This is a genomic window from Rhizobium sp. LjRoot254, assembly GCF_964254105.1.
GTDB lineage: Bacteria > Pseudomonadota > Alphaproteobacteria > Rhizobiales > Rhizobiaceae > Rhizobium_E.
This window is the reverse complement of the sequence record NZ_CAXUSM020000001.1, coordinates 4,169,717-4,393,670: the sequence shown is the minus strand read 5'-3', so window position 1 is coordinate 4,393,670 and position 223,954 is coordinate 4,169,717. Positions and strand designations below refer to the sequence as shown.

Here is a 223,954-nt window from a genome sequence, read left to right as displayed (position 1 = left end):
CAAGAGCGATACGCTGGTCAAGCATGTCGAATTCATCCGGCTGTCGCCTGAAAAGGCGCTCGCCGTGCTGGTCGGCGACCAGGACGAGATCGAAAACCGCATCATCTCGCTGCCAACTGGCACGACGTCTTCGCAACTGACGGCGGCGGCGAATTTTCTCAACGCGCATCTCTCGGGCTTGACGCTGGCCGAGGCGCGCGTGCGCATCGACAAGCTCAAGGAAACCATCCGCGCCGAGCTTGACCAGCTTTCGAGCGATCTGGTCGAGCGTGGCCTCGCCGTATGGTCCGGTGGCGCCAATGATGGCCGCTCGGCGCAGCTCATCGTGCGAGGGCGCGCCAACCTGCTCGAAGGGGTCGAGGGTGCCGAGGATATCGACCGGTTGAGATTGCTTTTCGACGACCTCGAAAAGAAGGAATCGCTTTCCGACATCCTCAACCTTGCCGAAGGCGGGCAGGGCGTGCGGATATTCATCGGATCGGAGAACACGCTGTTTTCGATGTCCGGTTCCTCGCTGATCGTCGCACCCTACAAGAACAGCGAGGACCGCATCATCGGCGCCGTCGGCGTGATCGGTCCGACCCGGCTCAACTATTCCCGCGTCGTGCCGATGGTCGACTACACCGCCCAGCTCATATCGCGGCTCGCCGGCAAGACGCCCTGAACCAAGCACTTTGCGGCACGTTTCTTGCTCTTAAGCCTTGATTTTTTGACGGCAAAGCTCGATATCCGCAGCAACCCAAGCAAGATAGAGAACTTTCGGAGACCGTGATGACGGACGACAACAAGAACGCTTACGAAACGGAGGCCCAGGAAGCCGTGGCCGGTGCTGAGACGCCCGACGCTGCCCAGGCCGCCGATGCGCAGGCTGAAGCGCCCGCCGAACTCGATCCCATCGAGGTATTGAAGGCCGAGAATGCCGAGCTGAAGGACAAGTTCCTGCGGCTGGCCGCCGAGATGGACAATCTTCGCCGCCGCACCGAGCGCGAAGTGAAGGACGCCAAGACCTATTCCGCCGCCGCCTTCGCGCGCGACATGCTGTCCGTATCGGACAATCTCCGCCGTGCGCTGGACGCCATTCCGGCGGAAGCCCGCGCCGCCGGCGATGCCGGCTTTCTGGCACTGGTCGAAGGTGTCGAGATGACCGAGCGCGCCATGCTTTCGGCACTCGAGCGCCATGGCGTCAAGAAGATCGAGCCCGCCGGCCAGAAATTCGACCCGCATTTCCACCAGGCGATGTTCGAGGTTCCCAATGCGGACCTGCCGAACAACACCGTGATCCAGGTCGTGCAAGATGGCTACGTGATCGGCGAGCGCGTGTTGCGCCCCGCCATGGTCGGCGTTTCCAAGGGCGGCCCCAAGGCCGAAGCGCCCAGCGCCACCGAGAACGCGGGCTGATCAAGGCCTCAGGCGACAACCGGCGCTGATATCGCCTTCAGCACCGCGACCGCTTCGGCCGGCGAGAGCTTCACTTGAAGCCCGCGCTGGCCGCCATTCATATAGACCAGTTCATGCGCCATCGCTTCGGCTTCGAAGACCGTCGGCACGGCCTTCTTCTGGCCGAACGGCGAGATGCCGCCGACGACGTAACCGGTAACCTTCTCCGCATTCGCAGGCTTCATCATGTTGGCGGACTTGCCCTTGAAGGCCGCCGCGAGCTTCTTCATGCTTACCTCGCGGTCGGACGGCACGACGACGCAGACCGGCTTGCCATCCACCTCTGCCATCAGCGTTTTCAGCACGATCGACGGCGAGACTCTGAGCGATTCCGCCGCCTGCATGCCGATCTTGTCGGCATCCGGATCGTAGTCGTAGGTCAGGACCTCGAATGTGGCCTTGGCAGCCGCAAGCGCCAGCGTGGCACGGGTGGACTTGGACATGCTCAACTCGCCCGCTTCTCCAGGATTGCTTCATAGATGGCCGGCTTGAAGCCGTTCAGGATCGTCTCGCCGGCAATCAACACCGGCCGTTTGATCATCGTCGGCTCGCGGGTCATCAGCGAAATCGCCTTGTCCTCGTCAAGGCCGGCCTTGTCGGCATCGGGCAGTTCCTTGAATGTGGTGCTCGCCTTGTTGAGCACCTTCTCCCAGCCGACGCTGTCGCACCAGGCTTTGACGACCTTCGTATCGATGCCTTCGGCGCGGTAATCGTGAAAGTCATAGGCGATGCCGTGCGACTTCAGCCAGTCGAAGGCCTTCTTCATCGTGTCGCAGTTCTTGATCCCGTAGATTCTGACCGTCATTCGCCCATTCCTATGCCTCTATTCCGCCTGTCTTTATCACAAAGCACAGCGCGGAAAAGTCCAGGCGAGATGCACTATTTCGTGTTTCTACTTCAGCGATTCTTAACGGCAGAAAGGCTAGATAGCGGGCAGCCGTCCTTCCTCCGCTGGCGGCTTCCGGGGACACTTGATGGAATCGACCTCCGCCCTATCCTTCCTGTTGCCGATCATGATGGTGACATTCTCAGCCGTGTTCGTGGTTCTGTCGCGCTTCAATGTGCCGTCGGGCAGGGCGTGGGGATTGGGCTTCGGTTTCAGCGCGCTCGGATTCATGGCGTCGGTCGTGCCGCTGCCGGTGGAAATCGGCGCGCTTTCAGGTGATGCTTTCTTCGTCGCGGGCTTCTTCTTCTATGCCGAGGCTCTCCTCGTACAGTTTTCGATGCCGCTCTACCGGCGCGAACGCGCGGCGTTCATGCTGGCCTATCTTCTCATCGACCTCTATGTCGTGCTCGTCGAGCGCAGCCTGCATGCCGAACTCTTTCTCAACGATGTCGCCACCTCCTGCCTGCTCGGTTTCGCCCTGCTGAAGGTGATGGACCGCGCGACCAAGCTCGCCGACCGTGCGCTGATCGTCATGAGCAGCCTTGTGGTGCTCGACACATTGGCGCGGGTCATGGTGTTCGTCTTCTTCGTCAAATCGAGCGATCGGCTGGAGGATTTCGCGACGTCGTCATACGCCTGGGCCATGCAGATCACGACCAGTGCGGTCGGCCTGCTCTTTGCGCTCTCCGTTTTGGGTTCGATCACCGCGGCCACGCTTCTGCGCTATCGCGATGCAGCCGACCGCGACCCGCTGACGGGCCTTTATAACCGGCGCGGCTTCGATGGCGCGCTGGCGCCGAAGAAGCATTCCGGGCGGTATGAGGGTACTGTGCTGATCTGCGATATCGATCATTTCAAGCAGGTCAACGACCGTTTCGGGCATGGTGCAGGCGATCGGGTGATCGCCGAGCTGGCGGCCGAACTCGGCAACAGCCTGCCCGCCCACGCCATCTCGGCACGCTTCGGCGGTGAGGAATTCGTGATCTTCATTCCGGGTGCCAGCCTTGCCGAAGGCGGCGTGCTGGCGCAATCGATCCGGATCCGTTTCGCGGCGCGGGACTGGCGCCACATTGCCATCGACCGGCAGATCACCGTGAGTTTCGGCGTCGCCACGATCGGCGAAAGCGAAGCCTCGCCGGTGGAAGCCATGGTCAGGGCAGACGAGTGCCTTTATGCCGCCAAGGCCGCCGGTCGCAACCAGGTCGTGCTCGAAGGCGGCCGCTTCGAGCTTCGCTCTGCACCTGAACAGCTCATCGAAGCCGCTGAGCGCCTCCGTGCCGCCAACGCCTGAATGTTGCAGGCGCATCGATCAATTCCTCAGCGGCCATAGAAATTCATAGCGCCCCTGTCCCAGCAGGCTGTGGATAAGCCATACCTCGTTCACCGTCCATGTAATCGGGGTTGGAAGCTGGTGATCCTCGATCGGCGCATGGTGATAGAGCAGCGTCATATGCGGCCGGAACGTCGGATTGTAGCCGATGTCCAGGCCGACGCCATAGAGTGCATCGGCTAGTCGTGCCGTGAGCTTCAGCAGCCCGATGTTTTCGCCATTACTGCACAAGACGACAGGCCGCGCCGCTTCTTGCTTGAAGGTCATGATGCGGTCGAACGTGATGGTAAAGGGCTCGAAACGGGCCTTGTCGATCGCCTCCCTTGCCGTGAAAATCATGCTGTCTTCCAGATCTTCGCTGTGGCCAAGATTGATCAGACTCACATGGAGCCGCCTGGATGACAACGGCTGACGATGGGCGCGATACATGTCTCGGATATCCCGGGCGACGGTATGCACCTGACGGGCGGTTGCCTCGTCCGGGCGCAGCGCGGTAAACAGATTGCTGCCCGTGGGCCGCCTTGTCGGCGGCTTCGGTCCCGATCCAAAGTCGAGTTGATTGAGCATGGGAAGTCTCCTCGGGGCACGCAGAGAAGTCTAATCCATAACGCCAGAATTTCAAGAACAAAGAGTGAACATATTTCAAGGCAGAACTGTTGACATTGCAAGAATCGGGTGGAATTCTGGGCCTGCAAGCACCATCTTAGGGACAAGTTGAAACGAGGAGTCTCTGATATGAGCCGGAAAATTCAGCACTATCATATCTTCGAAACCGCCGGCGGCTTCTGCGGCATTGCGTGGAATGACGCGGGCATCACGCGCTTCCAACTGCCGACCAGCACCCATGATGGCACTGAACGCCTGCTGCTGCGCCGCATCGCCGGTGCGGAACCCGCGACGCCGCCTGCGGAAGTGGCTGACACCATTACAGCTGTGAAGCGTTATTTCGCCGGCGAGACGGTGGATTTCTCTGATGTGAAGCTCGATCTCTCCAGTCAGGACGATTTCTTCAAGGAGATCTACGCCGCCGCCCGTCGTATCGGATGGGGTCATACGACCACCTATGGCACGCTTGCAAAGGAACTTGGCGCAGGACCGGAAGCGGCGCGCGACGTCGGCGAGGCGATGGCGAAGAACCCCGTTGCGCTGATCATTCCCTGCCACCGCGTGCTGGCGGCCGGCAACAAGATTGGCGGCTTCTCGGCGCCGGGCGGCTCGAATTCCAAGCAGCGCATGTTGGAACTCGAGGGCGTCCAGGTCGCGCCGCCCAAGCCGGTGCAGCAATCGCTGGCTCTCTGAGGCGCGACGCTTGCAAATCCAGACGATCATGGCAGATCACGCCATCGGCCCCATCCATATCGTGGCCGATGGCGGCAGGCTGATCGCGATGGAGTTCGGCGATACCGAGCACCGGCTGATGCCGATGCTGCGGGCACGATTCGGCAAGGAGCCGATGCTGGAACCGGTGGACGACTTGAACGAGATCACATCCGCCATCCGCGCCTATTTCGAAGGCGATCTCGCGGCGCTTGACGCCATCGAGGTCGATGGCGGCGGCACGGAGTTCCAGCGCCGCGCTTGGGAAGCCTTGCGCGCCATCCCACCCGGCGAAACCCGCACCTACGGCCAGATGGCCGCCGCACTCGGCAGGCCGAATGCCGCCCGCGCGATCGGGATGGCCAATGCGCTGAACCCCGTCAGTCTCGTCGTGCCCTGCCACCGCCTGGTCGGCAGCAATGGATCGCTGACCGGCTATGGCGGCGGCATCGCGCGCAAGCGCTGGCTGGTCGACCACGAGCGGCGCCATGCATCGCAGATACAATTGCGCGTGGTGGCATGAAGAGTGTTTTGCTTTTCAGAACCGGAAACGGCTAAACAAGACCGTCGAATATCGGTACATCGGCACGACGCGCCGTCGCGGCGGCTTGACGCTGTCGGTGGCGCGACGATGATACGCAAAATACTTCGCGGGAGTACATAGTGACAAAGCCAAACTACTACGCGCCGAAAGGCGGCTCGCCGGCGCAGACGGAACTGCTCACCGGCCGCGCGGTCTTCACCGAGGCCTATGCGGTGATCCCCAAGGGCGTGATGATGGACATCGTCACCAGCTACCTGCCCTTATGGACCGGCACGCGTCTCTGGATCATCGCCCGCCCGCTTTCCGGCTTTGCGGAAACCTTCTCACAATACATCATGGAAGTCGCACCGGGCGGCGGCAGCGACCAGCCGGAGCTGGATCCAAAGGCCGAGGGCGTACTCTTCGTCACGGAAGGTGCGGTGACAGTCGAGCTCGGAGGTGAGACGCACACGCTCCACCCCGGCGGCTATGCCTTCCTGCCGCCTTCGAGCGCTTGGAAACTTCGCAATAATGGATCGGATGCAGCGCGCTTCCACTGGATCCGCAAGGCTTACGAGGTGGTGCCAGGCTTGGACGCCCCAGAGCCGATCTTCGCCAACGAGCAGGACGTCGCACCGCTGCCGATGCCGGGGACGGAAGGCAAGTGGGCCACGACACGCTTCGTCGATCCGCTCGACCTGCGCCACGATATGCATGTCACGATCGTCACCTTCGAACCCGGCGCCGTCATCCCGTTCGCCGAAACCCATGTGATGGAACACGGCCTTTACGTACTGGAAGGCAAGGCGGTCTATCGGCTCAACCAGGACTGGGTCGAAGTCGAGGCGGGCGATTTCATGTGGCTGCGCGCCTTCTGCCCCCAGGCCTGCTACGCCGGAGGCCCGGGGAAGTTCCGGTATCTGCTGTACAAGGATGTCAACCGGCACATGAAGCTGGGGCGGTAGGGGCGTGATCTGGCGGTCGTCCCGCCGTTCATGCAGCGACTGCACCATAATTCATATGTTTCAGGTCCTGTAGCAGGCTCGGGCCGGTCGGCTCCCAGCCCAGCTTCTCACGCGTCCATTCGCTCGATGCGGGCAGGTCGAGGGCGGCGAAATGCGCAAACGGCCCATAATACTCGGCAACCTGCTCGGGCGGCAGTGAGCGCACCGGAATGCCGAGGCCGGCTGCTATCACCTCCGCGATCTCGCGAGCCGGGATGCCCTCTTCGGCAACCGCGTTATAACGTGCTCCAGCTTCGTGTTGCTCAAGCGCAAGACGATACAGTCGGGCGACATCGGCGACATGGGCCGCGGACCAGCGGGTATTGCCTTCGCCCACATAGGCGACGTAGCCCTTCGCGCGGGCGATCCTGATCATCGGCGTGATCAGCCCCTGCTTCTCGGTGTCATGAACCTGCGGCAGGCGGACGACCGCGACGCTCACACCCCTTGCCGCAACGGTTTCGCCGGTCAGCTCGGATAGTCGTCGCGGGTTCGGGTTGTCGCGGTCGAACGACTGCTCGATCGCAAGCTCGCCGGGGCCGACATTTCCCATCCCCACGCCCGACGTAATCAGGAACGGTTTGCCCGATCCGGAAAGCACGTCGCCGATCGCCTCGATCACGCGCCGGTCCTTCTCGCAGTTCGCGAGAAACCTGGTGAAGTCATGATCGAATGCGGTGTGGATGACCGCGTCGGCTTGGGCCGCGCCCCGCGCCAGGCTCTCGGGCTCCGCCAGGCTGCCGCGGTACACATCGGCGCCGGCTCGGGTGAGCGCCGCGGCGCCGTCATCGGAGCGGGTCAGGCCCAGCACCCGATGGCCGGCAGCAATGAGTTCAGGCACGATTCTTGAGCCGATAAAGCCGGTCGCGCCGGTAAGGAAAACACGCATGGAGGCACCTTTCTGGTTGTTCGACCAGAGAAATGGACCTACATTCTTTCCTGTTAAAGTAGTGATCTTATACCGGTATAATCACCAACAGGATAGCCATGGCCATCGACGCCACGAATTCACTGGGTGTTTATCTGCGCGATCGGCGCATTCGGCTCGATCCCGTCGCGTTCGGATTGACCGGTGGTCGCCGCCGAACGCCGGGCTTGCGTCGGGAGGAGGTCGCGCAGCGCGCCAATATCAGTTCAACCTGGTACACCTGGCTGGAGCAGGGGCGCGGCGGGGCGCCGTCGGCCGATGTGCTCGATCGCATTGCAAAGGGCTTGATGCTGACCGAGCCCGAACGCGAGCATCTCTTCATGCTCGGGCTCGGCCGTCCTCCAGAGGTGCGCTACAAGCCGACCGACGGCGTGACGCCGCGGCTGCAGCGCGTACTCGATGCCCTCGACACCAGTCCGGCATTCATCAAGACAGCGACATGGGACGTCGTCGCCTGGAACCGCGCCGCCGCAGCCGTACTGACGGACTATGGCCAGCTTCCTCGCGAACAGCGCAACATCCTGCGGCTCATGTTCGGCAATTCGCGCGTCCGGGCCATCCAGGAGGATTGGGAGAGCGTCGCCCGTTACGTGGTGGGCTCTTTCCGTGCCGACGTTGCGCGCGCCGGCGCCACCGAGGAGGTTACTCAGCTCGTCGATGAGCTATCGCGAGCAAGTGCGGAGTTCGAGAGATTCTGGCGTGATAACGAGATCGCCGCTCATAACGATGGGCTCAAGCGTATCCACCACCCCGAAGTCGGCCTGCTGGAACTGGAATTTTCGACCTTCGCCGTCGACGGCCGTCCCGAGCTCGGCATGGTGATTTACAATCCCGTCACCGCTGTGGACACCGAGCGGATCCGGTCACTCATCGCCGCGCGTTGAAAGGTGAGACCCTAGCCCCGCGAGAAGCGGAGCATACGCGGCGAGCCTGCGGGATACGAACTCCGTGAAGAGCCGCACGCGCTTCGTCTTGCGTGTCTCCCCCTGGGTGAGAAGCCAGAGCGTTCCGTACATGTGCAGGTCGGTGCCCGGCACCCTCACCAGTAGTGGGTCGGCATCTCCGACGAAGCACGGCAGTGTCGTGATCCCCAGCCCTTGCCGTACGGCCGCGATCTCCGCCGCGGCGTCCGTGACCCTGAAGGGAACCCCCGTGGTACGAACCTCACCCTCGCTGGCCCAATCCGGAATGCCATGCATGCTTATCACGATCCAACGGATAGGATCAGGGGCGCCCGCACGCCATGCGACCAGCCGATCGCGAGACATGTAGACGCCGCCGAACAGCTCCGGTCCTTTTAAGCCGTGAAGATTGAGAGGCAGGGTTTTGCGGTCGTAGACGACGCGGATCGCGATGTCGGCCTCCCGGTTGGTCAGATTTGCCAGCTCCCCGGACGACAGGATTTCCATCTCGATATCAGGATGCAGACGCACGAAATCGGCGAAGTCCGGCATGAGCAGGTGCGTCGCGAGGATCGGTGTCAATGTCACTCGCAGAAGACCGCGCACGCTCTGGTCGCGCCCAAAGACGCGCGTCTCCAGCTGGTTCGACGATGCTTCCATCTGGTTCGCGAGCTCGAGGACCTCCTCGCCCGCAGCCGTCAGGCGGTAGCCCGAAGGCAGCTTTTCGAACATCTGCGCCCCGAGGCGTTCCTCGAGCTGTGCGATGCGTCGCAGCACGGTCGCGTGGTTCACACCAAGGCGCTTGGCGGCAGCCCGCACTGATCCTCCGCGCGCCGCGGCAAGAAAGTAGCGAATGTCATCCCAGTCGATCATGGTGCAATCCAGCACCGCGCGGTGCGCCTTCCAAAGCCCGTATCCAACGCATCGTACAGCAGTATGGGCGGTCATCATAGCTTATGCGACGGGCACGGCCCAATTCCGAACGGCGCACGCCGATCGTCACGGCTAGCGTCAGTCGCGTAGCCGGATCGATTTTGCACCACCGATGTGCGCGTTTCCGCACTCAACAACCAATGCCGTCGGACCCATTTCGAGGGTGCTCGGGAGCGTCCCCGAACAAGCAAAGACGGAGCAAAGGACAAGTCATGGGAAAGCTAGACGGTAAGGTTGCAGTCATCACGGGTGGATCGAGCGGCATGGCGCTGGCAAGCGCGAAGCGGTTCGTTGAAGAAGGCGCCTATGTTTTCATCACGGGCCGGAGACAGGAGGCGCTCGACGAGGCCGTCAAGCTGATCGGCCGCAACGTGACCGGCGTGCGCGGCGACGCGTCCAATCTCGACGACCTCGACCGCCTGTTCGATACGGTCAGCCGCGAAAAGGGCAGGATTGACATCCTGTATGCGAGCGCCGGCGTGGGCGAAGCCGCGCCACTGGGCGAGATTACCGAGCAGCACTTCGATGCGGCCTTCAACCTGAATGCGCGCGGCACGCTGTTTACGGTCCAGAAGGCGCTGCCTCTGTTCAACGATGGCGGATCGATCTTCATGACCGGGTCAGTTGCTTCGATCAAAGGTTTTCCCGGTTACAGCGTCTATGCGGCGAGCAAGGCGGCGCTGCACGCATTCGCGCGCGGCTGGCTCAACGAACTGAAGGGTAGGAATATCCGCGTGAACGTGCTGCACCCGGGGCCGATCGCCACACCCATGCAGGACCAGGTTCTCACCGAGGAGGCGAAGCTGATGTTCGAATCCCTGATCCCGCGGGGAAAGATGGGTCGTTCCGAGGAAATTGCGGCGGTGGCGCTGTTTCTTGCTTCAGACGATTCGAGCTTCGTGAATGGCGTGGAGTTGTCTGTCGACGGCGGCTTCTCGGCCATCTGAACTCGCGCCGGATCGCGGGAAGTGGCTGACCACAGCGAACGGATAACCCGGCGCCGTTGAGGGCCGGGGAATCAATATCAACACGGATCGGAGAAACATTATGAGCTACGCAATTGTAGGATTCGGTAAGATAGGCCAGGCTCTCGCCCACGCCTTCGCCCGTAAGAACATCAAGGTGACTGTGGCGAGTCGCCGGCCGCCCGAGGCGTTGGCGCCGCAGGCCCGGGCGATTGGACCCACGGTCGTCGCCAAGTCGCTGCGGGATGCGCTCGAGGCCGACACGATCATCCTGGCCGTCCCGTTTGGGGAACACCGCGAGGTCGCGAAGGCCCTGCCGAGCTGGAAAGGCAAGACAGTCATCGACGCAATGAACGCGTTTCCTGTCCCTGAAGAGCTGAACGGCCTCGTGTCCTCTGCCTTCGTTGCGAAGTCGTTCACCGGCGCCAAGTTCGTGAAAGGCTTCAATCACCTGATTGCGGCCAACCTGGCTACCGATCCGGTCGCCGAGGGCGGCCACCGGGTCGTCTTTCTGTCTGGTGAGGACGAGGACGCGACCGCTTCCGTGGCGGCCCTGGCCAAACAACTCGGGTTCGCACCCGTCAAGCTTGGAAAGCTCAACGAGGGTGGCGCGCTGGTGCACGCACGCGGCCGCACCTGGGGGCCGCTCATCTTCCAGGATTTGTTCAAGAAGGAGCAGTAATCGATCTACGACCGTGTAATCGACGCCGAGAATGGGTCGCGCGCTAACCTTTTTCGAGCAGCGCGCGACCGAATATATGAAGGCCACACGAGACATGATGCCGCGCCCCTGGGCAGGATAGAATCAATCCCCAAGCTATCCGTGGCGGTTAAGGTGCTATCCCTAATGCGTTCAGTTCTTGTATTGCTTGCGAAACTTAATCGGGGTGAAACCGGTTTCGCGGCTGAAAAACTTAGCGAAATTGGTTGCCTCCGCGAAACCGAGGCCTTCTGCGATAAGGTAGATGGGTCTGTTGGTATGGACCAGGAGCCGTTTGGCTTCCAAGGTGATGCGAGCCGTGATGGCACTTTTGGCGCTTTGCCCGGTCGCCTCTAACGCCGCTCGCGTCAGGCTTTTCTCGGTACAGCCCAGAGCTGCCGCATAGGCGGATACCTGATGCCAGCCGGCATGGTTCTGTTCGATTAGCCTGCGAAACCTGGCATAACGCTGCACACCCGGGCTTTGTGCGACGTCAATGCCCATGTGCTTGTCCTGCAGGATGGCAAGGCGCAGAAGCAGGGCACAAAGTTCGTATCGTAAGAGCGCGTGTAGATCCTTGGGCGGGGCGGGGCTCGCGGCGTCCTGCTGCATCCTGGTGATCGCCTCATTCACAGCGCCGAAATCGGCAGCGAATAGGGATAGGTGATCCGGTAGCCGATCCAGACGCAGGACAGGCAGCAGATCGGCAGTCGTTTGCGTCTCCGATGGGAGGAATTCTGCGCGGAACAGGACCATCCACCCGTCCCAGCCTTTATCACTACCGAAACTGTGAACCTGCCCGGGCCTCAACACGAGGAGGGATCCGGCCGCGCAATGGACCGGCTGGAAGTCCACGACCTGGGTCACCGCACCCTCGGTCACGCAGATCAGCGTGTGGAAGGAATAATGATACAGCGCCAGGATTTGCTCGGAGGTCACGCGGCGCCGCAAGTCCGAAAAATGAAATATCTCAACATCCAGATCGCGCCCACTCGGACGGTAACTGAGTTGATCCAGCTTCGCTCGGCTCTTTGTCATTCGCGTTGCGCCAACTCCGATCGAACATGTCCGATAAGTATCATATTTCGGCGATTATGAACCACGACAGAATGGGATGCTACCCATTATTATCGCTCTTATGAACTGCGAAGGGCACTTCGCAGCAGATTTCAACATCTGCAAATGAGAGACCGAAATGACTACTATCGACATCGGAAAAGCTTATATCAAAGCCGTCCAGACCGGCGATCAGGCCACGCTTGGCGAACTGCTTTCGCCCCAGGTCATTTGGCATCAGCCGGGCGATAACCAGTTCTCAGGAACCAAGAACGGCATTGCCGAATTTGGTGCCATGATGGGCGCCATGATGGCAAAGTCTGGCGGTAGTTTCGCCATCACCCATGCCCATCGCTATCTCGCCAACGGCGACCTGGTTGCCATCGAGATCGAGTTTGTCGGTCAACGCGAAGGCGCCAAGGTCGACCAGCCCGGTATCGATCTGCTGCGCATGCAGGATGGCAAGATCGTCGAAGTCTGGCTGTTCTCCTCCGATCCGGAAGAAGAGGACCGGTTCTGGGGCAAATAGGTCACCGCATCTGGAGCAGCGGAACGAAAGCGGCCCTGCTCCAACTACTTGTCCATTTTCCGGAGCTTCGCGATGAGTGCGAATCAATGGAGATTTATCGATATCTATCGCGTCGAGAACGGCAAATTGGTTGAGCACTTGGATGCGAATGCCTGATACGCGCGCAAACAACAATCCGATGTTCTAGGTGTTTAGTCGGGACATGCCCGATAGCGTCCCCAAATATAGCGGCTATTTGCCGAGCGACTTGGCGGTCGGGAAAATGATCATGGGTGGTTTGTAGGGCACTCAAAAATCGCTGCGTTTCAACGAAAGAATACGATTCCCTACCCCAGGCTGCGTTAAACCCCTACTCCCACTCGATTGTCCCGGGCGGCTTGCTGGTCACGTCGTACACGACGCGATTAATTCCCCGCACCTCGTTGATGATCCGGGTTGCCGCGCGGCCGAGGAAGTTCATGTCGTACTGGTAGAAATCCGCCGTCATGCCGTCTACGGAGGTGACGGCGCGGAGTGCGCAGACGAATTCGTAGGTGCGGCCGTCGCCCATCACGCCGACGGTCTGGACCGGGAGCAGCACGGCGAAGGCCTGCCAGATCTTGTCGTAGAGGCCCGCCTTGCGGATCTCGTCGAGATAGACGGCGTCGGCTTCGCGCAGGATTTCGAGTTTCTCACGGGTTATGCCGCCGGGGCAGCGAATCGCCAGGCCCGGACCGGGGAACGGATGGCGGCCGATGAAGCTCTCGGGCAGGCCGAGTTCCTTGCCGAGCACGCGCACCTCGTCCTTGAACAGTTCGCGCAAGGGTTCGACGAGCTGCATGTTCATACGCTCGGGCAGGCCGCCGACATTGTGGTGCGACTTGATGGTGACCGAGGGGCCGCCGGAATAGGAAACGCTTTCGATCACGTCCGGATAGAGCGTGCCCTGGGCGAGGAACTCCGCGCCGCCGAGTTTCTTGGCTTCCTCTTCGAACACTTCGATGAACAGTCGGCCGATCGTCTTGCGCTTCTTCTCGGGGTCGCTCTCGCCTTCCAGCGCATTGATGAACATGTCGCTGGCATCGACATGGATCAGATGCAGGTTGTAATGCTCGCGGAACATCGCGACGACGTCGCGCGCCTCGTTCTTGCGCATCAGGCCATGATCGACCAGCACGCAGGTCAGTTGGTCGCCGATCGCTTCGTGAATCAGCAATGCCGCGACCGAGGAATCGACGCCGCCTGAAAGCGCGCAAAGCACGCGGCCGTCGCCGACCTGGTTGCGGATCGCCTCGACGGCGCGGGCGCGATAGGCCGACATCGTCCAATCGGCGGGAATGCCGGCGATCTTGTGCACGAAGTTGGCAAGCAGCTTGGCGCCGTCGGGCGTGTGCACCACTTCGGGGTGGAACATCGTCGTATAGTAGCGTTTGGCCTCATTGACGGTGATGGCGAAGGGCGCGTTCTCTGAAACGCCGATCACCTCGAAGCCCTCGGGCGCGCGGGTCACGCGGTCGCCATGGCTCATCCAGACGGGGTATTTCTTGCCGACTTCCCAAACGCCTTCGAACAGCGGGCTCGCTTTGAGGATTTCCACGTCGGCACGTCCGAATTCTCGGGCATGGCCGCCTTCCACCTGTCCGCCAAGCTGGATCGCCGTCGTCTGCTGGCCGTAACAGATGGCGAGGATCGGCAGGCCGGAATCGAACACCACCTGCGGCGCCCGTGGGCTGCCCTCGTCGAGCACTGAGTGCGGGCTGCCCGACAGGATCACCGCCTTGGGGCGCAGCCTGTGGAAGGCTTCTTCGGCGGACTGGAAGGGAATGACTTCGGAATAGACGCCTGCCTCGCGCACGCGCCGGCCGATGAGCTGTGTCACCTGGCTGCCGAAATCCACGATGAGAACGGTATCGGAATGAGCTGTCTGGGTCATGTCGGGCCTATAAAGAAGGAAAGTCCTGATGGCAACGGGGATCGTCAGCGTTTGGACAGTTTTCCCAGCAGTTCGGAGAGGAGAGCGAATTCGTCGCTGCCGATGCGCTCGCGATAACCGGATTCGATCTCGATCTTGATGCGGTTGGCGTCCTTCATCGCCGCCCGGCCCGCTTCGGTGAGGCGGACGATCCGGCTGCGTTTGTCATCGGCATCGGGCACGCGTTCGAGAATGCCGTCATCTTCCAACCCGTCCACGAGCTGCTGGATCGCTTGCTTGGAAATGCCGATGCGGTCCACCAGCGAGCCCTGCTTGGTGCCTTTCGGCGCGATGTGGCCAATCAACGAGGACCGGGCCGCAGTGAACCATCCGTGACCTGCCGCCTGCATGCGCGCCACGAATTCGAGATTCCACTCGTTGCTGGCCTGCCAGAGCCGCCAACCGATATGATCCGGGAATTTATCGTCAAGCATCTTGACTAATATCCTGCTTCGATCTAGATTTCATTTAGTCAATCTACTTGACTATATCGCGCTGATCCATGCTTGAAAGGTTCCGTCCATGTTTATTCTCGAAAAGCCCGTGCTCGCAGCACTCCTCGTCAACGCCACCCATGAAATCGACATGGGCGAGGGTCGGCAGGCGACGATCTATTATGAGACGGAGACGCTTGCCCATATGCGCCTTCCCGGCGGCGTGACGATGACCGGCGACTGGTCGCTGCTCGACGATGGATACTCGGTCGCCTGGCGCGATGGCCCATCCGGAAGTTGGACGCTCAAGGCCGGTCCCGGACGCATCAGCTACTTCGACGTCGACGGCGTTGATCGCGGTGCCGTTCGCTCGATCTCATTCGGCAACACCGCCAACCTGCCGATCTGAAAAGCCGGGGAGGTGATCGTTTTCGATTGCTTCGATCACCAATTGCACGGCATCCGCCAGTTTCTCGTCGATGACATGGAGATACTCGGTCCAGTCATTGATATGGCTGACCTCGGCCTTGCCGTCCGAAATGCCGCGCAACCCGATCAGCGGAATGTTGAAATTCATGCAGGCGCGAAGAATGGCAAACGTCTCCATCTCCACCATGTCGGCGTCAATCGTTGCGTACGCCGCACCGGATACGACGTTGGCGCCGGTTGATAGCGTGGCCTGTTTGACGCCGGGAATGCGGATAGGAAGCGGCAGAACCGCCGGCAGACCGAGGAACGGCGTCGTGCCCTTCGGAAAGCCGAAGGCGGAGGCATCCATGTCGCGGTAGCAGACGGCTGTGGCCTGATAAACTTCGGCTTGTTCGAGTGTCGCGGAACCGGCCGAACCGAGCGAGACGACCAGATCGGGCTTGCGGCCATCGAGCACGAGACCCGCAAGCGTCGCGGTCATTTGCACGGCCGCTTCTACCGGCCCGACCCCGGTCATGACAGGCGTGAACAGCGCCTCGAGATGCGGACCATATTCGGCCTCGGCCGCCATCACGAACAGCACGGCCTTGTCGCCGATCAGCTTCAGGCGGTCGCTCATCCCCGGATATCCTCGCGGCCGCGCAAGGCCATCTTGGTGCCGGTCATCGAGGCGATAAGCTTGGCCGGGCCGTCGCCGATCGCATAGGCGCGGCCGTCCGCGACGATGATGTTGGAGCCAGGCTTGGTGATCTCGCCGCGAAACAGGAAGCGGTCACCCTTGCCCGGCGAGAGCAGATTGACCTTGAATTCGATGGTGAGGATTGAAACATCGGGCTCGATCATCGTATAGGCGGCATAGGTGCAGGCGGCATCGAGTGCGGCCGATATGACGCCCGCGTGCAGAAAACCGTGCTGCTGCGTCAGATCCGGCCTGTAGGACAGCTCGATCTCCACCGTGCCCTGGTGGATACGGGTCAGTTCCGCGCCGATAAGCGCCATCGCGCCCTGATTGGCGAACGAGGTCCTTATCCGTTCCCTGAAGTCACTATCCTGATGGTCCATCGGTATTCCCTTCGCGCTTGCGAAATTGCCACTCCCGTGACGCCTTCACAAGCATCGCCATTCATTTTCCCGCGATAAATAGTGGAAACGCCCACTAAGCGTACCATAGCGTACGATGCGGGCTTGATACGGGCGTCCAGGCGCGTAAGACCGGCGAAATGTTCGACGTCGCCCTCAATGTCCTGCCGATCTTCCTGATGATCCTCATCGGCTGGGCTGTCGTTGCCTCCGGTTACCTGAAGCCGGAAGCAGGGATCGCGCTTTCCGAATTCGTCTTCAAGCTGGCCGTGCCGGTGCTGATCTTCCGGACGCTTGCCGAAGCGGATTTCCACGGCGCATTTCCGGTACGGCTGTGGATCGCCTATTTCGCGGGCGTGGCGGTGACCTGGACCGTGGGTCACATTATTGCGTCGCAGCTTTTCCGTACCGACCAGCGCACGGCGACAGTTGCCGGCGTGTCCGCCGCCTTCGCCAACAATGTTTTCATCGGCCTGCCACTGGTCGATCGTCTCGTTGGACCAAAGGGCATGGTGGCGGTTTCGATCCTGCTTGCGGTCCATCTGCCCATCATGATGGTGGCGAGTTCGCTGCTGATCGAACGCGCCGAGCGGCGCGACATCGGCAAGCAATCCGAGGGGTGGTACGCGCTCTTCCGCTATCTCGGGCTCAATCTCAGCCGCAATCCATTGGTCTTCGGTGTTCTGGGCGGCATCCTCTGGCACTTCTCGGGCATTCCGCTCACCGGGGTGCCGAAGATCGTCGCCGACCAGCTGGCGGCCGTTGCCGCACCCGCGGCCCTGCTTTCGCTCGGCATGGCCATGCGGCGCTATGGGTTGGGCGGCAATGCTACCCTCGCCTCGTCGTCGTCGGTGCTGAAGCTCTTTCTGCTGCCGGCCTGTGTGCTGGTTTTCTCAAAGCTTCTGGGGTTGAGCCACGAATGGCAGGCGGCGCTGGTGCTGACCTCGTCCGTGCCGACCGGCATCAATGCCTGGCTGATCGCCGCGCAGTTCAGGACTGCCGAAAAGCTCGCCGCCTCCACCATCACCTTGACGACGGGTTTTGGCGTGTTGACGGTGATGTTCTGGGCCTGGATGGTGGGCTGACGATCAGCCCAGGAATCGTGCCGGAATGGCTTCGTTGAATGGAAAATACTGGAAGTAGGGCCGCGCTTCCTCGATCACGCGTGTCACCGAAGGTCGCGTCATCAGCCTGTCGAAATAGGCCGCGAGATTGGGATAGGTTGGCGTAAAGGGATGCACGCATTCGGCATAGAACAGCGCGGGTGCCGCCGAGCAGTCCGCCATGCTGAAATCGGCGCCGGCAGCCCATTGGCCGGACGCGAGCTGCTTCTCCAGCATCTCATAGGCGGTGTCGAGATTGTTGCGCGCTTCGATGACGCCGTAATCATCCGTCATATCGGCGGGTCGCAAACGGTTGCCGACGATTTTCTGCATCGGTGTCGAGACATAGAGGTCGAAAAACCGGTCCCAGAGACGCACTTCACGCGCGGCATCCGCGTCTTCGGGAATGAACCTGATCGCGCCGGGGTGGAACTGATCGAGATACTCGATGATGACGGTGGACTCGGGCACGATCACATTGCGCGTGACGTCCTTGATCACAGGAAACTTGCCGACCGGCCAGGCCGCTTTCAACTCTGCGCTCGATTCCTCGCTGGACAGATCGACGTGGCGGGCCTCGAATTCGGTGCCGTTCTCGTAGAGCGGGATCAGCACCTTTTGGCAATAGGACGCCAGAGGATGATAATAGAGGATCAATGACACCGGCCGGTCCCTCCGGAGGCGGGTGAGGGAGGTTGGATCAGGCCGCCGAGGCCTGCTCCTGATTGAGGCATGCATCGATCGCGGGCACGGTTTCGGACGAACGCAGCCGCGCCACCAGGTCCTGGTCGCGGAGCGCGCGCGCGATCCGGGAGAGTGCCTTGAGATGATCGGCGCCGGCGCCTTCGGGCGCGAGCAGCATGAAGACGAGATCGACGGGCTGGTCATCGAGCGCTTCGAAATCGACAGGCGTCTCGAGACGTGCGAACACACCGATGATCTTGTTCAGCGCCTTCAGCTTGCCATGCGGAATGGCGATGCCGCCGCCCACGCCGGTCGAGCCGAGGCGCTCGCGCTGGAGCACGACGTCGAAGATTTCACGCTCGGAGATTCCGGTGAGTTTGGAGGCGTTGGCCGCAAGTTCTACCAGTAATTGCTTCTTCGTATGTGCACGGAGCGCCGGGATAATCCCTTCCGGCTGCAGAATGTCCGCCAAAGCCATTCATCTTGTCCTTTTTCGGCCCGGTATGCTCGGACCGGCGTCAACCGCCGGTCCTGTTTCGAATATGTGTCGCCGGCTTGTCAGCCTTTGATATTGGCGGAATCGATCCAGCCGATATTACCGTCATTGCGGCGATATACAATATTGAGCTCCGATGTGCCCGGCTTGCGGAACATCAGCATCGGTTCATCCGTCATGTCGAGCGCCATCACGGCGGTCGCGACGGTCATGGTGGAGAGCTTCTTGGTCGTCTCGGCGACGATTGCCGGCGCGAAGTTCTCGGCGACCTCGTCTTCCTCGTCGGACACGGAGTCGAGCACCGTATAGGCGACTTCGCTCGCCGCCCGGTTTTCGCCGTGATGATGGTCGCGAAGCTTGCGCTTGTAGCGGCGGAGCCGCTTTTCGATGCGTTCGAAGGCACTTTCAAAGGCGACCTGCGGATCGTTGGCCTTGCCTTCGGCATGGAGATTGGCACCGGAATCAAGATGTATCTTGCAGTCAGCACTGAACCGCGAGCCGGCCTTTTCCACAAGCACCTGGCTTGAGAAGCCGCCGTCGAAATATTTTCCGATCGCTTCGTGAATCTGCCCGGTTATCCGGGTTCTGAACGAATCGCCGATGTCCATATGCTTGCCGGTCACACGCACACTCATGGTGTTATCCTTCCTGCAGTCGAAGTTTCGAAGTCCTCATAGTTCCCTACGCGCCCGGGGCGGACCCGGATCCCGGGCGAATGCCACGACTTGGACGATATGGATCTTGTTTACCGGCATTGAAGACCTCTCCCGGTCTTGAAGAACCGGCTGCCCTCGACCTGATCACCAAGTGCGATCACAAACATCGAAATGCAGTCTATGCTAACCTGTTCCCTGTTCCAAGAGTTCTCTTTTGCCGCCGGACCGACGCCACACGCGTTTCTTTTCCGGTTTTTTCGGCTGCGAGCCTCCTGATGAGCGCGGCCTCTTAAGCACGAGCCTCGTGGAAGTCAAGGGGTGGAAATTGAATGTTAATAATTAAGCGAAGCCGTATTCACGCGATGATTGCCGTGGAAACGCGAGCGTTCCGGCTGTTTCAGCCAACATAGACCTTTGCCATGGCGCGCTTTTCGCGCCTTCGTTGTACCGAAGACGGAATGTTCATTGCTTCCCGATACTTGGCGACTGTGCGCCTGGCGATCTCGATGCCTCCGGCCTTCAGCGATTCCACGATATCGTCATCGGAAAGCACGCCTTCGGCGACCTCTTCGGAGATCATCGAACGGATGCGGTGGCGCACGGATTCGGCCGAATGCGCGTTGCCACCCTCCACAGCCGCGATCGATACGGTGAAGAAATATTTCAGTTCGAACAGACCGCGGGGGGTCAGCATGTACTTGTTGGAGGTCACCCGGCTGACGGTCGATTCGTGCATCTTGATCGCATCGGCGACCGTCTTGAGGTTGAGCGGCCTGAGATAATCGATGCCGTTGGCGAGGAAGGCATCCTGTTGCCGGACAATCTCGCTCGCCACCTTCATGATGGTCTTGGCCCGCTGGTCGAGGCTGCGGGTCAGCCAGCTGGCATTCTGCAGGCATTCGGAGAGGAACGCATGGTCGCTGTCCTGTTTCGAAGCGGCATTGGCGACGCTGAGATAGTAGTTCTGGTTGACCAGCACACGGGGCAGGGTCTCGGGATTGAGTTCGACCGTCCAGCCACCGTCGGGCGCTGCCTGCACGATGACATCGGGATTGATCGACTCGGACACCGATGCTTCGAAACCACTGCCCGGCTTGGGATCGAGCGCGCGGATTTCGGCCAGCATGTCGATCAGGTCTTCCTCATCGACGCCGCAGAGTTTCTTGAGCGTCTGGAAATCCCGCCGCGCTAAAAGTTCGAGATTGGCGATCAATGCCTGCATCGCGGGATCGAACCTGTCGCGGCTCTTGAGCTGGATCGCCAGGCATTCGCTCAGCGAGCGCGCGAAGACACCGGGGGGATCGAGGAGCTGCAGTTTTGCCAGCACGGCCTCGATTGCGTCCCGTCCCTTGCCAAGCGCGAAAGCCACTTCATCGAGGTCATGGTGGATATAGCCGGAATCGTCGAGCAGATCCGTGAGATAGCGGGCTATGAAGATGTCGACAGGGTCATGCAGCGTGAATGGTACCTGCTGGCCGAGATGTTCCTTCAAGGTTACCTGGCCGGCGACGAAATCGTCGAGATCATAGGCCTCGCCGCTCTCACCCAGGCTGCCCGGCATCGATTTCCATTGTGACAGCAGTTCGGGCGCATCGGCTTTGCGCGGGCCGGCATCGTCCTGGTAGACATTCTCGAAACCGCCATCGAGCGCCTCGCTCAGCCGTTCGGTCTGGCTGCTGGCGCCATAATTTTCCGCCTCGCCGTCGTCGCCCTGGCGCTCGTGACTGTGGCCTTCATGCGGAAAGTCGCTGTCTTCCGGCCCGTTGAGTTCGAGCAGCGGGTTCTTCTCGACTTCGGTGGCGATGAACTGGTTGAGTTCGAGATGCGTCATCTGCAGCAACTGGATGGATTGCATCAGCTGCGGTGTCATGACCAGCGACTGGGTCTGTCGCAGGAAAAGGCTGGCGGACAAAGCCATGGCGGACGCTGAACTCCCTCGAAGGCGATGAATACCGGGCTGCCGGAGGGCCTCGAAACCGCAAGATTTCGAAACTGGCCCAAAAATTGCTTGACCAAAAATCGCCCATTGAACCAACCGGGTCAAGGGAAAATCGCAATTTGGGTAAAATTCGCGACATGAAAGCGGCGCGAATACGCTACAGGCTGAAATTGTCGCCGAGATAGAGCCTGCGCACATCGGCATTGCTGACGATATCGGAGGCGCGGCCATGCGTCAGCACTTCGCCTTCGTGGATGATGTAGGCGCGGTCGATCAGGCCCAGCGTCTCGCGGACATTGTGGTCAGTGATCAACACGCCAATTCCGCGCCGCGTCAGGTGCCGCACAAGGTTCTGGATGTCGGCGACCGAGATCGGATCGACGCCGGCAAAGGGTTCGTCGAGCAGCATGAAGGCGGGATCGGTCGATAGGGCGCGCGCAATTTCGAGCCTGCGCCGCTCGCCGCCGGACAGTGCCACGGCCGGCGAGTTCTTGAGATGGGTGATGGAGAACTCGGCGAGCAGCGATTCGAGCTTGTGCTCGCGCGCGTCCTTGTTCTTCTCGCGCAGTTCCAGCACGGCGCGAAGGTTCTGCTCGACCGTCAGGCCGCGAAAGATCGAGGCTTCCTGCGGCAGGTAGCCGACACCGAGCCGCGCCCGCTGGTACATCGGCATCCAGGTCACGTCGTTGCCGTCGATCTCGATCCTGCCCTGGTCTACCGGAATAAGGCCGGTGATCATGTAGAAACAGGTCGTCTTGCCGGCGCCGTTCGGGCCGAGCAGCCCGACTGCCTCGCCGCGCCGGACGACCAGCGACACGCCATTGACGACGCGCCGCGAGCGATAGGATTTGGTGATGCCGCGCGCGATCAGCGTGCCTTCGTAGCGCGCCTGCTGGGACGCATCTCTGGGAACGACATGGCTGCCGGCTATATCAGCGTCGGACGTGATGAATGGTATTTTCAAGGCTCGGGATCAGTTCTGCTTATTAGACTTCGGATCGATCAGGATCTTCACCCGCTTGCCGCAACTGCCGAGATTGGCGAGGCCGCTCTTCATCTGCACCGTCAGCTTGCAGCCGGTGAAGACATTGCCGCCTTCCGAGAGAACGACGGGATTGCCGTTGAGCACGAGGACTTCGCTGATCATGTTGAAGCTGCCGGTGTCGGCCGTCGCCTTCTGCGTCGCCGAGGCCAGTTTCACGCTGCCGGACACTTCGATGCGGTCGATATCGCCGCCGCCGGCCGCGATCGATTTCGTGCCGGTCTTGTAATAGACGGTCATGTGGGTCGCCTCCAGGGTCATCTGCCCCTGGGCCACCTTCACATTGCCGTCGAAGAGTGCCTTCTTTTCCTGCTCGCGGATTTCGAGATTGTCGCTCTCGATCTGGATAGGCTTGTCATTGCTGAGCGCGAGGCCGGTGGATGTGGTCTGGGCGTGGCTGGTCGCGATGCCGAGCGTGAGAAGTGCCGTTGCGGCTAGGCAGGCCGAATAACGAAAAGCGCGCATGGGCGTCCCTTATTGATTGCTCGTTGATTTGACATCTGCGGCGGTGCGCCGGACGGCGGTCGGCTCGACCACCATGCGGACATTGCCCTTGAAATTCATGATCCTGCCCTTATCCGTTATCTTGAGGCTGTTCGCAACCAGCGTCGCGCCTTTTGCCGTGATGGAAACCGGATCGTCCGATGTCATCAGGCCGCCCTTGACGTCGAGATGAGCTGACTGGAATGCAGCCCTGAGGCCGGAGGAGAGGGTGACTTCGAACGGTGAAGTCATATCGAGCCGGTCGGTGTCGCGATCGAATTTCGCGCCTGATGCCTTGATATGTGCCACGAGGTCGCCACGGATCGGGACCGCCGCATCGATATCCTGCAGTTCGATATCGCTCGGATTGATGATCGCCTGCAGTGCGCGCCGGGCATTCATGAAATAGCTGATGCCATCCTGGTTGCGGCCGGAAATGGCGGGCTTCTCCATCACCACGCGGCCGTCCTCGATCTTGGCGCCTGAGATGGTAAGGTTTGCCGGAAACATCGTGCGCACCCACGATACCGCGACAAAGGCCAGCGAGATGATCACCGCCAGCACGGGCAGCATCACCTTCAGCCGGCGCACGCGTCCCGAATGCCTGATCGCCCTGCCGTAAAGGCTGGCCGGGCTTTGCCGGGAGAGGGAAAGGGGTGCGCGTATATCCATTAAAAATCCTGTGGCGCGTATGCCGCAGCCTTCGCTTCCACACATAGGAAAATCATCACGAAAAAACAATGCGTGATAGGTCGCGTTAGAAACTTCGGCGATGTGTTGCTTCCCTGCTGTTTCTTTCCGGTGTCACAAGCGCTATTCCATGTGGCCAAATCTTTGATCGAGAGTGTTTCCATGGCCTATATCGATATCGCCGAAAGGCGCCAGTTGCGCCGCAAGCTGACCTTCTGGCGCGTCGCCGCGTTTCTCGTCATCGCGGCAGCCATCGCGTTGGTCTGGTCCGCGCTATGGGGCGACGACGTCGGCAAGGCACGCGACCACATTGCCCGCGTCAAGATTTCAGGCCTCATCCAGGACGATGCCGAGCTTCTTGAGCGGCTGGACAAGATCGCGAAGAACAATAGCGTCAAGGGACTGATCGTCTCCATCGCCTCTCCGGGCGGCACGACCTATGGCGGCGAGGTGATCTACAAGGCAATCCGCAAGGTGGCCGAGAAGAAGCCGGTTGTGTCCGACGTGCGCACGCTTGCGGCATCCGCCGGCTACATGATCGCGATCGGCGGCGATCATATCGTGGCCGGCGATACGTCGATCACCGGTTCCATCGGCGTGATCTTCCAGTACCCGCAGCTCAAGAACCTGCTCGACAAGATCGGCGTGTCGCTCGAGGAGATCAAGTCCGCGCCGCTGAAAGCCGAGCCATCGCCATTCCATGTGCCGCCGGAAGCTGCCAAGGCAGCGATACAGACCATGGTCGACGATTCCTTCGACTGGTTCGTGACGCTTGTTTCCCAGCGGCGCGGCATCCCGAAGCCCGAGGCACTGAAGCTCGCGGATGGCCGCGTGTTTACAGGCCGGCAGGCAAAAACCGCCAAGCTTGTCGACCAGATCGGCGGCATCAAGGAAATCCGCGACTATCTCGCGAGCAAGAAGGTTGGCGCCAATTTGCCGATCGTCGACTGGGAGCCTCAGGACAATGGCTCGCCGTTCTTCCTCGGCGGGCTCGTACAGGAGATGGCCGAAGCGGTCGGTTTGGGCTGGCTCTCGAAGGTCGGTTCTCTCAAAAATCTCAGTGAAGACAAGTTGTTGCTTGACGGTATGGTCTCCGTTTGGCAGTTTGATGGGAAATGAACGGGAACTAGAAACCGTCAGAGGGGGCGTTCGTGATCAAGTCAGAGCTGGTACAAATTGTCGCGGCTAAAAACCCGCATCTCTACCATCGCGATGTCGAGAATATCGTCAACGCCGTCCTTGATGAAATCACCGATGCTCTTGCCGGTGGAAATCGCGTCGAATTGCGCGGTTTTGGCGCATTCTCGGTCAAGAACCGGCCGTCCCGTTCGGGCCGCAACCCTCGCACGGGTGACGCGGTCTTCGTCGAGGAGAAATGGGTTCCCTTCTTCAAGACGGGCAAGGAACTTCGCGAGCGTCTCAACCCCGACCTCGCCGACGAGGAAGACGACGACTGATCCTTCCCACGGACCGATCTTGATTTGCGGGCGTGAACCGTTCAAAAGAGCCCTAAAATAGGGAGATCGTCCTCATGATGCGTTTCATCAAGCTGATCGTACTGGTTCCGATCGCAATCATTCTGGTGGTTCTGTCGGTTGCCAACCGTCACTTCGTGACGCTCGCGCTCAATCCCTTCCGTCCGGACGATACGCTTCTGTCGGTCTCGCTGCCGCTCTTCGTCTTCCTGTTCATCGCACTGATGGCAGGTGTGATCCTCGGCTCTCTGGTAACGTGGTTTGCCCAGGGCAGGTACCGCAAGCAGGCCCGCGATGAAGCGCACGAGGCGCGGAAGTGGCGGGAAGAGGCTGGGAAGCAGCGGACACGGGTGGAGGAGATCACCACCCGCAACCTCATCTCTGCTTCGAAGTAATCTTATTCGTCGTCGTCGGCCGCCGCAGCGGTGGAAGTGGCCTTCGCCGCCATCCTGGCACCGCGCTTGGCGGCGAGCTTGTTGAATTTCTTGAAGAATTGCACGGCAAGCTTCTTGGACGAGGAATCGATCATGCGCGAGCCCAGCATGGCGAGCTTGCCGCCGAACTGCGCCTTGATCTCATAGGTCAGGACCGTCTCGTCGCCTTCTTCGGTCAGCTTCACATCCGAGCTTCCCTTGGCGAAACCGGCAATGCCACCCTGGCCTTCCACGACGAGCGTATAGCTTTCGGGCGGATTGAGGTTTGTCAGCGTGATGTTGCCCTTGAAATTGGTGGAGATCGGGCCGAGCTTGAGCTTGACCGTCGCGGCCAGTTCCGTCGGTGAATTTCGTTCGAGCTTTTCACAGTTCGGGATGCATTTGCGCAGAATGCCCGGGGTGTTGAGCGCCTCCCAGACGATCTCTCTTTTCGCGGGAATCCGCTCTACGCCGGTCATGTCCATTCGTTTTCTCCCATGAATTCTCTCGGGCTGATTCAATGGCGATGCCAAAGCGCTTTGCCAAGAGGAATTAGGCTGCTATTTGATCCAGCTAATCGCATTATTGAGAAACAAACCATTGGTAAAGAGCAAAAATCACGCGCGGGGTGCGCGTTCTGCGGGCAAAGCAGGCACTGACACCAGCCGACCAGGCACGCGGCGTGACGAGGCCAAGCGCGACCAGCGGCCGGTGAAGGCAGCCCCTGTCAAGCCGGTCGCCGAACGGCCTGCACGCATTCGCGAGGAGAAGTGGGAGAAGGCGAGCGCCACCGTGCCCATTTTCATGCCGCGCCGTGAAGGCGACCGGCCCGAGGGCAGGGCTCCCGTGATCCTGGAGACATCGGGCGAACACGGCTATCGGCTTCTCGATACGGGCTTGGGTCTGAAGCTTGAACAATACGGCGATATCCGCGTCGTGCGGCCGGAAGCGCAGGCGCTGTGGCCGAGGGCCTTGCCGGATAGCGAATGGGATGCGGCGGACGCGATCTTCACCGGCGATACCGAGGAAGACGGCGCCGGCCGCTGGCGCTTTCCCCGTGCGGCGCTTGGTGAGACCTGGCCGATGCGGCTGCTCGACGTCGATTTCTTCGGCCGCTTCACCGCCTTCCGCCATGTCGGCGTTTTTCCGGAGCAGATCGTCCATTGGGCGTGGATGATGGAGTCCATCAAGGCGCGCGGCGGCAAGCCGAAGGTGCTCAACCTGTTCGGCTACACGGGCGTGGCGTCTCTCGCCGCCGCTGCTGCCGGCGCCGAAGTGACCCATGTCGATGCCTCGAAGAAGGCGATCGGTTGGGGTCGTGAGAACCAGGCACTCGCCCGCATGACGGAAAAGCCGATCCGCTGGATCTGCGACGACGCGATGAAATTCATCGAACGCGAGCTGCGGCGCGGCAATACCTACGATATCATCCTCACCGACCCGCCCCGCTTCGGCCGGGGGCCGGAAGGCGAGGTCTGGCAACTGTTCGATCATCTGCCGAAGATGCTGGATATCTGCCGCGAACTGCTCTCGCCGAAGGCCATCGGCCTGGTGCTGACGGCCTATTCGATCCGCGCGAGCTTTTATTCCATGCACGAGCTGATGATGGAAACCATGCGTGGCCGTGGTGGTCTTGTCGAGTCGGGCGAGCTCATCATCCGCGAAGACGGTGCAGCCGGGCGCGCGCTCTCGACATCACTTTTCAGCCGGTGGACGCAATGACACATAACGACAACGGCCCGCGCCGTCCGGGGCAGGTGAAGGAAATCACCTCGCTCGCCAATCCCATCATCAAGGATATCAAGGCCTTGAGCATGAAGAAGAACCGCGAGGAAAGCGGAACCTTCATGGCCGAGGGGCTGAAGCTGGTGATCGATGCGCTCGAAATGGGTTGGCGAATCGAAACGCTGATGTATTCGAAATCGGCCAAGGACAAGCCGCTGGTCGAGAAGATTGCCGCGAAGACTGTAGCACTCGGCGGGCAGGTGCTCGAAGTCAGCGAGAAGGTGCTTTCTTCGGTCACGCGGCGCGACAATCCGCAAATGGTCGTCGGCATTTTTCACGCGCGCTGGAAGCCGCTGAAGGACATCCGCCCACAGGCCAACGAGACTTGGCTGGCGCTCGATCGCGTGCGCGATCCCGGCAATCTCGGCACGATCATCCGCACGGCGGATGCGGTCGGTGCATCAGGCGTGATCCTGGTGGGCGACACGACCGATCCGTTTGCGCTGGAAACCGTGCGCGCAACGATGGGCTCTGTTTTCTCGCTGCCGGTCACGCGGACATCCGTTACGGATTTCATCAAATGGCAGAAGGCGTCGGGCACGGTGATGATCGCGACGCATCTCAAAGGCGCCGTCGATTACCGCAAGCCGGACTATCGCACCAAGCCTGTCATCCTGCTCATGGGCAACGAACAGGCGGGCCTGCCGGAGGAACTCGCCGATGCCGCCGACATACGCGTGCGCATTCCCCAGCAGGGCCGAGCGGATTCGCTGAACCTCGCGGTCGCCACCGGCGTCATGCTGTTCGAGGCACGCCGGCATCTGTTGAATCTGGAAGGCCATTGATGACCTCAACGCCGCTTTTTTCCCGTCCGCCCGTCGCGGTGGTCTTCATTGTCATCGCCGTGGCGCTGGACCAATGGATCAAGTACCTGATCGTACTGCATTTGCCACTTCATGTTGAGTATCACGTAATTTGGTACTTCTATCTCAATCACACCACAAACACTGGCGTCGCCTTCTCCTTCCTGTCAGGCATGAGCGGCTGGGTGATCGACATTATGCGGCTGGCGATCGTCGCATTCATTCTCTGGTGGTGGCGGACATCGCGGCAGGCGCACGGCCTCGTTCATTTCGGTTTCTGCATGGTGATAGCGGGTGCGATCGGCAACATCATAGATCGTTTCATTTATGGACACGTGGTCGACTACGTGCTGTTCCATACCCAGACATGGTCTTTCGCTGTGTTCAATCTCGCTGACAGCCTGATCACCGTAGGTGCTGTGTTGATCGGCTTTTGCGAGCTTTTCCTCAACCGAAAGCAACCCGATAAGGCCGGGTGACGGTTCGTTAAGCAACTACCGCAAGCCTTTCGAAAGTCTCGCCATGATACACTTGTGCCATGAGCGAACCCAGGAAATTGCAGGATCGTGTCGCCTCCGCGTTCGAGCGATCGGCTGCCCGCGCCGATTCCCGGGCGTATACGGGCGGCGACCTGCTCGCTTCCATCCATGACGCGCTCGGCGATATCACACTCTGCCGCAGCCTGGAGGGCGTGATCCGTTCGTCCAACCACACATTCAGGGAATTTGCCGGCGCGCCTCAGCCGGAAGGCCGCACATGCGCGGAGCTCGGCATCACCTTCGAAGCCGGCCCGATCCCCCATTGCTATGATGTAGAATTCACCCGGGATGGCCGCACCAGGATATTCCTCTGGCACGATGTCGTGACCCGCGATGCGGTGGTCGGCGGCCTCGTCGTCCAGTCCATCGCCCGCGACGTGACCGACGAACGGCGGGAAGCCGCGCGACGCGAAGAGGCCCGTGCCCGCGCGGAGGAGGAAAGCCTCCTCAAGTCACGTCTCATCGCCACGGTCAGTCACGAAATCCGTACGCCGCTCAGCGGTCTATTGGGCATGGGCCAATTGCTCGCCGGCACGCGTCTCACTGCCGAACAGAAGAACTATCTCGAAGGCATCCGCCAATCCGGCACCGCGCTTGTGCAACTGGTTGAAGACCTGCTGGATTTCTCGACGCTCGCCGCCGGCCGCTTCCATCTGCGGCCTCGGCTCGAGCCGATCCGGCCGCTGGTCGAAAGCGTCGTCGAAATGCTCTCCAGCCGCGCTCATGCGAAAGGCATCGAGATCGGTGCCATCATATCACCCGATGTGCCGGCCTTGCTGGAATTCGATCCGGCCCGTTTCCGCCAGGTGCTCTACAACGTCATCGGCAACGCCGTGAAGTTCACCGAGACCGGTGGCGTGCTCGTCAGCGTCGATCGGGCTGACGGCGCGCTGGTCGTGAAGGTCCGCGACAGCGGGCCTGGAATGAATGCCGCCGAACTTCAGCGCATATTCGGGGAGTTCGAGCAGGGTGACCTGACGCGAGCCCGCGAAGGCGGCGTTGGGCTTGGCCTTGCCATATCGGCCAGGATCATGACCGAGGCGGGTGGCGCACTCGGCGTCGAAAGCGAATTCGGCAAGGGCAGCACCTTCACCATCCGCTTGCCGGTGGATTTCTCCGGCCCGCCCATGCGGAGCGGTTCCGAGCTTGCCGGGTCGCACGTATTGCTGCTTGCCCCCGAGGGGCCGGCGGCGGACGCCATTTCATATTCGCTCAACCGGCTGGGCGCGACCGTGCGCACGGCATCCGATATGGCGGGCACGCGCGCCGCGCTCGATGGGCAGGCTTTCACCGACGTGATCGTAGATCACCGGCTCGATACGGATTTTGCCCAAGCCTTCGCTCGGGATGCGCGGCTTGCGCAGACGCGCAAGATATTCCTCGTCAACCCGGAAGCCCGGCCCGAGCAGATGTCCGGCGATGTCTATGACAGCTGGCTGATCAGGCCGCTGCGCGAGCAATCGCTGATCGACGTATTGACCGGCAGGCTGAGCGGGCTCGAGCCACGCATGGCCAAGGACAAGGACTTCCCCGTCCTAGCGCCGGAACCGCAGCAGGAACGCCGGCCCGTTGCTCACTCCGGCCTCTCGGTCATTTTCGGCGAGGACGAACCGGTCAATGCCATGATCGTGCGCGCGATACTGGAACGAGCGGGTCACACGGTGCGCCATGCCAATAGTTTCACACAGCTTGAAGTGCTCAGGCGCCAGGGCGCTCACGACCTTATCCTCACCGACAACGACATGCCGGGCGGTACCTGCGATGCCTTCATCGATTCGCTTCGCGTGGAAGAAGTGGAGCGCGGCGTTGCGCCCGCGCGGGTCATTGTACTGACCGCCAACGATGCGGCAGATATCCACACCCTGCTTTTGAAAAAAGGCGCCGATCTCGTCTTGCTCAAGCCGGCAACGCCTGAAATGCTTGCAAGCGCCATCGATGCGCTCGCCGTCAAACGCTCGGCGTGATCCCTTTCACGTGATATAACAACCCTTGACTGTCACGCGGGTGTCGTCTTGATGTGGTTATAGACCGGCAAGGCCAACAGGGATTTGTCACGTGATGACATTGGATGTCGCCGAGACCAGGACGGAGAAACCTCGCCCCGCGGAGCGTCGCGCGGCGACGACCCATGATGGGCTTCCCGTGCTGGGCCGCATCGGCTCGCTCGAGACTAGGCTCGCGGTGACGCCGCAGGAAATCGAGGCCGCGCAGGTCATCCGCTACCGCGTCTTCGTCGAGGAGATGGGTGCCAGGCTGCCGCCGGAGGCGATGCTCGCCGGCCGCGATTTCGATGCGTTCGATGACATCTGCGATCACCTGATCGTGCTCGACAGGTCCCTGGAAGGCGATGCGGCCGACCAGATCGTCGCGACCTACAGGCTGCTGCGCCAGGAAGTCGCCGAACGGCATTCGGGCTTCTACTCGGCCTCGGAATTCGACATCGCGCCGATGATCGCCCGCCACCCCGGCAAGCAGTTCATGGAACTCGGCCGGTCCTGCGTGCTTGCCCCATATCGCACCAAGCGCACCGTGGAACTGCTCTGGCAGGGCAATTGGGCCTATGCGCTCAAGCATCGCCTCGATGTGATGTTCGGTTGCGGCTCGTTCCCCGGTGCCTTCCCGGAATTCCACGCGCTGGCGCTGTCCTTCCTGCATCACAATGTGCTTGCCGATGGCGAATGGGCGGTACACGCCTCGCCCAACCGCTATCGCAACATGGACCTGATGCCGCCTGAAGCGGTCAACCCCAAGCGGGCGCTGATGGCGATGCCGCCGCTGATCAAGGGTTACCTGAGATTGGGCGCTATGGTCGGCGAAGGCGCCGTGGTGGACCATGCATTCGGCACGACCGATGTGCTTATCGTGCTGCCGGTCGAGAGTATTTCGACGCGTTACCTGAATTATTATGGTGCGGACGCCCAGCGTTTCGCGTCCTGAGTTTCAGTTTTACCTGCTGAACATCCAAACCCCAAGCCTTCAGCAGGTCCGGAGCCGCCCGGCTCCGGTATTTTATCGAAGAGCCGATTGGTGCATCACGCGGCGCAAGAGCCGCGACCACCCGAGCGGCGCGCATTGTTCGAGAATGGCAGGTCCGCCAATTCCCGCTGGCTCATGTCCCTGAGCGCCGGGTGCATCAGCGGATCCCTGGGATTGGTGTCGTAATCCGCAGGGGCCACCAGCCAGCGCAGCAGGTTTGCAATCAAGTTCAGCATTTCCATACTCCTTTCGAGAGCATCTTCCGGAAACAAGCCGTTCCGACGCTCTGAATATCGGGCTTTCCGCTGCTCAATTCAATTGAGTTTTCCAGCAAGCGGCTTTAGAAAAGCTATATGAAGAACCTCAACGCCGTGCACATGAACGGGCTCAGGGCGCTCGAAGCAGTTGGGCGGCTGGGCTCGCTGCAGGCTGCCGCCGACGAACTCGGCGTATCGGTTGGTGCCGTCAGCCAGCAGGTGATCAAGACCGAGCTTCAACTGGGCCACCAGATATTCGAACGCACCGGCAAGGGGTTGGTGGCGACGGAAATCGGCCTGCCCGTGCTCGCGCGCCTGACCGATGGCATCCAGAAGCTCGCCGAGGCGGTGACCCTGGCGCAGCGGCGGGACAATAACTGCCTGACCATCTCTGTGGCACCCGTCTTCGCCTCGCGCTGGCTGGTGCGCCGTTTCGACAGTTTCGCCCGCGAGCATCCCGAGATCATCCTGAGGATCGATGCCACGATGCGTCTTATCGATCCGGCATCCTCCGATATCGACCTCGGCATTCGCGTCGGCAAGGGCGACTGGCCCGATGTGAATTCGGAACTGATCCTGGCGCAGGAGGTCTACCCGGTCTGCGCTCCGCAGATCGCCGCGAAGCTGAAGACACCCGCCGATGTTCTCTCCGTGCCAGCCGTGATCGACGACCGGGCCATGTTCAAATGGGATGTCTGGCTGGACGCCGCAGGGCTGGAAGGTGCCGAGATCAGCCAGGGCCACGTCTTCAACGAGGCGTCGCTCTGCCTGGACGCCGTCATGGCCGGCCAGGGCGTCATGCTGGCCTGGCAGACGCTGACGGCGGATATGATCGCCGAGGGCCGGCTTGCCGCCCCCTTCGACATCCGCGCGAGAACCGGCTTCGGCCACTATTTCATCACGGCAAAAGGCGTGCGCGACAGCCGCAAGGTTCAGATTTTTAAGGCATGGCTGAAGCGCGAACTGGCCAAGAGCATGGCCGATCTCGATATGAGGCTGGATGCATCCTGAGGTACGTGGATGCGGGACTACATTCCTGCATTATACGCCGCGATCGCCGCCATATTGACAATATCGCTGTCCTTGGCGCCGATCGAGACGATTTGGACCGACTTGTCGAGGCCGACCAGCAATGGCCCGATCACCGTGCAGCCGCCGAGTTCCTGCAGCATCTTGGTCGAGATCGAGGCCGAGTGGAACGCTGGCATGACCAGCACGTTGGCGGGGCCTGACAGCCGGCAGAACGGGTATTGCTCCATGACATCGGCATTGAGCGCCACGTCGGCCGCCATTTCACCGTCATACTGGAAATCGACGCGGCGCTTGTCGAGAATCTTCACCGCCTCCCGCACCCGCTCCGAACGTTCGCCCTCGGGATGGCCGAAGGTGGAATAGGCGAGCATGGCCACACGCGGCTCGTAGCCGAGACGGCGGGCGACGCCAGCGGCTTCCTCAGCGATTTCCGCGAGTTCTTCGGATGACGGCATGTCGTGGACCGCGGTATCGGCCACCAGCACCGTCCTGCCCCGGCAGAGCGCCAGCGATACGCCGATGACCCTGTGGCCCGGCTTGGCGTCGATGCAGCGCCTGATATCGTCGAGCGCGGTCGAATAGTTGCGCGTCGTGCCGGTCACCATCGCGTCGGCATCGCCGAGCGCCACCATGCAGGCGGCGAAATGGTTGCGATCGGTATTGATCAGCCGTTGCGCATCGCGTTGCAGGAAGCCCTTCCGCTGGAGGCGCGCGTAGAGATAATCGATATAGGCCTCGCGCCTTTTCGACGTCCTGGCATTGATGAACTCGATGCCCGGCCGGTTGAGGTCGATGCCGGCCCGTTCGGCCGTCGCCTGGATAATATCGTCGCGGCCGAGCAGGATCGCGGTGCCGAGCTGCTGGTTGACGTAGGAGATCGCCGCGCGCATCACCTGCTCTTCCTCGGCCTCGGCAAAGACCACGCGCTTGGGGAAGCGGCGGACGCGCTCGTAGATACGTTGCAGCGTCGAGGCGATCGGGTCGCGGCGTGCCTTCAGGTCGCGCGCATAGCGGTCGAGATCGGCGATCGGCTTGCGGGCGACGCCCGAATCCATCGCGGCCTTGGCCACCGCCACCGGGATCGAGGAGATCAGGCGCGGATCGAAGGGCACGGGGATGATGTAGTTCGGCCCGAAACGCGGCCGGTTGCCCTGGTAGGCGGCGGCGACATCGTCGGGCACATCCTCCTTGGCAAGGTTGGCGAGCGCGTGAACGGCGGCGATCTTCATGTCGTCGTTGATCGTCGAGGCGCGCACATCGAGCGCGCCGCGGAAGATATAGGGAAAGCCCAGCACGTTGTTGACCTGGTTCGGATAATCCGAACGCCCGGTTGCCATGATCGCATCATCGCGGATGCGCGCGACCTCCTCCGGCGTGATTTCCGGATCGGGATTGGCCATGGCGAAGATGATCGGGTTGCGGGACATCGAGCGGATCATGTCTGCCGATAGCGTGCCCTTGGCGGACAGACCGAGCACGACATCGGCGCCGTCCATGGCCTCCGCGAGTGTGCGCTTGTCGGTCTTGGCCGCATGCGCCGATTTCCACTGGTTCATGCCCTCTGTGCGGCCCTGATAGACCACGCCCTTGGTGTCGCAGAGGATGACATTTTCGGGGTTGAAACCCATCGCCTTGATCAGTTCGATACAGGCGATGGCCGCTGCACCCGCGCCGTTGCAGACGAGCTTGGTCTTCTTGTAGTCGCGGCCGGTCAGGTCGAGCGCGTTGATCAGGCCGGCGGCCGCGATGATCGCGGTGCCATGCTGGTCGTCGTGAAAGACCGGGATATCCATGATTTCGCGCAGCCGGCTCTCGATCACGAAGCAATCCGGCGCCTTGATATCCTCGAGATTGATGCCGCCGAACGAGGGGCCGAGATATCGCACGCAATTGATGAACTCCTCGACATCCTCGGTATCGACTTCGAGATCGATCGAATCGACATCGGCGAATCGCTTGAACAGGACGGACTTGCCCTCCATCACCGGCTTCGAAGCGAGCGCGCCGAGATTGCCAAGGCCGAGGATCGCCGTCCCGTTGGAGATCACGGCCACCATGTTGCCGCGCGTCGTGTAGTCATAGGCGGTGCTGGGATCCTCGGCGATTGCCTTGACCGGCTCCGCGACGCCGGGCGAATAGGCGAGCGACAGGTCGCGCTGGGTCGCCATCGGCTTGGTGGGGGTGATTTCCAGTTTGCCGGGGCGTCCGCGCGAATGGAAGTCCAACGCCTCCTGGCGGGTGACGGTGGGCATAGTCCGGTCGGGCTTGTCCGCAGGCATGATTCCTCCCAAATGCTTCCTGTGGGCGCCGTCGTTTTTCGGCGCTCTCGTTATTGTCATTCATGCATGCCGCACCGTAATGTTCAACGCCTTTATGCAGGTTGCCCATTTCTTCTGGTCGGCGGACCAATTCTCAAAAAAGCCAGGTATGACCATCGAAGCCCTGACCGTTGCCGAACTTGCCTCCGAGGAAAGCCGCCAGACGGCGACCCCGATGATGGAGCAGTATATCGAGATCAAGGCGACCAATCCGGATAGCCTGCTGTTCTACCGCATGGGCGATTTCTACGAACTTTTCTTCGAGGATGCGCTGGAAGCATCGCGTGCGCTGGGTATCACGCTGACCCGGCGCGGCCAGCATCTCGGCCAGGATATTCCGATGTGCGGCGTGCCGGTCCACGCCGCCGACGATTATCTCCAGAAGCTCATCGGTTTCGGCTACCGGGTGGCGGTCTGCGAACAGGTGGAAGACCCCGCCGAAGCCAGGAAGCGCGGCGCCAAGTCGGTCGTCAAGCGCGATGTGGTGCGGTTGGTGACGCCGGGCACGATCACCGAGGAGAAACTGCTCAATCCCGGCGACAGCAACTACATGATGGCGCTTTCGCGCATCCGGGGCGGCGAGAGAGTTCAGTACGGGCTTGCCTGGATCGATATCTCGACAGGCGTGTTCCGGCTCGCCGAGACCGAGCTTTCCCGGCTATTGGCCGACATCCTCAGGATCGACCCCAAGGAATTGATCGTAGCCGATGCAATCTTCCATGATGCCGATCTCCGCTCGATCTTCGATGTCCTGGGCAAGGTCGTCAGTCCACAGCCGGCTGTGCTTTTCGATTCGGCGACGGCGGAAAATCGCATAGCACGCTATTATCGTCTCTCGACGCTGGATGGTTTCGGCGGCTTCACCCGACCGGAACTTTCGGCGGGCGCGGCAGCTATCGCCTATGTCGAGAAGACGCAGATCGCGGAACGCCCTGCGCTGGGCGTGCCGGAGCGCGAGAGTTCAGCCTCGACGGTGTTCATCGATCCCGCCACGCGCGCCAATCTCGAACTCATCCGCACGCTGTCGGGGGATCGCAATGGCTCGCTGCTCAAAGCCATCGATCGCACGGTGTCCGGCGGCGGCGCCCGGCTGATCTCGGAACGGCTGATGTCGCCACTGACGGATCCGGAGCAGATCAACAGGCGGCTCGATTCGATCTCGTTCTTTCTCGACGAGCCCCGGCTGGCAAATGACATAAGGCAGGCACTCAGGCATGCGCCCGACATGCCGCGCGCACTGTCGCGTCTGGCGCTCGATCGCGGCGGTCCGCGCGATCTTGCAGCGATCTTGAGCGGCCTCCGGGCAGGGCGGGACATCGCTTCGAGGCTGGTCCAGAACCGGCTTTCGCCAGAGCTTTCCGACGCGTTTCTCGCGCTCGGTATGGTGCCGTTTGGGCTGGAAGACCAGTTGAGCGGGCTGCTGGCCGAGGACCTGCCGCTGCTCAAGCGCGACGGCGGCTTCGTGCGGGATGGCGCAATCCCCGAACTGGATGAACTCCGCGAACTCCGCGACCAGTCACGCCGTGTCATCGCCGGCCTTCAGGCCAGCTATTCGGAGGAGACCGGCGTCAAGTCACTGAAGATCAAACACAACAATGTGCTCGGCTACTTCATCGAGCTGACTTCAGGCACCGCAGGTGTGATGACCGCGAGCCCCGAAATGCGCGCCCGCTTCATCCATCGCCAGACCAATGCCAACGCCATGCGTTTCACCACGGTCGAGCTGTCGGATCTCGAAAGCCGCATCGCCAATGCCGCAGAACAGGCGCTGGTGTTCGAACTGGAAGCCTTCGACACGATGCGGGAAGCGGTCATTGCCGCCGGCGAGGAGATCAAGAAGGCCGCGTCGGCGCTCGCCGTGCTCGATGTGTCGGTTGCGCTCGCCGTGCTCGCCGAGGAGCAGGCCTATTGCCGGCCGCATGTCGATGGTTCAGTGGATTTCGCGATCGAGGGCGGGCGCCATCCGGTGGTCGAGCAGGCGTTACGCAAGGCGACGGCCAATCCCTTCGTTGCCAACAATTGCGATCTCTCGCCAGCAAACGGTGGAAAGAACGGCGGCATCTGGCTGTTGACCGGCCCCAACATGGGCGGTAAATCGACCTTCCTGCGCCAGAACGCGCTGATCGCGATCATGGCGCAGATGGGCTCATTCGTTCCCGCCACCGAGGCCCGGATCGGCTGCGTCGATCGTCTCTTCAGCCGTGTCGGTGCGTCCGACGACCTGGCCCGAGGCCGCTCGACCTTTATGGTTGAGATGGTCGAGACGGCCGCCATCCTCAACCAGGCCACGCCGCGCTCGTTGGTCATTCTCGACGAGATCGGGCGCGGCACCGCCACTTTCGACGGCCTGTCGATCGCCTGGGCGGCTGTCGAGCATCTGCACGAGGTCAACCGCTGTCGGTCGCTTTTCGCCACGCATTTCCACGAACTGACTGTGCTGTCCGAGAAACTGGAGCGCATGTCCAACGCCACGATGAGGGTCAAGGAATGGGACGGCGAGGTGGTTTTCCTCCACGAAGTCGGCCCCGGCGCGGCCGATCGTTCCTATGGCATCCAGGTCGCGCGTCTGGCGGGTCTGCCGGCATCTGTCGTCTCCCGCGCTCGCGAGGTGCTCGACCTTCTGGAGGACGCCGACCGCAAGAACCCGGCCGCCAAGCTGATCGACGACCTGCCGCTGTTCCAGGCCGCGGTGCGGCGCGAAGAGCCGAGAGCATCCAAGTCCTCGAAGGTCGAGGAAGGCTTGCGGGAACTGAATCCCGACGAAATGACTCCGCGCGACGCGCTGGACGCGCTCTATGCGCTGAAGAAACTGCTGGGTTGAATCCGGCGCTTGAAAAGCCTCAATCAGATGATTGACATTCGTCGCCGAGTTCTTCCGTTTCAGAATATGCAAAGGCAGATCAAGATGTCTGACGCCGACACACAGCCTCAAATGGCACAAGCCGAAACCCACGCCTTCGAACGCCGATGGATCGCCATGTCAGTGCTGCTGATGGCGAGCTTCATGAACATGATCGACATCACCATCGTCAATGTCGCGCTGCCCAGCATGCAGAAGAGCCTCGGTGTCTCCGAAAGCGGTATCGAATGGGTCGTGGCGGGTTTCATCCTCGCCTTTGCGCTCGGCCTACTGCCGTTCGGCCGCTATGGCGACATCATCGGCAAGAAGAAGATTTTCCTGATCGGCGTGGCGAGCTTCTCCATCGCCTCGCTGCTCTGCGGCATGGCGGTCAATGTCGAAATGCTGATTGCGGCCCGCGTCATCCAGGGTATTGCCGGTGCGGTGATGATGCCGCAGGTGCTGGCAATTGCGCAGATCATGTTCCCGCCCAGGGAGCGCGCGGTCGCCTTCTCGCTGTTCGGCCTGACGGCCGGCCTCGCCTCGGTCGCGGGACCTGTGACCGGCGGCTTGCTCATCCATGCCGACGTCATGGGTCTCGACTGGCGCCCGATCTTCCTGATCAACGTTCCGATCGGCATTGCCTGCGTCATCGCGGCCCGCACGCTCATTCCTGACGTCAAGGGCAATCCTGATCTCAGAAACGATTGGGTCGGCATCGCGCTGGCAGCAGTGGCGACCTTCTGCTTGATCTTCCCATTGATCGAAGGCCGCGGCTTCGGTTGGCCCGCCTGGTGCTTCGTCATGATGGCGGTGTTCATTCCCGTCGCCATCCTGTTCGGCTGGTGGGAGCGCCGCCAGAATGCCAGGGGTGCGGCCGAGCTCATTCCGCTCAGCCTGATGAAGAACCGCAATTTCGTCTTCGCCGGACTCGGCCTGACCGTGTTCTTCTCGGCGATGCCCGGTTTCTTCCTGATCCTGGCACTGTTCCTGCAATCCGGCTACCAGCTCGATGCGCTTCATTCCGGCCTGACCACCATTCCTTTCCCCATTGGCGTTCTGGTCGCATCGGTCGTCACCGGCCGGCTCGGCGGCAAATCGCCGAAGCTGCGCATCGTCTTCGGTGCGGGACTGCTCGTGGCGGCCATGCTTCTGCTCCGCCATGTCGTCGCGGGTGTCGGTGATCAGCTCGTCAGCACTGATTTCATCCTGCCGCTGCTGCTCGGCGGGTTGGGAACCGGCATCACCATCTCGCCGCTCTTCCAGACGGCACTTGCCGGCGTTCCGCCGCGCGACGCCGGGTCCGGTTCGGGCACATTGCAGTCGTTCCAGCAGGTCGGCGGCGCTTTCGGCGTGGCGATCATCTCGCAGATATTCTTCTCGCTGCTGGCGGGACACATGGCGGGTGGCCTCACCCAGCACGAAGCCTTCAAGGCCTCGTTCGAGGTGGCGGTCATCTACAACATCGCCTGCTATGTACTGGTGGCGCTATCGACGCTTTTCTTGAAGATACCGCCGATGCATGCGGCGCGGCCGGGGCACCATCAGGCGCAACCGGTGACAGAGTAGAGTTAATCCTGGGCACGGCTCGCCGGGCCCGGCCTTTTACCGCTTGCGTTAGTCCCGATTGTCTGCTGTGTGCCCAAAACACATAAGGAGCATGAAATGGCCTTCGATCCCGCGAAAACCCTGTCGAGCTACGGCGAAACGCCCTGTTCCGTGCAGGTCTGGTCAGCAGAGACGATGTCTGCCGAGTTCAATTCCCTGCCCGACGCCGTGGCCTTCGCCAAGCAGCACAATGGCAAATGGAACGATGTCGAGATCACCGTGCATCTGAAGCGCGAGGATATTGTCTACGGCAGCGACAAGTGCCACATGATGATAGACGCGTTCGAGCGCATGCAAAAGCAGACTGCCGCCCCATCGCGGCCCGCCGATTGAACCCACACCGGTGGTCACTCCGCCGGCGTGAAGGTGAAGCGGTTGATGATGACCTCGACCGGCCGGTCGTTGCTCGGTGCCTTGCCGCGAAAGCCCCAGAGATTGAAATAGATCGGCATCGGACTGGCGCTGATGCGGTCTTCGTAATTGGAGGGCGTGAAGGCCCAATAGGTCTCACGGCCGAAGCTTTCGTCGTCCTCGATCTCCTTGGATTCGTAAGTGACGCTTTGCCGTGTCCAGGTGAAACGGTGCAGGCTCCGGCCGTGCCCGGTCCGGAAGCTGAAGACTTTGTGCGCGTTCTTGATGCCCGTCTTCGCGGGCCAGACCGTGTAGTTCAGCGGCTTGTAGTTATGGATGCCCCAGCGCGCGAATTCGATGTCGATCTCGTGCGTCGCGTCCGGCCCAATATCCGCGGTCGGATAATTGAAGAAGCCGAACACGACATTCTTGTCCTGCCCGCTGATATCGCCTTCGAATTCTATCTCGTATGTTCCGAAGCCGAGCCGGCTCACCGATTGCACTTCGCCCGCCAGCCATTTGCCGTTCTTCTTCGAGAAGCGAAGATGTAGTCGGCCCCTGGTATCCACGAAGGCCTGTGACGCCGCCCAGTCGTTCGGGCCTGGCCCCATGCCCTTGCCTTGCTTGACCGTGAAATCGTAGCCGGAGAAACGAAGCTGGCTGGCATCTGCCACAGCGGCGACCGATAGCGACAGCAGGAAAGCGACGAGCAGGCGAAGGACCATGGTTCACTCCAGCGGGATATTTGCTGATAATCCCGCTGGCTGAAACGAGGCTGATCAGGGAACGATCAGCGTGCCGGCACCCACTTCGGTGAACAGTTCGAGCAGCACCGAATGTGCCGTCTTGCCGTTGAGGATGACCACGCCTTCGACGCCGCCCTGGATCGCCTCGATGCATGTCTCGACCTTCGGGATCATGCCGCCTGAAATCGTGCCGTCCTTGATCAGCGCACGGGCCTGCGAAACCGACAGTTCCTTGATCAGTTCGCCTTGTCTATCGAGCACGCCGGGCACGTCGGTGAGGAACAGCAGGCGCGTGGCATTGAGCGCCCCGGCAATGGCACCGGCGAACGTATCGGCATTGATATTGTAGGTATGGCCGTCGCGGCCCGGCGCCACTGGCGCAATGACCGGGATCATCTCGGAGCGGGCAAGCAGGTCGAGAAGCGTGCGATCGACTTCCACGACCTCGCCGACGAAGCCGAGATCGAGCACCCGCTCGATATTGGAATCCGGATCGACGACGGTCTTCTTCGCCTTTTCGGCGAAGACCATGTTGCCGTCCTTGCCGCAGAGGCCGATCGCCCATTCACCGGTCTGGTTGATCAGCGCGACGATTTCCTTGTTGATCGAACCGGCAAGCACCATCTCGACCACTTCCACCGTCTTCTGGTCGGTGACGCGCAAGCCGTTCTCGAAGCGGGATTCGATGCCGAGCTTGGCCAGCATGGCGCCGATCTGCGGGCCGCCGCCATGGACGACGATCGGGTTGACGCCGGATTGCTTGAGCAGTGCGATATCGCTGGCGAATGCCTTGCCCAGTTCGGGGTTGCCCATGGCATGGCCGCCATATTTCACCACGATCGTCTTGTTCTCGTAGCGCTGCATGAAGGGCAGGGCCTGGACGAGAAGGCGTGCCTGGATTTCGCTTTCGGACTGGGACATTGAGGCCTCGAACTAGGGGATTGGCAAATTCGTGAGCCTCTTTAACCGATGTTTTTGTCACATGGAATGATCCGCCCGAGGGAATTCGACGTATTTCCGGCATCGAGTCATGCCTGGCCCTCGGGCGGGCGAATACGAATGACCCAAGGGACGAACGCCTTATGGACGAGTTGGCTACTTTGCTGGGACGCGTGGTGCTTCGCGACCGCTCCGCCTTCGCGCGCCTCTATGCTCTTACGTCGGCGAAACTTTTTGCCATCGCTTTCCGTATCTTGAGGGACAAAGGTGATGCCGAGGAGGCTTTGCAGGAGATCTATATCAACGTGTGGCGGAGAGCCGAGCGCTACCAGCCTGAACAAGGCAGCCCGATGACCTGGCTGGCGGCGATCGCACGCAATCACGCCATCGACCTGATCAGGGCGCGGAAGCCCGAGGCATCCCAGATCGATGAGGCCTTCGATCTGGCATCGGACAGCGCCGGCCCGGAGGAGAACGCCATAAACACAAGTGAAGGCCAGCGCATTGACAGATGCATGAAAACGCTCGAATCTGATAAGGCTGAAGCTGTCCGACGCGCCTATGTGGAAGGTTTGAGCTACCAGGAACTCGCAGATTTCTATAAGGTACCGCTGAACACGATGCGGACCTGGTTGCGGCGGAGCCTGATGAAACTGAGAGAGTGTCTGGAGCAATGAGCGAGAGACCTGAAGAATGGGATCGCAGCCGGGACGAGATCATCTCCGGCGAATATGTGCTCGGTGTCCTCTCGGCCGAAGACCGCCGCAAGGTCGAGGCCCGCATGGCGGTCGATCGCCGTTTTGCCCAGCAGGTGCGCCGTTGGCAGAACAACCTGTCCGGTTTCAACGAAGACTACGAGGATATCCGCCCGCCCGCCGATCTCTATAACAGGATCGAGCGCCGGATTTTCGGCACTGGAGAGGTAAGGGCGCCTGGTCTGCTCGAGGGCATCTGGGGCTCCGTGATGGTGTGGCGCGGCCTGACAGTCGCTTCGCTGGCGATCGCCGCGGGCGTCATCTATTTCGAAGGCGCCACCTTCCTGCCCGGCACAAGAGGGAAGCCGCTCGTCGCGGAATTGAGCGGTCAGAATTCACCGATCAATCTCGTCGCCACGTTCGATTTCGATTCCGGCCGGCTGAGCGTTGTGCCGGCGGCACTCAAGCAGAACGAACCGCAATCGCTCGAAGTGTGGCTCATCGACGAAGGCAAGCCGCCGCAATCGCTAGGCATCCTGCCCGACAATGGCAATGGCGAGATCATCGTGACCAACGAGATGCGCAAGAGCTTCACGGAGGGCAAGACGATCGCCATCAGCATCGAGCCCTATGGCGGCGCGCCCGGTGGGGCTCCGACAGGACCGATCGTCGCTCAGGGCACGACCCGTTTCCTCTGAGCGAAAACCTTTCCTGCCTTCAATCAATGCCGCCTTTGGGCGGCATTTTGTTTTGAACAATGCCTTGTGTTTTCCCGGAACAAATCGCCGGCAGGCCTGAAACTTAATTTCCGGGCCGCCCGTAAATCAGAGCATCTCCGGCAAGACGGGGAACGCTGAGCCCCTGGCCGGCGATGCAACTTGAAAACTGGGAAGGAAATTCGAACATGCTCAGGACCTCGCTTCGCAATCTCGCCATCGTCTCCGTTCTGGCCGGCTCCGCCATGCTTGCCAACGCCACGATGAATCCTGATGTCGGCGGCGCGCCGATGTACGCCACCAAGAACATCGTCGAAAATGCCGTCAATTCGAAGGATCACACTACGCTGGTCGCTGCCGTCAAGGCCGCCGGGCTGGTCGATACGCTGACAGGGAAGGGCCCGTTCACGGTTTTCGCGCCGACAAACGCAGCCTTCGCCGAACTGCCGAAGGGCACCGTCGACACCCTGTTGAAGCCGGAAAACAAGGCGATGCTGGTCAAGGTGCTGACCTGCCATGTCGTGGCGGCAGACGCCATGTCCAAGGCCATCAAGAAGATGATCAAGGACGACGGCGGCATGCACAAGATCAAGACCGTCGGCGGATGCGAGCTGACTGCCATGCGCAAGGGCAAGAAGATCATGATCAAGGACGAAATGGGTGATGTCGCGACCGTGACCATCGCCGACGTCAAGCAGTCGAACGGCGTGATCCACGTGATCGACAAGGTGCTGCTGCCGAAGGGCTGATCTGCTTGTTTCGGCTGTAGTGAGACCGCCCCGGCAAAGAACCCTTGCCGGGGCGGCTTTCGTTTGAACAGCGTCTCAAGGAGCCAGATCGTAGGTGATCCAGTTTGTCCGCGTGGCGATCCGGTCATAGACCGAGCGGGCGCGGTAATTGTCGTCACGCGTGATCCAGCGGATCACCGACCAGTTCCGATCGCGCCCGAGCGCCGTGGCAGCCGAAAACAGCTGGTCCACCGTGCCACCGCCGCGCTGGCTCGGATCGACGAAGAGATCGTCGAGATAGCCGGCGACAGTCGCCGAAAGCGGCCTGAGGAATTCGCGGATATGGGCGAAACCGACCGGCCGTCCTTCCTCGTTGAGCGCCATCAGGCAGATGATCCGGCCTTCCATGATCCAGCCCCAGGTGCGATCGCGCATTTCCTGGTTCTGCTCGACCTTGTAATATTCGGCATAGGCCGTGTAGAGCACGTTCCAATCGGCATGGTGCGGCACGACGTCGGTAATGATCAAATAGTTCGCCATGTCAGCCTCTCACGATCTCTTCGGCGGCAACCGCCACGCCAAGCAGGTGTTCGTCCGTATTCGGCAGGCCGGAGAGCAGCAGCCCCACCGGCATGCCGGCAGCGCCGGTGCCACACGGGATGGAAACGCCGCACCAGTCGAAGAAGTTGCCGATAAGGGTGTTGCGCAGCGTCTTGCCATTCATCTCGACGAATAGGTCGTCGCTCTCCACCAGCGGCGCGATCGGCGGCGCCACATGCGGCAGTGTCGGTGAGACGAGCACCTCGTCCGGCGCAACAATTGTCGCAAGCTCCGCGATCATCGCCTCGCGCGCGTTGAGGATCGCAACATAGTCGGCCATCGACGTCTTCTCGCCCAGCCGCGAGCGCATGACAACGCGCCGGTCCATCCGCTCCGCGTCGGGCGAATTCAACCGATCGCGGTGGACCGCAAAAGCCTCCGCGCTCACAAGCGGTCCAAGCTTTGCCATCAGGTCGAACAGTCGTGCGAAGAGCGGAAACGGCTGGCGGCGGATCTTCGCGCCGGCCGCGTCGAGCCTCACGAGCGCGGCCTCGAAGGCGGCAGCCACTTCCGGCTCGATCTCGTCGAAAAAGACCGTCTCCGGGACCACCATGGAGAGCCCCTCAACCGTTTCGCGCCGCACCGACGGCACGGCCAACCCGAGCATGGCGGCATCGATCCAGACGGCATCCTGTACGGTGCGGCAGAGTGGCCCCAGCGCGTCGAGGCTCTTGGCAAGCGGAAACACGCCCTCCATCGAATAGCGACCGCGCGTCGCCTTGTATCCGACAACACCGTTGAATGCGGCGGGGATGCGGATGGAGCCGCCGGTATCCGTGCCCATGGCGACCGGCACGAGGCCTGCCGCAACGGAGACGCCCGCGCCCGAGGACGAACCGCCCGGCAAGCGGGGGACATCCGTCGAATGCGGGTTCTCGGGCGTTCCGTAATGCGGATTGATGCCGAGACCGGAAAAAGCGAATTCGTTCATATTCGTACGGCCGATGGTGATCATGCCCGCCTGCTTCAGCGCTGTGACGACGGTCGCATCCTTGGTGGCAGCAGGCGCATCCCTCAGCACGACCGAACCCGCCGTGTTCGGCAGGCCTTCCAGATCGAACAGATCCTTCCAGCCGACCGGGATACCGTCGAGCATGCCGAGCGACCGGCCGGTCCTGACGCGGGCCGAAGACGCGCGGGCCTCGCTCATTGCGCGCTCCGGCGTCAGGCTGATGAAGACCGACTGGTCTTTATAGCTCCTGATGCCGTCTAGCGTCTCCTCGGCCAGCGCGACCGGATCGAGCGCCTCGGACTGGATCAGAACGGAGAGCTGGGCGATGGACTTGCCGGGATTGCCTGACGTCATGCTGGCCTCTTCGCTAAAGGTTCAGAACCTCGATGATCGCCGCGCGCAACGTGTCGATCCCTTCGGATTTCTCCGACGAGGTCGCGAGGATGAAGGGATAGGCGGCCGGATGCTTGGCGATCTTGGTCGAGGTCTCCGCCTTCAGCTTTTCCAACGCCGGCGGCTTGATCTTGTCGGACTTGGTCAGCACGACCTGATAGGAGATCGCTGCCTTGTCGAGAAGGTCGAGCACCTCGTCGTCATTCTTCTTGATGCCGTGCCGGCTGTCGATCAGCACATAGACGCGCTTCAGCGTCGAGCGTCCACGCAGATAATCGAAGACCAACCTGGTCCAGTTGTCGACCTGCTCCTTCGGCGCTTCAGCATAGCCGTAGCCCGGCATGTCGACCAGCGCGCAGGGCGGCATGTCGTCGGCACCGCCGGAATAACCGTCCGGCACGAAATAGTTGAGCTCCTGGGTCCGCCCCGGCGTGTTGGACGTCCGCGCCAGGCCGTTCTGGCCGACAAGCGCATTGATCAGCGAAGACTTGCCGACATTCGACCGGCCGGCAAAGGCGATTTCGGCCGGTCCTTCGGGCGGCAGGAACTTCATCGCCGGCACGCCGCGGATGAAGATCCAGGGACGGGAGAACACCTTCACGTCAAGGTCGGGTTGGAGATTGGCCATGAGAGGGCTCGCATTTGCTGACAGGACTTCGCGACTTCCGGGTTTTATACCCGATTGTCAAGCCTGCGCTTCGGGCTTCCTCAGCGCTGAGAGCAGGTAGCCGAGAAGGGCGGCAAGCAGAATGGTGCCGCCGATGATGGTTTCGATGCCAGGCACTTCGTCATGGAAGATCGCCACCCAGAGCGGGCTCAGCATCGTCTCGGCCGTGCCGAGCAAGGCTGCAAACGCAGCCGGTATCATACGCGCACCCGTCACGAAGAACGCCATTCCGAGCCCGAGGTTGAGAGCGCCGAATGCCATGAGGATGGCGAGTTCGCCGCCGGTGACCTGAAGCGATCCGGCCTGCGTGGATGCCACGAGTGCCGCGGCGAAACAGCCGATGCTGGCGCCCGGTGTCTGGCGGACGTTCTTGAACCGGCGGGTTACCACCGTCACCATGGCAAAGACGATCGCAATGGTCAGCGCCAGCAGGTTGCCGAACCAGGCGTATCGCATGTCGATACCGAGATTGGTCGCGGTCATCGTCGCGTTATCTATGAGACCAAAGCCGAGCATGTCGTCCGCCTGCGCGATGAACGGCCCGCCCATGACCATGATCGCGACGCCGATAACCACGGCGACGATGGCGATCCAAGTGGTGAAGGAAATGCTCTCGCGATAGATGATCCAGGCCATCAGCGCCGCAAACAGCGGCACCCCCGCCTGAATGAGGACCACATTGGCGACGGTCGTATAGCTGATCGCGATGATGAAGCAGGTCGAGGCGGTGGCGAAGCCGATACCCACCAGCAGCCCCGGAATGCCCATATTCCGATAGAGCCGGAGCGTCTCCCGCGGACCATCGCGGACCAGCAGGAAGCCGCAGAGGAAGAGGCCGGCAAAGAGCGCACGGTAGAAGACGATCGTCCAGCTGTCCTCGATCGTGAGGAAGCGAGCGATGGCGCCGCCGAAGCTCCAGAACAGGGCGGAGAGGAAGACGAGCGTCGCGCCGATCTTCTCCTGCGATGCGGCACCGACCGCGACTGTCTTGTCCATGGGAGCGTCAACCTCTGACATAAGAAAAGGCCCCGAGAGGGCCTTTTCCGGATAGCCTATTTAGACATTTCTCATGTCGCATCCAGACGTCAAAAGCGACATCGGCGATCCATGAAATAATATCAAGTCACATTCACGCCGATGATGGTTTTCGCCGGAACAGGCGCAGCAGATTGTCGAACAGCTCGATCTTGGCGCCGTTGCGCTTCATGATGATGCCCTGCTGGAGAACCGAGAGCGTGTTGTTCCAGGCCCAGTAGATCACGAGACCAGCCGGGAAGGCCGCCAGCATGAAGGTGAAGATCAGCGGCATCCAGTTGAAGATCATCGCCTGGGTCGGATCGGGCGGCGTCGGGTTCATGCGCATCTGCACGAACATCGTGATGCCCATGATGATCGGCCAGACGCCCAGCATCAGCGCATGCGGCGGCGTCCAGGGGATCAGGCCGAACAGATTGAACAGCGTGGTCGGATCGGGCGCCGACAGGTCATGGATCCAGCCATAGAACGGCGCGTGGCGCATTTCGATGGTAATGAAGATGACCTTGTAGAGCGCGAAGAACACTGGAATCTGCAGCAGAACCGGCCAGCAGCCGGCAAGCGGATTGACCTTCTCTTCCTTGTAGAGGCCCATCATGGCCGTCTGCAGCGCCATCTTGTCGTCGCCGAGCTTGGCCTTCAGCTCTTCCATCTTCGGCTGCAGCATCTTCATCTTGGCCATCGACGCATATTGCCGGTTGGCGATCGGGAAGAAGAGCAGCTTGACGATGACGGTCGTGCCGAGGATGGCGAGGCCGAAATTGCCGAAATACTTGTAGAGCCAGTCCATCAGCTTGAACATCGGCCGGGTGATGATCTCGAACCAGCCCCAGTCGATCAGCTTGTAGAAATCGGTGATTTGGCCCTGTTCGTCATAGGAATCGACCACATCGACTTCCTTGGCGCCGGCAAAGACGCGGGTGTCGAAGGTCTTGCTTTCACCGGCCTTGAGCGCCCCGCTCGCTTCCCGGTAGTCCGCCTGGAACAGTTGCTGACCGGTCGAGGTATGGTTGAAAGATGACTCGAATGTCACGCCCTTGGGCGGTATGATCGCCGCAGCCCAGTATTTGTCGGTAATGCCGAACCAGCCGTCGGTGATATCGGGATGCTTGACCGGCGCCATTTCGCGATCGAAATCGGACTCTTGAAGCGTGCCGTTGAGAACGCCGACGTAGCCCTCGTGCAGCACATAGCCCGCGGCAACCTCAGGCATGGTGTAGCGAACAATCCGGCCATACGGCGTCAGCGGGACATCCGCACCGCTGGTGTTCTTCACCGTGTCGGCGACCTGGAACATATATTCGTTGTCGACTGAAATCTGGCGGGTGAATTCAAGGCCGGCAGGTGTCTTGTAGGTCAGCTTTACCGGGGTTTCCGGCGTAAGCTTGCTGTTGCCATCGACCGTCCATTTGGTGGACAACGAGGGAAGGCCGGCATTCAGCGCACCGGTATAACCGAGTTCGACGAAATAGCCGTCCTTGGTGTTGCCGGGATTGAGCAGGGTGATGAGCGGGCTGCTCTTGTCGACTGTCTCGTGATAATTCTTGAGCTTCAGGTCGTCGAGACGCGCGCCGGTCAAGTTGATCGTGCCCGAAAGCTTCGGCGTATCGATGACGACGCGCTGGGACTGTGCCAGGGCCTGGTCGCGGGTGACCACCGTCACATTCGCGCCCTCGGTGCCGGGAACCGGCTGGCCGGCTGCATCGAGAACCACCGGCTTGGTGACCTGCTCGGTCTTCTTCTGCTTGGCGAGTTCGGCCTGATGGGCTTCTTCGATCTGCCGCTGGGCCTCCATTTTCGGGCCCATATAGAAGAACTGCCAGACGAAAACGATCAGCACGGAGAGAACGATCGCCAGATAATAATTACGGTTTTGTTGCATCATTCTTTCCCGGTGCCCGGCTCTTTGTTTGGTGCCGGCTGGAAATGCGCGTAACGAGCGCCTTTGTCAATTCGGCAAATGATACGTCGAGCACATCGCGGTGGCCGACGAACACATAGTCATGGCCCGGCAGCATTTCAAACCGGCCGGAGAGCCGAACGGCCTCTTTCAGCCTGCGGCGAATGCGGTTGCGCTCGGGAGAATTGCCCTGCTTCTTGGTGACCGTGAAGCCGGTGCGCGGCGCTTCTGCCGGCGCCTTGCGGTCGAGGACTTCGAGAATGAAATACGGACCACGCCGCCTTTCACCGCTCCTCATACGCAAAAACTCCGGCCGGCTTTTCAGCCGACCGGGGTTCATTTCGTTTTTCGGATTTTCCGACAAGGTCCGACAGCGTCAAGCGCTGAGACGCTTGCGGCCACGGTTGCGGCGTGCTGCAAGAACCTTGCGGCCACCCTTGGTGCCGAGACGTGCGCGGAAACCGTGGCGGCGCTTGCGGACAAGCTTCGACGGTTGATAGGTACGCTTTGTAGCCATTTATTTAATTACCGCGGAGTGCGGCCCTTCTTGAATTTTAGCGTTTTTTGATTTCGCCCGGACTTTTGTCCCTGGGGACTGGCCTTCCGAACGTGGCGGTCTCTTACGGAAAGCGGCCCTCAAAGTCAACAAGTGCCGTGAAATTCAGCCTTTTGATGTCGCTGAATGGGGAAGGTGAACCGTCTGTATCGGCCGAACGTAATAGAAAATACTCGGAAAATTGCTGGTTTTTCCCGGTGCTTCCTATGTTAGGAGGAAACCGGCGTCTGGACTTATATCCCGGATAGCCGGACATTGCGGAGTTTGACGTGGACAAGGCGGTCAAAACGGTAGCAGCTCAATCGCCCGCGGAGGGTGATCGCATACCCGTGACATCCAGGCTCTCCACCAAGTTGCTGGCGTTCACGGTGATCTTCGTCGTTCTCGCCGAGATCCTGATCTTCGTGCCTTCAGTCACCGACATGCGGCTGTCCTGGCTGCGCGACCGGCTGAATACCGCCGCCGCCGCGGCGATCGTGGTCGACGGCCTTCCCGATGTCGAACTGCCACGCCCGCTGCAGGACGATACGCTGATGGCGACCGGCACCAAGGCTATCGCGCTGCACAAGGCCGATATCACGCGGATGATCGTGGTCTCCGACATGCCGCCAAGGGTGAACGCCCGCTACGATCTCTCCGATAGCGATTTCCTCACCGATGCGCGCGATGCCTTTGCCACGCTGCTGTTCGGCGGCGACCAGGTGTTTTCCGTGCGCGGACCGATCGGGGAGAGCGGCATGGATATCGAACTGGTCATGGGTGACAAGGCGCTCAGGAAGGCGATGCTGACCTATACCAAGGAAATCCTGCTCTTCACGGTGATCATCTCCTTCATCACCGCCTCGATGATCTTCCTCGTCATCAACCGCACTCTCATCCGCCCGATCGCACGGATGACATCGAGCATGCAGGCCTTTGCCGAGGACCCTTCGAACCCCGGCGCAATCGTGCAGCCGCCGAAGGGTGACGACGAACTGGCGTTGGCCGCGCGTCACCTTGCATCGATGCAGGGCGACCTGCAGAAGACCATCAGGCAGCAGAAGAACCTCGCCGATCTCGGCCTCGCGGTATCCAAGATCAACCACGACATGCGCAATATCCTGTCCTCGGCGCAGCTGATGTCCGACCGCCTCGCCGATGCCGACGACCCGGTCGCCAAGGGACTGTCGTCGAAGCTTGTGCGCACGCTCGGCCGCGCCATCGGCTATTCCTCGGAAGTCCTGTCCTACGGCCGCGCAAGTGAGACCGCCCCCCGGCGCGGCCGCATCGCGCTTCTGCCGCTTGTCGAGGATACGGGCGAGATCCTCGGCCTGAGCGCCGGTACAGACATTTCCTTCGCCATCGACATGCCGCGCGATCTCGAGATCGACGCCGACCCCGAGCAGCTCTTCCGCGTGCTCTATAATCTCTGCCGCAATTCGCTCCAGGCGCTCGAAGCCGATGAGGGGGCGAAGAAAGCCATCACCGTGACTGCAAGCCGCAGCGATGACCGCGTGCAGGTCACTATCGATGACACCGGCCCCGGCATGCCGCAGAAGGCGAAGGAGAATCTCTTCTCGGCCTTCCGCGGTTCGGTGCGCGCCGGCGGCACTGGCCTCGGTCTTGCCATCGCGCGGGAATTGATCGAGGCGCATCGCGGCTGGATCGTGCTCGAGGACAAGGACGAGCGCGGCACCCGCTTCCGCTTCGAGATACCGGACCGTGTTCCCAACGCTTAAAGTATTGAAGCAAAGGACTATTTCGAAATTATCCGTGCCGGCGTCGAAAAATTTTCACGAAATCGCTTGCTTTTCAGAGGCGAACGAATTAGTGGATCGCCTCGCAGCCGGAAGCAACGCCGGGTCCTGCGACACGCACCCGTAGCTCAGCTGGATAGAGCATCAGACTACGAATCTGAGGGTCGGACGTTCGAATCGTTCCGGGTGCGCCATTTTCCCCAATGACTAGCAAACACTCGCCGCCTCGGCTTATGGGCCTGCTCGATTTATTGAGTTGGCAGGCAAGCGCGTCGCATGAAAAAAGGCGCCGATTGTCTCGGAGCCTTTCAATTTTGCATTGCTATCAGCGGGGTCGGGGGGTGGAATGCCTGTTCCGGTATGGGACGATTTCACGCCCGGCCGGCTTCGATCCGGAGCAACGCTCCGGAAAGCTTGATCAGGCAATCAGCGGCAGGACATCGTGTAAGCACAGGCCTGGCTGTCGCGGGTCGACAGTTCGAACGCGGAGGCGCCGAAACTCGTCGCGACCATCGCAAACAGCAGGAAATATATGGCTTTCATGATAGGTATTCCTCAGTCACATGCTCTGGCAGAATCACAAGCTGCCGCGTTCGTCGTTCCTGCCGTCATCATCGAACCGCATGTCGAAACTGTGACAATTGCGAGCAAGACATAGGCAAAAAGCTTGGTCATGGTTAACCCTCGGTAAACGCATCGGCACTGTGATTTTTTTATCGTGCCTGCCATATGGCATGCGACGCCGGTGCGCGCTGTTCCAAAGGTTACAGGCCGGTTCGTTTAGGTCATTTGCCCTAAGCGAACCTTACCTGCACAGCAGATATTGGTGTTCATAATGCCGTGCTGGAGTGACGCATTTGCATGGCTTCCCTGCATCGGCAGCGAAGCGAAACATGCCGGCTGATAATCAGGTCGTAACGTCGTGACCTGCCTTGCGCAACAGATCATGGACATAGGCGATCGAGACCTCTCGGGCGCCGAACAGGATATGGTACATGATAGGGGCGATCACACGATCGACGAACGTATCCACGTCGAGCGGCTTCTCGCCGCGCGCGAGCGCGCGCCCGGCAATCAGATGTATATGATCGTAGGTATAGCTGCAGCTCTGCCCGGCATAAGGTGCGTTGGCGCTGTTGGAGAAGAGGTCGCGTAGTAGCGTGCGTCCGACCGGCGACGAGAATTCTTCCATATATTGTTCGGCAAAGGCCTGCAGGTCGCTGTCGGTCGAGCCGGTATCGTCTGGATCCGCCACCGGGCGCAGGCGCTCGACGGCGACATCGGCGAGTAGTTCGGATAGATCCCCCCAACGGCGGTAGATCGTCGAGGGCGGCACGCCGGCGCGCGAGGCGATCATCGGCACCGTAAGTTCATCCCGGTTCGCCTGGGCCTGCAGTTCCTTGACGGCCCGGTGGACCTCCGACTGGATGCGCGCGCTTCGTCCGCCGACACGCATCCGTTCCCGCACATTCATCGCCTGCTCCGCACTTTCATAAATGGGACCTATGAATAATTTTGATCTTAACGCAAAATATTTGCATTAAGGCGTTTGCCGGTTTATATGGGCTTAACGCTAAGATTTAGCATTAAGGATTGGCCATGCTTATGTCCAGCACGAAACCATCAAATTCGGGTGGTCGCTTCAGGCTCTCGACCGGCATGATCACGCTCTATGGCGTCATCGCCGCCGCGCTGTTCTCGGCGTCGAGCAGCGCCCCCACGCCGGTCTATCATCTCTACCAGGAAAGCCTCGGGCTCTCGCACCTGATGCTGACCGTGATCTTCGCGTCCTATGCCATCAGCCTGCTTATCTCGCTGCTGACAGTGGGCGGGCTTTCGGACTACATCGGTCGCAAGCCGATGATCCTCACCGCACTTCTGCTCAATGCCGCCGCCATGATCATCTTCATCCTTGCGGGCTCGGCAACCGAACTGGTTATCGCTCGGGTGATCCAGGGCTTCGCCACGGGTGCGGCCATGACCACAATGGGCGCGGCGATCCTCGACAATGACAAGGCGCGCGCGCCGATCCTGAATTCCGTGACGGCCTTCATCGGCCTGACCTTCGGCTCGCTCGTCTCGGGCGCCTTCGTCGCCTGGCTGCCGCTGCCGACCCATCTCATCTATGTGCTGCTGTTCGCCATCTCGGCTGCACTGCTGCTTCTCCTGCCTCTGATACCCGAAAGCACTTCCGGCAAGCCGGGTGCTCTTGGCGCCATCGTCCCGCAGGTCCGCGTGCCCCGTGCCGCACGAAGAACCCTCGCGCGTATCACGCCGGTCAATATTGCTGGCTGGGCGCTGGGCGGGTTCTACTTCTCGCTGATGCCGTCGCTGGTGCGTGCCGCGACCGGCCTGACATCGCCCTTCGTCGGCGGCCTTGTCGTCGCTCTGCTGACCCTGACCGCGACATTTGTCGTCCTCATCATGCGCAATCGTCCGGGTGCGCAGGTCCTGTTGATCGGAACAGTTTCGCTGATCGCAGGCGTTGCGGTCACGCTCGGTGGCGTCTGGATGCACTTCTCGCCGGTTCTGATCGCTGGCGCGATGATCACCGGCATCGGTTTCGGCGGTTGTTTTTCGGGTGCAATGCGGACGATCGTTCCGCTTGCCGCGCCCGATGAGCGCGCCGGGCTGCTCGCGGCTTTCTTCGTCCAGAGCTATCTGGCGTTCAGCCTGCCTGCCGTGCTCGTGGGTCTTGCCGCCCCCGTTCTTGGTCTCTCTTATTCGGCCTACCTCTACGGCGCCGCCGTGATGGGGCTCGCCACGATCTCCCTGATCTTGGCCCGGCTTCCAGAGAAGGCATTGTCGGAAGCATAGTTGAGAGCCCGGAGCCTACAGGCTTCGGGCGTTGGCTATGGCCCAGCGGATATATTCGAGCATCAATTCCTTCTCGAAGCGCCGGAAACCCTTGAACAGGTCCTGATCAGCCTCGCGCGCCGCGTCCATCGCGGGGCCTTCGATGCTCTTTCCCTTTGCCGTGAGGAAATTGCAGGTCGCGCGTCGGTCTTTCGGGTGCTGCTTGCGCTCGATCAGGCCGTCGCGCTCCATGCGCCCAAGCGTGTTGGCGAGCGTCGCCTGCTCCACCTCCAGCCGGTCCAGCAACTCCCGCTGCGTCAGCCCGTCTTCGTTCCAGAGTTCCAGCAGCACGGGAAACTGTCCCGGCAGGAAGCCCAGGGAATACGCGCGGCTCGCGAGCGACTTGGAAAAGCCCTTCGCAAGTAAAGCGGAAAGATAGGCTGCTGAATCCATGCGGTTATGGGACATGGCTGATGAATAGAGCGGGATTCTGCTCAAGTCTCAAGAAAAATCATCTTCGTGGGGTAATATACACCGAAAAAAGCCGCGTTGACCCGATCGGACACGCGGCGGCGATGTTTTCTGAGAGAAAGCGGACAAGGGCCCGAGAGGGGGAAAGAGGGCCCTTGTCCGCATTAACAGCTGGCGAGGCGGGGGACGGAGCCTTTGTGCCAGCCTTTCGGTGAACATTCGTGTTCACCAGTATTGCTGATATGTGCCCCGAATGAGCTTCGTTCAAGTGCCGGCAAGGTTACAATTCTGTAATGGATTTGCGTTGGCGTGTTTCGTCGAATTCACGATGGCTCGATCACGCCCTTGCGAAGGATGATATTGCCGTAAAGACGGGATTCCGAGGTCTGTACGATGGTGTGGGCCGCCCGGACGCGAGCGTAGAAGAGGTCGGGGGCGAGGGGTGCGACATCCTGTCCCGGCTCCCATTTCAGGCAGATCGCGATCATCTCGACATGCACCGGATCGGGCTGGTCGGGACGATCGGCAACCACGGCGCGGAAGATCGCCTGCGGAACCCTGTCGTCGATAGGCATCACCGACAGCACGGCGTCGAGAACACGGATCACGCCATGGCCATCGGCGCGGACAAGGCGCCTCGCATGCTCCTCGCCGGGATAATTGCCATCGACCAGCGCGATCTCGTCGCCATGGCCCATCGAGCGCAATGTCGAAAGCAGTGCCGGGCTCAGCACCGGATCGATCCCCTTCAGCATCACGCCATCTCCTTGAAAAGAACGCTCTGGTCGATGTGGTAGCGGGAAAAGAGCGGCAGGCTCGCCGCCCCGATGGCGCGCGCCGCCGAGCCCACGAGCCCTTCCTCGACAATGGGCGGTTCGATGCCCTGAAGGTCGAGTTTCCCGAGTTCCCGCCGCGCGACTTCGGTCACTTGCGCCCGGACCGACGCGGCAAAGCCACCATCGATGATCACCGCCTCGAAATCGATGACGGAACAGACCGTGGCGATCGCAAAGGCCAGCGCTTTGCCGGTCATTTCGATCCAGCGGGCCGGGATTTCGCCGAAATCATCCCAGGTCTCCGGCGTCAACCAGATCGAGGACGGATCCTTGCCGGCCTCCAGCAGCAGCTTTTCCAGCAGCACCACGGACGCATGGTCGATCAACTGGTCCTGTCCGCCGTCGCGGCTCTTGAACGGCATGGAGCCGAAGGCGCCGGCGTTGCCTGTCCGTCCCGGATAGAGCGCATGGTTGAGCACCACGCCGCCGCCGATGAAGGAACCGAGGAAGAAATAGGCGAAGTCCGCAAAGCGCGGGCCATGGCCGAAGGCGAGTTCGGCCGCGCACGCCGCCGTGGCGTCGTTCTGGATGAAGACCGGGAAGGGCAGCCGCTCACTGAGCATCGCGGCAATGTCGGCGTTGCGCCAGGCATCCATGTCTTCGCGCGGCGCCCCCATTTCCTCCACCCAGTTCCAGAGCTCGAAGGGCAGGGCCGCGCCGAGACCCGCGATGCGCCGCCGGTCATCCGCCGAGATTGCCTCAAGGATCGTGGCTGTCCCCTTTTCGACGAACGCCACGATGCCTGCGGGCGTCGGATAGCGATATGCCTCATGCACTTGCCGCCGCACCCTCCCGGTGAAATCCATGAGGATCAGATCGGCGCTCCGGCGGCCGATCTTCAGGCCCAGCGACAGCACGCCATCCGGATTGAGGCTCATCGGTATGGAGGGCTGTCCCACCTTGCCGCGCTGCGGATTGCCGCGTTTCAACAGGCCGTCCTGTTCCAGCGCGCGCATGATGACCGACACGGTCTGTGCCGAAAGGCCCGTCCTGCGGGCGATCTCGGCCTTGGAAAGGCTTCCATGCCGACGGACAAGCGACAGCACCAGCCGCTCGTTATAGGCGCGGACACGGGTTTGGTTGGCGCCGCCCATCGGGTCGACCACCCCGGAAACGCCATCGGGATTCATCTCTGTAATCGCCATTGCCCTTTCTCCTCCCGGGCACTGGTATGTCAATGGCTCACGAACATGCCACATCCAATAAATAAATCAATTCACTTTATTTATTGACATGATTTTCATTCGATGCTTATTTTATCCCGGCTGATCGCACGGGCTGGAGGAGCTTAGCGTGATACCCGCATGGGTGCGATCGCTGGAACCGGCGGCGGAATTGTCCGCTGCCAGACATCATTCCTTGGGAGGAATTCATGAAAAAATCAGTTCTTGCCGCAACCCTCGGCGCGCTCGCGCTCGGCGTTGCTTTCTGCGGTTCTGCCAGTGCGGCCGACGTCTCTGCCTGCCTGATCACCAAGACCGACACCAATCCCTTCTTCGTCAAGATGAAGGAAGGCGCTGAGGCCAAGGCCAAGGAACTCGGCGTTGACCTCAAGTCCTACGCCGGCAAGGTCGACGGCGACCATGACAGCCAGGTCGCTGCAATCGAATCCTGCATCGCCGATGGCGCCAAGGGTATCCTGATCGCTGCTTCCGATACCAAGGCCATCGTCGACCAGGTCAAGAAGGCACAGGACGCCGGCCTTCTCGTGATCGCGCTCGACACCCCGCTCGATCCGGCAACGGCCGCTGACGCCACCTTCGCCACCGACAACCTGCTCGCCGGCAAGCTGATCGGCGCCTGGGCCGCCGCCACGCTCGGCGACAAGGCCAAGGATGCAAAGATCGGCTTCCTCGACCTGACCCCGTCGCAGCCGACCGTCGACGTTCTGCGCGACCAGGGCTTCATGATCGGCTTCGGCATTGACCCGAAGGATCCGAACAAGATCGGCGACGAAGACGATGCCCGCATCGTCGGCCATGACGTGACCAACGGCAACGAAGAAGGCGGCCGCACCGCCATGGAAAACCTCCTCCAGAAGGATCCCGATATCAACGTCATCCACACGATCAACGAACCTGCAGCTGTCGGCGCCTATGAAGCGCTGAAGGCCGTCGGCAAGGAAAAGGACGTCCTGATCGTGTCTGTCGATGGCGGTTGCCCGGGCGTCAAGTCGGTCGCTGAAGGCGTAATCGGCGCGACGTCGCAGCAGTATCCGCTGCTGATGGCATCGCTCGGCATCGAAGCGATCAAGAAGTTCGCCGACACCGGCGAAAAGCCCAAGCCGACCGAAGGCAAGGACTTCTTCGATACCGGCGTGGCACTGGTGACCGACAAGCCGGCTGCAGGCGTAGAGTCCATCGACGTCAAGACCGGCACCGACAAGTGCTGGGGTTGATCGCCTGACCATCCGGGTACACTATACCTCGAGGGCGGCTCCGGCCGCCCTCTTTAAACCGTAAGACCGGCAGCATAAGCCGGGCAGCGGCTTATCACCCCTTGGGAGGGCTACCATGGCCAGCATTCAGGAATTCGAGAAGGTTCTCGATCAGAGCGACACATCGGTCGCCAGTTTCGAAAGCCAATCGGCACTCCAGCGTATCCAGCATTTTCTGCATTCCAAGCCGGCGGCAACCCCGGCCATCGTTCTCATTCTTTCGATCGTCGTATTCGGTTTTCTGAAGGGTGAACGCTTTTTCACCGCCGGCACGCTGACGCTGATCCTGCAGCAGATCGCGGTCGTAGGTATTCTCGGCGCTGGCCAGACGCTCGTCATCCTGATTGCCGGCATCGATCTGTCGATCGGCGTCATCATGGTCCTGTCGGCCGTTGTCATGGGCAATTGCGCGGTGACCTACGGAATACCCGCGATCCTGTCGGTTCCGATCGGCATGCTGACCGGCGCGCTCTGCGGCCTGCTCAACGGCTTTCTGGTCGCCAAGGTCAAGCTGCCGCCCTTCATCGTGACGCTGGGCACCTGGTACATCATCATGGCGACGAATTTCATCTATTCGGCCAATGAGACGATCAGGCGTGCCGACATCGAAACGTCGGCGCCATTGCTCGGCCTGTTCGGCACGAGTTTCAAGATCGGATCGGCTGTCTTCACGCTCGGCGTCATCGTCATGGTGGTCCTTGTGCTGGTGCTCTGGTACGCGCTCAATCACACCCCCTGGGGACGCCACCTTTATGCGGTTGGCGACGATCCGGAAGCCGCGAAACTCTCGGGTATTCGCGTCGATCGCGTGATGCTTGGCACATACACACTGGCCGGCCTGATCGCCGCGCTCGCCGCCTGGGTCTCGATCGGCCGCAATGGTTCGATCTCCCCTTCATGGGCGGTCACCGACTACAATCTTCAGGCCATCACCGCAGCGGTGATCGGCGGCATATCGCTGTTCGGCGGGCGCGGCTCGATCCTCGGAACGCTTATCGGGGCGATGATCGTCGGCGTCGTGTCGATGGGATTGAACATGCTGGGCGCCGACCCGCAATGGAAGGTCGGCCTGACCGGCGTCCTTATCATCTCGGCGGTCGCGATCGACCAGTGGATCAGAAAGGTGGCAGGCTGATGGAACCTCTTCTCACCGCACGCGGCGTTACCAAGCGCTATGGCCGCGTCACAGCGCTCGACAGCTCCGACTTCGATCTCTATCCCGGCGAAATCCTCGCCGTGATTGGCGACAACGGCGCCGGCAAATCGTCCCTGATCAAGGTGATCTCAGGAGCCGTCAGGCCTGACGAAGGCGAGATCCGCATCGATGGCAACGTTGTCCATTTCTCCAATCCCATGGAGGCCCGGGCTGCCGGCATCGAGACGGTCTACCAGAATCTCGCACTGTCGCCGGCGCTGTCGATCGCCGACAACATGTTCCTCGGCCGCGAAATTCGCCGCGAGGGTCCGCTCGGCTCTATCTTCCGGATGCTCGACCGGCCCAAGATGGCGAAGATCGCCCGCGACAAGCTCAGCGAACTGGGGCTGATGACGATTCAGAATATCCACCAGGCGGTGGAGACGCTCTCGGGCGGCCAGCGCCAGGGTGTCGCCGTGGCGCGTGCCGCGGCATTCGGCTCGAAGGTCATCATTCTCGACGAGCCGACGGCCGCGCTCGGCGTCAAGGAGTCGCGCAAGGTGCTCGAACTCATCCTCGACGTGAAATCGCGCGGCATGCCGATTGTGCTGATCTCGCATAACATGCCGCATGTGTTCGAAGTCGCCGACCGCATCCATATCCACCGGCTGGGCAAGCGGCTCTGCGTGATCAACCCGAAGGAATACACGATGTCGGACGCGGTCGCCTTCATGACCGGCGCCAAGGCTCCGCCGGCCGAGGCGATGGCTGCCTGACGAAGCTTCGGTTTCGAGCATGACAAGAGCCGGCGGTCTTGATTGTCCGCCGGCTTTTTCTTGTGCTATTTCGAGCAAGGCGTTAAGGCATCCCAGACTTCAGAGGAGCCTTTGATGACGTCACTCACGATCCGCCGCCCTGACGATTGGCATTTGCACTTGCGCGATGGCGATATGCTGAAGGGCGTGCTGCCCTACACCTCCGCCCATTTCGCGCGCGCGGTCATCATGCCCAATCTCGTGCCGCCCGTTGTGACGACCGCCGATGCCCAGGCCTATCGCGAACGGATCATGGCGGCGCTGCCGGCGGGCGACAGGTTCCAGCCGCTGATGACGCTCTACCTGACCGAAGGCACGAACCCCGACGACGTCGAGGAAGGTGCGAAATCCGGCTTGGTCACGGCCGTGAAGCTCTATCCCGCAGGTGCCACCACGAATTCGAACTCGGGTGTTCGCAATTTCGAGAACGCGATGCCGGTGCTCGAACGCATGGCGAAGATCGGCCTGCCGCTCTGCATTCACGGCGAGGTGACGACACCTGAGGTCGATATCTTCGATCGCGAGGCGGTGTTCATCGAGACCGTGCTCGATCCGCTGCGCAAGCGGCTGCCCGAACTGCGCATCACGCTGGAACACGTGACCACCGCCGACGGCATTGACTACATCAACGCATCGAAAGCCAACCTAGCCGGTTCGATCACCACGCATCACCTGATCATCAACCGGAACAATATCCTCGTCGGCGGCATCCGTCCGCATTATTACTGCCTCCCGATCGCCAAGCGCGAGAACCATCGCCAGGCGCTCCGCAAGGCCGCGACCTCGGGCAATCCGAAATTCTTCCTCGGCACGGATTCGGCTCCGCATGTCGATCCGCTCAAGGAATGCGCCTGCGGCTGCGCCGGCTGCTTCACGTCGATCAACACCATGTCCTGCCTCGCCCACGTCTTCGAAGAGGAAGGCGCGCTGGACAAGCTCGAAGCCTTCGCGTCGCTCAATGGCCCTGCATGGTATCGGCTTGCGCCGAACGAGGAGCGGACGACCTTGGTCAAGCGCGACACGCCGGTCGAATTCCCGCCGAGGATCGAGACAGGCGCTGGGCCGGTGACAGTGTTCGATCCGCTCTTCAAGTCGCACTGGGACGTCACCTGACGCTGGACAGTCGACCTTCATGAGCGCAGTGTCGAACGAGATTCGGCAGGCTCGAGGAGGGTTTTACTATGGCCGCGTATCTGATTGCCGATATCGATGTAACTGATGCCGAGGCCTTTGCGGAGTATCGCCGGAGGGTGCCGGAAACGGAGGAGCGCTATGGTGGACGCTACCTCGGACGTGGCGGCGAAACACATGTCCTGGACGGCGACTGGCAACCCAACCGGCTGGTCATCATCGAGTTTCCTGACATGGAGCGCCTGCTGTCCTGGTATCGTTCGCCGGAATATGCGCCGCTTATCGAAATCAGGCACCGATGCGCCCGTTCCAAGATCGTCGCCCTTGATGGCGTGCCAACGCCGGGCTGATTAGGCCACTTCCACTTCAATCTGACCTCGAATGCGCTGGCGATCACTTCACCTCGATCGCCAGCGCATGAAGTCCCTCATCGAAGGCGAATTTCAGTGCGGCGTTGATCTCGCGGTGCTGGTTGACGCGGCTCTTCCCGCCCAGTGCGTCGGCCGAAATTCGAATGCGATAATGCGTGTCGTTGGTGGCCGCCGCTTCCGGATTATGCCCGGCATGCAGATTGCTTTCGTTGACGATTTCGAGAAGGCTGGGGTGGAAGGCGGCTTCGAGGGCGGACCGCATCCGGGGTTCGAGGCTCATGGCGCATGCTTTCGCTAAAAGCCCCCACAAAGCCTAGAACTTTCCGATTTGTCAATTCTTGCAGTGCGGCATCGGCAGACCCATAATGTGGGGATGAAACTGGATTCCAAATATTTCGATTCCATCCGCACCCGGCGCAAGGGTCCGAAGGCCGAAGAGCCGCCTTCGAAGCCCGTTTGTCAGTGGGATGGCTGCGAGAAGCCGGGCGTGCATCGCGCGCCGGTGGGCCGCCATGCCGAAAACCAGTATTTCGTCTTCTGCTTCGAGCATGTGAAGGAATACAACAAGGGTTATAACTATTTCTCCGGCCTGTCGGACACCGAGGTCGCGCGCTACCAGAAGGAAGCCGTGACCGGAAATCGCCCGACCTGGAGCATGGGCGTCAACAAGGACGCCAAATGGGCGCCGAAGCAGAACCAGGCGCGGGCGGGTGCCGCCAAGATGCGCGACCCGTTCGGCTTCACCGGCTGGCGCATGAACCAGCGCTCCGAACCCACCGAGCACCGGCGCCTCAAGCCACTCGAAACCAAGGCCTTCGATACGCTGGGCCTGGTGTCCGGTGCCACGTCAAGCGACATCAAGTCGCGATACAAGGAACTGGTCAAGAAGCACCATCCTGACGCAAATGGAGGAGATCGCGGCTCGGAAGAACGATTCCGCGCGGTGATCCAGGCCTATCAATTGCTCAAGCAGGCGGGCTTTTGCTGATCGTCCCGCGCTAATCTTGTTGTCACACGCCAAAACCCGCGATAGGACATGCGCCTGTGATTTTTGCGGCCGTTCATCGCCGGTCGCTCTGGAGATATGATGACGAAGATGGATCTTGAAACTTTAAAGCTTCCGGACACCAAAGTTTCCGTCCGGGAGAAATTTGGCATTGATTCCGATATCAGCGTGCCTGCCTATTCCGAAGCCGACGCCCATGTGCCGGACCTCGATCCCGACTATCTGTTCGATCGTGACACCACGCTCGCCATCCTGTCAGGCTTTGCGCATAATCGCCGCGTGATGGTCTCCGGCTATCACGGCACCGGCAAATCGACGCATATCGAGCAGGTGGCGGCGCGCCTCAACTGGCCCTGCGTCCGCATCAATCTCGATAGCCATGTCAGCCGTATCGACCTCGTCGGCAAGGACGCCATTGTTCTCAAGGATGGCAAGCAGGTCACCGAATTCAAGGACGGCATCCTGCCCTGGGCCTACCAGCACAATGTCGCGCTCGTCTTCGACGAATACGATGCCGGTCGCCCGGATGTGATGTTCGTCATCCAGCGCGTGCTGGAAGCCTCCGGCCGCTTGACGCTGCTCGACCAGAGCCGGGTCATCCGCCCGCATCCCGCCTTCCGCATCTTTGCTACCGCCAACACCGTCGGCCTCGGCGATACGACCGGCCTCTATCACGGCACGCAGCAGATCAACCAGGCCCAGATGGACCGTTGGTCGATCGTCAGCACGCTGAACTATCTGCCCTTCGAGCATGAAGTGAACATCGTCGCGGCGAAGGTGAAGCATTTCGTGGCCGACAAGGGCCGCGATGCGGTCGCCAAGATGGTGCGCGTCGCCGAACTCACCCGCGCCGCCTTCATCAATGGCGATCTGTCGACCGTCATGAGCCCGCGCACGGTGATCACCTGGGCGGAAAATGCTGCCATCTTCGGCGATGTTTCCTTCGCTTTCCGGCTGACCTTCCTCAACAAGTGCGACGATCTCGAACGCGCGCTGGTCGCCGAGCAGTACCAGCGGGTGTTCGGCGTCGAGCTCAAGGAAAGCGCCGCCAATCTGGTGCTTGGCGTCTGAGCGCCCTGGAATAGGACATGGCTGGAGCAGGCGATAATTCTCGGGCAAGACCGGGCCAGGTGGCGGATCTCGAACCGTTCCGCCGGGCACTGACCGGCTGTATCCGCTCGATCGCGGGGTCGGCGGAAGTCGAGGTGAATTTCGCCAACGACAAGCCGGGCGTGGTCGGCGACCGCATGCGCCTGCCGGAACTCTCCAAGAAGCCGAATGCCGGCGAACTGGCGGTTCTGCGCGGGCTGGGCGATTCCATGGCGCTGCGCCGCGCCTGCCACGATGAGCGGCTGCATTCTTCTCTCGCCCCGGCGAGTCCTGACGCTCGCGCCATCTATGACGCCGTCGAGCAGGCGCGCGTCGAGGCGATCGGCGCCAGCCGCATGGAAGGCACCGCGCAGAACCTGCATTTCATGCTGTCCGACAAATATTCGAAGGCGAATTTCCGCGGCATATCCGGCCGTGACGACGCGCCGATCGAAGAAGCAATGTCGATGATGGTCCGCGAAGTGCTGACCGGCACGCCGCCACCCGCGAGCGCCGGCCAGGTGCTCGATCTCTGGCGCAACTTCTTCAAGGAGAAGGCCGAGAAGGAAGTCGGCTCGCTGAAGAATGTCATGGAAGACCAGGAGGCGTTTGCCCGGTTGGTGCGCAACATGCTGGCATCGATGGATCTCGCCGAAGACATCGGCGACGACTCCTCGCAATCCGACGACGACGATAGCGCATCCGAAGAGAACCAGCCGCGCAGCCAGGAGGAGAACGACGATTCCTCCGAGGATGACGCGGGCACCGAGGAATCGCCGGCGGAAGAGAACGAAGCCGCTGACGACCAGATGGATCAGGGCGAGACCGACGGCGCCGAAATCTCGGAAGACGACCTCATGGAAGAGGGCGACGACGAATCCGAGACGCCCGGCGAAGTCAAGCGGCCCAACAATCCCTTCGACGAACTCAACGAGAAGGTCGATTACAACGTCTTCACGCAGGAATTCGATGAGGAAATCGCCGCCGACGAACTCTGCGACGAAGCCGAGCTCGACCGCCTGCGCGCCTTCCTCGACAAGCAGCTTGCCCATCTCTCGGGCGCCGTCGGCCGCCTCGCCAACAAGATGCAGCGTCGGCTGATGGCGCAGCAGAACCGCTCGTGGGATTTCGACCTCGAGGAAGGCTATCTCGACACAGCTCGGCTGACCCGCATGGTGATCGATCCGATGCAGCCGCTCTCCTTCAAAATGGAGCGTGACACCAAGTTCCGCGATACCGTGGTGTCGTTGGTTATCGACAATTCGGGCTCCATGCGTGGCCGCCCGATCACGGTTGCCGCGACCTGCGCCGACATCCTGGCGCGCACGCTGGAACGTTGTGGCGTCAAGGTCGAGATCCTCGGCTTCACCACCAAGGCCTGGAAGGGCGGCCAGTCACGCGAAAAATGGCTCGGCAGCGGCAAGCCGGCCTCCCCCGGCCGCCTCAACGACCTGCGCCACATCATCTACAAGTCGGCCGACCAGCCATGGCGGCGGGCCAAGCGCAATCTCGGCCTGATGATGCGCGAAGGCCTGCTCAAGGAAAACATCGACGGCGAAGCGCTGATCTGGGCGCATAACCGTCTGCTTGCCCGGTCCGAGCAGCGCCGCATCATGATGATGATCTCGGACGGCGCGCCGGTGGATGACTCGACACTGTCGGTCAATCCGGGCAATTATCTCGAGCGGCATCTGCGTGCGGTCATCGAACAGATCGAGACCCGCTCGCCGGTCGAATTGCTGGCCATCGGCATCGGTCACGATGTCACGCGATACTACAAGAAGGCCGTGACCATCATCGATGCCGACGAGCTCGCCGGCGCGATGACCGAACAGCTTGCGGCGCTTTTCGAGGATGATGCGGCGTCCGGCCATACTGGCCGCAGCCGCAAGCGTGCCTGACCAGAAATCGGCGGAAGGATGCTTGCGTGGCGGTGAAAAAGAGATGGACGATTGCAGCATTCCTGCCCTTCGTCCTGTTTGCCGCATTCTTCCCCGCAGCTTTCGGCGGCCAGCCCGCCAGGGTCGATGGCGAGGTCATATCAGTCAAGTCCCTGGTCATCGACGAATTCAAGCGGGGCGCGGGAAAACGATTCGGCGAGCTTGAATATCTCGGCGGTCTCGTCATGGCGACCAAGAATGGCGAGATGGGCGCAGTATCCTCGATCCGCATCCTGCCCGATCTCAAGCATTTCATTTCAATCATGGATACCGGCCATTGGGCCGTGGGCGAGCTCGAGCGCGACGCCGGTGGCAGGCTCTCCGGTATCGGCGACTACAAGATCTATTCGATGGTCGGTTCGGCCAGCCGCAAGAGCAAGGACCACAAGGACAATCTCGATGCCGAAGGCATGGTGATCACGGACGGCGAAATCCATGTCAGCTTCGAGCGCGACCATCGCATCGCTGCTTTCCCACTGGAAGGATTCGAGACGGCAAAGCCGGTCGAAATCGAGAAGCCGGTGCTCGACAAGGGCTATAGGCTACGAAGCAATGGCGGCATGGAGGCCGTTCTGAAATCTCCCAGCGATGGACCGTTGGAGGGCGCGTTGGTCTATATCTCCGAGCGCAGCTACAACGACCAGGGCAATTTCATATCAGGCGTGCAGGCCGGACCTGAAAAGGGCATGTTCTTCGTCGAACGCGTCGGCGCTTATGACGTGACCGACGGCGTGTTTCTCAAGGACGGCACCTTCCTCTTGCTGGAGCGCAAGTTCGGCCTGAAGGATGGTATCGGCATGCGCATCCGCAGGTTCGAGGGCAAGGACATCGAACCCGGCAAGACGATCAGCGGATCGATCGTCATGGAGGCGGATTTTTCCCACCAGATCGACAATATGGAAGGTCTGGATGCCTTCACCGCTGCCGATGGCTCGACCCATCTGATCGTCACATCCGACGACAACCATTCGCTTCTCGAGCGGAATCTGCTGCTGGAATTCAGGTTGGTGGAGTAAGGTCCGCAAAAGTCCGACAAAATAAGAGATTTCGGGCACCTTCATCAAACCGTTGGATTGATTTGCGATGGCTAATGGTCTGATAATGCAGCGCAGCAAGAGTCTCCAGGACGGCGGACATTCCCATGATCCAGTATGATTTCATCGTGATCGGCAGCGGACCGGCAGGACGCCGCGCCGCCATCCAGGCAGCAAAGCTCGGCAGCAAGGTCCTGGTGGTGGAAAAGGGCACGCGCGTCGGCGGTGTCTCGGTCCATACCGGCACCATTCCGTCCAAGACCTTGCGCGAGACGGCGCTCAACCTGACGGGTTGGCGCGAGCGCGGCTTTTACGGCCGCGCCTATCGCGTCAAAGCGGAGATCAGTTCCGAGGATTTGCGGCGCCGCCTGCTGATCACGCTCGACCACGAGGTCGAAGTTCTCGAACACCAGTTCTCCCGCAACCGGGTCAATCACATCAGGGGCCTTGCCCATTTCGTCGACAGGAATACGCTCGAGATCGAAAAGTCCGACGGCGAGATGATGCAGGTGCGCGGAACGGCAATCCTGCTTTCGATCGGCACCAAGCCGTTCCGCCCGCCAAACATTCCCTTCGATCATGACAAGATCATCGATAGCGACGAACTGCTTGAGATCAAGGACATTCCGCGTTCGATGATCGTCGTCGGCGCCGGCGTCATCGGCATCGAATATGCCACGATCTACAGCGCGCTCGATACGGCGGTGACGGTGGTCGAGCCGCGCACCACCATGCTCGATTTCATCGACCGCGAGATTGTCGACGACTTCACCTACCAGCTCCGCGACCGCAACGTGAAACTGCTCTTCGGCCAGTCCGCCGACAAGATCGAGCGCGAACCCAACGGCCGCTGCAAGGTGACGCTGTCGAATGGCCGCACCGTGACCGCCGAGATGGTTCTCTATGCCGCCGGCCGCATGGGCGCGACGGCTGCGCTGAAACTCGAAAACGCTGGCCTCACGGCCGATGCGCGCGGCCGCATCAAGGTCAATCCTCTGACCTTCCAGACCGACGTGCCGAACATCTATGCCGCAGGCGATGTCGTCGGCTTTCCGAGCCTTGCATCGACCGCCATGGAACAGGGGCGCATCGCCGCCCGCCATGCCATCGGCGTGCCGACGCAGGAGCCGCCGCAATTCTTCCCCTACGGCATCTATGCCGTGCCGGAGATTTCGACCTGCGGCCTGACCGAGGAAGAAGTGAAGGACCGCCATATCGCCTATGAATGCGGCATCGCGCGCTTCCGGGAGACCTCGCGCGGCCACATTATGGGCCTCGACAACGGCATGCTGAAGATGATCTTCTCGATGAAGACGCGGCGGCTGCTCGGCGTGCATATCGTCGGCGAGGGGGCAACCGAGCTGATCCATATCGGCCAGGCGGTGCTCAACTTGAAGGGCACGGTCGATTACTTCGTCGAAAATACGTTCAACTACCCGACGCTTGCCGAGGCGTACAAGATCGCCGGCCTCGATGCCTGGAACCGCATGGGGGAAGCGGCTCCCGAGCAACAGGAAGCGGAGCAGGAAACGCAGCAGGAAGCGGCGCAATAACTTCGCTGCCGGCACACTGTCTTATTGCACTGATGGCCTCGTCCCAAGACGGCTCAACTGGCCGTCTTATTCCTCGGTGGACGACCGACGAAACCATATGACAACTACTTGAAGTACCGCTAATATTTCTTCCTGGGGATTTCTTTGCGATCGGGTGAATAAAGCAAAGCTGCGCCCCGTAATGCCGTCAGCGGTTCAGTTCTCGCGGGACGCGGGATCGGCCGGATCGTCTTATTCTCAAGGGGGATTCAATGGATTTTGCAACAGCTGTAAAAACTGTTCTCGTGCAGAAATACGCCAAGTTCGATGGGCGTGCGATGCGCTCGGAATTTTGGTGGTGGACACTTTTTTCCTTCATCGTAAGCATCGTGCTGTATCTCATCGATATGATGTTGGGCACCCAGTTGCTGCAGCCGATCTGGGTCTTGGCGACACTGCTTCCTGCGATCGGCGTGGGCGTGCGTCGCCTGCACGATATCGATAAATCCGGTTGGTGGCTGTTGATCGCCATCACCATCATTGGTGCGTTTGTGCTGCTCTATTGGTACTGCCAGCCGGGCACGCCGGGCGACAACCAATTCGGTTCTCCTACCGCCTGATCGTCCATCTTCAACTATACGACCCGGGTTCAGTCTCATCGGCTGGACCCGGTTTTTATTCGCCCTCATGTCAGATACTTCTCCGTGGGCGGACCGGTCCATGCGGCTGGCCGGTGACGATGGCGATGACATCCATGAGGGTCTCGATAACCTTGGCAAGCATTGTCTTGATCCTTCCAATGAGGGCATTCTCTCAAGCTTGCCGCCATCGCTCAAACGAGTATATTGGCCTCGTCACATGACTTGAGGTTATGCATGAAGCGCGGCCGCCTCCCTTTGACGGCGTTGAGAAGCTTTGAGGTCGCGGGAAGGCTGCTCAGCTTCACCCGCGCAGCCGAGGAGCTGTTCGTTTCCCAGGCCGCGATCAGCCGGCAGATCCGCGAGCTGGAGGCGTCGATCGGCCGACCGCTGTTCGAGCGCCGGCATCGCGCCGTAGTGCTGACAGATGACGGCGCGGCACTTCTCGCGACGCTCACCGATGCCTTCGACAGGATCGACGGCAGGCTTTCCAGTCTGATGGCAATGCCGTCTTCCCGGAGCGTCACCATCAGCGTTGAGCCGACCTTCGCCGTGCTCTGGATGGCCCCCAACCTCGCCGATTTCCTGTCCTCGAACCCTGACATCGATGTGACAATCGAGTCCGATGTGCGGCTGGTCGAGTTCCGGTCCAATGAAGCTGTGCTGGCCATCCGGCATGGCAGCTCCGTCAGTGCATGGCCTCGCACCGAAGCGCGCCACCTGGCCGACGTGGAAATGGTGCCCGTCATCGCGCCGTCCCTGCTTGCGACGGGAACGCCGCTCACCCGGCCCGCCGATATCCAGCAATTCGAATTGCTGCATGAGGAGAACCGCCGGGTGTGGGCCGATTGGTTCCGGCATGCAGGCGCGCCAGAGGACAGTTGCGACCGCGGCCCGGTCTTCGCTGACGGTGGCCTGGTAATACAGGCGGCGCTGCGAGGCCACGGCGTCGGATTGTGCGACCGGATATTCGCCGAAGAAGAGATCGCGGCAGGGCGGCTCATCCGGCCGTTCGACATCGGCCTGCCGTTCGGGGCATTTTACCTCGTGGCTCGGAATTTCAAGGCCTTGTCCGAACCGGCCAGGGCGCTCGCGAACTGGCTCCAGCGCCGGTTTGAAGAGCCCGCGCCGGGCGCGGCCGAGAAAACAATCCTTGCCGCAGTGCAACAACAATGAGACAGTACGGTGACAGCGGCAATGCCGCTGCTAGCGTCAGCTGATCGGCCGCCGGCCTGTCCCTACGTGCGCGTGCAAGGAACGGGACCATGCTGATCCGCTTTGGCTACGACATCACGATTACCTGCCCGCAACCGACGCCGCTGGTATGCCTCCTGAATTCTCATGCCGACCGGGCCGGCGATATCCGTGCGGTCGAGCAGGTGGTCACCCAGCCCTCGGTGCCGAACAGCAGCTACACCGATCTCTTCGGCAATATCTGCCGCCGCTTCGTGGCGCCCGCCGGTGATTTCTCGATCTGGGGCGACGGCACGATCGAGGACAGCGGGCTGCACGACCCGGTCTTTGCCGATGCGCAGGAGATCGCCGTCGCCGACCTTCCGAGCGAATGCCTCGTCTTCCTGATGGGCAGCCGCTATTGCGAGACGGACCGGCTCAGCCAGATCGCCTGGGATCTGTTCGGCAACATGGCGCCGGGTTGGGGCCGCGTGCAGGCGATCTGCGACTTTGCCAACAAGCGCATCAAGTTCGGCTATATGGACGCCCGCAGCACCCGCACGGCCTATGAGGCCTATGAGGAACAGATCGGCGTCTGCCGCGACTATGCGCATCTCGCCATCACGCTGCTGCGCTGCATGAACATACCGGCGCGCTATGTGAACGGCTATCTCGGCGATATCGGCGTGCCGATCCTCGATCCGCAGGATTTCTCGGCCTGGATCGAGGTCTATATCGGCGGGCGTTGGATGACGTTCGACCCGCGCAACAACATTCCGCGCATCGGCCGCATCGTCGTTGCCCGTGGCCGGGATGCGGCGGACGTGCCGCTAATCAATTCCTTCGGCCCGCACGAGTTGAAGCAATTCCGGGTCTGGACCTATGATGTCACTGGCCTGCCGCTACCCCTGCCGCCCATCAGTCACTGAGTCTGGATTCGGCCAATCAGGTCAGGGAAAGCAACTTGTCTGACGCCAGCCAGAAGGGCGGAAGCGCCAGTGGTGCATGCGACATCGGCAGCAGGCAGGGTTTGAGTTCGACGCCGATCTCTTGTTTGATGAAGGCGCGCCGGGCTTCGATGCGGGCATGAACGGCGGGGTAGAGCGCCTTGAGTTGTTGGCGTAGCGCCGCGTCGGCGAAGGTCACGCTGTCCTCGTGGTTCAGCGTCCAGTTATCTTTCATCGGCACGGGAATGACGTCGACCTGGAACGGCATGCCGGCGCGCAGCTTCTCAGTCGAGCCCGGCCGCACCGGCGTATGCACCCATTCGTCATGCCCGACCAGATGGCCCGGATTGAGCGCCTGGTCGATTCCGCCGGCGTTGAGCGCTTCGGTGACGCGCGCGAACATCTCGCCGCCCGTCACGCCGATATCGGCAACATCGTACCAGGCAATCAGGCCCCTGAAATAGGCCTTGGCCAGATCGAGGAATGCATCGTCGTGATCGGTGAAAAGGCCCGCCCGACAGGAGAGTCCGCCCCAATAGCCCACGGCGGTGGTCACGCCATCGCCCTTCCTGAGCGTCCGTCCGTTGGGGCTGCGCAGGCCAACAACGGTCGCACCCGGCGAGGCAGATGCGAACATGACATGGCAACTCAGCGGTTCGCCGGCATAGCCCATGCGGCTTGCGGCCAGGAACTCGTTGTCGCCTTCCCCAGCGCCCTGCACGATGCGCCAGACGGCGGCGGAAGCGCGGCCGGCCGCCCATTCCATCGCGGCGATCTCGTGCACGTCGACGACGGCGCGCAGTCCATTTTCCGGATGCATGAGGATGGAGGTCGCATCGGTCAAGGCCTTCGGATCGCCGGCAACGGCGCGCAGCGTATCGACGACGACGGCCGGAACCTGGAAAGTCGGCATTGGTCCGCGCCATTCTTCGGGTCCGAGATATTTCCAGCCGACGAGGCCGATCGTATCGCCCTGACTGAGTCCGATTTCACCAAGCACGTCTTCCAGATTCGGCTTGTCGGCGCGGGTCTGGCCCATCAGGCTCAATGTCTGGCAGAGCACCACCTCGATGCCGGGCAGACCCGCCAGCGGCGCGTAGCTCTGGCTCTCGTTGCCGGTCACCAGCACGCGGCGCCCACCCTTGCCGAGGATCAGCAGCGCCTCTTCGAATCGCGGCTCGAAGCCGGTGATGAAGGCCATGTTGGCGAGATGCTCGCGGTCGGCATAGATGACCAGCCAGTCCTTGCCCGCCTGCCTATAGGCAGCATCCGCCCGGCTCGCATAGATCTCCGCCGGGATTTCCGGCCTGAAATGCGGCACCTCGAAATCAGGAAGCTGGATTGGACGAAGCGTGATGGCCATGAATTCTCCCCCGGATTGTCTCGGGACAATAGCAAGGAAGACAAAAAGGTCCACCGTCCGCCCTTTCCTCATCCGGCCCTTCTTGCTAAGCGCTTTGAAACGCACCGATCCGGGAGTCCGCCGATGTTTTCCAATGCATTCACCGACAAGGCCACCATGGCCCACCTGATGGCCAAGATGCTCTGGGAGATCAAGGCGGTGCATTTTCGGCCCGAGGAACCCTACAAGCTCGCTTCCGGCATGATGAGCCCGGTCTATATCGATTGCCGCAAGCTGATCTCCTATCCGCGCATCCGATCCGCTGTGATGGATTTCGCTGCCGCGACCGTGATGTCGGAAGCAGGCTTCGAGCAGTTCGATTGCGTCGCGGGCGGCGAAACGGCGGGCATTCCGTTCGCGGCTTTCCTTGCGGAGCGGCTGTCGCTGCCGATGATCTATGTCCGCAAGGCGCCGAAGGGCCATGGCCGCAACGCCCAGATCGAAGGTGAGATGAAGGAGGGCGCCCGCGTCCTCGTCATCGAGGATCTGACCACGGCAGGCGGCTCGATGTTCACCTTCATCGATGCGATCCGCAAGGCCGGCGGCATTGTCGATCACGGCATGGCGCTGTTCTACTACGGCATCTTCAAGGAGGCCGAGGCGCGCTTCTCCAATGGCGGCGTGACGCTTCATCATATTGCGACCTGGCGGCAAGTGCTGGAGGTCGCGCGTCAGCAGGCGCTGTTCGATAACGACAAACTGGCCTCGGTTCAGAAGTTCCTCGACGATCCGCTCGCATGGTCTGCCGCGCATGGCGGCGTATCGGCGCTGCCGGTCAGTTGACGGTTTCGCCTAGCTAGCCCGCGCTTGGGGTATCTCGCTCGGTTTGGTCTTCGCGAGCTCGCCCAGAAAACTATCGCACCAGTGAAACACGTCGTTGGTGCGGAGCACTGAAATCATGCTCCGCCAGCGCTGTTGCCGCTCCAGCAGCGGCATGACGAGTGCGCGCGCGATCGCATCCGCCGTCCCCTCGACATCGTAGGGGTTCACCAGCACGGCATCCCTGAGTTCCTGTGCGGCGCCGGCAAAGCGCGAGAGCAGAAGCACGCCCGGATCTTCTTCGCTCTGGGCTGCGACAAACTCCTTGGCGACGAGGTTCATGCCGTCACGCAGCGGCGTTACGAGCGCCAATTTGGCCATGCGGTAGAGCCCGGCAAGGGCCGGGCGGCGCAATGATCGATTGACGTAGCGGATCGGCACCCAATCGACGGTGCCGAGCGCACCATTCACCCGCCCGGCCTGCTCGGCCACTGCGCGCTGCATCGCCTCATATTCGGGCACCTCGGAGCGTGATTTCGGGGTAATCTGCAGCAGCGTCACCTTGCGCTGGCTTTCCGTGTGCCGGATGAGGAACTTCTCGAAGGCGTCGATGCGCTGGGTGATGCCCTTGGAATAATCGAGCCGATCGACGCCGATGATCAGTTCCTTGCCGTCGAGGCTCTGGAGCATCCGCTTTGCTAGCGTGGTGCCCGCAGCGCGTTCTGCCAGAGTCGTGAAGGCGTCGGTCTCGATGCCGATCGGATAGGATTCCGCGACGAGATCCCTCCCTCCGATGCGGAATTCCGTCTCGCTCAGCCGTTCGCCGATTTCAAGCCGGGCAAGGCAGTCGGCAAAATTCTCGCGATCGTGGACGGTCTGGAAACCCACCACATCATAGGTTCCGAGATTGCGCAGAAGCGACTCGTGCACCGGCATGGTGAAAAGCACGTCCGGCGCCGGCCAGGGGATATGCAGGAAGAAGCCGATCCGGTTGGTGACCCCCAACTGCCTGAGTTCGGATGCCAGCGGGATCAGATGATAGTCGTGGATCCAGATCAGGTCGTCGGGCTCGATCAGCGGCAGAAGTCGGCTGGCGAAGAAGCGGTTGACCCGGAAATAACCCGCCATTTCCCGCCGGCCATATTCGGCGAGGTCGAGCCTGTAATGGCAGATCGGCCATAGCACGCGGTTGGCGAAGCCCTGGTAATATTCCTCGAGATCAAGGTCCGTGAGGTCGGTGAGTGCATATTCGATTTTGCCCACCTTGTGGGACGTGAGAGGGCCAACATCCTCCGACCCGGTGGATTTTCCCGACCAGCCCAACCAGATGCCGCCGCGCGCTTCGAGGGCGGATTGAAGCGCGACCGCGAGGCCGCCGGCGGGCGCCATTCCAGTCTGGTCGGGCAGGGGAACGCGATTGGAAACGACGATCAGGCGACCCATTGCTCACTTTGCTCGGTACATGTACATGCACCCTAAAGTCCCTGGCCCCGGGTATGGTTCCGGCCGAGGCAGAAGAAAAGCAGGCAGCAGTCATCGCTCCGACAAGAGGCAGCGACGTGCATCGCCCTCGGAAAGCCAGAATGTAACGCTTTAGTCTCCGGCAAGGTTCATCTGCGATATTCTTGACCTAACTAGGCCCGCAAGGCTAGAACTCCCAGCAGATGCGGCTTCGGAAAGGACATCGGGTATCAGCAGTATGTATCACGCGACAACGCGCGAAATCGAAGTCAGTGTCGAACCCTATTATCTTGCCGAACAATCCGACCCGGCAGACAGCCGCTATGTCTGGGGGTACAGGATCGTCATTGCCAATAATTCGGATCAGCAGGTCAAGCTGATCAATCGCTATTGGAACATCACGGATGAGAACGGCCAGGTCGACGAAGTGACTGGGCCCGGTGTCGTCGGCGAACAGCCGGTGCTCAATCCCGGCGATACCTACGAATATAATTCCGGATGCCCGCTCGACACGCCATCAGGCGTGATGTTCGGGCACTACCAGATGGAAGGCGAAACCGGGGAGTCCTTCGACGTCGCCATCCCCGCTTTTTCGCTGGACACACCGGGCATCCAGCGAACGCTCAATTAAGAGCCTCTAATTGGGCCTTAGAAATTCCGACGGATCGAACTTATAGACGGTGGAGCAGAATTCGCACTCGACGCGAATCTCGCCGTCCTCGATTGTCGACGCGATCTCTTCCGCCGAAAAGCCGGACAGTACGCCATGCAGCTTGTCACGCGAGCACGAGCAGCGGTCATGCACCGGCTGGGCGTCATAGACGCGCACGCCGCGCTCGTGGAACAGCCGGTAGAGCAGCCGTTCGACGCCGAGATCGGGGTCGGTCAGTTCTTCCGCTCCGACGGTAGAGGTCAGCATCTGCGCTTCCGCCCAGGTATCGTCTTCCTCGAATTCCTGGCCGTTATCGCCATCACCGCCATGCAGGTCGCGCTGGCGCATGCGCTCGGGCGCCTGCGGCAGGAACTGCACGACCATGCCGCCGGCACGCCAGCTGTGGCGCGGCTTGCCGTCCGGATCGCGATCGAAAAGTTCGGCCGAGGCGAGCTTGACCCGGGTGGGGATCTGTTCGGACTGGCGGAAATAGGCCGCAGCCGCTTCTTCAAGCGTCTCGCCGTCAAGCGCGACGATGCCCTGATAGCGCTGGCTATCCTCGCCCTGATCGATCGTGAATGCGAGTATGCCCTTGCCAAGCAGTTCATGCGGTTCGGTCTTGCCGGCAGCCTGTGCTGCGGCCAGTGCCTGTTCGTCGAAACGGGCATAACCGCGCACGCCGTCGGGTGCAGTGAAATCGGCAACAAGGAAATTCACGGGGCCATCGCTCTGGGTCTGGACGATCAGCTTGCCCTGAAATTTCAACGAGGTGCCGAGCAACACCGTCAGCGCGATCGCCTCCGACAATAACCGCGCCACCGGCGGCGGATAGGCATGCCGGGACAGGATCGTGTCCGTCAGGGGTCCAAGTGTAACGGCACGACCGCGCACATCGAGTCCTTCCACCTGGAAGGGAACGACGCGATCATCACCAGCGAACCCGGTCTTGCCGGGATTGAGTTCGATTTCGGCCATCATTGTCTCGGAGATCATTGACGCAGCACCATAATCGGCTGCTTTTCGTTGGCCTTCAAGTAGTCAATTGGACAACGAATTCAAGTCCGAAGTTTTTTCGGCCCACCACATCATTCCCCGCAAGATATTCAACGGCCGTTCTGGGATCGCTTCCTAGGCGTCGATTCTGGCAATGGGCCTCGAAAGAATGGCAGCTTCGACTCGCTCGAAGCCACGAGCAATCACGCCTAGAAACACCGTGCAGAAACTGAGCACGAAAGCGATCCCACCGAACATCTCCAGGGTGTTCCGGGTAGGATGCTTTACCTCGAACCAGGCAGGGCCGAAAAGTAAAACGACGGCAACAATGGCGAGGACGTATCCAATCTTGCTCACGCGATGCCCGAACATCGTATCTCCTTTGCTCCCTTGCACTCAATGCTGGAAGTCGATTACGCGAATTCTTGCGAGAAAACAACCAAGCCGAGGTAGTCTCAGATGCCCATTCCGAAGAGGCCAGTCGTCAGATCGCACCCAGGCACCATGCCAGCACGGATTTCTGCGCATGAAGGCGGTTCTCGGCTTCGTCGAAGACGACCGATTGCGGCCCGTCGATCACCTCGTCGGTGACCTCCTCGCCGCGATGCGCCGGCAGGCAATGCATGAACAGCGCATCGTCTTTGGCGTGCTTCATCAGTGCGCCGTTGACCTGGTAGGGCTGGAACACGTTGTGGCCGCGTGCGCGATGCTCCTGGTTCATCGACACCCAGGTATCGGTGACGACGCAATCGACGCCGTTCACGGCCTTTTCCGCGTCATGGGTCAGCATGATGTTGCCGCCATTGTTGCGCGCCCAGTTGAGATATTTGTCGTCAGGCTCGCTGCCGAGCGGCACGGCCATGTTCATCCGGTAGCCGAAGCGGGCGGAGCCCTCGATCAGCGAGTGCAGCACATTGTTGCCGTCGCCGGTCCAGGCAACCGTCTTGCCGGAGATCGGGCCGCGATGCTCCTCGAAGGTCATGATATCAGCCATGATCTGGCAGGGATGGGTCGCGTCGGTCAGGCCGTTGATGACGGGAACAGTCGCATGCTCGGCCAGTTCCAGCAGGCGGGAGTGATCGGTCGTGCGGATCATGATCGCATCGACATAGCGTGACAGAACCTTGGCTGTGTCGCCGATTGTCTCGGCGCGGCCGAGCTGCATTTCGGTGCCGGAGAGAAACAGCGTCTCGCCACCGAGCTGACGCATGCCGACGTCGAACGACACGCGGGTGCGGGTCGAGGGCTTCTCGAAGATCATCGCCAGCATCTTGCCGGCGAGCGGCTTGTCGGGATTGCCCGACTTGAGTGCTGCCTTGCGGCTCTTGGCGTCATCCATGATGACCCGGAGGTCGGCTGCGGAAACTGCGGAGAGATCGAGAAAATGCTTAGCGGACGCCATACGCGTGATCCTTGCCTGTCTTATCTTGAAATGTTTAGTCGAATTTCAGGGTGAGACAAAGCATCATCGGTGTGCGAGCTTTTCGGCAGCCTTTTCGAGCCGGACGAGGCCCTCGCGGGCATCTTCAGCAGTGGTTACCAGCGGCGGCAGTAGGCGCACGACATTGTCGCCCGCCATGACGGCCAGCAGCTTCTCGCCGCGGATCGCCTGCAACAGATCGGCGGCCGGCACCTTCGCCTTGATGCCGATCATCAGGCCTTCGCCGCGGATTTCCTCGATCACCTCGGGGAAGCGATCCGAGAGCGAAGCGAGACCCTGGCGGAAGACCAGCGCGACATCGTTGACATGCTGCAGGAAACCCTCGGCAAGCACGACGTCGAGCACGGCATTGCCCACCGCCATCGCCAGTGGATTGCCGCCATAGGTCGAGCCATGCGTGCCGGTGACCATGCCGGAAGCGGCTTCAGCGGTTGCGAGGCATGCACCCATCGGAAAGCCACCGCCGATGCCCTTGGCCACGGCCATGATATCGGGCGTGATGCCCGCCCGTTCATAGGCGAAAAACTTGCCTGTACGACCGACGCCGCACTGTACCTCATCGAGGATCAGCAGCAGGTCGTGCTCGTCGCAGAGCGCTCGGATCGCCTTGAGGAATTCCGGCGAGAAGCTCCGCAGCCCGCCTTCGCCCTGGACCGGCTCGAGCAATATGCCGGCAGTCGCTTCGGTGATCGCCGCTTTCACGGCATCGAGGTCCTCGAAAGGCACCTGGTCGAAGCCGGGGGCCTTGGGGCCGAAGCCGTCGATGTATTTCTGCTGGCCGCCGGCCGCGATCGTCGCGATCGTCCGGCCGTGGAAGGCGCCTTCGAAGGTGATGATGTGGAATTTTTCCGGATGGCCCTTGGAATAATGGTAGCGGCGCGCGGTCTTGATCGCGCATTCCAGCGCCTCGGCGCCCGAATTGGTGAAGAACACCTTGTCGGCGAATGTATTCTCGATCAGCCGCCGGCCCAGTTTCTCCTGCCCGGGGGATTCATAGAGATTGGATGTGTGCCAGAGCTTCTCGGCCTGCTCCTTCAGCGCCGCAACCAGATGCGGATGCGCGTGCCCGAGCGAGTTGACGGCGACACCAGCCGCGAAATCGAGATAGCGGTCGCCGGTTTCGGTGATCAGCCACACGCCTTCACCTCGCTCGAAGCGCATCGGGGCGCGAGCATAGGTGTCGTAAAGTGTAGCGGCATCCGCCATCGCGGTTCTCCTGGTCTATCCTGTCGTGGATGGTTGCTCCATGCCGATGCCCGGCCACGCCCGGCTCGGCAAAAGCAAAAAGCCGCCCTTTCAGGCGGCAGCGGCACTATTATCATTTGATCTTCCGCCGTCAACAAAAACCCGCAATTCCGCGCCACTTGGCCCAACTGCTCGAATAGGAGCGTTCCCGTGACAGGTGGTCCGCCGCGCATCAAAATGACGGTTGACAAATCAATCTTGGGGATAAGTCAAAAATTGATTCCCGCAGATTCCAGTCACTCTTGTCATGGAGTCCGGGCACCACTAGTTTAGGGATGAATTAGCTAGACTGCATGCGGCGGAACTAGTCACCAGAAAACTCAGGGGCCCTCGCCCCCCAGGCTCGTCTTGGGGTGCGGTGAAGGATTCCGTAGGAAGGATGACATTATGGATAATGGGGTAAACTGGACCGACGAACGCGTGGAGAGGCTGAAGAAGCTTTGGGCCGAGGGCTTGAGCGCCAGCCAGATCGCTGCCCAGCTCGGCGGCGTCAGCCGCAACGCGGTCATCGGCAAGGTCCACCGGCTCAGCCTGCCCGGACGTGCCAAGGCCGGTGGTGCAACCTCCGCCCGGTCCCAGAAGCGTTCGACGGTTTCGACCCAGGTTCGTCCTCAATCCTTCGCTCCGCGCACGATTACCCGCACGGTGACCCGCCAGGCGGGCGCAACGATGCTCAAGGAAGACATCGAGATCGAAGCACTCGAGGAGATGGAAGTCTCGACCAGCAACAATGTGGTCGTGCCGATCTTCAAGCGCCTGCCGCTGGTCCGCCTTACAGAGCGCACCTGCAAGTGGCCGCTCGGCGATCCGCTCAAGGACGACTTCTGCTTCTGCGGCAATGACTCGCCGGATAACACGCCCTATTGCACCTACCATCAGAAGCTCGCCTACCAGCCTTCGGCGGAGCGCCGCCGGGTTCGCTGATTTCGGCAAATGACGGTTTATCGGAGGCGGCTGGTCCGCCTCCGTTTTTATTTGTGCCCCACCCAACGACGGACCTAAAGCGTGTCGCATTTATTCAGCCTCATAGCCGGCTGCTCTGAAGAAGTTTCTGCATTCTGACACGGAGAAGAGTGCGACAATGTCGCCGAGCGCCTGAGTGATGGCGTCGAAGCTTCGAGCGGCTCGTTTTCGCAATAGGGACTTGAGCTTGGAGAATGCCATCTCGATCGGGTTCAGGTCCGGCGAGTAAGGCGGGAGGAAGAGGAGCCAGGCACCCTTGGCCTTGACGAGCTGCTCTGCGCGCTCGCTCTTGTGGAAGCCGACATTGTCGAGAATGACGACGTCACCTGGCGATAGCGTCGGGGCAAGCTGTGTTTCAACCCAGGTATCAAAGATGCGGCTATTCATGGGTGCATCGACGATGAAGGGGGCAGTGAGGCCGTGGCAGCGAAGTCCAGCAATGAATGTCTGCGTCTTCCATTTTCCGAAGGGAGCATAGGCGACAAAGCGCCGCCCTTTGCGGGACCATCCGGTGCGCTTGGTCAGCCGCGTGTTTGTCGATGTCTCATCGACGAAGATCAGCCGCGCCAATGCCTTGTTGAAGAACCGCTTTCGACGCCTAATCCACAGGTCACGCGCCTTGGCGATCTGCGGCCTGCACTGTTCGCTTGCCCTGAGGCTTTTTTTTATTGCTGAGCCCCAGCCGATGCAGGAACCGGCCGACGGTCGCGCGATGGACTTCGACACCGCGCTCGGCGAGCTCGACACACAATTCGTCCAGTGTCACTTCGCCATGGCCTGACACACGTTGGTTGATCCATTCGCCGTGAGCCGACAGCTTGCTGCCGGGCGGCTGGCCCTGCCGGGCAGGCGCAAGTGAGCCCGACGATCGTTGCAGGATCATCATGTTGTTGACGAACCGAGGAGATACCCGAAAATGCCGGGCAGCCTCACGATGACTATGACCCTCTTCCACAAACGCAACAACACGCGCACGCAACGCTATCGGATGCGGCTTGCCCATGGTCGTTCTCCTTCCGTGGGCAAATTGAATCACAAATCACAAAATAACGGAATCCCGAATCTGATTACCTGCGACACGCTTTAGATTTCAAGCAGAAGCGGGCAATGATCCGAGACTTCGGGGTCTGACACGACATCGAAGTCGATGACCGTGACGGCATCATTCACCAGCATGTAGTCGGCAAAGCGGCCCGGCTTGGTGTAATGGGAATTGCGCGTCCCGGCAAACCCTCGCGACGTCACCATGTCGGTCAGCCCGATCTCGCGCAATATCGCGAAAGTCTCGCTATCCGGCTCGACGTTGAAATCGCCGCAGACGACGAGGCGATCCCCCGGCTCTGAAATTCTTGTTGCCAGCGCGGCGAGCCTGCGCGCCTGCGCCAGCCGCTCGGGCGTATCCATCTTGCCATTGAGATCGCGCAGTCCATGGGTATGAACGATGGATACCGGCCAGTTCCTCTCGTAATCGAAAAGCCTGACAGCATGCGCATTTCGCGAGCGCGGATGTTCTCCATAATCGTTGGGCGAAAAACCCTTGTGAACGAACGATTGGATCTGGCCGATAATCGGGAATGAGTTCCGGACAAATGTCGCCAGTCCCCATTGTGATGGCACTGTTTGGTCGCCGTCCCAGAGAACGCCTTGCGCGGCGGGGCAAAAGGTCGTCGTATGCTCCGGCAGCGCTCTTGCGACGTCGAGATAGAAGTTCGCGCGTTGCGGCAACACGTGGTCGCCATCCCGGTAGTCCAGCCAGTCCCTGGTCGAGAGCGGCGTATGGACCACCTCCTGCAGGCATAGAATGTCGGGAGAGGCGGCGCTGACATAGTCGATCAATTGATCGTGCAGCTTGCCGCCCCAGCCGTTCAGGCACATGATACGCACGGTCGGGACTTCCTGATCTAACGACGCTTCGGGCTCACTTGAGGAATTTTTCGCTCCGGCAGACGATCTTGTCGTCGACCTTGCCGATCACTTGCCTGTCCTTGCCGTCATAATCGATGGCGTTGAGGATGTGCTTGATGAGTTCCAGCCGCCCGCGACGCTTGTCATTGTTGCGCACCACGGTCCACGGCGCCTCGTTGGTATCGGTTTCCTTCAGCATCCGATTGCGCTTTTGGGTGTAGTCATCCCATTTGTTGAGCGCCGCAATATCCATCGGCGACAGCTTCCAGATTTTCAACGGGTCGTGACGGCGGTCATGGAACCGCTTGAGTTGCATCTCGCGCCCGATATTGAGGTAGAATTTGAAGAAATGGATGCCGTCCTGGACGATCATTTTCTCGAAGCGCGGTACGACCTTGAGGAAGGCCTCATATTGCTCCGGCGTGCAGAAGCCCATGACGGGCTCAACGCCGGCCCGATTGTACCAGGAGCGATCAAACAGCACGAACTCGCCTGCAGTCGGGAAGGTCGAGACATAGCGCTGGAAGTACCACTGGCCGCGTTCGGTCTCGGTCGGCTTGGTGAGGGCCACGATGCGCGCGGAACGCGGGTTCATGTTCATCTTGACGGCGTTGATCGATCCGCCCTTGCCGGCTGCGTCCCGGCCTTCGAAGATCGCCATCACACGGGCGCCGCTCTTCTGCTGCCAGATCTGCAGCTTGACGAGTTCGACCTGCAGCGCTTCCAGCTGTTCCTCATAATCGTCGTCGTCGAGCTTCTTGTCATAGGGATAGCCGCCGGACTTCAGGTCCTTGTCGTCAATCCAGCTCGGCAGATCAGGATTTTCGATGTCGAACAGGCGCTTCTCCCCGCCGATCTCGATCTCCACCGGCTTGGTCTCAACCTCTTCCACCATGACTCGCTCCCGGATCGCAGATGATTTCGCTCGCCTAGACTTGCCCATATTTATCTTGTGAATTCAAGCGGTCCATGGAAGACCTGTCACATCAGGTGGATAGCTAGGGACAGCTAATCGCGTGAGGGTGACTCGTAAATGCAGGTAGTCTGGACAATTGTGAGCTGGTTGATGCGGCGCAAGGCTTACATCCTGTGCGGCGCGTTCGGCATGCTCATTGTCTATGGTGCGACCCGCAATGGCTGGGCGGCGATCGGCGCGATCCTGATCGCGATCCTGCCGGCATTCTTCACCCGTGACCCGGTGCCCGCGCCTCTCGCACAGGATGACGTGACGGCAGAGATCGCCAATGATCCGCTGTTCGAGGTAAAGGCCGCCTTTGCGGGCTTCGACAGCCCGGTCTTCCTGCTCGATCGCGGCGGATACGTGCTGTACCAGAACCCATCGGCCGCGCATGCCTTCGGCGAATTCCGCGATGGCCAACATGTTTCCGCGCGTATTCGCCTGCCTGCCGTCCTCGATACGATCCGCGAGGCGCTCGATACCGGCAAGACCGGAACGATCGAATATTCCGCCATGCTGCCGTCGGAGAGCGTTTATCTGGTCCGGATTATCAAGGCGCAGGGAGAGGCCGACTATTATGTCCTTATCTTCCGCGACATTTCGGAAACCCGCCGCATCGATCGCATGCGTTCGGACTTCGTGGCGAACGCCTCGCACGAATTGCGCACGCCGCTCGCCTCGCTCCGCGGCTTCATCGAGACATTGTTGGGGCCGGCGCGCAACGATCAGAAGGCGCAGGAGAAATTCCTCGGCATCATGCAGGAGCAGGTGACGCGGATGAGCCGTCTGGTCGATGACCTCATGTCGCTTTCGCGCCTGGAACTCAAGGCCCGGCTGGCGCCGCAGGATGCGGTCGACCTCGTACCGCTGATCGGCTCGGTCTGCGATGCGCTGGCGCCACTGGCGAGCGATGTCGGTGTCGAGATCGTCAAGACGCTGCCCGCGCAGCCAGTCATGGTCACCGGCGACCGGGATGAACTCACGCAGGTTTTCGAGAACCTCATCGAGAACGCCTGCAAGTACGGACAGGATGGCAAGAAGGTGGACGTGACGATAACAGCGGAGCCGGATCAGCCGGTCGAAATCAGCGTCCGCGACTATGGTCCCGGCATCCCCGACGAGCACGTGCCGCGCCTGACCGAACGCTTTTATCGGGTCAATGTCGAGAGCAGCCGATCCAAGAAGGGAACAGGTTTGGGGCTCGCCATTGTCAAGCATATTCTCACACGCCACCGCGCCCGGTTGATTATCCGCTCGGAAGTTGGGCAGGGCAGCACCTTTACGGTGCGCTTTTGACATAAAAGGCCGCGACGTAGCCGCCGGCTTATATTTTAAACATTAAAATCAATGGCATGGCCTGTCATAAATCTTTCGCAGAAATGACATAAAAGCATGGGTGTCCAGGGTCTAATGAGAACCGGGCCGCATAAAACCACAGGCCAGGGCGCCGCTGCCGGCGCCGCCAAATCCAGCCCGAACGGGAGAAATCAGATGAAACTCGTAAAGACCACCATGGCAGCGCTTGTCGCTTCCGTCGCCTTCGCAGGCGTTTCCTTTGCCGCCGACCAGATCCACATCGCCGGTTCCTCGACCGTGCTTCCCTATGCCAAGATCGTCGCCGAGCAGTTCGCCGAAACCTATTCGGATTTCAAGGCTCCGGTCGTTGAATCCGGCGGCTCCGGCGCCGGCCTCAAGGAATTCTGCAAGGGCGCTGGCCCCGAGACGATCGACATCGCGAATTCTTCGCGCCCGATCAAGGATTCGGAACTCGAAACCTGCAAGGCCAACGGCGTGACCGACGTCACCGAAGTCAAGATCGGCTATGACGGCATCGTCTTCGCTCTCGACAAGTCCGCTCCGGATTTCGCTTTCGAACCGGCCGACATCTACACGGCTCTTGCTGCTGAGATTGTTGTCGATGGCAAGATCGTCGCCAACCCGAACACCAACTGGAAGCAGGTCAACGCCAAGCTCGCCGACCTCGACATCCAGGCTTTCATCCCGGGCGAAAAGCACGGCACGCGCGAAGTGTTCGAAGAAAAGCTGCTGGTCGCCGGCTGCAAGGCCACCGGCGCGCTCGAAGCCATGGAAAAGGCCGGCATCGAAAAGAAAGAAGCCGAAGGCAAGTGCAAGGCAGTCCGCAAGGACGGCAAGGCTGTTGACATCGACGGCGACTATTCTGAAACCCTCGCCCGCATCGATGCGGACAAGAAGGCAGTCGGCGTATTCGGCCTCTCCTTCTATGAAAACAACGCCGACAAGCTGAAGGTCGCCACCGTCGGCGGCGTCCTGCCGAGTGTCGAAACCGTTGCCAAGGGCGAGTACCCGGTTTCCCGTCCGCTCTTCTTCTACGTCAAGAAGGCTCACCTCGAGTCGGTTCCCGGCCTGAAGGAATATGTGGAATTCTTCACCGCTGACACCATGATCGGCCCGGACTCCCCGCTCGCCGAATACGGCCTGATCCCGGCTCCGGATGCTGAGCGCGAAGCAATCCGCGCTGCCGTGTCCAGCTGGAAGAACATGTAATCGCAAGATCGCCGGCGGGTGAAAGCCCGCCGGCATTTTTCATATTCGCATTTTCAAGGGCATGAGGCCCAAAACGTCCAGTTAGGGTATTGAGATGGGTAGCGCCTCGGTTTTCCTGATAATTCTGGTCATCGGCGTGGTCGCGTACTATCTGACGCGTTCAAAGTCGGTGTCCGTGGTGAACGGAGATGTGCGCAAGCTGCACTCCCGTCCTTCCTATTTCGGTGCGCATGCCGCCATCTGGGCGATCCTGCCAGCCGCTCTCTTCCTCATCGTTGCGACCAATGTCGGCTCGAACTACGTCGAGCGCTCGGTCAGGGCATCGCTGCCCGCGGAGCACCTTGCAAAGCCGCAGAACGAGCAGGACATCATTTACGGCATGGTCAAGTCGATCGCGACCGGCTTCGACCTGCTGACATCCGAAGAGCGCGCCGCGGTTGATGGCGACATCACAAAGTTCAAGTCGGTGCTGGGCTCGAAGGGCCTGCCGCTGGCCCAGGATCCGCAGCCGTTCATGATCGATGCTGCCAAGCGGCTGATGAGCGAAACGTCAACATCCCATTGGATCATAGCGGTCGCCTCGATCCTGATCGCATTGGGCGGCGGCTATTTCTCTTATACGCGTGTCTCGGAAACTTTCCGCGCCCGCAACAATGTCGAGCGTTTCATGCTCTGGGCGCTGATCCTGTCGTCCACCATCGCGATCCTCACGACGTTCGGCATCGTCGGCTCGCTGATTTCCGAAACCTTCCGCTTCTTCGGTCAGGTTTCTCCGGTCAACTTCTTCTTCGGCACAGTGTGGGATCCACGCTTCTCCACGACCGGCAGCACTTCAGGCCAGTTCGGCCTCATTCCTCTGCTGCTCGGCACGATGTACATCGCGCTGGTCGCGATGCTGATCGCAGTGCCGATCGGCCTGTTCGCCGCCATCTACATGGCAGAGTACGCGTCCCGTCAGGTCCGTTCCATCGTCAAGCCGCTGCTCGAAATCCTGGCCGGTATCCCCACCATCGTCTACGGCTTCTTCGCGCTGATCACGATCGGACCGTTCTTCCGCGATTTCTCGACCGGCCTCTGGGGCGCGCTGACCGGCAACTACACCAACTTCATCGAAGCGCAGAGCGTGTTGACGGCCGGTTTCGTCATGAGCATCCGCCTCATCCCCTTCGTCTCGTCGCTGTCGGATGACATTATCACCGCCGTGCCGAGAGCGATGCGTGACGGTTCGCTCGGCCTCGGCGCCACGCGGTCCGAAACCATGAAGCGGGTTATCCTGCCCGCGGCGCTCCCGGGCATCATGGGTGCCCTTCTTCTCACCGGCTCGCGCGCCATCGGCGAAACGATGATCGTGGTTCTCGCGGCCGGTGTCGCGGCGAACCTGCAATTCTCGCCCTTCGAGCCGATGACCACCATCACCGTCAAGATCGTCAACCAGCTGACCGGCGACCTTGAATTCAATTCCCCGCAGACGCTTGTGGCGTTCGCGCTCGGCATCACGCTCTTCGTGCTGACGCTGATCATGAATGTCTACGCGCTCTACATCGTCCGTAAATACCGGGAGCAGTACGAATGACCGACGCTGTATTCAACCCGGCCGGCACTTCGGCCGCCGCTGCCCCCCGCGATATCGGCATCAAGAGCCGCCGCGCCGCCGAGAAGCGCTTCCGCATGTATGGCGCCGCTGCGATCATCATTGGCCTGGCTTTCCTGGTCCTGCTGCTCGTCTCGATCGTCTCGAAGGGCTACACGGCCTTCTTCCAGACCATGATCACCGTCCCGGTCGAGTTCTCCGAGAAGGTCATCGACCCGACGAACAAGCGCGCCACCGATCCGAAGGTGCTGATCACCGCCAACTATCCGAACCTGGCGCGTGATGCTGTTGCCAAGGTGGTCGGCATCGATCCCAAGGATCGTCCGTCGATCGCCAAGCTCAAGGGCTTCATCTCCGATGGCGTCCGTGCACAGCTTCGCGACATGGTGCTCGCCAACCCGGATATCATCGGCAAGACAGTGCCGGTCACGTTCCTGGCGTCCGCCAATATCGACTCGGCCTACAAGGGCCAGATCGACCTGACCTCCGCCGAGGCCAACCGGAAGGTGTCCGATGCACAGGTCGGGATCATGAACAAGCTTTCGGAGGCCGGTGTTCTTCGCGAACACTTCAATCCGGCCTTCTTCACGGCTGGCGCATCCAGCCGTCCTGAAGCCGCCGGTCTCGGCGTCGCCATCCTCGGCTCGATCTACACGATGCTGATCGTGCTGGCGCTGGCCCTGCCGATCGGTGTCTGTGCCTCGATCTATCTCGAGGAATTCGCACCGAAAAACCGCTGGACCGACCTTATCGAGGTCAACATCAACAACCTCGCTGCGGTGCCGTCGATCGTCTATGGTCTTCTCGGCCTGTCGATCTTCATCAACTTCATGGGCATGCCGCGCTCGGCCTCCATCGTTGGCGGCTTCGTGCTGGCGCTGATGACGCTGCCGACCATCATCATCGCGACACGTGCCGCGCTGAAGGCCGTGCCACCCTCGATCCGCGCGGCTGCACTCGGCCTCGGCGCTTCCAAGATGCAGACGGTCACGCATCACGTTCTGCCGCTCGCCATGCCCGGCATCCTGACCGGCACGATCATCGGTCTCGCCAATGCACTCGGCGAAACCGCACCGCTGCTGCTGATCGGCATGGTCGCCTTCGTGGTGGATTATCCGACCACGCCGTTCGAGCCCGCGACGGCTCTGCCGGTGCAGATCTACATGTGGGCGAACGAGGCCGAGCGTGCCTTTGTCGAACGCACGTCGGGCGCGATTATCGTGCTGCTCATCTTCCTCATCATTATGAACTTCGCCGCCATCATGCTGCGCCGGCGCTTCGAACGCCGCTGGTAAGGAGTACGTCCCATGAATATGCTTACAGATATCGAAGTCGAAAAGACGATTGGCAAGAGCATGAATACCGAACAGACCTACAAGATGATCGGCAAGGACGTCTCCGTTTTCTATAGCGAGAAGCGTGCCCTGTTCGATGTCAATCTCAACATCCGCGAGAACACCGTGACCGCGCTGATCGGCCCTTCGGGCTGCGGCAAGTCCACGTTCCTGCGCACGCTGAACCGCATGAACGACACGATCGAAGGCTGCCGCGTCACCGGCAACATCACGCTTGATGGCGGCGACATCTACCGGCCTTCACTCGACGTGGTCGAGTTGCGCGCCCGCGTAGGGATGGTGTTCCAGAAGCCCAATCCGTTCCCCAAGTCGATCTACGAGAACGTATCCTACGGCCCGCGCATCCACGGCCTCGCCACCAGCAAGGCCCAGCTCGACGAAATCGTCGAAAAAAGCCTGATACGCGCCGGTCTCTGGAACGAGGTCAAGGATCGTCTGCTTGAGCCCGGCACCGGCCTGTCCGGCGGCCAGCAGCAGCGCCTCTGCATCGCCCGCGCCGTCGCCGTCAGCCCTGAGGTCATCCTCATGGACGAGCCCTGTTCGGCGCTCGACCCGATCGCCACCGCCAAGGTCGAGGAACTGATCCACGAACTGCGCGAGAACTTCACGATCGTCATTGTCACCCACTCCATGCAGCAGGCCGCGCGTGTTTCCCAGCGCACGGCCATGTTCCACCTGGGCTACCTCGTGGAAGAGAACGACACAGACAAGATGTTCACCAATCCGGACGACCAGCGCACCCAGGATTACATCATGGGCCGGTTCGGCTGAGACGCGTTTCGCCGGCTGTCCGGCAGGAGGATTTCCGATGACCACAACATCATCCCACATCTATTCCGTATTCGACGAAGAACTGAAACTGCTCGCCCGTCGCATCGCCGAAATGGGCGGCATGGTCGAGCAGATGGTTTCCGATGCGATCCATGCGCTCGTGACCGCCGATTCCGCGCTCGCCCAGCGGGTGATCTCGGAAGACACGATCGTCGATGCGACGGAACGTGAAATCGGCGACAAGGCGATCCTGATGATCGCCAAGCGCCAGCCCGTTGCATCCGATCTTCGCGAGATCATCGGATCGATCCGCATCGCATCCGACCTGGAGCGCGTCGGCGACCTCGGCAAGTCCACCGCCAAGCGCGTCATCGCGGTGCAGACATCGGGCATTCCGCGCCCGCTCGCCCGTGGTATCGAGCACCTCTCCGAGCTTGCTCTGTCGCAGCTCAAGGACGTACTCGACGTCTATTCGACGCGTTCGCCCGAAAAGGCTGAGCAGATCCGCGCCCGCGACGAAGAGATCGATGCGATGTACACGTCGTTGTTCCGCGAGCTTCTGACCTATATGATGGAAGATCCGCGCAACATCACGCCCTGCACGCATCTCCTGTTCTGCGCCAAGAACATCGAACGCATCGGCGACCATGCGACGAATATCGCCGAGACGATCTACTACATGTCGACCGGCGAGCAGCCGGCCGGCGAGCGGCCCAAGGATGACAACACGGCATCCGTCGTCCAGCCAGCCCTTTGAACCCCGGGTGCCCGGAGGGCGCCCTCGGAAAACCGGTGGTCTAACACCGGGAACGGAGTCTCATGCAGCCGAGAATCATGGTCGTCGAAGACGAGGAGGCACTGGGCACACTGCTCAGCTACAATCTGGAAGCCGAAGGCTACGAGGTGGAGGTCATCCCGCGTGGCGACGAAGCCGACATACGCCTGCAGGAGCGTGTGCCTGATCTCCTCGTGCTTGACTGGATGCTGCCGGGTGTTTCCGGCATCGAACTCTGCCGCCGCCTCAGGATGCGTCCGCAGACCGAGCGCCTGCCGGTGATCATGCTGACCGCGCGCGGCGAGGAGAGCGAGCGCGTTCGCGGCCTCTCCACCGGCGCCGACGACTATGTCGTCAAGCCGTTCTCGACGCCGGAACTGATGGCCCGCGTGAAAGCCATGCTGCGCCGGGTGCGGCCGAGCGCGATCTCGTCGCTGCTGAAATGCGGCGATGTCGAACTCGATCGCGAGACCTACCGCGTCCATCGCCGCTCGCGCGAGGTCCGGCTCGGGCCGACGGAGTTCAAGCTGCTTGAATTCTTCATGTCGTCGCCCGGTCGCGTGTTCTCGCGCTCGCAGCTTCTCGATGGTGTCTGGGGCCACGACATCTATGTCGACGAGCGCACCGTGGACGTCCATGTCGGCCGCCTGCGCAAGGCGCTCAACCTCTCCAACATGCCCGACGTGATCCGCACCGTGCGCGGCGCGGGCTATGCGATGGAAGTCTGATAAGCCTCAAGAACCGGGCAGCACCCTGATGCCATAGAGGCGGATGGCGCTGCCTTCGCCGGTGAGATCGCTGTTGATCACGATATGGCCGGGCTCGCTCGGGCCCAGCTTTCCGTCGAATTTCACCTGGATCAGTTCGTCGGCGCGTTCGTTGGTCACGGTATAGCGGTGCCGGCCGCAATCGCCCAGCGTCTTGAACTCGCATTGGATATAGATCTGGGCGGGCTTTTCGCTGTTCGATTTCACCGTGACTGCCAGCGTCGAGGTCTTGCCGGCAAGTTCCTGCAGGATCGAGGCCGGCACTTCCACCAGCACGTCGCCATCCTGATCCGGCGCGTTGGAGGCGATGATGGTCGCCACGCCGTCGCTATCTTGACCGTCCTCGATGGTGGCCTTTGAGCGTGGGCGCGCAAGATTACTATTGCTGCCCGGCTTGTAGATATCCATCCATTCGCCCGAGAAGCCGCGCAGCGTATCGAGCCGTGTTTCGGCAGGCGTGGTCTCCGAACTGGCGGATTGCAACTGCTTCGGCACCAGATCGAAATCCGTATTGCCCTTCATCGCAGCATCGATCATGCCCGTCGCATAAAGCCACCAGGCGCCCGTGCCGATAATCCCGATCAGGCAGGCATAGACGAACAGGGACACCAGGGCGGAACCCGCTCCGCGGCCCTTGCGAGGCTCGCGCGGCACCGGCGAGCCGGCCGCCTCGTCCCAATTCGTGTCCTCCATCTGGCGCGCGGGCTTTTCCTCCCGGTGCTCGCGCGTGGCGAAAAAATCGGAAAGCGTATCGTCATCGGCGGGCTGGACAGCGGAGGCGCGTTCGTTCGGCTCGACCCGGATCTCGGGCTCCGCGCGGACATCTTGCCGGGCGGGCTGCTCGGGCTCGATCCGGACGTCCCGCTGTGCCTGTTGTTCGAACGGGGCGGGAGCCTCATGCTCGATGACGGGGGCGGCATCCTCGGCCGTGCTGTCATGAGGCTCGGTTTCCGGCGCGTGCTCGACGACGGCGGGATCGTCCTCGGGCTCCCGGTCCAGCGCCACCCTTTCGAACTGGGCGATCGAGCGGAGCCGCGAGAGTTCTTCATCCTCGATCTCGTTGATGGTCATTTCGAGCCGCTGGCGCTGACGTTCGATCACCTGCGGGTCGCCGACCTCCTGCTTGCGCAAGCCGGTATCCAGCGCATTGCGCGCAGACTGGTAGATGCGGGCACGAATATCCGGGTCGGACCTTTCGGCGCGCTCCAGCGCATTTCTGATCGCCTGTTCCAGTCCGCTCAATTCACATCGTTCCTTGATTCCTGGCGCGCGGTCGCGCGTCGATAATGCGGTAACCCATTCGCTTCCGGATTGGCAAGCGGATCGTCTCTCAACCGCCCGTCCTGCATTCGCCTTTGCGCATAAATAATGGCAAGTTTCCGGTGGGAAGAAAATTCAACCTTGAACAATCTCGCGAACTTGGTCTATCTCCAATTAGTCGTCGCGCCAGAATGGAACCGCATAATGGCCTTGCCAAACATTCTCTCCGCCAATCTCCGCATCCCCGTGGTGGCAGCGCCGTTGTTCATCATCTCCCATCCGGCATTGGTCATCGCCCAGTGCAAGGCAGGCGTCGTCGGGTCCTTTCCCGCGCTCAACGCCCGGCCCGAAAGCCAACTCGACGAATGGCTTTCCGAGATCACCGAGACGCTCGCCGCCCATGATGCAGCCAATCCCGGCCGTCCGGCAGCGCCCTACGCGGTCAACCAGATCGTCCATGGCTCCAACAAGCGCCTGCAGCACGATCTCGAGATGTGCGTCAAATACAAGGTTCCGATCGTCATTTCCTCGCTTGGCGCCGTGCCGGAGGTCAACGACGCCATCCATTCATATGGCGGTATCGTGCTGCATGACGTGATCAACAACCGCCACGCCAATTCAGCGATCCGCAAGGGCGCCGACGGATTGATTGCCGTGGCGGCGGGGGCAGGGGGCCATGCCGGCACGCTCTCGCCCTTCGCGCTGGTCCAGGAAATCCGCGAATGGTTCGCTGGACCGTTGCTCCTCTCGGGCGCCATCGCTACCGGCGGCGCGGTGCTGGCGGCACAGGCCATGGGCGCCGACATGGCCTATATCGGCTCGTCCTTCATCGCCACCGAGGAAGCGCGCGCGACGAACGAATACAAGCAGATGATCGTCGATTCCGCTGCGGCCGATATCGTCTATTCCAATTATTTCACCGGCATCCCGGGCAACTACCTCAAGGGTTCGATCCGCGCGGTGGGCATGGACCCGGAAGCGCTGCCAACGGCCGACCCGTCCAAGATGGATTTCGAGAAGGCGACTGATGGACCCAAGGCCTGGAAGGAAATCTGGGGTTCCGGCCAGGGCATCAGTGCCGTCAAGGCGATAGAACCCACAGCGGCCCTGATCGACAGACTGGACACAGAATACCGGGCAGCGAAGGCCAGGATTTGCGGCGGCTGATCACGCGCCTGTGCCGCAAAATCCGCATTCGCCGCAAATCTGAAATTCCTATCCGCCCCACCTTGCATTCTCCGGCCGTTGGCGCTATCAGCCCTCTCGACCGTCGCTTCGGACTTGTCCGGGCACGAGTACGCCGCTTTAGCTCAGGTGGTAGAGCACATCATTCGTAATGATGGGGTCGCAGGTTCGAGTCCTGCAAGCGGCACCAAAATTTTACCTGTCCGACCCGGACACATAGGTAACACATCGTACCTAAGACATAGGTAACAACCTCGTGCCGAACGGGTTGTCGATGGTTTGCAATGTCCTCTGTTCCAAGTCGATGTATCCGAGATCATAGCGCAAGAAGCTGACGAGCCAAATGCCGTCATCGACTTCCTTCAGCCCGAGCTTCTGACCAGCCAGGACGGTGGAGATGTTGATCTTCTTGCGATGGATGCACAGGCGGCCGCAATGGGTGACGATCGCATCCCTGTCGTGGAAGGGATAATCGATCTCCGGCAGGCCTTCGTAGGGCCGCGGCGAGGCGGCATAGAGCTCGGCCGGCACCTTCATCGCGAGCGCCTCATGCGGCCTTTCCTGATTGAATTCGCTGACGAAAGCATCGAAGCGCACCTGTTGCTGCAGGATATTGCGGCCTGGCGGGCGTGTCGCCTCTTTCTTCAGCGTCAGATGCATGCGCTCATGGCGGCCGTTCTCTTGCGGATGACCAGGACGGATGCGCTCGAAGACGATGCCGAGCCTCAGCCACCAGACCGAGAGTTTCGAGAGATTGTAGAGACCGTTCGGGCTGGCAAACGGCAGGCCATTGTCGGACCGGATCGCGCTCGGCAGGCCGCGTTCGGCAAAGACGCGCCGGAAGGCATCGAAGACGCCCTGTTCGCGGGTCGATTCGGAGGCCTCGCAGCACAGAAGGTAGCGTGAGGCCTGGTCTGTGATCGTCAGGGGGTAACAGTACCTGGTGTCGCCAAGCCTGAACTCGCCTTTGAAATCGGCGCACCACAGATCGTTGGGCGCAAGCGCCTCGGACAGGACCGTTCCTTCCGCCCGATGGCGCGCCCGCTTGCGGGCCTGGGTCACCAGCCCATGCCGGTCGAGCACCGCATGCACCGTGCTCCTGGCTGGGATTCGTATGTCGCCGGCCAGCCGCCGCACCAAGAGTTCGCGGATCTTGCGCGCACCCCAGTGCGGCTTCTCCTTCTTCAACCGAACGATCATCGCCTCCACCGGATCGGGCAGCTGGTTGGCTTGAGCAGCACCGGTCGCCGCGACCGATCCGTCAGCGCATCCAGGCCATCCTCCTTGTAGCGGGCGAAGATCTTGTAGCCGGTCTTGCGCGAGATGCCGAACGAACGGCACACCTCGCTCATTCCTTCGCCCTCCAGAAGCCGGGCGACAAATCGAAGACGCTCATCCATAACCGAAGTCTCTCTCCACGGCATCAACACCTCCCGATCAAAAATCGAAAAGTGTAACCCATGTCTCCGGTACGAAACGTCACCTTTCTCTCAGGTCGGGCAACCAGGCAATTACAATAGTTTAAAAAGCGCCCCGAAGGCGCCTTTTGCTGCTGATTTTTCAGAACCAGCGCGAGCGACAGTCGAAGACTATTCCCCCAGTTGTTGTATCGGTTGAAGTTCCCTGCGCCGCGTTGCCAATGCCGGGCTTGCCAGCAGCGAACCGATGATCAAGGGCAGGCAGACGAGATAGGCGTTCCGGATGCCCCAATGTTCCGCGACAAGACCGAGCAGGGGTGGCGCAAGGAAAAAGACCACAACGGACACCTGGGCCAGCGCCGCGACGTTGATCACTGAGGGCCGATCGGTGCGTTGTGCCGCCGCTGTCACGGCCATCGGATAGACTGCACTGCAACCGCCGCCCATCAGGGCAAAGCCCGCCAGCGCGACATATGGATGCGGAGCGAGCCACACCATGGTGATGCCAAGAGCGGCGGTAGCGAGAAGAACGACCGCAACGGCCCGCGCGCCATGCCGATCCACGACCGGATCGACGAAGAGCCGGGCAACAGCCATGAAGAATGCGAAGAGGGTCAGCCCCGTGCCGCCGATGAAGGGCTCGGAATTGAAGACGTCGCGCATGTAGATCGCTGACCAATCGATACCGGCGCCTTCGACGAGGAAGGCAGCAATCCCAATTAGACAAAGTGGCAGCAGGCCAAGAGTGGGAAGCGCGAAATGCGGCGCATTCTCGGTCTCGGGAGCCTTCACGATGGCCGCATTCTTCATACCGGCGACGTTGACCACGCCCAACACGAAAACCAGGGCGAGAACGAGGTGAAGATGCGTCTGCAAGCTGATTCCGGCATGGCGGATAACCGAGGCGCTGATCGCGGTGACGAAAAAACCGACGCTCCAGAAACCGTGAGCGCGGTTCATGATGCCAAATCCGGCCTGGGTCTCGATGCGTCCGATCTCGACATTGAGATTGATCTCGAAGGCGCCGCCGAGCAGGCCAACGAGAAACAGAAGGCAGAAAACCGATGGAGCATCCGGCATGAAGGGGACAAGGGAGAGGAGCGCTGCGGTGCCGAGAAGCGTTATCATCAGCGTCAGTCTGGCGCCCAGCCTCATGACCACTGGCGAGGAAAATGTCAGCGATACGAGCGCGCCGGCCGCCAGACCGATCAATGTCAGGCCGAGCTCCGCCTTGTTGACGTTCAGCATCACCTGCAGATCGGGAATGCGGGCGAGAAAGGCTCCAGTCGAGATCGCGATCAGGAAAAAAGCAAGATAGGTGCGGTGTTGCGGCGCAAGGAACATGAGGTGCATTCAATGGTTGGGAGAGGTGCACGATGCCGACCGGCATCGGCGCAACGGGGAGATGTTTCCTCGCCTTATAGTCGATGTGTCGAATGCGCACCAGTTGATACGGGCGCTCTCCAGTGAACACGAACGACTAAATACTGCGACACGCTTTAGCAATCCGTGCGACGTTACTTTCTCGCCAGACTGAACGAGAAATGGCTGCCCCGGTGATAGTCGATCGCATAGATCACTGGCATTCCGGCGGCATTGAAGCATGTCTCGGTGATCAGGAGTGCCGGGCCGAAATCTCTTAGATCGTTGCGCTCCACGACGTCGTTCGGCAGCATGACAGCGGATACACTCGCAGCGGACATGCGCGGCTTGTTCTTGTAATCCTCGAGCAGTGCCAGCAGCGAGCCGCTCCAATCTACGTCGTAGAGACGGGCTGAAATCAGGCTGCGCGGCACGTAGTCGACGCAATACATGATCGGCTCGTCACGCTGGAGTCGCAGGCGTTCGATGCGGATCACGCGATCCGAGGCCCGCATCTGCAACTGCCTGGCCACAAGCTCATCCGGCGCCTCTTCGGCAATCGACAGCACCTTGTTGACGATCTCGTATCCATAGTGCCGGGCCATGTCGGTCACGCTCTCGAATGCCGTGATCGGCCGGTCGACCTGTACAGCCGACATTGGCGAAACGAAGCGGCCGCGGCCGTGTTCGGCATAAATGAGACTGTCCTGTTCGAGGAGCTTGAGAGCCTCGCGCACAACAGGGCGGGAGATCCTGAAGCGCTGCGTGAGTTCGGCCTCGGTCGGCAGCTTGTCGCCGGGTTTGAGGCTCGTGTCGCGGATAAGATCCAGGATCCTGTCGCGCAACTTGATCACAAGGGTCTGTTTGTCACGCAGGGGCTCGTCCAAGGGCGCAATCCTCTCCACCATCCGAAATGTGCTTGTCTGACATTGGCGGCGCGGTCAACGAATTTCTGATGTCTCACAAGCGCGGCGTCAACCAATGGTGTTGCCAAAGCCAGTGCAAATTCACGGCTGCGTTATTGACACATCAAAATCAAGATGTCAGTTGTCTTACAACATTGCCGGTGTCATTTGCTGGCTTTATCACGCACGGAGGTTTGTATGCTGAATTTTGACGAACAGAGATTTCTCCGTATCCAGTCCGGTGCGGTGGCCCTGCGCGAACGGCTGGACCGGGTGATCGCCGATTGCCTGGCTGCCGGTGCTGAAAACATCCATTTCCTCGGGACGGGCGGCGCTGCGATCCTGATGCAGCCGGCAGCGCAGTTGCTGCAACGCCGGTCGCGATTTCCCGTCTTCATCGACATGCCGGCCGAGCTGGTTCTGACCGGATCGCCGAACCTGAATGGCAAATCGATTGTCGTCATCCCCTCGCTCTCGGGCACAACGAGGGAAAGCGTGGCACTCCTCGCCAAGGCGAAGGAAGCGGGCGCCACCGTGATCACGCTGGTCGGCCATGAGGAAACGCCGCTCGGCAAGGGTGGCGATCATGCCTTCGTGAATTTCGCCGAGGACGACACGTCCTGCGAGTCCTTCTATCTGCAATCGCTGTTCATCGCGCTTTCGATCATGCGCCATCGCGGGGAGATCGGGAATTACGAGCAGATCGCTGATGAACTCGACAGGCTGCCGGCCCTATTGCTCGAAGTGAAGCGCGCCTATGAGCCGAAGGCCGAGGCTTTCGCCAGGGTGCTGGCAGGGGCCGATTATCACATCATCACCGGTGCCGGGAATGTCTGGCCGCACGCCTTCTATTACGGCATGTGCATTCTCGAGGAGATGCAGTGGATCCGCACTCGGCCGGTCCATGCGTCCGATTTCTTTCACGGCACGCTCGAGTTGGTCGAGAAGGGCGTTTCCGTCATCCTGTTCAAGGGCGAGGATGCCCTGCGGCCGCTTGCCGACCGCGTCGAGAATTTCGCACCTGATTATACCGACCGGCTGACGGTGCTCGATACGTCGGAATTTCCGCTGCCCGGCATTTCGCCGGAGGTTCGAGGCCTGATATCGCCGGTGCTGCTTGCCACGGTGCTCGAACGCATCAGCGCGCATCTCGAAGTCATGCGCAATCATCCGCTGACCACGCGACGCTACTACAAGCGAGTTAGCTATTGATTCAGCTAAAGCGGCTTTGACTGCGCCCGCGAATGCTGCCAGAGGCGAGCGCGGCATAGTTGCCGATGGAGAGGGCTGGATGAAGAGACTTCGCATGGCTGTGGTCGGCGACAATTGCATTGACAAGTTCCTGCCGCCGATCGGCGAGGCGCTGGTCGGCGGCAATGCGGTGAATGTCGCGGTGCAGCTCGCAAAGCTAGGCCATGATGCACACTACTTCGGCGCCGTCGCCCCGGATGCCGATGGCGAGCGGACGCGAACTGCACTCATCGAGAATCGGGTTGACGTGGCGCATGTGCAGGAGCGACCCGGCAAGACCGCCCATACCGACATCGAGGTCCTGTCATCCGGCGAGCGCGTGTTTCTGTTCGAGGATTTCGGCGTCTGCGCCGGCTACCGGCCGTCGGATGCTGATGTCGCCGCGCTGAAGATCATGGACCACGTCCATATCGGCTGGCTCGATGATGGCGGCGCGCTGAGACGCACGCTCGCCGCAGCCGGGGTCAGCGTCTCGCAGGACATATCGGTCAACGCCGATCCCGCCAATCTCGGCATCGAAGGCCTGACGATCGCCTTCGGCTCGGCGGGTGAGGACGATGCAGCCGTCGAAACCACGATCGGCCGCTTTCTTTCCGCCGGTGTCCGGGTCGCTGTGGTGACCCGTGGCGCGAAAGGTTCGGTGGCGGCGACGCTTGAGGAGCGGGCGGAAACAGGCATCAGGCAGGTCGGCGTTATTGATACCACCGGCGCGGGCGACAGCTTCATCGCGGGATTTCTGTCCGTGCATATCGGCGGCGGATCGTTGCAGGAAGCGGTCGAGGCCGGGCGCGACCGGGCAGCGCTCGCCTGCAGCCATGTCGGCGGCTTTCCACAGAAGCCGACGGCCTTGTGAGGCCCCGCCAGCGGCAAAGCAGCCTTCCGACTCAGCGGACATTGAAGCGACCGAAACGCTCTTCGATGCGCGACTGGGTGTATTCGAGCCCGATGGAAAGCAGCCAATAGATCATGGAAGCGGTGATCAACATTTCGATATGGCGGAACTCTGTCTGTCCCATTGTGCGGGCGAGATACATGATCTCCCAGACGCCGACGACCGACACAAGCGAGGAATCCTTCAGCATGGCGATAAACTGGTTGCCCGTGGGCGGGATGATAATGCGCATGGCCTGCGGCAGGATCACCAGGGCCATGGTCTGACCGGGCTTGAGGCCGAGTGCGGTCGCCGCTTCCGATTGCCCCCTGTCGATGCTCTCGATGCCGGCGCGGAAAATCTCGGTCATATAGGCGCCGTAGCAGAGCGAAAGCGCGAGGATGCCCGCCGGTATCGCGCCGATGACATAGCCAACCTGCGGCAGACCCAGATAGATGATGTAGATCTGCATGAGCAGCGGCAGGCCGCGAAAGAGCGAGGTGTAGAAGGTCGCAAGCCCATAGATCACGCCGTTGCGCGAGAGCTTGGCGATGGCGCCGGCCAGCGCGATGACCGTGGCGACTGCAATCGAGATCGCCGAGATGAAGAGCGTGGTCGTGACGCCCTGGGTGATGAGGAAGCCGATCTTCTTGGCGATGAAGGTGAAGGAGAGATTGAAGGAATAGAAGAAGAGCATCAGCAGGACGAAGAGTTCGATCCACACGCCGATGATCTGCCAGCGGCGCGGCAGGAGCCGCAGCAGCTTCCAGTTGGCCGCGAGAATCAAGGCAATCAGCAGTGAGGAGACGAGGCGGCTGACGACAGGATTGTCCGTGACCCATGGCGCGCTCAACGGCAGCAGATGGCCGAGCCAGCTCGAACTGATGCCGATTTGGAAGAGCCCGACCGTGATCGACAGAACAATCAGCGTCACGCCGAGGCGCCTGGCGGTATCGGGATAGTCGAGGATGAGTCGAGCCAGCATGCGCTGTGTCCCTTGGTTCAGGCAGTGCGTTCGCGCCACCAGTCCTGTGCTTGAAGTTTCCAGTAGGTGAGCTGCGCCACGGCAAGACCGGCAGCGCCACCGGCCCAGACCAGTCCGAATGGCGAAAACAGCTTGTAGCGGTCGCTCTGGCCGAGGATCGCCTCGGCCACGAGTTTGCCGCCGATCGCCGTCGTGTTGAGCCCATGGCCGCCGAAGGCCGTGCAGTGCCAGACGCAGGGTTCGACCTCGCCGATCTGTGGCATCAGGTGGCGGGCATAGGACATCAGGCCCGACCAGGCGAGTTCCGTCTTGAGACCCGAGAGCTGCGGATAGGTGCCGGTCATCTCGCGGCGGAGTTCCGCGACGACGCCCGCGGTCGAGGCTGCGCGGGTGGTGATCCGGCCGCCCCAAAGAATGCGTTTGCCATCATCCACCAGCCGATAGTAATCGCCGGCGCGGCGGTTGTCGCCGATCGCATCGCGGGTGGCGATCGCCGAAGCGATGAGATCGGGTGCTTCCTCGCTGACCATGACATAGGTTGCGATGGGCAGGAAGGCGCGCTGCAGCCGCGGCTCCAGGCTGCCGGTGTAACCGCCCGTCGTAAAAACCACGTGCCGGGCTCGGACTTCGCCGCCCGGTGTGCGCACGCGCTTCTCGGCGCCGGAAAGGCTGGTCGAGGTGGCTGCTGACCCTTCAAAAATCTTGCCGCCAAGCCGCTCGATTTCGGCAGCCATGGCGCGAAGATAGTTGAGCGGATGCATGTGAAAGGCGTTGGGATTGCGCAGCGCCTGGAAGTATCGCTGCGACTTCAGCACGGCCCGCACCTGCTCGGTCTCGAGATAATCGAGTTCGTACCCGTAGTCCTTGAGCAACTGCTCGCGATAGGCCTTGAGCGAGGCGCCATCGTCATAGCGTAGCACGCTGGTGATGCCGGGCTGCGGCGCGGCACTTTCGATATTGAGATCGCGGATCGTGTCGCGGATGAATTCGACGCCCTCGACCGAGAGATGGAAAAGCTTTTTGGCGGCTTCCTTGCCGGCCATCCGGGCGATGTCATCGCTGCCCGTGGCAAAGCCGGGGGCTACGAAACCACCGTTGCGGCCGGAGGCGCCGAAGCCCACGATCTCGGCTTCCAGCACGACCACTTTCTGGCCGGCGCGGACGAGTTGCAAGGCAGTTGTCAGACCAGCGAGCCCGGCGCCGATCACGACCGTGTCGCAATCTTCAGACCCAGCTAGGGAAGACCGCGACCGGTCTTCGGCAATGGTTCGTTTGTAATAGGTATCGGGATAGGACATTGAATGCTCTTCGAAATGAAAGGCACGGGCGGGCAAAACCGCCCGTGCGACGCCGCAAATCAATCGGCGCTATAGTCCTTGCCGTACCACTTGGTGGTCAGGGTGGCGAGGGTGCCGTCCTTCTTCATCTCGGCGATAATGCCGCCGACCTTGGCGGTCCAGTCCGGGTCGACTTTTTCGGCGATCACGACGAGCGGCTCGCGGAAGGCATATTCGCCTTCGATGACGCGGACCGGATAGCCGTTCTTGATCGCGTTTCTGGCCGTCTGCTCCGGCGCGATGACGGCGGACAGGCGAATGCCGTCGCCGAGGCGAAGGTCGTCGAAAGGCAGCATGGAATCGGCGAATGTGCGCACTTCACCGGGCTCGAGCTTGTACTCGATCGGTGGAATGCCCGGCGCATCTATCTCCAGGCGGCGATTGATGAAATCCTCCGAGGTCGTCGCTGTCTCGACGCCGATCACCTTGCCGTTGAGGTCGGTGACCGTCTTTGCGGTGTTGTCCTTGTGCACGACGTAGACGTAGGGGCTGTAGTAATAGACACCGACGAAATCGATCACTTGGGCGCGGGGCTTGGTCGGCGTCACCGAGCCGACGCCGAGATCGTAGCGGCCCTGCCAGCGTCCACCGGTGAGCGTTGCCCATTCCGGCGTTTCGAAGCTGACCTCGACGCCGAGGCGCTTGGCGATCTCGCGCGAAACATCGATATCGAAGCCGACCATCTGGTTGCTGTCGTCAAGATAGCTCTGGGGCGGCCAACCGCTGTTGGTGGCAACGACCATTGCCTTCTTTTCCATAACGCGATCGAGCGTTGCCCCAGCTTGAGCCTGCGTCGATAGCGTCATTGCGGCCGCGCCGAGCGCGAGCCATGTCAAAAGTCTCCTCATCGAAATCCTCCTTTTCGATCAATCATTCGTACAGAAATGTAAGATGTCTGACAACATTAGATGAAAGGAAACTTGAGACCCTGTCAAGGGCGAGTCGACGTGCCGCGTACATGATTAGGCGCTTCGCTCCTCGTCGAGCCTGTCACGCAGCATGCTCCAAGGCAGCAGTATATTGGGTGCGTGCTTGAGAATCCCGTGAAAGGGGATCTCTCTTGGAGGGGCATAAGGGATCGGCAGGTCGTCGGCCGGTGTGACGGACGCCCAGTCTGCGATTTCCCGGCCGAGCGCCGTGGTCAGCGCGATGCCGCGGCCGTTGCAGGCAAAGCCGGCGATCAGGCCGGGACCGAGGTCGACCAGATGAGGCAGGAAATCGGGTTCGACCGCGGCCATGCCCGACCAGGCGTAGGCGATCGGTGGGATGTCGTCGAGTTCCAGCATCGCGGCCAGACGCCGATGGATGGTGCGCGGCACGCGCGTCTCGGCACCCGGACCGAAGACATGCATGCCCCCGCTGATGAGGCGGTTCTCAACATCGAAGCGGAAGGTGAAGAGATTGCGGCGGGTATCGGACACCGACTGGTTGCCGCGCAGGAGGCGCTTCCTGACCTCGCGCGGCAGCGGTTCGGTGGCGATCTGGAAGACGCGGAGCGGGAAGTAGGTTCGGGAAAGTCCGGGCTGTAAATCGCCGCCATAAGCATTGGTGGCGATGAAGACCTTGCCGGCGCGGACGATACCCGTGGCCGTTGTCAGGCTATATCCGCCACCGGTGCGGGATATCGCGGTCACCGGGCTCCGTTCGAAGATGCGCGCGCCGGCGGCCTCGGCGGCATCCGCCAGACCGCGCGCATAGGCAACGGGATCGAGCACGCCGCCCGAACGGTCCGTCCAGCTTCCGGGATAGCCCTTGGCACCCGTGACGCTCTCGGTCTCCGCCCTGTCCATGACGACGACCGGGCGGCCGCGACTCGCCCACTGGGCGGCGCGTGATTTGACCTTGTCAAAAGCTACGGCGGAATGGGCCGGCTGGATCCAGCCGCTTTGCTCGGCCTGGCATTCGATGCGGTGACGACGGATGAGATCGAAGACGAGATCGGCGCTGCTGCTTGCGAAGCGGATCAACCGCTCGCCGCGTTCAGTGCCGAGCTCGGCAATGATGTCGTCGGGATCCTTCTTGGCAAAGTTCGGCACCACGAAACCGGCATTGCGGCCCGTCGCCCCCCAGGCGATGATCTCGGCCTCAAGCAGCACGACCGACAGGCCCTTCGCGGCCGCATGCACGGCGGTCGACAGGCCGGAAAAGCCGCCGCCGATGATGGCGAGGTCCGCGTCAACGGATTCGGTGAGCGGCGGGCGTTTACGGTAGTCTCCGCCGATCGCGTGCCAGAGCGAAATCGCGGTCATGAGGATGGACCGGAAGTCTCGGCAGCGGGCTTCGGGGCCTGGCGTCGGCGTTCGACAAGGTTGCCGAACAGGCCGTTCGGTCTGATCAGCAGGATCACGCAGAGCATCACGCCGATGGCGACGATCTGCAGTGCTGCGGCGCGGGCCTGCTGGTCGGCGGGCGCAAGCGAGCTGACGAGGGCGCCCGATCCGGCCCAGATCGCCCAGACCAGCACCGACCCGATGACGGCGCCGCGATTGCTGCCCGATCCGCCGACGATCAGCATCACCCAGACCTGGAAGGTCAGCATGGGCGTGTAATTGTCCGGCGCAATGAAGCCGATGAAATGAGCCTGGACAGCGCCGGCGAGCCCCATCAGCGCCCCGCCGACGGCGAAGGCCTGGACGCGGTAGAAGCGGGCGCTCTTGCCGAGCGAGATCGCCGCCCGCTCATCCTCGCGCAGCGCCTTGAGGACGCGGCCCCAGGGGCTGCGCGCGAGGTGCTGGAGGGCTAGGTATGCGACCAGGGTCACTGTGGACACCACGGCGAGATTGGCGAGGTTGAAGTAAAATGGCGTCTCGGCAAGCGTCGCGAAGGGCCTTGGAATGAAGCCGACGCCGAAGGCGCCCCCCGTAAAACTCTGCGCGTTCAGCGCCACCAGCTGAACGACGACAGCGACGCCGAAGGTGGTGATCGCGAGATAATCCGATTTCAGCCGCAGGGTGGCGAAACCGGTGATCGCCGCGGCGATGCCCGCCACCAGCATCGCCCCCAGCCAGCCGGCAACGATCGGCAGACCGAAGCCGCCGAACCGGACGGGATCGTCGGGCGTGGTCATCAGCGCCGACGTATAGGCGCCGATCGCGACGAAGCCGGCCACCCCGACATTGAACAGGCCGGTGAGTCCCCATTGCAGGTTCAGCCCGAGGCTGATCAGGGCGAAGACAAGCGCCGTGGTGAGGAAGAAGGCGACATATCCGAGAAGATCGATCATCGTTCCCTCACTCCGAAAATTCCGATCGGCCGTACGAAGAGCACTCCCATCAGGATGATGAAGGAGATCGCGGCGCGCCATTCAGCGCCGATCAACTGCACGGCGGCGGCTTCCGCGAGGCCGATGATCAGCCCGCCGAGAACGGCACCCGTGACTGAGCCGATGCCACCGAGAATGGCTGCGGCAAACATCGGCAGCAGCATGTCGAAGCCCATCAGCGGCCGGACCTGAACCAGGATGCCGATCATGACGCCGGCGACGCAGGCAAGCGCCCCGCCGAGCAGCCAGGTGACCCGGACGACCCAGGCGACATCGATGCCGACGACCCGGGCAAGCGCCATGTTCTGGCTGACGGCCCGCATCGATCGCCCCGTCTGGGTGCGCGTCATCAGCAAGTGGGTAGCGGCGACCAAGACGGCGGTGACGATGAGAAGTGCGATCTGGTCGGGCGTGACGCGGATGCCCAATCCTACCGGCATCGCCATCTGGATCGCCTTGCTGAAGTAGGCCGGCCGCGAGGTGAAGATGAATTCGAGCAGGCTGCGGAGCGCCATCGAAGCACCGAAGCTCGCCATCACGACGATGATCGCCTGTCCGCGTGCCCTAAGGCGGGCAAAAAGCACGATGTCGAGCGCCAGCGCCAGCAGCCCGGTTATAATAGCGCCGGCGATCGTGGCGACGATCAGCGGCCAACCGAAGGAGAGCGCGCCGATCGGCGCGAACTTGCCTGATATCGCGCCGATGGCGCTGACCACGGCCAGCGTCGCATAAGTGCCCCAGGCCATGAAGTCGCCATGGGCGAAGTTCGAGAAGCGAAGGATGGAATAGGTTAGCGTGACGCCGATGGCACCGAGGCCGATCATCGAGCCTGTGAGCAGGCCGTCGACAATGAATTGCAGGTTCATGGCTGGCCTCCCGACGGCTGGTGGGCGCGCTGGCCGAGATAGAGTTCCGCGACGACGGGATCGTTCCAAAGCTCCGAGGCCACGCCCTCATGCTCTTGCCTGCCCTCCACCAGCACATAGGCGCGGTCGCCGATCGCGAGCGCCGCCCTGGCATTCTGCTCGACGAGCAGGATGGTCATGCCCGCGCGGCGAATGTCGCTCAGCATCGCGAAGACCATGGAGACGAGCTTTGGCGAGAGGCCGGCCGAGGGCTCGTCCAGCACGAGCAGCTTCGGCTCGACGATCAAGGCGCGGGCGACGGCGAGCATCTGCCGCTGGCCGCCCGAGAGATTGCCGGCGCTGCTGCGGCGGAAGCTCCTGAGGTCGGGGAATGTCTCGTACATGCGCTCGATGCGCTCTGCCGCGACCTTCGGCTTGAGGATGCCGCCGGCGGTGCGCAGATTGTCCTCGACGCTCATCAGCGGAAAAATGTTCTCGGTCTGCGGCACGAAGGCGAGGCCCCGGCGCACCATCTGATGAGCGGGCAGCGTTGTGATATCGTCGCCATCGAGCAGGACCGTGCCGCCAGAGACCGGAACCAAGCCGGCGATCGCCTTGATGAAACTCGACTTGCCCGCGCCATTGGGGCCGAGTACGACGACGATCTCCCCGGGATCGACACGGATCGACGCGCCGCGCACGATCGGCACACCGGGCTCGTAGCCAGCGACCAGGTTGGACACATCGAGCACAGGGCGCGTCATGCCGCGCCCCCGAGATAGGCCTCGATGACGCGGGGGTCGCGGGCGACCTCGCTTGCCGTTCCCTCGGCGATCAGTTGCCCGCTCGCCATGACCAGGACGCGGTGGCAGAGGCGGGTGACCATATCGATATTGTGCTCGATGAGAAGGAATGTAACGCCGCGCGCGTTGATCTCGCGAATGCGGTCCATGATGACTTCGAGCAACGTCGCGTTGACGCCCGCCGCCGGCTCGTCGAGAAGGATGATCGCAGGGTCGGCCATCATCACACGCGCCAGTTCGAGCAGCTTGCGCTGGCCGCCGGAGAGCACGCGCGCCGGCTCGTGGGCGAGACGCGAAAGCAGCAGGAGATCGAGCAGTTCCATCGCCTTCTTCTCGGCCGCGCGCTCCTCGGCGGCGACGCGGAAGGGATTGAGGAAATTGGCGAGCAGCTTCTCGCCGGCCTGGTTCTGCGCGGCGAGCATGACGTTTTCCACGAGGCTCAGATTGGCCAGCGGCCGCGGGATCTGGAAGGTCCGTCCGAGGCCGCGACCGATGCGACGATGCGGCATCTCGCGCGATACGTCGATGCCACCAAGCATGATCTGGCCCGACGTCGCTGGCAGGCTACCGGCGAGCAGGTCGAACATCGTGGTCTTGCCGGCACCATTCGGACCGATCAAGCCGAGGATTTCGCCGTGGCGGACGTCGAAGGTGACGTCGTTGACGGCATGAAGGCCGCCGAAACGTCGGATGACGTTCCTTGCGCTCAGCACGGCGGAACCTGGCGGTTCCAACTTTCTTGCTTCCCCTGCGCCCATCTAACCCTCTGGCCGAAGCGTTTGTCGCCTCGTGATTTTTGATTTGTGATCACACTTGCAATGATCACAATATTAAGCTTAAAATAATTGGCAAGGAAAAAATTGCGAGGGAAACAGGACGCGATGCGACCAGCCGTAGCCGACAAGAGCAACGACCTCTCTTCCGCCCAACTGATGCCGGTGGGCCGCGAGACCGTGCAGGATCGGGTGTATTCCGAGCTGCGGCGCGCGCTGATCGGCGGCATGTTCGAGCCGAGCCAGGTGCTGACGATCCGTGGTCTCGCCGATGCGCTCGCCACCAGCACCATGCCGGTGCGCGAGGCGGTCGGCCGGCTGATCACGGAGAAGGCGCTGGAGGCATTGCCGAACCGCTCTGCCCGCGTGCCGCCGATCACGATCGAGCGCATGGCCGATCTTCTGCGCACCCGCATCCTGATCGAAGGCGAGGCGATCGCACTCGCCACCGAACGCATGACCGGGCCGGATTTCGCCCGTATCGAGGCGCTGCTGCACGAATGGGACGAGATGCGCGCGCTCAAGCAGCCCAAGGACGTCGACCGCGAGGTGACGCTCAACCAGACATTCCACTTCGAGATCTATCGCTCCTGCGGCTCGTCCGTGCTGATGCCGATGATCGAGAGTCTGTGGCTGCAATCCGGCCCCTGCATCCGCGTAGCGATCTACGCCTTCTCGGAGGCGGGCGAGGTCGATACCGCCCAATACCACCGCCGCATCGTCAGTGCGCTGGCGACCAAGGATGTCGACGCCGCGCGCGAGGCGCTCGCCGCCGACATTTCTCGGCCGTTCGAATATCTGCGCAGCAAGATGCTCGCCGAGGAAAAGCTGAGGGAGACGAGCAAATGACGACCCGTGCAATCCTGATCGAAGAACCGAGATCCGGCCTTTCGGTGAAGGCGCTGCTGCTCGATGGCAAGGCGCCCGACAACGCAGCCTTCCTGTGGGAGTATCTCGCCGAACCCCGCATTGTCGGCGGCATCCATGCAATGTGGACGGGGCCGGAAATATCTTGCCCGGTCCCGTCTGATCATCTTGAGGGCGCGGCCTATGCAAAGCCGCTGCCGGCCGAGAACGCGACCCTCAATCCGCAGCCGGGCGATATCGTGCTCGCTTACGTGCCGCCGCGCATGTGGGGCGGCAATCCGAACGCGATCTTCGATATCGGCCTGTTCTACGGTGCAGGCGCGCGGATGCTGTTTCCGATCGGCTGGCTCGCCGGCAGCGTCGTCGCCCAGGTGGCGCTCGAGGAGCGGGATCATTTCGCGGCGGCCTGCGGCATCATTCGCCGTAACGGCGCCTGCGACGTCACATTCAGCCGGACGGAGGCATGAGATGAGCGCTATCGACGATGGTTTCGAGCTCTACGACCTCCGCGTCGAGGCCGTGATCCCCGAGGGCAAGCCGATCTATTGCGGCGCCAAGCCGGGCGACCATTTCGAGCTGCGCGGCGAGATGATGTCGATGCCGGCGGGACAGGGCTTCTCGATCTATTCGATCTCGGCGGTGCTGCCGCTCCTCGCCGCCAAGCAGCGCGAGACGCACCCTAACGACTGGATGACCTCGGATGCCGAGATCGCCTGTCCGGACCCAAATTGCGGCAGCCGCCTCAGGATCGTGCGACTCGGCAAGCGGCGGTTCAGTCATGCCGAGACCACGGCGGTGCCATTGCCTACTGAAAGTGAACCACGATGACCAGGACCTTCGAACTCACGCCGGACTATGCGATTTCCCGTGTCATCCGCGGCGGCTGGCAGCTCGCGGGCGGACATGGGGCGATCGATCGCGCGCAGGCGGTCGACGACCTGATCGCCGCCTTCGATGCCGGGATCAAGACCTATGACTGCGCCGATATCTATACCGGCGTCGAGGAACTGATCGGTGCTGCGCGGCTCAAGCTCGCATCGGAACGCGGGCTGGATGTCGCCGCCAGCATGAAGGTCCATACCAAGCTGGTGCCGGATCTCGAGATCCTGCCGCGCATCAGCCGCGACTATATCAGGGGTATCGTCGAACAGTCCCTGAAGCGGTTGAAGACGGAACGGCTCGACCTCGTCCAGTTCCATTGGTGGGATTACAGCTCCAAAGGCTATGTCGACGCGATGGGCTGGCTCGACGAAATGCGCGCCGAAGGCAAGGTGCGCAATCTCGGGACCACCAATTTCGATGCGCCGCGGCTGACCGAGATCATCGGAGCGGGCGTGCCGCTGGTGAGCCAGCAGCTGCAATATTCGGTGCTCGACCAGAGGCCCACGCATCATGTGGCCGAACTCGCCGCGCGCCACGGTTTCAAGTTCCTGTGCTACGGCTCTGTTGCCGGGGGCTTCCTCAGCGACCGGTGGCTCGGCCAGCCTGAGCCGGACATGCATCTCGAGAACCGATCGCTCGTCAAGTACAAGCTCATCATCGACGATTTTGGCGGCTGGGATATTTACCAGGAGTTGCTGGGGTCGCTCAGAGGCGTTGCCGACCGTCACGGCGTCGATATCGCCACGATCGCCAGCGCCTGGGTCCTGACCCGCGAGCATGTCGCCGCCGTCATCGTCGGCGCCCGCAACCAAAGCCATGCGCTGGCCAATGCAGGCATCATGGACATCGTGCTTTCCGCCGAGGATCTCGCCGATATCGGCGCCGTCATCGGTCGAAGCACCGGCCCGGAAGGCGACGTCTATACGCTGGAGCGCGACCGGACGGGCCGCCACGGCTCGATCATGCACTATAACCTCAATGCGGGGAAAAAATGAGCCAGTCGCCACTCTTCATCCGAGCCCGCGACGAGATCGTGTCGCTGCACGAATTCTTCGTCGCCTGGTATGATAAGGCGACGGCTGATGCCACAGACTTCGACCGTTTCGACAAGGTCATGGGGCCTGGCATGCTGATGATCCCGCCTGATGGCATGATGCTCGATCGCGACGCGGTAGTATCCTATGTCCGCGATAACCGGGCGACCTTCGACCGCGACTATGCGATCGAGATCGCCGATGTCACGCCCGGCTGGGAAGCCGGGAACATGATCGTCGTCACCTATATCGAAAAGCAGGAGCGCCGCGGCGTGAAAACCGCGAGGCGCGCCTCGGCACTTTTCGTTGAAAGTTCATCGGCGCCCAACGGCGTCGAATGGCGCCATCTGCATGAAACCTGGATGCAGGCGGCTGAATAGACGGGTTCGGAAACTGGGAATAAATCACACCGAAAAAGGGAACCACGATGAAGAAGACACTGATACAATTGACCGCCGCACTACTGCTGGGCGGTACATCAGGCATTGCCAACGCCGCTGACTGCAAGGTCACTGTGGGCCTGGTCATGGAACTGACCGGACCAGCGGGCGAATACGGCCAGGCCGGCGCCAAGTCCGTCGAGATGGCGTTCCGCGACATCAACGATGCCGGCGGCGTGCTGGGCTGCGATCTCATCACCGACACGCGCGACAGCCAGAGTGCGGGCAACATCGCGGTTGATGCCGCCACGCAGCTGGTTCAGGTCAAGAAGGTGCCGCTCGTCATCGGCGGCATCATTTCGTCCGTGTCGATCCCGATCCTGACCTCGGTCACCGGGCCTGCCAAGATCGTGCAGATCTCGCCGGCCTCGTCCTCGCCGACGCTGACGGCGCTCGCCCGCGACGGCAAGACCAACGGCATCTTCTTCCGCACCATCACGTCGGATGCGCTGCAAGGCATAGCGGCCGCGAAATACGCCATCGACAGCGGGTTCAAGAAGCTTGCGATCGTCCATGTCAACAACGACTTCGGCGTCAACATGGTCGCCGAGTTCTCGCGCGCTTACAAGGCGCTTGGCGGCACGATCGTCTCGGTCACGCCCTATAACGAGAAGCAGTCGAGCTATGCTTCGGAAGTTACCGCCGCGATGGGTGGTGAGCCTGACGGTCTTTACCTCGTCAGCACGCCCGTCGATGGCGCAACGATCGCGCGCACCTGGATCTCGCAGGGCGGAGTGCAGAAATTCCTTCTCAATGATGGCATGAACAGCCCTGACTTCATCGAATCGGTCGGCGCCGAATACCTCAACGAGGCGCACGGTACGTCGTCCGGCACCAACCCGACGAAGTCGACCGACTATTTCATGAAAAACTACAAGGACTTCTCCGGCATTGAGCCATCGAACCCGGCCGCCGACCGCTCCTATGACGCCGGCGCCATCGCCGGCCTCGCAATCGCGATTGCTGGTTCACAGGACCCGGCCAAGATCAAGGACGCGATCAGCAAAGTGGTCGATCCCGCCGGCACGCCGATCTATGCCGGCAAGGAGGAGTTCGCCAAGGCGCTCAAGCTGATCAGTGAAGGCAAGCCGATCAAGTATGAAGGCGTCATCGGCCCGGTCAGTTTCGACAAGTATGGCGACATCACCGGCCCGTTCCGGCTCTGGAAGATCAAGGACGGCAAGGTCGAGACGACAGGCGAGATGACCACACAACAGGTCGACGAACTGATGGAGAAGATCAACTAAGGTCACACCCGATCGAGGGGCGCCTAGCGCCCCTCGATAGACTGGCGCTCGTGAACGGCGATGTTGTGTTGTGATGATGGGCTCGCCGGTTTGAGTCCAGCGAGCCACCGTTCAAGACTTGTGATCCCGCTCAACCGCCGGAAACATAACTCACCTTACCATGCTCGCGTTTGCGCCACGTGGCGGGCGGGATGCCGATCGAGCGCTTGAACTCGCGGCTGAAGTGATAGACATCGCAGAAGCCGCAGACTTCGGCGATTTCGGACATGGCCATTCCGCTGTCTGAGATCAGTGCCTGGGCGTGCGTCAGCCGCTCGCGCAGCAGCCATTGATGCGGGCTGGTGCGGAGATGTTTGCGAAACAGGCGCCTGATATGTGAAGGGCTCAGTCCAGCTAGGCTTGCGAGATCCTTGCCGCTCCACGAACGGCCCAAATCGCCGCGCATCGCCAGCAGCACGGCGCTCAACTGTTCCGGCGATCCGCCCTGTCCATCGCCGCGCACGGCCGTATCGACGATCGAGAGAAATTCGCCGACGAACTGGTTGAGCCGGAGATCGAGACCGGTGCCGCCGCCCCGCATGGCGAGGAACAGACGGTCGAACCAGGCCTGCAGTACCATCGGCTCCGCGACGCTGACGATCGGCTCGGAATCCCCGAATATTTTCTCGCGCAGTGCCAGGGTGTTCGGTCCATCGACCCGAAACCAGCGCAAGGTCCATGGATTCTCGGGATGTGCGTAATGTGCATGTGGAAGTTCGTTGGCGATCCACGCCAGCTGCCCCGGTCCGATTTCAAACCGCCGGCCGAGTGTCTCGACGGTGCCGGCACCACTCAGGCAGAACAGGATATCCTGCCCGACATGCCTGTCCCGCACCACGCGGTAGTCCGGACCGGCCGATACCATGCCGGCCCGGACGATCGTGTAGGCGGCTGCCGTCCACATCGTGTCGGGAACATAATGCAGGCTCTCCAGGAAGGACGACTTCTTTTCCATGCGCGTTTTATATAAAGAAATGGAATTGTTTGTCCATTTCTCTCTGCCGGAACTGCGCCTAGTTTCCTCTTCAACGAGATGCGCATCCGTAACATCCATGGAACTGCCGATACCTCGGCAAGACCTGATTTTGGGAGATCATGATGCTTACGATGAATGAAGCCGAGGCCGCCGCCTATAACAGGGATGGATATATCATCCGGTCCGGCCTGCTGACCGGCGACGAGGTCGACACTTTCCGCAGCCGGGCCCGAGCCCAGCTTGAAGCCGAGAGCAAGGCCGGCGTCGTGATGGCCAAGGGCGACAAGGAAGGCAAGATGACCCTGCTGAAGATGTGGAACAAGGCCGAGGACGATCAGTACGGCTACCTCGCCCGCGACGAACGTCTGGTGGATCTCGCCGAGGATGCGATCGGCAAGCCGATCTATCTCTACAGCCACAAGATGACGATGAAGCAGCCGAACGAAGGCGGTGCCTGGGAATGGCACCAGGATTTCGGCTACTGGTACAATTACGGCTGCCTGGCGCCTGAAATGATGAGCATCTATGTCTCGCTCGACAAGGCGACCCGGGAGAATGGCTGCCTGCAGGTTCTCAAGGGCACCCACAAGCTCGGTCGCCTGAACCATATCCGCGAAAACGATCAGACCAATGTCGAGCAGGAACATCTCGAGGCGGCGCTGAAGCGCTTCGAGCACATGTACGTCGAAATGGAAGCCGGCGACGCGCTGATTTTCGATGGCAACCTGCTGCATCGCTCGGATGCCAATCGTTCGAACACCTATCGCTGGGGTTATATCAGTTCCTACAACGCGGTGGAAAATGCGCCGTTCAAGCGTGTCCGCGAATACGGCAATTATGAAGCCTTGAAGAAGGTACCGGCCGGCACGTTCCGGAACCTGCCCGAGCAAGCCGCCTGATTTCTGGCTGCCGACGATCCGAAATCCCGCTGAGGAGATGGGACAAGGAGACGAACAGGCCAGGCGCATGGCGCGCCCGGCCCACATGAGGAGGATAGGATATGGCCGATACGGTCAGGACCGGCGCACAGGCGCCAGCCGTCGACCGGTTCTCGCTCGCGCGCCTGCTGCGAGCGCGGGAAGCAGGCGTGTTCATCGCTCTGCTGGTGCTCTGTCTTTTCCTGTCGTTGGCGACGGACAGCTTCCTCACATCGTTGAATCTGCTCAATGTCGGTCGGCAGGTGTCCCTGCTCGGCATCATGGCCGTGGGCATGACCTTCGTGCTGATATCGGGCGAGGTCGATCTTTCGGTCGGCTCGACCTATGCGATGTCGGGCCTGGCGACAGGCATGCTGATCGTGCTCGGATGGTCGCTGATGCCCGCGCTCGCGGTTGGACTTGCGGTGGGCATCGCCATCGGCCTGATAAACGGCGTGCTTTCGACCTATGGGCGGCTGCCGTCGCTGATCGCCACGCTCGGCATGTTGAGTGTGGTGCGCGGCGCCGCATTATTGATGACCAGCGGCCAGCCGGTGACGGTCAATGTCCGCAAGGGTGCGGTGCCAGAGGTGTTCGATACGTTCACGGCGATGGGTCAGGGCTACCTCTTCACCGTCATTCCGATGCAGCTCGTTTTCTTCATTATCGTCGCCCTCATCGCCTGGATTATCCTGTCCTACACCAATTTCGGCTTCCGCATCTTTGCGGTCGGCGGCAGCGCCAAGGCGGCGCGCGTCTCGGGCATCTCGGTCAACAAGGTCAAGATCTGCGCCTTCGTGCTGATGGGTTTTCTCGCTGCACTTGCCGGCATTCTCAGCATGGCCTTTCTGCCGAGCGGGCAGGCCGGGCGCACCGGCCTTGGACTCGAGCTCGACGTGATCGCCGCGACTATCGTCGGCGGCGCTTCGCTCTCCGGCGGCGAAGGCACCATTCTCGGAACCATCCTCGGCGTGCTGATCATCGGCGTGATGCGAAACGGGCTGGTGCTGATGGGCGTATCGCCCTTTGTCCAGGAGCTGATGATCGGCCTCGTCATCATCATCGCGGTTGGTATCGACAAATGGAGTTCGCGAAAAGCCAGCTGAGGCGGTCAGCAAAACGAAAAACGGGAGGAACTGACAATGAAACTGAGAAATCTTCTTCTTGCCGCAGCCATTGCCCTCGTACCGGTTGCAGCACATGCCGAACAGAAGCTCGCCGATTTCAAGCTGGCGGAGCGTATCAAGGCCAAGCTCGACGCCGGCCAGAAGCTCGATCTCTACGTCTCCTATCAGGACGTATCGAACGAGTTCGCGCCCTTCCTCAAGGCAGGCGTCGAACGCGCCAGCAGCGAGAAAAACGTCAACGCCAAGTTCATCGGCCCGGTCGGCTCCGACGCGGATGGCCAAATCAATGAAATCGAGACCCTGATGGGCACGATGGATGGCCTTGCGGTTTCATCCGTCTCCACCGACGCACTCGCGCCGGTCATCGACCGCGTGCTGGCAGCTGGCATCCCTGTTGTCACCTACAATACCGACAATCCGGACAGCAAGCGCCTCGCCTTCGCCGGCCAGGATCTGGTGCAATCCGGCGTCGAGGCCGGCAAGCTGATGGCCAAGGTGCTCGACGGCAAGGGCAAGGTGATGATCGTTACCCTCGACGCCGCCGCGCAATGGTCGCTTGACCGCGAAAAAGGTGCCCGCGAAGGCCTGAAGGCCGCCGGCCCCAACATCGAGATCGTCAACACGCTGAACACGGGCAGCGATCCGCAGAAGATCTATTCCGCGATCGAAAACGCCATGCTGGCCGACCCGAGCATTACCGGCCTCCTGTCGCTCGAATGCTGCTCGACGCCGGCTGCCGGCACATGGGTCCAGCGCAACAACCAGACCGACAAGGTCAAGGTGGTGGGCTTTGACCTTCTCGACCAGACCGTGGAACTGGTCGGCAACGGCAATATCCAGGCGACCATCGACCAGGCGCCTGAAAAGCAGGGCTATGCCGCCGTCGACATGCTAGTGACATTCCTCAGCGGCAAGCCGATCGACAATCTCGATACCGGCGTCGGCATCTATACCAAGGAAAACATTGCCGAAGTGGCGAAGAAATAACCTGACGTCCTCCCAGGACCGCCGGCAGCCGCCGGCGGTCTTTCCAGAGATTGGTGAACATGTCAGGCAGTCATTCCCATATCGTCGAGATCCATGGCGTCACCAAGCGTTTCCCCGGAGTGCTCGCGCTCGACAATGTCTCGCTCGCCTTCAGGGCGGGTGAGGTGCATGCCGTCGTCGGTGAAAACGGCGCCGGCAAATCGACGTTGATGAACATATTGGCGGGTGACCTGCATCCGACCGAGGGCGAGGTGCATATCGACGGCAAGCCGGTGCGCTTCCGTTCGTCGCTCGACAGCCGCGCGGCGGGCATCGTCGTCGTCTATCAGGAGCTGGCGCTCTGTCAGACCATGACGGTGGCCGAAAACATCATGATGTCGGCGATGGCCGCACGGCCGCAGATCTCGCTGGTGCCGCGCGCGGAAATGCGGCGCGAGGCCAAGGCGGCGCTCACGCGCCTCGGCATGGGCGCGCTTGATCCGGATACCAGGGTTTCACGGCTCTCGATCGCCGAGAAGCAGCTCGTCGAAATTGCAGGCGCGATCCGCCAGAATGCCCGCGTCCTGGTGCTGGATGAGCCGAACTCCGCTTTGTCACGCCGAGAGAGCGAGCGCCTGTTCGAGATCGTCAAGCAACTCCAGGCCGAAGGCGTGACCGTCATCTATGTCTCGCACCACCTGCGTGAGGTACTCGCGATCGCCGACCGTGTGAGCGTGATGCGGGATGGCCGGGCGATCGAAACACTCGATAATGACGAATTGACGGAGAGCCGGCTTATCCGCGGCATGGTGGGCCGGGATCTCGGCACGGCACGGCCGTGGTCGCAGGATGAGTCTTCCAGGAGCATTCAGGGCGATGTCGCACTCTCGGTCCGAAACCTTGTCGCCCCCGGCATCGATGATATCAGTTTCGATCTGCGTGCTGGCGAAATCCTGGGTGTCGGCGGCCTGCCGGATTCCGGCAAGGACGGGCTTGGCGAGGCGCTCTTCGGCCTGTTCGAGCGCCAGGGCCAGGTGTTTGTCGGCGGCGAAGAGCTTCGTGCCCACGATCCCATGGCCTCCATATGCAAGGGCTTATCCTTCGTCCCCGCCGATCGCCGGGGTGCCAGTGGCCTGCTTTCGATGAGCGTCGCCGACAATGTTGTCTCTGCGTCTCTGCCGCGATTTTCCATCGCCGGCTTCCTGCAGCGGGGCATGATCCGGCGCGAGGCGCGGGCGCAGGTGGCAAGGCTCGATGCGCGCATTTCCCATCTGGCCCAGAAGCTCGGCACGCTTTCGGGTGGCAACCAGCAGAAGATCATTCTCGGCCGCAGCCTTGTCACCAATCCGCGTCTGCTGATCCTGCACGAGCCGACCCGCGGCATCGATGTCGGCGCCAAGGCTGAAATCTATTCGATCCTCCGCGGCATCGCCGGCGAAGGCGTGGCGGTGTTGCTGATTTCGTCCGAAGTGCCCGAACTGATCATGAATACGTCGCGCGTGCTCGTATTGCGCGGCGGCAAGATTTCAGGTGAACTCGAAGGCGCCGGGATCAACGAGGAAGCCGTCCTGGCGCGCGCAATGACATCATGAACGAGGGTGCGATGAAGAAACCGGAAATCACGGTCGTGGGCTCGTTCGCGGTCGGCTTGACCATGCGGGCGTCGAAACTGCCGATCTTCGGCGAGACCATGCTCGGCAGGGATTTCGACATGGGACCGGGTGGCAAGGGCTCGAACCAAGCTGTGGCTACGGCCCGGCTCGGCGCCAATTCCGCGCTCCTCGGCATGATCGGAGCCGACAAGCTCGCCGGCATCGCGACCGATCTTTACGCAGCCGAGGGCGTCGACTCATCACTGCTCTCGGTGCGATCGGAGCGCGCCACGGGCGTCGGCATGATCATCCTCAACGACAAGGGCGAGAATTTCATCATTCTCGACATGGGTGCCAACGAGCTGCTGGATGCCGCCGCCGTCGATGCAGGAGAGGCGCGCATCCGGAGAAGCGATGTTGTGATGACGGTGCTCGAAATTCCGGTCGAAGCCGCAGCGCGCGCCATGGAGCTCGGACGGCGTCACGGCGCCAAGACCATCCTCAATCCAGCGCCGGCGCGAGCACTGCCCGACGCGATCTTCGCCAATGTCGATTATCTCACGCCGAACGAAAGCGAATTGCGCATCCTGCTCGGCCTGCCGGCCGACGATCCGCGCTCGTCGCGCGAACTTGCAGGCGAGCTCCGCCGCCGGGGCGTCCGCAATGTCGTCGTCACGCTCGGACGCACCGGTGCGCTTGTTCTCACCGATGAACTCGATGTGATGGTGCCGGCGATCACGGTCGAGGTGGTCGATACAACGGGCGCCGGCGATGCGTTCAATTCGGGCTTTGCCGTGGCGCTCGCCGAGGGCCGCGACATCGTCGATGCGGTGCGCTTCGGCGTCGTCTGCGGCGGATTGGCCTGCACCCGCCTCGGCGTCATTCCCGGCTTGCCGGACCGCGCGCCCGCCGATGCACTGTTTGAAGAAGCCAGAAAAACCGTATGGAAGGACAGCCCGTGAACCGCAACCGTCTGCTCAACGCCCAACTGTCGCACGCCATCGCCTCCATGGGGCATGGCGACCTGATGATCGTTTGCGATGCCGGCTTCCCCATCCCCTCCACCACCTGGCGCATCGACCTCGCGATAACCCCTGATGTGCCCGATCTTGAAACGGTGCTGGCTCCGATCGCCGCGAACTTTATCGCCGAGAAGGTCTCCTACGCCGAGGAAATCAAGGTCCACAACAAGCCGCTGCTTGCCAAGGTCGAGCGGTTGTTCTCGGGCGCGGAATTCGCACCCATTCCGCATGCCACCATCCTCAGCGAGATGGCGGCCAAGGCCAAGGTCATCGTCCGCACCGGCGCCTTCGATCCCTGGGGCAACATCCTGCTCTATTCCGGCGTCGACGTGCCCCAGTGGTTCAACAAGCCGGGCGTCGTCGCGCCGGATTATTACGCCAGGAAGATGTAGCGCCGATGCCGCGCATCTTCGATTTCGGCGGCCGTGAGGTCAATCGCAGCCAGACCGTTGCCGGGCTCAGGGCGCTGAAAGGCAGCGGCCGGCATGCGACGCAGGTCACGGCGGAGACACCGGACGAAGCCGCTGCCGCCGAGGCCGCCGGTATCGAAATGGTGGTGTGCCGTGCTGCCAATGTGACGCGTGTGCGGGAGGGGTCGAAATCGGTGTTTGTGACCGCCGCGCTGGGCTTTGCCGAAGCGATCACGCCTGATGAGATCATGAGGACCGCATTTTCGGCAGTCACATCAGGGGCGGACGCGGTGCTCTGCAGTCGCGGCTACCAGACGGTCAAGATGCTGGCCGACGAGCAGATACCCGTCATGGGCCATCTCGGCCTCGTGCCGCGCAAATCGACCTGGCTGGGCGGTATCCGCGCGGTCGGCAAGACCGCGACCGAGGCGCTCGAACTAGGGGATCGCTTCAGGCGGCTGGAGGATGCCGGTGCCTTCGCCGTCGAATGCGAGGTGATCGCGGCGCCTGCCATGGCCGAGATAAACCGGCGCACCGGACTGGTGACCGTATCGCTCGGCTCCGGCCCCGATGCCGATGTGATGTTCCTGTTCACATCGGATATTTGCGGCGAGGCCTCACGACTGCCGCGTCACGCCCGTGCCTGGGGCGATCTTGCAAGCTTGCATGACGCCGTGCGCCGCGAACGGATACGCGCATTGTCCGGCTTCCGCTCGGCCGTGGAGACTGGCGATTTTCCCGGCAAAGCTGATGTGGCTGACATGACAGCCGAAGAGATGGAAAAGTTCCTGGGTACACTCGACAAATAGGGTCGGCTGACGGTTTATTGCGGCAGCGGTTTTGGGGGAGATCGAGCATGAATGGCAAGAAGCGTATCCTCTGTTTCGGAGACTCGCTCATCTGGGGATGGATGCCGATCGCGGAGGTCGTGCCTACGACACGCTATCCCTTCGCGGAGCGCTGGACGGGCGTGCTTGCCACCCATCTCGGCGACAGTTTCGAAATCATCGAAGAAGGCCTGAGCGGCCGGACGACGGATCTCGACGATCCCACCGATCCCCGGCTCAACGGCAGCACCTATCTGCCCTCGGCACTGGCGACCCATCTGCCGCTCGACCTTGTGATCCTGCTGCTCGGCACCAACGATACCAAGACATATTTCAACCGGAATGCCTACGACATCACGGTCGGCATGTCGAAACTGCTGCTCCAGGTCGCGACCAGCGCCGGCGGCGTCGGCACCGTTTATCCAGCGCCAAGGATGTTGCTGATGTCGCCACCGCCGCTCGCCGATATGACTGACCCCTGGCTGCAACTGACCTTCGACGGTGCGCAGGCCAAGAGCCGCGAATTGTCACGGCATTACGCGGCACTTGCCGGCTTCTTCAAGGTGGATTTCCTCGATGCCGGCGCTGTGATCGCCACCGGCGGCATAGACGGCATCCACCTGACAGCCCAAAACAATGCCGATCTGGGCAAGGCCGTCGCCAGCAAGGTACAGGCGATATTCGGCAGCAGCTGAGATCGCCCTGGCAATCGAATGGCAGAGCAAGCGTTTCCCTTGGGATCACGCGCTGGTTCGGCAGCGCCGGTGATGGAACATATGTCGCTTGCGCAACGACGGGTGCTGTATCGGCTCGGCTATTTGTATATACTTAATCGACGCTCCTTAGGGAAAGGGTGCGGCGATTGGGGGATCATGCATGGACGACGCCGACACCAAGGATGGCCCGAGTGCCGGTGGACCGTTGAGGGAACGCCTGCTTGCCGCATGCCGGCTCCGGTTTCACGGATTTGCCGTCGCCACGATGATCGCTCTGGCCGCCGCCTTCCTCTCGGAACATTACGGCGCGCCGGCCATGCTGCTTGCGATCCTCATCGGCCTCGCCCTGCATTTCCTGTCGGAAGACGAACGCAGCCTGCTGGGGCTGGATTTCGCCGCCCGCACTATGCTGCGTTTCGGCATCGCCTGCCTGGGGCTGCGCGTCAGCCTCGGCATGTTCGCTGAGCTTGGGCCGGTCATGCTCATTCTGATCGCGGTTGCGGTTGCGGGAACGATTGCCTTCGGCATCCTGGTCGCCCGGTTCGCCGGTCAGGATGCGCGCTTCGGCATGCTGACGGGTGGCGCCGTGGCAATCTGCGGCGCCTCGGCCGCCATGGCGATTGCGGCGGTGATTGCTCGCCCCGACAAGAAGGAGGCCGAGCGCGAAATGGGTTTCGTTGTCATCGGCGTGACCATGCTCTCGACGCTCTCGATGATCTTCTATCCGGTGATCGCAACGGCGCTCGGGCTGCCTGAGCGCGAGATCGGCATGTTCCTCGGCGCGACGATCCATGATGTCGCACAGGTCGCCGGCGCAGGCTTTTCAGTATCCGTGCCCGCCGGCGAAACGGCGGTCTTCGTCAAGCTGATCCGAGTGACGATGCTGGCGCCGGTGGTCCTCACCGCAGTGTTGATGTTCCGGCAAACGGCACCCGCCGGTACGCGCCGCCCGCCACTCCTGCCGGGTTTCGTGATCATCTTCATCCTGCTTGCGGCCCTCAATTCGGTGGTGACGGTGCCGCCCATCGTCTCGGATCTCGCGGGCCAAGTGTCGCGCTGGGCGTTGCTCGTCGCCATCGCCGCCGTCGGCGTCAAGACATCGCTTGCATCGATATCCAAGGTCGGCGGTCGGGCGATCAGCGCGCTGGTTGCCGATACGGTCTTCCTCGCGGTTTTCGTGCTGGTGGCCATGCTGTTGCTCGGCCCCGAACGGATCGGGGTCTGAGCGATGATATCAGGCGGGCCGTTCTCATGGAGATCCCGGCGTGCTCCGGCGACCGCCGTACTGTTCTTCGCGGCCCCCGCTCGTCATACGTGACCGGCACCGTGCTGCCCGTCGATGGCGGATGGCTCGTGCGGTGATTTCGTGCGGCGGTTCTCAAGCTTTGGGTTGATTGCGGAGGCCGACTCTAGTTCACTTGGCCAGACCCCTTGATGGAGTATGCCGATGGAAGACCTCGTCCCGCCTAAGCCGATTTCGTCATCCGATGTTCCCTGGACGGAATGGTCCGACATTCCGAACTTCGCCATGCGATACCGGCATCTGACCGTGGCCGCCATGGGCGAAGACTATCATGTCGGCGTGGCGATCGAGGAGCTCGCTCCGGGCAAGCGAACGGTGCCCGCCCACTATCATATCTTCGAGGAAGAGCATCTTTATGTGCTGGAAGGTTCGCTCACCACGCGGATTGGTGACAGCTCTTATGAGATGAAAGCCGGCGACTATGTCTGCTATCCCGCCGGGCAGCGGGCCGGGCATTGCCTCATCAACAACAGCCGGGAGGTTTGCCGCTATGTGATCGTCGGCGAGCGTAATCCCAACGAAGTCGTGGTCTATACCGATTCCAGCAAGGTTCTCGTGCGCGCCCTGGGGCGGCGGGCAATCTTCGACATGAATGCAATACGTGGCTATTGGGATGGCGAGAACACCGGCCTTCCGGAAGGCCATGTGGCACCTGCCGACGGCAAGGGCCTTGCCCCTGTTGCGCCATTCGTCGCGAAAGCGCCGATCTCCTCCGGGGATGTGGCCTGGGAAGCCTCGCACGAGAGCGAGCGGTTTGGCGGGCGCGCAAAACACCTCACTTACGCGGCCGTCGGCCGGAACTATCGCGTCGGCATGCTGATCGAATCCCCGGCGCCCGGCAAGCGGCTGGCGCCCAGGCATTATCACATGCTGGAGGAGGAGCACGCGTTGATCCTCGAAGGGCAGGTGACGCTGTTGCTCGGAGACGAACAGTTCGAAATGAAGGCGGGCGACTACGTCTGCTTCCCCGCCGGGATCAAGGTTCCCCACGCCTTCATGAACAGCGGCTCCGGGCCGTGCAGCTATCTGATGATCGGCGAGCAAAATCCGAACGAGGTTTGCGTCTATCCGGATTCCAACAAGATCATGGTCCGAGCGCTACAGTCATACGACGACATATTCGATATGTCGGCCACGAGGAATTATTGGGACGGCGAGTAGGCGCGCTGATACGCGCCTACGATGGCGTCTGCTAAACCGACAGCCCGTAGGCCTCGATCGCCGATCGTCCGAAAATCTGGTCGGTCTCACCAGCGGTCAGGTCATTCAGGCATTCGCGAAACGCGCCCATCACCTGCCGCAGGATGGGTCCCAGAAATGATGGTGTGCGTCGATCACGGGGGATGACCGCCGCGTGGTGACCCTCAAGGTCGGTGCCTATTACCAGGAGATCGTCAGGGGCCTGATCATCGTCACAGCCGTCGCCATCGACGTCTATCGCCAGAAGCGCAAGGGCAGGGCCTGATATCGCCTAGAAAGTCCGGATTTTGAAGCCCGGGCTTCCAGTTCTGCGCACCGTAAGCAGCTTTTGACATTCAACCTCAGTTTTATTGTCCTCAAGCCGCAAGCCACTGGAATTTTTCCATTTCTCCAGATACACCTCATTTTGATGTTTTAGCGGCGCTCTTGCCGCGTCATATGAGGCTTGAGGTGAAGAACAGCCGCCCGAAACTGGAAGAGATCGCGCGCATCGCCGGCGTATCGAAGGCCACCGTCGATCGTGTCCTCAACAATCGCGCGGGCGTGCAGCAGCATACGAAACTGCATGTGCTGAAGGCAATAGAAACGCTATCCGGCGAGGACGCGGACGGCAATCCGTTACGGCTGCGCCTCGATTTCGTTTTGCCCGGCGGGCACAACGCATTCATCGCCGATCTCGCGCATCACATCGAAAAGCAGGCCATCCAGCGCGGCGATGTCGATGTGCATATCCACCGTTTCGCCAATATCGAGCCGGAGGCGATCGCCGCCAAGCTCGACAGCCTCAAGCATGCGAGCCGTGGCGTCGCGCTGATCGGCCTCGACAGCCCTCTGGTGCGCGAGTCGGTTCGGCGTCTCATTGCCAGCGGTATCACGGTGCTGACGCTGGTCTCCGACATCAGCCATGTCGGCCGGGTAAGCTATGTCGGCATCGACAATCGCGCCGCCGGCCGCCTTGCCGGATATCTGATCGGCCGCTTTCTTCCGGGCGCGCGTGGCAAGGTCGCGCTGATCGCCGGCGCGCTCGCCTATCGCGGCCATGAGGAGCGCGAGATGGGTTTTCGCCATATCCTGCGCGAGCGCTTTCCCAATATGGAAATCGTTGCCGCGCCTGAGATCCGCGAGGACCCCGATCGCGCCTATGCCGAGGTCCGCGCCCTGCTCAAGCAATATCCCGATCTCCTGGCGATCTATTGCATCGGCGCCGGCGGCGAGGGCGTGGCACGCGCCCTGACCGAGAAGGGCATGGAGCACTCCGTGGTCTTCATCGGCCATGACCTGACTGACAGCACCCGCGGCTTCCTACTCGATGGTGTCATGGATGCGGTGATCGACCAGAACGCCCGCGTCGAAGCGCGCGATGCGATCGACCGGCTCGTGCGCGCCATCCGCGGCGAGACGGAACTGTCCCACGCCACGGTTCGCATTCAGTCGGTGTTTTCCGAGAACATCCCGAGCGAGATCTAACCGCCCCGTATTCCCCAAGCAGATAGCCGTTACGCCTCCAGGGATTCGACTGCTTCCAGCATCTCCTCGCCGGTGATGATGCGCTCGACCTCTTCGATCGTCGTCTGCCTGGGATCGATATCATCGGCCACCACCTTGCCGCGCCGCATGACGATGATCCGGCTCACGACCTGGAACACATGGTGGATATTGTGGGCGATGAAGATGCAGGAATGGCCGGTATCGCGCGCCTCGCGCACGAAGTTCAGCACACCCTTGGTCTCGGCAACGCCGAGATTGTTGGTCGGCTCGTCGAGGATGATCAGGTCGCTGTCGAAATGCATGGCGCGCGCGATCGCCACCGCCTGTCGTTCACCGCCTGACAGCGAGCCGATCGGCGTATTTGGCGGAATATCCTTGGTGATGCCGACCTTCTTGAGCAGATCCCGCGCCACCGCATTCATCGCCTCATGATCCATGCGGTTGAGAAAGCCCGGTCCCTTGATCGGCTCGCGACCGAGGAACAGATTGCGGGCGATCGAAAGCTGCGGCACCAGCGCGGAGTCCTGGTAGATCGTCTCGATGCCATTGGCGATCGAATCCGTCGTCGAGTGCATCTCGACTTTCCGGCCCTTGATATAGATATCACCCGAGGTCACCGGAACAGCGCCTGAGAGCACCTTGATCAGGGTCGATTTGCCCGCACCATTGTCGCCGAGCAGGCCGACGACTTCGCCGCGATCCACCTTGAGGCTCACCTCTCGAAGCGCATGCACATGACCATAGTATTTGTTGATATTGTCCATCCGGACCAGTTCTTCAGCCATGGTAGAGCCCTTCATGGTCAAATCGGATAATTCTGCCGGGGCAGATTTCCGTCAGGAGCAAGGCGATGGCCGAATGGCCATACCATAAGTATGGTCGAGGCCATCGCCGAAGGGCTTGGCGGGAAGATGCCCGGCCCTTGGGGTTGGCTGAAGCGGGCCGGCTCTTGGACCGGCCGGCTTGGCCGTATGCTTTGGCTACGACACGCGCCGGCTGGTCCAATATCCGACTCCGCTTGAGCCAACAGAATTCATCCGATTTGACCATGAAGGGCTCTAGGTCCCCGCATTGTGACGGCGTTCAAGCCACGAGTGCAGCGCCATCATGCCAAGAATGATCGCGCCGATAAAGATGTTATAGGCCAGCCCAGGCACGCCGATCAGCACGATGCCGTTGCGCATGGTGCGCAGGATGAAGATGCCGAGAGCCGTGCCTATGATCGTGCCGCGCCCGCCGGTCAGGACCGTGCCGCCGATGACGACCATGGCGATGACTTCGAGCTCGTAGCCCGTGCCGCTGTTGGGATTGGCGGATGCGGTCCGGATGGACGAAATGATGCCCGCGAAAGCTGCCATGGCCGCCGAAAACATGAAGAGCAGCACTTTGGTGCGGTCGACCAGGACGCCACGATTGCGCGCCGCGGCGGCATTGCCGCCCGCAGCCTGGATCCAGTTGCCGGTCTTGGTCTGGTTCAGCACGTAATGCGTAATGACCGCGAACAGGATGAACCAGATCACCGACATATAGATACGAAAGCCGCCGATTTCGAAATCGCCGACCAGGGCATAGGCAAAGGCTGAGCCTTCGACGCTCTGCGGTCGTTGTGGGAAACCGGACGTAATGTAAAGCGCAGTGCCACGCACGACCAGCAGCATGCCGAGGGTGACGAGGAACGACGGCACTTTCAACCGGGTGACGTAGACGCCGTTCACCCAGCCGATGAAGAGCGCAATCACCATGGCGACGAGAAACGCAGCCCACATCGGCATCGCCACAACATTGAACAGGGTCCACATGATGACGGCGGAGAAGCCGAAGACCGAGCCCACCGACAAGTCGAACTCGCCTGCGGTCATCAGCAGCGTCATGGCGAGCGCGATCATTCCGAGCTCGACGGTGAACATAAGGGTGTTGGAGATATTCAATCCGGAAAGAAAGTTCGGATTGATACTCGTGAACACGATCAATTCGGCGATGAGAAGGACCAGCGGTCCGAATTCGGGCGCGCTGATGAAGCGCTGCAGAAATGTTCGATTTTGCATGTGTGTCCGCCAGTCCGCGCAGAAAAAATCCGCCCGGCCTGGGGATGGCCGGGCGGCAGTTTCGAATTTACTTGGCGCCCATGATGTCGTGATAGATCTTGGCATTACCCTTTTCATAGAGCGTGCCGACATACACGTTGAAGCCCGGCGGTACCTTGGCGGCAGCCATCGCGGCCAAAGAGAGGCTCACATAGCTGGTGGCCTGCGGATCCTGCCACATGGCGGCATTTACATAGCCATCCATGACTTCCTGCGTCGTGTCCTGCGAGTTACCCCAGCCGACAGCCGGGATTTCGCCGGCCTTGATGCCGACCTGGTCGAAGGCGCGCTTGACTGACCCGGTCACGAGGTCGCCGAGCCCGATGATCGCCTTGATCTTGGCGCGGTTGGCGGTGAGGTAGTCGCTCATGCGCGTGATGATCTCGGCCTGGTCGAGCGTCGTGTCGGTCACTTCCCAGGTGATGTTGAGCGGCTTGAAGACGCTGGCAATGCCCTCTTCTTCCTGCACGCCATACGTGGCGCCGGGCACTTCGACCGGCATCCAGACGAAATCGCCTTCCTTCACCAGCTTCTTGTCGACCAGATACTGCGCCCAGGCGGCGCCGGCCTTCTGCAGGTCCATGCCGACATATGCGTTGAAGTTGACGGTCGGGTCCGGCGTATTCATGTTGATGACCGGAATGCCGGCATCACGCGCTTCCTTGACCACGGCGACAAGGCTGCCGGGATCGGGGCTCGATGTCACGATGCCATCGGCCTTGGCGGCGATTGCCGCGCGCACGGCTTCCTGGTGCGAGGGCACGTCGCCCGAATGGAACGAGGTGTTCACGGTGTTGCCCGTGTCGCTCTCCCACTGCTTGGCGCCTGCCAGGAAGTAGGTCCAGACCGGGTCGGTCGGCGCGCCATGCGAGATCCAGTAGAAAGTCTTGCCGGCAGCCAGTGCCGGGCTGAAGGCGCCGGCGGCGACCATGGTCACCGCTGCAGCCACGCCAAGGAACGTCCTTCTAAGCATGCTAGTCTCCTCCTTTGTCGCCGGACCTCCGGCTTCTCACCCTCGAATGGGACCGGCATTGCCGCGCCCCGCACCCAAGTTCCGAGACTCCTCCCTCCGAACCAGGATCAAACCATGCGCCTGTTGAAGGGCGCGTGCCTTTGCGATGCGAATTGCATTTTGAGGCTTCAATTTGATGTGCAGAGCTAAAGGCCCCCGGCCGTTTCTGTCAAGCGGAATCGCTTCGCCGTGACACGAGTGATTGATGACGGCAGGCGGTTTGAGTAATCTCCGCGCGAACCGGCCGGAGAACATGTGTGACATCCAGATTACCAGCCATATTGGCTTTCATCATCTTGGCGCTTCCGGGGATCGCCCTGGCCGAATGGAAGCCGGTGGAGCAGGAGAAGACCTATTCGATTTCAGGCAGTTCCGGTGCCGAACTCTATGCCGCGATCGGTGAGCGTGGCCCCAAGGTCGGCGGATTGCCATTGGGCGCCATCGCCCATACCAGTTTCAAGCTGACCTGGACCCGCAAATACGAGCCGCGTGATGGCGGCTGCGTCATCGCTGTGAACAAACCAAAACTCATCATCACCTATGTGCTGCCGAAGCTCACCGGCAAGCCGCCGCAGTCGGTCCGCCAGGAATGGGAGACTTTCATATCCGGTGTTCGCGACCACGAGAAGGTCCATGGCCGGATGATCGTCGACATGGTCAAGGAGATCGAGACCATGAGCGTCGGCTTCTCGGTCCCCAACGATCCGGATTGCAAGGTCATACGACAGGAACTTACCCGCCGGCTCGCGGAAATCTCCCAGAACCAGCGCCAGAAGAGCCGCGACTTCGACAAAGTGGAGCTCAGTAAGGGTGGCAATATCCACCAACTCATCTTGCGCCTGGTTAATGGGAGCTGAGCTTTTCCAAAGTCGGAATGCCTCGCCGCGTTAGAATTCGATTAAATTAGTAATCACCAATTATTAACTCTGAAACCCTACATTCTCCGTGTCTTCGAAGGAGAATAGACCCTATGCGCAGCCTATCCATCGCCACCCGCCTCTACATGCTCGTGGCACTCGCTATCGTTATATTTGCCGGCTGCATGGCGTTTGCGCTCAACTACTCCTTCTCCGAACTCGAGGCCGAGCGTAAGGCCGGCCTTGCCCAGATGGATGCCACGGCACTCGCGATCTTCGAGAAATATTACGCGCTGGAAAAGTCAGGTGCGATGACGCGCGAACAGGCGCAGAAAGCGGCGAGCGAGACCATCTCGGCCATGCGCTACGGCGAAAGCGGCTATTTCTGGATCAACGACATGCATCCGACGATGATCATGCATCCGGTCAAGCCGAAATTGAATGGCACGGACCTCTCCCAGAACAAGGACCCGAACGGCAAGTTCCTGTTTGTGGAATTCGTCAATACTGTCAAGGCGAGCGGCCAGGGCTTCGTCGATTATTACTGGCCGAAGCCGGGTGCCGAAGAACCGGTCCTGAAATATTCCCACGTCGCCGGTTTCCAGCCCTGGGGCTGGATCGTCGGTACGGGCGTCTATGCCGACGACCTCGCGGCCCTCTATTGGCAGAACGCGCTATGGGCGGCAATCGCGACGGGCGTCGGCGCCCTGGTCATTCTTGCGAGCGCCTTTGCCATCGTCCGCAGCGTCGTGACGCCGCTCGGCCGGGTCAAGGCGCAGATGGCGTCCATCGCGGAGGAGGCCCCTTCGGTCGAGATCACCGACCAGGCCTTCAAGGACGAAGTCGGCGACATGGCAAAAGCACTCCTTGTGCTCCGCGATTCCGTCAACGAGCGGCGCGCGATGCGCGAACGCGAGGTCGAGCAGCGCCAGAGAAACGAGGACGAACGCCGTCAGCGCGAAACCAGTGCACGCAGCACGGCCGAACAGCAGGATTTCGCCATCCAGACTCTCGGCGCCGGGCTTGAGAAACTCGCAGCCGGCGATCTCACTGTCTCCATTGGCGATATCGGCGACAATTACGCCAAGCTGCGCCATGACTTCAACACGGCCGCGGCCGCACTCAACGACGTGATCCAGGCGATCGCCGGTTCGAGCAATGTCGTCAAGGACAGTGCGGACTCGATCAGCGAGGCGACGGGCTTCCTCTCCAAGCGCACGGAACAGCAGGCGGCCGCCCTCGAAGAGGCGGCAGGCGCGCTCGGCCAGATCACCTCGACCGTCCAGGTTGCCGCCGAACGCGCGACCGAAGCCAGCCGCATGGTCGAAGAGACCCGCTCCAGCGCCGGCAAATCCGGCGAGATCGTCCGCAACGCGGTGACCGCGATGGGCCGGATCGAGGACTCCTCCAACCGTATCGGCCAGATCATCACCGTCATCGACGAGATCGCCTTCCAGACCAATCTTCTCGCGCTCAACGCAGGTGTCGAGGCGGCGCGCGCCGGCGAGGCGGGTCGAGGCTTCGCAGTCGTCGCGCAGGAAGTGCGAGAACTGGCACAGCGTTCGGCCACTGCGGCGCGTGAGATCAAGAGCCTGATCCAGAATTCGGCCAGCGAAGTCGAGGGCGGCGTGGCCTTGGTCCGCTCCACAGGCGATGCGCTGGTCGAGATCGAGAACCTCGTGCACAAGGTCAATGACCAGATGGCGCAGATCACCACGGCGGCGCGTGAACAGGCCGCCGGGCTCGGCGAGATCAATGTTTCGGTCAACCAGATGGACCAGATGACGCAAAAGAACGCCGCCATGGTCGAGGAGACAACGGCAGCCAGCCAGACGCTCGCGCAGGAAAGCGATCATCTCTCGTCGCTTCTCATGAAGTTCAAGTTCCGCGCCGTCGGCGCCGGCCAGGGATACAGCCGGGCAGCCTGACGAACCACTTGGCGGCCAAGCTTTCAGGGTTTAAAGAATCTCCCAATCGGGAGATTCTGCCTTGAGCGACCATCACGACCACGATCATCATCACGACAACCGCTATTCGGACATGCAGGCGCGGGTGAAGGCGCTCGAAACCGTGCTGACCGAAAAGGGCCTCATTGATCCCGCCGCGATCGATGTGATCGTCGAGACCTATGAGACCAGGATCGGCCCGCGCAACGGCGCCCATGTCGTGGCCAAAGCCTGGTCCGATCCTGAATTCGCCGAGTGGCTCAAGCGCGATGCCACGGCGGCAATTGCCAGTCTCGGCTATACCGGCCGCCAAGGCGAGCATATGAGGGCCGTCTTCAATACGCCGGAAACCCATAACCTCGTCGTCTGCACGCTCTGCTCCTGCTATCCCTGGGCCGTGCTTGGTCTGCCGCCTGTGTGGTACAAGGCACCGGCTTATCGTTCGCGCGCCGTGATCGGTCCGCGCAGCGTGCTGGCCGAATTCGGGCTGGAATTACCCGAAGCCAAGAAGATCCGTGTCTGGGATTCGACCGCCGAACTCCGCTATATCGTCATTCCCGAGCGCCCCATTGGCACGGAGGGCATGGATGAGCAGGCGCTCGCCGACCTCGTCAGCCGCGATGCGATGATCGGCACCGCCGTTGTCAAGAGCCCGGAGGCCACGCGATGAACGGTCCGCATGACCTCGGTGGCGAGATGGGTCTCGGCCCTGTCGCGCCTGAGCCCAATGAACCGTATTTCCACGCCGAATGGGAAAAGCGTGCACTGGGACTTACGCTGTCCTGCGGCGCCTTCGGCTTCTGGACGATTGACGAGAGCCGGCATGCGCGCGAGAACATTCCACCCGCGAACTATCTCGGCGCCAGTTACTATGAGATCTGGATGCGCGCATTGGAAGTGCTGCTCGACCGCCACGGCTTCGTCGCGCCGGATGAAATCGATGCGGGCCACAAGCTCAGAGACCCCGCGACGCCGAAGCGCATCTTGAAGGCCGACATGGTGCCCGGCGTGCTCGCCAAGGGCGGGCCTTGCGATCGCTCCGTCGATGTTGCGCCGAAGTTCACCGAAGGCCAGCGCGTCCGCACCCGCAATTTCAGTCCGGCGACGCACACACGGCTGCCGACCTATGCCAAGGGCAAAGCCGGCGTTATCGAGGCTGTGCAAGGCTCGTTCGTCTTCCCGGATACCAATGCGCATGGCAAGGGCGAGAACCCGCAATGGGTCTACACCGTCGTCTTCGATGGCGCCGAGATCTGGGGCGAAGATGCCGCGCCGGGGCTCACCGTCTCCATCGACGCCTGGGAGAGCTACCTTGTCGCCGCTTGATGCCCGCGCCGCGCTGGCTGGCTCACCCGAACTGCCACTATCGCTCGAAGGCGCGCCCGTCTTCGCCGAGCCTTGGCATGCCGAGGCCTTCGCGATCGCCGTCCATCTCAACGAGCGCGGCCTGTTCACCTGGTCGGAATGGGCCGAGACGCTGTCGGCGAAGCTGCACCAGCCCGGCCGCTCGCCCGACGGCAGCGATTATTTCGACTGCTGGGTCGAGGCGCTCTCCGCCCTGCTCGAAAGCAAGGGCGTGGCCGATGCTGCGACGATTCTGTCCCTACAGCATAGCTGGCAGCGCGCCGCCGAGGCTACGCCGCACGGCAAGCCGATCGAACTGGCGAATGATCCGGCACGATAGCAGAAAAAGTCGAGGCGCGGCCGGACAGGTGGGGAGCTCGACTGCCATTGCGTTGGCCATCGGGAGAAACCGGAAAAATCCCGATGTCCTCCATCCCTGTCGCGTCCGGTTGACACAGCGCAACCTCGTTTGAGAAATGTGCGCAGCCGGGAATCGTTCCCGGATTTCAGGCGCCAGCGCATGAGCGCCAAAAGCAAACGAAGTTTTGAGGACACGATGAGAATTAGAAAGGCCGTATCATCAGATACGGAAGCGCTGAGCACACTCCTCAATGAGATCATCCGAGCGGGTGGAACGACGGCGATCGAAACACCGCTTTCCGCCGCGGAATTTGCCGATTGGTTCATCGATGGCGCCTTTCCGCTGGCCTGTCACGTCGCGGAACGGGACGGCACGCTTCTCGGCTTTCAGTCGTTGAGTGGGTTCGGCGATCCGCCGCAGGGCTCGGCGGATATCGCGACATTCGCGCGCATGAGCCCGAAGACGAAAGGTGTCGGCAAGGCTCTCTTTCCCGCGACCCGCGCCGTTGCGGAAGAACTCGGACTCACATTCATCAACGCGACCATTCGCGCCGACAATGTCAGCGGCCTTGCCTATTACACGGCGATGGGATTTGAGGACTACGACCGGCAGGTCGCGGTGCCGCTCCTGGACGGCACGCCCGTTGACAGGATCAAGAAGCGTTTTCTGCTGAATGCTGCCGCCGCGTGACGCCCGCTTCCCATTTTCCAACGAATCTCATACGTTCGGCAAATGTTCCGGGCATGCGGCGCCCGGCTGGACGGAACCATAGATGCGCAATGCCGAGGCTCACGCCTATCTCGACACGTTGAACGACACCCAGCGTCAGGCGGTGACCCATGGCAGCGAAGGCGGCGCGGCGGGCAGCCCGCTGCTGATCATCGCCGGCGCCGGTTCCGGCAAGACCAATACGCTGGCGCATCGCGTCGCCCATCTCATCGTCAATGGCGCGGATCCGCGCCGCATCATGCTGATCACCTTTTCGCGCCGGGCGGCTGGCGAAATGGCTCGCCGCGTCGAGCGCGTCTGCGCCAAGGTGCTCGGCCCAAATGCCGGCATCATGACCGATGCGCTGGCCTGGTCCGGCACGTTCCACAGCATCGGTGCGCGCCTGCTGCGCGACTATGCGCCGGAGATCGGGCTCGATCCGCAATTCACCATCCATGATCGCGAGGACAGCGCCGACCTGATGAACCTCGCGCGGCATGACCTCGGATTTTCCAAGACAGAGAACCGCTTTCCCACCAAGGGCACCTGCCTCGCCATCTATTCCCGCGCCGTCAATTCCGAGGCGCCGCTGGACGAGGTGCTGCGGAGCGCCTTCCCATGGTGCGCCACCTGGGCACCGCAATTGCGCGAGCTGTTCACCCGCTATGTCGAGGCCAAGCAGGCGCAGAACGTCCTCGATTACGACGACCTCCTGCTCTACTGGGCGCAAACCGTCGGCGACGAGGTTCTGGCAGGCGAGATCGGCAACCGCTGGGATCATGTCCTGGTCGATGAATACCAGGATACGAACCGTCTCCAGTCCTCGATTCTGTTGGCGATGAAACCGGAGGGCAGGGGCCTCACCGTCGTCGGCGACGATGCCCAGTCGATCTATTCCTTCCGCGCGGCCACTGTTCGCAACATCCTCGACTTCCCCGATGCCTTCAGCCCGAGGGCGAATATCGTCACGCTCGATCGCAATTACCGCTCGACTCAGCCGGTGCTTGCCGCAGCCAATGCCGTGATCGATCTCGCCCGTGAGCGCTTCACCAAGAACCTCTGGAGCGAACGCGAATCCGACGTGCGGCCGCAGTTGGTCAGCGTCTGCGACGAGGCAGACCAGTCGATCTTCATCGCGGATCAGGTGCTTGAGAACCGGGAAGGCGGCACGGCGCTCAAGCAGCAGGCGGTGCTGTTCCGCGCGTCGCATCATAGTGCTGCGCTCGAAATCGAACTCACCCGTCGCAACATTCCGTTCGTCAAGTTCGGCGGCCTGAAGTTCCTCGACAGTGCCCATGTCAAGGACATGCTCGCACTCCTCCGTTTTGCCCAGAACCCGCGCGATCGCGTCGCCGGCTTCCGGCTGCTGCAGCTTCTCCCCGGCATCGGCCCGCAATCGGCAGCCAGGGTGCTCGACGAGATGGCGGAAAGCCACGCGCCGGTCACCGCATTGGCCGAGATGGCAGCACCGCCGCGCTCGGGTGGCGATTGGGCGTCTTTCGTCGATGTCATGCAGGGCATCGGTGGCCGCCAGTCCGGCTGGCCGACGGAAATGGAACAGGCGCGCCTGTGGTACGAGCCGCATCTCGACCGCCTTCATGAGGATGCAGAGACCCGCAAGGCCGACCTCATCCAGCTCGAACAGATCGCCTCCGGCTATCCCTCGCGCGAGCGCTTCCTGACCGAGTTGACGCTCGATCCGCCCGAGGCCACCAGCGACCAGGCTGGCGTGCCGCTATTGGACGAGGATTATCTCATCCTCTCGACCATCCATTCGGCCAAGGGGCAGGAATGGACGTCGGTCTTCGTGATGAACTGCGTCGACGGCTGCATCCCGTCGGATCTCGGCACCGGCTCGACGCCGGAACTCGAGGAGGAGCGGCGCCTGCTTTATGTCGCGATGACGCGCGCCAAGGATGATCTCTCGCTGGTCACACCGCAGCGCTTCTTCGTCCATGGCCAGCACGCGCAGGGCGACAAGCATGTCTATGCCTCGCGCACCCGCTTCATTCCGGCGACGCTGCTCCAGTTCTTCGAGGTCACGTCATGGCCGAAGGCGAGGACGGGCGAAGCGGCGAACAACGGCCCGAGGCCGATGCGAATGGATGTCGGCGCCCGCATGCGGGGCATGTGGCGGTGACGGTGGAATTGTCGCCCGAACAGTCGGAGATCCCGACGCCGCGCATGCTTTCGTGGGCGCGCAATTCCACGATCTACCGGCTCCAGCGCCAGATGCTGACCGAAAAACAGCTCTCCGATGCCATCGCCCGCAAGGCGAAGGAAAAGTTCGACGGCATCAGCCCGGCGCAAATCAAGGCGCTTGTCGAATTGGCAGTCAAATTCGGCTACGACAACAAGGCACTCGACGATGTCGCCTATGCCGAGATCGCCACGCGCTCGTCGGTCCGCAGCGGCCGTTCGCGCCGCGCCATCGCCCAGCGGCTCGCGATCAAGGGCATTGACCGGGAGACGGCATCGGTGGCGCTCGAAGCCACCGACGATCTCTACGCAGCCGTCGTCTTCGCCCGCAAGCGCGCATTTGGGCCGTTTCGCAGGGGTGATCTCGATGACAAGCGCAAGGCCAAGGAGCTATCCGCCTTCGCCCGCGGCGGCTTCGGCTTCGAGCTCGGCAAACGGGTGTTCGAGATGGCCCCCGATGAGGCCGATGAAATCCTGTCGGTCCAGCCGATGTTCTAAGGCTAGTGTCTCGGAAGACCGGCATAGCGGATGGCGACGAAGGCCATGAGGCTGGCCACGGCAAAGACGTTGATGTTGAACAAAGTCGCCAACTCGTTCGGCGACCATTCATGCAACGCGGCGCCAAGCCTGCCATGCGCAGCGAAGAACAGCAAGAATAACAACCCCGCCATGCCCCGCTGCCACCATTTCTCCTCAGCGTAAAACGACAGCGCGACGAGCATGATGCACGGCGCCAGGAACAGTTCGGTCCCCGAGCCATAGCCGAACAGCTTGGTCTCGAAGAGCGTATCCACCGTACCGACCAGCGGCAGCGCGATACGTGCGGCGAGCGCATTGCGGGGGCCGAGATAGATGATCAGCAGGAAGAACGGCACCGAGGCCAGCGTGCCGAGCGACGCCTGAACACCGCTGCCCACAAGCCACCAGACATAGAGCGGATAGAACGGCTTGTTCAGCAGGATCACCCAGGCAACGGTCACCGTCGCCTGGGTCAAGGGATCGAGCGGAGCCTTCTCGCCCATCAGGCGGACGGCGCCAGCAGGTAGTGGCCGACGCCCCAGACGTCGCCATTGTCGTGGCCGAACAGCCCGGCCGTCGCGAGGAAAAACAGCCGCCAGCGACGGCGCCACAGCACCGCATCCGCGCCATAAACCTGCCGCAGGATGGGATCGATGCGGTCGATTCCCCAGTCGAAATTCCTGAGCCAGTCCAGCGCGGTACGCTTGTAATGCGTGCCCGACCAGCGCCATTCCTGCTCGACCCGATAGAGGTCCTCGAAACGATGCGGCAGGTCGAAAGCCGGCATGATCCCGCCGGTGAAGAAATGATGCGCGATCCAGTCGGCGGGATCGGAATGATCGAACCGATACGACCGGTCTCGATGGGTGAACACATGCAGGAACAGCCGGCCATCGGGCTTGAGCCAGTTCCGGCTGCGCTCCAGCAGCGCCCGCCAGTTCGACATGTGCTCGAACATCTCGACGGAAACCACGCGGTCGAACTGCTGGTCGATCGAGAATTCGTTCATGTCGGCGGTGATGATGGTCAGGTTGGTCAGCCCGCGCGTCCGCGCCTGATGCTCGATATATTCGCGCTGCGATGCCGAATTCGAGACCGACGTTACCCGCGCCATCGGAAAATTCTGCGCCAGATATAGCGACAGCGAGCCCCAGCCGCAGCCGAGTTCCAATATGCTCTGCCCGTCCCGGATACCGGCATGCTTGACGCTGGCCGAAAGCGCGAAAGTCTCTGCATCGGCCAGCGTCGTGCTCGCGGTCGGATAGAGGCAACTCGAATATTTTCGCTGCGGTCCCAGCACCAGCGCGAAGAATTCCGCCGGCACTTCGTAATGCTGCTGGTTGGCCTCGTCGGTATGCGTCGCCACGGGAAATTCCGACATGGTACGGGCGAATGCGGCCTCGGTTTCCGCAGGCGTCTCTGCCAACCGCCGCTTGGTGCGGCCGCAGAGAAAATCGATGCCGGCCAGCGTCACGCTGTCGGGAAGCGGCGCACGCTCGGCGGCATTGATGGCGAAAGCTAGCATGTTCATGTCAGGGACTCCCCTTTGCGCGGTCCAGGAAAAAATGCATTCACACGGGCCTGCAACGCGCGGAATTTATCGCCGCGCGAGGCCAGCATATGTTGTTCGAGCGGCGGAATGCCGGAGACGTGCACGAGCAGCCAGTATATCAAGAGCGGTGCCAGCAGCGACAGCCAACTCCAGCCGAGCGGCATGGTGATCGCCAGCAGCGGCCACGCACACCAGCCCAGCCATTCGAAGAAATAGTTCGGATGACGCGAGTAGCGCCACAGGCCGACTTCCATAACGCTGTTCTTAGCCTCGGATGTCTTGCGGAAGGCCGCAAGCTGACGATCGGAGATCGCCTCGCCACCGATCGCAATTATCGCGACGGCTACCGCGAGAAGATCGATGAAGCGCGGGAAAGGCTCGGGATTGGCCGCCGCCAGATAGACTGCAAGCACCAGGATGAACGCCGCCAGCGCCTGCACCTGCAGGAAAAGCCAAAGCCGCAACGCCGCCGACGCACCCCATTCCTCGATCAGCTTGGCGTAGCGTGGATCCTCGTCGGCGCCTCGCGTCCGCCCGGCGATATGCAACCCGAGCCGCAGCGACCAGACGGCGATGATCAGGAACGCAGCAATGCGTCGCCCGCTATCCCCATCCGCAAAGATCGCGGCCACGACGCCGCCGAGACCCACCGCGAAGGACCAGATCGTATCGATCCAGCCGCTCGAACGCGTTGCGCGCTGGATGGCCCAGGCACCGGTCATGATGACGACCAGCCCGACCGCGATTACTGTCAGCAAACCGACGTCCATGGAAATCTTTCGACCGAGTGTCTGTTTCCTCGCTGCATCCCTCATACGCAATCGCAGGGCCGTCAGTTTCGTCGCCCGGGGCAAAAATAAAAAAATGATAATTTTGGCGCGTGAATGAAACCATCGGGCGAAACGCTCCGTACCTTAAGCAATCCCGACAGGAACGGGGGCCGGGAACAATAGATACGGAACAGAGGGTTTCATGGGCTACCACGATCGGAATGGGGGCGGGCGCCCTCTGAATATCGCTGTGATCGGCACCGGAATATCAGGCCTGTCGGCAGCCTGGCTTCTCTCGCAAAAGCACGATGTCACGGTCTTCGAGGCGGCGGATCGCGTCGGCGGCCACAGCCATACGGTGGACTATGAAAGCGCCAATGGCCCGGTCTCGGTCGATACGGGCTTCATTGTCTACAACGAGGTGACCTATCCAAACCTCACCGCCCTGTTTCGCCACTTGGATGTACCCACCGCGCCATCCAACATGTCCTTTTCAGTCTCCCTCAATCAGGGCGCCTATGAATATTCCGGCGGCACGGGGCTCGGGCTTCTGGCGCAGAAATCCAACCTCATCAATCCCCGTTTCTGGTCGATGATCGCGGATATCCTGCGCTTTTACCGCAACGCTGTCCGCGACCTTCCAGCTATGGGCGATATGTCTCTCGATGAATACCTGGCACGCAACGCCTATGGCCGCGCCTTCCGTGAGGATCACCTCTACCCGATGGCCGCCGCCATCTGGTCAACGCCGGCCATGGAAGTCGGCGATTATCCGGCTGCCAATTTCGTGAAATTCTGCCGTAACCACGGCCTGCTTGAAATGTGGGGCCGCCCGATGTGGCGCACCGTCAAGGGCGGCGCCCGCGAATATGTCAACCGCATGACCGAGCGCTTTTCGGATCGCATTCGGGTATCGACGCCCATTGCCGCAATCCGCAGGCATGCTGGCCGCGTCGAGATCTCGGATGCAAAGGGCAATGTCCAGATGTTCGACGATGTCGTCATTGCCACCCATGCCGATCAGGCGCTGAAGATGCTTACCGATGCCAGCGCCGACGAGCGCCGCGTGCTTGGCGCCTTCCGCTATTCCCGCAACGAGGCGATCCTGCACAATGATGCCGGCCTGATGCCCGTGCGCCGCATGGCATGGTCGAGCTGGAACTATCTGTCGGACGATCGCGAGGGCTTCAGCCAGCCGTCGATCACCTACTGGATGAACAAGCTTCAGCCGCTCGGTTCAGCCCCGCCGACCTTCGTGACGCTCAACCCGTGCCGCATGCCGCGCGAGGACATGATCATCAGCCGCGAAGTCTGTGAACACCCTGTCTTCGATCTCGCGACAGATCGCGCGCAACAGGAAATCTGGTCGCTTCAGGGCCTGCGCAATACCTGGTTCTGCGGCGCCCATTTCGGCAGCGGCTTCCATGAGGACGGCCTGCAGGCCGGCCTCGCGGTCGCCGAGGATCTCGGCGGCGTGCGCCGGCCCTGGCAGGTGGCGACCGAAAGCGCCCGCATCGTCCGCAAGCCGGTCGCCTATCCCGTAGCCGTGGAGGTCCTGGCATGAGCCGACCGCTCGCATCGGCGCTCTATCCCGGCCGTGTGACCCATGCCCGGTTCAAGCCGAAAGTGCATCGGCTCAGTTACCGTATCTATTCGCTGCTGCTCGACCTCGATGAGCTCGATGAGGTTGACCGGCGCCTTCGCTGGTTTTCGGTCGATCGCTTCAACCTCTTCTCTTTCTATCGCAAGGATCGCGGCGATCGCAGCGGCCGTGACCTGAAAGGCCAGGTCGAGCGGTCGATGCGCGCCGTCGGCGTCGAACCCGATGGCGGTCCGATCCGCCTGCTGGTCATGCCGCGGCTTCTCGGCTGGGCCTTCAATCCACTCAGCACATTCTTCTGCTATCGCAAATCGGGCGAACTGGCCGCCATCCTCTGGGAGGTCGACAACACCTTCGGCGAACGCCACGCCTACATGATTCCGGCTGCCCCGCCGGAACCGGGCGGCGAGATCGTTCAACGCTGCAACAAGGCTTTCCATGTCTCACCCTTCATGGACATGGATCAGCGCTATGTGTTCCGCGTCGCGCCGCCCACCGAACGGCTTTCCATCAAGATCGAGACATCGGATGCCGAAGGTCCGATGCTGACCGCACGGCACATAGCCCGTAAGGTAGAGCTTACGGACTCGGCATTGCTGAAGGCATTCTTCGCAATTCCTTTTCTCACCCTTCGCGTTGTTGGGGGAATTCATTGGGAGGCCTTGAAGATTTGGCTCAAGGGCGTCAGGTTGCGGACCAGACCCGCGCCACCGCGACATCCAGTTTCGGTCGTGCGCGAGGTGTCGGGTCCGAGGGGGGCAAAGATCCGTGAGCGAGTTTGAAGAATATTCTGCCGTTTCGATGGCACCTGCTGTCGTCGCGGGCGGGCTTGGTGTGCGCCTGCTCGGCAAGCTGACATCCGGCATCCGTTATGGCCGTCTGCGGATCGTGCTGCCATCGGGCGCGGTCATGGAAAAGACCGGCACGGAAGACGGTCCCGAAGCGACGATCGTGATGAAACACTGGCGCATGCTGCGCCGCGTCATCGCCGGTGGCGATATCGGCTTTGCCGAGGCCTTCATGCAAGGCGATTGGACCACGCCCGATCTCACATCGGTCATCCGTTTCGCGGCGCGGAACACCGAGGCGCTTGCCCCGGCGATAGAGGGCAACGGCCTGTTCCGCTTGATCAGCCGCATCGGCCATACGTTCCGGGCCAATACGAGGAAGGGCGCCCGGAAGAATATCGAAGCCCATTACGATCTCGGCAACGATTTCTACAAGCAATGGCTCGATTCCACGATGCTTTATTCCTCGGCGATCTGGGACGAGACGACGAAATCCCTCGAATCCGCGCAGCTACTGCGGATGAAACGCATCCTGGAAAAGCTGGAACTAAAGGGTGGCGAGACCGTTCTGGAAATAGGCTGTGGCTGGGGCGCGCTTGCCGCGAACCTGGCAGTTGAAGCGGATGCGAAAGTGACCGGCATTACGCTGTCCCCGTCGCAGCTGTCTTGGGCAAGGGATGTCGTTGCGCGGACCGGCAAGTCTGGGCAGGTCGATCTACGGCTTCAGGATTATCGCGATACCGATGGAAAATTCGACCGCATCGTTTCGATCGAAATGTTCGAGGCGGTGGGTGAAGCCTATTGGCCGAGCTACTTCCAGACACTCAAGCGCTGTCTGAAGGAACGCGGCAAGGCCGTGCTCCAGATCATCTCGATCGAGGAGAAGCGTTTCGAGGACTATCGCCGCAGCACGGATTTCATCCAGAAATACGTGTTTCCCGGCGGTTTCCTGCCCTCGGACAAGGCCCTGTCGGCGGAGATCGCCAATGCCGGGCTGAAGCTGAAGGAGATCGAGCATTTCGGCAAATCCTACGCCAGGACGCTCGCCGAATGGTGCAACAGGTTCAAGGCCCAGTGGTCGACCATCGCGCCACTCGGTTTCGACCAACGCTTCCACCGTCTGTGGGAATACTACCTCTGCTATTGCGAGGCAGGATTCGAGGAAGGCTCCATCAATGTGGGCTTCTATACGGTGGAACACGCAAACGCTTGAATGCCCGGTCGTTTGCGAAAAGAGGAGATGTCGGCATGAGAGGGTTTCTGACAATCGCAATGATCGCAGCAATTGGTCTCGCAGGCGTGGCGCAGGCAGCGGATATCAACGGCAACTGGGCACGCAGCGACGGCAGGGCGCGCGTCAAGATCGCCGAATGCGGCGCCAATATCTGTGCCACCAATACCTGGATCAAGCCTGGCACGCCGAGCGAGAAGGCCGGCGATGTGCTGGTCATGAAGGTCAAGGCCGATGCGGATGGCAACTATGCCGGCTCCGCCTTCGATCCGCAGCGCGACATGAGCTACAAGATCACGCTCACCGTCAAGGACAGTTCGATGACCAGCAAGGGCTGCGTGCTCGGCGGCCTGCTTTGCAAGGGCGTCGACTGGACCCGCCTGAACTGATGATCTCCGTCATGTGAATCGGACTGCCAGATGAAAACCATCCTCGTCGCCTATGTCGCCACGCTCGTTGTCTTCGTGGCGATTGATTTCATCTGGCTGAGTTCAATGGCCAATGTGCTCTACAAGCCTGCGATGGGCGATATGCTGGCGCCGGATTTCCGCTTGGTGCCGGCAGTCCTCTTCTATCTCATCTATGTCGCCGGCCTTACCTTCTTCGCCGTCCGGCCGTCGCTGCAAAGTCTCGATCTTCTGATTGCGCTCTTCTACGGTGCGGCATTCGGATTTGTCGCCTACGCGACCTATGACCTGACCAATCAGGCGACGCTGAAGAACTGGTCGACGACACTCACCGTCGCCGACCTTGCCTGGGGCTCATTCCTGTCGGCCATAGCGGCCGCCGCCGGCAGCTGGATCACGCAGCGTTTCACCGCGTGATCCCATGATAGGTTAGGCGGTGGCACCCGCGTGGGAATTGATGCCACCGCCATGATCGCACGTCTTCGGTTGAACGGGGAAGACATGCGCTCAAAGTAGGAAGTCGCTGGCCCGCAGCTTTGCGATCTCATCGAGAAGAAGCGAGAAATCGGCCTTGCCGTCGCCATCGGTGTCGCCTGAAACGATGACATCCCCGCCCTTGACCTCGTAACGCAACTCACCCGCATCCTTGTGGAACTTCTGTGTGCCAATGAAGTCGAAGGCCTGATCGCGCCGCTTGTCCTCGTTGGCGTCGATTCGTCTGATATCGATATCGTCCTCGTTGCGGACAAAGTCAGTGATCGTATCGCGGCCCGTCTTCGGCGCCGAATCCTTCAGGTTCGAGAACAGGAAGATATCAGCACCATCGCCGCCACTGAGGAAGTCGCTGCCGCCATCGCCGCTCAGCACATCGTCGCCGTCCCCACCCGACAACACGTCGTCGCCGCCGCCACCTTGCATAACGTCGTTGCCGTCTAGCCCGCGCAGCATGTTGATGCCGGTATCGCCGATCAGCGTGTCGGCGAAACGTGATCCGGAGAGGTTTTCGATCGATGTGAATGTGTCGCCAAGCGCGCCGCCGAGGTTGTCCGTGGCTTTGGCCAGATTGGCCAGCAGACCCGTCGTCGAAAGGTCGTAACTCGCGGTGTCATTGCCGTCGCCCCCAATAAGGACATCGGCGCCATCGAGTCCCTGTATCACATCGTCGCCTTGCCCGCCGTCCAGCGTGTCGGCAAAGCTCGTGCCCGTGAACTGCTCGCCGCTTTCGTCGCCAGTCCATTCCACGCTACCCTGGCGGGGATCGACGATCCGGCCATAGACCTCACTCGGCCCGTCCGAAGATCCCCAGGTGACGATCACCCGGCCGTCGATCATCTCGGATGCGGTGATGCGTATGATGTCCGTGGAGGTCCGGTCGGATATGACGAATTCCGTGCCGATTTTCGCCCCAGTGCTGCTGATCAACTGGCCGAGCACATCATCGTTGCCGCCAAACCCGCCATCGTACCAGACCACCAGGAAGTTGCCGTCCTTGAGGCCGACCACTTTCTGCATGGTGGCGAAATGGGTATGGCTGGATGTGTTGATCTGGAATTCCGCACCGCCATTGATCGAACCGTACACGGCATATGTTCCCGGCGAGAGGAACTCGTTCCACACAGCCATGAAGGTGGTGCCCGTCGAGTAGGCGACATCAGGATCGGTCTGGAATTCACTGAACGTCCCCTTGTCGGCGCGGTAGAAACCGTCGCCGCCAATCTCAGTGCCGTAGATCCCGTCCGTGTTGTTTGTCTCTCTCGACTGGCCGAGATCATCGTCCCAGATGACGTTGAGACGGCTGCCGTCGCGGCTGATGGCGATGGCTGCGTTGGAATCCGCGCCCCATGCGTCGCTCAGCATCTGCGAAGGGCCCAATGGCTGGCCATCGGCACCGAAATGCTGATAGCGCACCGCACGCGTAAAGGTCTGGCCGGGGCCGGGATCGTTGTCGAACGCCGAATCGTCCCAGACGATATAGAAACCGCCTTCGCCGTCACCGACAATATCCGGACGTTTGGCGGTGCCGTCCGTCTCGTCCGCATTGGTGAGGATCGGGCCGGTCACCGGCTCGCCATCCGCGCCGTAGACGCGATGGTAGACATTCTCGTCATTGCCGGACCGCTGCGACCAGGTGATGGCAAAGCCGCCGCCCTTGAGCGCTGCGATATCGACGAGCGTTGCCAGGTGCGCGAGCGTGCCGTCGGCATTGTGGATCACATAGCGCAGCATGCCGGGATTGAGGTCGTCTCCGCGATAGACCGTGACGAAACGGCCGTCATCAAGGGCTGCGACGGCGGGCGAGTTCTGGTTGTCGTTCGGACTGAAGGGATTGAGCTGATAGGATGCGCCGGAAAATGTGGGTGTAGGCAAGATCGTTCACTCCGCTTTGATGGAATCAAGCGGCCATGCCCCTCAGCCGCATCGACCCTATAGAGCGTGAGCGGCAAGCGGCTCTTGGTCTCGGGCGAACGGATGCGGCCCCGAGCGAACAGCGGGTTTGAAACGAGGAAGATGATCTCAGCGCGAGCGCTTCAACATGGCTGCGGCGCGGACATCGGATGGCGTAAAACCGAAGCGCCTGCGGAAGCATCGATTGAAATGCGAGAGATCGGAAAAGCCGCAATCATAGGCGATTGCCGATATGCTCGTGCCGCCCACCTCGTCGCGGCGCAGTTCCTCGAGCGCGAGATCAAGCCGGCTGTCGCGCAGGAACTCCGAAAAGGTCCGTCCATCGGTCTCGAACAGGCGCTGCAGATAACGTGGCGTCACGCCCTGGCTGCGGGCGATCGCCGTGATCCCGATGCCCGGCTCACGCTGCCGCTTGACGATTTCGCGCTTGGCGAGTTCAAGCCGTGCGCCGCCGATGCCGGTCTCGGCCGGCTCGCTCTTCACACGGCCGCGTAGTGCCAGGGCAACGAGATCGTAGAGATGCCCGGCAACCAGGCTTCCGGCATGGGTCGTTTGGCTGGAATTTCCGTGGAGCAGGTCGGCATAGCCACGTGCCAGCGCGACCCCGGGCGCATCGGCCGGGATATGGTAATGCGATCGTCCGTCGATATGGGGCACGCGTCCGAGAAGTCGCGCGTAACCGAGCGACACGACGCTTGCCCGGACCTTCGGCAGTCGGAATTCCGACATCGTACCCTCGTTGACCAGCATCATGTCGCCAGCTTTGACCCTGATCGGAGCGCCGCCTTCGATCGATATTTCATGGTCAGCATCGTGTGTGGTCAGCAGGTAATCGTCGCGACCGTCCGCGATCAGTTCCCTGGTACGCGCGCCCACGATCGGCGAATAGCGTGCCGAACCGATCGTCACCCCGTCGCCCAGCCTGAAGGCCGCGAGTTCGATCGACATGTCGCTGTCTCGCAACGGCCTGAACTGCCGGCGCGCGACATGCCGTCCGACGAAGTCATGAAGCACCGCCAGGCGCTGCCGTTGTGGGACCTGATCTGTCGAGAAAACGTTCATGCTCGGACCCGGATGGCTGACTGTGGACGCAGGATCTGTATCAATTGCTACAGGATTTGGCAATCTGCGATCAATAGTGGAGAAATCTACCCGGATTGCGGTAGCGGGAAACGCAAAAACTCCCGAGTTGCCTCGGGAGCTTGTTTCAGAATAGGTTAGTTCTGGCTTACTCTGCCGAAGCATGCAGCTCCCGGCTGCGCGCCCGGATTGCCGTCAGCAGATAGCCGCGCAGGTCACCATGTGCAGCCTTCTCGAGTTCCTCGCGCGATACGCCGTCTTCGTCGGCATCCTCCAGCAATTCCGCCATCAGTGCGTCGAGGTCGTCGGGCTCGACGGTCTGCTGGTCGATGAAACTCTCTCGCCACGCGGCAAGAAATTCTTTCGGGGAATCGTTCATGCCTGCCTCCTCGCGCCGCGACATGCGGCTTTGCACATGCGCGGGGTAACGTGTGGTTGGCATGGTTGTTCCGGTAAGAATGGCTCGCGAGAGTGCCCTGTCAGACTGCGGATCGGCGATAGGCCGCCGGATCGGGGATCGGCACGGCGGCCATCAGCGCCTTGGTATAGTCCTCGCGCGGGCTCTCGAAAATCTCCCGCCGGGTGCCGGATTCCACGATCCGCCCGGCGCGCATCACCGCCACCTTGTGCGACATGCGCTCGATGACAGCCATGTCGTGCGAGATGAAGAGATAGGCGAGCCCCATCGTCTCCTGCAGTTCCAGCATCAGGTCGAGCACGCGGGCGCGCACCGATACATCGAGCGCTGCGACACTCTCATCGGCAACGATCAGCTTCGGCTCCAGCGCCAAGGCCCGCGCAATGCAGATGCGCTGCCGCTGGCCGCCGGAGAATTCATGCGGATAGCGGCTCGCCGCATCCGGCGTCAGGCCGACACGACGCAGCAGTTCGGCGACGCGATCCTGCCGTTCCGTTTTGTTGCCGATGTCGTGGATCACCAGCGGCTCCGCCACCGCCTTGCCGACCGACATCCGCGGATCGAGCGAGGCGTAGGGGTCCTGGAAGATCATCTGCGCCGCGCGCCGCACCGGCTTCATTTCACGCTGGCCGAGGCCGGCAATGCTGCGGCCGTCGATCTGCACAGCGCCGGAAAAGGGTATCAGCCCCAGCACGGCCTTGCCCGTCGTGGATTTGCCCGAACCGCTTTCACCGACAAGGCCCATCGTCTCTCCGGGCATGATGTCGAATGAGACATCCATGACCGATGCGGCACCCGCCTTGCGCTTGAATAGAAATCCGGTTCCGCCGCCATAGGTCACGCCGAGGTCGCGCACGTTCAACACTGGCGTCTTGCCTGGTGTCGGCAAATGGATCTCCGATTTCGACACCCGCGGTGGCCCATCTGTTCCGGCATGCGCGCCGAGCCTCGGCACCGCGGCCAGCAGCTGCCGCGTATAGAGTTCGTGCGGATGGCCGAAGATTTCCATCGACGGCCCCTGTTCGACGATCCGGCCGTTCTGCATGATCACCACCCGGTCGGCCATCTCGGCCACCACGCCCATGTCATGGGTGATCAGGATGATCGACGTGCCGAATTCAGCCTTCAATTCGCACATCAGCGTCAGGATCTGCGCCTGCACCGTCACGTCGAGCGCCGTGGTCGGCTCATCGGCGATCAGCACCTTGGGCCGGCAGGATAGTGCCATGGCGATCATCACCCGCTGGCGCATGCCGCCGGAGAGTTCATGCGGATATTGCTTCAGCCGCCGCGCCGCTTCCGTGATCTGCACCTTGTCCAGCATGTCGAGTGCGATCGCCTCGGCGTCCCTAGAGCTCTGGTGCTCGCGGATCGCCTCGGTCAGCTGCGCGCCGATGCTCATCACCGGGTTGAGCGATGTCATCGGTTCCTGGAAGATCATCGCGGCCTCTCCACCGCGCACATGCCGCATCGCGCTGTTGGAGAGTTTCGTCAGTTCCCGGCCGTCGAGCCGGATCGAGCCCGACGCGATCTGCAGCGATGCCTTCGGCAGCAACCCCATGATCGACAGCGAGGTCACGGATTTGCCCGACCCGCTTTCGCCGGCAATGCAGAGAGTTTCGCCAGCATTGAGCTCGAAGCCGATGTCCTCGATCACGGGTTTGCGGCCCTGGGGCGTCCGTGCATCGACGCTCAGTCTGTCTACCTTGAGCACCGGCATTCCGGCGGGCATTGCTTCCGTCACGCCAGCACGATCCTCGGGAAGTAGAACGACACCACCCAGTTCGGCATGTCGACGATTTCGCTGATCCGGAGGTCTCCGCAGACCGAGCACAGCATATAGGCATCGACCGCGCTATAGCCGTGTTCGGATGTCAGTAGGTCGATCATCCGCATCACCGCTTCGCGCGCGCCGGTCATCAGGTCGGGGCCGATGCCGGTCGTCACCTCGTAGCCCATGCCATCGAGATGCCGTGTCACCGGCTCGGTTGTGGTAAAGCGCGGCGTCTTGAGGTTGGCGCCCTTCACCAGATCGAGCGTCAGCTCGACATTCATCTGGCTTTCGATCGCCGTGCCGCAGACCTCGCCGTCGCCCTGGGCGGCATGGGTGTCACCGACCGAGAACAGCGCGCCTTCCACCTCTATCGGCAGATAGAGTGTCACCCCCGCCGTCAAATCGCGGATATCCATGTTGCCGCCGACCCGGCGGGGCGGAACGACCGAATGCAGACCCGGCTCGGCAGGCGCAACACCGATCGTGCCGGCAAAGGGCTTCAGCGGCACCTTGCCGCCGGGGCCATAGGCGGAAGGCGCCATCGACACCGTGTCATAGGTCCACACATGCAGCGCCGGATCCTTGAACTGATCGGCCAGCAGGCCGAATCCGGGAATATTGGCTGTCCAGCCGACGCCCGAGGGATGGAACTTGTTGATCGTCACCTTCAGCGCATCACCTGGCTGCGCGCCCTCGACATAGACCGGCCCGGTGACCGGATTGATCTTGGCGAAATCGAGATTGGCCAGCGTCGCCAGCGTGGCATCCGCCCCCAACTGTCCGCCCGAGGAATCCATGCATTCGAAGAGGATCGTCTCGCCGGGCTTGGCCGTCAGAGCCGGTGGGAAATCGCGGTTCCAGCCGAAATTATGCTGGGCCTGATGGATCGTGTGGTTGCAGATGCTGCACATTTGGATGCTCCGGAGATTGTCGCTGCCCCTCATCCGCCTGCCGGCACCTTCTCCCCGCGATGGCGGGGAGAAGGGACTTGGGGCGATGTCGGTGCCTCTATCGTCCCCTCTCCCCGCTTGCGGGGAGAGGGCTAGGGTGAGGGGCAAGCCTCACCCAGCACGTTTCCTTACTTCACGAAAATCGCGTCGTAATTGATGACGCGGGTCGGATCGATATAGATATTATCGGCACCGCCCATGCGGAGCGACTTGGCGACGACGCGGCGCTCGTTGGTGACCGGGATCCAGGGCGCATCCTTCATCGCGTCGGTGAAGATGCCCTTCCACGCTTCGATGCGTTCGCTAACTTTCGCCGGATCGGACATCGAGTCCGCTGCGACCGCGCGCTTGTCGAGGTCGGCGTTGCAATACCACGACCAGTTCCAGCCGCCCTGTACTGCACCGCCGCAGCCGAGGATCGGGCCGTAGAAGTTGGACGGATCGGGGAAGTCGGCGATCCATGCCATGCCGCCCGACCAGATCATCGGCGCTTCGCCCTCGGTGCCGCCGGCGGCGATCACGTTACCCTGTGCCAGCGCGCGGATTTCGGCCTTGACGCCGATCGCCGCGAGATCCTGCTGGATTGCCTGCGCGATGCGTGGTTGCGGATCGGTGTTGGTCGAATAAAGCACCGTCTCGAAGCCATCCGGCAGGCCGGCCTCTGCCAGCAACGCCTTGGCTTTCTCCACGCTATACTCGTAACCGGCATAATCCTTGTCATAGCCCGGCATCAGCGGCGGCAGCACTTCCTTGGCGGGCGTCGCGCGGCCGTTGAGGATGCGCACGATGCGCTCCTTGTTGATCGCATGGTTGACCGCCTGGCGGACCTTCAGGTTGTCGAAGGGCTTCACCTTGACGTTCAGCGTCACATAGCCGGTGTGCAACTGCTCGCCATCGACGATCATCTGCGCGCCATCGGCCGAGTTCTTGATCTCGAGGAATTTTGCCGGCGGTATGCCGTCGCCGGCGATATCGACCTCGCCCTTCTGCAGCCGCAGCAGTGCAACGAGCGGCTCCTGGCCGACTTCGACGGTGAAGCTGTCGACCTTCGGCACATCGGCGACATAGTAGTTCGGGTTCTTTTCGAACACGAGTTTCTGGCCGATGGTCCAGTCCTTCAGCACGAACGTGCCCGACCCGACCGGCTTCTTGCCGAAATCGCCGCCGGCAGCCTCGACCGCCTCTTTCGGCACGACGGAGGCGAAGTTGATCGCCAGCACGTGCAGGAAGGTCGCGTCCGGCCGCGAGAGCTTGAAGATCACGGTGGAATCGTCGGGCGTTTCGATGCCGGGAAGGTCGGTCGCCTTGCCTGATGTCAGTTCCGCAAAGCCGTTGATCGCGCCGAAGAAACCGGCGCCGGGTCCCTGCGTCTTCGGATCGACCGCGCGCTCGATCGAGTATTTCACATCCGACGCCACAACCTCGCGGCCGTTCGAGAATTTCACGCCCTTGCGCAGCTTGAACGTATAGGTCAGGCCATCCGGCGCCACCTCGAAGCTTTCGGCCAGCGACGGCACGAGGTTGGCGGTGCCCGGCTCATAGTCCATCAGCCGCGAATAGAGGCTCTTGATCATCGACCAGTTCACCCAGTCGTATCCGATGGCGGGGTCGAGCGTGGTGATATCGTCCTTGTAGGTGACGATGATGTCCTTGCCTTCGGCCATTGCGGCGAATGGCGAAAGTGCCATCACCAGGGCGGTTGTCGTTCCGAGTAACCAGCGTTTGAACATTGTTGTTCCCCTTCTTTGGTTGCTGCTGTCAGGTGGTACGGATGCGCGGGTCGATGACCGGCGCGATGAGGTCTGCGATAAGATTGCCTGTCACGATCGCGAGCGCCGAGGTCAGCGTCACGCCCATGATGATGGGAATGTCGACCTGCTGGATCGCCTGCCAGGCAAGCTGGCCGATGCCGGGCCAGCCATAAACCGCCTCGACCACCACCACGCCGCCCATGAACTGGCCGATATCGATGCCGATCATGGCGATGATGGGCAGGATGGCGTTGGGCAGCGCGTGGCGGAAGATGATCCGCGCCGAGGAGAGCCCCTTGGCGCGGGCGGTGCGGACATAGTCCTGGTTCAGCACGTCGATCATCGCCGAGCGCACCATGCGCGCATACCAGCCGGCGCCGAGAATGCCGAGTGTTGCCGCCGGCAGCACGATATGGGAAAACGTACCGTAGCCGCTCATCGGAAACCAGCCGAGCGTGACGGCAAAGAGATAGAGCAGCAGCAGCGCGGCGACGAATTGCGGCGCCGAGACACCGACGAAGGATGCCATCATCACCAGCCGGTCGACGAAGCTTCCGCGCTTGACGGCCGCGATCGTGCCGAAGGTGACACCAAGCACCACTTCGACGAAGATGCCGGCGGCCATCAGAGTCAGCGTCGCCGGCAGGCGGGCCACGATCAACGTCCAGACCTCGGTCTTCTGCGCATAGGAGCGGCCGAGATTGCCCTGCAACAGGCCCGAGAGATAATTCCAGAACTGCATCAGCAGCGGCTGATCGAGCCCGAGCTGATGGCGGATCGAGGCCACCGTCTGCGCCGTGGCGCTGCGGCCCGCGAGCATCCGGGCCGGGTCGGCCGGCAACGCATAAAGCAGCACGAAAGTGATCGCCGCCACACCGAGCAGGATTAGCAGCGCTTGTGCCACGCGCTGGAGCAGCAGCATCGCCATCAGCCCCTCCCGCGCTGGGTGGGATCGAGGATATCGCGCAGCGCATCGCCGACGAGATTGAAGGCGAGGGCGGTCAGCAGGATCACCAGTCCGGGGAAGAACACCAGCCAGGGCGCCGCCTGGAAATAGCTCTGGCTCTCGAAGATGATATTGCCCCAGCTCGGCTGCGGCGGCTGCACGCCGATGCCGAGGAAGGAGAGGGTGGCTTCCAGCAGCACGGTCGTGGCAATGCCGAGCGTACCCCAGACGATCGCGGTCGGGATAAGATGCGGCAGGATATGCAGGAACAGGATGCGCGCGTGCCCGGCGCCGAGTGAACGCTGCGCCAGGATGAAATCACGCTCCACAAGCCCGCGCGTCTCGGTATAGACGATCCGCGCCACCTGCACCCAGTTCACAAGCGCGATCACCATGGCGACGATCCACAGGCTGGGCCTCAGCATCGCCGCCAGCACGATCGCCAGCAGCAGCGCCGGAAAGGCCATCATCAGGTCGGTGAAGCGCATCAATATATTGCCGGCCAGCCCGCGCATGTAGCCGGCAATGATGCCGACCGTCAGCCCGATCGCCACCGCGATGCCATTCGCCACCAGCCCGATGATCAGCGAGGTCCGCGCGCCATAGAGAAGCCGGGAGAACAGATCGCGGCCGAGCGTATCGGTCCCCAGCATGAACTGCCCGCCCGGCGGCATTGGCGCGCCTTCGAGCGTCAGCCCGTCGAACATCTGCTCATCCGGATTGAACGGCGCGATCAAGGGCGCGGCGAGCGCCAGCACCACAACGATCACCACCACCGCGAGGCCAAAAAGCGCGGCAGGCTGGCGCAGCAAAGAGCGCACCACGCCCATCAGCCGACCTCCGGTAGAGGTTCCGCCCCACCGAGGAAAATCGCGGCCACCTGCTCCATGGAGAGCCGCCGCTGCATGGCGCAGTCGCGGAGTATCGCATAGGCGCGCTCTTCGTCGAGCCCGCGCGCCGCCATCAGCTTTTCCACCGCTGCATGGACCAGCGGCCGCATCCGCACTCGCTCCTCGAGATATTGCAGCCGCTCGGCCACCGCCTTTCGCTCCTCGTGGATCGACACCGCCATGACAAGCGCCGGGTAGACCGCCGAGGCGGCGACCGGCTTCGGGATGATCGCACTCGCGCCCTGTTTCATCGCCCAGGCAATACGGCCCGGCGCTTCGGAGCCGAGTAAAGCTACAAGCGGCCGATAGGGTGCGTCGCCCTCGCCGGGCAGCAGATCATCCCAGCCCTGGTCGGCGTCGACGAGCACGATATCAGCGCCGTCCCAGCTCGCCAGTGGCTCCCATTGCCGCGTCGCCTTGATCCCGAGCAGGCCGAGTTGGCGCGTTAGGCGCTCGGTATTGGCGTCCTCTCGGTGCAGGATTACGGCATGCCAGCCGGTGAAATTCGGTGTCCGGTTCATGACACCACCCTCAGCTTCGCGGGCATCTGTGTGCCCCGGCTGGTGAGGTATGGGTCTGCTGCAAGCGCCGGTCGCGAGGCGATCACGTCGAAGCCGTTATCGCCATTGATACGGCCGAGATGGAAGGGCAGGGCGGCATGGTTGGTGACGCCATCCACATCGAGCGGGCCGAACAGCGATGGCCACTGCCGCGCATGAACCTCGCGGCGCACCGCCTGCGGGTCGTCGCTGCCGGCCGCCACGATCGCCCCGATGCACAGATCGACAGCGGTATAGGCGCTGGCAAAGACGCTCGAAATCCGCCGCTCGCGTCCATGACGAAGCGCCGCCCGCGCCTTGAATTCGCGATTCTCCGGCGTGTCGAGATTGTCGAAATAGGAGGCCGCGCAAAGCTGGCCCAAGGCGGAACCAGCCGCGATGTCGTCGAGCTCGCATTCCATCAGGTCGCAGCTGACGACAGGGCAGTTCTCGGGCCGGAAGGTCGGGTCCCGGTCGCCGAGCACCTTCATCGCTTCGAGAAAGGCATAGCTCGATGGCCCGATCAGGTTGTTGAGCACGAAGCTCGGCCGCCGCTCGGCGATCTCGGCGATGATCCGCTCCACGGCGGTTTCTTCGAGCGGCAGGTAGCGCTCGCCAAGCACCTCGCCGCCGGCATTGGCGATAAGTTCGCGCGCCAGCCGGTTCATCTCCCAGCCCCAGACATAATTGGCGCCGGTCAGATACGGCCGCGCGCCGTAACGCGGGATCAGGTATTCGAAGGCCGGGATCAGATGCTGGTTGGGGCAGCCGCCGAGATAGATGACATTCTCGTTGGCCTCGAACCCCTCATACGGGCACATGTACCAGAGCAACCCGTCATGCTTCTCGACCAGCGGGATGACTTCCTTGCGGGCAGCCGAGGTGATCGTGCCGACGATATGCCGGCAGCCCTCTCGCAGCAGGTGTCGCGCGCCCTTGAGATAGGCTTCGAGACTGGCATGCGGGTCGAAGAAGACCGGCTCGATCAACCGGTCCGACCGCTTGGCGAATTCCTCGATCGCGAATTCCGCACCGTCACGCGCATCCCGCCCCATCGAGCCGTAAGGCCCGGTGGTGGAATAGAGAATGCCGATCTTCAGCGGTTCGCTCATCCAACTTCCAAATACGAAAAGCCCCACGACGCTGGCCCGCGAAGCGCGGGGCGTCATGGGGCGAAACTGCCCTGCGACTATCAAAGTCATGTGATCGCGGATGACATTTTGCCTAATCCGCAGGCGTGATTAAAATACAGACATTCGCCGGGTGTCAAGCGAAATAGGCTGCTCTCTCAGCAATGCTATTCGACGCGCCGCTCCACCGTCAACTGGCCGTTGTCCCCGGTCGAGATCGTGATGCCGACATAGTCGCCGGTCGTCGCATGCTGTGTTTCCATGGGATGACCATGGGTGGCGGTGATCACCATCACGTCCGCGCCCGCAGCCTCGGCCGCCGCGATCCCGGCCGGCGCATCCTCGAAGATCAGGCAGTCGCTCGCCTTGACGCCCAGCCGCTCCGCCGCGAGCAGAAAGCAATCCGGCGCCGGCTTGCCGCGCTTCACGTCCTCGGCGGTGACGATATGCTTCGGCATCGCGATCCCCGCAGCCGCCAGCCGCGCAGCCGCCAGTTCCTTCGTCGCCGATGTCACGATCGACCAGCGGTCTTGCGGCAGCGCATTGAGAAGTTCCAGAATACCATCGATCGCCACGACGCCATCGACATCGTCGATCTCGGCCTGCATCACCCAGGCCACTTCCTTGGCCACGTCGATGCCGGCCAGGTTCTGTTTGCGGATCGTGTCCTCGGCTCGCACGCCGTGCATCGTCGGCAAAAATTTTTCGACATCGATGCCATGCTTGCTCGCCCAGATGCTCCACACCCGCTCCGCGGCGGCGATCGAGCTGAGCAGCGTTCCGTCCATGTCGAACAGGAAGGCGGCATAGGATTTGCGGAAAATGGTAGGCTGGTCGGTCAAAGGCTTGTTCCTCTTGAAGGGATGTGAGATGGCAGCCAGCATGCGGCCTCGTCAAGCCACGAGGTCGCGCCAAAGGGCGTCACCGCGATGCCGATCGACAATTCTTTTGTGGGAGAATTCCATGAACATCCAGCGCTTCGACCCCGGCAGCCGCATGAGCCAGGCCGTGGTCTATAACGGCTTCGTATTCCTCGCCGGCCAGGTCGCCTCCGGTGCGCCCGGCGCCTCGGTCGCCGAGCAGACCGCCGACGTCCTCAAGAACATCGACGCGCTCCTGGCGCGTGCCGGCTCCGACAAGACCCGCCTTCTCTCGGCCACCATCTGGCTCGCCGACATGTCGACCTTCGACGAGATGAACCCGGTCTGGGAAGCATGGCTGCCCGCCGGCCAGGCCCCGGGCCGCGCCACCGTAGAATCCAAGCTCGCCGGCCCGCAATACACTGTCGAGATCGGCATTATCGCCGCCACCGGCGCTTGATAGCGCAAAATGCAAGTCGGGCCGCGTCACAGCGGCCCGACTTTATCTGGAAGAAAATCTGCTCAGGCCGGCGTCTCGTTCAGGCCCCAGATGATGCCGAACGGATCGCGAAGCTGGCCGTAGCGGTCGCCCCAGAACATCTTCTCGACCGGCATTACCACTTCGGCGCCTGCCTTCACGGCCCGGTCCCACCAGAAATCAATGTCCTCGACGACGAGCTGCAGCGCGAAGCCCTCATGGCCCTTGAACGGATGGCCGTATTCCGGATAGGGATCCGACATCATCAGCGAACTGCCGTTGATGTAGAGATGCAGATGCATCGTGCGCCCCTTGTCATCCGGCGGCACGCAGTATTTTTCCTCGGCGCCGAATGCCACCTTGTAGAATTCGGCCGCCTTGCGGGTGCCATCAACAGTCACATAGGCGACAAGGCCGCCGAGTGTTTTCGGCAGCGGCGCCATTTCCATCTGCGTTGCTTCGTTCATGATCGTCTCCTCTGATCGCTGGCCCGATCTGCACGGGCTGAGCCAAGGACGCATCCGCATGACGCGATCCGACATATGGCGGGAAGTTTTTTTCGTGTTTATGTTCTTAACGACCATAGACACTTTCACGCTGGCCATTTCGTGACACGCAGCTTCGCCATCCTGATCTTCCCGGATTTCCCGATGATGGCCTTCTCGTCGGTCATCGAACCACTGCGCGCCGCCAACAAGCTGTCCGGCGAGACGCTCTACGAATGGTCGATCGTCGGCGGTGAAAAGGGCATCATCCGGGCGTCGAGCGGCATCGCCGTGACACCGGATTACTCGGCCTATACCGCACCGGCGGCCGATTACATCGTCGTCTGCTCCGGCGGCGATGCCGATCGCCTCCAGGCACCGCAGCCGCTCAACTGGATCCGCAAGAACCTCCGCAACGGCGCCCATCTCGGCAGCGTTGCCGATGGTGCTTTCTATCTCGGCCGCGCCGGCCTGCTCGATGGTTATGCCTGTACCCTGCACTGGCAGAGCCAGCCGGCCTTCGCCGAAGCCTTTCCCGAGGTCAAGCTGGTGCGCGATATCTATGTGATCGACCGGACGCGCTTTACCTCGGCGGGCGGCATCGGCGCCTTCGACATGATGCTCGATCTCATAAGCCGCCACCACGGCGAGGCGCTCTGTCGTGGCGTGGCGGAGTGGTTTGTGCACGACCGCATCCGCGCCTCGACCGATCGCGAACGGCTGCAGCTTCGCCTGCGCACCGGCATCCGCGATGATCTCGTGCTCGATGCGGTGGCCCAACTCGAGGCGGGCGGGGAGGGGCAGGTGCTGATCTCGACTGTCGCCGACAGGCTGGGTGTCACCATCGAACGGCTGGAGCGCGCCTTTCGCGCCGAGGTCGGTCTCTTGCCAGCGGAATATTTCAAGCGCATGAAATTGCAGCGCGCCCGCGACCTGCTCGAGCATTCCGCCATGTCGGTGCGGGAGATCGGACTGGCGAGCGGCTACCAGAGTTTCTCGGCTTTCGTCCGCGCCTTCCGGACGGTCTATGGCAAGACGCCGGGCCAGGTCCGGCGCATTGTCGGAGATCGATAGGCGGCACATTCGCTGCGGTTTCCTGCACAATGCGGGGCAGCCGCGACGCTATAGTCGGTGGCAATTGATGAGGTGCCAGCATGTCCATAGTCGTTTTTGATCCAGACCGCGTCGATGATGTCGATTGGCAAGACCGGATGCGCCATCCGATGGCGGAAGATCCGTCGAACGGCATGTGGCTCTCCGACACCGAGCCGTCGGCTATCGACGCCTATCAGCTCCGGCAGGAACGTCTGGCCAAGGTGCGCGCCTGGCTGAAGGCCTCCGATTACGGCGGCGTCATCCTGTTCGATCCCTATAACCAGCGCTATGCCACCGGCACGCGCAACATGTTCGGCTATTTCCTCCGGAATTCCACCCGCTACATCTTCATCCCAGCCGAAGGCCCGATCACGCTCTTCGATTACCCGCAGAGCTATCACGTCTCGACCGCATTGGAGACGATCGACGAGGCGCGGCCCTCCAAGCTCGTCTGGTCCTCGGTCTCCGGCAAGGACGAGTCCACCGCCGCACCTTTCGCGCGGGAAATCGCCGATCTCATGCGCAAGCAGTCGCCCGGCAACAAGAAGATCGGGATGGATCGCTCGACCCATCTCCAGGCGCTCGCACTCGAAGCCGAGGGGCTGGAGGTCCGCGATATCCAGGGCGAAATCCTCGCCGTCCGCGCCGTCAAGACGCCCCAGGAAGTCAAGTGCCTGCAGGTCTCCATGGCCGGCGCAGAAGCTGCCGTCTCCGCCGTCCGTGACGCGATCAAGCCCGGCATCAGCGAAAACGAACTCTTCGCGGTCATGTATGGCGAAGTGATCCGCCAGGGCGGCGAATTCATCGAGACCCGGCTGCTGACTTCCGGCCAGCGCACCAACCCATGGTTCAACGAGGCCTCCGGCCGCAAGTTGCGTCCCGGCGAACTGGTGGCGCTCGATACCGATACGATCGGCTGCTACGGCTATTACTCGGATTTCTCCCGCACCTTCCGCTGCGGCCCCGGCCGCCCGACCGATTACCAGAAGATGCTCTACCGCATGTCCTACGACCAGGTTCAGCACAATATCGACCTGATCAAGCCGGGCATGGAGTTCCGCGAGATCGCCGACAAGGCCTGGAAGATCCCCGACCGCTTCGTCGACCAGCGCTACACCTCGGTCATGCACGGCGTCGGCATGCATGGCGAGACGCCGTTCATCGCGCATGCGATGGATTTCGAGACCTATGGCCGCGAGGGTCATCTGGTACCGGGCATGGTGGTCTCTGTCGAGAGCTATATCGGCGAGAAGGGCGGCCGTGAGGGCGTCAAGCTCGAGGAGGAGGTGCTCGTCACCGAAACCGGCGGCGCGCTGATCTCGCGTTTCCCCTTCGAAGACGACCTGCTTGGAAATCCCTGATGCATGCCGAACTGACCCTCGATCCGCTGAAGACCGCGCTGCTGATCATTGACCTGCAGGATGAGCAGCGCTCGGAGCCGCTTTCCATGGCGGCCGATCTCGACAAGGTGCTCGCCAATTCCGCCCGGCTGCTGGCTGCCGCGCGCGCCAGTGGCGTCAGCGTCTTCCACGCCGCTTATGTCAGGGATTTCGACATACGCCCGCCACGTCCCTTCGAGCCGCTTGATGCGGACGGAGGCCCGTCCTTCAGCCGCAGCGACAGCCTACTCGTCGCCATCTGTCACGAGGTCGCGCCGATCGATGGGGAGATCGTGCTCAGCAAGAACGACGCCTCGGCCTTCGAGGAGGGCTCTCTCCAATCGCGCCTTGAAGCCAAGGGCGTGGAATGGCTGGTGATCGCAGGTGTCTGGACCGAGGCCTGTGTGGCAGCCAGTGTCCGCGATGCCATATCAGGCGGTTTCCGGGTCCTGCTCGTCAAGGACGCCTGCACCTCGGGCACCCAGGCCATGCACCAGGTCGGCATTCTCAATCTCGCCAACCGCCTCTATGGCGGCGGCGTCGCCGACACGGAGCGCGCCGAGGTCCTGCTTCACGGCGCCACCGCAACCGTCTGGCGCAGCACCAAGCCGGTGCCATTCCGTTTCACTCTGGAGGATGCGCCCAGCCTCTATGCCAACCTCTGACCAGTTTCAGTCTCTCCCCGACTGACCACCTCCGCCAGCTTTGCCACAGGCAAGGCTGGCGGCTTTGTATGCGGCTGCCGGTTTAAAACCGCTGCAGCAAATCCCTGCACATTTTTTGCCGATGTCTGCTCATTGGTCGTCGTCCCGTCGCCCTAGGATTGCCGCCAGCAAACCGCCCAAAAACAAACGCGGTTGCCGGGAACCAAGCAAAACTGGAGAGATGAGATGACCGACAGCAGAGAGTCGAAGGGCCTGGCAAGGCTGACATCCGAAGCCATGTCTGGAAAGATCGACCGCCGCCAATTCATGCAGGGAGCGCTCACCTTCGGGCTGGGCTTGACGGCCGCCTCGGGCCTCTGGACGCGCGAGGTCGCGGCGCAGACGCCGAAATCGGGCGGCTCGTTCCGTGTCGGTCTCGATGATGGCAACACCGCAGACAGCCTCGATCCGGCCACCTACAATTCGCGCTTCATGATCACCATGGCGCATACCAAGAACAATTTCCTCACCGAGATAGCACCAGACAACCAGGTGACCGGCGAACTCGCCGAAGCCTTCGAGGCGTCCAAGGACGCCAAGACCTGGACCTTCAAGATCCGCAAGGGCGTCGAATTCCACAACGGCAAGACCTTCGACGCCAATGATGCTCTCGCCTCGCTGAACTACCACCGCGAGGAAGCTTCGAAATCGGCTGCCAAGTCGCTGCTCGACGGCATCGAGGAGATCAAGGCCGACGACGCCAATACGCTCACAATCAAGCTGAAGTCGGGCAATGCCGACCTGCCCTACGCGCTGACCGACTACCATCTCATCATGATGGCGTCGAAGGACGGCAAGGTCGATCCCCAGGAAAAGGCCGGCACCGGCGCCTACAAGCTCGAGGAATTCGAGGCCGGCATCCGCGCGACGCTCTCCAAGAACGCCAATTACTGGAAGCAGGACCGCGGCCATTTCGCCGATGTCTCCTTCATCGCCGTCAACGATGTCGTGGCGCGCCAGTCGGCACTGCTCGCCAACAGTTTCGACGCCATCATCGAAGTCGACTACAACACATCGGAACACCTCGCCAAGGACGCGGCCGTCAAGCTCGATGAAGTGCCCTCCGGCACCCATGTCGGCATGCCGATGATGTGCGACGTCGCACCCTTCGACAATGCCGACCTGCGCATGGCCCTCAAGCTCGGTTGCAACCGGCAGGTGCTGATCGACCGTATCCTCAAGGGCCATGGCTCGATCGGCAACGACCATCCGATCGCCCCGGTCATGCCGTTCTTCGACGCCTCCCACGCGCAGCGCGAATATGATCCGGACAAGGCCCGCGCGCTGGTCAAGAAGGCCGGTCTCGAGGGCGCCACCATCAATCTCTCCGCCGCCGACACTGTCATCACCGGCGCCGTCGACATGGCAACACTCTATGCTGAAATGGCTCGGCAGATCGGCATCACCGTCAATGTCGTGCGCGAGCCGAACGACAGCTACTGGAGCGATGTCTGGCTCAAGAAGCCCTTCTGCATGGCGGGCTGGGGCCAGCGCCCGACGCCAGATATCATCTTCTCGCTCGGCTACGCGGCAGGGGCTGACTGGAACGAATCGCATTTCAAGAACGACCGCTTCAACAAGCTGCTCGTCGAAGCCCGCGCCGAGATCGACGCCAAGAAGCGCACCGAAATGTATGGCGAAATGCAGCGGCTGGTCAGCGACGACGGCGGCACCATCATCCCCTTCTTCCGCAACTGGCTCTATGCGCGCCGCGCCAACGTCGCCCATTCCGGCCAGCTCTCCGCCAACTGGCCGCTCGACGGCGCCCGTGGAGCAGAACGCTGGTGGTTCGCCTGACGGAAACCGAAACCATCGTATTCGACTGGCTGAATGGCGATATCAGGACGCTTCGCAGGGATTATGAGCGCGTCCGGGCAAAGCCTGTTCCTGATGGTGCGGAGTGGCTGCACGTCGGAGGCGTGGGTGTACTTAGATTTGCGGCCGATCCCATGTGGCACCCGCTTCTCCCCCTGGGGAGAAGTGCCGAGCGTAGCGAGGCGATGAGGGGTTCTCAGCCGCTTGCTCGGCGCTTCGCGCAACCCCTCATCCGGCCTTCGGCCACCTTCTCCCCAAGGGGAGAAGCGGAAAGCCGCACAGTCGGCGAACCCTCACTCCGAACCACCGCCATCGTCTATTTCCACGGCGGCGGCTTCATTGTCGGCTCGCCGCTGACACATGCCGATATCGCGACGGAACTGGTCAGGCATACCGGCCTGCCGCTCTATTCCGTCGACTATCGCCTCGCTCCGGACCACCCTTCACCGGCCCCGGCAGAAGATGGCCTTGCTGTCATCCGCCATCTCCTCGGCGAGGGCTTCAGCCATATCCTCCTCTGCGGCGACTCCGCCGGCGGCGCCATCGCGCTCTCGGTCGAAGCCACCCTCTCGGATGATCTGCGCAAGCATGTCATCGGCGTGGCGAGCTTCTACGGCGCCCATGGCCTGCTCGATACGAACTCGCTGATCGAGAAAGGCAGCCGCGTGGATGGCACCGACCGCGCCTGCGTCGCGCGCTATTTCCTGGCTGCCGGCGGCGATGCCTATTCGATCGAAGCGCTTGCCCGGCCGTCGGCGGTGCCGGTCTATCTCATCGCGGCCGATGACGACCCACTCCGCGACGACACCTTGATCCTGGCCCAGGCAATGAAGGTTCACGGCCGTGCCGTGACGCTCGATAATGTCGTGGGCGAAAACCACGGCTTCCTGCACCACCAGCCGCATTATGCGCGCGCGGCGGCGGCGCTGGGCCGTTTCGCCGCCTGGGTGGGAGCCCTCACCAGCAAATGAAAAGACCCCGCGCGACGCGCGGGGCCTTTCATCAAGTACGCGCGTTCAGATCAATCGCAGATCTGGACCTTCTTGATGACGAGTTCGCCGTAGCGATTGTAACGCTTGGTCTTCTTGACGTAGCATTCGCCGCCGTCATAGCCGTAGTCGTCGACCACATAGCGGGGAGCGTCGATCACGAGGTTGAAATGACCGAAGTGGCGGTTGTGGTGGCGCCAGCCGGCTTCGGAAGCCGATGCGAAGCCGAGCGTTGCGATGATGGCGGCGGTGGAAGCGAGGATGATCTTGTTCATGGTCGTAAATCCTTGGTGTGTAGGGTTGGTCTGGGTTGACGACCGTGTTGTCCCGTTCGTTGGATTATGTATTCCACAGCCAGCAAAACGCCGCTGTCCCCGGGGGAACAGGTTCATTTAAAAGGAAAAATCGTTGAACGAAGCCTATCGGGAGTGCGCCACGAGCTCGGCATTGAACGCTTCGAGCTGGCCGTAAAGTTCGCGGTATTTGCCGTAGGCGTATTCGTAGCGCGCGGCGAGTGAAGCGTCCGGTTCGAACGATCGATCGATAGCGACAAGCGCACTGGCCGCCTCTTTGATCGAACCGAACAACCCGGTCCCGACGCCCGCGAGAATGGCCGCACCGAGCACCCCTGCATCGAGGTTCTTCAGCCGAGTGACAGGTTTGCCCAGCACATCGGCACGAATCTGGCACCAGATATCAGACCCCATGCCGCCACCGGCTGCCCTATAGTTCTCCACCACGACATCGGCCGATTTCTGTAGCGCATTCATCGAAAGCCTGGCCGAAAACGCCACGCCCTCCATCACCGCCACCGTGAATTCCGCCGGCCCCATCGAGGAATCCACGCCCGAAAAACTCGCCCTGGCGCTCGCATTCCACACCGGCGCCCGCTCGCCCTGCAGATGCGGCAGGAAGATCGGCGGCATGCGGCTGCGATCGACATCGGCGGCCAGCGCCGAAAGCTCGGCAGGCGTGCGCCCCAACAGGTTCGACAGCCAGGCGATCGAAGCCCCGCCTGCCTGCGTCGGACCCGCATGGAAGGTGATCTCCTCGCAACGCGGAAAGGCGATCACACCAGGCACCGGCATCTTGGCACTCGAAACCACGCCGAGAATCTCACTCGTCCCGCTGAGATAAAGCCCGTCACCATCATTGACCGCGCCCGTCCCGACCACCCCAGCCCAGGCATCCATGGTTCCGACAACGAGCGGTGCGCCGGCGCCCGGGAGCCCTGCCTTGATCCGCCCCGCCGAAGCGGTGAACGGCCTGAGCGGCGCCAGTCTCTCCCGCGCGCCATCGACCAGCGCGATCAGGCTCTCGATATAGGCCAGGCTCTGGTCGATCACGCCAAAGCTCGCCATCGGATCGGCCACCACCTCGCCGGTCAGCTGCATGATGCAATAATCCTTCGGCGCCATCACCCAGCGCGTCCTGGCCCAGACCTCCGGATGGTGCCGCTTCACCCATTCCATCCGCGACAGAACATGACTGGCATCGACGGGCAGCGGCGCGCCCCACCAGCCGATCTTCTCGGCCTCGCTCAAATGCGCGTCGAGCACGGCGGCCACGCCGGCGCAGCGCCCGTCCTGCCAGATGATCGCCGGCATCAGCGCCTTGCCATGCTCGTCCACGAAGACATGGCTGTTGACCTGCGACGTCAGCCCCACACCCTGCAACTGGCCATCGCCGAGCCCTTCGGTGAGATGGCCGAGTGCCGCCAGCACATGAGCCATCCAGTCCGTGGGGTCCTGCTCCACCCGGTCCGGCGGTATCCGGTGCATCGGGTAGCTTTGCGCAAAGGTTTTCAGCGCCCGGCCCTTGATATCGTAGAGTGCGGCCTTCACCGCCGTGGTGCCGACATCGATCCCGATCAGCCTTGCGTCATTCATGATGGAAATCCCTGTGTTGAATTCTCCTTAGCGGTGCTGAGGCCGCCTGACAACGATCGCGCGCGACCCCCTCATCCGGCGCTTTGCGCCACCTTCTCCCCGCTGGGGAGAAGAGGAAGCAAGCCGCAGCGTCGCTGATCCTCCTCCCCCCTCGGGGAGAGGTCCGCCGAGCGAAGCGGAGGCGGGGTGAGGGGGCGCGGCGGGCTCATGCACTATTGTAACTCCTCCCAATCCCCGCTAACCTCACGCAACAATTCAGCAAAACGCAAAGTTTCGGGGAGGAATTTCATGACGTTCAAGCTCAAGACCGGCGCCATTCTGGGCGCCTTCGCGGCACTGCTCATGGCGGGCGCCGCATCCGCCGCCGGCAAGATCGCCGTCATCACGCCCTATCTCGCCCAGCCGGGCACCCAATTCTATGTCGAAGCCTTCCAGGCGGAGGCCAAGGCCAATGGCTGGGAGGTCAATGTCATCGACACCAAGGGCGATGTCGCTGCCGCCATTTCGCGCATCGAGGACGTGTCCAACCAGAAGGTCGATGCGATCGTCATCAATGTCGATCCGGCGCAGGTCGCGGCCGGCCTCGAAACCGCCAAGGCCGCCAACATTCCCGTCTTCGGCATGGATGCCGGCGTCAACCCGCTGCTGGTGACCAACGTCACATCGGATGGCACCGCCATGGCCGCCGAGACCGCGAACTTCGTCATCAAGCGCATCAACGCCAAGGGCAATGTGGTGATGTTCGTCTTCGATGCCTTCCCGCCGGTGCAGATCCGCGGCGCCAAGGCCGACGAGATCTTCAAGGCGAGCCCCGATATCAAGATTCTCGACCGCGTGACACCCGACGTCGCCGACGGCGGCATCGCCGATTCCCGCGCCAAGATGGAGGCGATCCTCACCGCAAATCCCGAGAAAGGCTCGATCGCAGCCGTCTGGGCTGCCTGGGATCAGCCGGCGCTCGGCGCGCTACAGGCGATCGAAGCCGCCGGCCGTCAGAACGAGGGCATCGTGATCACCGGCATCGACGCCAATCCACAGGCGCGCGAGGCTGTCGCCAAGAAGACCAATTTCGAAGCCACCGTCGCGCAGGATTTCAAGGGCATCGGCAAGGCCACGGCCGATGCGGTGAAAAGCCATCTCGCCGGCGAGAAGCTTGCCGAGGTCATCTATGTGCCGACCAAGCTGATCACCGCTGACAACGCCAACGATTGATTTGGGGGCGGTGGCTTGCGACGGCGGTCACCCCACCCGCGACGTCATCCTCGGGCTTGACCCGAGGACCTGGTGACGTTGCCAAACATTGAACGTGAGTGGCAATCCACCCTCACCAGATCCTCGGGACAAGCCCGAGGATGACGTAGGAAACGTACTCGACTGCCTTGGAACCGCCCTCGTGACCCTCCTCTCCATCCGCAATCTTTCCAAAGCCTATGCTGGCGTCCCGGCATTGAAGGACGCCTCGCTCGAGGTCGCGCCGGGCGAGATCCATGCGCTGATGGGCGAGAATGGCGCGGGCAAGTCGACGCTGATCAAGATCATCGCCGGCGCCGTCGCGCCGGATCGCGGCACGATAGAGATCGATGGCCATCCCGTGTCGATCGATCATCCCTCGACAGCAACGCGGCTCGGCCTGCGCTTCATTCACCAGGAACTCAGCGTCATCCCCGAACTCTCGGTGGCCGAAAACCTGTTCCTCGGCCGTCCTTATCCGAAGCGCCTCGGCTTCCTCGCCGACTGGTCCGAACTCAACGCCCGGGCGCTTGTGGCGCTCAATGCGCTCGATATCACCACCATCGACCCATCTATCAAGATGGCGCGGCTTTCCACCGGCGACCAGATGCTGGTCAAGATCGCCGCCGCTTTCCTCGACGAGGGCGGCGAGGCGGCAAAACTCTATGTCATGGACGAGCCGACGGCGGCACTCACCGGCGAGGAATCCGAGCGGCTGTTCAAGGTCATCATCGGGCTGACCGCACGCGGCCGCAGCGTGATCTACGTCTCGCACCGCATGGACGAGGTGATGCGCATCGCCCATCGCGTCACGGTGCTGCGGGACGGTGAGACAGTCACCACGCGCAACATCGCCGCGACCAGCAAGGCGGAGATCATCGAACTGATGACCGGCCGCACCATCGCCGAAGCCTATCCGGCGCGCCAGTCCGAGCCTTCACTGGTACCCGTGCTGAAGGTCTCCAATCTCACCTCGGCCCGGTTGAAAGACATTTCCTTTGACCTTCGGGCCGGCGAAATTCTTGGGCTATCCGGCCTCGCCGGCGCCGGCCAGAGCGAATTGCTTCGCCTGCTGATGGGCGACGGCAAGCTCGTCTCGGGTACGATCGAACTCAAGGGCAAGCGCCTCAAACCCGACGAACCCGCCGGCCGTTGGGCCGAGGGCATCGCCTATGTGCCATGCGAGCGCCGCCGCGAGGGCCTGCTGCCGCGTGCTTCGGTCTCCGACAACACGGTGCTCGCACATCTGCGTTTGCTCAGCCGCGCCGGCATCTTCCGCAATCGCCGCAGCGAACTTGCCCGCGCGACGGAATTCGGTGCGCGCGTGAAACTCAAGTCCGTCGGCCCGCGCCAGCCGGTCTTCCAGCTTTCGGGCGGCAACCAGCAGAAAGTCGTCTTTGCCCGCGCCGTGCTCGGCGGCCCCTCCGTGCTGCTGCTCGATGAGCCGACGCGCGGCGTCGATGTCGGCGCCAAATACGATATCCATGCGCTGCTGCGCGAACTCGCCGCGTCCGGCGTCGGCATCATCCTGGTCTCGTCCGACCTTCCCGAATTGATTGGCATGTCCGATCGGATCGGCACGATGCTCGATGGCCGGCTGCGCGACATCGCCGACAATGCGAACATCACCCAGGCGGCGCTTCTGTCGCTTGCCTTCGGCGATAATCCGGCCGGCATGATGCCGCGCACCACACCGCAAGGAGCCTGACTTGGCGCGCGCAATCCGCAGATATGGAACCCTGATCGGCATCACAGCGGTGGTGCTGTTCTTCTGGATCAGCCTGCCCGACACGTTCATGACCGCGCGCAACTGGCTCAACATCTCCCAGCAGGTCTCCATGCTGGCCGTCATCGCCTTCACCATGACCATCGTGATGGTAATGGGCGATTTCGATCTGTCGGTCGGCTCGATGGCGAGCCTCGCCGGCATCGTCGCGGCGCTTGCCTTCAAATCAGGCGTGCCGGTACCTGCGGCGCTGGTACTCGCGCTCGGCGCGGGCCTCATCGGCGGGCTGCTCAACGGCATGCTGGTCAGCTATATCGGCATCCTGCCCTTCGTCGCCACGCTCGGCACGCTGACGATCTTCTCCGGCCTCGCCTTCCTCATCTCCGACGGCAAGACCATCTTCGGCGCCGATATTCCGGCCGGCTTCTCGGGCTTCGCTCGCGGCGGCATTCCGCTGTTCGAAGCCGGCGGCCAGATGGTGTCGCTGCCCTATCTCACCCTTGCCGCGCTGGTGGTGCTCTTCCTCGTCTGGGTGCTGCTCGAACACACGGTCTATGGCCGCCGGCTCTACGCCATCGGCGGCAACGCAGAAGCCGCAAGACTGGCCGGCGTCCGCGTCCGCATCCTGCGCTTCTCCGCTTTCGGTCTGACGGGTCTCGGTGCAGCGGCCGGCGGGCTCATGTATGCCGCCCGGGTCGCCTCTGCCAATCCCACCCAGGGCAGCGGCCTGATGCTGTCGGCCATCGCCGCCGTGTTCCTCGGCATGACGATGAGCGAGGAGGGCGAACCACGCGTGCTCGCCACCTTCTTCGGCGTGCTGATTCTTGGCGTGCTCGATAACGGCCTGACCCAGATGAGCGTCGATTCCTATGTCAGGGAAATCCTCATCGGCACCATCATCGTGCTCGCCGTCGCCTCGTCCAGCCTCAGCAAGCTCAGCCAGCGCTGATCGACGCGGCGAAAGCCTTCACGAATGCCGCAAGCCGTGTCGCGATCACCTCGTCGATGATCTTGCCATCTGCGTCAAATACCGAACCCGCGCGCGGGATCATCAGCCTTTTGCCCGACCAGATGTCGGCACCCAGCGTATGCAATACGCTGAGCCACGCATTCTGCGAAAGCTGGGTCCCGTAATTGCCGGGAGAGGCGCCGCAGATCGCAAACGGCCGGCCGCCGAAAACCTTTGATATGTCCGACGACGGCCGCGACAGCCAGTCGATCGCATTCTTGAACACGCCGGGAATTCCATTGTTGTATTCCGGCGTGAACAGGATCACGCCATCGGCTGCCATCACCTGCTCCTTGAGCTTCACAACCGCCTCCGGCAGGCCTTCGCTCGTCTCCACATCGCCATCATAAAGCGGAATGCCGTGGATCGTCGCAGCCTCCAGTGTCACGCCCTCCGGCACCGAGGCCACCGCCGCGCGCATCAGCGCCGTGTTGAACGAGCCCTTGCGCAGGCTTCCCGATATTCCGAGCAATTTCACCATGGTAATTCCTGTATCTGCGTTGCATGTATGGTCGCAGTCCTCATGCGCAGAGAATAAGAACGATGACCAGCGGTCTCCACCACATAACCCTTATCACCCGCAAAGTTCAGGCCAATGTGGATTTTTACGCCGGCTTCCTCGGCATGCGGCTTGTCAAGCGCACCGCCGGCTTTGAGGATGCGACCCAGCTTCATCTCTTCTACGGCGACGCCGTCGCGTCGCCCGGCTCGCTGGTCACGTTCCTGGTCTGGGAGGATGGCTCGCCGGGCCGCGTCGGCCATGGCGCACCGGGCGAGATCGCGCTCGCAATCCATCCGGAAGCCATCGGCTTCTGGCTCACCCGCTCCTTGCAATTCGGCGTGAAGACATCGGGTCCGGCACAGGAATTCGGCGAGCCGGTCCTCAGGCTCACCGATCCCGACGGCATTATCGTCAAGCTCGTCGGCGTCAGCGATCTCGCTGGGACCTCGCCATGGACTTCGCGCGAGATTTCCGAGACAGATGCGATCCAACGCCTGCACAGCGGCACGATCTTCTCGGAAAGGCCCGCCGATACCGTTGCCTTCCTCACCACCTATATGGGCTTTGCCGAAGCGGCCCATACGGACACCATTACCCGCCTGCGCTCCGATGCCGGTGGCGTCATCGATATCAGGGATGCCGGCGGTTTCTGGACCGCGGCACCGGGCACCGGCACGATCGACCACATCGCCGTCCGCGCCCCTGATCGCGCCCATGTCGAGGCTGTCGCCACCCGCCTGAACGCCAAAGACCACGGCCAGATCAACGTCCACGACCGCACCTATTTCTACTCGCTCTATGTCCGCGAACCCTCCGGCACGCTCCTCGAAATGGCGACGGACGGACCCGGCTTTGCCATTGACGAGCCTATGGAAACGCTGGGCACCGAACTCTTCATCCCCGCCCATTTCCGCAAGGACGCCGTGGACGATCGGGTCATGCTGCCGCAATTCGGGCTGCCGGGCGAGCCGCGCACCATCTACCGCGACCTGCCCTTCGTGCATCGCCTGCATGTGGCGGACGAACCGGACGGCTCTGCCGTCATCCTGCTCCACGGCACGGCGGGCAACGAAACGAGCCTGATGCCGCTCGGCCGCCGCCTGTTTCCGAATGCCACCCTGATCGGCCTGCGCGGCCGCTCGACCGGGGAGGGCGTCGCCCGCTTCTTCGGCCGCTTCGATCCCACCACCTTCGACCAGACCGAAATCCGCTCCGAAGCCGAGGCCTTCGAGGCCTTCATGGAAGAAGCCGCGCAGGCCTACGATCTCGATCCGGAAAAACTGACCTTCCTCGGCTATTCCAATGGTGCCAACATGATTGGCGCTAGCATGTTGCTGCATCCGGGGCTGATCCGAAAAGCGATCCTGCTCAGGCCTGCGATGGTTCTGGAGGAGGCGCCTGTTGCCGATCTTACAGGCGGTCGCGTGCTGATGGTTAGCGGCGTGAAGGATCCCTATGTGTCTTATGCGCGAGCCCTGGAGCAGGCACTCGCTGCCGTAGGGGCCGATGTGGTTCACGAAACCATTGACGCTGGTCATGGTTTATCAATGGAAGATCAGGCGGTTGCGGCGAAGTGGTTGCGCGGTTCCAACCCGTGACACCCCCTCTGTCCGGCAGGACAGAGGGGGTGACTTTTTCGTGCGAATACCGGCGTCAAGATCACGCTGCCACCGGCTGGTGCTCCACACCCTTCGGGAAGGGCTTGAAGGTCATGGCGATCAGGAAGGCACCGATGCCCATGCCGCAGGCGCCGAGATAGAGCCAGGTATAGGTGGCGAAGGTGTCGTAGATGAAGCCGCCCGCCCATGGGCCGAGCGCCATGCCGAGGCCGCCGGCCATGCTCGTGCCGCCGATAATCGTGCCCATCATCCGCTGCGGGAAGTTCTCGCGCGCCAGCACCGCATAGAGCGGCATCACGCCGGCATAGATGAAGCCGAACATCGCTGCCACGGCGTAGAAACCTTCGAGCTGTCGCACGAAGAAAAAGAAGAACGCCACGATCGCTTGGGCGAGCAGCCCGAGCACCAGGATGTTCTTCGCCCCGAACCGGTCGCCCATGATGCCGAATGCGACGCGTCCGCCGAGGCCGGCCAGCCCTTCGACACTATAGATCGTCACGGCGGCGATCAGCGGAATGCCGCAGCTCACGGCATAACCGACGGTGTGGAAGATCGGGCCGGAATGGGTGGCACAGCAGAAGAAGTTAGTCAGCATCAATATGATGAACGGCGGCGATTTCAGCGCTGTTCCGACCGACATCGCGGCAACCGGTTCGGCGCCGGTCGCGACCGCATGCTGTTCCTCTTCCAGCGCTGGCGGGCGGCGGATGAAGAGGGCAAGTGGTATCATGGTCACCGCGGCAAGCCCGGCAATGACAAGCATCGAATAGCGCCAGTCATAGTTCGAGACCAGCCATGCGGCAAACGGGGACACCGTCATCGGCGCCATCCCCATGCCGGCCGAAACCAGCGATACGGCCAGGCTGCGATGCGTGTCGAACCAGCCCATGACGGATGCCATCAGCGGCGGCAGGATCGCGGCGATCGAAAGACCGACAACCAAGCCGAAGATCAGCTGGAATTCGATGAGCGATGTCGCGCGGCTCGCCCATGCAAGGCTTCCCGCCAGCACGGCCGATCCTCCCAACACGACCGGGCGTGCCCCGATACGGTCGGAGAGCGAGCCGAGCGCCATGCTGCCGAAAGCCATCGCCAGGAAGGCTATGGTCATGGCGGTGGAAATGCCGGTGACCGACCAGCCGGTCGCCTCCGACATCGGCCGGATGAACACCGGCAGCGTGAAAATCGAGCCGATGGCCATGCAGCCGAGCAGGCCGCCCGCGGCGACGAGTACCCAGCGATAAGTGGTATTCCGCATGCTGTCCTCCTTCGGCCCTTCCGGCCGCGTCTATCAGTGGTGTGCCGTGTCCAGTTCGGCCGCAATACCCGCCACGCGTTCGAGGCAGCTCTTCCAGCCGTTGCCCAGATTTGTGTATGCCGTGTCGTTCCGCGGCACCACGAAACCGGAGTGGACAAGTCTAAGACGTGTGCCGGCTTCGCTTGCCGACAGGTGCCATGAAACAATTGTGTCGAGCTTCGATCCGTAGGCTGAATTGCCTTCGTCGCCGCCTTTCCAGGAATAGGAAAAGCGCTCGTTCTCCTGTACTTCCAGCACCTCGCAGCGGATAGTTCCGTCCCAGGCGCCGGCGCAAGTCGTCTGGAAGGTGAACTTGGTGCCCACGATCGGCGCAAAACCCTTCGGCTCCATCATCCAGCGCGCCATCAGTTCGCCCGATGTCAGAACCTTCCAGAGCACCGAGGGCGCATGCGGAAAGACCTCGTCGAGCACGATGTCATGCGTGGCGGTTTTCAATGCGGCGTCCATCATGGGTCGATCTCCTTCAACAGGTCGCGCAGGTTGTCGAACCGCTCGTTCCAGAACTTGCTGTAGTAACTCATCCAGTCGAACAGCGGCTCGAGCCCCTCGGGCTGGGCGCGGTAATAGACATTGCGGCCTTCCGGTCGCTCGGCGACAAGTCCGGCCTGCTTCAGCGATTTCAGATGCTGGGAGATCGCGCCCTGCGTGACGCCGCTGCCGCGCGTCAGCTCGACGACGGTCATTTCATCCGATCGCGCAATCCGCTCGAACACCGCCCTTCGGGTTGGGTCGGCCAGCGCGCGCATGACGGAATTGATGTTTTCTGTCTGGATCATGAGAGATTCAATAGCCAAGACTAATGCAATAGTCAACACTAATTGTTTTTGCTGCCTCGGAAAGCAAAAACCGGTTGCCTCATCACCAGTCAGGAAATATGGATGTTGCCGGCGGTAGCGCTACCGTCACTTGGGGTAAATCGTCCACGGGGAGAAGTGACGATGGCCGAAGACAATGGCTCGATCTATCGGATCGATGACGACCGGTTCCGTTACCTGACCGTGGGCAGTGCCCGGCTCGATGAACTCCATACCGGCATGCGCTGGGCGGAAGGTCCGGTGTGGTTCGCCGATGGCAACATGCTGCTGTGGAGCGATATCCCCAACGAGCGCATCATGCGCTGGGTGCCGGCGGGCGGCGCCTCGGTCTATCGCGAGAAATCCAATTTCACCAACGGCAATACGCGCGACCGTCAGGGCCGCCTCGTGTCCTGCGAGCATGGCGGCCGCCGGGTCGTGCGCACGGAGATCGATGGCACGCAGACCGTGCTCGCCGACAGCTACGACGGCAGGAAGCTCAATTCGCCCAATGACGTCATCGTGCGCTCCGACGGCTCGATCTGGTTCACCGACCCGAGCTACGGCATCATGTCGGACTATGAAGGCTACAAGGGCGACCGCGAGCAGAAGACCAACAATGTCTACCGCATCGACCCGATGAGCGGCGAAGTGACCGTCGTCCTGGATGATTTCGCCCAGCCCAATGGCCTCGCTTTCTCGCCGGATGAAAGCCTGCTCTATGTCGCCGATTCCGCCTTCAGCCATGACCCGGAGCACCCGAGCCACATCCGCGTCTTCGATGTCGTCGATGGCAAGACCGTGAAAAACAGCCGCGAGTTCTGCACCATCGACAACGGCCTGCCGGATGGCTTCCGCATCGATGTCGAGGGCAATATCTGGTCCAGCGCCGGCGATGGCGTCCATTGTTTCGCGCCCGACGGCACGCGGCTGGGCAAGATCCTGGTGCCGCAAGGCGTCGCCAACGTCACCTTCGGCGGCCCCCGCCGCAACCGGCTGTTCATCTGCGCGACGCAATCGCTCTACGCGGTCTATCTCGCGACGTCAGGCGTGCAATATCCGTAATCAGACACTTACTTTATTGGAGATTTTCGAGAATGATCCGGGTTTTTCTCGTTGTCACTTTCCTTGCGCTCCCCATCGCCGCCCAGGCCGATGGCCGCGCCGAAATCCGCGCCAAATGCCAGGCCGATGTGAAAGCCAATTGCGGCATGGTGCTTTCGCGCGATAAGGCCCTCGCGTGTCTCATCGACAATTCGGGAAAACTGTCGGGCAGTTGCAAGACGGCGCTGGAGAAGGCGTCGTGCTCGGATCAGGCGCCTGGGAATTTAAGAGCGGCGTTTGCGTGTAGGCAGTGAGGTTCACCCCTCACCAAGCGCGTCCAGCGTTCGCTGAAGCTCACGCGGACTTGCTATCCTCTCCCGCAGGGGGAGAGGTAGGTGCCAAACGCTCGACCTCCATTTGAGGTGAAGGCGGTGCCGCGAGTTTACCTCTCCCCTTGCGGGAGAGGATACGCAGGCCGGGCGAGCTTTGCGAGCCCTTGGCCGAAGTTGGTGAGGGGTGAAAACTTCACCTTAGAGCGTAAACAATCGCTTACGTAATTGCCCCCACCTGCCACGGCACGAATTCATTATCCCCATAATCATAAATCTCGCTCGACGTCTTCTTCCCCGAAGCCACCGCGATAATATCCTCGAATATCCGTATGCCCGCCTGCTCGATCGTCTCCTCGCCGGTGACCACGCCGCCGCAATTGATGTCCATATCCTCGTCCATGTGGTCGTACATCTCGGTATTGGTGGCGATCTTGATGCAGGGCGCCGGCTTGAAGCCCGAGACCGAGCCACGACCGGTGGTGAAACAGATCACGTTGCAGCCACCCGCCACCTGGCCGGTCACCGCCGCCGGGTCGTAGCCGGGCGTGTCCATGAACACGAAGCCCTTTTCAGTGACGATCTCGGCATATTCGTAGACCGCCTTGAGCGGCATGGTCCCGCCCTTGGCCACAGCGCCGAGCGATTTTTCCAGGATGGTCGTCAGCCCGCCCTGCTTGTTGCCATAGGACGGGTTGTTGTTGAGCTCGTCACCGTTGCGCGCCGTGTAGTCCCGCCACCAGTCGATCCGCGAGAGCAGCTTCTCGGCCACGGCGGGGCTCACCGCGCGTCGCGTCAGCAGGTGCTCGGCGCCATAGATCTCCGGCGTCTCGGCCAGCACCGATGTGCCCCCATGCCTGACCAGCAGGTCGGACGCAACGCCGAGCGCCGGGTTCGCCGAAATGCCGGAATAGCCATCCGAGCCGCCGCATTCGAGCGCCAGCTTCAGCGATGACAGCGGCTGTTCCGTGCGCTTCACCGCGTTGACGGTCGGCAGCATGTCTCGAATGATCTCCTGCGCAGCCTCGATCGTCTTGCGCGTGCCGCCCGATTGCTGGATCGTCATGGTGCGCAGCAATGCGCTTTCCGCCAGCTTGTAATGTTCGAGGATCGGCGCGATCTGGTTGGTCTCGCAGCCCAATCCGATCATCAATATGCCGCCGAAATTCGGATGCCGCGCATAGCCCTGGATCGTCCGCGTCAGGATCCGGTAGCCCTCGGACTTGGTGTTGAGCGCGCAGCCGCCACCATGGGTCAGCGCCACCACGCCATCGATATTGTCGAAGCCTTCCAGCCCGCCCGAACGGTTGAAATGGTCGGCGATATAGCGCGACACCGTGGCGGAACAGTTCACCGACGAGATGATGCCGATATAGTTGCGCGTGCCCACCCCGCCCGGCCCGCGGTCAAAGCCCATGAAGGTGCGCCGCTCGGCAACCGGCAGCAGCCCCTCGTCGCGGTTGCTGCCGCCGAGCTGGTATTCGTGCTCGGAGGGAATCATCTGCAGATTGTGTAGATGAATATGCTGCCCCGGCTCGATATCCGATGTCGCCACCCCGATCACCTGGCCGAACTTGTGCACTTCCTGCCCGGATTTGATCGCCCTCAGCGCCACCTTGTGCCCGCGCCCGATCAGGTCCTTCGCCATCAGTCCATCGTAACCGGTGGCTTCCCCTTTGCTGATCTTCTGGCGCGCGACGCCGACATCATCGGCCGGGTTGAGAATGATAACAGGTGCTGAAAGCACGGACATGGCAATACCCTGGAATTGTCTTTTCTGCTTAGAGTGCCTGACAAGATCTGGCGGCTGAGGATCAGCAACGACGCAGGCGGCGAAGATACCGGTCAGCCGACCCGCCAGATCTTGTCAGGCACTCTAGGATACAAGGCCCGGATTGACCGCGCGTCAAGGCATTTATGTGATCAGTCGGCCTGTCTTTTTCGGTTGGTTTTGGACAGATAATGGCGCTGCTAATGCGCCAGTCTCAAGTTTTGCTTATAGCTCGCAGTAAACATTGCGGATGCAATCCCGCAGTGCAGAGCAGCAGTTAGCATCGTCGGCCAAAGTATCGCGTCGTATCTCGAATCCAGGAGCATGAAAGTCTTCACGACGAGGAAGCCTATGAATGTGACCACGCAGAGGAAAGTCACAATGATCAGAGAAAGATAACGTGTGTCAGCCACTGTCCCTATGTCCGGCTCAACTCTGTCCGCAATAATGCAAAGCCCGATCGAAAACACGCAGGGCATCAATGTCCATGAAAGGCAAAACGCGACGAAAGAATAAGTTCCGAGCCTGTTGAGATCGATCAGATTTTTGATGTCCCCCATGTAATACGCATAGGCAATTGTCATCAATACATAGGGAATGAATGCATGGACCATAATGCGAGGTAGCATGAGGGCGTATTGCGTGAGCGGCAATTGCAAGAGACTGGTTTGTGGCTGCCACGGTCCGCGTGAGATTTCCGATCGCCTGATGAAAAGCGCCGACAGACCGGCGGCGAGAAATGTGACGGACAGGTTGAGCGAGGTAAAGAAGGAGAACTCGAATGGGCTGGCTTGCCGAGGTGCGGGCGCAGCAAGCGCGCGTGTCGCGTCGGCGCTCCAGATCGACAAATAGGAGAATATCAGCCCGAAGCACAGGATGAAAGCGATGATCTCTGCCATCGCGACTGCGTTGTAGGCGGGATAGGGCTGCCGGACGGAAACTTTCTTTAGCGTTATCAGCATTTCGCGAAGCACATAATCCTCGCCCTTGTTGCTGTATTCATCCTTATTTTGTCCGGCAGTGCCCGCTGACCTTCGGTTTATGATCTGGTCGGTTGTCTCTGGATCGTTGACAGCTAATGTGGCGAACACAGCGCAGAGTTGACGATTGCACAGGTTCATCTCCTCGATCAACTTTCGCCAAGCTGCCGCTCGCGTCAAATGGCTTGGCAACTCCTCCCGGTACAGTTTTTGATCCCCCGCTACACCTTCGATCAGGGCACTGGCCGAAATTTCAGTAGTCGCTAACATTTGTTCGGATGTCATTGGGGATGAAATGACGATGCCAGCTTTGGCGGCAACAAGGGCCACAATGGCGGATGCGGCCGTCTCGGCGCTCAGATCGTCGAGGGCCTTCTTTATGACGATTGTTTTCGATCGCAGGAGGTCGAAAACCTCCTTGAGCTTGGCTCGTTCGCCTTCGTTCCAGATAGATGTATCATCGACCGTCCATTTCGTGAAGATATGAAGTCCGATGCCCCTTCGGGCCGCATCATTCGCCTCTTCTGCAGTACATCCCGAAAACAGGGCAAGATTATGCAGTCGCCAATACATATTGAGTTCCTGACGGCGTGCCTTGTCGGATTCTAGATAGCGTCTTATCTCGCTTTGCGACAGGCGCGCGACACGCCTGAAAAACTCATTGGGTATGTCGGCAGCTGACAGCGCGAAGCGCCGCAGACTCAACTCGATCTGGTCGATCCATGGCAGTGTCGGCAACACTCCCACTACGACGAGCGCTGCACCAAGTGGCCAACCGGCCCCCTCGTAGCCGGGCTGAGTGCCGACGATGCTGGGAAAAAGTGGCTTCACAAGGCAGAGAAATACGAAAAACACTTCGAGCAACAGCACGTAGATCAAATAGGATCTTCGGAAGTGGTGCTGGCCGACCAGAGCGGGAAGAGACAGCAATCTGACGAAGTCATACATATCGCCCAAGGGTGCCGTTATCTGCAGGCGATTCCTGGCGTGAAACGCAATCGCCAGCATGCCAGCTAGGAACGACAGGGCGAAACCGTCACCCCCTGTTAGGAAGTTGACCCAACCTCCATAAAGGTCGGTGACGGTTCCGGTCATCAGCAGGCGCTTATCTGAGGATTGCATTGAGCGTTCGCTGGACCGGCTGCAAAGAACAGCGTGGTGCCCAAGATAAAGGCAAATGTAAGCGCTAGACTGAGGGCGATGCGTTGATTGAACATATGTTTCCCCTTTTGCTATGGACCCGACTGAAAAGTTGCAAACTCGAGGATACAATTATTTGGAAATAGTTCAACAAATCACAACGAGTGGGCGATTGTAGTTCGCATCGCAAGCAGAGGGCGATCGGTCCTATTCCGGGATCGCCGGCAGCACCTTGTCCTTCTTGCCAAGCTGCTGCTCGCGGAAGAAAATAAACAGGCCGGATGCGATGATCAGCGCCGCCCCAATCATCATCGGCACGGTCGGCAGATCGCCGAAGAAGATAAAGCCGAAGACGATTGCCCAGAACAGCAGCGTATATTGCAGGGGCGCCACCACGCTGGCATCCGTCAGCTTCAGCGCACGATTAATCATGGCGTGAGCCGTCATCGCCACCACACCGAGCAGCCCGAGCAGAACGAGGTCGCGCAGATCAGGCGTCACCCAGTCGAACAGCGCAAAGATCGTGCCGATGATCACCCCGGCGACATTCTGCCAGAACACCAGCACCGTATCCGGCGTGCTGCGCAAGGACCGGCCGGAGATCAACAGAAAGGCAAAAAAGCACGTACCGATAATGGAAATCGCCGCTGCCGGCGACTGGAACATGGCGGCCGAAGGTTGAAGCGCGATGACGACACCAAGAAAGCCGATCCCGATCGCCGTCCAGCGCCGCCATCCGACATGCTCGCCGAGCAGCAGCGGCGAGAGTGCCGCGATATAGATCGGCGCCGCCAGCCAGTAGGTCATCACATCGGCAAGCGGCAGGTAGAAGACGGCGGCATAGAAAAACATCGTTTCCGTCGTCGAGATCACCGCACGCGCCACCTGCATCCGAGGCTTTTCGACTTTAAATAAGGGCCGCCAGCCCATCCACCAGACGAAAGGCGCGAGCACGATCAGCGCCGCCAGCGACCGCAGAGCCACGATCTGCCCCACGGAATAGGTCGCCACCAGCCACTTGCCCATCGTGTCGTTGAGGGCGAAGAGCAGCATGCCGAAAAGCGCGACAACGGCGCCATTCTTGGCGATCGCGGAGAGGAAGGATCGATGCTGGGGAGACATGACGGGCAGGCAGGAGAAGCGAAAGGGAAAGTCGGGCGACCATTAGTCACTTGTCCAATTCAGCGCAAGCCTTGCGCCGTCAGAGGCGAAAATTCTGCGGGAGAAGCTGGCTTGCCCGCCTTTTCCGCTTTTCCCGCCAAAACTTTTCGTCCATAGCTCACTCGAAAAGACTCCCTTGGCTCCGAAAGCTTGGCAATGACGAAATTTGATGTGCTTACCGTCGGCAATGCGATTGTCGATATCATCGCCCGCTGCGAGGAGGATTTCCTCGTCGACAACACCATTACCAAAGGCGCGATGAACCTGATCGATGCGGACCGCTCGGCGCTGCTCTATTCCCGCATGGGACCGGCGATCGAAATGTCGGGCGGCAGCGCGGGCAATACTGCGGCGGGCGTGGCAAGCTTCGGCGGCAAGGCGGCCTATTTCGGCAAGGTCTCGAACGACAAGCTCGGCGAGATCTTCCGCCACGACATGAATGCCCAGGGCGTGCATTTCGCGACCAGGCCGCTCGGCGGCACCCCGCCCACCGCCACCTCGATGATCTTCGTTACGCCGGATGGCGAACGCTCGATGAACACCTATCTCGGCGCCTGCGTCGAACTCGGACCCGAGGACGTCCAGGAAGACGTTGTCGCCCAGTCCCGCGTCACCTATTTCGAAGGCTATCTCTGGGATCCGCCACGCGCCAAGGAAGCGATCCGCGAATGCGCCCGCATCGCGCACGCGCACGGCCAGGAAACCTCGATGACACTGTCGGACAGTTTCTGCGTCGATCGCTATCGCGGCGAGTTCCTCGATCTCATGCGCTCCGGCACCGTCGACATCGTCTTCGCCAACCGGACCGAGGCGCTGTCGCTCTACCAGACCTCGGATTTCGATACGGCGCTCACTCAGTTGGCCAAGGATTGCAAGCTCGCCGCCGTCACCATGAGCGAGCACGGCTCGATGATCCTGTTCGGCGACCAGCGTTATCTCGTCGAGCCGCTGAAGGTGGATAATGTCGTCGATACGACCGGCGCCGGCGACCTCTACGCGGCGGGCTTCCTGTTCGGCTACACCAACGGTTTCGAACTCGCCGATTGCGGCCGCCTCGGCAGCCTCGCGGCAGGCCTGGTGATCCAGCAGATCGGCCCGCGCATGCAGTCGCCACTCAAGCAAGCGGCCCAGCAGGTCGGCATTATTTTGTGAAGGCTTCGCCGGGATAGGCGCCCCAGATTTCGGCCTGGCTCACCCAGCCCTCGGTGTCGGACGCTTCGGCCAGGCACCATTCGCCATTGCATTCATCGAGCTTGACGACGACGCCGGGCTGCAGCTTGGCGATGACATTGCCGGTCTCAGCCCCATCGGCGCGCATGTTGACGAAAATATCCTGGCCCTTGTCCTTCATCCACGGCGCGGCGATCGCGCTGCGCTCGCCCGACAGCATCGAGTGGAACACCCAGCCTTCGGCGCCGTCGGCATCGCGGATGCGGCGCCAGTTCTCGTATTCCTGCGTCACTTCCACCGGCACACCGGCTTTCAGGTAGCGCCAGGAGACGGCATAGTCGAGGCCGGGCCCGACCCGGAGGTTGACCTTCCTCGATTTGATGGTGACGAATCGCGGCAGCGGCAGGCCGGTATTGAGCTTGGTCGTCTCGGCGAATGACGCCGGCGCGAGCGCCACCATCAATCCGACGAGGATTGCACCGATCGTTGCTTTCTTCCAAAGTCCAGTCATGACGTTTGCCATCGCTCGCGCGTCTGATTATGAGTAGAGGATGTGCCAGCGAGTGTCGCGCAACTTGGTTAAGGAGCGGTCAACGACTGGCCGGATTTGGGACGTGGGACACACGGAATGACAGTGAAGACGAGGCCGACGGTCTATATCACCCGCAAGCTGCCCGACATCGTCGAGACGCGGATGCGAGAACTGTTCGACGCCGAGCTCAATATCGACGACCGGCCGCGCGGCCGCGAGGAATTGCTCGCCGCGGTTCGCCGCTGTGACGTGCTGGTGCCGACCGTGACCGATCGCATCGACGCTGGTCTGATCGAGGAGGCCGGCCCCCGGCTCAAGCTGATCGCCAGCTTCTCCAACGGCATCGATCATGTCGATGTCGAGGCGGCCGCCAAGAAGGGCATCACCGTCACCAATACGCCCGGCGTGCTGACAGAAGACACCGCCGACATGGCGATGGCGCTGATCCTCTCCGTGCCGCGCCGGCTTGCGGAAGGCGCCCGGATTCTGACCGATTCCAAGGGCGATTGGGAAGGTTGGTCGCCGACCTGGATGCTCGGCCACCGCATCTGGGGCAAGCGGCTCGGAATCGTCGGCATGGGCCGTATCGGCACGGCCGTCGCCCGCCGCGCCAAGGCGTTTGGGCTCGGCATTCATTACCACAACCGCAATCGTGTCAGCGCCGCCACCGAAACCGCGCTGGAAGCCACCTACTGGGACAGCCTCGACCAGATGCTCGCCCGCGTCGATATCGTCTCGGTCAACTGCCCATCGACCCCGGCCACCTACCATCTTCTATCGGCGCGGCGCCTGGCGTTGATGCAGCCCACCAGTTACATCGTCAATACCTCGCGCGGCGGCGTCATCGACGAGACCGCCCTGATCAAATGCATCCGCGAGGGCAAGATCGCCGGCGCCGGTCTCGATGTTTTCGAGAACGAGCCGCTCGTCAGCCCGAAACTCCTCAAGCTCGCCCACGAGAACAAGGTCGTGCTGCTGCCGCACATGTCGTCCTCGACCATCGAAGGCCGCATCGACATGGGCGACAAGGTGATTATCAATATCCGTACCTATTTCGACGGCCACCGTCCGCCGGATCGCGTGCTGCCAGGACGGGACTGAGCAGTTCGTCCAACGGAAAGCGCACTGGCGCTAAGCTAAAGACAGCACCATTTCGGCGATATATTTCAGAAGAGTCATATCTACTGAATCATACGGCCGTGCATCTGGTATAGCCATCATTGTTCCTGTATAGGTTGCCGCGCTTGTCCTGCATCGCCTTGCGATTCCGGGATTTGCGGGAGGGCGGCCGACGCGGTCGGGACAATCGTCACGGTGCCCATGAAATATTCGACGGCAGGTTTCAGCGCAGCATTCGCGGCCGTTTGGCACGCCAATCTGCGACGGCGTCCTGCTGGCCGGAACATTCATGAGCGGCCTTTACCTGAATTTATAATGACAACGATTTTCGGGAGATTTCAGCATGGCCATCAAAATCAAGGGCTTCCACGATGAAAGCCAAATCATTACCGACTCCGACAGCGAGATCGAGCTCGACAAGAAGGCGTTCGTTCACTACGGCGGCGAAATCGATCTGAGCGACCTCGTTCCCGAGGAAGGGGAAGAGGCGCCCACGAGCTTCAGCCTGCTGTTCGGCTACGGCATCGCTGAAGATATCGCGACCACGCCCGATATCTCGGGCAACAGCTACAAGATCGACGGCAAGGTCACCGGCCTTTTTGGTGCCATGGCGACCTTCGGAGACGACACTACGATCAAGATCGGCAAGACGGCCGACCTGAACGGCGGCCTCGGCATTGGCATCACCAGCCTTTCGGAAGCCGCTGCACTGAGTGGCCTGACGTTTGGCACGGTTTTCGTCGGCGGCGAAAGCAGCAAGGTAACGATCGCCAATGGTGCGGAGATCAATGGCCTGTTCGGTGTCACCGTCGCCGGTCTGGGTTCTTCCGCGACCAATGGTGGCGACATCGATACCGGCATCGTCGGTATGATGTCCGGCAGCCTCAATCTTGGAGGGCTTGTGCCCGCCTTCGGCGCTGCGATGGTGGCAGCACCTCTGGCCGCCGCCACCACCACGAAGCTCACCAACAATGGCAGCATCGAATCGCTGGTCGGTATCGCTGGTTTCCAGACTGACAACCAGGTGCTCAAGAACGGCAAGAACGGCAAGAACGGTGAAATCGAGGGCCTCGTCGGCATTATCGGCGGCACCATTCCCACCGGCGAGGAACCAGTCGAATTCGGCACGCTCAAGCTTCAGAACGACGGCACAATCATTGCCGCCGTCGGCATGCTCGGCCTGATGTCCCCCGGCATGACGCTGATCAACGCGAAGGGCGCGGAGATCATTTCCGGCGTCATCGGCATGGGCGCCTTCTCGATGGACGGCATGTCTTCGACCATCACCAATGCAGGAACGATCAGGGTAACCCTCTCGCTGGTCCTTCCCGAGGAAATGGCGGCTCTCCTGCCGATTTCGTCTGCGGCGATCTTCGGTTTCGCCGGCGCGGAAACCGTCAATAACAGCGGCAAAGTCTATGGCGACGTCTTCCTCGGTGCGGGCGACGACGTGATGACGAACACCGCCGGGCTGATCAAGGGCAACGTCGTTCTTGGCGACGGCAACGACACGTTCGACCATGTCGGCGGCAAGCTCATCGGCAAGATTTTCGGCGGCATGGGCGATGACACGCTGATAGCAGGCAAGGCGACGGACAAGCTCGTCGAAAGTGCGGATTATGTCGATGTGGACAATGGGGACGCTGTCGTCTCCTTTGGCATCGACACCGTCAAGTCCGCTTTCACCTACACGCTCACGGACAATGTCGAAAACCTCGTCCTCACCGGCGGCAACGACATCGATGGCACCGGCAACGATCTCGCAAACACACTCACCGGCAACAAGGGCGACAACGTGCTGACCGGCGGCGCGGGCATCGACACCTTTGTGTTCGGCAACAACGGTGGCACGGACACGATCGCCGATTTCGTCGTCGGCACTGACAAGATCGACCTGACGAACTGGGCGGCAATCACCGACTTCGCCACTCTGCTGGAGAACGCGACGGATGTCGACGGCAGCGTCCGGATCAAGGTCGGTGACGACATCCTGATCATTGACGGCGTTCTGGAAGCGTCGTTGGTCGATACCGACTTCACCTTCGCCGTCTGACGCTTTTGTATCATCGGCCCTCCCCGCCTGGCGGGGAGGGCTCAATGCAAGAGGCTCTAAAGCATCGACAGCCCGGCGATGACTGCGGCCCAGATCAGGACCGAGACCGCAAAGGCATTGATCCAGTTGCTTGCGCCTGACATTTCGTGCGTATCCATCTCCGTTCCTCCCGGAATGCAGCACCGATAATGCATCTACGGGAGCAGGGGCGGAGAAGTTTCAGAGACGCTCTAAAATATGAAATCGGCCCCGTCCACGTCCCCCGGCGCCACATTCTTCAGTATCAGCCCATCGCCGCCCTTGGCGACGATCCACATGTCGTTGCCGTGCTTCTCGAGATGGTTGTCCTGCAAATCGTTGAAATTCCTGACATCTTTCAGACGGGACAGATCGATCAGGTCGGTGCCATCTATGAAGTCTTGAACGACATCCTGGCCGAAGCCCGTGCGGAGAACGAAGGTATCGATGCCGAGATCGCCGAACAGCGTGTCCCGGCCCTTGCCTCCGATAACGATGTCGTCGTTCAGCCCGCCGTTGATGGATTCGTTGCCCTTGCCGCCGAAGATGTAGTCGTTGCCCGCTCCCCCGAGAATGGCACCCCTGACGCTTCCCTTGTCGCCGTCGAACACGTCGTCGCCCGCGCCAAGCTCGACATCACCGATCATCTTGCCCCTGTTGATAATCACCTCGCCGGTCGCATTGCCCCTGAACGCGCCGCTGCCGCCTTTGATCGTGCCATGGTTTTCAAGGCTGGCGGTCTCCGTATCCACCATGTTGGCGAAGTCGACGCCATACCATTGCAGCGATTGGATCGTGCCGTGGTTTTCGACCTGCGACCCATCGCCGCCAGTGCCGACATAAAAGCCTATCGCGACGCCCGCGCCCTCGCTGGAAATCGCGGATATCTTGCCGCCGGCCCGGTTGACGATGATGGAATCAGCGCCTTCCGCGTACACGCCGTTGTTGAATCTGTAGTTGACGTTCGCATCGTCGTAGTCGTTTGCCGAAATCGTGCGTTCATTGACGAGGCTGTCGCCTGCAGACCCCGCCAGTCCAATGAAAACGCCGCTCGCACCCTCGATGGTACCGGCGTTCAACATGTCATTGCCGCCCTCGGCAAAAAGCACCCCGATGGCGCTCGAAGCGACAATCTTTCCATGGTTCGTCAGCGTCGAGCTTCCGCCGGTAAGCCACACTGTGACGCCTCCTGCGCTCTGGAGCGTCGAAGTCACGCTTGCCGAAGCTCCGAGATATACCTCGTTGTTGCCGCCGTGGAGTCCGATGGCGAAGGTGGTGGAACGGACAAATCCATCGACAAACAGATACTGGTTGCCGAAGTTTCCATATATTGCATAATTGTCCGTCGATTCCACCGTCACCGGCGAAAACACGTGATAGCTGTCTCCGGCGCTCGCAAATTGGAAACGAATTCCCGTGCCGATGGAATTCGTGGTCTGGTTTGTGTTCGTCATGATCAATTCCCCCGAAGAGTTCATCTCATTTTGCGTGACTGCGCGGCGGCAAGGACGATGAAAACAAAGCATACGCCGATTTTACCTGCGTGAAGACCTGACGATTCCATTTGGGCGAGCAGGATAATCAACCGGAGCCGTTCTATTCCCGCCTTCTATACTTCACAACGTCAAATCTTGCAGCCAGCGCATCATACATCATCAGCCGGCCTACCAGCGGTTCGCCGGCGCCAGTCAGCAGCTTGATCGCCTCCATCGCCATCAGCGTGCCGATCACGCCGGTCAGCGCGCCGACAATGCCGGTCTCGGCACAGACAGGCAGCATGCCCTCCGGCGGGGCTTCCGGAAAAAGATCGCGATATCCGGGATTGAGTCTTCCGTCCGGCCCCACCTCATAGGGTTTCAGAACGGTCACCGAGCCATCGAAGCGGCCGACCGCGCCGCTGACCAACGGAATGCGTGCCTTCTCCGCCGCATCGGCTGCAGCATAGCGGGTAGCGACATTGTCGGAGCCATCGATCAGCAGGTCATAGCCGAAGACCAGCCCGGAGGCGTTCTCCTCGCTGAACCGGATTTCGTGCCGGTCGATGACCACGTTGGGGTTGAGCTCGCGGATGCGGCCTGCGGCACTCCGCGTCTTCCTGTCGCCGACATTGTGCGTGCCGTGGATCATCTGCCGCTGCAGGTTGGAGAGCGTGACCGTGTCGTCGTCGACGATGCCGATCGTGCCGACGCCGGCGCCCGTGAGATATTCCAGCACCGGCGAGCCCAGTCCGCCGGCGCCGATCACCAGCACGGCGGCGTTCTTCAGTCTCTGCTGTCCCGCCCCGCCGATCTCCGGCAGCAATATATGCCGCCCGTATCGCTCGATTTCGGCTGGTGTAAGAGGGTCGGTCGTCATCCGGTTTCCATCCATAATAAGTCAGCGCCGACTTTAGCAGGTCGAATAGACTCGCTCCAGCAGACGTTTTCCAGGTACTGGCAACATCGGCCTCAAGTCTTGACCGGCAATTTTTAGCCTCTCATAGTGCCGATGTACCTCGGAGAGATCTGAATGATTCCAGCGCCGCGTGAGGATATCGTCGATCGCATTTACGAAGCGTCCGTCCTGCCGGGCTTCTGGCCCGACGTTCTCAGGGACTTTGCAGGTATCGCCGAAAGCCGCGAAGGCGTGATGGTTTCGGTGAAGGGCGACGAGCTCAAATGGCTGACTTCGTCCGCCACCGCCGACACTCTCGTTGAGGAGAACTACAAGCATGAAGGTGGCATGGAGCGCACACGGCGTCTGCTCGCGCGGTCGCATCCAGGCTTCCTGACGGATCTCGATGTCTTCACGGAAGAAGAGATTCTCAAGACCCCCGTCTATGCGGATTACCTCATTCCGAATGGCTTTGGCCGCGGCACCGCGACGGTCATCCGTCTGCCCGAGATGCAGAACATCATCTTCCATGCCGAAGGCGATCACAAGCAGGGCCCGTACAGCACTGAAACAATCATCCGCCTGGATGGCTTGCGTCCGCATCTTGCCCGCTCGGCCATGCTGTCGGCCCGCCTCTCTTTCGAGCGCGCGAGGACATCGGTGGAAACGCTTGCGGGGCTCGGCTTCGCCGCCTGCGCCGTGCGGCAGAACGGCTCCGTCCTGGTCGGCAACGCCCAGTTCGAACGCGACGAATCTTTCTGGACGACGCGGCTCTCAGACCGGATCGCCCTCCATGATCGCAACGGCGACCGGCAACTGGCCGATTCGCTCGCCATGATCCTGTCCGATACCGGCGTGCGCTCCATCCCGCTCAGGCCGCAGGGCGAGAACATGCCCGGCGTGCTGCATATCGTGCCGGTCCGTCGTGCAGCCCACGACCTGTTCAACCAGGCTGCTGCGATCCTCGTCCTGACCCAGGCGAGCCGTGCGCCGACCACCCACACGCCGCTGCTCCAGGCGCTGTTCGACCTCACCGCCACCGAGGCCGATCTCGCCGCCCGCATCGGCTCGGGTCAGACCGTCGAGCAGATCGCGCTCCTGGGTGCCAAGGGCGTGGAGACAGTCCGCTCCCAGCTGAAAAGCGTGCTCGCCAAGACCGGCTGCCATCGCCAGGCCGATCTCGCCCGCCTGCTCGGCCAGCTCGTGCCGGCAGGAATGTAGAAACCTCGTTCCATCTTGCGCATTCCTGCGCCAAAATCTTCCTCGCCCTCGTGCCGCCGTCATGTTATTTTAAGTGGTCGTGGTGGAGGAGGCTTGATGCTCTATCTGTTCGAGATGCAGGATATCGGCATGTTCAAGCCGGACGATCTCGAGGCCCTGCGCAAGGCCTTCGAACAGCTGAGCATTGAATATGAGTTGAAGGACGACGATGCGCAGGCACGTTTCCTGGCTCGCTCTCTCATCCAGCTTTATCGCCACGGCGTCCGCGATCCGGAAAACCTCGTCTCGGCCCTCAGCGGCCGCGCTGCCTGAAGCGAAAACAACCACTTCCCACTTAACTTTTCGCCCTGATGCTATAGTTTGTCGCCAGCGGCTTTGCCGTCCGTCTTGCATGGGGCATTCAGAATGGCAGAAATCAACAAGTCTCCCGCCTTCTGGCGGTCGTTTCCCATCTTCGAGGAATTTTCCAAGGAGCTGGTCGCGGAAGTCGCGACGCTGGCCCAGTGGCGCAAGTGGCCGTCCGGCACCGTCATCTTCCAGCGGGGCGACGATGGCAATTACATGATCCTGGTGACCGAAGGACGCATCAAGCTGTCGCTCATCACCTCGCAGGGCAAGGAACTGTCGCTCCGGCATCTGGAACCCGGCACGCTGCTCGGCGAAATGGCGGTGCTCGACGGCGAGCCCCGTTCGGCCGATGCCACGGCGTCCATCCTGACCGAAGGCTATGTGATCGGCAAGTCCGAATTCATGAACCTCATCACCCGCAACCCGGATGCCGCCGAAGCCGTCATGCGCTATCTCTGCAAGCGGCTGAGGGAGACAACCGATCAGCTCGAGACCATCGCGCTTTACGATCTCGACAGCCGCGTGGCACGCTTCTTCCTCGCCACGCTGCGCCACATTCACGGCGACGAACTGCCCGACGAGGCGAGCCTGCACATCGCGCTCAGCCAGACCGAAATCGCCGGCATTCTTGGCGCCAGCCGGCCGAAGGTCAACCGTTCGATCCTTTCCCTCGAAGAACAGGGCGCCATCACCCGTAAAGGCAATGTGATCGATTGCAACATAAGACGGCTCACCCATCTGGCGGAGCCCGACGAAGACTAGGGGAACAGCATTGAAGCAGGGACAGCTTCCAGATCGTGTACGTGGATTGGTGGATGGGCAAGCGGCTTGCTCCCTCTTCTCCCCTTGGGGAGAAGGTGGCCCGAAGGGTCGGATGAGGGGTTGCGCGAAGCGCAGAGCAAGCGGCCGAGAACCCCTCATCGCCTCGCATGCGCTCGGCACTTCTCCCCAAGGGGAGAAGAGGGCGCCTGCCGCGAGCGACGGCGTTCCATATGCGATAGCCCTTGAAAGGCAGATGTCGCGAAGCGACAGAGGGGGGTGGCTTCCTCGCCGTCAGCACGCGGCGCAAATCCCCCTGCCAACCCCAGTACAAATGTGTAAACAGGCAGCATGAGCTTCCGCATCAGGCCATTTCACGTCGGCATATTGGCAAGCATCGCGGCCGCGCTGCTTGTTATCCTCATGCCCGACGATTGGCTCGAAGGCGGACGCGAGCTCTATTTCGATCGCCTGACCCAGATTGTGTCGGTGCCGGCGTCCCCGGCCATCGTCGTCATCGATATCGACCGCAAGTCCTATGCAGCCGTTCCCGACCAGAAGTGGCAGCGCGCCAACACCGCCGAACTGATCGAGAAGATCGCCGCCGACAATCCTTCGGTGATCGCCTTCGATCTCGTCTTTTCCACCGATTGCAATCCGGAGGACGCGACCAACATCAAACTCGCGGCCGCCATGGGCAAGGCGCCGGCGCTGCTCGGCTTCCTGCTCTCCGATGTCGAGGGCCAGTCGCCCCGACCGCTGCCGCCGCTGGCGATCGCCAAGTCGCTGACAGTGCCGGATTTCTGGTTCCTGCCCGGGGCCGAGGCCTCATGCCCGGTCTTCCAGCAGAAGGCCGCCTCATCAGGCGCATCCTTCCTGATCGGCGACGAGGATTCCCGCGTCCGCCGTATCCAGGCCTTCTCGATCGTCGGCTCCGAACCCTATCCGGCGCTGGGCCTCGAGGCAGTGCGCCGTTATTACGACGTCAAGACGCCGCTGCTCGGCGGCACGCCGCCCTGGCTCAAGCTCGGCAAGGAGATCTTCAGCCTCGCCGAGGATGGCTCGATGCGCTTCGTCGCCAGCCGCCCGGGAGAGATCGACAGCCGCACCTATTCAGCCATCGATGTCCTGACGTCGAACGTGCCCTCGCGGGTGTTCGAGGAGAAGATCGTCTTCATCGGCTCGTCCCTGCCCAATCTCGGCGGACTCAGGGAAAGTGCCGGGGCCCAGCTTGTCGCCTCGACCCAGATCCATGCGGACCTCGCCAATTCGATCCTCACCAATTTCGTGCCGCTGCGCGATGAGGGCTTCATCACGCTCGAAGCGGGCTATACGCTGCTTGCCGGCCTGATCATCGCGCTGATGACCGTCCGCTTCCGGCCCTGGGTCATCTTCACCACAGGGATCTGCGTCATCCTCGTCACCATCGCCGCGTCCTATGTTATCTATACCCGCACCGGCTGGCTCACCGATGGTTTCACGGTGTCCTTCATGCTGGCCGTGGTCCTCATCGTCGCCGCCTTCTCGCAATTCGCCGAAACGCGGCGTATCGAAAAAGTCGCCCGCCAGCGCTTCTCGCAATATCTGCCAAGCGCCGTCGTCAACCGCTATCTCGATACGCTCGGCACCCACCAGGTGGTCGGCGAGGAGCGGCAGGTCACGGCACTCTTCACCGATATCGAGGGCTTCTCGACGCTCGCCGGCCGGGTCAAGCCGCAGGCGCTGGTCGCGCTGCTCAATGTCTATTTCGCCGAGGTCAACAAGCTGGTCGCCGATCACGGCGGCATGGTCGACAAGGTCGTGGGCGACGCCGTGCATGCCTTCTTCAACGCGCCGGAAGATCTCCACGACCATGTCAACAAGGCGATCGATTGCGCGCTGGCGATCTCGCGGCTCACGGAAGAGATGCGTGCCCGGCCCGATTTCAAGGCCCAGGATTTCGGCCGCACCCGGCTCGGCATCGAAACCGGCATCGCCGTGCTCGGCGAGGTCGGCATGGCGGGCAAACTCGACTATACCGCCCACGGCAATTCGATCAATCTCGCCGCCCGGCTTCAGGACGCCAACAAGTTCCTCGGCACCACGATCTGCGTCGGCCCCGCCGCCAACATGGAAAGCCGCCGCAAACTCCGCCCGCTCGGCGAGCACGAAATCCGCGGCTTCGGCTCGATGGAACTCTTCACGCCGGACGATTACGTCCAGAAAACATGAAATCGGATTTTTGCGAACTCGGCTCGGTAGGACAGTAACACCACGCTTCCTAAGCAGGTGTGGAGCGTGAGGACTTCACCGCATCCAATCCCGAGTCTCCAGGTCGCGTGCATCGAGGCTGCTTTCAGCTTCCGATACGCCGCGCCCGTCAAGAAAGCCCATGTCGCGCTGGAGATGGGATGTGAATTCACCAATATTCACATAACGAGGTCTCGACCGGGCCGTGGAGACCTTGGACAAACGGCCCAACATGGCGCCGGCGAGCTTGAGGATCGACGATGATTTTGGCGAGACGGCGATCATATTCATCGGAACAGTCCTTTTCGAATGCTGTTGAGTGAGGGTAGTATCCGCGCTTCATCGCCTTGTTTCCAATCGAAGATCCGACATCAATCATAAGGGGGCTTTATCGATCGATGGCCTGGCAGCTACCACCGCTTCCCGCTATCCGCGTCTTCGAGGCCGCCGCCCGGTGGCGCAACTTCACGCGCGCGGCGGAAGAACTGGGCATGACCCAGGCCGCCGTCAGCTACCAGATCAAGCTCTTGGAAGAGCGGGTCGGTGCCCCGCTGTTCACCAGGAAAGCACGTCAGGTGGTGTTGACGGAAACCGGGGCCGCGCTCGCCGCCCAGGCGACGCAGGCCTTCTCGCTTTTGTCGGAGGCGTACCAGTCTGCCAGGGGAGGCGCCGCCGGTCACCTGTCCATCTCCACCATGCAGACCTTTGCATCGAACTGGATGTCGGAGCGCCTGGGCCTGTTCCAGCAGGCGCATCCCGAAATCATCGTGACGCTCGACACGTCGAGCCGCCTGGTCGATTTCACCAAGGAGGATCTCGACATCGGCATTCGGATCGGCGCCGGTGAATGGCCCGGGCTGACATCGCACTTCCTGTTCAAGGGCGACTACACCCCCATGCTCAGCCCCCGGCTGGCCGAAAGTGTCGGTGGCATCAGGCAGCCCGCCGATCTCTACAAGGTCCCGTTGCTCGGCCACACCGATCCTTGGTGGGTCAACTGGTTCAAGGCTGCAGGCAGCGAATTCAGGCCGGACCTCGTCCGGCCGGGTCCGACCCTGGGCGCCCAGTTCTACGAAGCGGTATCGGCCATCGCCGGCCAGGGCGCCGCCATCCTCACCAGCAATCTCTATCAATCCCACATCGCCGACGGCCGCCTGATCCAGCCCTTCAAAACCATGGGCACGGACGACCACAGCTACTGGCTCGTCTACGCGACCAGCCGCCGGAACATGCCGAAGATCAAGCTGTTCAAGGACTGGATGCTGGAGCAGACGAAGGGGTTGAGGGTGGAGGGGTGAGTGGTGCTTGAATAGGCGGGCGTTCGGTCTAAAGCGTGTCGCAGCTATTGGGAGCCATTCTGCCGGAGCAGGTTTTCGTCAGGAGCAAGGCGGCGGGCGAGCGTCGTACCCGTAGGTACGGCCGAGACCCGACGCCGCAGGTCATGGCGGAAAGATGCCCGGCCCTTCGGGTTGGCTGAAGCGGGCCGCCTCTTTGATCGGCCGGCTTGGCCGTATGCTTTGGCTACGACGCGCGCCGGCCGGTCAAACATACGACTCCGCTTGAGCCAACAGAATGGCTCCCAATAGCTGCGACATGCTTTAGGCCCCGCGGCCCGACGCGACTGCACGGTCGCGTCCCTCTTCCTTGGCCTTGTAAAGGGCATGGTCGGCCGCATTGGCGAGCTCGGACCAACTCGCCCCGTGTTCGGGATAAGCAGCTACGCCAAGCGACATGGTAATGGTGCCAAGTGTGCGGCCCCGATGCGTCACGTGAAGCTGCTTTACCGCAACGCGCAGAGCCTCCGCGCGTTCGATGCCCTCCTGCAGGGAGGCTCCCGGCATAACTACGGCAAACTCTTCGCCGCCATAACGTGACACGACGTCGGCTTCCCTGGCGTTGTCGAGCATCGTCGCCGCCACTTGCTTGAGTACCAGATCGCCCGCTTCGTGGCCGAACGTATCGTTGAACTGCTTGAAGTGATCGACGTCGAGCATGATCATGACCAGCGGCAGATGGGACCGCTCCATGCGCCTGAGTTCGCGGCTGCTCGTTTCCTCGAGGTAACGGCGATTGAAGAGCCCGGTGTTGGGGTCGCGGATCGACTGCTGCCGAAGCGTCTCGCGCAGGCGAAGGTTTGCCAGCGCCAGAGCGAGCGTGTCGACGATGCCGCGCAGGATCTGCCGCCGCTCGTCCAGCCACCGGGGTTTCTCGGCTGCGTTGGGCTCGCACAGGTGCAGGATGCCCAGCGTTTCGCCCTGCGCGGCGAGCGGCATGCAGACATAGCCGTAATTGCCGTTTTCCGTGATGTGAGCGCAGCGCGGGGAGAGGATCTCCGGCCCGGAGATATGCTCCTGTCCACGCCGCAGCGCCCAGCAATCCTCCGGCGCGAACTGCGCGACGCTCGAACGGACGGTGCCCCAATGCGCCACCTCGTCGACCAGGTTGCGCGATGCGCTCGTCAGGTGGACGGTGCCGCTGAGACCGCCGACGAAGTCGGCCATCGCCGATCCGACCACCGAGAATGCCTCGGGGAAGGTGACGCAAGCCTGGAGAAGCTCTCCCAGCTTGACAAGACGGGAGGTCGTTTCGGATTTCTCCTGTAGTTCGCGGTTGACGTTTGCCAGCTCATTGGCCCGCTCGCTGACCACCCTTTCGGCGCGGCGTAGCTCACTGATGTCGCTCAAGGTCAGCACGACGCCTCCCTGGCTGCTGCTTAGGGGGCCGCAGCTCGCAATGGTAGGCATCGCGGTGCCGTCCGGCCGCAACAGGCGCAATTCGGCCTGATGCTGGCGCCCGGTCGTCAGCGCCAGTTCGACCAGGGATGCGGCGCGAACTGGCCCGCCATTCTTGGGTTGCTCCATGGTGATCACGGAACGCCAGTCCTGGCCCGCGATCCGGTCGGCCCGCAGACCGAGTATCGCCGCCGCCGCCGGATTGGCCGAAACGACCCTTCCGTCACCATCCATGACGACGATGCCCTCCGCCGCGGCCTGAACAATGTCCTCGACGTAAGATTTCTGCACCAGCAGCTCGCCGCGCGATGTTTCGAGCTCCGCCGCCATGGCGTTGAAGCCCTTCGCCAGTTCGCCGAACTCGTCGCCGGAAGCGTTCGTGATGCGCGTGCCGGCCTGGCCCTCGGCCAGCGACTTCATTCCCGCGGTGAGACTAGATAGCCCGGAATTGAAATGGCGCAGGAGTATAGATAGCAGACCGACCGCGGCCAACATGGCCGCCGCAGCGAACGCGCCTAAGATCCACTGCATCGCGCTCGCGCTCTTCTGCACCGCCGCCAGCACGGGCGCGTATTCGAGCAGCACTGCGCCGACAACCGTGCCAGCTGGATACTCCACGGGGACGACAATCAGCTCATGCTGTCTTTCGGCATGGTGATTATCTTCGACGAAATGGCGCGGAGCGCCGTCCTCCATCGTCAGGGCGACCTCGTTGCCTGCGTCCTCGTCGAACGGCTGGCCGACGACCCGCTCTTCGTCCGAACTGTCGGCCAGAATGATCTTCTTGCGGTCGACGACGATGAAATCGCGGTTCGAACTCTGCTGATGATGCTTCACGAATTCGCGCAGCGCCTCGGGCCGGTCGAACAGCGAACTCTGGCCGTCGGACGGCCTGAAGGCGATCGTTTGCGCGAATTGCCGGGAGACGTTGGTCGCCTCCGTCACTGCGTGCGCCTCGGCTAGGCGCTGTTGCGTCAAGACGGCGGCCGCGCCAACCAACCCGATCAGGGCCGTGGCGCCGAGCACGGAAACGATGATCTGATTTTTGATGCGCACAGTTTGCGTCCAGACATGTGACGGCAGTTTACAGGCGAAAGACGACCAGAATCTCAATCTTTGTCCATTATTGTTAAGACGTCGTTAACAGAGATAACCCGCTTTCGGCCAGCAATCCGGATTGGAAGGAAAGTCCGGTATTGTGGAGCGTGCGACAGAAAGCTGTCGTTCCTCCGCTATATCTGCTTTGAAGGGTGAGAGGACGCACATCAAGCGGAGCCGCACGGATGCGCGAAACCATACGAGGTCTGATGTAGAAAAGTTCCAACGTAGACGGGGGCGATCCTTCTCTGCCGCCCCCCCATTGCACACATTCGATATATAACAATCGCAACAAGCCATTAACCGCCACCAATGATGCCTTGCCCGGGCGCTTTTCGCGACGTTCTTGACAGGATCACGGACTACGCCGGCATGTCGGCGGCTTGACGCCTCAGTCGAGCTGGATGCCGCTGCTTTTGACGATCGGAGCCCATTTGGCGAGTTCGGCCTTGACATGCTCGGACAACTGTTCCGGCGTCGAGCCGACGATCGTCGCACTAAACTCACCCATGCGCTCGACCACTTCAGGGTCCTGCAGCGCTTTCGCGGCGGCCTGCTGAAGAGTCGAAATAACCTCCGGCGGCGTACCTGCCGGTGCGAACAGGGCGTTCCAGCTGTAGGTTTCATAACCAGGAACCGTCTCCGCAATGGCGGGAACATCGGGGAACGATGCGACACGCTCCTTCGTCGTTACGCCCAGGGCTCTCAGGCTTCCGCTCTTGATATGCCCTGATGACGACGGAAGATTATCGAACATCATGGGGACCTGATTGCCGAGCAGATCGGTGAGCGCAGGTCCCGACCCCTTGTAGGGAACGTGCTCCACGGTCACGCCTGTCATCGTCTTGAACAGCTCGCCGGAGAGATGGAGCGGCGTTCCGTTGCCCGAGGACGCATAGACGTATTTGTCAGGATTCTTCTTAAGCAGTGCGATCAGCTCATTGATGTCCTTGGCGGGGAACTGAGGGTTCACTACCAGCACATTCGGCACGATGACAAGCAGCGATACAGGTGCGAAATCCTTCTGGGGATCATAGGGCTTGGTTTTCAGAATCAGCGGGTTGAGGGCATGCGTCGCGACGGTTCCCATCAGAATGGTATAACCGTCAGGCTCTGCCCGCGCGACTTGCGTTGCGCCGATATTGCCGCCGGCACCTCCGACATTCTCCACGATGATTTGTTGGTCAAGAAGGTTCGACATCTTGTCGGCCACAAGCCGCGCGACCAGATCCGTCGAGCCACCTGCCGCGAAGGGTACGACCATTTTGATGGTGCGCTCGGGGAAACTAGCGGCCCAGCTTGCCGAGGCCGATACGAACAACGCCATCAGCGCAGCAAAGCCGAATATCTGCTTTCGAAAATTCATCCTTGTCCTCCTCCAAATATGAGCCTGTGGCGCACGACCAATGCACTTTGCCAGCATTACTTATAAGCCTGCGAAACGCCAGCAGTGCAACTTGGTTTCCCTGATCGGCGATCTCGTCCTAGGTCCTGACAAAGTCGGATGCGGTTAGCCCGACCGTCACCGCGTCACTCTTAAACGGTCCTGAAGGCTGTTGGAACGCTTTTGGCGGAGCTCCCCGTTCCTCGGCATCCGGATGAGTTGAGGCGAACGTGTGGGCAATGTCGCCTTTGGGCCGCAAGCAGCCAAGTGATCACGGCAGCAATGGATCATCAACTGCCGGGCCAGCATTCTTCGTGGCGTTTCGCCGCTTCGTCTATAGGCATCTCAGGAATGAAGGAAGCGGCCGCCATAACACCCCTCAATGCGCCTCGTCCCAATTCCTCGCTGCCCGCGCATCCACCGCCAGCGGCACGGCCATATCGACCGCCGGCATCGCCGCGTGTTCCATCACCTGCCGGATCACCGGGATCGCGCCTTCGGCTTCCGCCTCGGTCGATTCGAAGATCAGTTCGTCATGCACCTGCAGCAGCATGCGGGCGTTGACCTTGGCTTTAGTGAGCGCCGGCTCCATCTTGATCATCGCGCGGCGGATGATGTCGGCGGCCGAGCCCTGGATCGGGGCGTTGATCGAGGCGCGCTCGTTGAATGCCCGGACCGAGGGGTTAGACGAACGGATCTCCGGATAGTGGATGCGCCGGCCGAAGATCGTCTCGACATAGCCGAGATCGCGCGCCTTGGCCTTGGAACCGTCCATATAGTCCTTGATGCCGGGAAACCGCTCGAAATACTTCCTGATGTAATCGCCGGCTTCCGAACGCTCGATCGACAGCTGGTTGGCCAGCCCGAAGGCCGAGATGCCGTAGATGATGCCGAAATTGATCGCCTTGGCGCGCCTGCGCACATCCGACGGCATGCCCTCGACCGGCACGCCGAACATCTCGGATGCCGTCATCGCGTGGATGTCGATCCCATCGGCGAAGGCCTGCTTCAATTGCGGAATATCGGCGAAATGCGCCAATACGCGTAGCTCGATCTGGCTGTAGTCGGCCGAGATCAGCACATGCCCCGGCTCGGCGATGAAGGCGGTGCGGATCTTGCGCCCCTCGGCTGTCCTGACCGGAATGTTCTGCAGGTTCGGCTCGGACGAGGCGAGCCGCCCCGTCGTCGTCGCCGCCATCGCATAGCTCGTATGCACCCGCTTGGTGTCGGCATGGATATAGCCCGGCAGCGAGTCGGTATAGGTGCTCTTGAGCTTGGTCAGCTGCCGCCAGTCGACGATTTTTCTCGGCAGTTCATGACCCGCCGCCGCCAGATCCTCCAGCACCTGGGCCGAGGTCGACCACTGCCCGGTCTTGGTCTTGCCGCCGCCGGAATCGAAACCCATCCTGCCGAAAAGAATATCGCCGAGCTGCTTGGGCGAACCGATATTGAACCGCTCGCCCGCCAGCTGGTAGACCTCCTCCTCGTAGCGCGCCGCCGATTGCGCGAGCTCGCCCGAGAGCCGCGACAGAACCTGCCGGTCGACTGAGATGCCGCGCTCCTCCATCCGCGCGATGACGGGTACCAGCGGCCGCTCCAAACGTTCGTAAACGCTGACCAATCCCTTGGCTGATACCTGCGGCTTCAGCACCAGCCACAACCGCATCGTGATGTCGGAATCCTCGGCTGCGTAAGCCGTGGCTTTCTGAATATCCACAAGATCGAAGGTCACCGAACTCTTGCCCGATCCGGTCACATCCTTGTAGGCGATCGGCTTGTGGCCCAGCCAGCGCTCGGAGAGCGTATCCATGCCGTGATTGGTGTTGACGCCGCCATCGATCACATAGCTCATCAGCATCGTGTCGTCGAAAGGCGCGACGACGATGCCGTGGCGCTTCATCACCAGCCAGTCGTACTTGATGTTCTGGCCGACCTTGAGCACGGCGGGGTCTTCCATCAGCGGCTTGATCAGCGCCAAGGCCTCGCGCACCGGTATCTGCCCCTCGGCAATCCCGCCGCCCAGCAGGTCGCCATGGCCCGACTTATGCCCCACCGGCACGTAACAGGCGGAAATCTTTTGGCCCGCCGGGTTCTCGGTATTATCAGCGATCGCCAGCGAGAACCCTGCAAGCTCCGCCTGCATCGGATCGAGCGAATTGGTCTCCGTGTCGAAGGCCACCACGCCCGTCTCGCGCGCGGCAGCAATCCAGCGCTCCAGCGCGGCGACGTCGCGCACCGTCTCGTAGGTTGAATGGTCGATCTTGGCGGTTGCGAAATGCTCGCGCCGGGCCTTGGCCAGTGCCGCCACCGCATAGCCGCCGGCTTTCCCTTCCGGCTCGGTCGGCGGGGCAGAACCCTTGGGCGCCACGACACCCTCCGGCAGCGGAATGCCCTTGCCTTCACCCGGATCGAGATCCGGCCCGCGCGCCGCGCCGTCCCACACGACGGGCACATTGGCCGCGTCGATCGCATTGGCATCGACATCGCAGGCCTCGGCCACGCGCCGTGTCAGCGTGGTGAATTCCATCGCCTTGAGGAACCCGATCAGCTTCGGCCCGTCCTGCTTTTCGAGCGCCAGATCGGCGAGCGGCATGGTCACCGGCGTGTCAAGCCTCAGCGTCACCAGCAGCTTGGAAATCTTCACCAGTTCGCGCGCGGCCATGATGTTCTCGCGCCGCTTCTCCTGCTTGATCTCGTGGGCGCGTTCCATCAGCGCGTCGAGACTGCCGTATTCGAGCAGGAGGCTCGCGGCCGTCTTCGGCCCGATGCCGGGAATGCCGGGCACGTTATCGGTGCTGTCGCCGGTCAGCGCCTGCAGGTCGATCATCATTTCGGGCGGCACGCCCCATTTCTCGATCACTTCGGGTATCGAGATCTGCTTGTCCTTCATGCCGTCATACATGTGGACGCGTTCGGTCACCAACTGCATCAGGTCCTTGTCCGACGAGATGATGGTGGCCTCCGCGCCCGTGGCTTCGGCCTGGCGCGCATAGGTGGCGATGATGTCGTCGGCCTCGTATCCCTCGAGCTCGATGCAGGGCAGGTTGAACGCCCGCGTCGCCTCGCGGATCAGCCCGAATTGCGGGATCAGCTCCTCCGGCGGCGCCGAACGGTTGGCCTTGTATTCCGGGTAGATTTCCTTGCGGAAAGTGGTCGAGGAATAGTCGAAAATGACGGCAAAATGCGTCGGCGTCACGCCCACATCGGTGTTGCGCGCATCCACCAGCAGTTTCCACAGCATGTTGCAGAACCCGGCAACCGCGCCCACCGGCAGCTTGTCGGATTTGCGTGTCAGCGCCGGCAGCGCATGGAACGCCCGGAAAATATAGCCCGAGCCATCGACGAGGAAGAGATGATCACCTTTTTGCATGGCGCTTTGTTAGCATGAGGAGAAGCGGAGTCAAAGATTGCGGCGTGGTGGAAGAGCGCTCGGCCGGACTTATTTTCGGCGACCCCAGCGGCAAATTCCGGCGCCCGGCCACTGACATCGCGGCTGGCGGAGCCGCAGGCAAGTCAAGGACCGATGCACCGGATTTTGCAGCGCTTCCTGGCGGGAAGGAGCGCTATCGTTAAATGCATAACGGGGCGCCTTGTGGCGCAACATAATCAAACAAATAGAGAGGCTCTACGAGGCGCCCCGTCCGAAATCTCCTTCAAGCCACGGACCGAAACCGGCCGCGTGACCGTAAAGCCATGTCCATTTTCCAGCGATCAATTCAAGAGGCCCGATATGAAGCATCCCGTCAGCGAAAAGACTTTCCACAGTTGGGCGCCCGCCGTGCTGCGCCATTTGGCAGTCGCCGAACTTTCCCACGACGGTTGCCCGGTGCGCCAATGCCGGCGCAATGGCTGGTGCACCGGTCCGCTCGTCCTGGACGGTCCCGACAGTGCCGGCTTGGCGCCGCCGGAAAAAACAAATATTCGTGCCGGCGAAGTGCTGGTGCCGGTCTGCTTTTATTCCCTGCCGGAAGAGAGCCAACAGCGTGTGTCGGAACTTTACGTCGCCAATATCGAAGCGCTACGGGCCGATCCGGATGCGCGCATCGTGGAGCCCGCGCGCACCATCTGCGCCCGCAGATGGAAGAAGATTCGTTAGGCTGGCGCGCGCCCACGCAAAAACCGCTGCCATCCGCCGATCTTTGTGCTAATGCCGCGCCCGACGAAGAATTCGAGGACATGACATGCCACATGAATCGCAGACCGAACTGGTGGCCGAAATCGCCGGCCTGCTCGCCGAATACCACAAGCGGAAATCCGCCTTCACGCGGTTCGGCCTCCGGGGCGGCGTCGCGCTCAACCGCGATCCGGCCGGCTGCATCATCATGACGAGCGCCACCCAGAACGACGAGACCTACCAGGTCCGCGATCCCGCGCTGCGCAAGGGCCAGGCCTCCGAGAAGGACGCCTTCTTCGCCGGCATCGAGAAATTCGCCGCCAACGGCGCCTTCCTCGCCTGGAACGGCAAGCGCCCGCCCGGCAAGTTCGACACCGTGCGCGACATGAGCGAGAGCTTCGCCCACCCCACCATGACCATCGAGATGGCTTATCAGCGCCGTGGCGAGACAGATGAGCACCGCCTCAACATGTTCTTCATCGGCTTCGCCGACGAGGCCGCCGCAGCAGAATATGCCGAGAGGAAGTCGGCGCTGGTCAAGTGATCAGCGCAAGCCTTCGATGTATTTCGCGTTGAACCTGACATAGCCGTCTTCCGTCACCTTGAGATGGTTCTCGACGATCTCATGGAATTCCGGCAGCCGGTGAAACGGCACGCTCGGATAGGAATGGTGCTCGGCGTGATAGGGCATGTTCCACGCCAGCCTGCGCACCACCCAATTGGTCGCCGTCGTCCGGGTGTTTTCCAGCATGTTGGCGACAAAGGGACACCGCCCGTGCTCCGCCAGCAGGTAGAGCCTGAGGAACGGCTGGCCGAGGAGTGCGGGGATGATCCACACCCACAGCAGCACATCGGTCCGGAGCCAGATCGAGCCCGCGATCAGCACCGCATAAAGCGCCAGGATCGCAATCGCCTCGCGCCGCACCTTCGCCTCGCCCTTACCAGGAATATACGACGCCTTGCCACCACCGAACGCGTTCACCACCATGCCCTTGACCTGCCCCCACCACACCGGCAGGCCCGAGACATGGACGATATATTGCGCCATCGTTTCCGGCTTGGGGCCAGCCAGTTCCGGATCGTTTTCGGGATCCTGCGTGTAGCGATGGTGCGCGAAATGGAAATAGCGGAACCAGTCGGCTCCGAGGCTCAGCATGAAGCCGGACACCCGTGCGACCCAGTCGTTCAGCCATTCACTCTTGAACGGTGTCCGGTGCACCGCCTCGTGCAGCAGCGTGAACAGGAAGACGATCAGGATGCCCTGCGGCAGCATCAACGCCCACCAGAACGGCACGCGTATCGCGATCAGCACACCCAAGAGCACGATCAGCCCCCAGTGCACGACGAGATGGCCGAGCCCCGCAGCATCGGATTTTTCCGTCAGCCGGTCACGCTGTTCCGGCGTCAGCGAGGCAATGATGTCGCGATGGTCCATGGTGAAATTCCTGCTTATGTCTAAGCATAAAAGCAGATTCCCAAATCGCAAAGTCCGTTCTTGACTCATCGTGCGGAATAGAACAAAATAGGAACATATTCCATCGCTGAGACGGATATCCGTCAGCATTCCACAGTATCAAGGAGACCTCTCGTGACAGCACAAGGGGATGGACAACTGCGCCTTTTCGCCGAGCCGACGCCTCTCCAGCCGGAGGACGAGGTCGCCCAGGCGCTCGCCTGGCACGGTGGCGACCCGATCGCCACCATCGCGACGCTGATCGAGGACTGCGCCTTCCTGCGCCAGGAGCTTGCGGCGGCCGAACACCTGCTGAGCAAGGGCTTTGGAAGGGGCTGGGTGCCGAAGATGGAAAGGATGGTCAGTGCACCGCCACGATGAAGAGCCGGGGAAACCGGAACAGAACCTTGCCATCGGCCGTCCTGGGGTAAGCCCTTTCCAACCGCGCGGAATAGGCCTTCAGGAAGCCGTCGCGGTGCTCGGGTCCGGCATGATCGAGATAGGTCCTGAGGCCCGAGCCCTTGACCCATTCGACGATCGCGGCGGCGTCAGTGAGAGGATGATTGTAGATCGTGTGCCAGATCTCGACGCGCGATGCCTTAGGCGCAAGGCGATCGTAATAAACCGACGGCGCCGGCAGCGGCGCCCGGCGGATGGATTGCCCCTCGAAGAGCGGCGCCCATGGCCCGTCATGCGCGGTCTCCTCCATCGCGCGATGGCTCGGCTCGTCCAGATTGTCGGGCATCTGCACCGCCAGCACGCCGCCTTTCGCCAGCCCGTCCATCAACCGCTCGAAAATATCGAGATGGTTGGGCAGCCACTGGAACACGGCATTGGCGAAGAGCAGGTTCTGCGGCCGGTCCGGTTGCCAGGTCGCGAGGTCGGCCTTGTGGAACGTCGTATAGGGCAGCCTCTTGGCCGCAGCGGCCAGCATGTCGTCGTCGCTGTCGAGGCCGGAGATCGCGTCGGGACCGAAGCGCTCGACCAGAAGCTCGGTGGAATTACCCGGCCCGCAGCCGAGGTCGATGCCGCGCGAGACATGTTCGAGCGGCACCTGTGCCAGCAGGTCGCGCGGCGGCCGCGTGCGCTCGTCCTCGAATTTCACATATTGTTGCGCCGACCACACCATGCCGAACCTCCCTACGCTTCGGCCCAACCTAATTCAGAAACGGCCGGGCGAGAAGAGCGCGGGATCGAGCGACACTTGCGAAAAACTCTCCGGGACAGTGCTTTCGCAAAGCATCGAAGCGGCAAGCGCGCCGAGCGCGGGCGAACTGAGGATGCCGTAGCCGCCCTGTCCGGCGAGCCAGAAGAAGCGGGGATTGTCGGGCGCTGCTCCGATCACCGGCAGGCGGTCGGGGGCAAAGCTGCGCATGCCGGCCCAGCTTTTCGGCACGCGATCGACCTTGATCGTCGTGGCTTCTTCGAAATGATGCACCGCCCAGGCGATGTCGATTTCCTCGGGCTGCACGTCGGCCGGTTCGCACGGCGTCTCGTCGGCGGGCGAGACGAGCAGGCGCCCGGCATCGGGCTTGAAGTAGAACGCCTCGTCCAATTCGTTGATCTCGGGCATGGCGCTCAGGTCCATGCCGGGAACGTCGATGAGCACGGCGGTGCGCCGGTGCGGCACGATGCCCTTTGGCAGGACACCCGCGATTGCCGCGACCCCGTCGGCCCAGCCGCCGGAAGCATTGACCAGCATACGGGCCGCGAGCGGACCGCCGGCGGTTTCGATCCGCCAGTGCCGGCCATCGTCGCGGATATCGCGCACGCTGGCGCCGGTCCGGATCTCTGTGCCTGCCCGCCGTGCGCCTTTCACATAGCCCTGGAACAGGCTTTCGACCTCGATGTCCCAGAATTCCGGATCGCAAAAAGCCGCGGCAACATAGGCCGGATCGAGAAAAGGCACCTGCTCGATAGCCTCGTCCGGCGTCATCAGCGTCAGCGGCGCGTGGGGCGCCTCCGCCTCCAACCGGGCGCGGAGGCGTCCGGCCTTCTCGGCATTGGCAATGGTGATACCGCCGCGCTGGCGGAGCAGGGGCACAGCGGAAAAGTTATCGGGGGGCGTATCGAAGAACGGCTGCGAAATCGCCGCCAGCTTGCAGACTTCCTCGCTGTTGTAGCGCAACACGAATTCCGCGGCCGAACGGCCGGTGGCGTGATAGCCCAGCGCGTCTTCCCGCTCCAGCACGACCACCGAACGCGTCCCTGCGAGAAAATAGGCAAGCGACAGGCCGGCAATGCCGCCGCCGATGATTGCGATGTCGTAAGTCTGCATGGCGCTCTCCCCAGACGAGAGCTACAGGCAGACGCGACCGCGTTCAAATTTATAGCGAGAAAGGCCGACATAAACCAAATTGATGCTCACCTAGGCATGAACGAGCGGCTCCAGTCCCTGCATATGGGCGAGGAATGCACGCTCTGCCGGGTTCAGCATGGCGGCGGGATTGGTGATGACGAAGACATCCTGCGCCGGCAAATTGTCATAGGGCGGCAGTTGCCAGAGGTCGCCCGCAATCACCATCGGTTCGGTGAGATGGGTGGGCAGCATGCCGATGCCGACATTGGCCGCGATCAGCCGCATGACCTCCTCGACATGCGAGGAGACGGCGCGCACTTCCTGCCCGAACGAACCCATGGCGCGCACGGCCGTGATGGCATTCATGTGCTGGCCGCCCAGTACATCGGCGGTGAAGGCGACGTAATAGTCGCCGCGCAGGTCGTTGAGCGCGGCATCCCTGACGCCGAACAACCGATGACCTCGGCCGCAATACAGCGCATAGAGCTCGCGCTTGTAGAGCAGCTTGTCGAGCCCGGGCGGAATGATGCCGTCGCACAGGCCGATGCTGGCAAGGCCGCGCTCGATGGCGCTGATGACATCGGCGGTGGTCTCGATGGTAACGCTCATCGTGACCTTGGGGTGGCTGTCGAAGAAGGAGGCGAGGCGGGCGTCCCATCCGGGATGATGGACATGGCTGACCGAATGGATGCTGACATGGCCGGAAATATCGGTGCCGGCACTTTCGAGCGCATCCGGCAGGCGCACCACGGCGGCGAAGATCTCACGCGCCTGGCGGTGCAGCCGCTCCCCGGCTTCGGTCACCTCGAAGCGGCCGGGGCGGCGGTCGATCAGGCGGTGGCCGGCTGTCTGTTCGAGCCGTTTGAGTGCCATGGAGACGGCCGGCTGCTGCAGCAGCAGACGATTGGCGGCTGCCGTGATCGAGCCTTCCTCGACCACCACGACGAAGGTGCGGAGCAGGTTCCAGTCGAGATTATGTGCGAAGCGCTCAAGCCGGCTTTCGGCCATTTCATCGATCTCCCCATGAATAGCCGCATCATTCAGGTTGATAGCGACTATTTCAACTATCTATTTCATTTATGCCGGGCCGGCGCATAGATTGATCGCAAGATGCCGCAAAGGCATCAGCAACAGGGGAATTGTCATGAAGAAAATCCTGCTCGCGGCGGCATTCGCCGCCTTATCCGCATTTTCCGCCCAGGCGGCCGAGAAGCTGGTGATCGGCACCGAAGGCGCCTATCCGCCGTTCAATTTCATCGACGCTTCCGGCAAGGTCGGCGGCTTCGACATCGATATCGGCATGGCGCTCTGCGCCGAAATGAAGGTCGAATGCACCGTCGTGACGCAGGATTGGGACGGCATCATCCCGGCGCTGCAAGCCAAGAAGTTCGACTTCATGATCGCCTCGATGTTCATCACGCCGGAGCGCGCCGAAAAGGTGGCCTTCACCAAGCCCTACTTCAAGGCGCCGATGACCCACATCGCGCCGAAGGGATCAGGCATCACCGACTTCACCAATGAAGGCATGAAGGGCAAGACGATCGGCGCGCAATCCGGCACGACCCAGGCGGAATTTGCAACAGCGACCTACCCGGATGCGGATATCAAGCTTTATCCGACCCAGGACGAGGTCAATCTCGACATGGTCAATGGCCGGCTCGATCTCGCTACCGGCGACATGCTGCCGCTGATGGCCTGGCTGAAAAGCGACGATGGCAAGTGCTGCGAACTGATCGGCAAGCCGATCACCGATGAGAAATGGATCGGCAAGGGTGCCGGCATTGCGGTCCGGCTCGAGGACAAGGAACTGGTCGCGAAGCTGAATGCGGCGATCGACGCCATCCGCGCCGATGGAACCTATCAGAAGATCAACGCGAAATACTTCCCGATCGATATTTATGACATGAAGTGATCGGGGCGAAACGCCGCTTGCGAAAACATTGGCGGCGGGCTTGAATGCCGGCTCATGTCGATCCGGCTTTCGATTGTGCTGGATTGACCCCAGTGTCATCGAAGGGGTCGCTGAAGAATGCAGCTCGAAGCGATTAGAGTCCGGGCGGAAGTTGCCATGCTCACTGCGGAGCAGGATGGACGCTCTCAGCCACTGGTCGGTGGAATTCAATACCGCCCGAACCACAACTTCTGGCCAGATGACCAGGAACGGGAAGAGTTTGCGATTGGTCTCGTGGCCGTGCCGGTCGGACCTGATCTCACCTCAGGCGATGCTTTCGAAGCCTCGATAGAGTTTCATGTTTGGCCAGAATTGCGGCCTGAAATCAGGTCTGGTCGTACCTGGCGCATTCAGGAGGCGCAAAAAGTGGTTGGTTACGGGAAGATATTGCAAGTTCTCCCGTAACTGTAGCTTCGTGAATGCGTCGGCGTTACTTGATCAGGCCTACTCCGCCAGCGCCTTCTCGATATCGGCCACCAGCACCGGATCATCCGGCTTCATGTTTGGGGAATACCGGCCGATGACCTCGCCCTTGCGGGAGATCAGGAACTTTTCGAAATTCCACAGCACGTCTTCCTGCCTTTCCGGTCCCTGACCGGTTTCGATCATGCGCTGACGGAAGGTTTCGGCGCCCTTCATGTCAGGGTGTTTCGTGGTCAGCGCGCGGTAGAGCGGATGGGCATCCTCGCCCTTCACCGAGACCTTGGCGAACATCGGGAAGGTCACGTCATAGTTGAGCTGGCAGAAGGCGGCGATCTCCTGATCGGAGCCGGGCTCCTGGTCCTTGAAATTGTTGGCGGGGAAGCCGAGGATTTCCAGACCCTGCTCGCGGCGGGCACGATAGAGTGCTTCGAGCCCCTCGTATTGAACGGTCAGACCGCATTTGGAGGCGGTATTCACCACCAGCAGCACCTTGCCGGCGTAATCGCCGAGCTGTGCCGTCGTACCATCGATGCGTTTCAAAGGAATATGCTGGATACCGGTCACGATTCTCGCTCCATTGGCTGAGTGACCAATATAGGAAGGCGGATCGGCGGGGTCGAGGGGTACGCGACATCCTTTGCCGGATGCCGCACAAGATTTGTCGTGAGCCTCAGGCTGCGATGGCGCCTGATCAGGGCGCGCAGGAAACTGGCGCCATCTGCGGCATGATCTTCTTTGCCGTGGCCATCAGTTGCGCCCTTTCCTCGGCGGTCAGGCCTTCCACCGTCTGGCGTTCGAGCTCGGCCCAGACGCGGGTGATCCGGTCGGTTATCTCGCGGCCCTTGCGTGTCAGGTGAACCTGCGAGATGCGGCCGTCGCTGGGACATTTCCGCCGTTCGATCAGGCCATCGCGTTCCAGCCTGGCGACCGATTTTGCCACGGTCGAATGGTCGAGGCCGATCGACTCGCAGAGCGTCTTTTGCGGCTTGCCGTCGCTTTCGGCGAGCTGCATCAGCAGGATTTCCTGGCCCGGAAACAGGCCGATATCGGCCAGCATGCTGGCAGCCTTCGCCCGGTGCGACCGGGCGAGGGCGAAGATGGCGAAGCTCACCGGGTAGTCCGTCTTGAGGCAGGCGCAGGGCGCAAGATTGAGGGACTCACAGATGTCTTCCATTTTCTACCATCGTTGTTTAGGCAACCGCCACGGCCGGGCTCTGTTGCAGGGTCGGATAATCTATATAACCTTTAGCACCGCCGGAGTAAAACGTCGACGCATCAGGCTCGTTGAGTTCGGCGCCGGCCTTGAGGCGCTCGACGAAATCAGGGTTTGCCAGGCCCCAGCGGCCGACAGGGACGATGTCGGCAAGGCCCATCTCCACATCCCAGGCGATGTCTTGCAGCGGCCGGTCGTAGCGCAGCACGAGCAGCTTCTGCGACCAGCGGGCTCTGACATCGGCAAGGAACGTATCGTTGCCGAAGTGGTGGATGTGGAGATAGACCAGACCCAGCTTGTTGAGTTCGCCGATCAGGTAGCGATAGAGATCCTCGCCTTCCGGACCATCTTCCAGGCCGCCGATGGCAAGGCCGGGCGACAGGCGGATGCCGGTGCGCTCGGGGCCGATTTCATCGACGATGGCGCGGGCCACTTCAAGCGCGAAGCGGGCGCGGTTTTCGATCGTGCCGCCATAGGCATCGGTGCGTATATTGGCGTTGGGGGCGAGGAACTGGTTGATCAGATAGCCGTTGGCGCCGTGGATTTCCACGCCGTCCAGGCCGGCATCGATCGCATTGCGGGCGGCCTGGCGGAAATCCTGAACCGTCTGCTTGATATCGTCGACAGTCATCTCGCGCGGCGCGGATGTCGTCTGCGGACCTGTCGGCGTGTACATCGGCTGATTGGCGCCGATTGCCGAAGGAGCGAGAAGATCGCGATGGTGCGGGGTGTTGTCGACATGGCCCATGCGGCCGGCATGCATGATCTGCATGAAGATATGGCCGCCTTCAGCATGGACGGCAGTGGCGACTTTCGTCCAGGCAGCAACCTGCTCCTGGCTATGGATACCGGGTGTCAGCATGTAGCCCTGGCCGTCTTCCGAGGGCTGGGTGCCTTCGGTGATCAACAGGCCAAGCGAGGCGCGCTGGGCGTAATAGGTGGGAACAAGGCCGGTGGGAGTGCCATCGGCATTGGCGCGGCTGCGGGTCATCGGGGCGAGTGCAAGGCGATGCGGCAAATTGATGTGACCGAGCGTGGTCGGGGTCCAAAGGGAATTCATGGCGAGCTCTCCGGGTATATGTGGTTGGCAACCGATATCTAGGAACGAGATGCGTGGTTGGCAACATGTATTGCGAAATTTTTTGATTTTTATTGGAGCGCGCTATTTGGGAACGTCAGGGAGAGGGCCGGTACCAGCATGTGGACGGCGAAACCAAGCCCGATCGCGAGCAGCGTGACGATGCCGAGCGGTATCGAAAAGCCGGGTGGTGCGATGGTTGCCGCGCTGATCATCCGGAAGATCGCGTTCGAAGCGAAGGCGGCGAGAACCGCGAGTGCCAGAATCTCCGCCGCGATGGCGCCACCCTGCAGTCGCAGCATGGAAAGAACAGCGACATCGACATCCGCCATTCCTGTGATGGCTGCCGTGATCGGCAGGCTCTCGGAGCCGAGGTACTTGGCCGAAAGTGCGCCGATCAGCGACATGGCCGCATAAATGACAGCTGAAATGGCGATGGTTTTTGGTTCGAGCGGATTACGGTCCGAATGCTCGGCAGCTTCGCTTTCCGGCGTCCGGGTGATCAGGAGCCAGCCCGAAAGCGCAAAGGTGGCTGCGGCGGCAAGTGCCGCCGGCAGCACGACCATCATGACCGCGGGCGCCACGAAGAGGGAATAGGCGAGCACCCGCAGGATCGACACCATGGCGGCGAGAGAGGCGGCACCCGCCCGGCGCCGTGGGCTGCCCTCAGTGCGGGCAAGCGACAGCGTCATGGCCGTCGAGGACACCAGCGATCCAGCCAGCGTGCTGTAGATCATGCCGCGCGAAGCTCCGGCGATGCGGGTGAGAATATAGCCGAGATAGGAGAAGGCACCGAGAAGAATGGTGAAGATCCAGATCTCGCGCGGATTGATCGCGCCCCAGGGATCGATCGGCTCGGACGGCAGCAGCGGCAGGACGACTGCTGTCATCACGGCCAGGATGAGCGCGGAGCGGACTTCGAGCCAGCTCAGTCGCTCAAGCAGGCCATGCAGCATTTCGCGGCTGGCAAGCACGGCAGCGAGCGCTGCACCGCCTGCCGCCGCCTCGGTGGGACGATCGGATACGGCGAGCGCCCCGAGCGCGAAGACCGCCAGCGCGACCACGACGCCGGTAACGCTGAAACTCTCATCGTCGACCGACTCCTGCCACTTGAACCAGGCGAAGACGGCGGCAAAACCAAGGAACCCGGCAGGCAGGATGAGGACATTCTGGGCCGCGGCACCAAGGGCCGCCATCACACCGCCCAGCAGGCCGGATATGCCAAAAGTACGGATGCCGGCCGTGCGACTGCCCGCTGGAGCCTCGCGTTCCCGCCAGCCGCGCTCCAGCCCCACCAGCAGGCCGATGGCGAGCGCGAGACCGAGATTGACGACGAGTGGCTCCATGCGATCGGATCTCCCTCAGGACAGACACCCTATGGGGCAGCAAGGTGCACGATCAGTCAAGGGGCCGCGCCCTTGCCGGTGGCGTGCGCGTGCGCTCTAGTTCGGCGACAGAACCACCACTTGTTCGCCTTCCGCGAAGGTGATTTTCGCCGATTTCGACGGATTGATCCGGACCGACCATGTGCCCGCGCCATTGCGCCTGCGATAGCCGATGGCGGTCTGGCCCTGCAGCATGGCTGCGATGGTGACGGTATAGAAATCGACCTCGACGCCGGCTTCGACATAGTCAGTCGCCGGCTTCAGATAGAGTTCCGAGCCGTCCTCGTCGAGCAGGCAGCCGAAGATGCGGGTAATATATTCGTTCTCCGCCGCCTGGGCGAGCATCAGGCTGACCAGCTTGTTGCTGACCACGAAGTCGTCGGCCTTGCTGACCTCGGCCAGTTCGCGGTTCCGGATATCGATCATTTCGCTGACCACGCTCGAATGCTTGCCCGCGCTTTCGGCGATCTGGCGCAGATGCAGAAGCGTCACCAGCGTGCGGGTGTCGGCGGGCTGCGGATCGAGGTCCTCGTTATAGCCGAGCACCAGCACGTGATCGTAGGAAATGGGATCGATCTCCCTGAGTTCAGCCCGCGAAGAGGAATCCCCCTCGCGGATATCGAGCGTAAGGTTGGTGCCGTTGAGCGCGATATGGCGCGCCTTGGCCTGGAGGTCCGGCGTGTCGGCGACGATGGTCAGCACCGAGCCGGGCGCGACGAAGCGCGAGAGCTCAGAGGCGATCATCGGCGCGCGGCGGTTCCAGCCGAGCAGCAATGTCCGCTCGGGCGCAATGCGCGGCTCTCCGGCCTTGCGGATCAGCGACCGGTCGATCGAGCCGGTGAAGGGCTTGTAGGTGATGGCGTCGTCGTCCTCGGCGACCAGGATCAGCCGTTCGCCCTTCTCGATCCTGTGCGCCTTGTCGGGGTTGAGATCGACCTGCCCCTCGATTGAGACGATGCCGATGACGGTGCTGGTCTCGTAGGACATCGCGGCCTCGGCGATCGACTTGCCCTCGAGCTTCGGCTCCTCGGTGGTGTAGATCTCGGAACCGTCGAAATCGAGGAGTTCGGTATAGACCGCACTCAGGCCCGGCTGGCGGCTGGAATGGACGACGATGCGGGAGATCAGGTCATCGGCCAGCACCAGCTGCGCCTCGCCACCGCCGACGATCTCGGCGAGTTCGGCATTGGCGGGGTCGCGGATTTCGGCGGCGATCCGGTATTTCCCGTCGCGGCGGCTCGGATTCTGGGTGAGCGCCAGGATCGTCTTGACGACGCTGGAATCCGGATCGGCTGCCTCCGGCGACAGGATCACGATCGACCGCGAGGCGTTGGGATTGACGATGGCGAGATCGTAGAGATCGGTCGGGTCGCCATGACGGCAGATAACCTTGGTGTTCTTGAGATCGGGCACCTTGGCGGCGATCTCCTCCTCCATTTCCACCTTGCCCTTGTCGCTCATGACGACGATGCGCGGCCGCCTGCGGCTTTCATTGGCGATGACGAGTTCGGAAATGACGTCGAAGATCGAGGGCGACCAGTTGAAGATGATCGTATGGTCTTTTTCCAGCACCTCGGAACGGCCCTTGCGCAACTGGTCGAGCTTGCTTTCGATGCCGGAGCTCAGCACGCCGATCAGGGTGGAGACGACGAAGATCCCCGCGAGCGTGACCAGCAGCATGACGCCGCGGAATATCCAGCCCGTGTCGCCGCCCATCGTGCCGGCGTCCAGCGTGCGCATCAGCGTTTCCCACGCAGCCTCGGCGAAGTTCAGGTTTTCTCCGCCCTCCTGCGCAATGCCGGTGATCGCGATGAGGGCGCCGAAGGCAAGGATGATCGCGAGCGAGATGATGCCCAGCCAGCCGATCAGCGCGCCGGTGCCGGCCGCCATGGTCTTGTCGAACCAGTACCGCAATTTGCTGGAAAGTTTGATCTTCTGCTTCACGTCCGTCCCCTCAAGTCCATCCGCTTCGTATAGACGCGTCCGGGGTCTGATTTATAGGGCGTGGGGAGTGCCGACGTGAAATAAATACATCACAGAGTTAATAGTGATCCATTTACCATATGCCGCGTTCCTCCCGCACGATCTCGTGGAGAAAATCGGCGACGATGCGGACGCGGAAGACTTTGGCGCCAGTTTCAGTGAATGGAAGGCAACGCTTCGGCATCCGACTCAAGCAATTTGACTTCGTTCAAATATGCTTCGATATCTTCGTGGCGAATTCGTTCGACAGCTTCATCTCGATTGATATCCGTCACGGTAAAGCCGTCCTCGGCTTCCGACAGCATGTACTGTTTGTTTCCGGCGCATAGGCTGAAAATGGGCGGCTGGCCGTCGCGATAGAGCGCGGGTGCCAAAAACGTCTTTTCTTCAAGATCGGGGTGATGTTTTCGAAGCAGCATATCGGCTGACACGGCAACAGCGTCGAGACCATCGTAGGCAAGTACCGCATCAATTGATCGCCGATCAGCGTATCCCAGCCTGCGGCGAAGCGGTGCGTCATAATTACTGCTGTAGAAATCGACTTCCTCACTTGAGAAAATCTCGGCTCCATCCTCGTGGCTGACACCAAGTCTTTCTCCGTTGGATGTCCGCAGCAACCAAAGCATGCTGGCTTTTCCGTCCGTCATTCGGGGTCTACCTCCCACTATCTCCAGAAATGTCTCGCGGCGAGATATGGACGCCACGGCCAAGGCGAGGCCGACGGTCGAGGAATCGCCAATGCGCTGCTCAAATCGAGAAATTCGCCGCCTTATCTGGCGCGGTATCCTCAGTGGATTGACCATGACCTGTGCGTCGCGGATGGCTTGAAGCTTCTCGTCTTCCACTATTCGTAGATTGTCCCAACCCAGCAGCCAACGTGCGGCGACATCATGCATGCGGTAGGTTTGATCAAGCTGGTACAATCGATCATCGAGCTGATCCAAATAGGCTTCAGGATCGTGATCGAATTCACCACCCTCGAACGGCTGTCCCTCTTGAAAGCCGTTGGCGTTCAACCAGGTCTCAAGTTCCAGCAATATAGATAGATAACCGGTGGCTCCCATGGCAGAAAAGCCGCCCTTCGCTTGTCGGATGGCGCCGCCCAGTTTGTCCTGGGCGTTGTCGATGAACTGCAAATGCCCGCCGTTCATGACCTCGCCGTAATATTCATTCATGCCAGACAGCTGCATGACCTTGCTGGGAAGCTCCTCCGGTTCGTAATAGCCTCGGCCCAGCATCGCGTCAGCGTAGTCCAACACGGAGAGCACCGTATCAAAGCTGTCGGCGCTGCCGTCGGCAAGCGAGGCGGGGATAAAAACAAGTTGTGTCGATGCAGGCATTGCGGCGTCTCGCTCAGGGGTTGAGAGACAGATTTTGTCATTCAACTGCGTGCGGCGCAAGTTACTGCTGTCACGCACTTCAAACGAAAATCATAGAAACACCCCCTTTTCCTCCCGCACGATCTCGTGCAGGAAATCGGCGACGATGCGGACGCGGGCGAGGTCGCGGGCGCTTTCGTGGAAGATCGTCCAGTAGGTACGCTGGATCGATGTTTCCGCCATGACGCGGACGAGATCCGGATACTGCCGGGCGATATAATTGTGCAGGATGCCGATGCCGGCGCTGGCGCGGACTGCCTCGGTCTGGCCGGTGGCGGATGAGATCTCGAAGCCGGCGTCCCAGTTGCGCATCACCTCGCCGGTGAAGTTCAGCGATTGCGAGAAGATCAGGTCCTCGACATAGGCGATCCGGCGGTGGGCTTTCAGCGCTTCGGCATCTTCAGGTGCGCCATGGGCCTCGACATAGTCGCGAGAGGCGTAGAGGCCGAGCGTATAGTCGGTGAGCTTCGAGGAGACGAGGCGGCCCTGCTCCGGCCGTTCGAGCGTGATCGCGATATCGGCCTCGCGGCTGGAAAGCGAGAAGGCGCGCGGCACCGGCACGAGCTGGATGCGGAGTTCCGGATGCCGCTCGATCAGCCGGCCCATGCGCGGCGCGAGGAACGAGACGCCGAAGCCATCCGGCGCGCCGATCCGCACGGTGCCGGCAATCGCGGTATCGGTACGGCCGAGGCTCGATTGCGCCGCGAGCATCTCGGTTTCCATCCGCTCGGCCGAAGCGAGGAACATCTCGCCCTGGGCGGTGAGTTCGCAGCCATTGGTGCGGCGGATGAAGAGGCGGGTTTTCAGGGCCTCTTCCAGCGCGGTGAGGCGGCGGGAGAGGGTCGCGTGGTTGACCCCCAGCCGTTTTGAGGCGGCGAGGATCTGGCCCGAGCGGGCCACGGCGAGGAAGATGCGGATGTCGTCCCAGTTCATGGGTGGCGCTCGCTGAGTTTGGAAAAGAAGACCCCGCCCCGAAACCCCTCCCCACAAGGGGGAGGGGCCAACCTGTGGCAATGCTCCCGTTCGCATCGAGCGTACCGACAAGGAGCAACGTTGCTTGGGGCACTGCGGGCGCGGCACGTTAAGCCCCTCCCCCTTGTGGGGAGGGGTTTGGGGCGGGGTCTTTGAGATGAATTGGGGCGGCGTTGGTTCGTGCGCATCACTTCCCCCGCATCATGACCGGCTCGACATCCACCAGCCTGAGTGACTTCACCATGCCAGCCGTACCCGTCTTGTACTTGATAAAATGCGGCGTCAGCAGATGCGCCTCATATGCCGCCCTGTCGGCATAGACCTCCAGTATCCTGACCTGCTCCGGCCGTTCCTTCTCCGCCACGGCATGCAGCATCAACACCCCGGACTCCCTCTCGACCGATGCCTCGATCTCTTCCGCGAGCAACGCGCGATAGGCCTCCAACTGCTCCGGATCGATCTCCAGTTCCGCGATTCTGACGATCTTGCCATCCATGACAGACACAATCCTTACTTCAATCCACGCACAACGGATGCTTATTCCATTCCATTGCTTTGTGCAAATTGAAGCGTAAACTCCGCGCCATAACGATCAAGGAGGATCCCATGTATCAGATCGGGCATTTCATCGGCGGCAAACAGGTTGCCGGCACATCGGGCCGCAAGGCCAATGTCTTCAACCCCGCGACCGGCGAAATCCAGGCCGAGGTGGCGCTGGCAAGCGACGCCGAACTCGATGCCGCCGTGCAGAATGCCAAGGCAGCGCAGCCAAAATGGGCAGCGACCAACCCGCAGCGCCGCGCCCGCGTGTTCATGAAGTTCGTGGCACTGCTCAACGACAACATGGACGAACTGGCCGAAATGCTGTCGCGTGAACACGGCAAGACGATCGAGGACGCCAAGGGCGACGTGATCCGCGGCCTGGAAGTCTGCGAATTCGTCACCGGCGCCCCACACCTCACCAAGAGCGAATTCACCGAAGGCGCCGGCCCCAATATCGATATGTATTCGATCCGCCAGGCCGTCGGCATCGGCGCCGGCATCACCCCGTTCAACTTCCCCGGCATGATCCCGATGTGGATGTTCGCCCCTGCTATTGCCTGCGGCAATGCCTTCATCCTCAAGCCGTCCGAGCGCGATCCGTCGCTGCCGATCCGCCTTGCCGAACTGATGATCGAGGCAGGCCTCCCGGCCGGCATCCTCAATGTCGTCAACGGTGACAAGGGCGCGGTCGATGCGATCCTGACCCATCCCGATATCGCCGCCGTCTCCTTCGTCGGCTCGACCCCGATCGCCCGCTACGTCTATGGCACGGCTGCGATGAACGGCAAGCGCGCCCAGTGCTTCGGCGGTGCCAAGAACCACATGATCATCATGCCCGATGCCGACCTCGACCAGGCCGCGCAGGCCCTGATCGGCGCCGGCTACGGTTCGGCCGGCGAGCGCTGCATGGCGATCTCGGTGGCCGTCCCCGTCGGCGAGGACACCGCCAACCGCCTGATCGACAAGCTGACCCCGATGGTGGAATCGCTGCGCATCGGTCCCTATACCGACGACAAGGCCGACATGGGTCCGGTCGTGACCAGGGAGGCCAAGCAACGCATTCTCGGCCTGATCGACAAGGGCGTCGAGGAAGGCGCCAAGCTCGTCGTCGACGGCCGCGATTTCAAGCTCCAGGGCTATGAAAACGGCAATTTCGTCGGCGGCTGCCTGTTCGACCATGTCACGCCTGATATGGACATCTACAAACAGGAAATCTTCGGGCCGGTGCTCTCGGTCGTCCGCGCCAAGAACTACGAGGACGCGCTCGAACTGCCGATGAAGCATGAATATGGCAACGGCGTCGCGATCTACACCCGCGACGGCGACGCCGCCCGCGATTTCGCATCCCGCATCAACATCGGCATGGTCGGCATCAACGTTCCGATCCCGGTGCCGCTCGCCTACCACTCGTTCGGCGGCTGGAAATCCTCGTCCTTCGGCGACCTCAACCAGCACGGTACGGACTCGTTCAAGTTCTGGACCCGCACCAAGACGGTGACGAGCCGCTGGCCCTCGGGCATCAAGGATGGTGCCGAGTTCTCGATCCCGACGATGAAGTAAGCGATCGGAAGATCGAAGCTATCAAATATGGAAGCCGGCGGGGATATCTTCGCCGGCTTTTTGCATTTCAAAGAAAGACCCCTCCCCACAAGGGGGAGGGGCCAGACTGCTGACAAACCCGTCGATATTTTCGGCGGGTTTTGTTGTTTTTGGATGGCGCGGTTTTTGGGTTGGGTTTTGTCGGCTGCGATGAGGGGTTTGCCCCGCTCATGCGGGTCTTGGGGATGGCTTTGGGGCCATTGCCATGGCGATTTTCTTGATGTTCTGGGCGCAAGCGGCCAGCAGGCACTGGCAGGTGACGCGGACCAGACCTCGGAAGCGCGCGTAGCGATGGCCGTGAAGCTGCTTGGCATCGGCAAAGGAGCGCTCGACCGTCTCCTTTCGTCGCTTGTAGATCGCCTTGCCCTTCGGGGTCAGGCGGTGGGCGTCGGTTCGCTCGCGGGCGTCGGCCCAGACATGGCGGGTGATGGTGCGGATCGCCTTGGCATTGGATGTGCAGGAGGCAAGCAGCGGACACGTTTGGCAGATGGCTGGATCGGAGGTGTAATGCCGGTAGCCGTTGCGGTCGGTGGTGGCAAAGGTCAGTAACTGTCCCTCGGGACAACGATAGCCGTCGGTCTCCGGCTCAAAGGCATATTTCGACTTGCGCATCATGCCCGGCTTGGGCGGCGTCGGGTTGCGATAGCCGGTGATGCCGGTGATCTCGCGATCTTCCAAGCCCTTGGCGATGCCTGCCGCCGCATAGCCCGCATCCAGGCCCACCGCCTGGACGTCGAAGTCGAAGCGCTGACGCTGCCGGTCGAGCCGGGAAAGATAGACGATGCTGTCATGGACATTGGCCGGCGTGGTGTAAGTGTCGGTGATGATGGCGAATTTGCCATCGACCGTGCGGTGGTCGAGATAGAAGAAGCCCTTCGGCTTGCCATCCCGCACCATGTAGCCGCTCTCCGGGTCGGCGCGAGACACCTTGGTTTCCTTCACCTCCGGCTCACGTTCCTTCTCCTTCAGCGGCGACTTGCCATGGGCGATGCGATCCGCGTCGATGGCAAGGTCTAGGTCGTCCCAATAATCAGCGCGCGACTTGGCGACCATCGCAAGATCATATTTGCCCTTGTTGGCATTGGCTTTGAGATGCGTGCTATCGGTGTAGAGAACCCGGCCATCGACCAGGCCGTGACCGATCGCCTGCTCGACGATCGCATCGAAGATATCCTGGGCCACCGACGCATCCTGATAGCGCCGCCTGCGGTTCTGCGACAGCGTCGAGGCATCGAACACCGGATCGGTCAACCTCAGCCGCAGGAACCAGCGATAGGCGACATTGACTTCGATCTCGCGCACCAGTTGGCGCTCGGAACGCACGCCATAGAGATAGCCGATGAACAGGGCCTTGAACATCAAGGTCGGATCGAGCGGCGGGCGGCCGTTGTCGGGGCAGTAGAGCCCCGCAACGCGATCGTGAATGAAAGAAAAGTCGATCACCGCATCGATCTTGCGAAGCAGGTGATCTGCGGGAACCAAACTCTCGAGACTGACCATCTCAAGCGCGGTCTGCTGGGGCGCTGGTTTCTTCAACATGTCCCAGTGAATCACAAACCCCCAGAAATCACCAGGGGTTTGTCATCAGTCTGACCCCTCCCCACAAGGGGGAGGGGCTTAACCCGTGGCACGACTTCGCCAACGTCTATACGTTCAGCGAACTGCGATGCGCGAAGCGGGTAGGGGCGGTGTGGCAAGTTGGCCCCTCCCCCTTGTGGGGAGGGGTTTCGGGGCGGGGTCTTTACTGAAACCGCCCGGCGGCCATCGTTCCGTCCATCGAAACGGGCTACGAACTCACCGGCCCATCCGCCTTCTTCCATGCGTCGATACCGCCCTCGATGTGGCAGGCGCTTTTCAGGCCGGCGTCCTGCGCGGCCTGGACAGCCATTGCCGAGCGTTCGCCGAAGGCGCAATAGAAGACGATCCGTTTGCCCGTGGCGGCGGCAAGTTCCTGCAGGATGCCGCCTGCGCCGAGGCTTTCCACGAGGTCGGGATAGGGCACATGTAGCGAGCCCGATATGATGCCGTGCCGTTCGCGCTCGCTTTTCTCGCGGAGGTCGACGATGGCGACATCGGGGCGGCCCTGCAGCGCGCGCGCGACCGTCGGCGACACCGCCCAACCCTTGCGGGCGACCTCGTCCTGGTGAAGGCCGACGCGCATATTGGCGGGCACTGCGACGTCCATCATCTTCGGGTTGGGCAGGTTGAGGTTGTTCATCAGGTCGACATATTCGTCGATCGACTTCACGCGCAGTCGCGGATTGTAGCGCTTCTCCTCGCCGATCGTCGATACGGTGTCGCCCTTGTAGTCATGGGCGGGATAGAGCAGCGTGTCGTCGGGCAGGCGCAGGAGCTTGTTGAAGATCGAATCGTACTGCGCCCGCGGATCGCCGTTCTGGAAATCCGTACGGCCGGTGCCGCGGATGAGCAGCGTATCGCCCGTAAAGACGCGGCCGCCCATGACGAAGGAGTAGGAATCGTCGGTGTGTCCCGGCGTGTAGAGCACGTCGAGGCTGAGGCCTTCGATCGCGACGCGATCGCCTTCGGCGACCCGCATGGCGACGACATCGGCCTTGGTCTGCTCGCCCATCACGGTGATGCAATGGGTCTGGTCGCGCAGTGCGCCCAGACCGGTGATGTGATCGGCATGAAGATGGGTATCGACCGCCTTGACCAGCTTGAGGTCCAGCTCTCGCACGAGCTGGAGGTAGCGGTCGACCTTTTCGAGCACCGGATCGATGATCAGGGCCTCACCGCCGGGCCTGCTGGCGATGAGGTAGGTGTATGTTCCCGAAGCGCTATCAAAAAGCTGTCGAAACAACATGATTCACTCCATCGATCTGCTCGTATGTCCATCCCGACGTCTGCCCTAAAGCGGCTGCGGCACGATCCGGATATAGGGCTTGGGTTCCTTCCAGCCTTCGGGATAAAGCTGTTTGGCCTCGTCGTTGGTGACCGAGCCGGCGATGATGACGTCGTCGCCCGGCTGCCAGTTGACCGGCGTGGCAAGGCGATGCTTGGCCGTGAGCTGGAGGGAGTCGATCACCCTGAGCACTTCATCGAAGTTGCGGCCGGTGGTCATCGGGTAGGAGATCAGGAGCTTGATCTTCTTGTCCGGCCCGATGACATAGACGTTGCGGACGGTCTGGTTGTCGGCAGCCGTCCGGCCCTCCGAACTGTCGCCGGCGGCGGCCGGGAGCATGTCATAGAGCTTGGAGACGGCAAGCGTGGGATCGCCGATCATCGGGAAGTTCGGCGCATAGCCCTGCGTTTCGGCGATGTCGGCCGCCCAGCCCGCGTGCCTGTCCACCGGATCGACCGACAGACCGATGATCTTGACATTCCGCTTGTCGAATTCCGGCTTCAGCCGCGCCATGTAGCCCAGTTCCGTGGTGCAGACGGGCGTGAAATCCTTGGGGTGCGAGAACAGGACGCCCCAGGATGTGCCCAGCCATTCGTGGAACGAGATTGATCCCTGGGTGGTGTCCGCCGTGAAGTCGGGTGCAATATCGTTGATTCTGAGTGACATGATCGATCTTCTCCCTGTTCGAAATCATGATGTTGGTGCGCGGCGATTGTGCTTCCCGCTTGCACTGCCCCGAGGAAGCCCTACAGCCAGTGGCGGGCAGTCTTCGTCGGTTGGATCTTTTTCAGAGCGTGGTAAGAGGGTGTTTGCACAACTCCGGGCGTCCAAGTAACGGCGGCAACAACGTCCGCGCTCCATGAGTGATCGTGCGGCAGTTATTGTCAAGCTCTTCGCACGCTCGACACTATAGCATCTGCCACAGGCGGGCAATCGAGGTCGTGCACCGGATGAGGAATTGCTCCGTCGCCGGTTACCTTCGAAATCGAGCGTTCATGCCACCGCCCGCAGGCCCGCTCTCAACGCCGACACCTCGGTATCTCCGAGCCGCTCGTCGATCTCAGCATGGGTGCCGACCCAGATCGGCATTGCTGCGTTGAGCGTGCTCATGCCGGCATCCGTGAGCCTGATCCGCCGGCTGCGGCGATCCCTGATGTCGGTCAGGAGCTCAACGAGCCCCCGACGCTCCAGCGGCTTGAGGTTCGCCGTCAGCGTCGTGCGATCCATGGCAAGCAGTGATGCGACGGCGCCCATCGGGGGCGGTTCGGGCCTGTTGAGCGACATCAGCAGCGAGAACTGGCCGCTGGTAATGCCGGCGGGCTTCAGCGCCTCGTCGAATCGCCGGGCAAGCGAGCGTGCGGCACGCTGGGCGGCGAGGCAGAGGCAATGGTCCCTGACATGGAGCGTGGTTTCGAAAGGGACGGGCGCGTGATTTGACATGGGTTAATTATGTTGATATCAACCCAAATGTCAACAGAATGCCTTTTTAGGAGCCGACGCTTCCCAATGGGGGGAATACCAGAGAGGAGAAAGTCATGACCTACGTTTCAGGATTTGTCTGCGCCGTGCCGGCGACCAACCGGCAGGCCTATATCGACTCGGCCAGGGCCGGCGAGCCGCTGTTTCGCGAATTTGGCGCCGCGCGCCAGGTCGAGGCATGGGATGATGACGTGCCGAAAGGCGAACGCACGGATTTCCGCCGTGCGGTGAAGGCGACGCCGGAGGAAAAGATCGTGTTTTCCTGGCACGAATATGCCTCGAAATCCGCCGCCGACGATGCCACCAAGAAGATCATGTCCGATCCGCGCATGGAAGAACTCGGCAAGGACATGCCGTTCGACGGCCAGCGCATGATCTGGGGCGGGTTCGATGGAATTCTCGAGAAGGGCCGGCGTGGAAAGGCCGGCTATATCGACGGTTCGCTGGTTCCGACGCCCAAGGACAGCAAGGACGCCTACCTGTCCTACGCCAATACCGTCGCCGATATCTTGACTGAACACGGCGCGACGCGGATCGTCGATGCGTGGAGCGACAATATTCCCGACGGAAAGGTCACGGACTTCCGCCGCTCGGTGAATGCCGGTGCCGACGAGGCCGTGGTCTTCTCCTGGGTCGAGTGGCCTTCCAAGGCCGTGCGCGATGCCGCCTGGCAGAAGATATTCACCGATCCGCGCATGCACCAGGGCAACCCGCCACAGGACGAGTCGCGCCGGGTCAGCGGAGGCTTCGTGCCTGTCATGGATGCGTGAAGGCGGGACCGCCACCTGTTTTCCGCATCGAGGGAAGGGTCGAGCCAAAGCTCGGCCCTTTTTCGTTGTCACCCTCTCAATGCCGCCATGTCGATGTGATGGGGCGCCTGATACGTCTTCCACAGAGAAACACATACGCCGTGCGGAAGCAGGTCGAACGCGGCCTTGCCCGTCCTGCAACTTTGTGGTGAGTATGCGGTCAAGGCGCCGACGCGCCGGTCTGAGGAAGCGTGCATGGTCATGGATGTAGCCGTCGTGGACGGCGCCGAGAGAGATCGCATACGCCGCGAGGAACAGGCCGCGGCGCTGTTCACCGAGCAACGCCGCCTCGAAGAAACGCACGTGCTGCATCGGGCCGAATTCCATGGCAATGCGCGCGAATATTTCGGCATCTGGGTCGTCAACACGCTTTTCACGCTTCTGACCCTGGGTCTGTATGCGCCCTGGGCCAAGGTGCGGCGCAACCGATATTTCCACGCCAACACCACGCTCGGTGGTTTTGCCTTCGACTATCACGCGACCGGCGGGCAGTTGCTCAAGGGCTGGCTCCTCGTGGCGGCCTACCTGATCGGCTACAATCTGATCGTCGATACCTATCCGCTCGCCTCGCTTGGCGTGCTCGCCGTGGTGCTGGGCATCTTCCCCTGGCTCGTCGAGCGCGCGCTGCGCTTCAAGGCCAAGGTGACGAGCTACCGCAACCTGCGCTTCCACTTCCATGGCAAGCTGAGCAAGGCCTATATCAGCGTGCTCCTGGGCGGCCTGCTCGGCCTCTTCTCTATCGGACTGCTCGCGCCGATCTTCAGCAAGATCTACTATCGCTACATGTTTGACGGCGTGAGCTATGGCGGGCGGCGGTTCGACACGACGGGCAGGATCTGGACGATCTACAAGACAATCTGGCTGCCGGCGATCGTGCTGGTCGTCGGATTACTGCCGACGAGCTATCTCATCGGCTATGCAATGCTGCATGAATACCAGGTGATGCCCACCGAGGTCATGCGTTCGGAATGGTGGCGGGCGATCTTCCACGCGATTTTCAGCTATATCGCGATCATTCCCTTCCTGCTCGCCTACTACCTGATGCTGATCATCTATCGCACCGGCGTGCGCAATGTCATGTGGAGCGCCGCGACCTTCGACGGCAGGCACCGGCTGGTCAGCGATATCCCGCGCATGCGCTATGCATGGATCCTGATCTCGAACACTGTCGTGACGATCTTGAGCCTCGGCCTACTCAGGCCCTGGGCGGCGGTGCGTGAACGGCGATTCCTCGTCGCGTTCACGGGGATATGGATCACCGGAGATATGGAGGAACTTCAGGCTGAACTCGAAACCTCGGGCAGCGCCTTCGGCTCGGAATTCATGGATTCGGATGGGTTTGATTTGGGGTTCTAGAACGTCGAGATCGCCCTTGAGCCACGGCCGTCCGCCAGCATCATTGAAAGCTTTATCTCCACGGCGCCGTAAAAATCTATGAAGTCGTCGGGGAATTGGCCAGCCAGGCTCGGGTCACACCGAAACTCATTAATGAATCTGCCCGGGCGGTCTTCATCATAGGTAACGAGCCAAGCGGCTTTTCCGTAGAGTATTTCTTTCCTGAAGAACTGAGGCATCGGCCATTTCGCTCGTTCAAACAGCGCTGCCGCTCCAAGGATCGGCCATTCGCCGGACTTCAAGCCATGGTTCGCAAACTTGGTAACGTAGATCGCATCTGCCACGCTGAGCGACTCAACTTCGGCCAATGATGGAACGACCGGAAACGCGCGATCAAAGAAGTATCCAAAGATGAACGTCCCGCCATATTTTGCGGCGCGGGCGACGATACCGATCCCATATCCCTCGGAGCGCAATGGCACGGCGAAGAGATCGCCCTCCTTATACGGAACCCTTGCCATTGAAATCGCTATCCCCTCAGCGCCGCCACCAACCCGACCGTCGAACTGTCCAACCCCTCGGTGCCCTTGCTTCCCTGAACCACCGGCAACAGCCCCGTCGCCAGTTCCTTGCCGAGTTCCACGCCCCACTGATCGAAGCTGTTGATGCCGAAGAGCACGCCCTCGACGAAGACGCGGTGCTCGTAGAGCGCGATCAGGCGGCCGAGTGCGAACGGCGTCAGCTTGTCGTGCACGAAGGTGATCGACGGGCGGTTGCCCGAGAAATAGCGGTGCGGCGCGATCGTGTCGGCCTGGGCCGCATCCCAACCCTGGGCGAGCAGTTGCGCCTTGGCTTCGGCCACCGTGCGGCCCTTGAGCAGCGCCTGGCTTTGCGCCACGCAGTTCGACATCAGCAGTTCATGCTGGTAGCGCAGGTCGGGCTCGAAGCCTTCCTTGGCGATCATGAATTCGACCGGGATGATATCGGTGCCCTGGTGCAGCAGCTGGAAGAAGGCGTGCTGGCCATTGGTGCCGGGCTCGCCCCAGACGACAGGGCCGGAAGACCCTTTCACCGGCGAGCCGTCCATCACCACGCCCTTGCCGTTCGATTCCATGTCGAGCTGCTGGAGATAGGCTGGGAAGCGCGACAGCCGCTGGTCGTAGGGGATCACCGCGCGCGACGTATAGCCCAGCACATTGCGCTGGTAGAAGCCGATCAGGCCGAGCAGCATCGGAATGTTCTTGTTCAGCGGCGCCGAGCGGAAATGGTTGTCCATGGCATGCGCGCCATCGAGGAATTTGTCGAAATTCTCCGGTCCCACGGCGAGCATCAGCGGCAGGCCGATGGCTGACCAGATGGAGTAGCGGCCGCCGACCCAATCCCAGAAGCCGAAGACGCGGATCGGGTCGATGCCGAAGGCATTGACCTTTTCGAGCGCCGTCGAGACGGCGGCGAAATGATGCATCACCGCGTCTTCGCCGAGCGCATCGACGATGAAGCGCCGCGCCGTCTGGGCATTGGTCATCGTCTCGATCGTGGTGAAGGTCTTCGATGCGATGATGAAGAGGGTGGTCTCGGGTGCGACCAGTTTCAGCGTATCCGATATATGCGCGGGATCGATGTTGGAGACATAATGCAGGCGCGGGCCGTCGTGATAAGGCGCCAGCGCCAGCGTCGTCATCGCCGGCCCGAGGTCGGAGCCGCCGATGCCGATATTGACGACATCGGTGATCTTCTTGCCGGTCGCGCCTTTGAGGCGGCCGTCGCGGATGTGGTCGGCGAACTTGACCATGGCGATCAGCACGGCGTTGACCTCAGGCATCACATCCTTGCCATCGACCATCACGGGTGTGTTCGCGCGATTGCGGAGCGCGGTGTGCAGCACGGCGCGCTTTTCGGTGATATTGATGATCTCGCCCTTGAACATCGCCTCGCGCTTGGCAGCAACGCCGGCTTCGGCGGCGAGCTGTTCGAGCAGGCCGAGGATCGTGTCGTTGACCGCTGTCTTGGAGTAATCGAACAGCAGATCCTCGAACCAGGCATGGTATTTTTCGAAGCGCTGGGGGTCGGCCGCGAAGGCCTCGCGGATCTCGGTGGCTTTGGCGGAAAGAGCGGCTTCCTTGAGCTGTTCGACGATCGCGGGCATGGCGTTTCTCCTTCGTGGATGCGGCGGGACGCTACTCATTTCGATGGGTTGGAACAAGGGCGTTCGAAGGCAAGGATTGGAGAAAATCACACCCCCCTCTGTCCTGCCGGACATCTCCCCCTCAAGGGGGAGATTGGCTAGAGGTGGGATCGTCGTCATACAGAAAAGTTGCTGGCTGGCTCGACGAAGCTAGAAGAGCGGAGGCGGTGCGTCTATCCAATCTCCCCCCTTGAGGGGGAGATGTCCGGCAGGACACAGGGGGGTGAAGCCACGAATGACGACGCCTACCCCCTGAGTTCCTTCCGCAAAATCTTCCCCACATTGGTCTTCGGCAAACTATCCCGGAACTCCACCAGATGCGGCCGCTTGTAGTTGGTCAGGCCCTGGGCGCAGAATTCCTTGATCGCCTCGGCGGTCAGGGCCGGATCCTTGCGGACGATGAAGAGCTTGACCGCTTCGCCGGTCCGTTCGTCGGGCACGCCGATGGCCGCCGCCTCCAGCACGCCGGGATGGGTGGCGGCGACTTCCTCGACC

Annotated in this window: 222 protein-coding genes, 2 tRNA genes and 1 pseudogene (2 of these 225 cut by a window edge); 115 read left to right on the top strand and 110 right to left on the bottom strand. The window is 61.6% G+C overall.

Annotated features, from left to right (window positions below; all coding sequences use genetic code 11):
* Positions 1–664: the 3' portion of a heat-inducible transcriptional repressor HrcA gene (gene hrcA / locus ACSQ26_RS21655; RefSeq protein WP_436012533.1), read on the top strand. Its footprint begins 392 nt before the window's first position; 664 of the gene's 1,056 nt are visible here — the last part of the coding sequence; its start codon lies off the left edge, out of view; the stop codon is at positions 662–664.
* A 107-nt stretch (positions 665–771) separates the two neighbouring features.
* Positions 772–1,398 (top strand): nucleotide exchange factor GrpE, encoded by a 627-nt coding sequence (grpE, locus tag ACSQ26_RS21650; protein WP_436012531.1) that lies wholly within the window; start codon positions 772–774, stop codon positions 1,396–1,398.
* Between the two features lie 8 nt (positions 1,399–1,406).
* On the opposite strand, the gene ybaK is transcribed toward grpE, so the two are convergent.
* Both ybaK and ACSQ26_RS21640 read right to left on the bottom strand, forming a co-directional pair.
* Positions 1,407–1,880: a Cys-tRNA(Pro) deacylase gene (gene ybaK / locus ACSQ26_RS21645; protein ID WP_436012529.1), complete on the bottom strand. Its 474-nt coding sequence runs from the start codon at positions 1,878–1,880 to the stop codon at positions 1,407–1,409.
* Between the two features lie 2 nt (positions 1,881–1,882).
* The gene (locus tag ACSQ26_RS21640) at positions 1,883–2,242 is read right to left on the bottom strand and encodes an arsenate reductase (protein ID WP_436012527.1); all 360 of its coding nucleotides are present in this window, start codon (positions 2,240–2,242) and stop codon (positions 1,883–1,885) included.
* Positions 2,243–2,411: 169 nt separating this feature from the next.
* On the opposite strand from ACSQ26_RS21640, the gene ACSQ26_RS21635 reads away from it, so the two are divergent.
* Positions 2,412–3,614 (top strand): GGDEF domain-containing protein, encoded by a 1,203-nt coding sequence (locus tag ACSQ26_RS21635; RefSeq protein WP_436012525.1) that lies wholly within the window; start codon positions 2,412–2,414, stop codon positions 3,612–3,614.
* Between the two features lie 18 nt (positions 3,615–3,632).
* On the opposite strand, the gene ACSQ26_RS21630 is transcribed toward ACSQ26_RS21635, so the two are convergent.
* Positions 3,633–4,220 (bottom strand): 2'-5' RNA ligase family protein, encoded by a 588-nt coding sequence (locus ACSQ26_RS21630; protein ID WP_436012523.1) that lies wholly within the window; start codon positions 4,218–4,220, stop codon positions 3,633–3,635.
* Between the two features lie 168 nt (positions 4,221–4,388).
* Here ACSQ26_RS21630 and ACSQ26_RS21625 point away from each other — a divergent pair, with 168 nt between their 5' ends.
* From ACSQ26_RS21625 to ACSQ26_RS21615, 3 genes are all read left to right on the top strand, one after another.
* Positions 4,389–4,952 carry a methylated-DNA--[protein]-cysteine S-methyltransferase gene (locus ACSQ26_RS21625; protein ID WP_436012521.1) on the top strand — a complete coding sequence of 188 codons (564 nt, stop codon included), beginning with the start codon at positions 4,389–4,391 and terminating at the stop codon, positions 4,950–4,952.
* A 10-nt stretch (positions 4,953–4,962) separates the two neighbouring features.
* Positions 4,963–5,493, top strand: coding sequence for a methylated-DNA--[protein]-cysteine S-methyltransferase (locus ACSQ26_RS21620; protein ID WP_436012519.1), 531 nt, complete (start codon positions 4,963–4,965; stop codon positions 5,491–5,493).
* Positions 5,494–5,633: 140 nt separating this feature from the next.
* A complete protein-coding gene (locus tag ACSQ26_RS21615) occupies positions 5,634–6,458 on the top strand; it encodes a bifunctional allantoicase/(S)-ureidoglycine aminohydrolase (RefSeq protein ID WP_436012517.1) in 825 nt (274 codons plus the stop codon).
* Between the two features lie 28 nt (positions 6,459–6,486).
* Here the strand turns inward: ACSQ26_RS21615 and ACSQ26_RS21610 are convergent, their stop codons facing one another.
* Entirely contained in the window at positions 6,487–7,386 is a 900-nt protein-coding gene (locus ACSQ26_RS21610) for an SDR family oxidoreductase (protein WP_436012515.1), read from the bottom strand.
* 98 nt (positions 7,387–7,484) lie between these two features.
* Here ACSQ26_RS21610 and ACSQ26_RS21605 point away from each other — a divergent pair, with 98 nt between their 5' ends.
* A complete protein-coding gene (locus ACSQ26_RS21605; RefSeq protein WP_436012513.1) occupies positions 7,485–8,309 on the top strand; it encodes a helix-turn-helix transcriptional regulator in 825 nt (274 codons plus the stop codon).
* Here the strand turns inward: ACSQ26_RS21605 and ACSQ26_RS21600 are convergent.
* A complete protein-coding gene (locus tag ACSQ26_RS21600) occupies positions 8,289–9,200 on the bottom strand; it encodes a LysR family transcriptional regulator (RefSeq protein ID WP_436012511.1) in 912 nt (303 codons plus the stop codon). The genes ACSQ26_RS21605 and ACSQ26_RS21600 overlap by 21 nt on opposite strands.
* 272 nt (positions 9,201–9,472) lie before the next feature.
* On the opposite strand from ACSQ26_RS21600, the gene ACSQ26_RS21595 reads away from it, so the two are divergent.
* Together ACSQ26_RS21595 and ACSQ26_RS21590 are read left to right on the top strand one after the other, a co-directional pair.
* A complete protein-coding gene (locus tag ACSQ26_RS21595) occupies positions 9,473–10,207 on the top strand; it encodes an SDR family NAD(P)-dependent oxidoreductase (protein WP_436012509.1) in 735 nt (244 codons plus the stop codon).
* 100 nt (positions 10,208–10,307) lie between these two features.
* Positions 10,308–10,907 (top strand): NADPH-dependent F420 reductase, encoded by a 600-nt coding sequence (locus tag ACSQ26_RS21590; RefSeq protein ID WP_436012507.1) that lies wholly within the window; start codon positions 10,308–10,310, stop codon positions 10,905–10,907.
* Positions 10,908–11,078: 171 nt separating this feature from the next.
* On the opposite strand, the gene ACSQ26_RS21585 is transcribed toward ACSQ26_RS21590, so the two are convergent.
* The gene (locus ACSQ26_RS21585; RefSeq protein ID WP_436012505.1) at positions 11,079–11,963 is read right to left on the bottom strand and encodes a helix-turn-helix domain-containing protein; all 885 of its coding nucleotides are present in this window, start codon (positions 11,961–11,963) and stop codon (positions 11,079–11,081) included.
* A gap of 157 nt (positions 11,964–12,120) precedes the next feature.
* On the opposite strand from ACSQ26_RS21585, the gene ACSQ26_RS21580 reads away from it, so the two are divergent.
* The gene (locus ACSQ26_RS21580; RefSeq protein WP_436012503.1) at positions 12,121–12,510 is read left to right on the top strand and encodes a nuclear transport factor 2 family protein; all 390 of its coding nucleotides are present in this window, start codon (positions 12,121–12,123) and stop codon (positions 12,508–12,510) included.
* A gap of 349 nt (positions 12,511–12,859) precedes the next feature.
* Here ACSQ26_RS21580 and guaA read toward each other — a convergent pair whose 3' ends face one another.
* Both guaA and ACSQ26_RS21570 read right to left on the bottom strand, forming a co-directional pair.
* The gene (guaA, locus tag ACSQ26_RS21575) at positions 12,860–14,422 is read right to left on the bottom strand and encodes a glutamine-hydrolyzing GMP synthase (protein ID WP_436012501.1); all 1,563 of its coding nucleotides are present in this window, start codon (positions 14,420–14,422) and stop codon (positions 12,860–12,862) included.
* Positions 14,423–14,466: 44 nt separating this feature from the next.
* Positions 14,467–14,895 carry a MarR family winged helix-turn-helix transcriptional regulator gene (locus ACSQ26_RS21570; RefSeq protein WP_436012499.1) on the bottom strand — a complete coding sequence of 143 codons (429 nt, stop codon included), beginning with the start codon at positions 14,893–14,895 and terminating at the stop codon, positions 14,467–14,469.
* 88 nt (positions 14,896–14,983) lie between these two features.
* Between ACSQ26_RS21570 and ACSQ26_RS21565 the strand changes: the two genes are divergently transcribed.
* Entirely contained in the window at positions 14,984–15,304 is a 321-nt protein-coding gene (locus tag ACSQ26_RS21565; RefSeq protein ID WP_436012497.1) for a hypothetical protein, read from the top strand.
* On the opposite strand, the gene ACSQ26_RS21560 is transcribed toward ACSQ26_RS21565, so the two are convergent.
* Positions 15,272–15,943 carry a 5'-methylthioadenosine/S-adenosylhomocysteine nucleosidase gene (locus ACSQ26_RS21560; RefSeq protein WP_436012495.1) on the bottom strand — a complete coding sequence of 224 codons (672 nt, stop codon included), beginning with the start codon at positions 15,941–15,943 and terminating at the stop codon, positions 15,272–15,274. The genes ACSQ26_RS21565 and ACSQ26_RS21560 overlap by 33 nt on opposite strands.
* Positions 15,940–16,386 (bottom strand): PaaI family thioesterase, encoded by a 447-nt coding sequence (locus ACSQ26_RS21555; protein ID WP_436012493.1) that lies wholly within the window; start codon positions 16,384–16,386, stop codon positions 15,940–15,942. Before ACSQ26_RS21555 ends, ACSQ26_RS21560 begins: the two co-directional genes overlap by 4 nt.
* A 158-nt stretch (positions 16,387–16,544) precedes the next feature.
* Between ACSQ26_RS21555 and ACSQ26_RS21550 the strand changes: the two genes are divergently transcribed.
* A complete protein-coding gene (locus ACSQ26_RS21550; RefSeq protein ID WP_436012491.1) occupies positions 16,545–17,489 on the top strand; it encodes an AEC family transporter in 945 nt (314 codons plus the stop codon).
* A gap of 3 nt (positions 17,490–17,492) precedes the next feature.
* On the opposite strand, the gene ACSQ26_RS21545 is transcribed toward ACSQ26_RS21550, so the two are convergent.
* The 7 genes from ACSQ26_RS21545 to lptC form a co-directional block, all read right to left on the bottom strand.
* Positions 17,493–18,170, bottom strand: coding sequence for a glutathione S-transferase family protein (locus ACSQ26_RS21545; protein WP_436012489.1), 678 nt, complete (start codon positions 18,168–18,170; stop codon positions 17,493–17,495).
* A gap of 37 nt (positions 18,171–18,207) precedes the next feature.
* Entirely contained in the window at positions 18,208–18,669 is a 462-nt protein-coding gene (gene ptsN / locus ACSQ26_RS21540) for a PTS IIA-like nitrogen regulatory protein PtsN (RefSeq protein ID WP_258159856.1), read from the bottom strand.
* Between the two features lie 80 nt (positions 18,670–18,749).
* On the bottom strand, positions 18,750–19,322 hold the full coding sequence (gene hpf, locus ACSQ26_RS21535; protein ID WP_436012487.1) for a ribosome hibernation-promoting factor, HPF/YfiA family: 573 nt from the start codon (positions 19,320–19,322) through the stop codon (positions 18,750–18,752).
* 418 nt (positions 19,323–19,740) lie between these two features.
* A complete protein-coding gene (gene rpoN, locus ACSQ26_RS21530) occupies positions 19,741–21,261 on the bottom strand; it encodes an RNA polymerase factor sigma-54 (protein ID WP_436012485.1) in 1,521 nt (506 codons plus the stop codon).
* A gap of 178 nt (positions 21,262–21,439) precedes the next feature.
* Positions 21,440–22,213, bottom strand: coding sequence for an LPS export ABC transporter ATP-binding protein (gene lptB / locus ACSQ26_RS21525; protein ID WP_436015400.1), 774 nt, complete (start codon positions 22,211–22,213; stop codon positions 21,440–21,442).
* Positions 22,214–22,255: 42 nt separating this feature from the next.
* Entirely contained in the window at positions 22,256–22,789 is a 534-nt protein-coding gene (locus ACSQ26_RS21520; protein WP_436012483.1) for an LptA/OstA family protein, read from the bottom strand.
* A gap of 9 nt (positions 22,790–22,798) precedes the next feature.
* Positions 22,799–23,479, bottom strand: a complete 681-nt coding sequence (gene lptC, locus ACSQ26_RS21515) for an LPS export ABC transporter periplasmic protein LptC (protein ID WP_436012481.1) — start codon at positions 23,477–23,479, stop codon at positions 22,799–22,801.
* 180 nt (positions 23,480–23,659) lie between these two features.
* On the opposite strand from lptC, the gene sppA reads away from it, so the two are divergent.
* From sppA to ACSQ26_RS21500, 3 genes are all read left to right on the top strand, one after another.
* Positions 23,660–24,616 carry a signal peptide peptidase SppA gene (sppA, locus tag ACSQ26_RS21510; RefSeq protein ID WP_436012479.1) on the top strand — a complete coding sequence of 319 codons (957 nt, stop codon included), beginning with the start codon at positions 23,660–23,662 and terminating at the stop codon, positions 24,614–24,616.
* A 32-nt stretch (positions 24,617–24,648) separates the two neighbouring features.
* Positions 24,649–24,954, top strand: a complete 306-nt coding sequence (locus ACSQ26_RS21505) for an integration host factor subunit beta (protein ID WP_258159862.1) — start codon at positions 24,649–24,651, stop codon at positions 24,952–24,954.
* Between the two features lie 74 nt (positions 24,955–25,028).
* Positions 25,029–25,367 (top strand): LapA family protein, encoded by a 339-nt coding sequence (locus tag ACSQ26_RS21500; protein ID WP_436012476.1) that lies wholly within the window; start codon positions 25,029–25,031, stop codon positions 25,365–25,367.
* 2 nt (positions 25,368–25,369) lie between these two features.
* Here ACSQ26_RS21500 and ACSQ26_RS21495 read toward each other — a convergent pair whose 3' ends face one another.
* A complete protein-coding gene (locus ACSQ26_RS21495; protein WP_436012474.1) occupies positions 25,370–25,870 on the bottom strand; it encodes an SRPBCC family protein in 501 nt (166 codons plus the stop codon).
* A 115-nt stretch (positions 25,871–25,985) separates the two neighbouring features.
* On the opposite strand from ACSQ26_RS21495, the gene ACSQ26_RS21490 reads away from it, so the two are divergent.
* The 5 genes from ACSQ26_RS21490 (at position 25,986) to ACSQ26_RS21470 (ending at position 31,449) form a co-directional block, all read left to right on the top strand.
* Positions 25,986–27,107 carry a class I SAM-dependent methyltransferase gene (locus tag ACSQ26_RS21490; RefSeq protein ID WP_436012472.1) on the top strand — a complete coding sequence of 374 codons (1,122 nt, stop codon included), beginning with the start codon at positions 25,986–25,988 and terminating at the stop codon, positions 27,105–27,107.
* Complete coding sequence (locus tag ACSQ26_RS21485) at positions 27,104–27,955, top strand: TrmH family RNA methyltransferase (RefSeq protein ID WP_436012470.1); 852 nt, start codon at positions 27,104–27,106, stop codon at positions 27,953–27,955. Before ACSQ26_RS21490 ends, ACSQ26_RS21485 begins: the two co-directional genes overlap by 4 nt.
* Positions 27,955–28,452 (top strand): signal peptidase II, encoded by a 498-nt coding sequence (lspA, locus tag ACSQ26_RS21480; protein ID WP_436012468.1) that lies wholly within the window; start codon positions 27,955–27,957, stop codon positions 28,450–28,452. Before ACSQ26_RS21485 ends, lspA begins: the two co-directional genes overlap by 1 nt.
* Before the next feature lie 59 nt (positions 28,453–28,511).
* On the top strand, positions 28,512–30,476 hold the full coding sequence (locus ACSQ26_RS21475) for a hybrid sensor histidine kinase/response regulator (RefSeq protein WP_436012466.1): 1,965 nt from the start codon (positions 28,512–28,514) through the stop codon (positions 30,474–30,476).
* 94 nt (positions 30,477–30,570) lie between these two features.
* Entirely contained in the window at positions 30,571–31,449 is an 879-nt protein-coding gene (locus ACSQ26_RS21470) for a GNAT family N-acetyltransferase (RefSeq protein WP_436015398.1), read from the top strand.
* Between the two features lie 95 nt (positions 31,450–31,544).
* Here ACSQ26_RS21470 and ACSQ26_RS21465 read toward each other — a convergent pair whose 3' ends face one another.
* Positions 31,545–31,724, bottom strand: coding sequence for a hypothetical protein (locus tag ACSQ26_RS21465; RefSeq protein ID WP_436012464.1), 180 nt, complete (start codon positions 31,722–31,724; stop codon positions 31,545–31,547).
* Between the two features lie 117 nt (positions 31,725–31,841).
* On the opposite strand from ACSQ26_RS21465, the gene ACSQ26_RS21460 reads away from it, so the two are divergent.
* Positions 31,842–32,756 (top strand): LysR substrate-binding domain-containing protein, encoded by a 915-nt coding sequence (locus ACSQ26_RS21460; RefSeq protein WP_436012462.1) that lies wholly within the window; start codon positions 31,842–31,844, stop codon positions 32,754–32,756.
* Between the two features lie 17 nt (positions 32,757–32,773).
* Here the strand turns inward: ACSQ26_RS21460 and ACSQ26_RS21455 are convergent, their stop codons facing one another.
* Positions 32,774–35,056 (bottom strand): NADP-dependent malic enzyme, encoded by a 2,283-nt coding sequence (locus ACSQ26_RS21455; RefSeq protein WP_436012460.1) that lies wholly within the window; start codon positions 35,054–35,056, stop codon positions 32,774–32,776.
* A 148-nt stretch (positions 35,057–35,204) separates the two neighbouring features.
* On the opposite strand from ACSQ26_RS21455, the gene mutS reads away from it, so the two are divergent.
* The 3 genes from mutS (at position 35,205) to ACSQ26_RS21440 (ending at position 39,875) form a co-directional block, all read left to right on the top strand.
* A complete protein-coding gene (gene mutS, locus ACSQ26_RS21450) occupies positions 35,205–37,916 on the top strand; it encodes a DNA mismatch repair protein MutS (protein ID WP_436012458.1) in 2,712 nt (903 codons plus the stop codon).
* Between the two features lie 84 nt (positions 37,917–38,000).
* Positions 38,001–39,503 carry an MFS transporter gene (locus tag ACSQ26_RS21445; protein ID WP_436012456.1) on the top strand — a complete coding sequence of 501 codons (1,503 nt, stop codon included), beginning with the start codon at positions 38,001–38,003 and terminating at the stop codon, positions 39,501–39,503.
* Between the two features lie 96 nt (positions 39,504–39,599).
* A complete protein-coding gene (locus ACSQ26_RS21440) occupies positions 39,600–39,875 on the top strand; it encodes a hypothetical protein (RefSeq protein ID WP_436012454.1) in 276 nt (91 codons plus the stop codon).
* Between the two features lie 14 nt (positions 39,876–39,889).
* Here the strand turns inward: ACSQ26_RS21440 and ACSQ26_RS21435 are convergent, their stop codons facing one another.
* A complete protein-coding gene (locus ACSQ26_RS21435) occupies positions 39,890–40,618 on the bottom strand; it encodes a glycoside hydrolase family 16 protein (protein WP_436012452.1) in 729 nt (242 codons plus the stop codon).
* Between the two features lie 54 nt (positions 40,619–40,672).
* Complete coding sequence (gene argB, locus ACSQ26_RS21430) at positions 40,673–41,560, bottom strand: acetylglutamate kinase (RefSeq protein WP_436012450.1); 888 nt, start codon at positions 41,558–41,560, stop codon at positions 40,673–40,675.
* Between the two features lie 161 nt (positions 41,561–41,721).
* On the opposite strand from argB, the gene ACSQ26_RS21425 reads away from it, so the two are divergent.
* The 3 genes from ACSQ26_RS21425 to ACSQ26_RS21415 all read left to right on the top strand — a co-directional run bounded on the left by ACSQ26_RS21425 (position 41,722) and on the right by ACSQ26_RS21415 (position 43,738).
* Complete coding sequence (locus ACSQ26_RS21425; RefSeq protein ID WP_436012448.1) at positions 41,722–42,255, top strand: sigma-70 family RNA polymerase sigma factor; 534 nt, start codon at positions 41,722–41,724, stop codon at positions 42,253–42,255.
* The gene (locus ACSQ26_RS21420; RefSeq protein WP_436012446.1) at positions 42,252–42,971 is read left to right on the top strand and encodes an anti-sigma factor; all 720 of its coding nucleotides are present in this window, start codon (positions 42,252–42,254) and stop codon (positions 42,969–42,971) included. The genes ACSQ26_RS21425 and ACSQ26_RS21420 overlap by 4 nt, the downstream gene beginning before the upstream one ends.
* Before the next feature lie 206 nt (positions 42,972–43,177).
* Positions 43,178–43,738: a fasciclin domain-containing protein gene (locus tag ACSQ26_RS21415; protein WP_436012444.1), complete on the top strand. Its 561-nt coding sequence runs from the start codon at positions 43,178–43,180 to the stop codon at positions 43,736–43,738.
* A gap of 75 nt (positions 43,739–43,813) precedes the next feature.
* Here ACSQ26_RS21415 and ACSQ26_RS21410 read toward each other — a convergent pair whose 3' ends face one another.
* The 7 genes from ACSQ26_RS21410 to rpmH form a co-directional block, all read right to left on the bottom strand.
* Positions 43,814–44,257, bottom strand: a complete 444-nt coding sequence (locus tag ACSQ26_RS21410; protein WP_436012442.1) for an N-acetyltransferase family protein — start codon at positions 44,255–44,257, stop codon at positions 43,814–43,816.
* A gap of 1 nt (position 44,258) precedes the next feature.
* Positions 44,259–45,623, bottom strand: a complete 1,365-nt coding sequence (locus tag ACSQ26_RS21405; protein WP_436012440.1) for an amidase — start codon at positions 45,621–45,623, stop codon at positions 44,259–44,261.
* A gap of 13 nt (positions 45,624–45,636) precedes the next feature.
* Positions 45,637–46,290, bottom strand: a complete 654-nt coding sequence (yihA, locus tag ACSQ26_RS21400) for a ribosome biogenesis GTP-binding protein YihA/YsxC (protein WP_436012438.1) — start codon at positions 46,288–46,290, stop codon at positions 45,637–45,639.
* Positions 46,291–46,347: 57 nt separating this feature from the next.
* Positions 46,348–47,325 carry a DMT family transporter gene (locus ACSQ26_RS21395; protein ID WP_436012436.1) on the bottom strand — a complete coding sequence of 326 codons (978 nt, stop codon included), beginning with the start codon at positions 47,323–47,325 and terminating at the stop codon, positions 46,348–46,350.
* Positions 47,326–47,458: 133 nt separating this feature from the next.
* Positions 47,459–49,249 (bottom strand): membrane protein insertase YidC, encoded by a 1,791-nt coding sequence (gene yidC / locus ACSQ26_RS21390; RefSeq protein WP_436012434.1) that lies wholly within the window; start codon positions 49,247–49,249, stop codon positions 47,459–47,461.
* On the bottom strand, positions 49,230–49,604 hold the full coding sequence (rnpA, locus tag ACSQ26_RS21385; protein WP_436015396.1) for a ribonuclease P protein component: 375 nt from the start codon (positions 49,602–49,604) through the stop codon (positions 49,230–49,232). The genes yidC and rnpA overlap by 20 nt, the downstream gene beginning before the upstream one ends.
* A gap of 36 nt (positions 49,605–49,640) precedes the next feature.
* Positions 49,641–49,781, bottom strand: coding sequence for a 50S ribosomal protein L34 (rpmH, locus tag ACSQ26_RS21380; RefSeq protein WP_258159884.1), 141 nt, complete (start codon positions 49,779–49,781; stop codon positions 49,641–49,643).
* A 362-nt stretch (positions 49,782–50,143) separates the two neighbouring features.
* On the opposite strand from rpmH, the gene ACSQ26_RS21375 reads away from it, so the two are divergent.
* Together ACSQ26_RS21375 and ACSQ26_RS21370 are read left to right on the top strand one after the other, a co-directional pair.
* The gene (locus ACSQ26_RS21375; RefSeq protein WP_436015394.1) at positions 50,144–51,538 is read left to right on the top strand and encodes an ATP-binding protein; all 1,395 of its coding nucleotides are present in this window, start codon (positions 50,144–50,146) and stop codon (positions 51,536–51,538) included.
* A 135-nt stretch (positions 51,539–51,673) separates the two neighbouring features.
* Positions 51,674–51,750, top strand: a tRNA-Arg gene (locus ACSQ26_RS21370).
* A gap of 713 nt (positions 51,751–52,463) precedes the next feature.
* Here the strand turns inward: ACSQ26_RS21370 and ACSQ26_RS21365 are convergent.
* Positions 52,464–53,030 (bottom strand): TetR/AcrR family transcriptional regulator C-terminal ligand-binding domain-containing protein, encoded by a 567-nt coding sequence (locus ACSQ26_RS21365; protein ID WP_436012432.1) that lies wholly within the window; start codon positions 53,028–53,030, stop codon positions 52,464–52,466.
* Between the two features lie 125 nt (positions 53,031–53,155).
* On the opposite strand from ACSQ26_RS21365, the gene ACSQ26_RS21360 reads away from it, so the two are divergent.
* Positions 53,156–54,373: an MFS transporter gene (locus ACSQ26_RS21360; protein ID WP_436012430.1), complete on the top strand. Its 1,218-nt coding sequence runs from the start codon at positions 53,156–53,158 to the stop codon at positions 54,371–54,373.
* Positions 54,374–54,388: 15 nt separating this feature from the next.
* On the opposite strand, the gene ACSQ26_RS21355 is transcribed toward ACSQ26_RS21360, so the two are convergent.
* The 3 genes from ACSQ26_RS21355 to ACSQ26_RS21345 form a co-directional block, all read right to left on the bottom strand.
* Positions 54,389–54,820, bottom strand: a complete 432-nt coding sequence (locus ACSQ26_RS21355; protein ID WP_436015392.1) for a MarR family winged helix-turn-helix transcriptional regulator — start codon at positions 54,818–54,820, stop codon at positions 54,389–54,391.
* A gap of 326 nt (positions 54,821–55,146) precedes the next feature.
* The gene (locus ACSQ26_RS21350; RefSeq protein ID WP_436012428.1) at positions 55,147–55,578 is read right to left on the bottom strand and encodes an RbsD/FucU family protein; all 432 of its coding nucleotides are present in this window, start codon (positions 55,576–55,578) and stop codon (positions 55,147–55,149) included.
* Positions 55,578–56,804 carry an ROK family transcriptional regulator gene (locus tag ACSQ26_RS21345; RefSeq protein WP_436012426.1) on the bottom strand — a complete coding sequence of 409 codons (1,227 nt, stop codon included), beginning with the start codon at positions 56,802–56,804 and terminating at the stop codon, positions 55,578–55,580. The genes ACSQ26_RS21350 and ACSQ26_RS21345 overlap by 1 nt, the downstream gene beginning before the upstream one ends.
* Before the next feature lie 227 nt (positions 56,805–57,031).
* Between ACSQ26_RS21345 and ACSQ26_RS21340 the strand changes: the two genes are divergently transcribed.
* The 5 genes from ACSQ26_RS21340 to ACSQ26_RS21320 all read left to right on the top strand — a co-directional run bounded on the left by ACSQ26_RS21340 (position 57,032) and on the right by ACSQ26_RS21320 (position 61,527).
* Complete coding sequence (locus ACSQ26_RS21340; RefSeq protein ID WP_436012424.1) at positions 57,032–58,057, top strand: sugar ABC transporter substrate-binding protein; 1,026 nt, start codon at positions 57,032–57,034, stop codon at positions 58,055–58,057.
* A 115-nt stretch (positions 58,058–58,172) separates the two neighbouring features.
* Positions 58,173–59,231, top strand: a complete 1,059-nt coding sequence (locus ACSQ26_RS21335; protein ID WP_436012422.1) for an ABC transporter permease — start codon at positions 58,173–58,175, stop codon at positions 59,229–59,231.
* Positions 59,231–60,007: an ATP-binding cassette domain-containing protein gene (locus tag ACSQ26_RS21330; RefSeq protein ID WP_436012420.1), complete on the top strand. Its 777-nt coding sequence runs from the start codon at positions 59,231–59,233 to the stop codon at positions 60,005–60,007. Before ACSQ26_RS21335 ends, ACSQ26_RS21330 begins: the two co-directional genes overlap by 1 nt.
* Before the next feature lie 114 nt (positions 60,008–60,121).
* The gene (gene pyrC / locus ACSQ26_RS21325) at positions 60,122–61,159 is read left to right on the top strand and encodes a dihydroorotase (protein WP_436012418.1); all 1,038 of its coding nucleotides are present in this window, start codon (positions 60,122–60,124) and stop codon (positions 61,157–61,159) included.
* A gap of 68 nt (positions 61,160–61,227) precedes the next feature.
* Complete coding sequence (locus tag ACSQ26_RS21320) at positions 61,228–61,527, top strand: DUF1330 domain-containing protein (RefSeq protein WP_436012416.1); 300 nt, start codon at positions 61,228–61,230, stop codon at positions 61,525–61,527.
* A 43-nt stretch (positions 61,528–61,570) separates the two neighbouring features.
* Here ACSQ26_RS21320 and ACSQ26_RS21315 read toward each other — a convergent pair whose 3' ends face one another.
* Positions 61,571–61,828, bottom strand: a complete 258-nt coding sequence (locus tag ACSQ26_RS21315) for a BolA family protein (protein ID WP_258159929.1) — start codon at positions 61,826–61,828, stop codon at positions 61,571–61,573.
* Positions 61,829–61,921: 93 nt separating this feature from the next.
* Here ACSQ26_RS21315 and ACSQ26_RS21310 point away from each other — a divergent pair, with 93 nt between their 5' ends.
* From ACSQ26_RS21310 to ACSQ26_RS21275, 8 genes are all read left to right on the top strand, one after another.
* Positions 61,922–62,536 (top strand): J domain-containing protein, encoded by a 615-nt coding sequence (locus ACSQ26_RS21310; protein ID WP_436012414.1) that lies wholly within the window; start codon positions 61,922–61,924, stop codon positions 62,534–62,536.
* Between the two features lie 96 nt (positions 62,537–62,632).
* On the top strand, positions 62,633–63,625 hold the full coding sequence (cobS, locus tag ACSQ26_RS21305) for a cobaltochelatase subunit CobS (protein WP_436012412.1): 993 nt from the start codon (positions 62,633–62,635) through the stop codon (positions 63,623–63,625).
* A gap of 17 nt (positions 63,626–63,642) precedes the next feature.
* Positions 63,643–65,544, top strand: a complete 1,902-nt coding sequence (gene cobT / locus ACSQ26_RS21300) for a cobaltochelatase subunit CobT (protein ID WP_436012410.1) — start codon at positions 63,643–63,645, stop codon at positions 65,542–65,544.
* A 26-nt stretch (positions 65,545–65,570) separates the two neighbouring features.
* A complete protein-coding gene (locus ACSQ26_RS21295) occupies positions 65,571–66,599 on the top strand; it encodes an esterase-like activity of phytase family protein (RefSeq protein ID WP_436012408.1) in 1,029 nt (342 codons plus the stop codon).
* Between the two features lie 125 nt (positions 66,600–66,724).
* Entirely contained in the window at positions 66,725–68,170 is a 1,446-nt protein-coding gene (gene sthA / locus ACSQ26_RS21290; protein WP_436012406.1) for a Si-specific NAD(P)(+) transhydrogenase, read from the top strand.
* Positions 68,171–68,421: 251 nt separating this feature from the next.
* Positions 68,422–68,769: a DUF805 domain-containing protein gene (locus tag ACSQ26_RS21285; RefSeq protein WP_436012404.1), complete on the top strand. Its 348-nt coding sequence runs from the start codon at positions 68,422–68,424 to the stop codon at positions 68,767–68,769.
* A gap of 255 nt (positions 68,770–69,024) precedes the next feature.
* A complete protein-coding gene (locus tag ACSQ26_RS21280; protein WP_436012402.1) occupies positions 69,025–69,963 on the top strand; it encodes a LysR substrate-binding domain-containing protein in 939 nt (312 codons plus the stop codon).
* Positions 69,964–70,052: 89 nt separating this feature from the next.
* Positions 70,053–70,889: a transglutaminase-like domain-containing protein gene (locus ACSQ26_RS21275; protein WP_436012400.1), complete on the top strand. Its 837-nt coding sequence runs from the start codon at positions 70,053–70,055 to the stop codon at positions 70,887–70,889.
* 16 nt (positions 70,890–70,905) lie between these two features.
* Here ACSQ26_RS21275 and ACSQ26_RS21270 read toward each other — a convergent pair whose 3' ends face one another.
* The gene (locus ACSQ26_RS21270; protein ID WP_436012398.1) at positions 70,906–72,270 is read right to left on the bottom strand and encodes a Xaa-Pro aminopeptidase; all 1,365 of its coding nucleotides are present in this window, start codon (positions 72,268–72,270) and stop codon (positions 70,906–70,908) included.
* A gap of 123 nt (positions 72,271–72,393) precedes the next feature.
* On the opposite strand from ACSQ26_RS21270, the gene ACSQ26_RS21265 reads away from it, so the two are divergent.
* Positions 72,394–73,092, top strand: a complete 699-nt coding sequence (locus ACSQ26_RS21265; protein WP_436012396.1) for an orotate phosphoribosyltransferase — start codon at positions 72,394–72,396, stop codon at positions 73,090–73,092.
* A gap of 9 nt (positions 73,093–73,101) precedes the next feature.
* Here the strand turns inward: ACSQ26_RS21265 and otsA are convergent, their stop codons facing one another.
* Positions 73,102–74,511 carry an alpha,alpha-trehalose-phosphate synthase (UDP-forming) gene (otsA, locus tag ACSQ26_RS21260; protein ID WP_436012394.1) on the bottom strand — a complete coding sequence of 470 codons (1,410 nt, stop codon included), beginning with the start codon at positions 74,509–74,511 and terminating at the stop codon, positions 73,102–73,104.
* 256 nt (positions 74,512–74,767) lie between these two features.
* On the opposite strand from otsA, the gene apaG reads away from it, so the two are divergent.
* Entirely contained in the window at positions 74,768–75,160 is a 393-nt protein-coding gene (gene apaG / locus ACSQ26_RS21255) for a Co2+/Mg2+ efflux protein ApaG (protein ID WP_436012392.1), read from the top strand.
* A gap of 6 nt (positions 75,161–75,166) precedes the next feature.
* Here the strand turns inward: apaG and ACSQ26_RS21250 are convergent, their stop codons facing one another.
* The 4 genes from ACSQ26_RS21250 to ACSQ26_RS21235 form a co-directional block, all read right to left on the bottom strand.
* Positions 75,167–76,156 (bottom strand): Hsp33 family molecular chaperone, encoded by a 990-nt coding sequence (locus ACSQ26_RS21250; protein ID WP_436015390.1) that lies wholly within the window; start codon positions 76,154–76,156, stop codon positions 75,167–75,169.
* A 153-nt stretch (positions 76,157–76,309) separates the two neighbouring features.
* Entirely contained in the window at positions 76,310–76,546 is a 237-nt protein-coding gene (locus ACSQ26_RS21245) for a hypothetical protein (RefSeq protein ID WP_436012390.1), read from the bottom strand.
* Positions 76,547–76,658: 112 nt separating this feature from the next.
* Positions 76,659–77,576, bottom strand: a complete 918-nt coding sequence (argF, locus tag ACSQ26_RS21240) for an ornithine carbamoyltransferase (protein WP_258159942.1) — start codon at positions 77,574–77,576, stop codon at positions 76,659–76,661.
* Between the two features lie 63 nt (positions 77,577–77,639).
* The gene (locus ACSQ26_RS21235; RefSeq protein WP_436012387.1) at positions 77,640–78,821 is read right to left on the bottom strand and encodes an aspartate aminotransferase family protein; all 1,182 of its coding nucleotides are present in this window, start codon (positions 78,819–78,821) and stop codon (positions 77,640–77,642) included.
* Between the two features lie 426 nt (positions 78,822–79,247).
* Between ACSQ26_RS21235 and ACSQ26_RS21230 the strand changes: the two genes are divergently transcribed.
* Positions 79,248–79,784, top strand: a complete 537-nt coding sequence (locus tag ACSQ26_RS21230; RefSeq protein ID WP_436012385.1) for a GcrA family cell cycle regulator — start codon at positions 79,248–79,250, stop codon at positions 79,782–79,784.
* Positions 79,785–79,874: 90 nt separating this feature from the next.
* On the opposite strand, the gene ACSQ26_RS21225 is transcribed toward ACSQ26_RS21230, so the two are convergent.
* From ACSQ26_RS21225 to ppk2, 4 genes are all read right to left on the bottom strand, one after another.
* Positions 79,875–80,393: an IS630 family transposase gene (locus ACSQ26_RS21225; protein WP_436005704.1), complete on the bottom strand. Its 519-nt coding sequence runs from the start codon at positions 80,391–80,393 to the stop codon at positions 79,875–79,877.
* Positions 80,394–80,433: 40 nt separating this feature from the next.
* Entirely contained in the window at positions 80,434–80,826 is a 393-nt protein-coding gene (locus tag ACSQ26_RS21220) for a winged helix-turn-helix domain-containing protein (protein ID WP_436005706.1), read from the bottom strand.
* A gap of 80 nt (positions 80,827–80,906) precedes the next feature.
* Positions 80,907–81,707 (bottom strand): endonuclease/exonuclease/phosphatase family protein, encoded by an 801-nt coding sequence (locus ACSQ26_RS21215; protein WP_436012383.1) that lies wholly within the window; start codon positions 81,705–81,707, stop codon positions 80,907–80,909.
* Between the two features lie 34 nt (positions 81,708–81,741).
* On the bottom strand, positions 81,742–82,671 hold the full coding sequence (gene ppk2 / locus ACSQ26_RS21210; RefSeq protein WP_436012381.1) for a polyphosphate kinase 2: 930 nt from the start codon (positions 82,669–82,671) through the stop codon (positions 81,742–81,744).
* A gap of 111 nt (positions 82,672–82,782) precedes the next feature.
* Between ppk2 and phoR the strand changes: the two genes are divergently transcribed.
* The 7 genes from phoR (at position 82,783) to phoB (ending at position 90,432) form a co-directional block, all read left to right on the top strand.
* Positions 82,783–83,982 carry a phosphate regulon sensor histidine kinase PhoR gene (gene phoR / locus ACSQ26_RS21205; protein ID WP_436015388.1) on the top strand — a complete coding sequence of 400 codons (1,200 nt, stop codon included), beginning with the start codon at positions 82,783–82,785 and terminating at the stop codon, positions 83,980–83,982.
* Positions 83,983–84,177: 195 nt separating this feature from the next.
* Positions 84,178–85,212, top strand: coding sequence for a PstS family phosphate ABC transporter substrate-binding protein (locus ACSQ26_RS21200; RefSeq protein WP_436012379.1), 1,035 nt, complete (start codon positions 84,178–84,180; stop codon positions 85,210–85,212).
* Between the two features lie 94 nt (positions 85,213–85,306).
* On the top strand, positions 85,307–86,785 hold the full coding sequence (gene pstC, locus ACSQ26_RS21195) for a phosphate ABC transporter permease subunit PstC (RefSeq protein ID WP_436012377.1): 1,479 nt from the start codon (positions 85,307–85,309) through the stop codon (positions 86,783–86,785).
* Positions 86,782–88,098, top strand: coding sequence for a phosphate ABC transporter permease PstA (gene pstA / locus ACSQ26_RS21190; RefSeq protein ID WP_436012375.1), 1,317 nt, complete (start codon positions 86,782–86,784; stop codon positions 88,096–88,098). Before pstC ends, pstA begins: the two co-directional genes overlap by 4 nt.
* A gap of 12 nt (positions 88,099–88,110) precedes the next feature.
* Entirely contained in the window at positions 88,111–88,929 is an 819-nt protein-coding gene (pstB, locus tag ACSQ26_RS21185; RefSeq protein ID WP_436012373.1) for a phosphate ABC transporter ATP-binding protein PstB, read from the top strand.
* A 37-nt stretch (positions 88,930–88,966) separates the two neighbouring features.
* A complete protein-coding gene (gene phoU, locus ACSQ26_RS21180; RefSeq protein WP_436012371.1) occupies positions 88,967–89,686 on the top strand; it encodes a phosphate signaling complex protein PhoU in 720 nt (239 codons plus the stop codon).
* A 62-nt stretch (positions 89,687–89,748) separates the two neighbouring features.
* The gene (phoB, locus tag ACSQ26_RS21175) at positions 89,749–90,432 is read left to right on the top strand and encodes a phosphate regulon transcriptional regulator PhoB (RefSeq protein ID WP_436012369.1); all 684 of its coding nucleotides are present in this window, start codon (positions 89,749–89,751) and stop codon (positions 90,430–90,432) included.
* A 6-nt stretch (positions 90,433–90,438) separates the two neighbouring features.
* Here phoB and ACSQ26_RS21170 read toward each other — a convergent pair whose 3' ends face one another.
* Positions 90,439–91,713, bottom strand: coding sequence for a hypothetical protein (locus ACSQ26_RS21170; protein WP_436012367.1), 1,275 nt, complete (start codon positions 91,711–91,713; stop codon positions 90,439–90,441).
* A gap of 222 nt (positions 91,714–91,935) precedes the next feature.
* On the opposite strand from ACSQ26_RS21170, the gene ACSQ26_RS21165 reads away from it, so the two are divergent.
* On the top strand, positions 91,936–92,898 hold the full coding sequence (locus ACSQ26_RS21165; RefSeq protein WP_436012365.1) for an NAD(P)H-dependent flavin oxidoreductase: 963 nt from the start codon (positions 91,936–91,938) through the stop codon (positions 92,896–92,898).
* Between the two features lie 132 nt (positions 92,899–93,030).
* Positions 93,031–93,106, top strand: a tRNA-Thr gene (locus ACSQ26_RS21160).
* A gap of 44 nt (positions 93,107–93,150) precedes the next feature.
* Here the strand turns inward: ACSQ26_RS21160 and ACSQ26_RS21155 are convergent.
* The 3 genes and pseudogenes from ACSQ26_RS21155 to ACSQ26_RS21145 form a co-directional block, all read right to left on the bottom strand.
* Positions 93,151–94,340: pseudogene (locus ACSQ26_RS21155) on the bottom strand (IS481 family transposase).
* 165 nt (positions 94,341–94,505) lie between these two features.
* The gene (locus ACSQ26_RS21150) at positions 94,506–95,678 is read right to left on the bottom strand and encodes an MFS transporter (protein WP_436012363.1); all 1,173 of its coding nucleotides are present in this window, start codon (positions 95,676–95,678) and stop codon (positions 94,506–94,508) included.
* A gap of 173 nt (positions 95,679–95,851) precedes the next feature.
* Entirely contained in the window at positions 95,852–96,583 is a 732-nt protein-coding gene (locus ACSQ26_RS21145; RefSeq protein WP_436012361.1) for a GntR family transcriptional regulator, read from the bottom strand.
* 216 nt (positions 96,584–96,799) lie between these two features.
* Between ACSQ26_RS21145 and ACSQ26_RS21140 the strand changes: the two genes are divergently transcribed.
* Both ACSQ26_RS21140 and ACSQ26_RS21135 read left to right on the top strand, forming a co-directional pair.
* On the top strand, positions 96,800–97,813 hold the full coding sequence (locus tag ACSQ26_RS21140) for an SIS domain-containing protein (RefSeq protein WP_436012359.1): 1,014 nt from the start codon (positions 96,800–96,802) through the stop codon (positions 97,811–97,813).
* Between the two features lie 79 nt (positions 97,814–97,892).
* Complete coding sequence (locus ACSQ26_RS21135) at positions 97,893–98,705, top strand: PfkB family carbohydrate kinase (protein WP_436012357.1); 813 nt, start codon at positions 97,893–97,895, stop codon at positions 98,703–98,705.
* 31 nt (positions 98,706–98,736) lie between these two features.
* Here ACSQ26_RS21135 and ACSQ26_RS21130 read toward each other — a convergent pair whose 3' ends face one another.
* From ACSQ26_RS21130 to ACSQ26_RS21095, 8 genes are all read right to left on the bottom strand, one after another.
* Positions 98,737–99,708 carry an amino acid ABC transporter permease gene (locus ACSQ26_RS21130; protein WP_436012355.1) on the bottom strand — a complete coding sequence of 324 codons (972 nt, stop codon included), beginning with the start codon at positions 99,706–99,708 and terminating at the stop codon, positions 98,737–98,739.
* Between the two features lie 17 nt (positions 99,709–99,725).
* Complete coding sequence (locus ACSQ26_RS21125) at positions 99,726–101,006, bottom strand: NAD(P)/FAD-dependent oxidoreductase (protein ID WP_436012353.1); 1,281 nt, start codon at positions 101,004–101,006, stop codon at positions 99,726–99,728.
* Between the two features lie 59 nt (positions 101,007–101,065).
* Positions 101,066–101,893, bottom strand: coding sequence for a transporter substrate-binding domain-containing protein (locus ACSQ26_RS21120; protein WP_436012351.1), 828 nt, complete (start codon positions 101,891–101,893; stop codon positions 101,066–101,068).
* A gap of 114 nt (positions 101,894–102,007) precedes the next feature.
* Entirely contained in the window at positions 102,008–103,294 is a 1,287-nt protein-coding gene (locus ACSQ26_RS21115; RefSeq protein WP_436012349.1) for an NAD(P)/FAD-dependent oxidoreductase, read from the bottom strand.
* Entirely contained in the window at positions 103,291–104,268 is a 978-nt protein-coding gene (locus ACSQ26_RS21110) for a branched-chain amino acid ABC transporter permease (protein ID WP_436012347.1), read from the bottom strand. The genes ACSQ26_RS21115 and ACSQ26_RS21110 overlap by 4 nt, the downstream gene beginning before the upstream one ends.
* On the bottom strand, positions 104,265–105,173 hold the full coding sequence (locus ACSQ26_RS21105; RefSeq protein WP_436012345.1) for a branched-chain amino acid ABC transporter permease: 909 nt from the start codon (positions 105,171–105,173) through the stop codon (positions 104,265–104,267). The genes ACSQ26_RS21110 and ACSQ26_RS21105 overlap by 4 nt, the downstream gene beginning before the upstream one ends.
* Positions 105,170–105,916, bottom strand: coding sequence for an ABC transporter ATP-binding protein (locus tag ACSQ26_RS21100; RefSeq protein ID WP_436012343.1), 747 nt, complete (start codon positions 105,914–105,916; stop codon positions 105,170–105,172). Before ACSQ26_RS21100 ends, ACSQ26_RS21105 begins: the two co-directional genes overlap by 4 nt.
* Positions 105,913–106,713 carry an ABC transporter ATP-binding protein gene (locus ACSQ26_RS21095; protein WP_436012341.1) on the bottom strand — a complete coding sequence of 267 codons (801 nt, stop codon included), beginning with the start codon at positions 106,711–106,713 and terminating at the stop codon, positions 105,913–105,915. Before ACSQ26_RS21095 ends, ACSQ26_RS21100 begins: the two co-directional genes overlap by 4 nt.
* Positions 106,714–106,836: 123 nt before the next feature.
* On the opposite strand from ACSQ26_RS21095, the gene ACSQ26_RS21090 reads away from it, so the two are divergent.
* From ACSQ26_RS21090 to ACSQ26_RS21065, 6 genes are read left to right on the top strand one after another with little or no spacing between them, the layout of a single operon-like run.
* On the top strand, positions 106,837–107,577 hold the full coding sequence (locus tag ACSQ26_RS21090) for a GntR family transcriptional regulator (RefSeq protein WP_436012339.1): 741 nt from the start codon (positions 106,837–106,839) through the stop codon (positions 107,575–107,577).
* Positions 107,574–108,062 carry a DUF3830 family protein gene (locus ACSQ26_RS21085; protein WP_436012337.1) on the top strand — a complete coding sequence of 163 codons (489 nt, stop codon included), beginning with the start codon at positions 107,574–107,576 and terminating at the stop codon, positions 108,060–108,062. The genes ACSQ26_RS21090 and ACSQ26_RS21085 overlap by 4 nt, the downstream gene beginning before the upstream one ends.
* 1 nt (position 108,063) lies before the next feature.
* Positions 108,064–108,423: a TIGR04076 family protein gene (locus ACSQ26_RS21080; RefSeq protein WP_436012335.1), complete on the top strand. Its 360-nt coding sequence runs from the start codon at positions 108,064–108,066 to the stop codon at positions 108,421–108,423.
* Positions 108,420–109,472 carry an aldo/keto reductase gene (locus tag ACSQ26_RS21075; RefSeq protein WP_436012333.1) on the top strand — a complete coding sequence of 351 codons (1,053 nt, stop codon included), beginning with the start codon at positions 108,420–108,422 and terminating at the stop codon, positions 109,470–109,472. Before ACSQ26_RS21080 ends, ACSQ26_RS21075 begins: the two co-directional genes overlap by 4 nt.
* Entirely contained in the window at positions 109,469–109,891 is a 423-nt protein-coding gene (locus ACSQ26_RS21070; RefSeq protein WP_436012331.1) for a DUF4440 domain-containing protein, read from the top strand. The genes ACSQ26_RS21075 and ACSQ26_RS21070 overlap by 4 nt, the downstream gene beginning before the upstream one ends.
* 47 nt (positions 109,892–109,938) lie before the next feature.
* A complete protein-coding gene (locus ACSQ26_RS21065) occupies positions 109,939–111,198 on the top strand; it encodes an ABC transporter substrate-binding protein (protein WP_436012329.1) in 1,260 nt (419 codons plus the stop codon).
* 130 nt (positions 111,199–111,328) lie between these two features.
* Here the strand turns inward: ACSQ26_RS21065 and ACSQ26_RS21060 are convergent, their stop codons facing one another.
* Positions 111,329–112,192 carry an AraC family transcriptional regulator gene (locus tag ACSQ26_RS21060; RefSeq protein WP_436012327.1) on the bottom strand — a complete coding sequence of 288 codons (864 nt, stop codon included), beginning with the start codon at positions 112,190–112,192 and terminating at the stop codon, positions 111,329–111,331.
* Between the two features lie 143 nt (positions 112,193–112,335).
* Here ACSQ26_RS21060 and ACSQ26_RS21055 point away from each other — a divergent pair, with 143 nt between their 5' ends.
* From ACSQ26_RS21055 to ACSQ26_RS21005, 11 genes are all read left to right on the top strand, one after another.
* The gene (locus ACSQ26_RS21055) at positions 112,336–113,112 is read left to right on the top strand and encodes a phytanoyl-CoA dioxygenase family protein (protein ID WP_436012325.1); all 777 of its coding nucleotides are present in this window, start codon (positions 112,336–112,338) and stop codon (positions 113,110–113,112) included.
* Positions 113,113–113,213: 101 nt separating this feature from the next.
* Entirely contained in the window at positions 113,214–114,236 is a 1,023-nt protein-coding gene (locus ACSQ26_RS21050; protein WP_436012323.1) for an ABC transporter permease, read from the top strand.
* A 36-nt stretch (positions 114,237–114,272) separates the two neighbouring features.
* Positions 114,273–115,244 carry a sugar ABC transporter substrate-binding protein gene (locus ACSQ26_RS21045; protein WP_436012321.1) on the top strand — a complete coding sequence of 324 codons (972 nt, stop codon included), beginning with the start codon at positions 114,273–114,275 and terminating at the stop codon, positions 115,242–115,244.
* A 59-nt stretch (positions 115,245–115,303) separates the two neighbouring features.
* Entirely contained in the window at positions 115,304–116,815 is a 1,512-nt protein-coding gene (locus ACSQ26_RS21040) for a sugar ABC transporter ATP-binding protein (protein WP_436012319.1), read from the top strand.
* A gap of 11 nt (positions 116,816–116,826) precedes the next feature.
* On the top strand, positions 116,827–117,777 hold the full coding sequence (locus ACSQ26_RS21035; protein ID WP_436012317.1) for a ribokinase: 951 nt from the start codon (positions 116,827–116,829) through the stop codon (positions 117,775–117,777).
* Positions 117,774–118,229 carry a D-ribose pyranase gene (rbsD, locus tag ACSQ26_RS21030; RefSeq protein WP_436012315.1) on the top strand — a complete coding sequence of 152 codons (456 nt, stop codon included), beginning with the start codon at positions 117,774–117,776 and terminating at the stop codon, positions 118,227–118,229. Before ACSQ26_RS21035 ends, rbsD begins: the two co-directional genes overlap by 4 nt.
* Positions 118,230–118,234: 5 nt before the next feature.
* Positions 118,235–119,056 (top strand): 3-methyl-2-oxobutanoate hydroxymethyltransferase, encoded by an 822-nt coding sequence (locus ACSQ26_RS21025; RefSeq protein WP_436012313.1) that lies wholly within the window; start codon positions 118,235–118,237, stop codon positions 119,054–119,056.
* A 47-nt stretch (positions 119,057–119,103) separates the two neighbouring features.
* Positions 119,104–119,769 carry an SGNH/GDSL hydrolase family protein gene (locus ACSQ26_RS21020; RefSeq protein ID WP_436012311.1) on the top strand — a complete coding sequence of 222 codons (666 nt, stop codon included), beginning with the start codon at positions 119,104–119,106 and terminating at the stop codon, positions 119,767–119,769.
* A 181-nt stretch (positions 119,770–119,950) separates the two neighbouring features.
* A complete protein-coding gene (locus ACSQ26_RS21015; RefSeq protein WP_436012309.1) occupies positions 119,951–121,015 on the top strand; it encodes a YeiH family protein in 1,065 nt (354 codons plus the stop codon).
* 222 nt (positions 121,016–121,237) lie between these two features.
* On the top strand, positions 121,238–122,254 hold the full coding sequence (locus ACSQ26_RS21010) for a cupin domain-containing protein (protein WP_436012307.1): 1,017 nt from the start codon (positions 121,238–121,240) through the stop codon (positions 122,252–122,254).
* Positions 122,255–122,731: 477 nt separating this feature from the next.
* Positions 122,732–123,760, top strand: coding sequence for a LacI family DNA-binding transcriptional regulator (locus tag ACSQ26_RS21005; RefSeq protein WP_436012305.1), 1,029 nt, complete (start codon positions 122,732–122,734; stop codon positions 123,758–123,760).
* 29 nt (positions 123,761–123,789) lie between these two features.
* Here the strand turns inward: ACSQ26_RS21005 and ACSQ26_RS21000 are convergent, their stop codons facing one another.
* The 3 genes from ACSQ26_RS21000 to ACSQ26_RS20990 all read right to left on the bottom strand — a co-directional run bounded on the left by ACSQ26_RS21000 (position 123,790) and on the right by ACSQ26_RS20990 (position 126,796).
* Positions 123,790–124,566, bottom strand: a complete 777-nt coding sequence (locus ACSQ26_RS21000; protein WP_436012303.1) for an ATP-binding cassette domain-containing protein — start codon at positions 124,564–124,566, stop codon at positions 123,790–123,792.
* Positions 124,567–124,839: 273 nt separating this feature from the next.
* Positions 124,840–125,826, bottom strand: coding sequence for an ABC transporter permease (locus ACSQ26_RS20995; RefSeq protein WP_436012301.1), 987 nt, complete (start codon positions 125,824–125,826; stop codon positions 124,840–124,842).
* Positions 125,827–125,893: 67 nt separating this feature from the next.
* On the bottom strand, positions 125,894–126,796 hold the full coding sequence (locus ACSQ26_RS20990; RefSeq protein WP_436015386.1) for a substrate-binding domain-containing protein: 903 nt from the start codon (positions 126,794–126,796) through the stop codon (positions 125,894–125,896).
* A gap of 338 nt (positions 126,797–127,134) precedes the next feature.
* Here ACSQ26_RS20990 and ACSQ26_RS20985 point away from each other — a divergent pair, with 338 nt between their 5' ends.
* From ACSQ26_RS20985 to recX, 8 genes are all read left to right on the top strand, one after another.
* Positions 127,135–127,734: a DUF922 domain-containing Zn-dependent protease gene (locus ACSQ26_RS20985; RefSeq protein WP_436012299.1), complete on the top strand. Its 600-nt coding sequence runs from the start codon at positions 127,135–127,137 to the stop codon at positions 127,732–127,734.
* A gap of 113 nt (positions 127,735–127,847) precedes the next feature.
* Complete coding sequence (locus ACSQ26_RS20980) at positions 127,848–129,662, top strand: methyl-accepting chemotaxis protein (RefSeq protein WP_436012297.1); 1,815 nt, start codon at positions 127,848–127,850, stop codon at positions 129,660–129,662.
* Positions 129,663–129,774: 112 nt separating this feature from the next.
* Positions 129,775–130,350 (top strand): nitrile hydratase subunit alpha, encoded by a 576-nt coding sequence (nthA, locus tag ACSQ26_RS20975; RefSeq protein ID WP_436015384.1) that lies wholly within the window; start codon positions 129,775–129,777, stop codon positions 130,348–130,350.
* A complete protein-coding gene (nthB, locus tag ACSQ26_RS20970) occupies positions 130,347–131,006 on the top strand; it encodes a nitrile hydratase subunit beta (RefSeq protein WP_436012295.1) in 660 nt (219 codons plus the stop codon). Before nthA ends, nthB begins: the two co-directional genes overlap by 4 nt.
* Positions 130,993–131,364, top strand: a complete 372-nt coding sequence (locus tag ACSQ26_RS20965) for a nitrile hydratase accessory protein (protein WP_436012293.1) — start codon at positions 130,993–130,995, stop codon at positions 131,362–131,364. The genes nthB and ACSQ26_RS20965 overlap by 14 nt, the downstream gene beginning before the upstream one ends.
* Before the next feature lie 216 nt (positions 131,365–131,580).
* Positions 131,581–132,075, top strand: coding sequence for an N-acetyltransferase family protein (locus ACSQ26_RS20960; RefSeq protein WP_436012291.1), 495 nt, complete (start codon positions 131,581–131,583; stop codon positions 132,073–132,075).
* 82 nt (positions 132,076–132,157) lie between these two features.
* Entirely contained in the window at positions 132,158–134,233 is a 2,076-nt protein-coding gene (locus ACSQ26_RS20955) for an ATP-dependent helicase (RefSeq protein ID WP_436012289.1), read from the top strand.
* Positions 134,230–134,790 (top strand): recombination regulator RecX, encoded by a 561-nt coding sequence (recX, locus tag ACSQ26_RS20950; RefSeq protein WP_436012287.1) that lies wholly within the window; start codon positions 134,230–134,232, stop codon positions 134,788–134,790. Before ACSQ26_RS20955 ends, recX begins: the two co-directional genes overlap by 4 nt.
* A gap of 2 nt (positions 134,791–134,792) precedes the next feature.
* Here the strand turns inward: recX and ACSQ26_RS20945 are convergent, their stop codons facing one another.
* Genes ACSQ26_RS20945 through ACSQ26_RS20935 form a run of 3 tightly spaced genes read right to left on the bottom strand, consistent with a single transcriptional unit; the run spans position 134,793 to position 137,133 of the window.
* Positions 134,793–135,314 (bottom strand): hypothetical protein, encoded by a 522-nt coding sequence (locus ACSQ26_RS20945; RefSeq protein WP_436012286.1) that lies wholly within the window; start codon positions 135,312–135,314, stop codon positions 134,793–134,795.
* The gene (locus tag ACSQ26_RS20940; RefSeq protein ID WP_436012284.1) at positions 135,314–136,342 is read right to left on the bottom strand and encodes an SAM-dependent methyltransferase; all 1,029 of its coding nucleotides are present in this window, start codon (positions 136,340–136,342) and stop codon (positions 135,314–135,316) included. Before ACSQ26_RS20940 ends, ACSQ26_RS20945 begins: the two co-directional genes overlap by 1 nt.
* The gene (locus tag ACSQ26_RS20935) at positions 136,339–137,133 is read right to left on the bottom strand and encodes a DUF1295 domain-containing protein (RefSeq protein WP_436012282.1); all 795 of its coding nucleotides are present in this window, start codon (positions 137,131–137,133) and stop codon (positions 136,339–136,341) included. The genes ACSQ26_RS20940 and ACSQ26_RS20935 overlap by 4 nt, the downstream gene beginning before the upstream one ends.
* Positions 137,134–137,335: 202 nt before the next feature.
* Between ACSQ26_RS20935 and ACSQ26_RS20930 the strand changes: the two genes are divergently transcribed.
* The 5 genes from ACSQ26_RS20930 to ACSQ26_RS20910 are packed head-to-tail and all read left to right on the top strand — an operon-like array spanning position 137,336 to position 141,576.
* Entirely contained in the window at positions 137,336–138,697 is a 1,362-nt protein-coding gene (locus ACSQ26_RS20930) for an NAD(P)/FAD-dependent oxidoreductase (RefSeq protein ID WP_436012280.1), read from the top strand.
* Positions 138,694–139,515 carry a DUF1365 domain-containing protein gene (locus ACSQ26_RS20925; RefSeq protein WP_436012278.1) on the top strand — a complete coding sequence of 274 codons (822 nt, stop codon included), beginning with the start codon at positions 138,694–138,696 and terminating at the stop codon, positions 139,513–139,515. The genes ACSQ26_RS20930 and ACSQ26_RS20925 overlap by 4 nt, the downstream gene beginning before the upstream one ends.
* The gene (locus ACSQ26_RS20920) at positions 139,502–140,734 is read left to right on the top strand and encodes a class I SAM-dependent methyltransferase (RefSeq protein WP_436012276.1); all 1,233 of its coding nucleotides are present in this window, start codon (positions 139,502–139,504) and stop codon (positions 140,732–140,734) included. The genes ACSQ26_RS20925 and ACSQ26_RS20920 overlap by 14 nt, the downstream gene beginning before the upstream one ends.
* A gap of 35 nt (positions 140,735–140,769) precedes the next feature.
* Positions 140,770–141,141, top strand: coding sequence for a DUF2147 domain-containing protein (locus ACSQ26_RS20915; RefSeq protein ID WP_436012274.1), 372 nt, complete (start codon positions 140,770–140,772; stop codon positions 141,139–141,141).
* 30 nt (positions 141,142–141,171) lie between these two features.
* The gene (locus ACSQ26_RS20910; protein ID WP_436012272.1) at positions 141,172–141,576 is read left to right on the top strand and encodes a DUF2177 family protein; all 405 of its coding nucleotides are present in this window, start codon (positions 141,172–141,174) and stop codon (positions 141,574–141,576) included.
* Positions 141,577–141,666: 90 nt separating this feature from the next.
* On the opposite strand, the gene ACSQ26_RS20905 is transcribed toward ACSQ26_RS20910, so the two are convergent.
* From ACSQ26_RS20905 to ACSQ26_RS20855, 11 genes are all read right to left on the bottom strand, one after another.
* Positions 141,667–143,526: a calcium-binding protein gene (locus ACSQ26_RS20905; protein WP_436012270.1), complete on the bottom strand. Its 1,860-nt coding sequence runs from the start codon at positions 143,524–143,526 to the stop codon at positions 141,667–141,669.
* Positions 143,527–143,673: 147 nt separating this feature from the next.
* Positions 143,674–144,627, bottom strand: coding sequence for an AraC family transcriptional regulator (locus ACSQ26_RS20900; RefSeq protein ID WP_436012268.1), 954 nt, complete (start codon positions 144,625–144,627; stop codon positions 143,674–143,676).
* Between the two features lie 166 nt (positions 144,628–144,793).
* A complete protein-coding gene (locus ACSQ26_RS20895) occupies positions 144,794–145,024 on the bottom strand; it encodes a hypothetical protein (RefSeq protein ID WP_436012266.1) in 231 nt (76 codons plus the stop codon).
* A 100-nt stretch (positions 145,025–145,124) separates the two neighbouring features.
* Positions 145,125–146,807, bottom strand: a complete 1,683-nt coding sequence (locus tag ACSQ26_RS20890) for an ABC transporter ATP-binding protein (protein WP_436012264.1) — start codon at positions 146,805–146,807, stop codon at positions 145,125–145,127.
* Positions 146,804–147,748 (bottom strand): acetamidase/formamidase family protein, encoded by a 945-nt coding sequence (locus tag ACSQ26_RS20885; RefSeq protein ID WP_436012262.1) that lies wholly within the window; start codon positions 147,746–147,748, stop codon positions 146,804–146,806. The genes ACSQ26_RS20890 and ACSQ26_RS20885 overlap by 4 nt, the downstream gene beginning before the upstream one ends.
* Positions 147,749–147,915: 167 nt before the next feature.
* Positions 147,916–149,517, bottom strand: a complete 1,602-nt coding sequence (locus ACSQ26_RS20880) for an ABC transporter substrate-binding protein (RefSeq protein ID WP_436012260.1) — start codon at positions 149,515–149,517, stop codon at positions 147,916–147,918.
* Between the two features lie 28 nt (positions 149,518–149,545).
* Positions 149,546–150,466: an ABC transporter permease gene (locus tag ACSQ26_RS20875; protein ID WP_436012258.1), complete on the bottom strand. Its 921-nt coding sequence runs from the start codon at positions 150,464–150,466 to the stop codon at positions 149,546–149,548.
* The gene (locus tag ACSQ26_RS20870) at positions 150,466–151,314 is read right to left on the bottom strand and encodes an ABC transporter permease (RefSeq protein WP_436012256.1); all 849 of its coding nucleotides are present in this window, start codon (positions 151,312–151,314) and stop codon (positions 150,466–150,468) included. The genes ACSQ26_RS20875 and ACSQ26_RS20870 overlap by 1 nt, the downstream gene beginning before the upstream one ends.
* Complete coding sequence (locus ACSQ26_RS20865) at positions 151,314–151,895, bottom strand: ANTAR domain-containing response regulator (RefSeq protein ID WP_436012254.1); 582 nt, start codon at positions 151,893–151,895, stop codon at positions 151,314–151,316. Before ACSQ26_RS20865 ends, ACSQ26_RS20870 begins: the two co-directional genes overlap by 1 nt.
* Positions 151,892–153,025 carry a transporter substrate-binding protein gene (locus ACSQ26_RS20860; protein ID WP_436012252.1) on the bottom strand — a complete coding sequence of 378 codons (1,134 nt, stop codon included), beginning with the start codon at positions 153,023–153,025 and terminating at the stop codon, positions 151,892–151,894. Before ACSQ26_RS20860 ends, ACSQ26_RS20865 begins: the two co-directional genes overlap by 4 nt.
* 185 nt (positions 153,026–153,210) lie before the next feature.
* Positions 153,211–153,885, bottom strand: coding sequence for an HAD-IA family hydrolase (locus tag ACSQ26_RS20855; protein WP_436012250.1), 675 nt, complete (start codon positions 153,883–153,885; stop codon positions 153,211–153,213).
* A gap of 121 nt (positions 153,886–154,006) precedes the next feature.
* On the opposite strand from ACSQ26_RS20855, the gene ACSQ26_RS20850 reads away from it, so the two are divergent.
* On the top strand, positions 154,007–154,363 hold the full coding sequence (locus tag ACSQ26_RS20850; RefSeq protein WP_436012248.1) for a RidA family protein: 357 nt from the start codon (positions 154,007–154,009) through the stop codon (positions 154,361–154,363).
* A gap of 62 nt (positions 154,364–154,425) precedes the next feature.
* Here the strand turns inward: ACSQ26_RS20850 and ACSQ26_RS20845 are convergent, their stop codons facing one another.
* Positions 154,426–154,848, bottom strand: coding sequence for a VOC family protein (locus ACSQ26_RS20845; RefSeq protein WP_436012246.1), 423 nt, complete (start codon positions 154,846–154,848; stop codon positions 154,426–154,428).
* A 183-nt stretch (positions 154,849–155,031) separates the two neighbouring features.
* On the opposite strand from ACSQ26_RS20845, the gene ACSQ26_RS20840 reads away from it, so the two are divergent.
* The 5 genes from ACSQ26_RS20840 to ACSQ26_RS20820 all read left to right on the top strand — a co-directional run bounded on the left by ACSQ26_RS20840 (position 155,032) and on the right by ACSQ26_RS20820 (position 160,830).
* Complete coding sequence (locus ACSQ26_RS20840; protein WP_436015382.1) at positions 155,032–155,940, top strand: GlxA family transcriptional regulator; 909 nt, start codon at positions 155,032–155,034, stop codon at positions 155,938–155,940.
* 80 nt (positions 155,941–156,020) lie between these two features.
* Entirely contained in the window at positions 156,021–157,322 is a 1,302-nt protein-coding gene (locus ACSQ26_RS20835) for a M24 family metallopeptidase (RefSeq protein WP_436012244.1), read from the top strand.
* Positions 157,322–158,005, top strand: a complete 684-nt coding sequence (locus tag ACSQ26_RS20830) for an isochorismatase family protein (protein WP_436012242.1) — start codon at positions 157,322–157,324, stop codon at positions 158,003–158,005. Before ACSQ26_RS20835 ends, ACSQ26_RS20830 begins: the two co-directional genes overlap by 1 nt.
* A gap of 225 nt (positions 158,006–158,230) precedes the next feature.
* Positions 158,231–159,841 carry an ABC transporter substrate-binding protein gene (locus ACSQ26_RS20825; protein WP_436012240.1) on the top strand — a complete coding sequence of 537 codons (1,611 nt, stop codon included), beginning with the start codon at positions 158,231–158,233 and terminating at the stop codon, positions 159,839–159,841.
* Positions 159,829–160,830 carry an alpha/beta hydrolase fold domain-containing protein gene (locus ACSQ26_RS20820; RefSeq protein WP_436012238.1) on the top strand — a complete coding sequence of 334 codons (1,002 nt, stop codon included), beginning with the start codon at positions 159,829–159,831 and terminating at the stop codon, positions 160,828–160,830. Before ACSQ26_RS20825 ends, ACSQ26_RS20820 begins: the two co-directional genes overlap by 13 nt.
* 50 nt (positions 160,831–160,880) lie before the next feature.
* On the opposite strand, the gene ACSQ26_RS20815 is transcribed toward ACSQ26_RS20820, so the two are convergent.
* Both ACSQ26_RS20815 and ACSQ26_RS20810 read right to left on the bottom strand, forming a co-directional pair.
* Entirely contained in the window at positions 160,881–161,123 is a 243-nt protein-coding gene (locus tag ACSQ26_RS20815; protein WP_436012236.1) for a hypothetical protein, read from the bottom strand.
* A 144-nt stretch (positions 161,124–161,267) separates the two neighbouring features.
* Complete coding sequence (locus tag ACSQ26_RS20810) at positions 161,268–162,737, bottom strand: xylulokinase (RefSeq protein ID WP_436012234.1); 1,470 nt, start codon at positions 162,735–162,737, stop codon at positions 161,268–161,270.
* A 288-nt stretch (positions 162,738–163,025) separates the two neighbouring features.
* On the opposite strand from ACSQ26_RS20810, the gene ACSQ26_RS20805 reads away from it, so the two are divergent.
* From ACSQ26_RS20805 to ACSQ26_RS20795, 3 genes are all read left to right on the top strand, one after another.
* Positions 163,026–163,949, top strand: coding sequence for a substrate-binding domain-containing protein (locus tag ACSQ26_RS20805; RefSeq protein ID WP_436012232.1), 924 nt, complete (start codon positions 163,026–163,028; stop codon positions 163,947–163,949).
* Positions 163,950–164,130: 181 nt separating this feature from the next.
* Positions 164,131–165,675: a sugar ABC transporter ATP-binding protein gene (locus ACSQ26_RS20800; RefSeq protein WP_436012230.1), complete on the top strand. Its 1,545-nt coding sequence runs from the start codon at positions 164,131–164,133 to the stop codon at positions 165,673–165,675.
* A gap of 1 nt (position 165,676) precedes the next feature.
* On the top strand, positions 165,677–166,642 hold the full coding sequence (locus ACSQ26_RS20795; RefSeq protein ID WP_436012228.1) for an ABC transporter permease: 966 nt from the start codon (positions 165,677–165,679) through the stop codon (positions 166,640–166,642).
* Here the strand turns inward: ACSQ26_RS20795 and ACSQ26_RS20790 are convergent.
* Positions 166,629–167,183 carry an NADPH-dependent FMN reductase gene (locus ACSQ26_RS20790; RefSeq protein ID WP_436012226.1) on the bottom strand — a complete coding sequence of 185 codons (555 nt, stop codon included), beginning with the start codon at positions 167,181–167,183 and terminating at the stop codon, positions 166,629–166,631. The genes ACSQ26_RS20795 and ACSQ26_RS20790 overlap by 14 nt on opposite strands.
* A gap of 62 nt (positions 167,184–167,245) precedes the next feature.
* Here ACSQ26_RS20790 and ACSQ26_RS20785 point away from each other — a divergent pair, with 62 nt between their 5' ends.
* On the top strand, positions 167,246–168,802 hold the full coding sequence (locus tag ACSQ26_RS20785; protein ID WP_436012224.1) for a VOC family protein: 1,557 nt from the start codon (positions 167,246–167,248) through the stop codon (positions 168,800–168,802).
* Between the two features lie 61 nt (positions 168,803–168,863).
* Here the strand turns inward: ACSQ26_RS20785 and ACSQ26_RS20780 are convergent, their stop codons facing one another.
* Genes ACSQ26_RS20780 through ACSQ26_RS20770 form a run of 3 tightly spaced genes read right to left on the bottom strand, consistent with a single transcriptional unit; the run spans position 168,864 to position 170,917 of the window.
* Positions 168,864–170,081, bottom strand: a complete 1,218-nt coding sequence (locus tag ACSQ26_RS20780; RefSeq protein ID WP_436012222.1) for an MFS transporter — start codon at positions 170,079–170,081, stop codon at positions 168,864–168,866.
* 33 nt (positions 170,082–170,114) lie between these two features.
* Positions 170,115–170,591, bottom strand: coding sequence for an SRPBCC family protein (locus ACSQ26_RS20775; RefSeq protein WP_436012220.1), 477 nt, complete (start codon positions 170,589–170,591; stop codon positions 170,115–170,117).
* On the bottom strand, positions 170,588–170,917 hold the full coding sequence (locus ACSQ26_RS20770; RefSeq protein ID WP_436012218.1) for an ArsR/SmtB family transcription factor: 330 nt from the start codon (positions 170,915–170,917) through the stop codon (positions 170,588–170,590). The genes ACSQ26_RS20775 and ACSQ26_RS20770 overlap by 4 nt, the downstream gene beginning before the upstream one ends.
* Before the next feature lie 162 nt (positions 170,918–171,079).
* Between ACSQ26_RS20770 and ACSQ26_RS20765 the strand changes: the two genes are divergently transcribed.
* The gene (locus ACSQ26_RS20765; RefSeq protein ID WP_436012216.1) at positions 171,080–172,000 is read left to right on the top strand and encodes an SMP-30/gluconolactonase/LRE family protein; all 921 of its coding nucleotides are present in this window, start codon (positions 171,080–171,082) and stop codon (positions 171,998–172,000) included.
* Positions 172,001–172,032: 32 nt separating this feature from the next.
* The gene (locus ACSQ26_RS20760; RefSeq protein ID WP_436012214.1) at positions 172,033–172,293 is read left to right on the top strand and encodes a hypothetical protein; all 261 of its coding nucleotides are present in this window, start codon (positions 172,033–172,035) and stop codon (positions 172,291–172,293) included.
* A 235-nt stretch (positions 172,294–172,528) separates the two neighbouring features.
* On the opposite strand, the gene ACSQ26_RS20755 is transcribed toward ACSQ26_RS20760, so the two are convergent.
* From ACSQ26_RS20755 to ACSQ26_RS20745, 3 genes are all read right to left on the bottom strand, one after another.
* A complete protein-coding gene (locus ACSQ26_RS20755; protein WP_436012212.1) occupies positions 172,529–174,061 on the bottom strand; it encodes a UxaA family hydrolase in 1,533 nt (510 codons plus the stop codon).
* A gap of 218 nt (positions 174,062–174,279) precedes the next feature.
* Positions 174,280–176,181: a hypothetical protein gene (locus tag ACSQ26_RS20750; RefSeq protein WP_436012210.1), complete on the bottom strand. Its 1,902-nt coding sequence runs from the start codon at positions 176,179–176,181 to the stop codon at positions 174,280–174,282.
* 225 nt (positions 176,182–176,406) lie between these two features.
* A complete protein-coding gene (locus ACSQ26_RS20745) occupies positions 176,407–177,321 on the bottom strand; it encodes a DMT family transporter (protein ID WP_436012208.1) in 915 nt (304 codons plus the stop codon).
* Positions 177,322–177,516: 195 nt separating this feature from the next.
* Here ACSQ26_RS20745 and ACSQ26_RS20740 point away from each other — a divergent pair, with 195 nt between their 5' ends.
* On the top strand, positions 177,517–178,512 hold the full coding sequence (locus tag ACSQ26_RS20740; protein ID WP_436012206.1) for an adenosine kinase: 996 nt from the start codon (positions 177,517–177,519) through the stop codon (positions 178,510–178,512).
* Here ACSQ26_RS20740 and ACSQ26_RS20735 read toward each other — a convergent pair.
* Positions 178,502–179,041: an SH3 domain-containing protein gene (locus ACSQ26_RS20735; RefSeq protein ID WP_436012205.1), complete on the bottom strand. Its 540-nt coding sequence runs from the start codon at positions 179,039–179,041 to the stop codon at positions 178,502–178,504. The genes ACSQ26_RS20740 and ACSQ26_RS20735 overlap by 11 nt on opposite strands.
* Before the next feature lie 117 nt (positions 179,042–179,158).
* Here ACSQ26_RS20735 and ACSQ26_RS20730 point away from each other — a divergent pair, with 117 nt between their 5' ends.
* The gene (locus ACSQ26_RS20730) at positions 179,159–180,163 is read left to right on the top strand and encodes a 2-hydroxyacid dehydrogenase (protein WP_436012204.1); all 1,005 of its coding nucleotides are present in this window, start codon (positions 179,159–179,161) and stop codon (positions 180,161–180,163) included.
* A 361-nt stretch (positions 180,164–180,524) separates the two neighbouring features.
* Positions 180,525–182,234, top strand: coding sequence for a hypothetical protein (locus tag ACSQ26_RS20725; protein ID WP_436012203.1), 1,710 nt, complete (start codon positions 180,525–180,527; stop codon positions 182,232–182,234).
* Positions 182,235–182,464: 230 nt separating this feature from the next.
* Here the strand turns inward: ACSQ26_RS20725 and ACSQ26_RS20720 are convergent, their stop codons facing one another.
* Positions 182,465–183,706: a calcium-binding protein gene (locus ACSQ26_RS20720; RefSeq protein WP_436012201.1), complete on the bottom strand. Its 1,242-nt coding sequence runs from the start codon at positions 183,704–183,706 to the stop codon at positions 182,465–182,467.
* A 142-nt stretch (positions 183,707–183,848) separates the two neighbouring features.
* Entirely contained in the window at positions 183,849–184,607 is a 759-nt protein-coding gene (moeB, locus tag ACSQ26_RS20715; protein WP_436012199.1) for a molybdopterin-synthase adenylyltransferase MoeB, read from the bottom strand.
* 153 nt (positions 184,608–184,760) lie between these two features.
* On the opposite strand from moeB, the gene ACSQ26_RS20710 reads away from it, so the two are divergent.
* From ACSQ26_RS20710 to ACSQ26_RS20695, 4 genes are all read left to right on the top strand, one after another.
* On the top strand, positions 184,761–185,846 hold the full coding sequence (locus ACSQ26_RS20710; RefSeq protein WP_436012197.1) for a helix-turn-helix transcriptional regulator: 1,086 nt from the start codon (positions 184,761–184,763) through the stop codon (positions 185,844–185,846).
* Between the two features lie 96 nt (positions 185,847–185,942).
* Positions 185,943–186,158 (top strand): hypothetical protein, encoded by a 216-nt coding sequence (locus ACSQ26_RS20705; protein WP_436012195.1) that lies wholly within the window; start codon positions 185,943–185,945, stop codon positions 186,156–186,158.
* 93 nt (positions 186,159–186,251) lie between these two features.
* Positions 186,252–186,956, top strand: a complete 705-nt coding sequence (locus ACSQ26_RS20700; RefSeq protein WP_436012193.1) for a Crp/Fnr family transcriptional regulator — start codon at positions 186,252–186,254, stop codon at positions 186,954–186,956.
* A 348-nt stretch (positions 186,957–187,304) separates the two neighbouring features.
* Complete coding sequence (locus ACSQ26_RS20695; protein WP_436012191.1) at positions 187,305–189,164, top strand: CHASE2 domain-containing protein; 1,860 nt, start codon at positions 187,305–187,307, stop codon at positions 189,162–189,164.
* A gap of 75 nt (positions 189,165–189,239) precedes the next feature.
* On the opposite strand, the gene ACSQ26_RS20690 is transcribed toward ACSQ26_RS20695, so the two are convergent.
* Positions 189,240–189,473 (bottom strand): hypothetical protein, encoded by a 234-nt coding sequence (locus ACSQ26_RS20690; protein ID WP_436012189.1) that lies wholly within the window; start codon positions 189,471–189,473, stop codon positions 189,240–189,242.
* 107 nt (positions 189,474–189,580) lie between these two features.
* Between ACSQ26_RS20690 and ACSQ26_RS20685 the strand changes: the two genes are divergently transcribed.
* Entirely contained in the window at positions 189,581–190,480 is a 900-nt protein-coding gene (locus ACSQ26_RS20685) for a LysR substrate-binding domain-containing protein (protein ID WP_436012187.1), read from the top strand.
* 300 nt (positions 190,481–190,780) lie between these two features.
* On the opposite strand, the gene ACSQ26_RS20680 is transcribed toward ACSQ26_RS20685, so the two are convergent.
* From ACSQ26_RS20680 to polA, 3 genes are all read right to left on the bottom strand, one after another.
* A complete protein-coding gene (locus ACSQ26_RS20680) occupies positions 190,781–192,970 on the bottom strand; it encodes a diguanylate cyclase (protein WP_436012185.1) in 2,190 nt (729 codons plus the stop codon).
* 433 nt (positions 192,971–193,403) lie between these two features.
* Positions 193,404–194,339: a Bug family tripartite tricarboxylate transporter substrate binding protein gene (locus ACSQ26_RS20675; RefSeq protein WP_436015380.1), complete on the bottom strand. Its 936-nt coding sequence runs from the start codon at positions 194,337–194,339 to the stop codon at positions 193,404–193,406.
* A gap of 436 nt (positions 194,340–194,775) precedes the next feature.
* Positions 194,776–197,766, bottom strand: a complete 2,991-nt coding sequence (polA, locus tag ACSQ26_RS20670) for a DNA polymerase I (protein WP_436012183.1) — start codon at positions 197,764–197,766, stop codon at positions 194,776–194,778.
* 360 nt (positions 197,767–198,126) lie between these two features.
* Between polA and ACSQ26_RS20665 the strand changes: the two genes are divergently transcribed.
* Together ACSQ26_RS20665 and ACSQ26_RS20660 are read left to right on the top strand one after the other, a co-directional pair.
* Positions 198,127–198,492, top strand: coding sequence for a hypothetical protein (locus ACSQ26_RS20665; RefSeq protein ID WP_436012181.1), 366 nt, complete (start codon positions 198,127–198,129; stop codon positions 198,490–198,492).
* A gap of 85 nt (positions 198,493–198,577) precedes the next feature.
* Positions 198,578–199,054, top strand: a complete 477-nt coding sequence (locus ACSQ26_RS20660) for a hypothetical protein (protein ID WP_436012179.1) — start codon at positions 198,578–198,580, stop codon at positions 199,052–199,054.
* Here ACSQ26_RS20660 and ACSQ26_RS20655 read toward each other — a convergent pair whose 3' ends face one another.
* The gene (locus tag ACSQ26_RS20655; RefSeq protein ID WP_436012177.1) at positions 199,055–199,945 is read right to left on the bottom strand and encodes a fatty acid desaturase family protein; all 891 of its coding nucleotides are present in this window, start codon (positions 199,943–199,945) and stop codon (positions 199,055–199,057) included. It abuts the gene before it with no gap.
* A gap of 153 nt (positions 199,946–200,098) precedes the next feature.
* Here ACSQ26_RS20655 and ACSQ26_RS20650 point away from each other — a divergent pair, with 153 nt between their 5' ends.
* Complete coding sequence (locus ACSQ26_RS20650; protein WP_436012175.1) at positions 200,099–200,344, top strand: hypothetical protein; 246 nt, start codon at positions 200,099–200,101, stop codon at positions 200,342–200,344.
* Here the strand turns inward: ACSQ26_RS20650 and tam are convergent.
* The 3 genes from tam to ACSQ26_RS20635 all read right to left on the bottom strand — a co-directional run bounded on the left by tam (position 200,325) and on the right by ACSQ26_RS20635 (position 203,270).
* Positions 200,325–201,092 (bottom strand): trans-aconitate 2-methyltransferase, encoded by a 768-nt coding sequence (gene tam, locus ACSQ26_RS20645; protein WP_436012173.1) that lies wholly within the window; start codon positions 201,090–201,092, stop codon positions 200,325–200,327. The genes ACSQ26_RS20650 and tam overlap by 20 nt on opposite strands.
* Positions 201,093–201,125: 33 nt before the next feature.
* Complete coding sequence (locus tag ACSQ26_RS20640) at positions 201,126–202,241, bottom strand: NAD(P)/FAD-dependent oxidoreductase (protein WP_436012172.1); 1,116 nt, start codon at positions 202,239–202,241, stop codon at positions 201,126–201,128.
* 90 nt (positions 202,242–202,331) lie between these two features.
* Positions 202,332–203,270 carry a LysR family transcriptional regulator gene (locus ACSQ26_RS20635; RefSeq protein ID WP_436012170.1) on the bottom strand — a complete coding sequence of 313 codons (939 nt, stop codon included), beginning with the start codon at positions 203,268–203,270 and terminating at the stop codon, positions 202,332–202,334.
* A gap of 136 nt (positions 203,271–203,406) precedes the next feature.
* On the opposite strand from ACSQ26_RS20635, the gene ACSQ26_RS20630 reads away from it, so the two are divergent.
* Positions 203,407–204,174, top strand: a complete 768-nt coding sequence (locus tag ACSQ26_RS20630; protein ID WP_436012168.1) for an ABC transporter substrate-binding protein — start codon at positions 203,407–203,409, stop codon at positions 204,172–204,174.
* 117 nt (positions 204,175–204,291) lie between these two features.
* Positions 204,292–204,618 carry a hypothetical protein gene (locus tag ACSQ26_RS20625; RefSeq protein WP_436012166.1) on the top strand — a complete coding sequence of 109 codons (327 nt, stop codon included), beginning with the start codon at positions 204,292–204,294 and terminating at the stop codon, positions 204,616–204,618.
* A 39-nt stretch (positions 204,619–204,657) separates the two neighbouring features.
* Here ACSQ26_RS20625 and ACSQ26_RS20620 read toward each other — a convergent pair whose 3' ends face one another.
* The 8 genes from ACSQ26_RS20620 to ACSQ26_RS20585 form a co-directional block, all read right to left on the bottom strand.
* On the bottom strand, positions 204,658–205,200 hold the full coding sequence (locus ACSQ26_RS20620) for a glutathione peroxidase (RefSeq protein WP_436012164.1): 543 nt from the start codon (positions 205,198–205,200) through the stop codon (positions 204,658–204,660).
* A gap of 127 nt (positions 205,201–205,327) precedes the next feature.
* Positions 205,328–205,810 (bottom strand): MarR family winged helix-turn-helix transcriptional regulator, encoded by a 483-nt coding sequence (locus ACSQ26_RS20615; RefSeq protein WP_436012162.1) that lies wholly within the window; start codon positions 205,808–205,810, stop codon positions 205,328–205,330.
* Positions 205,811–205,826: 16 nt separating this feature from the next.
* On the bottom strand, positions 205,827–206,909 hold the full coding sequence (locus ACSQ26_RS20610; protein ID WP_436012160.1) for an alkene reductase: 1,083 nt from the start codon (positions 206,907–206,909) through the stop codon (positions 205,827–205,829).
* An 89-nt stretch (positions 206,910–206,998) separates the two neighbouring features.
* Positions 206,999–208,273: an MgtC/SapB family protein gene (locus tag ACSQ26_RS20605; protein WP_436012158.1), complete on the bottom strand. Its 1,275-nt coding sequence runs from the start codon at positions 208,271–208,273 to the stop codon at positions 206,999–207,001.
* Positions 208,274–208,369: 96 nt separating this feature from the next.
* Complete coding sequence (locus tag ACSQ26_RS20600; protein ID WP_436012156.1) at positions 208,370–210,256, bottom strand: CASTOR/POLLUX-related putative ion channel; 1,887 nt, start codon at positions 210,254–210,256, stop codon at positions 208,370–208,372.
* A 194-nt stretch (positions 210,257–210,450) separates the two neighbouring features.
* Positions 210,451–211,635, bottom strand: a complete 1,185-nt coding sequence (locus ACSQ26_RS20595) for a DMP19 family protein (RefSeq protein ID WP_436012154.1) — start codon at positions 211,633–211,635, stop codon at positions 210,451–210,453.
* A 90-nt stretch (positions 211,636–211,725) separates the two neighbouring features.
* Entirely contained in the window at positions 211,726–212,607 is an 882-nt protein-coding gene (locus ACSQ26_RS20590; protein ID WP_436012152.1) for a LysR family transcriptional regulator, read from the bottom strand.
* 226 nt (positions 212,608–212,833) lie between these two features.
* Positions 212,834–213,142 carry a putative quinol monooxygenase gene (locus tag ACSQ26_RS20585; protein ID WP_436012150.1) on the bottom strand — a complete coding sequence of 103 codons (309 nt, stop codon included), beginning with the start codon at positions 213,140–213,142 and terminating at the stop codon, positions 212,834–212,836.
* Between the two features lie 110 nt (positions 213,143–213,252).
* Here ACSQ26_RS20585 and ACSQ26_RS20580 point away from each other — a divergent pair, with 110 nt between their 5' ends.
* Entirely contained in the window at positions 213,253–214,749 is a 1,497-nt protein-coding gene (locus ACSQ26_RS20580; protein WP_436012148.1) for a CoA-acylating methylmalonate-semialdehyde dehydrogenase, read from the top strand.
* Positions 214,750–214,956: 207 nt separating this feature from the next.
* Here the strand turns inward: ACSQ26_RS20580 and ACSQ26_RS20575 are convergent, their stop codons facing one another.
* From ACSQ26_RS20575 to ACSQ26_RS20560, 4 genes are all read right to left on the bottom strand, one after another.
* Positions 214,957–216,327, bottom strand: a complete 1,371-nt coding sequence (locus ACSQ26_RS20575; RefSeq protein WP_436010012.1) for an IS1182 family transposase — start codon at positions 216,325–216,327, stop codon at positions 214,957–214,959.
* Between the two features lie 247 nt (positions 216,328–216,574).
* Positions 216,575–217,612 carry an MBL fold metallo-hydrolase gene (locus ACSQ26_RS20570; protein WP_436012146.1) on the bottom strand — a complete coding sequence of 346 codons (1,038 nt, stop codon included), beginning with the start codon at positions 217,610–217,612 and terminating at the stop codon, positions 216,575–216,577.
* 45 nt (positions 217,613–217,657) lie between these two features.
* Positions 217,658–218,317 carry a peroxiredoxin gene (locus ACSQ26_RS20565; RefSeq protein WP_436012144.1) on the bottom strand — a complete coding sequence of 220 codons (660 nt, stop codon included), beginning with the start codon at positions 218,315–218,317 and terminating at the stop codon, positions 217,658–217,660.
* 327 nt (positions 218,318–218,644) lie between these two features.
* Positions 218,645–219,091: a MarR family winged helix-turn-helix transcriptional regulator gene (locus ACSQ26_RS20560; RefSeq protein ID WP_436012142.1), complete on the bottom strand. Its 447-nt coding sequence runs from the start codon at positions 219,089–219,091 to the stop codon at positions 218,645–218,647.
* Positions 219,092–219,186: 95 nt separating this feature from the next.
* Between ACSQ26_RS20560 and ACSQ26_RS20555 the strand changes: the two genes are divergently transcribed.
* Positions 219,187–219,900 carry a DUF1428 domain-containing protein gene (locus ACSQ26_RS20555; protein ID WP_436012140.1) on the top strand — a complete coding sequence of 238 codons (714 nt, stop codon included), beginning with the start codon at positions 219,187–219,189 and terminating at the stop codon, positions 219,898–219,900.
* 234 nt (positions 219,901–220,134) lie between these two features.
* Positions 220,135–221,295 carry a YjgN family protein gene (locus ACSQ26_RS20550; RefSeq protein WP_436012138.1) on the top strand — a complete coding sequence of 387 codons (1,161 nt, stop codon included), beginning with the start codon at positions 220,135–220,137 and terminating at the stop codon, positions 221,293–221,295.
* Here the strand turns inward: ACSQ26_RS20550 and ACSQ26_RS20545 are convergent.
* From ACSQ26_RS20545 to ACSQ26_RS20535, 3 genes are all read right to left on the bottom strand, one after another.
* Positions 221,292–221,795 carry an Imm26 family immunity protein gene (locus ACSQ26_RS20545; protein WP_436012136.1) on the bottom strand — a complete coding sequence of 168 codons (504 nt, stop codon included), beginning with the start codon at positions 221,793–221,795 and terminating at the stop codon, positions 221,292–221,294. The two genes, ACSQ26_RS20550 and ACSQ26_RS20545, sit on opposite strands and share 4 nt — an antisense overlap.
* Positions 221,796–221,803: 8 nt before the next feature.
* Entirely contained in the window at positions 221,804–223,420 is a 1,617-nt protein-coding gene (gene pgi, locus ACSQ26_RS20540; RefSeq protein WP_436012134.1) for a glucose-6-phosphate isomerase, read from the bottom strand.
* A gap of 284 nt (positions 223,421–223,704) precedes the next feature.
* Positions 223,705–223,954, bottom strand: partial view of a long-chain-fatty-acid--CoA ligase gene (locus ACSQ26_RS20535; protein ID WP_436012132.1) — the end only. Its footprint extends 1,448 nt past the window's final position; 250 of the gene's 1,698 nt are visible here — the last part of the coding sequence; the start codon falls outside the window, past its right edge; it ends in the stop codon at positions 223,705–223,707.

What these genes read in the sequence shown, in the direction of transcription:
- ACSQ26_RS20555 (WP_436012140.1), top strand. Translation starts at nt 219,187, where the DNA reads ATGACCTACGTTTCAGGATTTGTCTGCGCCGTGCCGGCGACCAACCGG.
- ACSQ26_RS20760 (WP_436012214.1), top strand. Translation starts at nt 172,033, where the DNA reads ATGATCCGGGTTTTTCTCGTTGTCACTTTCCTTGCGCTCCCCATCGCC.
- ACSQ26_RS21220 (WP_436005706.1), bottom strand. Translation starts at nt 80,826, where the DNA reads ATGGGCAAGCCGCATCCGATAGCGTTGCGTGCGCGTGTTGTTGCGTTT.
- grpE (WP_436012531.1), top strand. Translation starts at nt 772, where the DNA reads ATGACGGACGACAACAAGAACGCTTACGAAACGGAGGCCCAGGAAGCC.
- ACSQ26_RS20810 (WP_436012234.1), bottom strand. Translation starts at nt 162,737, where the DNA reads ATGAATGACGCAAGGCTGATCGGGATCGATGTCGGCACCACGGCGGTG.
- ACSQ26_RS21425 (WP_436012448.1), top strand. Translation starts at nt 41,722, where the DNA reads ATGGACGAGTTGGCTACTTTGCTGGGACGCGTGGTGCTTCGCGACCGC.
- ACSQ26_RS21520 (WP_436012483.1), bottom strand. Translation starts at nt 22,789, where the DNA reads ATGCGCGCTTTTCGTTATTCGGCCTGCCTAGCCGCAACGGCACTTCTC.
- ACSQ26_RS20710 (WP_436012197.1), top strand. Translation starts at nt 184,761, where the DNA reads ATGATTCCAGCGCCGCGTGAGGATATCGTCGATCGCATTTACGAAGCG.
- ACSQ26_RS20830 (WP_436012242.1), top strand. Translation starts at nt 157,322, where the DNA reads ATGCATGCCGAACTGACCCTCGATCCGCTGAAGACCGCGCTGCTGATC.
- ybaK (WP_436012529.1), bottom strand. Translation starts at nt 1,880, where the DNA reads ATGTCCAAGTCCACCCGTGCCACGCTGGCGCTTGCGGCTGCCAAGGCC.
- apaG (WP_436012392.1), top strand. Translation starts at nt 74,768, where the DNA reads ATGTATCACGCGACAACGCGCGAAATCGAAGTCAGTGTCGAACCCTAT.
- ACSQ26_RS21580 (WP_436012503.1), top strand. Translation starts at nt 12,121, where the DNA reads ATGACTACTATCGACATCGGAAAAGCTTATATCAAAGCCGTCCAGACC.
- ACSQ26_RS20865 (WP_436012254.1), bottom strand. Translation starts at nt 151,895, where the DNA reads ATGAACCGGACACCGAATTTCACCGGCTGGCATGCCGTAATCCTGCAC.
- ACSQ26_RS21130 (WP_436012355.1), bottom strand. Translation starts at nt 99,708, where the DNA reads ATGCTGGCTCGACTCATCCTCGACTATCCCGATACCGCCAGGCGCCTC.
- ACSQ26_RS21495 (WP_436012474.1), bottom strand. Translation starts at nt 25,870, where the DNA reads ATGGACATGACCGGCGTAGAGCGGATTCCCGCGAAAAGAGAGATCGTC.
- pyrC (WP_436012418.1), top strand. Translation starts at nt 60,122, where the DNA reads ATGACGTCACTCACGATCCGCCGCCCTGACGATTGGCATTTGCACTTG.
- ACSQ26_RS20805 (WP_436012232.1), top strand. Translation starts at nt 163,026, where the DNA reads ATGACGTTCAAGCTCAAGACCGGCGCCATTCTGGGCGCCTTCGCGGCA.
- ACSQ26_RS20895 (WP_436012266.1), bottom strand. Translation starts at nt 145,024, where the DNA reads ATGAACGATTCCCCGAAAGAATTTCTTGCCGCGTGGCGAGAGAGTTTC.
- ACSQ26_RS21500 (WP_436012476.1), top strand. Translation starts at nt 25,029, where the DNA reads ATGATGCGTTTCATCAAGCTGATCGTACTGGTTCCGATCGCAATCATT.
- ACSQ26_RS20570 (WP_436012146.1), bottom strand. Translation starts at nt 217,612, where the DNA reads ATGTTGTTTCGACAGCTTTTTGATAGCGCTTCGGGAACATACACCTAC.
- ACSQ26_RS21395 (WP_436012436.1), bottom strand. Translation starts at nt 47,325, where the DNA reads ATGGACAAGACAGTCGCGGTCGGTGCCGCATCGCAGGAGAAGATCGGC.
- pstC (WP_436012377.1), top strand. Translation starts at nt 85,307, where the DNA reads ATGGGTAGCGCCTCGGTTTTCCTGATAATTCTGGTCATCGGCGTGGTC.
- pstB (WP_436012373.1), top strand. Translation starts at nt 88,111, where the DNA reads ATGAATATGCTTACAGATATCGAAGTCGAAAAGACGATTGGCAAGAGC.
- ACSQ26_RS21560 (WP_436012495.1), bottom strand. Translation starts at nt 15,943, where the DNA reads ATGAGCGACCGCCTGAAGCTGATCGGCGACAAGGCCGTGCTGTTCGTG.
- ACSQ26_RS21310 (WP_436012414.1), top strand. Translation starts at nt 61,922, where the DNA reads ATGAAACTGGATTCCAAATATTTCGATTCCATCCGCACCCGGCGCAAG.
- ACSQ26_RS20870 (WP_436012256.1), bottom strand. Translation starts at nt 151,314, where the DNA reads ATGGGCGTGGTGCGCTCTTTGCTGCGCCAGCCTGCCGCGCTTTTTGGC.
- ACSQ26_RS20775 (WP_436012220.1), bottom strand. Translation starts at nt 170,591, where the DNA reads ATGATGGACGCCGCATTGAAAACCGCCACGCATGACATCGTGCTCGAC.
- ACSQ26_RS21440 (WP_436012454.1), top strand. Translation starts at nt 39,600, where the DNA reads ATGGCCTTCGATCCCGCGAAAACCCTGTCGAGCTACGGCGAAACGCCC.
- ACSQ26_RS21410 (WP_436012442.1), bottom strand. Translation starts at nt 44,257, where the DNA reads ATGGCGAACTATTTGATCATTACCGACGTCGTGCCGCACCATGCCGAT.
- ACSQ26_RS21405 (WP_436012440.1), bottom strand. Translation starts at nt 45,623, where the DNA reads ATGACGTCAGGCAATCCCGGCAAGTCCATCGCCCAGCTCTCCGTTCTG.
- argB (WP_436012450.1), bottom strand. Translation starts at nt 41,560, where the DNA reads ATGTCCCAGTCCGAAAGCGAAATCCAGGCACGCCTTCTCGTCCAGGCC.
- rpoN (WP_436012485.1), bottom strand. Translation starts at nt 21,261, where the DNA reads ATGGCTTTGTCCGCCAGCCTTTTCCTGCGACAGACCCAGTCGCTGGTC.
- ACSQ26_RS20730 (WP_436012204.1), top strand. Translation starts at nt 179,159, where the DNA reads ATGACAGTGAAGACGAGGCCGACGGTCTATATCACCCGCAAGCTGCCC.
- ACSQ26_RS20925 (WP_436012278.1), top strand. Translation starts at nt 138,694, where the DNA reads ATGAGCCGACCGCTCGCATCGGCGCTCTATCCCGGCCGTGTGACCCAT.
- ACSQ26_RS20625 (WP_436012166.1), top strand. Translation starts at nt 204,292, where the DNA reads ATGCAGCTCGAAGCGATTAGAGTCCGGGCGGAAGTTGCCATGCTCACT.
- ACSQ26_RS20630 (WP_436012168.1), top strand. Translation starts at nt 203,407, where the DNA reads ATGAAGAAAATCCTGCTCGCGGCGGCATTCGCCGCCTTATCCGCATTT.
- ACSQ26_RS20685 (WP_436012187.1), top strand. Translation starts at nt 189,581, where the DNA reads ATGGCCTGGCAGCTACCACCGCTTCCCGCTATCCGCGTCTTCGAGGCC.
- ACSQ26_RS21315 (WP_258159929.1), bottom strand. Translation starts at nt 61,828, where the DNA reads ATGAGCCTCGAACCCCGGATGCGGTCCGCCCTCGAAGCCGCCTTCCAC.
- hpf (WP_436012487.1), bottom strand. Translation starts at nt 19,322, where the DNA reads ATGAGTGTGCGTGTGACCGGCAAGCATATGGACATCGGCGATTCGTTC.
- ACSQ26_RS21270 (WP_436012398.1), bottom strand. Translation starts at nt 72,270, where the DNA reads ATGGCCATCACGCTTCGTCCAATCCAGCTTCCTGATTTCGAGGTGCCG.
- ACSQ26_RS20560 (WP_436012142.1), bottom strand. Translation starts at nt 219,091, where the DNA reads ATGTCAAATCACGCGCCCGTCCCTTTCGAAACCACGCTCCATGTCAGG.
- ACSQ26_RS21350 (WP_436012428.1), bottom strand. Translation starts at nt 55,578, where the DNA reads ATGCTGAAGGGGATCGATCCGGTGCTGAGCCCGGCACTGCTTTCGACA.
- ACSQ26_RS21115 (WP_436012349.1), bottom strand. Translation starts at nt 103,294, where the DNA reads ATGACCGCGATTTCGCTCTGGCACGCGATCGGCGGAGACTACCGTAAA.
- ACSQ26_RS21625 (WP_436012521.1), top strand. Translation starts at nt 4,389, where the DNA reads ATGAGCCGGAAAATTCAGCACTATCATATCTTCGAAACCGCCGGCGGC.
- nthA (WP_436015384.1), top strand. Translation starts at nt 129,775, where the DNA reads ATGCAGGCGCGGGTGAAGGCGCTCGAAACCGTGCTGACCGAAAAGGGC.
- ACSQ26_RS20935 (WP_436012282.1), bottom strand. Translation starts at nt 137,133, where the DNA reads ATGGACGTCGGTTTGCTGACAGTAATCGCGGTCGGGCTGGTCGTCATC.
- ACSQ26_RS21590 (WP_436012507.1), top strand. Translation starts at nt 10,308, where the DNA reads ATGAGCTACGCAATTGTAGGATTCGGTAAGATAGGCCAGGCTCTCGCC.
- ACSQ26_RS21245 (WP_436012390.1), bottom strand. Translation starts at nt 76,546, where the DNA reads ATGTTCGGGCATCGCGTGAGCAAGATTGGATACGTCCTCGCCATTGTT.
- ACSQ26_RS20550 (WP_436012138.1), top strand. Translation starts at nt 220,135, where the DNA reads ATGGTCATGGATGTAGCCGTCGTGGACGGCGCCGAGAGAGATCGCATA.
- ACSQ26_RS21455 (WP_436012460.1), bottom strand. Translation starts at nt 35,056, where the DNA reads ATGCCTGCGGACAAGCCCGACCGGACTATGCCCACCGTCACCCGCCAG.
- argF (WP_258159942.1), bottom strand. Translation starts at nt 77,576, where the DNA reads ATGGCGTCCGCTAAGCATTTTCTCGATCTCTCCGCAGTTTCCGCAGCC.
- ACSQ26_RS20770 (WP_436012218.1), bottom strand. Translation starts at nt 170,917, where the DNA reads ATGATCCAGACAGAAAACATCAATTCCGTCATGCGCGCGCTGGCCGAC.
- ACSQ26_RS20660 (WP_436012179.1), top strand. Translation starts at nt 198,578, where the DNA reads ATGCCACATGAATCGCAGACCGAACTGGTGGCCGAAATCGCCGGCCTG.
- pstA (WP_436012375.1), top strand. Translation starts at nt 86,782, where the DNA reads ATGACCGACGCTGTATTCAACCCGGCCGGCACTTCGGCCGCCGCTGCC.
- ACSQ26_RS21460 (WP_436012462.1), top strand. Translation starts at nt 31,842, where the DNA reads ATGAAGAACCTCAACGCCGTGCACATGAACGGGCTCAGGGCGCTCGAA.
- ACSQ26_RS21640 (WP_436012527.1), bottom strand. Translation starts at nt 2,242, where the DNA reads ATGACGGTCAGAATCTACGGGATCAAGAACTGCGACACGATGAAGAAG.
- ACSQ26_RS21415 (WP_436012444.1), top strand. Translation starts at nt 43,178, where the DNA reads ATGCTCAGGACCTCGCTTCGCAATCTCGCCATCGTCTCCGTTCTGGCC.
- ACSQ26_RS21015 (WP_436012309.1), top strand. Translation starts at nt 119,951, where the DNA reads ATGGACGACGCCGACACCAAGGATGGCCCGAGTGCCGGTGGACCGTTG.
- ACSQ26_RS21320 (WP_436012416.1), top strand. Translation starts at nt 61,228, where the DNA reads ATGGCCGCGTATCTGATTGCCGATATCGATGTAACTGATGCCGAGGCC.
- ACSQ26_RS21265 (WP_436012396.1), top strand. Translation starts at nt 72,394, where the DNA reads ATGTTTTCCAATGCATTCACCGACAAGGCCACCATGGCCCACCTGATG.
- ACSQ26_RS20960 (WP_436012291.1), top strand. Translation starts at nt 131,581, where the DNA reads ATGAGAATTAGAAAGGCCGTATCATCAGATACGGAAGCGCTGAGCACA.
- ACSQ26_RS21250 (WP_436015390.1), bottom strand. Translation starts at nt 76,156, where the DNA reads ATGGCCGAAATCGAACTCAATCCCGGCAAGACCGGGTTCGCTGGTGAT.
- ACSQ26_RS21100 (WP_436012343.1), bottom strand. Translation starts at nt 105,916, where the DNA reads ATGACGCGCCCTGTGCTCGATGTGTCCAACCTGGTCGCTGGCTACGAG.
- ACSQ26_RS21235 (WP_436012387.1), bottom strand. Translation starts at nt 78,821, where the DNA reads ATGGCGGATGCCGCTACACTTTACGACACCTATGCTCGCGCCCCGATG.
- polA (WP_436012183.1), bottom strand. Translation starts at nt 197,766, where the DNA reads ATGCAAAAAGGTGATCATCTCTTCCTCGTCGATGGCTCGGGCTATATT.
- ACSQ26_RS21595 (WP_436012509.1), top strand. Translation starts at nt 9,473, where the DNA reads ATGGGAAAGCTAGACGGTAAGGTTGCAGTCATCACGGGTGGATCGAGC.
- moeB (WP_436012199.1), bottom strand. Translation starts at nt 184,607, where the DNA reads ATGACGACCGACCCTCTTACACCAGCCGAAATCGAGCGATACGGGCGG.
- ACSQ26_RS21285 (WP_436012404.1), top strand. Translation starts at nt 68,422, where the DNA reads ATGGATTTTGCAACAGCTGTAAAAACTGTTCTCGTGCAGAAATACGCC.
- ACSQ26_RS20875 (WP_436012258.1), bottom strand. Translation starts at nt 150,466, where the DNA reads ATGGCGATGCTGCTGCTCCAGCGCGTGGCACAAGCGCTGCTAATCCTG.
- ACSQ26_RS20945 (WP_436012286.1), bottom strand. Translation starts at nt 135,314, where the DNA reads ATGGGCGAGAAGGCTCCGCTCGATCCCTTGACCCAGGCGACGGTGACC.
- ACSQ26_RS21345 (WP_436012426.1), bottom strand. Translation starts at nt 56,804, where the DNA reads ATGGCGATTACAGAGATGAATCCCGATGGCGTTTCCGGGGTGGTCGAC.
- ACSQ26_RS21420 (WP_436012446.1), top strand. Translation starts at nt 42,252, where the DNA reads ATGAGCGAGAGACCTGAAGAATGGGATCGCAGCCGGGACGAGATCATC.
- ACSQ26_RS20860 (WP_436012252.1), bottom strand. Translation starts at nt 153,025, where the DNA reads ATGAGCGAACCGCTGAAGATCGGCATTCTCTATTCCACCACCGGGCCT.
- ACSQ26_RS21340 (WP_436012424.1), top strand. Translation starts at nt 57,032, where the DNA reads ATGAAAAAATCAGTTCTTGCCGCAACCCTCGGCGCGCTCGCGCTCGGC.
- phoU (WP_436012371.1), top strand. Translation starts at nt 88,967, where the DNA reads ATGACCACAACATCATCCCACATCTATTCCGTATTCGACGAAGAACTG.
- ACSQ26_RS21025 (WP_436012313.1), top strand. Translation starts at nt 118,235, where the DNA reads ATGCCGCGCATCTTCGATTTCGGCGGCCGTGAGGTCAATCGCAGCCAG.
- ACSQ26_RS21070 (WP_436012331.1), top strand. Translation starts at nt 109,469, where the DNA reads ATGAGCCAGTCGCCACTCTTCATCCGAGCCCGCGACGAGATCGTGTCG.
- ACSQ26_RS20675 (WP_436015380.1), bottom strand. Translation starts at nt 194,339, where the DNA reads ATGGCGTTGTTCGTATCGGCCTCGGCAAGCTGGGCCGCTAGTTTCCCC.
- ACSQ26_RS21565 (WP_436012497.1), top strand. Translation starts at nt 14,984, where the DNA reads ATGTTTATTCTCGAAAAGCCCGTGCTCGCAGCACTCCTCGTCAACGCC.
- ACSQ26_RS21075 (WP_436012333.1), top strand. Translation starts at nt 108,420, where the DNA reads ATGACCAGGACCTTCGAACTCACGCCGGACTATGCGATTTCCCGTGTC.
- ACSQ26_RS21465 (WP_436012464.1), bottom strand. Translation starts at nt 31,724, where the DNA reads ATGCTGAACTTGATTGCAAACCTGCTGCGCTGGCTGGTGGCCCCTGCG.
- ACSQ26_RS20610 (WP_436012160.1), bottom strand. Translation starts at nt 206,909, where the DNA reads ATGAATTCCCTTTGGACCCCGACCACGCTCGGTCACATCAATTTGCCG.
- ACSQ26_RS20880 (WP_436012260.1), bottom strand. Translation starts at nt 149,517, where the DNA reads ATGTTCAAACGCTGGTTACTCGGAACGACAACCGCCCTGGTGATGGCA.
- sppA (WP_436012479.1), top strand. Translation starts at nt 23,660, where the DNA reads ATGGCCTATATCGATATCGCCGAAAGGCGCCAGTTGCGCCGCAAGCTG.
- ACSQ26_RS20575 (WP_436010012.1), bottom strand. Translation starts at nt 216,327, where the DNA reads ATGTTGAAGAAACCAGCGCCCCAGCAGACCGCGCTTGAGATGGTCAGT.
- ppk2 (WP_436012381.1), bottom strand. Translation starts at nt 82,671, where the DNA reads ATGGGCAAGTCTAGGCGAGCGAAATCATCTGCGATCCGGGAGCGAGTC.
- ACSQ26_RS21470 (WP_436015398.1), top strand. Translation starts at nt 30,571, where the DNA reads ATGACATTGGATGTCGCCGAGACCAGGACGGAGAAACCTCGCCCCGCG.
- ACSQ26_RS20785 (WP_436012224.1), top strand. Translation starts at nt 167,246, where the DNA reads ATGACCAGCGGTCTCCACCACATAACCCTTATCACCCGCAAAGTTCAG.
- ACSQ26_RS21105 (WP_436012345.1), bottom strand. Translation starts at nt 105,173, where the DNA reads ATGAACCTGCAATTCATTGTCGACGGCCTGCTCACAGGCTCGATGATC.
- ACSQ26_RS20765 (WP_436012216.1), top strand. Translation starts at nt 171,080, where the DNA reads ATGGCCGAAGACAATGGCTCGATCTATCGGATCGATGACGACCGGTTC.
- ACSQ26_RS21200 (WP_436012379.1), top strand. Translation starts at nt 84,178, where the DNA reads ATGAAACTCGTAAAGACCACCATGGCAGCGCTTGTCGCTTCCGTCGCC.
- ACSQ26_RS21435 (WP_436012452.1), bottom strand. Translation starts at nt 40,618, where the DNA reads ATGGTCCTTCGCCTGCTCGTCGCTTTCCTGCTGTCGCTATCGGTCGCC.
- ACSQ26_RS21125 (WP_436012353.1), bottom strand. Translation starts at nt 101,006, where the DNA reads ATGTCCTATCCCGATACCTATTACAAACGAACCATTGCCGAAGACCGG.
- ACSQ26_RS21230 (WP_436012385.1), top strand. Translation starts at nt 79,248, where the DNA reads ATGGATAATGGGGTAAACTGGACCGACGAACGCGTGGAGAGGCTGAAG.
- cobS (WP_436012412.1), top strand. Translation starts at nt 62,633, where the DNA reads ATGATGACGAAGATGGATCTTGAAACTTTAAAGCTTCCGGACACCAAA.
- ACSQ26_RS21090 (WP_436012339.1), top strand. Translation starts at nt 106,837, where the DNA reads ATGCGACCAGCCGTAGCCGACAAGAGCAACGACCTCTCTTCCGCCCAA.
- ACSQ26_RS20900 (WP_436012268.1), bottom strand. Translation starts at nt 144,627, where the DNA reads ATGAACGTTTTCTCGACAGATCAGGTCCCACAACGGCAGCGCCTGGCG.
- ACSQ26_RS21445 (WP_436012456.1), top strand. Translation starts at nt 38,001, where the DNA reads ATGTCTGACGCCGACACACAGCCTCAAATGGCACAAGCCGAAACCCAC.
- ACSQ26_RS21485 (WP_436012470.1), top strand. Translation starts at nt 27,104, where the DNA reads ATGACACATAACGACAACGGCCCGCGCCGTCCGGGGCAGGTGAAGGAA.
- pgi (WP_436012134.1), bottom strand. Translation starts at nt 223,420, where the DNA reads ATGCCCGCGATCGTCGAACAGCTCAAGGAAGCCGCTCTTTCCGCCAAA.
- ACSQ26_RS21605 (WP_436012513.1), top strand. Translation starts at nt 7,485, where the DNA reads ATGGCCATCGACGCCACGAATTCACTGGGTGTTTATCTGCGCGATCGG.
- ACSQ26_RS21005 (WP_436012305.1), top strand. Translation starts at nt 122,732, where the DNA reads ATGAGGCTTGAGGTGAAGAACAGCCGCCCGAAACTGGAAGAGATCGCG.
- ACSQ26_RS20545 (WP_436012136.1), bottom strand. Translation starts at nt 221,795, where the DNA reads ATGGCAAGGGTTCCGTATAAGGAGGGCGATCTCTTCGCCGTGCCATTG.
- yihA (WP_436012438.1), bottom strand. Translation starts at nt 46,290, where the DNA reads ATGGCCAATCTCCAACCCGACCTTGACGTGAAGGTGTTCTCCCGTCCC.
- ACSQ26_RS21060 (WP_436012327.1), bottom strand. Translation starts at nt 112,192, where the DNA reads ATGGAAAAGAAGTCGTCCTTCCTGGAGAGCCTGCATTATGTTCCCGAC.
- ACSQ26_RS21020 (WP_436012311.1), top strand. Translation starts at nt 119,104, where the DNA reads ATGAATGGCAAGAAGCGTATCCTCTGTTTCGGAGACTCGCTCATCTGG.
- rnpA (WP_436015396.1), bottom strand. Translation starts at nt 49,604, where the DNA reads ATGAACCCCGGTCGGCTGAAAAGCCGGCCGGAGTTTTTGCGTATGAGG.
- sthA (WP_436012406.1), top strand. Translation starts at nt 66,725, where the DNA reads ATGATCCAGTATGATTTCATCGTGATCGGCAGCGGACCGGCAGGACGC.
- ACSQ26_RS21040 (WP_436012319.1), top strand. Translation starts at nt 115,304, where the DNA reads ATGTCAGGCAGTCATTCCCATATCGTCGAGATCCATGGCGTCACCAAG.
- ACSQ26_RS20990 (WP_436015386.1), bottom strand. Translation starts at nt 126,796, where the DNA reads ATGGTCGCCGCCGGCGCCTTCAGCCCGGCACTGGCTGCCGGCAAGACT.
- ACSQ26_RS21360 (WP_436012430.1), top strand. Translation starts at nt 53,156, where the DNA reads ATGCTTATGTCCAGCACGAAACCATCAAATTCGGGTGGTCGCTTCAGG.
- ACSQ26_RS20755 (WP_436012212.1), bottom strand. Translation starts at nt 174,061, where the DNA reads ATGTCCGTGCTTTCAGCACCTGTTATCATTCTCAACCCGGCCGATGAT.
- ACSQ26_RS21150 (WP_436012363.1), bottom strand. Translation starts at nt 95,678, where the DNA reads ATGTTCCTTGCGCCGCAACACCGCACCTATCTTGCTTTTTTCCTGATC.
- tam (WP_436012173.1), bottom strand. Translation starts at nt 201,092, where the DNA reads ATGGTGTGGTCGGCGCAACAATATGTGAAATTCGAGGACGAGCGCACG.
- ACSQ26_RS21355 (WP_436015392.1), bottom strand. Translation starts at nt 54,820, where the DNA reads ATGTCCCATAACCGCATGGATTCAGCAGCCTATCTTTCCGCTTTACTT.
- ACSQ26_RS20930 (WP_436012280.1), top strand. Translation starts at nt 137,336, where the DNA reads ATGGGCTACCACGATCGGAATGGGGGCGGGCGCCCTCTGAATATCGCT.
- ACSQ26_RS21475 (WP_436012466.1), top strand. Translation starts at nt 28,512, where the DNA reads ATGAGCGAACCCAGGAAATTGCAGGATCGTGTCGCCTCCGCGTTCGAG.
- ACSQ26_RS21550 (WP_436012491.1), top strand. Translation starts at nt 16,545, where the DNA reads ATGTTCGACGTCGCCCTCAATGTCCTGCCGATCTTCCTGATGATCCTC.
- ACSQ26_RS20705 (WP_436012195.1), top strand. Translation starts at nt 185,943, where the DNA reads ATGCTCTATCTGTTCGAGATGCAGGATATCGGCATGTTCAAGCCGGAC.
- ACSQ26_RS21365 (WP_436012432.1), bottom strand. Translation starts at nt 53,030, where the DNA reads ATGAATGTGCGGGAACGGATGCGTGTCGGCGGACGAAGCGCGCGCATC.
- ACSQ26_RS20850 (WP_436012248.1), top strand. Translation starts at nt 154,007, where the DNA reads ATGAACATCCAGCGCTTCGACCCCGGCAGCCGCATGAGCCAGGCCGTG.
- ACSQ26_RS21080 (WP_436012335.1), top strand. Translation starts at nt 108,064, where the DNA reads ATGAGCGCTATCGACGATGGTTTCGAGCTCTACGACCTCCGCGTCGAG.
- ACSQ26_RS20595 (WP_436012154.1), bottom strand. Translation starts at nt 211,635, where the DNA reads ATGCCTGCATCGACACAACTTGTTTTTATCCCCGCCTCGCTTGCCGAC.
- ACSQ26_RS20995 (WP_436012301.1), bottom strand. Translation starts at nt 125,826, where the DNA reads ATGCAAAATCGAACATTTCTGCAGCGCTTCATCAGCGCGCCCGAATTC.
- ACSQ26_RS21110 (WP_436012347.1), bottom strand. Translation starts at nt 104,268, where the DNA reads ATGATCGATCTTCTCGGATATGTCGCCTTCTTCCTCACCACGGCGCTT.
- ACSQ26_RS20585 (WP_436012150.1), bottom strand. Translation starts at nt 213,142, where the DNA reads ATGGATGGCAAGATCGTCAGAATCGCGGAACTGGAGATCGATCCGGAG.
- ACSQ26_RS20910 (WP_436012272.1), top strand. Translation starts at nt 141,172, where the DNA reads ATGAAAACCATCCTCGTCGCCTATGTCGCCACGCTCGTTGTCTTCGTG.
- ACSQ26_RS20780 (WP_436012222.1), bottom strand. Translation starts at nt 170,081, where the DNA reads ATGCGGAATACCACTTATCGCTGGGTACTCGTCGCCGCGGGCGGCCTG.
- ACSQ26_RS20725 (WP_436012203.1), top strand. Translation starts at nt 180,525, where the DNA reads ATGGCCATCAAAATCAAGGGCTTCCACGATGAAAGCCAAATCATTACC.
- ACSQ26_RS20915 (WP_436012274.1), top strand. Translation starts at nt 140,770, where the DNA reads ATGAGAGGGTTTCTGACAATCGCAATGATCGCAGCAATTGGTCTCGCA.
- ACSQ26_RS20720 (WP_436012201.1), bottom strand. Translation starts at nt 183,706, where the DNA reads ATGACGAACACAAACCAGACCACGAATTCCATCGGCACGGGAATTCGT.
- ACSQ26_RS20635 (WP_436012170.1), bottom strand. Translation starts at nt 203,270, where the DNA reads ATGGCCGAAAGCCGGCTTGAGCGCTTCGCACATAATCTCGACTGGAAC.
- cobT (WP_436012410.1), top strand. Translation starts at nt 63,643, where the DNA reads ATGGCTGGAGCAGGCGATAATTCTCGGGCAAGACCGGGCCAGGTGGCG.
- ACSQ26_RS20665 (WP_436012181.1), top strand. Translation starts at nt 198,127, where the DNA reads ATGAAGCATCCCGTCAGCGAAAAGACTTTCCACAGTTGGGCGCCCGCC.
- mutS (WP_436012458.1), top strand. Translation starts at nt 35,205, where the DNA reads ATGACCATCGAAGCCCTGACCGTTGCCGAACTTGCCTCCGAGGAAAGC.
- ACSQ26_RS20655 (WP_436012177.1), bottom strand. Translation starts at nt 199,945, where the DNA reads ATGGACCATCGCGACATCATTGCCTCGCTGACGCCGGAACAGCGTGAC.
- ACSQ26_RS20565 (WP_436012144.1), bottom strand. Translation starts at nt 218,317, where the DNA reads ATGTCACTCAGAATCAACGATATTGCACCCGACTTCACGGCGGACACC.
- ACSQ26_RS21095 (WP_436012341.1), bottom strand. Translation starts at nt 106,713, where the DNA reads ATGGGCGCAGGGGAAGCAAGAAAGTTGGAACCGCCAGGTTCCGCCGTG.
- ACSQ26_RS21610 (WP_436012515.1), bottom strand. Translation starts at nt 7,386, where the DNA reads ATGCGTGTTTTCCTTACCGGCGCGACCGGCTTTATCGGCTCAAGAATC.
- yidC (WP_436012434.1), bottom strand. Translation starts at nt 49,249, where the DNA reads ATGATGCAACAAAACCGTAATTATTATCTGGCGATCGTTCTCTCCGTG.
- ACSQ26_RS20745 (WP_436012208.1), bottom strand. Translation starts at nt 177,321, where the DNA reads ATGTCTCCCCAGCATCGATCCTTCCTCTCCGCGATCGCCAAGAATGGC.
- ACSQ26_RS20885 (WP_436012262.1), bottom strand. Translation starts at nt 147,748, where the DNA reads ATGTGCAGCATCTGCAACCACACGATCCATCAGGCCCAGCATAATTTC.
- ACSQ26_RS21635 (WP_436012525.1), top strand. Translation starts at nt 2,412, where the DNA reads ATGGAATCGACCTCCGCCCTATCCTTCCTGTTGCCGATCATGATGGTG.
- lspA (WP_436012468.1), top strand. Translation starts at nt 27,955, where the DNA reads ATGACCTCAACGCCGCTTTTTTCCCGTCCGCCCGTCGCGGTGGTCTTC.
- lptC (WP_436012481.1), bottom strand. Translation starts at nt 23,479, where the DNA reads ATGGATATACGCGCACCCCTTTCCCTCTCCCGGCAAAGCCCGGCCAGC.
- ACSQ26_RS20845 (WP_436012246.1), bottom strand. Translation starts at nt 154,848, where the DNA reads ATGAACGAAGCAACGCAGATGGAAATGGCGCCGCTGCCGAAAACACTC.
- guaA (WP_436012501.1), bottom strand. Translation starts at nt 14,422, where the DNA reads ATGACCCAGACAGCTCATTCCGATACCGTTCTCATCGTGGATTTCGGC.
- ACSQ26_RS20825 (WP_436012240.1), top strand. Translation starts at nt 158,231, where the DNA reads ATGACCGACAGCAGAGAGTCGAAGGGCCTGGCAAGGCTGACATCCGAA.
- ACSQ26_RS21135 (WP_436012357.1), top strand. Translation starts at nt 97,893, where the DNA reads ATGAAGAGACTTCGCATGGCTGTGGTCGGCGACAATTGCATTGACAAG.
- ACSQ26_RS20740 (WP_436012206.1), top strand. Translation starts at nt 177,517, where the DNA reads ATGACGAAATTTGATGTGCTTACCGTCGGCAATGCGATTGTCGATATC.
- ACSQ26_RS21045 (WP_436012321.1), top strand. Translation starts at nt 114,273, where the DNA reads ATGAAACTGAGAAATCTTCTTCTTGCCGCAGCCATTGCCCTCGTACCG.
- ptsN (WP_258159856.1), bottom strand. Translation starts at nt 18,669, where the DNA reads ATGGCTTTGGCGGACATTCTGCAGCCGGAAGGGATTATCCCGGCGCTC.
- ACSQ26_RS20735 (WP_436012205.1), bottom strand. Translation starts at nt 179,041, where the DNA reads ATGACTGGACTTTGGAAGAAAGCAACGATCGGTGCAATCCTCGTCGGA.
- ACSQ26_RS21140 (WP_436012359.1), top strand. Translation starts at nt 96,800, where the DNA reads ATGCTGAATTTTGACGAACAGAGATTTCTCCGTATCCAGTCCGGTGCG.
- ACSQ26_RS20840 (WP_436015382.1), top strand. Translation starts at nt 155,032, where the DNA reads ATGATGGCCTTCTCGTCGGTCATCGAACCACTGCGCGCCGCCAACAAG.
- ACSQ26_RS20815 (WP_436012236.1), bottom strand. Translation starts at nt 161,123, where the DNA reads ATGAACAAGATCATCCTCGCTTCCACCGCCGCCATCATCGCAACGCTC.
- ACSQ26_RS20605 (WP_436012158.1), bottom strand. Translation starts at nt 208,273, where the DNA reads ATGGAGCCACTCGTCGTCAATCTCGGTCTCGCGCTCGCCATCGGCCTG.
- ACSQ26_RS21275 (WP_436012400.1), top strand. Translation starts at nt 70,053, where the DNA reads ATGCTGATCCGCTTTGGCTACGACATCACGATTACCTGCCCGCAACCG.
- ACSQ26_RS20955 (WP_436012289.1), top strand. Translation starts at nt 132,158, where the DNA reads ATGCGCAATGCCGAGGCTCACGCCTATCTCGACACGTTGAACGACACC.
- ACSQ26_RS21050 (WP_436012323.1), top strand. Translation starts at nt 113,214, where the DNA reads ATGGCCGATACGGTCAGGACCGGCGCACAGGCGCCAGCCGTCGACCGG.
- ACSQ26_RS20640 (WP_436012172.1), bottom strand. Translation starts at nt 202,241, where the DNA reads ATGCAGACTTACGACATCGCAATCATCGGCGGCGGCATTGCCGGCCTG.
- ACSQ26_RS21280 (WP_436012402.1), top strand. Translation starts at nt 69,025, where the DNA reads ATGAAGCGCGGCCGCCTCCCTTTGACGGCGTTGAGAAGCTTTGAGGTC.
- rpmH (WP_258159884.1), bottom strand. Translation starts at nt 49,781, where the DNA reads ATGGCTACAAAGCGTACCTATCAACCGTCGAAGCTTGTCCGCAAGCGC.
- ACSQ26_RS21000 (WP_436012303.1), bottom strand. Translation starts at nt 124,566, where the DNA reads ATGGCTGAAGAACTGGTCCGGATGGACAATATCAACAAATACTATGGT.
- ACSQ26_RS21600 (WP_436012511.1), bottom strand. Translation starts at nt 9,200, where the DNA reads ATGATCGACTGGGATGACATTCGCTACTTTCTTGCCGCGGCGCGCGGA.
- ACSQ26_RS20690 (WP_436012189.1), bottom strand. Translation starts at nt 189,473, where the DNA reads ATGAATATGATCGCCGTCTCGCCAAAATCATCGTCGATCCTCAAGCTC.
- otsA (WP_436012394.1), bottom strand. Translation starts at nt 74,511, where the DNA reads ATGGGTCGCCTGATCGTCGTTTCCAATCGCGTTCCCCTGCCCGACCAG.
- ACSQ26_RS21555 (WP_436012493.1), bottom strand. Translation starts at nt 16,386, where the DNA reads ATGGACCATCAGGATAGTGACTTCAGGGAACGGATAAGGACCTCGTTC.
- ACSQ26_RS20700 (WP_436012193.1), top strand. Translation starts at nt 186,252, where the DNA reads ATGGCAGAAATCAACAAGTCTCCCGCCTTCTGGCGGTCGTTTCCCATC.
- ACSQ26_RS20695 (WP_436012191.1), top strand. Translation starts at nt 187,305, where the DNA reads ATGAGCTTCCGCATCAGGCCATTTCACGTCGGCATATTGGCAAGCATC.
- ACSQ26_RS20615 (WP_436012162.1), bottom strand. Translation starts at nt 205,810, where the DNA reads ATGGAAGACATCTGTGAGTCCCTCAATCTTGCGCCCTGCGCCTGCCTC.
- ACSQ26_RS21120 (WP_436012351.1), bottom strand. Translation starts at nt 101,893, where the DNA reads ATGAGGAGACTTTTGACATGGCTCGCGCTCGGCGCGGCCGCAATGACG.
- ACSQ26_RS21085 (WP_436012337.1), top strand. Translation starts at nt 107,574, where the DNA reads ATGACGACCCGTGCAATCCTGATCGAAGAACCGAGATCCGGCCTTTCG.
- ACSQ26_RS21570 (WP_436012499.1), bottom strand. Translation starts at nt 14,895, where the DNA reads ATGCTTGACGATAAATTCCCGGATCATATCGGTTGGCGGCTCTGGCAG.
- ACSQ26_RS21055 (WP_436012325.1), top strand. Translation starts at nt 112,336, where the DNA reads ATGCTTACGATGAATGAAGCCGAGGCCGCCGCCTATAACAGGGATGGA.
- ACSQ26_RS21065 (WP_436012329.1), top strand. Translation starts at nt 109,939, where the DNA reads ATGAAGAAGACACTGATACAATTGACCGCCGCACTACTGCTGGGCGGT.
- ACSQ26_RS20750 (WP_436012210.1), bottom strand. Translation starts at nt 176,181, where the DNA reads ATGCAATCCTCAGATAAGCGCCTGCTGATGACCGGAACCGTCACCGAC.
- ACSQ26_RS21585 (WP_436012505.1), bottom strand. Translation starts at nt 11,963, where the DNA reads ATGACAAAGAGCCGAGCGAAGCTGGATCAACTCAGTTACCGTCCGAGT.
- ACSQ26_RS20580 (WP_436012148.1), top strand. Translation starts at nt 213,253, where the DNA reads ATGTATCAGATCGGGCATTTCATCGGCGGCAAACAGGTTGCCGGCACA.
- ACSQ26_RS21330 (WP_436012420.1), top strand. Translation starts at nt 59,231, where the DNA reads ATGGAACCTCTTCTCACCGCACGCGGCGTTACCAAGCGCTATGGCCGC.
- ACSQ26_RS21035 (WP_436012317.1), top strand. Translation starts at nt 116,827, where the DNA reads ATGAAGAAACCGGAAATCACGGTCGTGGGCTCGTTCGCGGTCGGCTTG.
- nthB (WP_436012295.1), top strand. Translation starts at nt 130,347, where the DNA reads ATGAACGGTCCGCATGACCTCGGTGGCGAGATGGGTCTCGGCCCTGTC.
- ACSQ26_RS20790 (WP_436012226.1), bottom strand. Translation starts at nt 167,183, where the DNA reads ATGGTGAAATTGCTCGGAATATCGGGAAGCCTGCGCAAGGGCTCGTTC.
- ACSQ26_RS21335 (WP_436012422.1), top strand. Translation starts at nt 58,173, where the DNA reads ATGGCCAGCATTCAGGAATTCGAGAAGGTTCTCGATCAGAGCGACACA.
- ACSQ26_RS20835 (WP_436012244.1), top strand. Translation starts at nt 156,021, where the DNA reads ATGTCCATAGTCGTTTTTGATCCAGACCGCGTCGATGATGTCGATTGG.
- ACSQ26_RS20590 (WP_436012152.1), bottom strand. Translation starts at nt 212,607, where the DNA reads ATGAACTGGGACGACATCCGCATCTTCCTCGCCGTGGCCCGCTCGGGC.
- ACSQ26_RS21630 (WP_436012523.1), bottom strand. Translation starts at nt 4,220, where the DNA reads ATGCTCAATCAACTCGACTTTGGATCGGGACCGAAGCCGCCGACAAGG.
- ACSQ26_RS20940 (WP_436012284.1), bottom strand. Translation starts at nt 136,342, where the DNA reads ATGAACATGCTAGCTTTCGCCATCAATGCCGCCGAGCGTGCGCCGCTT.
- ACSQ26_RS21165 (WP_436012365.1), top strand. Translation starts at nt 91,936, where the DNA reads ATGGCCTTGCCAAACATTCTCTCCGCCAATCTCCGCATCCCCGTGGTG.
- ACSQ26_RS20980 (WP_436012297.1), top strand. Translation starts at nt 127,848, where the DNA reads ATGCGCAGCCTATCCATCGCCACCCGCCTCTACATGCTCGTGGCACTC.
- ACSQ26_RS21010 (WP_436012307.1), top strand. Translation starts at nt 121,238, where the DNA reads ATGGAAGACCTCGTCCCGCCTAAGCCGATTTCGTCATCCGATGTTCCC.
- phoB (WP_436012369.1), top strand. Translation starts at nt 89,749, where the DNA reads ATGCAGCCGAGAATCATGGTCGTCGAAGACGAGGAGGCACTGGGCACA.